Raw genomic sequence first — 230686 nt, forward strand, 5'->3', positions numbered from 1 at the left:
GCCCTGACGTTTCTGACGTTTATCCTGAGTATCTTCGCTGCGCATGGAAGGTCTCCTCACCCCAGGGCCAGGGTGTTGATCTGAAGAATGGGAAGCAGGATCGACAGCACGATCACGGCGACGATCCCGCCCATGATCACGATGATCGCCGGCTCCAGCAGGCTGAGCATCACAGCGGTGAAGTTGGAGAATTCGCGCTCCAGATAGTCGGCCGCGCGCTCCAGCATGGGCTCCAGCCGACCGCTGCTTTCGCCGGATGCAGTCATGTAGACGAGGATAGGCGGGAAGACCTCGGCGCGGCGCATGGCGGCCGACAGGCCCCCGCCTTCGCGCACCGCCTCGGCCATCTGTTCGGTGGCGCGGCGCAGGGCGCGGTTGGAGACGGTGCGGGCGGTGATGGTCAGCCCTTCCAGCACCGGCAGGCCCGCCGCGATCATGGTCGACAGGGTGCGGGCCATGCGCGCGCCGTGCAGGTCGCGCGTCAGCCGCCCGACCAGAGGCAGCCGGAGCAGCCACGCATCCATCCTCAGCCGCACCTCCTCGCGCCGCCGCGCGATCAGCCCCGCCGCGACCATGGCGGCGAGCACCAGCGCCATCAGCCAGCCCCAGTCGCGCATCAGGTCCGACAGGCCGATGACCAGTCGCGTCAGCAGCGGCAGGGTCTGGCCCATGCTGTCGAACTGATCGACCACCTTGGGCACGATATAGGTCATCATGGCGACGATGACGCCCAGCGCCACCACCGCCAGCACGCATGGATAGACCAGCGCCGTCAGCACCTTGCCGCGCACGACCTCGTCCCGCTCAAGCCCGTCGGCCAGCCGTTCGAGTATAGGCTGGAGCGCGCCCGACTGCTCGCCCGCCGCCGTCATGGCGCGATACAGCGGCGGAAAGGCCGCGCCCTGCTGGCCCATGGCGTCGGACAGGCGCCGTCCCTCGATGACCCCGGCGTGGACGCCTTCCAGCACGCGGCGCAGGTTCGGCCGGTCGGCCTGAAGCATCAGGTTGCGCAGCGCCTCCTCCAATGGAGAGACGGAGATCAGCGTCGCCAGTTGCCGCGTGGTCAGGGCCAGCGCCTTGGGCGACAGCCGCCCGGCTTTGCCGGCCTTCGCCGACACCGCGACCACGCCAGAGCGACCGGGCGAAAGCTGCAACGGCGCCAGTTGGCGCTTCGCGAGCGCCTTGCGCGCAGCGGCCTCGTCGACGGCGGTCAGGGAGCCGCTGACCGTCCGTCCGCTCGCGTCGGCGGCGGTGTAATCGAAGGCCGCCATCAGGCCGCGACCTCTTCGGCGGCGGTTTCCTGACGCGCCACGCGCAGGGCCTCCTCGACCGAGGTGACGCCCTCCAGCACCAGCGTCCGCGCTCGGTCGGCCAGGGTTCCGCCGCGCGCGAAGGCGGCGTCGAACACCGCGTCCTCGTCCGCGCCCGAGGCGATCAGGCGGCGCACCTTGTCGTCCACCGCCAGCGTCTCATAAAGACCGATGCGCCCGACATAGCCGGTCGAGCCGCAGTCGGCGCAGCCGTGCGGGCGCCAGACGCGCACGCCCTCTTCGGCGCCGATCAGCCGCGCCGTCGCCTTGTCCGCCGTCTCCTCGATCCGGCAGTGCGGGCACAGACGCCGCACCAGCCTTTGCGCCACCACCAGCCGCAGGGTCGAGGCCAGCAGGAAGGGCTCGACCCCCATGTCGCGCAGGCGCGTCACCGCCCCGGCCGCGTCATTGGTGTGGACCGTCGACAGCACCAGGTGGCCGGTCAGCGACGCCTGAACGGCGATGGCCGCCGTCTCCGTGTCACGGATTTCGCCGACCATAACCACGTCCGGGTCCTGACGCAGGATGGCGCGCAGACCGGCGGCGAAGGTCATGCCGACCTTAGGGTTCACCTGCGTCTGGCCCACGCCCTCCATGGCGTATTCGACCGGGTCCTCGACCGTCAAGATGTTGCGCGAGCCGTCGTTCAGCAGCGACAGACCGGCATAGAGGCTGGTCGTCTTGCCCGAGCCGGTCGGCCCGGTGACGAGGATGATGCCGTTCGGCTCGGCCAGCGCATGACGGAAGGCCTCCAGCGCCGCCGGGTCCATGCCCAGCCGGTCCAGCGTCAGCCCGGCCTGATCCTTGTCCAGAATCCGCAGCACCACCCGCTCGCCCGCCCGCGACGGCAGGGTCGAGACGCGCACGTCCAGCGACTTGCCGCCCAGCGTCAGGGGGATGCGCCCGTCCTGGGGCTTGCGCTTCTCGGCGATGTCGAGCCGCGCCATGACCTTGATGCGCGACACCAGCAGCGGCGCGACGCGCGGGTTCAGGCTCAGCGCCTCGCGCAGCACCCCGTCCACCCGCATCCGCACCAGCAGGCGCGTCTCATAGCTTTCCAGATGCACGTCCGAGGCGCCGATGCGGGCGGCCTCGGCGATGACGCCGTTGATCAGGCGGATGACCGGCGCGTCGTCCGTGGCGTCCAGCAGGTCGGCCGCCGCCGGGATGTCGTCCACCAGACTGTCCAGCCCCACCGGCAGGGACAGGTCGTCGCCGTCGGCGGCCGTCAGTTGCTCGCCCGCATAGACTTCCGACAGCTTGCGATCGAAGGCGACGGCGCTGAGCGGCGTCGCCTCCAGCGGGCGGCCCAGCGCGCGGCGCGCCTCGACCAGAGCCAGAGGGTCGGCGCCCTCGCGCACGCCGACCGCCATCACCTCGCCCGCCGCCAGCAGCAGGACGCCGTGGGTCTTGGCGAAGCCGTAGGGCAGGCGCGGGTCGACGACGGTGATCACCGGGCGGCCCCCGTCACGGGCGGCAGGGGACGCGCCGCCACCGGCGCTGCGGGGGCGATGACCAGAGGCTCGCCCGCTGCGGGCGCCGCAGGCGGCTGGGCCTGCATATAGTCGCGCAGCAGGGCGTCCAGACTCGGCTCGCGATCGGGGTGAACCCGCTGCTGCTCGCCGCGCATATAGCCCCAGCGATCGGCCGCCAGCCCTTGGGCGTCTGCGGAGGTGCGCAATATGGTCGGGCGCAGGAAGACCATCAGATTGGTCCGCCCCCGCTCGCGGCTGGTCGAGCGGAACAGGACGCCGACGCCCGGAATGTCGCCCAGGCCGGGAACCTTGCTCGTCTCCAGCCGGTCGTTCTGATCCAGCAGGCCGCCCGCTACGGCGATGTCGCCGTCATCGACGACCAGCGTCGTCTCCAGCTCGCGCTTGTCCAGGATCAGGTCGTTGGCGCCGCTGGTCAGCAGGCCGTTGATGCTCGACACCTCCTGCCGCAGCGTCAGGGTGATGGAGCCGCCCGCATTGATCTGGGGCCGCACCGTCAGGCGCACCCCGATGTCCTTGCGCTCGGTCGTGGTGAAGGGGTTGGAGTTGCCGTCCAGGATGGTCTGGCCGGTGGTGATCGGCACCTCCTGCCCGACCAGGAAGGTCGCCTCTTCGTTATCCAGCGTCATGATCGACGGGGTTTGCAGCAGGTTGGAGCCCGCGTCCGTCTTGGCCGCATTGATGATGAAACCGAACAGGCCGTCGCCCCATTTGCCGCCCGCCCCGCCGACAAAGCCGTTGGCGCCCAGCAGGCTGTTCAGCGCCAGATTCTGCAACCGCTCGCGCAGGGGATCGTCCTTGTCCAACTGCCCCGCCGCCGCCCCGCCCGCAATGGGAACCAGCGGCGCCGCACGATCGGAATAGTTGGTCAGACCGACGCCTTGCTCGCCCGCCATCAGCCACTGCACGCCCAGATCGCGCACGGCCTTGTCGCTCAGCTCGACGACGATGGCTTCGATCAGCACCTGCTGACGGCGCACGTCCAACTGGCGGATTACCTCGGTCAGGGTGCGTTGCAGGTCGGCCGGGCCGGAGATGACCAGGGCGTTGGCGCCGGGAAAGCGGGCGATGGTGGCGCGCTGGCCGGTGGCGGTGACGGTGGTCGAGCCGATCGACCCGCTGTCGGCCTCGGCGGTCGTGGTCAGACCGCCCTGCCCCATGCCGCCGGTCGTCTGGTTCCCCCCGGCGCGGGCGGTGCGCAGGCGAGGCGAAGAGGCCGCCGCCGCATCGGCAGGCTGGCCCACGATCTGTTGCAGGACCGGCAGAAGTTGCTCGGCGTCGGCGTGCTCGAGGAAGACGACGTTGACGTCCTGGCTGGCCCGCGCCCGGCCGTCCAGATCGGCGATCAGGCCGCGCACCCGCGCCAGCGCCTGACCGTCCCCACGCAGCACCAGGGCGTTGGAGCTTTCCACCGGCGTGATCGTCACCAGACCCGGCCCGCCGGGGCCGCCCGTCACCTGTTGCAGCACGCCCGCGATCTCGCGCGCCGAAGCGTTCTCCAGCGCCACCACCTCATAGGCCGAACGGTCCACGTCGATGCGGCCGACCAGCGCCCGGATGCGCGACAGGTTATCGGCGAAGTCGGCCACCACCACGCTGTTGGCGCCGGGATTGGCAAGCACCTGCCCCTGCGCCCCGACCAGAGGCCGGATCGTCTCGGCGGCCGAGGCGGCGTCGATGTGGCGAAGGGTGAAGACCTCGGTCGAGAACCGCTCGGCGCCGACCGTGGCCGGGCCTTGCGCCGCGCCCTGCGCCGGACTGATGCGATAGGCGCCGGACGACGTCGGCGTCACCACCAGACCATTGGCCCGCAGCGTCGACAGGAAGACCTCGAACAGCTGGGCGCGGGTCAGGGGGCGCGGGCTGGACACCGTCACCGTGCCCGTCACCGCCGGATCGACGATGAAGGTGCGCCCCGTCGTGCGCGCCACATCCTGCACGAAGGCGCGGATGTCGGCGTTCTGGACGTTCAACGTCTGACGCGCCTCCTGGGCCATCACCGGCGTAGCGGCCAGCGGCTGGACCGCCAGAACAGCGGCCAGAACGCCGGTGAGAATGCTGCGGTTACGGGCCTTCATGGGCGCGTCCTTACGGTGGTGGAGCGGACCTGACCGTCGCGCTCGAACTGGATCTGGGCCGAGGGAGCATCGGCCAACTGGCCGCGCAGGGCGGCGAGCGCCTGCGGACTGTTCAGGGCCGCGCCGTTGACCGACAGGATGACGTCGCCTGAGCGCAGGCCTGCGTTGCGCAGCTCGCCCCCGTCGCCCGAGGCGGAAACGGTCAGGCCGTTGATTCCCAGCCCCTGAATGCGCGGCCGCAGCCCCGCCTGGGCGATCAGACGTTGAGGATCGACCACCACGCCTTCGGCCGAAGCGGGTTCGGGCGCAGTCACGGCGGATTGCGCCGCCGCGACAGGCGCAACGGGTGCGGCGCCCGAGGCCATGTCGGGAAAGTCGAGACGGAAAGGCGCGCCGCCGCGCGACAGCATGACGTGGTCGGGGGCGACGGCGTTCAGGGTCAGCCCCGGCTCCACCTCCTCGCCCGCCCCGGCCGACACTTGGCGTCCATCCGACAGGCCGATGATGGCCGAGCCGCCGCCCACGCCGTCCGCGCGCACGCCGAACAGGGTCAGGCCGCCGCCGTCCGACGGAGATGTTTGCGCACCTCCACCGCCGTTACGGAAGAAGGCGTCGAAGCGCGACAGCACGGCCAGGTCGATCTCAGATAGAGGCCGCGCCTCCACGGCCTGCGGCGTCGGCGCCGCGAACAGCCAGACCAGCCGCCCGGCCTGCACCAGAAGAAGCAGGATCAACGCCGCCTCGACCACGCGCCGCAGCGACGGACGGCGAAGGGACAGGCCGCCCTTGCCCAACGAAACGGCGCTCAGTTTGCGAAGGCCAGCGAGCAAGGAAGACATCCCCCACGGCCTCTCGCGGCCGCACCGCCTCCCTAGGCGGATGCTCCGTACCCGGCTCGCTCCGAACCATGACAGCGTCGAGAAGTTGTCACGACAGATGCAGCGGGTTCGGACGGAATGACGAGAAACATTCATCCTTCCCAACAGGATGGGGGACGCAAAAAAGCCGGGAGACCGCTGGGGCCTCCCGGCTCGATTATCCGACGCTGCCGCCGCTTAGAAGCGCGCCGTCAGGCTGACCGAGGCGCTCTGACCCAGGTCGTACTGGTTGATGCGGATCTTGTTGCCCTTTTCCTGGTACTCCTCGAAGTCCGTCCCCAGCAGGTTGCGCAGTTCCAGGGCGAAGCCCAGGTCGCGGCCCTTCACGGTGAAGTCCTTGCGATAGACGAAGTCGAGAACGGCGCCCGGCTCCTGCAGGTAATCCGGCTCGCGCGCCGTGCCCACGCCCGCGCCGCGCGCGGTGATCCGCTCCGAGACGTAGTTCAGGATGAAGGTCGCCTGCGAGCGGGCCGTGTCGTCTTCCCAACCCAGTTGCAGGTTGGCGACGTGCTCCGACTGGCCTTGCAGACGGCTGCCGTCCTGGATGAAGAACGACGCCTGTTCGGGACGCCCGCCGCCGCCCAGGGTGATGACGGTGTCGCCCTCGCCGACCGAGACCTCGGAGTCCGACCAGGTGTAGTTGGCCTGCACCAGCCAGCGCTTGTTGGAGATGAAGGCCGCCTGATCGGCGAACTCGAAGTATTTCTTCACCTCGGCCTCGACGCCCATGACGGTCGCTTCCGGCGCGTTGAGGAAGGTCTGCTGGCGCTGGTTGCCGACATCGACGATCACCGCTTCAACCGGCTTGTCCAGCTTCTTGTAGAAGACGCCCGCCGTGACGAACTGCTGGCGGCCGAAATACCATTCCCAGCGCGCGTCCAGGTTCAGGATCTCGGTGTCGGTCAGATAGGGGTTGCCGATGAAGACGCGGTCGCTTTCCGGGTCGGTATAGGCCTGGGGCGCCAGTTCGCGGAACTGCGGGCGGCCGATGGTCTTGGACGCGCCGAAGCGCAGTTGCTGATCCTCGGTGAAGTTCCACGTCGCGGTGAACGACGGCAGCCAGTACTGCTCCTCGATCTCCGTCGCCTCATAGGAAGGCGTCCCGCCGAACAAATCGCGCGGGGTCACGCTCTGCTGGCCGTCCTCGAAGCGGACGCCGAAGGTGGTGCGGACGGTCGGCACGAACTCGGCGTCGACCATGGCGTAGACGGCGTTGACCTTCATCTCCGCGTCATAGGCGTTGGCGCCGTTCGAGCCGGCGATCTCGCGCAGCTGCAGCGTCCACGGATTGATGTTGAAGTCCGAGAACAGATAGTCGATCCGCGCGCGACGCTGGCTGTCGGTCAAGCCGTTGACGGCCTCAAACTGCAGGTCGTGACGCTCGGCCGAGCGGGTGTTGTCCAGGGTCGAGGCGCCGACGCTGATGGTCGCCTCACGACCCGCCGCCATCGGCAGCTTATAGGCCAGGTCCACGCCGCCGGACCAGATTTCGTCGTCCAGCTCGCTGAACGAGATCTGGTTGCCCTGGACGTTGTGAATGAAGCGATCCTGAGCGTCGACGCCGTATTGGAAGCGCGATTCATAAGGAGCGTCGCGCGAGGTCTTGGCGTAGGCCGCGCGCCAGTCCAGCTTCCACTCGCCGTCGGCGCCGAAATAGTGCTCGCCCGCCAGTTGGCTGGTGAACAGCTGACGCACGAACCATTCGGTGTAGTCGTTGCGGATCACGCTGCCGCCGGCGTCGAAGTCCGGCCCGGCCGAGGTGCGCGCGCGCTTGGTCGTAGTGCGGACGTAGAGGTTGGTCCACTTCACCTCATGATCGTCGTTCGTCAGCGACAGCCCGCCCAGGAAGTTCAGACGCACGTCGTTCTGGTTGGACTCGACGTCGAAGGTCGAGACCGGCACCAGGTCGTCGCCCTGGAACTGGCCCTCTTCCTGGATCGCCTGACGGGTGCGCCAGGAGTTGTCGTAGCCGGCCACGGCGATGACGCCCAGATCGCCGACCTCGGTCGGGGTGCGGAAGCCGCCCGCCAGCTCCAGGCTGCCGTCGACCGGCGTCTGCTGACGCTGCATCAGGCGCAGCGGCGCATTGACCATCGAGCGGCCCATCCGCTGCAGCTCGGCGGCCGAGAAGTTGGCCATGTTGATCTGCTTGCCGGTGCGGAAGGCCAGGTCGATCGGTCCCGGAATCTTGCGGGTCTCGTCGTCGAAGCCGGTCCAGTCGGTGTCCGAGCCGTAATAGACCAAGTTGTCGCGGCCCGTCGTCTCGGTGTTGCCGCCGATGCCCGCCTTGAAGGTCAGGAAGGGTTCGGCCGGGGCGTCCACGGTGCGCAGGTCGATGACCCCGCCGCCGAACTCGCCCGGATAGTTGGGGGAATAGGACTTCTGAACCGTCACGCCCGCCAGGATGCTGGAGGGGAACAGGTCCAGCGGCACCACGCGTTGCAGCGGCTCGGGGCTGGGCAGCGGCGAGCCGTTCAGCAGGGCCGAGGAATAACGCTCGCCCAGGCCGCGCACATAGACGAAGCGGCCTTCGACGATCGACAGGCCGGTCACGCGGGTCAGGGCGGCGGCGGCGGTGGAGTCGCCGGTGCGTTGCAGATCTTCCGACGTCAGGAAAGCGGCCACCTCGGCGCTCTGACGGTTCGGCTGCGGGATATTGCGGCCCAGGACGACGATGTCGCCCAGTTGGGTGGCCGGGGTCTGCGACACCTGATCCGGGCTTTCCGGATCGGCGGGCAGTTCATTGCTCAGAGCCACGGCGGCGACGGGAGCGGACGCCTGGGCGAGCGCGAGGCTGGGCGCGCCGAAAGCGGCGACCAGGGCGCTGCTGGCCAGCAGCAGCCCGTTACGGGTCAGGGTCTTGTTCTTCATGTTCGGCTGCCTTGCGTAGGTCGAGAGAGGCTGGACGCTCAAAGGGTCGGCGGCGGCCCTTTCGGACCGCCGCCTCGCCAGAGGGTTCGTCAGCACTTCGCGTTGGCGGTCAGGCCGCAGGTCCAACCCTGCCACCAGGTGTCCGAAGCGTTCTTCACGGCGCCGATGTAGTCGGTGTCGACGAAGGCGGAGTGGACGCTGGAAGCCTTGACCGGGGTCACGGCGGTTTCATTGGCGCCGTTGATGAAGGTCAGGACCTGGTTGGTGATCGTCACGCCCGAAGTCGGAGCGGTCAGGGTCGAGGTCCCCTTGGCCGTGTTGTTCGTCCCGGCCGTGAAGATCGGTTCAGACAGGGCCGCGTTCGACGCACGGTAAGAGATGCCGCAGGACATGAAGACCGAGTTGAACACCGGGTTCACGCTGGCCGTGTCGGCGTCGGCGATGTCCAGGCAGCCGGCCAGAGAACCGGAAACACTGGTGAAGACCGAGTTGATCACGGTCGGCTTCGTGCCCGTGTCGAAGTGGGCGACGGTATGGGCGTCGGTCGGCGAGTTGCGGCCCACCAGGGTCCAGTTGGCGATCTTGGGCTGGGAGTTGTAGCGCTGGGCCAGCGGCGTCGAGGCCGGGGCGGCCGAGAACTCGAAACCGGCCGAGCGGCTGGTCGCGTTCGGGGCGCGCTGGGTCGCGATGCCGAACTGGGCGCCGCCGCGCCAGCCGGTGTCGGTGTCGAAAGCGTCATCGTCTGCGCCGTTGATGACGATGTGCTTCAGATTGACGTTGCCGCCGAAGATTTCGATGCCGTCGTCCGACGAGTTGTAGGACTGGACGTATTCGATGGTGGTGCCGGCGCCGACGCCGGCCAGGGTCAGGGCCTGCAGTTCGTTGCCCGTCGAGATCTCAAAGCCCGAGTAGCGGATCTGGACGTAACGCAGACGGCCCGAGTTGTCGTTGGCGTTGCCGCCGCCGTAGAAGGCGTTGGTGCCCTCGACCTGGCCGGTGCAGGTGACCGGCGCGGTCAGCTGACAGTTGGCCTGAGGCGCGCGACCGGCCAGGACGATCCCGCCCCACTGACCGTGCGAATTCTCGTTCGTCGTGCCTTCGACGTTCTGGCGGCTGGTGAAGATGATCGGTTGCGAGGCCGTGCCCTCGGCGTAGATCTGCGAGCCGCGGTTCACCAGCAGGTAGTCGCCGCCGCCCGAGGCGAAGATGGTCACCCCCGCCTCGACCGTCAGGATGCCCTGCGTGCCCGTGTTGGCCGAGGCGTCGACGCCGCCGTCCGTGCCGACGGCCGTGCGGCCCGAGATCGAATAGATGGTGCCGGCGCGCAGCGGCACCGTCAGCGAGCCGTTGATCTGTTGCGGCAGCTGGCAGTTGCGCAGCGTGCCGTTGGCCATGGTTCCGACGTTGGCGAAGCCGGTCGGGCAGTCAGCGGCGGCCTGGCCGTTGCCGCCGCCGTTGTTGCCGCCCCCGCCATTGTTGCCGCCGCCGTTGCCGAAATCGCCTTCACCCGGCGAGGCCACCTCGGCCGAACCGCCGCAGGCCGCCAGGGCGAGCGCGCTGGCCGCCACGGCGAGCAGGGTCTTGAAGCTGCTGTTCATCGTCATTCCACCGGTCTGGTCAAAGGATGCGACAGTGGGCGGCTCATCCGCCGCGGATGACCCTGCTTCCCTCCTGCCTCGGCGGCATGGATAGCGGCTGCTGTTTCCGAAGCTTGCGCGCTTCGGTGACGGATCGGCTTAGGTTTCTTGCCGTTTTCCCGCCGTTTGAGTGACAAATTGTCTGATAACGGAGATTGGCGGTCCTCATCCGCCGGTCATCGGACGGCGCCTTGAAGCCCACGCCCCCTTGTGTCGCGGACGCGTCTGACGCAACAGGACGCGCCGGTCTGCTCGCCGGCCCCCGACACGCAAAGAAGACGAGATTCCGAATGGGCGGCTGGAACGTGCGCAAGCGCATCACTGTCAACGCGCAGGAACGCAGCCTGGCCCGCAGCCTCAGCTGGCCTCATCTTGTGGCCATGGGCGTGGGCGCCATCGTCGGCACCGGCATCCTGACCCTGATCGGCATCGGCGCCGACAAGGCCGGGCCGGCCGTCCTGCTGTCCTTCCTGATCGCGGGCTTCGTCTGCGCCTGCGCCGCCCTGGCCTATGCCGAGATGGCCTCGACCATCCCCGCCTCGGGCAGCGCCTATACCTATAACTACGTCGTCATCGGCGAGGTCGTCGCCTGGGTCATCGGCTGGAGCCTGATCCTGGAATACAGCCTGGTGGTCAGCGCCGTGGCCGTCAGCTGGTCCGGCTATGCGGCGCCTCTGCTGCATGACTGGCTGGGGCTGCCCATGGCCCTGATGCAGGGGCCGCACGCGGGCGGCGTCGCCAACGTCCCGGCCCTGTTCATCATCCTGGTCATCGCCGGAATGCTGATCATCGGCACCCGCAAGAGCGCCACGCTGAACCTGGCCCTGGTGGTCGTGAAGCTGTCGGCCCTGGTGCTTTTCGTCTGGTTCGCCCTGCCCCATTTCAACGCGGCCAATCTGGAGCCGTTCAGCCCCTTCGGCTTCGGCCGCACCATGGGCGAGGACGGGGTCGAGCGCGGCATCATGGCCGCCGCCGCCATCATCTTCTCGGCCTTCTACGGTTTCGACGCCATCGCCACGGCGGCCGAGGAAACCCGCAATCCCAAGCGCGATCTGGCCATCGGCATCGTCGGCTCCATGCTGGCCTGCGCGGCCATCTACACCGTCATCGCCACGGCGGCCCTGGGCGCCACCTCCTTCACCCTGTTCGCCAACAGCCCCGAGCCGCTGGCCCTGATCCTGCGCGAGATCGGCCAGCCGGGCGCCGCCCACTTCCTGGCCGTGACGGCGGTGCTGACCCTGCCAACCGTCATCCTGGCCTTCTTCTATGGCCAGAGCCGCATCTTCTTCGTCATGGCGCGCGACGGCCTGCTGCCGCGCGGCCTGTCGCAGCTCTCGGCCAAGGGCGCGCCCCTGCGCATCACCCTGTTCACCGCCGCCGTGGTGGGGACCATCTCCCTGTTCTTCCCGCTGGACGAGATCGTCGCCCTGGCCAACGCCGGGACGCTGGTGGCCTTCAGCTCGGTGGCGCTGTGCATGCTAATCCTGCGCCGTCGCTCGCCGGACCTGCCGCGCGGCTTCCGCACGCCGCTGGCCTGGGTCATCGGCCCGATCGCCATCGCCGGCTGCCTCTATCTGCTGGCCAGCCTGCCGCAGAAAACGCAAGCGTGGTTCCTGATCTGGAACGTGATCGGCGTCGGCGCCTATCTGCTCTACGGCCGTCGCTTCAGCGTCGCCCGTCGTGAGGCCAAGGAAGCCGAACAGGCCGCCGCCGACTGATCCATACAGGGGGCGCTGCGACCGGCGCCCCCGCTAATCCTCAACCGGCCCAGGCGGTCCCCGGCGCCGCCTGCTATCCAGACGCCTCGCCCCGATGGCCGGATGGCGGAGCGGTTACGCGGCGGAGTGCATATCCGTCCAGCCTGGTTCGATTCCAGGTCCGGCCTCCATCGGGGCGCCCTGCCGTTCAGGAGCCGCCCCCCATGCGTCGTCCCATGCACCGACCCGCGCCCCCGATCGACGCCGTGGACTGGCTGAACACGCCCGAGCCGGTGCGTCTGGAAGACCTGCGCGGCAAGGTCGTCTGCATCGCCTTCCTGCAACGCCTGTGCCCCGGCTGCTCCCACTACGCCCTGCCGCAGGCCCGGCGCGTGGCCGAGACCTTCACCTCCGGCGAGGTCGCCGCTCTGGGCGTCCACAGCGTGTTCGAGCATCACGACCAGCAGTCGGACCGTGCGGGCCTGAGCCGATGGCTGGCCGAGCACGGCTGCCGTTTCCCCGTCGCCGTCGACGCGCCGTCGGCCGACACCACAGCCCCCCGCACCATGACCGCCTTCAATCTTCAGGGCACGCCTAGTCTGGTGCTGGTCGACCGGCTGGGCCGGATGCGGATGCGCCGCTTCGGCCCCGTCTCGGACATGATGCTGGGCGCCGAGATCATGGCCCTGCTGCTGGAGCCTGCAACCGTCGCGTGAAAAGCCGCACCGCCTGCTTGCCCCAGCGTCAAATGCTCATTTTATTGAGCACCCAGAACACAAAATCAGTGACTTAGGCCAAAACCATAAAGGGCTTGGCGCCTGATCCGTTATCGTGCCCACTATCCTGGACGGCGAACCAGAGGGGATCGCCTTCACAGTGAGCAGACGATATGGCCGCCCCCTTCTCCACGGATAAGGTCTTCATCGGCGGCGTCTGGCGCTCCGCAGGGGGCGACGTGACTCTGCCGATCGAGAACCCATCGACCGGCGAGGTCATGGGCCAGCTTGCCGCCGGAACCGCCGCAGACGTGGACGCCGCCGTCAGCGCCGCCCGCGCCGCCTTCGACGGAGACTGGGGCCGGACCACGGCCGTCGAGCGCGGCCGCATCCTGGCCCGCATGGGACGCGAGGTCGAAGCCCGCATCGACATGCTGGCCGAACTGGAAGCCCTCGACGTCGGCAAGCCGCTGAAGCAGGCCCGCAACGATGTCATCGCTTTGGCCCGCTACCTCGAATTCTACGCAGGCGCGGCGGACAAGCTGCACGGCGAGACCATTCCCTTCCAGGACGGCTACACCGTCTACACCCTGCGCGAGCCGCACGGCGTGACGGGCCACATCATCCCGTGGAACTATCCGATGCAGATCATCGGCCGCTCGGTCGTGGCGGCCCTGTGCGTCGGCAACGCCGTGGTGCTGAAGCCCGCCGAGCAGGCGTCGCTGACCGCCCTGGCCTTCGCCCATATCGCCGCCGACTGCGGCCTGCCCGCAGGCGCGCTGAACGTCGTGACCGGCACGGGGGCCGAGGCGGGCGCGGCGCTGGCCGCCCATCCGGGGATCAACCACCTGTCCTTCACCGGCTCGACCGGGGTGGGCGTCGCCATCCAGCAGGCGGCGGCGGTCAACGCCGTGCCGGTGACGCTGGAACTGGGCGGCAAGTCGCCCCAACTGGTCTTCGACGACGCCGATCTGGACAAGGCCCTGCCCTTCCTCGTCAACGCCGGGGTCCAGAACGCCGGCCAGACCTGTTCGGCCGGATCGCGCGTGCTGGTCCAGCGCGGCGTCTATGACGAGGTCGTGCGCCGCATGGCCGAGCGCTTCACCGCCCTGACCGTCGGCCCCGCCATGAACGACCGCGATGTCGGCCCGCTGGTGTCGAAGAAGCAGCAGGTCATGGTCGAAGGCTTCATCGACAAGGGCCGCGCCGACGGCCTGATCGTGGCGCAGGCGACGCTGGGCGACCTGCCGTCGGGCGGCGCCTATGTCGCGCCCACCCTGTTCGCCAATGTCGCGCCGGATCATCCGCTGGCGCAGCAGGAAATCTTCGGCCCGGCCGTCGTCGTCATCCCGTTCGAGACCGAGGACGAGGCCGTCGCCATCGCCAACGGCACGCCCTACGGCCTCGTCGCCGGGGTCTGGACCGCCGACGGCGGGCGGCAGATGCGACTGGCCAAGCGGCTGCGGGCCGGACAGGTCTTCATCAACAACTACGGCGCGGCGGGCGGGGTCGAACTGCCCTTCGGCGGCGTCGGAAAATCGGGCCACGGTCGCGAAAAAGGGTTCGAGGCGCTCTACGCCTTCACCACCCTGAAGACCGTCGCGGCTCATCACGGATAGCAGGGAGTAGGCGTCTTGGGGGAGAACAGATCGAGGCGGCTGGAGGGCAAGCGGGCGATCGTCACGGGCGGAGCCTCCGGCTTCGGCGCCGGAATCGCGCGCCGCTTCGCCGAGGAAGGCGCCCGCGTCATCGTCGCCGACCTGAACGGCGACGCCGCCCGCACGCTGGCCGCTGAACTGGGCGACGCCGATCTGGCCGTGAAGGTCGACGTATCCAGCGCCGCTGACGTCGCTGCTCTGGCCGAAACCGCGAACCGCCTGCTGGGCGGCGTCGACATCGTGGTCAACAACGCGGGCGTCGGCCACACGCCCCAGCCGCTGGACGAACTGTCGGACGAAGCCTTCGACCGCATCGCCAGCGTCAACATGCGCGCCATCTATCTGATGTCGAAGGCCTTCGTCCCGGCGATGAAGGCGCAAGGGTCCGGCGCCATCCTCAACATCGCCTCGACCGGCGGGGTCAGTCCCCGGCCGAACCTGACCTGGTACAACGCCTCCAAGGGCTGGGTCATCACGGCGACGCGGGCGATGGCGGTCGAACTGGCCCCCTTCCAGATTCGCGTCAACGCCCTGAACCCGGTGGCGGGCGACACCCCCCTGCTCAAGACCTTCATGGGCGAGGACACGCCCGAGATGCGGGCCAAATTCCTCTCCTCCATCCCCATCGGCCGCTTCTCGACGCCCGAGGACATGGGCGCCGCCGCAGCCTTCCTCTGCTCCGACGACGCCTCGATGATCACAGGCGTGGCCATGGAGGTCGACGGTGGCCGCTGCATCTGACCGCGTGTTCAAGCTGCTGGTTCTGCCGGGCGACGGCATCGGGCCGGAGATCATCCGCGAGACCCTGCGCGTCGTCGACTGGGCGCGGAACGCCGGGCTGCGCATCGAACTGAGCGAAGCCCTGGCGGGCGGCGCCAGCATCGACGCCGTCGGCGCGCCCATCGCCGAGGACGTGGTGGATCAGGCGCTGGCGTCAGACGCCGTCCTGTTCGGCGCCGTCGGCGGGCCTAAGTGGGACCACCTGCCCCGCGCCCAGCGGCCTGAGATGGGCATCCTGCGCCTTCGTCAGGCGCTGGACCTCTACGCCAATCTGCGCCCCGCCGTCTGTTTCGACGAACTGCTGGACGCCTCGGCGCTGAAACCCGAGCTGATCCGGGGCCTCGACATCCTGATCGTGCGCGAGGCGACGGCGGGCGTCTATTTCAGCCTGCCCCGCGCCAATGAAGTGGACGCCAACGGCCAGCGCCGCGCCTATGACACCCAGGCCTATACGGAAGCCGAGATCGCCCGCGTCTGCCGCACGGCGTTTGAACTGGCCCGCACCCGCCGGCGCCGCGTCTGCTCGGTGGACAAGGCCAATGTCATGGAGACCGGCGCCCTGTGGCGGGCCGTCGCGACCGAAGTCGCCGCCGACTATCCCGACGTGGAGCTGTCGCACATGTACGCCGACAACTGCGCCATGCAACTGGTCCGACGACCGGACCAGTTCGACGTCATCGTCACCGACAACCTGTTCGGCGACATCCTGTCCGACGCGGCGGCGGCCCTGACCGGCTCGCTGGGCCTGCTGCCCTCGGCCTCGCTGTCGGGGCTTGATCAGGGCGGGCGCAGCCGGGGCCTTTACGAGCCGATCCATGGTTCGGCGCCCGATATCGCAGGCCAGGGCGTCGCCAATCCCATCGCCGCCATCCTGTCCTTCGCCCTGTGCCTGCGCTGGTCCTTCGACCGCGCCGACCTGGCCGACCGGCTGGAGCGCGCCGTGCGGCAGGTCGTGTCCAGCGGCGTCCGCACCCCCGACATTGCGGAAGCCGGCGTCGCTCCCGTCTCCACCCTTCAGATGACCGACGCGGTTCTGGCCGCGCTGGATGCAGAGTCCGCGTGAGGATCGATTGATGACCGCCCCCACCATGCAGACCGTCATGGACCTGATCGACGGCCGCACCGACGAACTGGTCGCCCTGACCCAGGATCTGATCCGCTTCCCCACCATCAACCCGCCGGGCGAGGCCTATCGTCCCTGCGCCGAGTACATCGGCGAACGGCTGAAGAAGCGCGGCTTCACCGTCGAATATGTGCGCGGCGAAGGCTCTCCGGGCGACAGCGACCAGTATCCGCGCACCAACGTCATCGCCCGCTGGACCGGCAGCGAGCCCGGCCCCTGCGTCCACTTCAACAGCCATATCGACGTGGTCGAGGTCGGCGCCGGCTGGACCGTCGATCCGTTCGGCGGCGAGGTGAAGGACGGCCGCGTCTATGGTCGCGGCGCCTGCGACATGAAGGGCGGGCTGGCCGCCTCCATCATCGCGGTCGAGGCCCTGATCGATTCCGGCCTGCCCCTGCCCGGCGCGCTGGAGATTTCCGGCACGGTGGACGAGGAATCCGGCGGCTATGGCGGCGTCGCCTATCTGGCCGAGCGCGGCTGGTTCTCCGAGCCGCGCGTCAACCACGTCATCATCCCCGAGCCGCTGAACGTGGACCGAGTCTGCATCGGCCACCGCGGCGTCTGGTGGGCCGAGATCGAGACCAAGGGCCGCATCGCCCACGGCTCCATGCCCTTCCTGGGCGACTCCGCCATCCGCCACATGGGCGCGGTGATGGAGGAGTTCGAATCCAAGCTCTACCCCGCCATGGCGGCCCGCCATTCCGACATGCCGGTGGTGCCCGAGGGCGCCCGCCAGTCGACCATGAACATCAACTCCATCCACGGCGGTCAGGCCGAGGGCTTCGACGGCCTGCCCGCGCCCTGCGTGGCCGATTCCAGCCGCATGATCATCGACCGCCGCTTCCTGATCGAGGAGACGCTGGACGACGTAAAGGGCGAGGTGAAGGCTATCCTCGACGGCCTGGCGGCCCAACGCCACGGCTTCCGCTACGAGATGCGCGACCTGTTCCAGGTGGCGCCCAGCATGGCCGACCGCGACGGTCCCGTGGCCAGCACGACGGCCGCCGCCATCGAGACGGTGTTGGGCAAGAAGGCCCAGTTCGTCTGCTCGCCCGGCACCTATGACCAGAAGCACATCGACCGCATCGGCAAACTGAAGGACTGCATCGCCTACGGCCCCGGCGTGCTGGATCTGGCGCACCAGCCGGACGAATGGGTCGGCATCGACGACATGAGCAACTCGGCCAAGGTCATGGCAAGGGCGGCCTATGATCTGCTGACCCGCAAGCGGAGCTGACGAAATGGCGCGCGGCGATATGGAAGAAGAGAACATCATCGGCCCGCGCCTGCGCGCCCTTCGGGACCGCCTCGGCCTGTCGCAGCGAGCCCTGGCCCGCAAGGCGGGCGTGCCGTCCAGCACCGTCAGCCTGGTCGAGAGCGGCCGCACCAGCCCATCCGTCGGTTCACTGAAACGACTGTTGGACGCGGCCGGCATATCGCTGGGCGACTTCTTCAGCTCGGAGTTCGAGACCCCGACCAAATACTTCTATCGCCACGACGAACTGACCGACATTTCGCGCGGGGACGTCTCCTACCGTCAGCTGGGCTCCAGCCAGGATTCCAGCCTGCAGATCCTGTACGAGACCTATCAGCCCGGCTCAGACAGCGGCCGGGTCATGCTGTCCCACGAGGGCGAAGAGGGCGGCATGATCATCTCGGGCCGTCTGGAAGTCACCGTCGACGGCCAGTCGCGCGTGCTGAAGGCGGGCGAAGGTTATCTGTTCCCCAGCGTCCTGCAGCACCGTTTCCGCAACATCGGCGACGTCCCCTGCGTGGTCATCAGCGCCTGCACGCCGCCGACCTTCTGAGGGGCACCGTTGCGAATGATCAGTATTCCGATCATTGGAATATTTTCCCCATATCAGACAGAGATATAGGCCAACAAAGAAACAGCCTTGCCCAAATTCGCCATCAGGCGACTACTGATCCCTGAGGGAAGAGGGTTTTCCGCAGCCGGTCATTGCAACTGCATGTTGATGCTGCGTTGCACAAAACATCGGCAGCGGAGATAGTTCGGCGATCGGGTTGTGCCGGTCGCGACGGCTGAACGCGGCTTTAAAGACTGCGGCGGCCTCATGGGGAGGAAGACGATGAATCGTCTGATGGTCAGCGTTTCCGCCGGGGCCTTGTTCGCCCTGTCCGCCACCTCCGTCGCCGCGCAGCGCGCGCCCGACGAACCGACCGCCACCACGGTCGATGAGGTCATCGTCACCGCCCAGCGCCGCGAACAGGCGGCCCAGGATGTCGGCATCGCCCTCAGCGTCCTCAGCGGCGAAAGCCTGACGCAGCAAGGCGTCACCAACGTCAACCAGCTTCAGAACGCCACGCCCAATCTGGAGGTCGAACCGGCCTTCGGCGGCGGCGCAGCCCAGTTCCGGATGCGCGGCGTCGGCTTTCAGGACTACGCCTCCAACAACTCGCCCACCGTCGGCGTCTATGTGAACGAGGTCGCCTATCCGGTCCCGGTCATGACCCAGGGGCTGATCTTCGACATCGACCGGGTCGAGGTGCTGCGCGGGCCGCAGGGCACCCTGTACGGCCGCAACACCACCGGCGGCGCCATCAGCTTCGTCACCAAACGCCCGACCGAAGACCTGTCCGCCGGGCTGATGACCGAATGGGGCAGCCACAACCTGTTCCGGGGCGAGGGCTATGTCTCCGGTCCGCTGGCCGAAACTCTGCGCGGCCGTCTGGCCGTCTCGACGGAGCAAGGCGGCGCCTGGCAGCGCAACCGCGACACAGGCGAAAGCCTGGGCGACGCCGACCGCACCGGCGCCCGCGCTCTGCTGGAATGGACGCCCAGTGAGACCTTCACCGCCCTGCTCGACGTCCACGGCGGCGTCGACAAGTCCGAGAACCAAGGCCTGTATCTGATCAGCGACCTGCACACCGGCGCGATCAACCGCCCCAGCTACCTCATCCCCGCCGATAAGGATCGCTCCAAGACCGGATGGGGCCTGTCGCAGCGTTTTGCTGACGCCATCGGCCGCGACGTGAACGCCAAACCCGGTCGAGACAACTCATCCTGGGGCGCCTCGCTGAACGCCAATCTGGCGCTCAAGGGCATGAACCTGTCCAGCATCACCAGCTATGAGACCCTGGACCGCAGCGAATACGGCGACTGGGATTCCAGCGCCTCGGTCGAGGCCGACACCTTCTTCGGCAGCGATGTGAATGTCCTGTCGCAGGAACTGCGTCTGGCCTCGGACAACGACAGCCCCCTGACGTGGGTGGCCGGTTTCTACTACTCCAAACAGGATCTCAACGAGCGCTACTTCTCCGACTTCATCGACATCTACGGCACCTACGCCCAGGTCACCTACGACCAGAAGGTCGAGTCCTGGAGTTTGTTCGGCCAGACCGAATACGCCTTCTCCGAGCGGTGGAAGGCCATCCTGGGCCTGCGCTACGAGGAAGAAACCCGCGAGCTTGAAGGCTTCGGCTCGGCCTTCGGCGGCGCCACCGCCCTGCCCCCGACCAGCGTCGACACCAAGATGACCCCGCTGACCGGCAAGGCGGCGCTGGAGTTCAAACCCGCCGACAACGTCCTGATCTACGGTTCGGCCAGCCGGGGCGCCAAATCGGGCGGCTTCACCACCTACAACACTGGCGACAGCAGCGGCATCGAGCCTTTCGATCCGGAAATCCTGTGGGCCTATGAGCTCGGCTTCAAGGCCGACCCGTCGCGTGCGGTCCAGATCAACGGCGCGGCCTATTACTACGACTACAACGGCCAGCAGGTGCTGTCGGCCGTCTGCGGCGCCAACGGCCCGGTCGGCCGCTTCACCAACGCCGATTCCAAGATTTACGGCGCGGAGCTCGAGGGCGTTTTCCGCCCCACAGCCGGTCTGCGGATCAGCCAGAACCTCAGCTACAAGAAGGGAGAGTACACCGACTTCGTCGACCTGAACATCGGCGCCTGCCAACAGACGCCGCCAGTCACCGCCTATATCGACAAGTCGGGCCAGAACATCCCCTTCCCCGCGTGGTCCTACGGCGGATCGGTCAGCTACGACTGGACGGTCAGCGGCTTCGCCGTCACGGCCGAGGCCAACTACAGCTATCGCGACGAGTACCCGTCCTGGCTAGGCGCCAAGTACGATGTCGAGGCCTATTGGCTGGCCAACGCCAGCATCACCGTGGGGCCTGAAGACGCCGACTGGTCCATCGCCTTCTGGGCTCGCAACCTGTTCGATCAGGATTACGATCTGACGCGCAACTTCTTCACCAGCGCAGACATCGCCCAGCCGGGCCGTCCCCGCACGATCGGCGCGCGGCTGACGCTTCGCTACTGAGCGTTCGGCCCGCTCAAAAAATCGAGCACGCGGGTAAATTATCTATATTTATCCGCACATTAAATCACGGAAGTAACAGTCTTCCCTTTCGTTGCGGTTCGGCCGCTACTGGCGAAAGACAGAGGATGACCGCATGACCGCTGCAAGCGCAGGCAAGGCCGCAAACGACCTTGATCCCTTCTGGATGCCGTTCACGGCGAACCGCGCCTTCAAGGCGCAGCCCCGCCTGTTCGCCTCGGCCAGGGACATGCACTACTTCACGCCGGACGGTCGGGCGGTGCTGGACGGCACCGCCGGCCTGTGGTGCGTCAACGCCGGTCACGCCCGCCAGCCGATCGTCGAGGCGATCCAGCGCCAGGCCGAGATCCTGGACTACGCACCGACCTTTCAGCTGGGGCATCCGCTGGCGTTCGAGCTGGCGTCGCGTCTGGGGATGCTGCTGCCGGGCGACCTGAACCACGTCTTCTTCGCCGGTTCGGGGTCAGAGGCCGTGGACACCGCCCTGAAGATCGCACTCGCCTGTCAGAGCGCCAGGGGGTTCGAGAACCGCACCCGTCTGATCGGCCGCCAGAAGGGCTATCACGGCGTCGGCTTCGGCGGCATTTCCGTGGGAGGACTGGAGAACAACCGGCGCGGCTTCCTCACCCTGCCCGGCGTCGACCACCTGCCCCACACGCTTAATCTCGAGGAGGCCGCCTTCACGCGCGGCCAGCCGAGCTGGGGTCTGCACCTGGCCGATGAGCTGGAGGTTCTGATCGAGACCCACGGCGCCGAGACGATCGCCGCCGTCATCGTCGAGCCCATGTCCGGTTCGGCCGGGGTGATCGTGCCCCCCGTCGGCTATCTGGAGCGCCTGCGCGAGATCACGGCGCAGCACGGCATCCTGCTGATCTTTGACGAGGTCATCACCGGCTTCGGCCGTCTGGGCGCCCTGACGGCGGCCGAGGCCCTGGGCGTCACGCCCGACCTGATGACCTGCGCCAAGGGGCTGACCAACGGCGCCGTGCCGATGGGCGCCGTCGGCGTCAGCAGCGCCGTCTATCAGACGGTGGTCGAGGGCGCGGCGGGGCCGGGCATCGAGTTCTTCCACGGCTATACCTATTCCGGCCACCCGCTGGCGGCGGCGGCGGGGCTGGCCACGCTGGACGTCTACGAGAGCGAAGGCCTGTTCCAGCGCGCGGCTGAACTGACGCCTTACTGGCAGGACGCAGTGCACAGCCTGAAGGGCCTGCCCCACGTCATCGACATCCGCGACCTGGGCCTGGTCGCAGGAATCGAGCTCGCTCCGCGCCCCGGCGCGCCCGGCGCCCGCGCGACTGAGGTGTTCCACCAGGCGTTTGACGACGGAATTTTAGTACGGGTGACGGCAGATGTCATCGCGCTGTCGCCTCCCTTGATTATCAGCCACGCTCAGATCGACGAGTTGATCGATCGACTTTCCAACATCATAGAAAACACACCTTAGAATACCAATGGTATTGAGGGGGATGAGATGAAGAAGTATATCTTGGCGTCTTCTGTCAGCTTACTGACTATAGCCGCCTTCTCTAACGCAGACGCTCAAAGCGAGACTCGATCGGGGGATCAGGCTACACGCGTCGACGAGATCATCGTCACCGCGCAGCGGCGTGAACAGGCCAGCCAAGACGTGGGCGTCTCCCTCAGCGTCATCGGCGGCGAGCAGCTGGATGAAAAAGGCATCTCGGTCGTCAACGACCTGGAAAACGCCGTGCCCAACATGGAGGTCGACAGCCAGTTCGGCGGCGGCCAGCCTCAGTTCCGCATCCGCGGCATCGGCGCGCGCGAATATTCGTCCAACAACGCCTCGACCGTCGGCATCTATGTCGATGAGGTGGCCCACCCTTACACCGTGACCACGCAGGGCGCTCTGTTCGACATCGCCCGCATGGAGGTCCTGCGCGGGCCGCAGGGGACGCTGTACGGCCGCAACACCACCGGCGGCGCGGTCAACATCATCACCAACGCCCCCACGGCCGACTTCCAGGCCGGGTTCAACGCCGAATACGGCACCTTCGACCGCTACAAGGTCGAGGGTTATGTCTCGGGCCAGATCGCGCCCAACCTGCTGGGCCGCCTGGCCGCCGTCACCGAACAGGGCGGCGCCTGGCAGTATCACCGCGACACTGGCGAAAAGCTGGGCGACCTCGACAAGACCGCCATCCGCGGCCGCTTGACCTGGGACGCCAGCGAGACCGTCACCGTCGACCTGGCCGCCACCTATTCGATCGACAAGTCGGATGGCCGCGGCTTCCGCCTGCTTGGCCCCTACACCGTCGCCGACGGCAGCGTGACCTATCCCAAGGACACGGCGTGGCGCATCACCGGCTGGGGGATTTCACCGCAACTGGCCGCCAAGGCGGGCGTCTCGACCAACGCCAAGCCGTTCCGCGACAATGACGGCTTTGACATCAACGCCCGCATCCGCGCCGATCTCGGCTGGGCCGACCTGACGTCGATCACCGCCTATCAGACCTTCTCGCGCAGCGAATTCAACGACTGGGACAGCACCCGCTTCCACGAGTCGAACGTCCTCTTTTACAATGACATCGACGTCTTTGCTCAAGAGCTGCGCCTGAGTTCGAACGGCGACGGCCCGTTCAACTGGATGGTCGGCGCCCACTATGCCGACGAAAGCATCGACGGCGGCTTCTACACCGAGTTCCGGGGCAACCCGAACCTCATCGACACCGCCTATGATCAAAGCGTCTCGGCCTTCGGCATCTTCACCCACAACTCCTATCAGGTGAACGAGCGGCTGAACCTGATCGCCGGCCTGCGCTGGGAAACGGAAGAGCGGACGCTCAAGAGCGGCGGCACCTATGTCGCGCCCAATCCGCCGCCGCCCGCCGTCACCTACGACACCGACCTCAACGAAGTCTCGGGTCGACTGGGGCTGGAGTATAAGGTCACCGATGACGCCCTGTTCTACGCCAGCGTGGCGCGCGGCGTGAAATCTGGCGGCTTCACCACCTACAACGCCACCTCTGCGACCCCGTTCAAGCCGGAAATCGTCATCGCCTATGAGGCGGGCCTGAAGTCCGACCTGTTCGATCGCCGCCTGCGATTGAACGGCGCCCTGTTCTACTATGACTACAAGGACCAGCAGGTTCAGGGTCTGGAATACGACCGCGACACCGGCCGCCTCGGCAAGATCACCAACGTGCCCAAGTCGCACATCATGGGCGGTGAGATCGAGCTGACCTGGGTGCCGATGGACGGCCTGACCATCAGCCAGAACATCGGTTACAAGACCGGCGAGTATGATGAATACAACGCCATCGACGGACCGGCGACCGACGCCGCCAACCCGGTCGACGGCCCCTGGGACGTCATCATCACCAACGACCGCTCCGGCGAACGCCTGGCCTTCCCTAAGATGAACTACGGCGGCGCCATCTCCTATGACTGGGAAATGGCGGGCTGGGAGCTTCGCGCCGAGACCAACTACAACTACCGCGACGAACTCTACTCGCTCAGCGCCTCGTCGATCATCGAGCCCTTCTGGCTGTGGAACTCCAACTTCAGCGTTTCACCGGCCGGGGCCAACTGGCGGGCGGGCCTGTGGGTGCGCAATATGTTCAACACCTACTATGAAGAGACCCGCAACGGCTTCAACAGCTCGTCGCGGCCGACCACCTCGCCCAGCCAGGGCCGCACCTACGGCGTGCGCCTGTCGATGGACTTCTAAGGCTTCCTCCCAAGCAGGGCGGGTCGGCTTCGGCTGGCCCGCCCTGCGCCTTTTGACTGATGAACTGATGTCCTTTCCGTCTTCCCGCCTTGATCGCCGCGCCCTGTTGACGGGTCTGGTCGTCGCTCCCGCCGTGCTCAGTTTCGGCCGGGCGCAGGCGGGCGGCGCCTATCTGTTCCCGCTCGGCGTCGCCAGCGGCGATCCGGCCCACGACGGCTTCGTTATCTGGACCCGGCTGGCGGCTGATCCCCATGCCGCCGATGGGCTTGGCGGCTTGTCGGGCGCCATCCCCGTACGCTGGGAAGTCTCCGCCGACGACCAGTTCCGCCGCATCGTCGCCGCCGGGAACGTGACCGCCTCGACCGACGCGGCGCACAGCGTCCATGTCGAGGTAACGGGTCTCGCCCCTCACCGCCCCTACTGGTATCGCTTCATCGCCCAGGGCCAGCTGAGCCCGACCGGCCGCGCCCTGACCACGCCCGCTCCGAACGCCGCCGCCGACCGCCTGCGTCTGGCCGTCGCCTCCTGCTCGCACTGGGAGCGCGGCTATTTCAGCGCCTATGGCCATATGGCCGACGAGCAGCCCGACCTGACCCTGTTCCTGGGCGACTACATCTATGAATACAGCCTGGGGCCGGACCGCGCCGACCAGGTGGTGCGCCCTTACAACCTCGAGGAAGCGACATCGCTGGCGGGCTATCGCAACCGCTACGCCCTGCACAAGACGGACGCCAACCTGCAGCGCCTGCACGCCGTCGCCCCCTGCATCGCCGTGTGGGACGACCACGAGGTTCAAGACGACTATTCCGGCGTCTGGTCCAAGATGTCGGGCGTGTCGCCCAACGATTTCCTGCAGCGCCGCGCCGCCGCCTATCAGGCCTTCTATGAGGCCATGCCGATCCGCCGCACGCGCCTGAGCGCCGCCCTGCAGATGCCCATCTATCGCCGCGTCCGTTACGGGAACCTCGCTGAGTTCTTCATGCTGGACGGCCGCCAATACCGTTCGAAACAGCCGTGCAGCGACGGCGAAAACGGCGGCAAGGGCCAGATCGTCACTGACGCGACCTGCACCGACCGATTGGACCCGTCACGCACCTTCCTCGGCTTCGAGCAGGAGCGTTGGCTCTATGACGGCCTGGCCCGCGCCGAGGCGCGCTGGAATATCCTGGGCCAGAATCTGGTCATGGCGGGCCTGCGTCTGGCCCGCAGCCCGGCCGAGGAAAACCGCTACTGGACCGACACCTGGGACGGCTTCCCCGCCGCGCGCGACCGCCTGACCGGCGCCCTGTCCGAGTTGAAGCCGTCCAACCCGGTGGTGCTCAGCGGCGACTACCACTCCTTCTGGACCAATGACGTGAAGCTGGACAGCCGCGACCCGTCATCGGCCACCGTGGCGACCGAGTTCGTCGGCACCTCCATCACCTCGACCGGCCCCAGCTATGAAGGCCTGATGGCCGTCATGCCCAATAATCCGCAGGTGAAATTCTTCGACAGCCGCCCGCGCGGCTATATGTCGATCGACGTGCGCCCCGACCGCATGGATACGCGCTATCAGGTCATCAGCGACGTGCGCGATCCCAAGGCCAGCCTGTCGACCCTGAAATCCTGGACCGTTGAATCGGGCCGCCCCGGCGCCGTCGCCGCATGATCCTTTCCGACCGGAGTTCCGCCATGACCACCCCGCGCCTCGCTTCTTCTCTCATCGCCATGGGCTTCGCCCTGGCCCTGGGCGGTTGCGCCGGCGCGGTTTCGACGCAGACGGCGGCAGTCGTCGCCCCCGCCGCGCCCGTGACCTTCTGGGAGGGCTTCCGCGATCACCCGCACGGCTATCTGACGGCCGAGAACACGCCCAACGCCGCCAACTTCCTGCCGCCGCCGCCCGCCGAAGGCTCCCTGCGCGAACAGGCCGACATCGCCGCCTATCGTGAGATGCGCGCGCTGGAAGGGACCGAACGCTGGGAGATCGCCCGAGCCGACAATGAGATCGAGACGCCCGGCGCTCCCCGCGCCTTCGACTGCGCCCTCGGTTTCAAATTCCAGCCGGAACAGATGCCGACCCTGACCCTGCTAATGGGCAAGATGCTGGGCGATCTGGAGATGATCCAGACCCCAGCCAAGAAGGGTTATTTCCGCAAGCGCCCCTTCGTGGTCGAACCTCTGCCGACCTGCATCGCGCCCGAGGTCTGGCTGGCGGCCAGCGGCTCCTATCCCTCGGGCCACTCGGCGCTGGGCTGGGCCTGGTCGTTGGTGTTGGCCGAACTGGCGCCCGACCGCGCCGACGCCATCCTGCGCCGAGGTCTGGCCTATGGCGAAAGCCGTGCGGTCTGCGGCGTCCACTATCCCAGCGACGTCGAGGCGGGCCGCATCGTCGGCGCGACCATCGTCACCCGGCTGAAGGCCGATCCGGCGTTCCAGGCCGACTTCGCCAAGGCCAAGGAAGAGTTCGACGCCGCCCGCGTCGCCGCAACCGAGGCCACGGCCGCCTGCCCCGCCTCGCTGGCGCGCCAGCCGTGGTGAGGCGCGCTTAATCAATGGCGTGAGTGCAAATCCATGACGTAGGCTGACGAAGATCGGCCACGTCGCAAGGGGGAGATCGAGGGCAGGTGACGAAGACAGGGGCGACACGCGTCGCGACAGCATCCCGACGGCGCGGCCGGAACGGCGGACTTCGGTTCAGCCTGATCACGCTTATGCTGTCGCTGGCCCTGTGCGTCGTCTGGGGCCTGACGGCGCCGCAGGTTCAGGCGCAGGCGCCGCGTGACCGACTGTTGCTGGGCCTGCCGCTGGAGCCGCCCAACCTCGATCCGACCTCGGGCGCAGCAGCGGCGGTGGATGAAGTCGTCTACGCCAACGTGTTTGAGGGCCTGACCCGGCTGACCCAAAACGGCGCCGTCGCCCCGTCCCTGGCCGAGTCGTGGGAAGCCGCCCCCGACGGCTTGACCTGGACCTTCCACCTGCGGCGCGGCGTGACATTTTCGGACGGCTCGCCGTTCGACGCCGTCGTCGCCAAATTCTCTCTCGACCGCATCACGGCCGAAGGCTCCACCAACGCCCAGAAGGCCCTGTTTGAGCCGATCCGCAACGTCGAGGTCGTCGATCCGGCGACTCTGCGCATCCACCTGTCGCGGCCGATGGCGACCCTGCCCTACGTTCTGGCATGGGGCGACGCGGTCATGGTCTCGCCCAAGAGCGCCGCGACCAACGCCGTCACCCCCATTGGCACCGGCCCGTTCAAGCTGCAGAGCTGGCAGCGCGGCAGCCAGCTGACCTTGATCCGCCGCGACGGCTACTGGGGGCCTGCGCCTCGCCTGAACACCGTCGTCTTCCGCTTCATCAGCGATCCGACCGCCGCCTTCGCCGCCGTCAGCGCCGGCGACGTGGACGCCTTCCCCAACTATCCCGCGCCCGAAAACGTCGCCCAGTTCCAGCGCGACCCGCGCTTCCGAGTCGTCGTCGGCGCCTCGGAGGGCAAGGTCATTCTGGGGATCAACAACACCAGGGCCCCGTTCAACGACGTGCGGGTGCGCCGCGCCCTGTCCTACGCCATCGACCGCGACGCCCTGATTCAGGGCGCCATGTTCGGCTTCGGCCAGCCGATCGGCAGCCACTATTCGCGTCAGGCGCCGGGCTATGTCGACCTGACCGGCCTCTATCCGCACGACCCGGCCAAGGCGCGTCAGCTGCTGGCCGAGGCGGGCTATCCCAACGGCATCGACGTGACGCTGCGCCTGCCGCCCCGCCCCTACGCCCGGCGCAGCGGCGAGGTGCTGATCTCGCAACTGGCCCAGGCGGGCATCCGCGCCAGGATCGAGAATCTGGAATGGGCCCAGTGGCTGGATCAGGTGTTCAAGCGCCGCCAGTTCGACCTGACCATCGTCGAGCACGTCGAGCCGATGGATTACGACATCTATGGCCGCAAGGACTATTACTTCGGCTACGACAGTCCCGCCTTCGACGCCCTGCTGGCCGAAGTAAACACCGCCCCTGACGAGCCGACGCGCAACCGCCTGCTGGGCGACCTGCAACGCCGCATCGCCGATGACGCGGTCAACGGCTTCCTGTTCCAGTCCTCGCGCATCGGCGTGTGGAAGGCGGACGTGAGCGGCCTGTGGATCAACGGCCCCATCGCCGCCAATGACGTGACCGGCGCCTACTGGACCGGCGCGGGCGCCGCGACGACCGCCAGCGCCGAGCGCACCGGCGGCGGCCTGCCCTGGGGCTGGATCAGCCTGATTGCGGGCGCGGCGCTCCTCGTCTTCGTCGCCTGGCGCTTCGGCGCCGCCTGGCTGCTGAAGAAGCTGGGCGGTCACGCCCTGACGCTGCTGGCGGCAACCGTGGTCATCTTCCTGCTGCTGCAGGTCGTGCCGGGCGATCCGGCCAGCTATATGATGGGGTTGAACGCCAGCCCCGAGAGCATCGCCGCCCTGCGCCAGCAGATGGGCCTCGAAGGCTCGGGCCTTGAGCGCTACTTCGCCTGGCTCGGGGACCTGCTGACCGGAAAGTTCGGGACCAGCTACACCTATCAGGTGCCGGTCGGCGGCCTGATCGCCGAACGTCTGGCCGTCTCGGCGCCGCTGGCCCTGATGGCCACCGTCCTGTCGCTGCTGGTCGCCCTGCCCATCGGCGTCACCGCCGCCAGCCGCAGGGGAACGGCCATCGACACCGGCCTGATCGGCGTGACGCAGGTCGGCGTCGCCCTGCCCAACTTCTGGATCGCCATGCTGCTGATCCTGCTGTTCTCGGTGAACCTGGGCTGGTTCTCGGCGGGCGGCTTCCCCGGTTGGAGCGCCGGCTTCTGGCCCGCCTTCAAGGCCCTGATCCTGCCCGCCGTGGCTCTGGCCGCGCCGCAGGCCGCCATTCTCGCCCGCGTCCTACGCACCGCCCTGCTCGACACCATGAACGAGGACTATGTCCGCACCGCCCGCGCCAAGGGCCTGAGCGTCAACCAGGCCCTATGGCGCCACGCCCTGAGGAACGCCTGGATCCCGGTCCTGACTATCCTCGGCCTTCAGTTTCCCTTCCTGCTGGCGGGCGGCATCATCATCGAGAACGTCTTCTCCCTGCCCGGCCTCGGCCGACTGGTGTTCCAGGCCATCACCCAGCGCGACCTGATCGTGGTCCAGAGCGTGGTGGTGGTACTGGTCTTCGCCGTGGTTCTGGTCAGCTTCCTGATCGACCTGGCCTATCTGTTCGCTGATCCGCGCCTGAGGGGACGCCGCGCATGACCGACGCCCCCGCTATCACCGCCCCCGCCAAGCCCCGCGTGCGCTGGCCCCTGTCGCTGATCGTCGGCGCAGGCCTAACCGCCGTGGTGCTGGCGACCGCCCTGCTGGCCCTGGTCTGGACGCCCTATGACGTGGAGGCGGTGGACATCGCCGCCAAGCTGACCGCCCCCTCCGCCGCCCACTGGATGGGCACGGACCACTTCGGCCGCGATGTGCTGTCGATGATCATGGCGGGGGCGCAGAACTCCCTCGTCGTGGCCTTCGTCGCCGTCGGCATCGGCGTCGCAATCGGCACGCCTCTGGGCCTGACCGCAGCTGCGCGCGGCGGCTGGGTCGACGAACTGGTCATGCGCGGCAACGACCTGATCTTCGCCTTCCCCGCCCTGTTGCTGGCCGTGATGATCACCGCCGTCATGGGGCCGGGCGCAATCAACGCCGTCATCGCCATCGGCGTCTTCAACATCCCCGTCTTCACCCGCGTGGCGCGCGGCGCGGCGCAGGGCCTGTGGACCCGCGAATACGTCCTGGCCGCCCGCACGGCGGGCAAGTCCAAGGCCCTGATCTCGCTCCAGCACATCCTGCCCAATCTGATTAGTCTGCTGGTCGTTCAGGCCGCGATCCAGTTCGCCGTCGGCATCGTCGCCGAGGCGGGCCTGTCCTACGTCGGCCTGGGGGCCCAGCCGCCTGCGCCCAGCTGGGGCCGGATGCTGGCCGAGGCCCAGACCATGATCGGCTTCGCGCCGTGGCTGGCCATCATGCCGGGGCTGGCCATCTTCGTGACCGTGCTGGGCCTCAGCCTGACCGGCGACGGCCTGCGCGACCTGTTCGACCCGCGCGTGCGGCGGGAGCGTTGACCATGACCGTCCTCGATATTCGCGACCTCAGCCTGTCGATCGGCCAGACCCCGATCCTGAAGACCGTCAACCTGTCCGTCGCCCCCGGCGAAATCCTCGGCCTGGTCGGCGAGAGCGGCTCGGGCAAGTCAATGACGGCGCTGGCCGTGCTGGGCCTGACGCCGCCGCGCGCGACCCTGACCGGCGAGATCCGCCTGAACGGTCAGGTCATCTCGAACGCCCCTGACGCCGTGATGCAGCAGGTGCGCGGCCGCGACGTGGGCATCATCTTTCAGGAGCCGATGACGGCCCTGAACCCCGTCATGACCATCGGCGATCAGGTCGCCGAGACCGTGCGCCTGCACAAGAAGGCGTCTCGCAAGGAGGCCCTCGCCGTCGCCCGTTCCGTGCTGGATCGCGTCGGCCTGTCCGCCGAGCGCTTCCCCCTCAGCCGCTACCCGCACGAACTGTCCGGCGGCCAGAGACAGCGCGTCGCCATCGCCATCGCCATCGCCCTGACGCCGAAACTGCTGATCGCGGACGAGGCGACGACAGCGCTGGATGTGACGACACAGGCTCAGGTGCTGGACCTGCTGAAACGGCTGGTGCGCGAGGACGGCATGGGCCTGATCCTCATCACCCACGACCTCGCCGTCGTGGCCGAAACCGCCGACCGGCTGGCGGTGATGAAGGACGGCGAACTGGTCGAGGAAGCGCCTGTCGACCGCATCCGCACCGGCATGGCGCACGCCTATTCCCAACGCCTGCTGGCCAACGCCACCCACGCCCCCACGCGCCGCAGCGTCCCGCAGGCCGACGCCGCCGCCGTGCTTCAGGTCGAGGGACTGGTGCGCGAATACGGCGGCGCGCCCGCCCTGTTCGGCGGGTCCAAAGCCTTCCGCGCCGTCGATCAGGTCAGCCTGTCGATCCAGCCGGGCGAGAGCGTCGGCCTCGTCGGCGAGAGCGGCTGCGGCAAGTCCACCCTTCTGCGCGCCATCCTCGCGCTGGAGACGCCGCAAGCGGGCCGCGTCCGGGTCAAGGGCCGCGACATCACCGCCGCGCGCGGCGCCGCGCTGAAGTCCATCCGCCGCGACATTCAGGTGGTGTTCCAGGACCCCTACGGCAGCTTTGATCCGCGCTGGAAAGTCAGCGATCTGGTGGCCGAAAACTTCCACCTTCTGGACGCCCGCCTCAGCCCCGCCGAGGCCCGCCGCCGCGTCGATGAAATGCTGGAGCGCGTCGGCCTGAACAGCGCCGCCGCCGATCGCTATCCGCACGAGTTCTCGGGCGGCCAGCGCCAGCGCATCGCTATCGCCCGCGCCCTGATCACCGAGCCCTCAGTCATCTGCCTGGACGAGGCGGTCTCGGCGCTTGATGTCTCGGTGCGGGCCCAGGTGCTGGACCTGCTGGCCGACCTGTCGGACCGCCTGGGCCTGTCCTACCTGTTCGTCACCCACGACCTCAGCGTCGTGCGCACGGTGACCGATCGCCTGCTGGTCATGCAGGCCGGACAGATCGTCGAACAGGGCGAAACGGCCGCCGTCTTCGCCGCGCCGTCGCACCCCTATACGCAGAAACTTCTGGCGGCGACGCCGGATCTGGTCCGCAATAAAGCTCTGAAAAAGGAAACCGCCGGATGAACCGCAGAACCGTCCTCGGCTCGGCCCTGATCGGCGCCGCAGCCTCCGCAGCAGGAGCCGCCAGCGCCAAACCGGCGGCCCAGTCCGCCGCGCGCGCCTCGGGTCGCACCGGCCGCCTGAACCTGATCACGGACGTCGAGGGCCTGAAGGTCGGTCAGGCGCATGACGCAGGCGTCCGCACCGGCGTCACCGTCATCCTGGCCGAAAAGCCCGCCACGGCCGCCGTGGACGTTCGCGGCGGCGGCCCCGCCGGGCGCGAGACCGACGTGCTGCGCCCTGAAAACCTGGTGCAGGAGGTGGACGCCATCATCCTGTCGGGCGGGTCGGTCTATGGCCTCGGCTCGGCCGACAGCGTCGCCGCCTGGATGGGCATGCGCGGGCGCGGCTACGGCATGGGCGGGGCGCCGGGCGTGCCGCCCTCGCCCATCATCCCGACCGCCTGCCTCTATGATCTGGCCAACGGCGGGAACAAGCAGTGGGAGATGGAGCCGCCCTATCGCCGCCTGTCGGTTCAGGCGCTGGAGGCCGCGGGCGACCGCTTCGACCTCGGCACGGCGGGCGCAGGCTATGGCGCCGAAGCGGGCGCGCTGAAGGGCGGCATCGGCTCGGCATCGGCCGTCATGGCCTCGGGCTGGACGGTCGGCGCTATCGTGGCGGTCAACAGCGTCGGCTCGGTCGTGGCGCCGGGCGGCAAGAGCTTCTGGGCCGCCCCCTATGAGATCGGCGACGAGTTCGGCGGCCTCGGCTCATCGGGCCTGCACGCCTCGGCCGAGGACTGGGGCCTGTCCAAGTTCCGGTCCCAACCGCGCGAGAACACCACCATCGCCTGCATCGCCACCGACGTGGCGTTGACCCGCGTCGAGCTTCAGCGCGTGGCCATCATGGCGCAGGACGGCATGGCCCGCGCCATCCGCCCGGCCCACGCGCCCTTCGACGGCGACACCCTGTTCAGCCTGTCCACCGGCAAGAAGGTCATCGACAATCCGGCCCTGCGTCAGGTCGCGGTGGCCCAGATCGGCAACGTCGCCGCCGACGTCCTGGCCCGCGCCGTGGCGCGCGGCGTCTATCACGCCACCAACTATGACGGCGTCACCGGCAAGACCTGGCGGGAGATGTAATCAACGGCCCTTCTCCCCTCCGGGGGAGAGGGTGGGCGCCGGAGGCGCTCGGATGAGGGGGACGCCTCCACGAACTCGACGCCCGCGCTTGCGGGAACAGCCCCCTCATCCGTCATGCTCCGCATGACACCTTCTCCCTCGAGGGGAGAAGGGCTTTAGATCGGCGCGCCGGGCGGAACCGCCTGCGCCACTGGCAGCGTCTCGCTGAGCGTCTTCAGCCCCTCGACCGGACCGGTCAGAGCTTCCGCCAGATAGGCGCACTGCGCTGTCTCCAGCCGGTCGCCGCGGCAGCGCTTCAACTGCTCGCCAAAGCGCCGCGCGCTGTCGCGCACCGCGCCCTGCGCCGTCGAGGACAGCTCCTTGCCCTGGATCAGCGCAGCCAGATGGGCGGCGTAACGGGCGCGGGCGACGCGGCGCAATTCGGCCTGACGCGGGTTCAGCGCCGCGCCCGGGCCGACGGCGACGGCCACCCGGTCCAGCGTCTCGACCAGACCCAGTTGCCCCGGATCACGACGCTCCTGCTCGACCAGGCGGTTCAGCCGCTCGGGCGCCAGCAGGGTCTCGAACACCACCTCCGTCGCCGAGGCGGCGGCCGAGGACGGATCGAAGACCGCATCGGTCTTGCTCTCGAACAGTTCGATCTGCATCTGCCGGTCAGAACTGCCCGACTGCACCGAGGACAGCAGGTCGATGACCCGGTCCGACATGTCCAGCACCTCAGGCGACAGGGCCTGCATCAAGGCCTCCAGCGCACCCCGCTGACGGTCAGCGGGGATGGCCTCCGCCCGCTCATGACCGTCGCCCTTGACTGCATAGGCGTAGTCCACGCCGCCGACCAATCGCCCCACCGCCGTCGTCTGATAGCGGTGATACAGATAGATGGGCACGATCACGCGACGCAGGTCGGCCGCCGCCGCTCCGTCCGGCAGATTGTCCAACCCGAAGCGCGACAGGGCGATGCGGCGCACGGCCAGGGTATTGGCGAACTCGGCCGTCGGGTCCTCGCCGTTGTCCCACATGGCGCCATAGGCCTGAAGGCTGCCCAGCGGCCTGGTGTCGCCGTCCGAGACGAAGCGATAGCCCCTGGCCTGCGCCTCAGCCGCCAGGGCCGCGCGGCGCGACACCGGGTTCTGGCCCGGCGTGTCGCCATAGAGCCAGTCCACGACATAGCGGTCCCAGGCGCCGACGCCCGTCGTATAGGCGCGGCTGAAGTCCAGACGATCGCCGTCCGCGATGACCCAGGGCGCCGGATAGTCCATGACCGAGGCGCGGTCCTCATACGTCGAGGCCGCGAAGTTATGGGAAATGCCCAGGGCGTGGCCGATCTCGTGCGCCGACAGGTGGCGCAGGCGGTGGTAGGCCAGACGATCGGGATCGTCCTCGCCGCCCGTCCCGGCGCGGGCGGCGCCGACCAGTCCCTCGATGATCATCTTGTCCTGACGGTCGCGCAGCGAGCCCAGCTGCACCACGCCGCGCACGATCTCGCCGGTGCGGGGGTCGTTGACGCTGGTGCCGGTCGACCAGCCGCGCGTCTCGCGGTGGACCCAGGAGATGATGTTGTAGCGGGCGTCCATCGGATGCGCCCCCTCGGGCAGGAGCTCGACCCGGAAGGCACTGAGATAGCCTGCCTGTTCAAAGGCTTGCGCCCACCAATTGCCGCCCTCGATCAGGGCCTCGCGGATGGCGGGCGGGGCGGCGCGGTCGACGTAGAAGACGATCGGCGTCTTCACCGGCGAACGGGCGGCCGTCGGATCGGTCTTCTCCAGCCGGAAGCGGCGGGCCAGACGGCTGACCACCGGCGTGTCCAGATCAGCGGCGAAGTCGGTCACCATCACCTGGGCCGAGGTGCCCGAACGCGGATCATGCAGGACTGGGGTGAAGCCATCGTCCGGCAGGCGGATGAAGGAGTGACGCACCGCCAGGGTGACCGAGCGTGTTTCGGGCGAGACGCGCGACAGCTCGCCGCCCGGCTCGTCGCTGGTGAAGGTCTGGACCGTCTGGAACTCGACGTTGTCGGGGAAGACCAGAGTCTCGGCGACGTCGACATAGCCGAGATTGGGCGCCGGCTTGAAACTGCCCAGCTTGGCCCGTTTCAGCCGCCCCACGGCGTTGACGGCGTCCCGCTCCAGGAAACCGGACAGATCCACCGTGACGGACCCGTCGGCTCCGGTCTCCGCCACCTCGCCCGACCACACGACCGGCGAGACGAAGGAGGCGGCGACCGCATTGACCTGATCGGGATCAGCGTCGACGGCGCGGAAGCGATGGTTCTCGAAGGCGGCGAAGACGCGGTCTCCGACCTGACGAAACACCACGATCTGAGCCTGCCCCAGGCCCGAGCGGTCCAGTCCCGCTCCGTCCATGCCGAGGCCCGCCGACAGACCCGGTTGATAGAGATACCGTCCCAGCACCCCGTCCGCGCCCGGCGCCGGCAGGCGCACCGAAACCTTGCCCTTGCGGCTGTCCTGGCGGACGCCGAAGAGGCCGTCCTGCCAGGCCGTCGGCGACGCCGCCGCCGTCGGCGCGGACTGCGCCCCCACAGGAGCCGCAGCTCCGGCCAACACCAGGCCGGCGGCGCCCGCCAGCAGAACCTTGCGCAACATCGGCTTCCCCCTCCGACGGATTCAACAGCGGACGTTCAGACCACCGAACGCCTCGAACGGCAAGCGGTCGATCAGCGGACGCCCAGGGCCAGGGCGTCCGGACGCCGGGTGTCGGCGGCCCCCAGGAACCGATCCCCGTCCACCATGATGGATTGGGTGCTGCCCATGGTCATTGACGGGCGCACCGTATGGCCGCGCTCGCGCAGCAGGCGCTCCACGTCGGGCGAGAAGCCTCCTTCCAGCTCCAGCGGGCTGTCGCCCCCGCCCTGGTTCAGGCGAGGACGCATGGCCGCCTCGGCCACGTTCAGGTTGTGGTCCACGACGTTGGAGATCAGCTGAACCATGGTGGCGATGATGTAGCCGCCGCCGGGCGTGCCGGTGATCAGCCATGGCTTGTCGTCCTTGAACACGATCATCGGCGTGATGGTCGAGCCCAGGCGCTTGCCCGGCGCGGGCGAGTTCGGCTCGCCGCGCGTGCCCCAGGAGAAGTTGTCCAGGTGGTTGTTCAGCAGGATGCCCGTCCCGACCGGAGCGACGTGCGCGCCGTAGGAGTTGGACAGGGTGTAGGTGTTCGACACCGCATTGCCGAAGGCGTCCGCCACCGAATAGTGGGTCGTGTCCTGGCTCTCATAGGGATAGGGATTGCCCTCGGGGATGTCCGCCGCCTTCAGCGTGCGGTCCAGGGCGATCAGCTTGACGCGCTCGGCGGCGAATTCCTTGCTGGCCAGGCCGTGGGCCGGAGTGGTCCACTGCGGCGCGCCCCCGATCAGGCGACGGTCCGACGAGGTGATCTTCATCGCCTCCGAGATCAGGTGCAGGCTGTCGACGCTGCCCCAGCCCATGGCCTTCAGGTCGAAATGCTCCAGCAGGTTCAGCGCCTCGGCGACGCTGACGCCCGAGGCCGTCGGCGGCATGAAGGAGATGCGATTCCCACGATAGCTGCCCCAGATCGGCTCGGACACGTCGGCGCGATAGGCGGCCATGTCCTCCAGGGTGATCACGCCGCCCTGGGCCTGGATGCCGGCCACGATCTGGCGCGCCAGTTCGCCCTTGTAGAATTCATCCGCCCCGCCGCGCGCCACCTTGCGCAGGCTGTCGGCCAGCAGGGGCTGACGGAAGGTCTCGCCCGCGCGATAGACCGAGCCGTCAGGCTTCAGATAGGCCTCGCGCGCGCCCGGATCGGTCGCCAGCACCCGCGCCCGGCCCGCCGTGGCGTCCGCCTCCCCGTCCGACAGGACATAGCCCTCCTCGGCCAGGCGGATCGCCGGCGCGACCAGATCGGCCCAGGGCATGGAGCCGAAGCGCGAGTGCGCCTCCCACAGGCCCATCACCGTGCCTGGCACCGAGACGTTGATGAAGCCCGACGGCTTGGAACGGTCGAACCTGCCGTCCGGCCCCAGCAAAAGCTCAGGCGTCGTCGCGGCGGGCGCCGCGCCGTAATAGTTGACGGCGATGTCCTGCGCCGGTCGGTCCGCCGTGGCGGCCATATGCACGATCATGTAGCCCGAGCCGCCGATGTTGCCCGCGCGTGGCAGGGTGACGGCCTCGGCGAAGGCCACGGCCACGGCCGAATCCACCGCATTGCCGCCCTGGCGCAGGATCTCGACGCCGACGCGGGTGGCCGGATCGCTCTGGCTGACCACCATGCCGCCCCGCCCGACCACCGGGCTGTGGATCTGGCCATAGTTGACGATGTCGCCGCCGCTGCCCGTCGTCGGACGAACCTGGGCCGCCTGCTGCGCTAGGCCGGGCCCGGCCAGCAGCATGAGCGCCGCCGCCGAAACCGCCGTCGCCGCTCTCGTGAAACCAAAACGCATGCTGTTCCCCCGCCGCAAATCCCGCCCGCAGCCGCCGACAAAACAGCCTCGGCGCTGACGACAGGACAACCTTGTCAATATCCATAGCGATAGCATTGCTGAAAAGCGCACCTCAAGGGTGATTCTTAGCGATTATCGCGCTCAATATCTCGGATATCGGCAATATTTATTCTGCAGAGGTTGACGCCTCGTCTATGGCCGCTTTTAGTCCGAACCGAGGCAAGTCGCCGCGCGCGCAGGATTCTATCCGGAGGCGCTCAAGGATTTCGTCTCTTCGAAAAAATTTGGTCGGGTAACAGGCGCCTCATCGAAGGGAACCGCACTGACCGCAAACGGGGATGCAGATGTCATGAGTTCAATCTTTGCGCGTCACAGCATGAAAACGGCCCTGCTGGCCACCACCGCCCTGTTGGGCGCTACGGCCGCAACCGCCCAGGAGGCCTCGCAGGAGGCCACCCAGGTCGACGAGATCGTCGTCGTCGGCTCGCAGATCCGGGGCGCCAAGGTGACGGCGGCTCTGCCCGTCACGGTTGTCGGCGAGGAGTTGATTCAGGCCACCGCCGCCACCTCCGGCGACGAACTGCTGCGCTCCATCCCGCAGATGGGCGACGTGACCTTCAACTCCTCCTACCTGCCGGCCACCTCGAACTCGGCGCGGGGCGACACTGGTTCGGTGAACCTGCGCAACCTCGGCATCGGCAACACCCTGGTGCTGCTGAACGGCCGCCGCGTGGTGGGCCACCCGACGTCGCAGGCGAACGAGCACCTGGTTCCGGTGCTGACCTACAACACCAACGCCATCCCGGTGTCGGGCCTGAAGCGGCTCGAGGTGCTGCGCGACGGAGCCGCCGCCATCTACGGCGCCGACGCCGTGGCCGGCGTGGTCAACACCGTCCTGCGCGACGACATGAACAACTGGACGGTGTCGAGCCAGTATGGCGGCGCCGAAGGCACCGGCATGCGGGAGTTCAACTTCTCCCTCTACGGCGGCAAGGACATCGCCGAGGGGCGCGGCAACGTTTCCCTGTTCTTCAACTACGATCACCGCGACGAGCTGACGACGCTGGAGCAGGACTATACCGCCTCCGACGATAAGCGGCCGCTGTTCGCCGGAACCGGTTTCGAGAACAATTCCTCGCTCAACGGCGTGTCCTCCCTGACGCCATGGGGACAGTTCACCCTGAACAGCCCGGCCACCTACGGCGGCGAATCCTTCACCACCTTCACCATCCAGCCGGATTCGATGGCGAACTGCGCCGCAAGCCTGGGCAACGGCCTGTGTCTCAAGAAGACGACGACAGTGGACCCGGCCCTTCGCGCTGACACCGCACAGGAAGACCTCACGGTCATCCCGGAAGTCGATCGCTTCAATCTGTTCCTGACCGGCCGCTACCAGATCAACGACGCGGTCGAGGCATTCGGCGAACTGGGCGGATATTACGCCAAGTCCCACGCTCGCCAGGCGCCGATCAACACCCTGTCCTCGGTCGTCATGACCATTCCCGGCACGAACTATTACAACCCCTTCGGCCAGGACATCCGCCTGACCGGCTACCGCTTCAACGACATGGGGCCGATCAACGTCGACGTCACCAATCAGCAATACCGCATCCTGGGCGGCCTGCGCGGGGACTGGCGCGGCTGGAACTGGGAATCGGCCCTGCTATGGTCCGAGGCCTCAGCCAAGGACGTGTCCGACAACATCTCGACGACCCGACTGGCCGAGTGGGCGGCCAAGTCGACACCTGACGCCTATAATTTCTTCAACGGCGGCGATCCGGCCAACCCGCGTTTCGGCGACGCCACCCCGTCGGACCAGGCGGCCCTGGACGCCATTCGCGTCGACATGGTGCGCAAGACCAAGACGGAGCTGGGCCTGTGGGACTTCAAGGTTTCGCGCCCTGACCTGTTCCAGTTGCCCGCCGGTCCGGTCGGCATGGCCGCCGGAATCGAGTTCCGCACCGAGACCCAGTTGGACGACCGTGACAGCCGTATCGACGGGACCATCCGCTATACGGACAAGTCCGGCGCCACCTACAGCGACCTGATCAACTCGGCTGAGAACCCCGACACCTACGGCGAACGGGACGTCTTCTCGGCCTATCTCGAGTTCGCCGCCCCGCTAGTCTCGCCCGAAATGGGCGTCCCTCTGGTGCATAACCTGGAAGTCCAGCTCGCGGGCCGCTTCGAGAACTATTCGGACTTCGGCGACGTGGCCAAGCCCAAGATCGCCGCCGCCTGGGACCTCGTCGACGGCTTCCGCGTCCGCGGCTCCTGGGCCCAGGGCTTCCGCGCCCCCAACCTTGAGCAGATCAACGCCACGGTGATCACCCGCTCCAACAGCTCCAACGACTATGCCTATTGCGAGGCCCTGATCCGTCGCGGCGCCATGACCGGGATGAACCAGTGCGGAGCCTCCTACACGCCGCCGACCAGCTTCCCCGACTACACCAGCATCAGCACCACCCACGTCCGGAAGCTCACCGCCGAGCGACGCTCGGGTAACCCGGACTTGCAGCCCGAAGAATCAGAAACCCTGTCGTTCGGTCTGGTCGTCCAGCCGCGCTTCCTGCCTGAGCAACTGGGCGACTTCACCTTCACCGCCGACTGGTGGAAGGTCGAACAGACCGGCATGGTCGGCCTGTTCCGCGGCCAGAACGCCCTGATCCTGGACTACCTGCTGCGCAAGCAGGGCAGCTTCAATCCCAACGTCATCCGCGCCGACGCCACGGCGGCTGATCAGGCCATCTTCGCCGGCACCGGCCTGGCGGCGGCGGGCGAGGTCCTCTACGTCACCGACGCCTATACCAACCAGCAGCCCCAGACGGTCGAGGGCCTGGATCTGGGCGCGATGTGGAGCCTGCGCGGCACCAGCATCGGCGACTTCAGCCTGAACCTGAACGTCTCTCATCTGCTGAAATACTATCTGGAGATGTCGCCGGGCATGGCGGACCTGACCGCAGCGCGCGAGTCGGGCGAGATCGACCCCGCCATCACCTTCGGCGGACGGATGGGCGACATGATCGCCGATCTGGGCCGTCCGGAGTGGAAGTGGTCGCTGTCGGGCAGTTGGCGCTACCAGAACCTGACGGTCGGCGCGTTCACCCAGTACATCTCGTCGCTGTACGACAGCAGCCTGGTCAACTCGGCCGGCGACTACTGGACGGTGGATTCGACCATTACGGCCAACCTGTACGCCGAGTATCAGTTCGACGACGGCTTGCTGTCCGACACGGCGGTTCGCGTCGGCCTGCGCAACATCACCGACGAGCAGCCGCCGCTGTCCGGCGCCGGCTATGTCGGCACGGTCTATCAGCCCTACGGTCGTTACTGGTACGCCAGCATCCGCAAGACGTTCTGATCGGCCTTTCATCGTTCAGGGGCGGCAGGCGAAGACGCCTTCCGCCCCTTTGCTTTTTCTGCTTCCGGAGTTCCCCATGAAGCCCGTCTCGATGCGAACCCTCGCCCTCGCCGCCGCCCTCGTCGGCTTCGCCGCCCCCGCCCTGGCCGGGGAGTTGTCGCCCCAGGCGCAACAACAGATCACCTCGACCGTCGACCGCAACCAGGCCGCCCTCGACAGCGCCGCGCTGGAAATCTGGAAGTTCGCCGAGTTGGGCTATCAGGAGACCCAGAGCTCGGCCCTGCTCCAGGGCCAACTTCGCGACGCGGGTTTCACCGTGACCCCCGGCATCGCCAATGAGCCGACCGCCTTCCTCGCCAGCTTCAAGACCGGCGAGGGCCCGGTCATCGCGGTCCTGGCCGAATACGACGCCCTGCCCGGCCTGTCGCAGACCCTGAGCCCGGTGCAGGAATCGGCGGGCGGCCACGCGGGCCACGGCTGCGGCCACAACCTGTTCGGCGCCGCCTCGGTCCACGCCGCCATCGCCGTGAAAGCCTGGATGGAGGCCAACAACATCAAGGGCGAACTGCGCGTCTACGGCACGCCCGCCGAGGAAGGCGGCTCGGGCAAGGTCTATATGGTGCGCGACGGCCTCTTCGATGACGTCGACGTCTCGCTGCACTGGCACCCCGGCAATGTGAACTCGGCCCGCCAGGGCGACACCATGGCCAACGTCTCGGGCAAGTTCCGCTTCTACGGCACCGCCTCCCACGCCGCCGCCGCGCCCGACAAGGGCCGCTCGGCGCTCGATGGCGTCGAGTCGCTGAACTACATGGTCAACATGATGCGCGAGCACGTGCCCGACCGCACCCGCATTCACTACGCCATCACCGACGGCGGCAAGGCGCCGAACGTCGTCCCGGCCTATGCAGAAGCCTACTACTACGTCCGCCACAACGATCCGGAGATCGTGCGCGACGTGCTGGAGCGGGTGAAGCTGGCGGCCGACGGCGCCGCCCTGGGCACCGGCACCCGCGTCGAGTTCGAAGCCATCGGCGGCGTCTATTCCATGCTGCCGAACGAGGCCCTGATGCATGTCATGGACCGTAACCTGCGCAGCGTCGGCGGCATCACCTGGACGCCCGAGGAGATCGCCCTGGCGACCGAGATCCAGAAGACCCTGACCACCCAGCCTGACCTGGCCTCCGTCGGTCAGATCGAGGACGCCGTGATCGGCGGCGACTTCGGCGGCTCGACCGACGTTTCCGACGTGTCCTGGGTCACGCCGACGGTCGGTCTGTCGACGGCGACCTTCGTTCCCGGTTCAGCCGGCCACTCGTGGCAGAACGTGGTGGCCGCCGGCACGACCATCGGTCTGAAGGGCGCGCACCTGGCGGCCAAGACCCTGGCCCTGACCACCGCCGAACTGTTCCAGAGCCCGGACACCATCGCCGCCGCCAAGGCCGAGTTCGAGCAACGTCGCGGTCCGAACTTCGAATACCGCGCGCTGCTGGGCGACCGCGCTCCGGCGCTGAACTACCGCGACTGACCCGTCGTGGCCCTCGGGCTCGTCCCGAGGGCCTTCGTCGTCGCCTTCGCTGTCGCGTCAGTTCGCTGGATGCTGAGCGGCCAGGTCCTTGAGATACTGCCCCATGGATCGCGGCGCCCGTCCAAGCGCAGCGGTCAAGGCCAGGCTGTTGCCGCCCATGCCGTAATTCGAATAGTGCTCATACACTTTTTCAAGCAGATCAATTTGGTCTTCCGAATAGGGCAAGCTGACACGACGGGACCATTCGTCGAAGCTCAGCTCGACGGCCTCGACCTGTCGACCGATTTCCTTCGAAATCAATGCAGCGATGTCGTTGCGACTAAACATGCCCGCCGATAGCTCCAGCGTAGCGAACGCCAATGCGTCTTGCGTAAGCGCCACTGCAGCCGCTTCCGCCACGTCCCGGTAATCGACGCGCGCGATCCTGACGTCATTGGGAAAGGGCTCGCCGAAACGGCCGTCTGAAAGGATCGACGGCCAGGCCATGGCGATATTCTGCATGAAGTTCGCAGGCTGCAGGATCGTGTACTCGAGCCTGGAGGAATAAAGCGCTTCCTCTACCGGAATCTTGCTTGCGTGGTTGCTCAAGCGCGTATTGGTCGGCTGGATCACCGACGAGAAGACAAACTTCCTGACGCCGCTTCGCTCCGCAGCCTCAACCAGGGCCAGGCCCATCGCCGCCTCGTCGACCACGAAGGCCGGACCGATATGGAAAATCCCATCCACGCCCCGTGTCGCCTCCGAGAGGCTCCCGGCATCGCGCAGGTCTCCAATGGCGATCTCGGCGGCGCCTCTCGAACGGGCGAGAGCGGCCTCGTTCTCATCGCGCACCAGAGCGCGGACGACGGCGCCGCGACGTTGCAACTCGGGGACAACCAGTCCGGCCACCCGTCCTGCGGCCCCAATGACAAGTACGGACGATTCCACGCGTTTCATCGCTATCTCCTTGGCTCGATGACAATAGAGCGACGATAAATTCTCTCGATCTCCGAGACTATTTGTTCAATCTGGAAGTCTGACTTCCACTTATCGAGATACCGAATGAGCCGCCTGGAAGATCTCGAAGCCTTCATTCGCATTGCCGAGACGGGCAGTTTGACGGCTGCGGCGCGGCGCCTCGGCCGATCGCTGCAGGCGGTCAGCCGTTCTCTCGCCTCGCTTGAAGACGACGTCGGCGTCCAACTCGTTCATCGCACCACGCGACAATCGGCGCTGAGCGAGGCGGGCCACGCCTTCTACCAACGCGTGAAGCCTGCCCTGCTGGATATTCAGGAGGCCCGGCTCGAGGCCGCCGATAGAAAATCCGCGCCTTCAGGCGTCCTTCGCATCGGCGCGCCCACCTTGTTCGGCCCCGATTTTCTGGTTCCGATCATAGCCGACTTCATGACGGCCCATCCGCAGGTCGAGATCGATCTTCAGTTGTCGGATTCCTTCGTGGATCTCGCCGCCGAAGAACTCGATCTCGTGGTGCGTATCGCCGACCTGCCGGATTCCGGTCTTCAGGGTCGAAGATTAGGCGCCCTTCGTCGCGTGGTTTTTGGCGCGCCGTCGTACTTCGAGCGACATGGACGGCCAGCCCGTCCGACCGATCTGCGCCAGCACGCCTGCATCGTCAGGACCGCCGCACAAAGGTCGGATCAGTGGGCGTTCCAGATTGACGGCAAGACGAGGCGGATCGGCGTTCGCGGCGCCTTTCGATGCAACACCATGCCTGGCGTTTATGCGGCGGTGAGTTATGGGCTCGGCCTGGGGTATTCGCCCCTGTGGCAAATCCGGCGCCTCGTCGAAACGGGACAGGTGCAGGTCATTCTCGAGGACTTCGAACCCAAGCCTGTCCCGATCCACGCGCTATGGCGCGAGAACAAGCTCCCCCCCGCCAAGGTTCGCGCCTTTGTCGACCTCCTGGCCGGACAGCTCAGGATCGAAGACCTCTGAAGGGTCGTCGCCGTCACGCCTCTATCCGGACGCCTCAACTCAATCATACCATTCGGTACAAAAAACTTGATGGGAGCTGGATCTTCGCCTACAGCCACAAATGAACCTATTGGTACAAAATGGTGAAGGCATGAAATTCCAAGGCAAAGCCGCGCTTGTTACCGGGGGCGCGCGCGGCATCGGGGCCGCAATCGTTCGACACCTGGCTTCCGAAGGCGCTGACGTCGCCTTCACCTATGCGACCTCCGACCAGTCGGCCGAGGCGTTAATTGACGCCCTGACGGTTCACGGCGGCAGGCTTCTCGGCCTCAAGGCGGATAGCCGGGATCCGACCGCGATCCGCGACGCCGTGGACCAGACGGCGGAAACGTTCGGACGCCTCGACATACTCGTCAACAACGCCGGCGTTTTCCCCGCAGGGCCGATCGAAGACGTTTCGCTTCAGGAGATTGACGATACTCTGGCGATCCACGCACGAGCCGTCTTCATCACCTCGCAAGCGGCGCTGTCGCACATGAGGGCCGGCGGACGGATCATCTCCATCGGGTCCTGCTTCGCCCAGCGCGTGCCGTATGGCGGCGTGACCCTCTATGCGATGAGCAAATCCGCCCTCATCGGCTTCACCAAAGGCCTGGCGCGCGAGGTCGGGGAACGCGGCATCACCGTCAACATTGTCGACCCCGGCTCCACCGAGACGGACATGAACCCCATCGACGGCCCCGCCGTCGCTGCGGAACTGGAGTTGATGGCGGTCAAGCGCTACGCCCAGCCCGCCGAAATCGCCGCAGCCGTCGGCTTCCTCGCGGGGGAGGAAAGCCGGTTCATCACCGGAAGCTCGCTGGCAATCGACGGGGGCTTTGCGGCCTAGCCCGTGCTCGCCTGCACCAATGCCGCCGCCCAAGGGAGAACGACATCCGATGGCCTGGGGATTGTTGGCCGTAGCCGGCCTGCTGGAGATTGTCTGGGCCCTCGCGCTGAAACAGGCGGACGGCTTTACGCGGCTATGGCCGAGCCTGATCGGCGTCGGCGTCGCCTTGCTGAGTCTGGTTCTGCTTGGCGTCGCCCTGAAGAGTCTGCCCGTGAGCATCGCCTATGCTATCTGGGTCGGCATAGGCGTCTTCGGCGTCGCGATGTTCGGGGCGCTGTTCCTCGGCGAACCCCTTTCAGGGACGAAGTTGATCTTTCTGGCGCTGATCATGATCGGCGTGGCAGGGCTGCGGGTGATGGAAACATGACGCTTCTCGACGAACCGCAGAAGACCCCGCGCCCGCCGCTCGGGCGACCGAGACGCTTTGACAGGGAAACCGCCTTGATCGCCGCCATGCGGACCTTCTGGGCGCAGGGCTATGAAGGGACGTCGATCCAGGACCTTGTCGCCGCCATGGGCATCAACAAGCCGAGCCTGTATGCGACCTTCGGCTGCAAGGAAGAGGTTTTTCGAGAGGCCGTCGAGCTTTACGACCGCCTTGAGGGTCGGGCGACCACGCAAAGCCTCGCCGAGGCGGCGACCGCTCGCGAAGCGGTCGAGGCCATGCTGCTGGCGAACGCCCGCGCCTATACCGAGACCGAAGGCCCGCGCGGGTGCATGATCGTCCTGTCCTCCCTGCTCGGCGCCCCGGAAAATGCGGGCGTGCGCGCCTTCCTCGCCAAGAATCGACTGGACGGCGAGGCCGCCCTCAGAGCCCGCCTCGCCGAGGGCGTCGCGCAAGGCGACCTGGCGCCCTCCGCCGACCTCGACCGCCTGGCGGCCTTCTACACCACAGTGCTGGAGGGCTTGTCGATCCAGGCGCGGGACGGCGCCTCTGCAGAGAAGCTCCGAATGATCATCGACGCCGCCATGCTGGCCTGGCCGACCGACTGATCTGGCGTTTCGCCTTCTTGGGGAGAATATTGTGCTGCGTTTCTCATTTCCGATCTTGGCGGCGGTATCGTTACTGCTCTCTTCGCTCCCGGCCCACGCCGAATCCGACACGGCGCCGCGCAACCGTGCGGAGGCGGTCAGGATCATCGCCGGCCTGAGACAGATCGTGACGCCGGACGGGATCGAACGACTGGAGGCCGTGAATATCAACGGCGTCGATCAGTGGATTTCCGTGCGGAGCCGCAATCCCGGCAATCCGGTCCTGCTGGTGGTTCACGGCGGTCCCGGCTGGGTCGCCATGCCGACCTCCTGGTATTTCGCCCAGGGTTGGGACGAATACTTCACCGTCGTGCAATGGGATCAGCGCGGAGCCGGAAAATCCTACAACCCGGACCATCCCGTCACCGACCTGACCATCGATCAGATGAAACAGGATATCGACGCCGTCATCGGCTGGGTGCGCTCCGAGACGCGACAGGGCAAGATCTTCCTGCTCGGCCACAGCTGGGGAAGCTGGCTGGGTCTTGATGTCGCGCGTCGTCATCCCGAATGGCTCCATGCCTACATCGGCGCAGGCCAGGTCATCGACATGCGTGAGAGCGAACGTCGGGGCTGGGCCTGGGCGTTGGCTCGCGCTCGCGACACGGGCAATGAGACAGCCATATCCGAGCTCCAGTCCATCGCGCCCTACGCTGAGGGCGGAACCCCGGTCCCGACATCGTCGCTGTACCTGCAACGCAAATGGGTCAACGCCTTCGGCGGCGCCGCCTACAATCGCCCGGACGCCAGCTTCGAAGGGGCGGCGATGGCCCTGTCTCCCGACTATACGGATCAGGATGTAAAGCAGGTCTGGAAAGCCCAAGACGTTTCCGTCGAACGCTTGATGCCCGCAATCATGGAGACCTCCATGTCATCCCTGGCCGAACTCGAGGTTCCGACCTTCCTGCTGCTGGGTCGGCACGACATCAATGTCTCGGCGGGAGTTGCTGCGGAATGGTTCGCCAGACTCGACGCGCCGCACAAACAACTCGTCTGGTTCGAGCATTCAGCGCACGAGATGCTGGTCGAGGAGCCTGGCAAGGCCTTCCTCACCCTGATCAATGAAGTGCGCCCTCATGCTGGGTCTGCAGCGCCGTTCGCCGCAGAAGCAGAGCCCCCCGTCCCCTCCACCCGCAGCACCCGATAAGCGAGGATTCCCGGATGAGTGTGAAGATCGAAGGCGGCGTCAACATCGCCATGAAGGTGCCGAGCCATCAATATCAGGCCGTCATCGCCTTCTACCGGGACGTGGTCGGCTTGGAGCCCATCGCGGAAAAGGCGCCGGCGGTCGGTTTCAAGCTCGGCCCGAACCAACTTTGGATCGACGAAGCCGAGACCATGACCCAGGCTGAAGTCTGGCTGGAACTGTTCACGCCGGACCACGCCTCCGCCTTGAAACGACTGGAAGACGGCGGCGCCGTACGCTGCGATCCGATCGAGCCGCTCGGTGAAGCGTTTCGCGGCGGCTGGATCATGAATCCCGCCAACATCGTCCACATGGTGCGCGAACCCGACGCCTGGTGATCGGCGTCCAGACCTCAGCCGTTCAGGAACTGCTGGAGTCGCGGCACGACGAAATCGAGAAAGACCCGAACTCGCTCCGGCATGCGCGGTCCGCCCAGGAAGACGGCGTGGATTTCTTCTTCGTCCCGCTCGATCACGTCGCCCAGGACCTCCACCAGGCGGCCCGCGGCCAGGTCAGCGCGGACGTGGTAGTCGCCCATGCGGGCCAATCCGACATCGGCCAGGGCCATGCGCCGGACCGTCTCGCCGTTGTTGCCGAGCAAGGAGCCGTGGACGACGCGTTCGACCACACGGCCTCGTTCCTTGAGCGGCCAGACGGGCACGGCCCGACGAAAGTTGAAGCCCAGGCAGTTGTGTCGGGATAGATCATCGACCGTCCGGGGCGCGCCATGACGCGCCAGATAGGCGGGCGAAGCGACGATCTTGCGATGCGCCGTCCCGATCCGACGCGCGACCATGCCTGAATCCGGCAGTCGGCCGACCCGAAAGGCGATATCGGTGCGGTCGAGATAGAGGTCGACGATCTCGTCCGACAGCGACAGATCGACGACGATATTCGGATAGGCCTTCCAGAACTCCGGCAGCAGCGGCTCCAGACCCAGGACGCCCAGCGCCACCGAGACGTTGACCCGAACTCGCCCGCCCGTAGCGGCCGCGCCCTGCGACAACTCCTGCTCGATCTGGTCGAGATCCTGCAAAAAGGTCTGGCTGCGTTCGTAGTAGATTTCGCCCTCAGCGGTCAGGGACAGGCGCCGCGTCGAGCGCTCGATCAGGCGAACGCCGAGCCGATCCTCCACGCGTGAGATCAGCTTGCTGACGGTGGAGGGCGTCATGCCCAGAAGGCGGGCCGCTTCCGAAAAGCTGCCGCTCTCCACCACGCGCAGGAAGACCTGCATTTCGCCGGCTCGGTTATCCATCGCCGCATCGTCCATGATTTTATTTCACAGATGATGGGAATTTCGGCGCGATTATCAAGTTTGAACCGAAGCCCTACTTCCGCTGCACCTTCAGAAACAGCGAGGAACTTCAGATGCAGACCGTCACCGCTCACGGCGCCGCCGTTCCGGCCCTTGGTTTCGGCGTCTTCCGCATGTCCGACGCGGAGGTCGAACGCGTCGTTCCCGCCGCGCTCGAAGCCGGTTTCCGCCACTTCGACACGGCCCAGATCTATCAGAACGAAGCCGCGCTCGGTCGCGCCCTGCAGGCCGCCGGAGCCCGTCGCGACGACTTGTTCCTGACCACCAAGGTCTGGGTCGACAACTACAGCGCCGACGCCTTCGCCGCCTCGGTCGACGAGAGCCTGGACAGGCTGAAGGTCGATCAGGTCGACCTCCTCTTGCTGCACTGGCCTGCCGATCAGGTCCCGATCGCCGAACAGATCGAACGGCTGAACGCCGTCCAGGCGGCCGGCAAGACGCGTTTCATCGGCGTGTCCAACCAGAACATCGCGCAGATGCGGGAATCGATCGAACGCTCGGCCGCCCCGATCGTGACAAACCAGGTCGAACTGCATCCCTATCTGCCGCAGCACGCCCTGACCGCCGCCGCCAAGGAAGCCGGCGTGGCCGTCACCGCCTACTACAGCATGGCGGACGGCGCCGTGCCCAAGGAAGAGGTCCTGCAGCGGATCGGCGCCAGATACGGCAAGAGCGCCGCCCAGGTCGGCCTGCGCTGGCTGATCCAGCAGGGCTACATCGCCTTGTCCAAGACTGCCAACCCGGCGCGCGCGGCCGAGAACATCGCCATCTTCGACTTCGCCCTGGACGACGCCGACATGGCCGCCATCTCCGCCCTGGCGCGGCCCGACGGCCGCCTCGTCAGCCCCGCCGGCCTCGCCCCCGCCTGGGACGCCTAGGAAAGTCCGGGCCCTGAGGAAGATGAAGATGGACATGACCGCTTCCGCGACCGCAACGCCGGCCGCCCAACCCGCGCACGCCCGCTGGGCCCTGCTGGCGCTCGCCGTGGGCGCCTTCGGCATCGGCACCACCGAGTTCTCGCCCATGGGCCTGCTGCCCGTGATCGCCCAGGGGGTCGACGTCTCGATCCCCAAGGCCGGCCTGCTGATCAGCGCCTACGCCATGGGCGTCATGATCGGCGCCCCGATCATGACGCTGGCCTTCACCCGCTTCGGCAAGCGGACGGCCCTCATCCTGCTGATGTCGATCTTCACCATCGGCAACCTGATGTCGGCCATGGCGCCCGGCTACTTCACCCTGCTGGCCGCGCGTCTGGTGACAAGCCTCAACCACGGAGCTTTCTTCGGCCTGGGCGCCGTCGTGGCGGCCAGCGTCGTTCCCAAGGACAAGCAGGCGAGCGCCGTCGCCGCCATGTTCATGGGCCTGACCATCGCCAATATCGGAGGGGTGCCCGCCGCGACATGGATCGGCCAGCAGATCGGCTGGCGCATGGCCTTCGCCGGCACGGCCCTGATCGGCGTCCTCGCCATCGCGGCCCTGTGGTCCGCCCTGCCCAAGGGCGCACGCGGCGCCATGCCGGACCTGCGACACGAACTGCGCGTTCTCACCCGCGGCCCTGTGCTTCTGGCCATGGCGACGACCGTCATGGGAGCCGGCGCCATGTTCACCCTCTACACCTATGTCGCCCCGGCCCTTCAGACCCTGACCGGCGCCTCGAACGGTTTCGTCACCCTCAGCCTCGCCCTGATCGGGGTCGGCTTCACCATCGGCAACTGGCTGGGCGGACGACTGGCCGACTGGTCGCTGGACGGCGCGACCAAGATCTTCCTCGGCGCCCTGGCTCTCATCATGTTTGTCCTGCCGTTCGTGTTCAGCAGCCACGTCGGCGTCGCGATCGGCCTGCTGCTGTGGGGCGGTGCGGCGTTCGCCATCGTCCCTCCGGTGCAGATGCGCGTCATGGAAGCGGCGTCCGAGGCGCCGGGCCTGGCCTCCTCCATCAATGTGGGGGCGTTCAACCTGGGCAACGCCCTGGGCGCGGCCGTCGGCGCCGCCGTCATCAGCCTGAACCTGGGCTATGCGGCGGTGCCCGTCGCGGGCGGCCTGCTGGCGGCAAGCGGCTTCGGCATGGTCCTGCTCACAGCCCGGCGGTCCCGGGCTCCACACCTTCCGATCGCCAAGGAAAGCGTCCGATAACGCCGAGGATTCGGGCAACAAAAATGGGCGCCGCGGTCGCGGCGCCCATTAACCCTGACAGGAGAAATCAGGGCCTAGGCCCCTTGCGGCCTAGTAGGTGTACCGGAGGCCCAGGTAGAATTGGCGCCCGGTATGCGAATAGACCCACGGTCGGTTGCTGACATCGACATAGCGGCTCTCGAATTCATCTGTCAGATTGATGCCCTCAAGGGAAACCTCGAGACTGTCATTCAGCTGATAGCTGATCCGCATATCGAAGTTCACCGTCTCATTGGCGCCTTCCTCAAAGTTGCTGTTCCGCCCCGGAACCTGGGTCAGATAGCCTGAGCGAAAAGCTACCGATCCCCTTACGCTCAGCCGGTCGTCCTCATAGTAGAGGGTGCCGTTGGCGGCGTTCTTGGACAGGCCGACCAGAGTTGAATTCACGGTCGGGGCGCCAGGAGTGGACGACGTCAGATACTCGATATCCGACGACACATAGGTGTAGTTCGCCAGCGCCCCCAGGTTCGACCACAGACCTGGCAGGAAATCGAAGTCTCGACGCACATTGAGTTCCACCCCCGACAGTTCTCCACCGTCGGTGTTGACCGGCCGGGTCACCTCGAAATCATCGGTCGGGACGGCGATGGTGCCGTTCAGCAACTCCAGCGGCAGGCCCAGGGTATTGTAAGGCGCCGTCGTCCGCAGCGTCTGCGCAAAGGTGGAGATGTCCTTGTAGAACAGTCCCAGCGAGAGCAGGCCGCCCTCCTGCGGATACCATTCAAAGGATAGGTCCAGATTGTTGGACTCCGTCGGCTCAAGATAGGGGTTGCCGCTGGAATAGCTGCGGTTGCCGCCCTGCACGCTGATGTCGCCGCCAGGACTGACGCTGCCGAGCGGCGGTCTAGCAATGGTCTGGGCGGCCGCGAAACGAACCAGGGTGGTGTCGGACAACTCCAGGGCCAGGTTCATCGACGGCAGCCATTTTTCGTAGCTGCGTTCGGCGTCGACGCGTTGGATCACCGACCCCACGGCCGCATAGCCGGAGGAGTTTTGGTCGGTCTTCACATAGCGCATCCCGATATCACCGCGTACCGGAAAACGTCCCAGGGCGAAGTTGAAATCAGCCTGCAGATAGGCTCCGAAATTTTCTTCCGTAACCCAGGTGTTGCCGCCGCGCGCCTCGGCTTGTTCGATGTCCCCGATCTCGAACAGGCCCGTGTTGCTGAAGACATCGAAGGCATCGATGTAAGCCTTCACATCGGGAACAAGCCAGGCCGTCGGACTGCCGTTCGGCAGGTCCAGGCCGTCGCCGAAGCCGGAGAAGACCGTGGACAGTTGCGCTAGCTGCGCCGGCGTCAGCACCGGAATGTCGGTCTCCCCCGCAACCCGCAGCCTCTGTTGCGAGGCGAACTCGAACTTTCTCCAATCGACGCCGCCATGCACGCGCAGGTGGGGGCCGACCTCATAGGCCAGCGCCAGCTTGGCGTTGTCGAAGGTGTTCGACACTTCGTTCTGATCGATGTTCAGAGCGGAGTTCCCCGCCACCGTCGCCCAGTTGCTCGGGTCAGTCGGATCGAATCCCAGGGCCACGGCTGCCGCACGGCGACCGCCGCGATAGTCGTAGGAATAGCCGTTGGCGTCCAGATTCTCGAAAGTGACGGTAACGTTCACCGGCGAGTCGAAATCAGACTCAGCTCGACCGATCATGCCCGTCAGGGTCAGGCGGTCGGTCAAATCATGGCGGAAATCGAGAGTCGCCTGCTTGAAGGTGGTCGACAGTTCGTGACGCGAAGCCTGGCTGCGCATGTCCACGCCGTCGAACAGGCCGTAGATCAGGTTGTTGTTCTCGTCGATCTCGCCATCGACAATGGTGGTGCCTTTCTTGCCCGCCACGCCGCTTCGAGAAAAGGAGATGGCCTGCAGCAGACGCTCGTCACGCTCGCCCTTCAGTCGCCCGTACAGACCGTTTAGCGAAATGAGCGTCCGATCGGAGGGCCGGAACTGGAGACCAGCGGTTACGCCCAGGCGGTCCTCGGAATGCTCGTAGCTGTTGTAGCTGGGATTGCGGGGGTGGAAGACGCCGTTGGCCGAATTGGCCGTCCAGTCATAACCCGGTAGGGCGCTGGTGTCGGCGAAACCGTTGTTGGCCCCGGCCGGTCCCCAGCGGGTGGTGCCGTGCAGTTCTTCCAAGGTGTTACGCTGACCGAAGGCCACGCTGACCAAGGCGCCGATCTTGCCGTCCATCCAGGTCCGCGTCCCCAGAAGTGCAATGCGCGGGTCGGAATTGCCGGAGAAGTCGTTGTAGCCGATCTGGGCCGACGCAACGAAGGTCGGCTCCCGATAATCGAACGGCTGGCTGGTGTTCAGGTCGACCGTAGCGCCCAGCGAGCCTTCCTCGACATCGGCCGAAGCGGACTTACGCACCGTCAGACGATTGAACAGCTCCGACGCGAAGATGTTGAAGTCGAAGCCACGGCCCCGGTTGTTGCCGACTGCGCCGCCTGAACTGGTGCCGCCCGAAGTGGCCAGGGCCTCCATGCCGTTGATGCGAACGCGAGTGTAGTCGGGTCCCAGGCCGCGCACGGAGATCTGCCGCCCTTCCCCTCCCACGCGCGTGATGGCCACCCCAGGAATCCGTTGCAGCGACTCCGCCAGGTTCATATCGGGGAAGGCCGCGATGTCCTCCGCGACGATGGCGTCGACGACCCCGGTTTCATTACGCTTGATGTTGGTGGCGCTCTGCAGGCTGGCGCGGAAGCCGGTGACGACGACCTCTCCGACCTCGGTCGGCTCCTGTGGCGTCTCCTGCGCGGCGGCGGCCGTGGCCGCAGCCAGGGCGAGAGCGGCGACGCACGCGCCGTTTCTCACCTGTTCGATGCGATTCCTGAACATTATCGATCCTCTCCTCCCGCCGCCTCTTAGGTGTGCGGCTCCCCCATCGAGGCGGCGGCCGTAGCCGCCTTCCCTCAGTTCGTCGCCGGCGCCCCCTGATCCCAGGGAAAGTCGAGCGTCGGCCGATAGGCGTAGCGATCGATCCCGATCGTCAGCGTCTCGCTGGATCCCGGCGTCAGCCGCACGCTGAAGGCCCGGCCGTCGCAGCCGACGGTCCCCGAGCGCGTACGGATCGAAGTGCAGCGGTGCTCGCCATAGCCGCCCAGTTGCACCGTCACCGTGCGCGTGGTGAGCGGGCTGGTGTTGACCAGCGTCAGCACCACTGAGCCTGGTTCTATCTTCTCGACCAGGGCCGCGACGTCCGGCGGCAGACCGGCCCGGCGCGCATCAGGATCAAAGTGGCGCACCTGGGTGTGCAGCGGCATTGGACCGTGTCCCGAACCGCCTGGATCAGCCCCGCCCATGGTCAGGTTGACCAGGGCCTCGGTCGCCACCGGGTTCGAGCGCTCCCAGCGGGTGATGCCGACCGGATACTGCAAGGTGGTGTCGTCGTCGCGGATACGCTGAGCCGCCACGCGGATCTCTTCGAGGGCGGCCTGGAAGGCCTGAACCGGATAGTCCTTGGCCTGTCCCTGCAGAAAGCCGATCCAGCCGGTCTTCGGCAGGCGGGCGAGATCGCGGGCTTCAAGGCCCCACATATAGACGTCGGCCTCGACCCGTCGGCGGTTGCCCAGCCCGGGCGAACGGCCGTCCACGTCATAGAAGCCGTACCAGCCCTGATCGCCGTAGTAGTGCGGCACCTGCACCTTGCCGTCGACGACGCGACGCTGGGCGTAAAGGTTGTCCAACTGACGGCGGATCACGCCGGTGTACGCCTGGTCTCCCGTCAGCAGCAGGGCGTCGCCAAAGGCTTCCGGCGGGCCGCGGAAGACATAGTTGCGGACACCCTCGTCCGGCGAGTTCCAGCCGAAGACCCCGCCATACCACTTGCCGCCCCACTCCCCGCCAATCGTGCCGTCTCGGCCGATGTTGGAGGGAATGTTGCCGCCGTTCTGGTCGATCCGGCCGCGCCAGGCGTCAACGTACTCCAGCGCCCAATTCCGGTACTTGTCCTCGCCAGTCACCAGATAGGCGTGGAAGGCCAGTTGAACCGTATTCAGGTTCAGGGGGTGATCGCCAAAGATGTTTTCCGACTTCAGGAAACGCGTGCGGCGACCGGGTTCGCCGCCGGGGATCTCAGGTCCGTCCCAGTCGGTGGCGTTGGGAGGCGTCAGGCGAGGTCCCCGACTGCCGTTGAACAGGCTGCGGATGATCTTGTGCTCGGGATCGTAGTTCGGCGCCGAGGGGTCCTCGTTCATGTAGAAGCCGGCGTAGCGCCGCAGGCGCGTCTCATAGCGTCGGTCATAGGGCCGGCTCAGGCCGTAGAAGTAGAAGCCGGCCATGCCTTCGCTGATATGCTCCCAGTCGAACTGAGGCATGAATTCGCGATAATAGACGCCTTCCGATACAGACTCGACCTCAGGAACCCTCGCACGCGAGTACTGGTCCAGGTGGTTCTCCCAGACATGGCTCCAGGCCTCGATGATCGCCTCGTCGCCGCCGACCGCATGAGCGATCGGCCAGTTGCGGATAGGCTCCACCGCATCATCGGCGCCGTCGGTAATGCCGTAATGCGCCAAACCGCGCAGGTAGCCGCGCCCGTCGACGAAGGCGTCCAGGAAGGTCTTCACCCCCTCGGCGTTGGCCGCGATCACGGCGCGTTGCGCAAGCGCCCAGGCCGGAACCGGCGCCGGAGCGTCCACCATGATTGTGGTGCTGGCTGGATTCGCCACGACGACGACGTTCGGCGTCGCTTCCTGGGCCATGGCGGCCGTCCCCAGCGCCAGGGCCGCGCACCCCGCCAGCAACCCCCATCGACGAATGTTCTTTGTCAGTTCGGCCTTCATAGGTCCCCTCCCCTTCTTGTCCGCGACCGGTCCGGACCCGGTCGAAGTTCTCGACGTGACGCGGCCGCGCCCCGCCTGCGTTTCAGTCGATCGGCGCGCTCGCGGCCGCGACCTCCGTCACGACGGCCTTCGATCTCTGCGGCGACGTCTCCAGCGCACGATCCAGGCGCTCCACGTCCAGAACGCCCTCCCAACGCGAGACCACGATGGTGGCCACGGCGTTGCCGATGAAGTTGGTCAGGGCCCGGCATTCGCTCATGAAGCGGTCGATGCCGAGGATCAGAGCGAGCCCGGCGACCGGGACCGAGGGCACGACCGTCAGGGTCGCCGCCAGGGTGATGAATCCCGCGCCCGTTACGCCGGCCGCGCCCTTGGAGCTGAGCATAGCGACCGCCAGCAGCAGAAGCTGCTCCTCCAGCGACAGGTGAACCCCTACCGCCTGCGCGATGAAAAGCGCCGCCAGCGTCATATAGATGTTGGTGCCGTCGAGATTGAACGAATAGCCCGTCGGCACGACCAGGCCGACGATGGTCTTGGGGCATCCCGCCCTTTCCAGCTTCTCCAGAAGGCTGGGCAGCGCCGCCTCGGACGACGAGGTGCCCAGCACCAGCAGAAGCTCCTGGCGCAAATACCGAAGCAACTTCAGGATCGAGAAGCCATGGATGCGGGCGATCAGGCCCAGAACCAGCACCACGAACAGAATGGCGGTGACGTAGAAGGTCGCGACCAGGGCGGCCAGATTGACGACCGAGCCGATGCCGTAACGGCCGATGGTGAAGGCGAAGGCTCCGAAAGCGCCGATCGGCGCGGCCTTCATGAACATGGCGACCAGCTTGAAGAAGGCCTCGCTCAAGGACTCCAGCACCGTCAGCACGGGCAGTCCCCGATCACCGATCATGGCCAGGGCCAGGCCGAACGGTATGGAAAAGAACAGGACCTGCAGAATCTCGCCGTCAGCGAAGGCCCCCGCCACCGTGTTCGGAATGACATGCATCAGAAAGCCGACGATGGTGCTGTCGTGGGCCGCCTGAACATACTGCTGTACCGCGCCGGCGTTCAGACTGGCCGGGTCGATGTTCATGCCGGCGCCGGGTCGAACCACATTGGCGACGATCAACCCAAGGATCAGGGCGAAGGTCGACACCACCAGAAAATAGCCGAGCGCCTTAAGCGCCACGCCGCCGACCTTGCGGATGTCCCGCATGCCCGCGATTCCGGTGACGATGGTCAAGAAGATGACCGGCGCGATGACCATCTTCACCAGCTTGATGAAGGCGTCGCCCAGCGGTTTGAAGCTCTCGCCTGTGGTCGGTGCGAAATGACCGATCAAGCCGCCAAGAATGATGGCGGCCAGAACCTGCACATAGAGTTGTCGGTGCAACGCCCGCTTGGGCGCAACCGCGCGCGTATCTTGGGCCACGAAAGGTCCCCTCGGGCGCGATCCTAGCCAACCGCTGTTGTTTCCTCGTGCGCTCTGTTTGCTCTTCGGCGGCGCATGTGAAACTAATGACACCGGTTTCCGATTTAGCCAAGCTTTTGGAGATCGATCATAATCTCTTGAATTAAAACGTGTTTGTCTAAATCCGCTCAGTCAGGAATGCGACTTTCCACCCACGGCGACCCTCATCTGTGCTGAAAATGGCTCAAAAATCCCGACGTCGCCCGACCTGGACGTTTTTGATCGCAGCAGGATTCTTGGCGTCTGCGGCGGCTGCCTGGTCTGTCGGCGAACTCGCGGACGCTCGCGCCCGACATGAAGTGACGCGCCGAGCAAACACTGCAGCTCAGCTCCACGCCACAGTTCTACGGTCCGAACTGGAAAAGCATCGCTCCCTGCCCTTCGTCCTGGCCGAAGACTTGCAGCTGCACCAAGCCCTGCTCGAAACCAGTCCAGCCGATCTGGTCCAGTTGAACATGAAGCTGGAAGGCCTCAGCGTCCGCACTCGAGCCGCCGTCATCTATCTGCTGGACGATCAAGGCGTCGCCGTAGCCGCCAGCAATTGGCGACTGCCGACCAGCTTTGTCGGCACCGACTACAGCTTCCGCCCGTATTTCCAGAACGCCATGCGCGATGAAGTGGCCGAGTATTTCGCCCTGGGCGCTGTCAGCGGCCGGCCAGGCCTCTTCCTGGCCCGCCGCGTGGAGAGCGGGTCGCGCACCTTGGGCGTCATCGTGGTCAAGGTCGAGTTCGACGCGCTGGAGCGGGAGTGGTCCCAGTCGGGCGAGCCTGCGTTTGTCGTGAACACGGACGGCGTCGTGCTCATCACCGATGTGCCGCAATGGCGCTTCAGCGTCGCCGGCCCGCTAACCCCGACCCGACGACAGCGGCTGGCGACGCATCTGCAGATGGCGGCGACGGGCTTGCGTCCCCTGCCGATCGTTTCAGGCGCCGCAGATCGGGAAATTCGGGTGACCTTGCCCGGTTCGACCTCTTCGCGACGTTACGTAGAGGCTGTGACCGACACGGCTTCTCCCGGGTGGACGCTGCATCTTCTGGAAGCCACCGATCCCTATATTCCCAACAGCGTGGCGACCGCACGGACGCTGACCTTCTCGATTTGCCTCTCCATCCTGGCCGGGCTGAGCGTGCTGCTGTATCGGCGTCGCCGCGCCGAGGCCCTCGAAGTCGAGCGTGAAGCCGCCAGAGCCGAACTGGAAATGCGCGTCGAGGCGCGTACGGCCGAGCTAAGCGCCTCCAACGAGCGACTGGTCGTGGAAATGGAGGAACGCCGGCAGGTCGAGACGAAACTGGATCTGTTGCGCGACGAACTGGTCCAGGCCAGCAAACTGGCCGTCCTCGGCCAGGTCGCGGCCGGAGTAGCGCACGAGATCAACCAACCCGTCGCCGCTATCCGGGCCTACGCCGAAAACGCCCGCACGCTGATGCGACGGGGCGAGGCCGCAACCGCTGAGGACAATCTCAGCCAGGTCGTCGACATGACACGACGTGTCGGCGTCATCACCGACGAGCTTCGCGCCTTCTCGCGCAAGAGCACGGGTTCGCCTGGGTCGACCCTGCTGGAGGAGCCGATCGCCGGCGCTCTCCTGCTTCTTGCACCCCACGCCCGCCGACTGAAGATCGCATGGAAACGCGTCGGATCGACGACAGGGCTTTGCGTGCTCGCCGAGCGCGTTCGATTGGAGCAGGTGCTCGTCAACCTGCTTCAGAACGCCCTTGAAGCGGTGGAAACCACTCCAGATCCATCGATCACGCTACGTGTGGAGACCTCCAGCGAGGTCGTCCGCCTGATCATCTCCGACAATGGCCCGGGAACGCCCGAGGCGCTTCGCGCCCAGTTGTTCACGCCCTTCGTCACCTCCAAGCCGACCGGCCTGGGACTAGGACTGGTCATATCGCGCGACATCGTCAGCGGCTTCGGAGGGGAACTGACTCTCGCCGACCCGGAACCGGGCGGCGGAGCCGTCTTCATCGTCACCCTGAGGAGGACGTCGTGAACGCTCCGGGCCTGGTTCTTTTCATCGATGATGACGCTGACCTCCGTCGCGCCGCCGCTCAGACCCTCGAGTTGGTCGGCTGGACAGTCCACGCTCACGCTTCGGCCGACACCGCCCTGCGTGCGCTTGATGAAGGTTTCGAAGGGGTAGTCGTTTCAGACATCCGGATGCCCGGAATGGACGGCCATCAACTCCACAGCCATGTGCGTGCGCTGGATCCGGACCTGCCCGTTATCCTGATCACCGGACACGGGGATATTCCCGAAGCCGTGCGGGCGCTGCAGGACGGGGCCTATGATTTCATCTCCAAACCCTTTCCCACCGAGCATCTGGTAGCGGTGGTGAATCGAGCCCTGGAGAAGCGTCGGCTGGTTCTAGAGAATCGTCGGCTTCATACCGTCGCCGAAGCCCCGACCGACGATCTGGGCCTGATAGGGGATTCTCCGGCCATCCAGACCCTGCGCGCACAGGTTCGCCAGTTAGCGGCGGCAGAGGTGGATGTGCTGCTTGAAGGTGAAACAGGCGTGGGAAAGGAATTGGTGGCCCGCGCCCTGCATCGCGAAAGTCCACGCCGCCGACAGCCTTTCGTCGTCGTCGACTGCGCGGCCCTGAATCCCGCACACGCCGACATGGAGCTCTTCGGTCACGAGGCCGGCGCCTTCGCCGGCGCGGTGCGCCGCCGCATCGGCCAGATCGAAGCATCCGACACCGGAACGCTCTTCCTGGACGAGTTGGAGGCCCTGACGCCTTCCCTCCAGGCCAAACTGCTTCGCGTGATCGAGGAGAGAGAGGTGACGCCCATCGGCGCCAATGAGCCTCGCGCCCTGTCGCTGCGGATCATCGCGTCCGCCAAGGCGGGTCTGGCGGCGCGGGTGGCCGGCGGAGACTTTCGCTCGGACCTCTACTACAGGCTGGATGTAGGGCGCATCCGGGTGCCCGCCCTGCGCGAGCGGCGAGGCGATATCCTTCCGCTGTTCAGCCACTTCATCCAAGACGCCTGCGCCCGGCTTAAGCGACCAGTCCCCGAGATAGGCGCCGCAGTCCGCCATCGCCTGATGCAGGAGGAATGGGCCGGGAACGTCCGGGAGCTTCGTCATCTGGCCGTAAAAGCCGTCCTCGGCGTAGAGGACGGAACACATCATGACCCCACGGCTTCGACTGACCTGGCGGGGCGCGTCGCCGCCTACGAAAAGCACCTCATGGAGGAAGCTCTGATGCTCTGCGAGGGCGACGCTCGCGCGACGACCGACCTGCTGGGGCTGCCTCGCAAGACCTTCTACGACAAGCTGAGACGCCATGGCGTCGAGATCAGTACGTTCCGGTCGAAATAGCTGATCCCCTGAGCCGGAAATCGGAACTGGGGGCCAGACGCTAGAGCGGTTGAATCATCACAGTCCCGCCGAGCTCGCCTGTCGTCCCCTACTGGAAGGGGCGGTTCCTCCGTCGACGCGATCCTGATTGACACCGCCAGAATATGGCCGCAAGCTGACCTTGCTAGACACCGGTGTCATCAAAGAGTCCGCTAAAGGACCAGGCACAAAAGTCCCTGGGGAGGGTCAAAACCGTGAAAGCCGCTAAGGGTCGTTCGCGCCTATTGGGTGCGAGCGCGCTGATGTCTACCGCCGCCATTCTCGCCACGGCCTCTACGGCGAACGCGCAGGATCAAAACCCCATCGCCCAGGAAAAGGCGACCCAGGTCGACGAGATCGTCGTCACCGGTTTCCGCGGCAGTCTTGAGCGCGCCCTGCAGAACAAGCGCAACAGCAACGCCGTCGTCGACAGCATCGTCGCTGAAGACATCGCCAAATTTCCCGACAATAACCTGGCCGAATCCATCCAGCGCGTCCCCGGCGTGACGATCACGCGCGACGGCGGGGAAGGTCGCGCCATCTCGGTGCGAGGCCTGGGGCCGGACTTCACCCGTGTGCGCATCAACGGCATCGAAGCCCAGGCCACGACCGGAGGCAATCGAGGCCGCGGCTTCGATTTCAACGTCTTCGCCTCAGAGTTGTTCAATCAGATCGACGTGCGCAAGACGCCGTCGGCCAACGTCGAAGAAGGTTCGCTGGGCGCTACGGTCGATCTGCGCACAGGCCAGCCGTTCGACTCCAGCGGCCCGGTTTTCGCGGCCTCGGCGCAAGCCGGCTATAATGACCTTTCCGGCAAGGTGGATCCCCGCTTCGCAGTTCTGGGCAGCAATCGCTGGATGACCGGACTCGGCGAGATCGGCCTGTCCGCTTCACTGGCCTATTCGGAGAAGACTACGCTCCAAAACGGCGCATCGACCGGTCAGTGGAATTTCGGCGCCCAGGACAACGGCTGGTGCAATCCAGCGACAAATCCAGGCCTGTGCGGCGACGCTGATCCGGCGTTGTTCGCCATCGCCTCGGCTAACACGACGCGCTATCCTCGTTTCCTGCGCTACCAGGATTACAATCTGGAAACTCAGAGATTAGGCGTAACGGGTTCCTTCCAGTGGCGTCCCAGCGACCGGACCGAGGTCAGCCTGGACGTTCTCTATTCCAAGTTCGACGGACAGAGGAACGAACGCCAGCTGGAAGCCATCGGCCTCAGCCGCGGCGCCTCGCAAGGCGGCAAACCCGAGACCATCGTCCGCGACATCGTGCTGGATGACAACGGCACCGCCATCGCCATGACGATGGACAATGTCGACATTCGATCTGAAAATTATGTCGACGAATACTCGACCGTATTCCAGCAGTACACGCTCAAGATCGACCATCAGCTGACCGACAAACTCTCCGTTCGACTGCTCGGCGGGTACGTCAATAACGACTACGACAACTTCATGGAATACATCGTCCAGATGGACCATCAGAATGCTGATGGCTATTCCTATGACATGCGTCCCAATGGGATGGACTTCCCGGCCATCAACTACGGCTTCGACGTCACGGACCCCGACCAGTGGTACATCGGCCCGACGCGGATCGCGCCCGGCGGCGGCACAGGGGCGAGCGGCCCCGACATTCGCCTGCGCCCGAACTGGAACGAGAACACCTACAAGACGGCGCAGTTCGATCTGACCTACGAAGCCACGCCGGTCCTCACGTTCCGCGGCGGGGTCCAGGCCAAGAAGTATGAATTCATGGGCCGCGGCATGCGCTTCGCTGCGGGAGAGACCAATATCCCCGCCATTCCGGCCGGCTACAGCATGGCCGACCTGACCGAGGACTATTGCGGTTTCAAGGGCCTGTCTCTGCCCAGCGGCACGCCCAATTGCTGGCGCACTCCCAGCCTGGGCGCGATGGCCGAGGCCTACGGGGTCTTCAGCAACAGCGGGCGTTTCGCACTGTCAGAGACGGTGTCCAGCGCGCGCGGAGACAACCGCACAGTGTCCGAAGAAGACCTGGGAGCCTATGTCCAGGCCGACTTCAACCTGGAACTGGCGGGCATGCCGGTTCGTGGCGACATCGGCTATCGTTACGTTAAGACCAAGCAGGAATCGGGTTTCTATTCGACCGTTCCGACGGCAGTCGACCCGTCCGGTTTCCTCTGGACCGTGGTCGGCCGTGAATACGAAGACAACCTGCCCTCGCTGAACCTGGTGGTTGAGCCGCGCGACGACCTCCTGCTGCGTTTCGGCGCCGCCAAGGTCATGGCGCGCCCCGGCCTAGGCAGCATCTCCGCCGCGACCAACGTCAGCGTCTCGGGCGGCGGCCGTTCGGTCTCGACCGGCAACCCCTATCTGGAGCCGTATCGCGCCAATACCTACGACTTCGCGGTCGAGTGGTATCCGCGTCGCGGATCGATCCTGTCCGCCGGTTTGTTCTACAAGGAAATCTCGACCTACATCCAGAACCTGACGACGTCGGCGTCGTACGCCTCCACCGGCCTGCCCGACTCGCTTCTGGCGGGAACAGGCGTGAACAGCAGCGATATCTTCCAGGTTTCGACTGTGGTGAACACGCCCGGAGGCCCCCTGAAAGGCTTCGAGCTGAACTTCCAGCAGGCGTTCACCTTCCTGCCGGGCAGATGGTCGAACTTCGGCGTCCTGGCGAACTACACCTATGTGAAATCAGATATCGACTATCAGGTCAGCGGACCAGGCGGCGTCATCAATATCGTGACCCAGCCGCTGCTGAACCTGTCCAAGGTCGCCTATAACGGCACGCTCTACTATGAGGATGGACCGTTCCAGGCGCGCGTCTCGGCCGCCTATCGCGATCCCTATCTGACGTCGGTTCCGGCGTCCTACAGCATCGACGTCGCGGGCGTGCGAGCGTCGACCTATGTGGACGCCTCCATCTCTTACCGCTGGGGCGACAACGTCACCTTCACCTTGGAAGGGATCAACCTAACCGATGAGGTCAACGTCTCCTACACCGACTCCCAAGCCGAGCGCTTGACCGACTACTTCCAGAGCGGTCGGCAGATCTACGCCGGCGTTCGCTACGCCTTCTGATCGAAAACCTTGTTGCGGCGGCCTCATCCGAGGTCGCCGCCTTCGTTTCGGAGACAGCGGAATTGACTCATTCTCCCCTTCTACCCGCGCGTCGCGACCTGGCGCGATACGGCATCGCTCTTTTGGCGGGCGGCGCAGCCGCAAGCTGGTCGCGTACAGATGCGACAGCCCAGACGCTCCCCGATCCCTGGGCCGAGGCCGCCGCGATCAGAACGCGTATTCGGCCGCCGTCCTTCCCGCGCGCCAACCGCTTCACCCCGCAGCAGTTCGGCGGCGTCGCCGACGGCGTGACCGACAATTCGGCCGCCATTCGCCAGGCCATCCAGGCGGCTTCAAAAGCGCCCGGAGGCGGCCGCGTGGTGTTCGAGGGCGGCGTGTTCCTGACCGGCGCCATCCGGCTGCTGTCCAACGTCGAACTGCACATCGATCGCGAAAGCGTCCTGCGCTTCTCGACCAATCCGGCTGACTACTTCCCCGCCGTCCTGACCCGCTATGAAGGGACGGAGTTCATGGGGGTGTCGCCCTTCATCTACGCCTATGGCGAACAGAACATCGCCATCACCGGCCACGGCGTCCTGGACGGCAGCGCCAGCGCCGACAACTGGTGGGCGCACAAGCGCGGGGCCGATGGCGAAGAAGGCGACCCCGCCCGCCTCAGGCGACTGGCCGAAGAAGGCGCCCCCGTCGAGCAACGCGTCTTCGGCCCTGAAGCGACCATCCGACCGCAGTTCATCCAGCCGTATCGCTGCCGCAACGTGCTGATCGAAGGCGTCACCATCCTTCGCTCGCCGATGTGGGAGATCCACCCCGTCGAGTGCGAGAACGTCACCGTGCGCCGGGTGAACATATCCAGCCACGGCCCCAACAATGACGGATGCAACCCGGAATCGTGCAGGGACGTGCTGATCGAGGACTGCGTCTTCGATACGGGCGACGACTGCATCGCCATCAAATCGGGCCGCAATGCCGATGGCCGGCGCATCAACAAGCCCAGCGAGAACATCATCGTAGCCGGCTGTGTGATGATGGACGGCCACGGCGGCGTGACCTTGGGCAGCGAGATCAGCGGCGGCGTCCGCAAGGTCTTTGTCGAGGATTGCCGCATGGACAGCCCCCGGCTGGCCACCGCCATCCGCTTCAAGAACAACGCCATGCGCGGCGGCGCTCTGACCGACATCCATGTCCGCGACGTGACGATCGGCCAGGTGGCTCGCGCCGCCGTGACGGTGGACTACAACTACGGCGAGGGGGCGAACGGCGACTTCACCCCGGTCTTCGACGGGCTGACGCTGGAACGCGTGCTGGTCGGACGCTGTGAGCGGGTCTTGGACCTGCAGGGCTTCTCGCACGCACCCCTGCGCAACATCACCGTCAAGGACTGCGATTTCGCTCGCGCCGCCGAGCCTGACATCGTGTCGAACGTCGAAGGCCTGACCTATCGGAACGTCCGCCGCAACGGGCAGGCGGTCGATGGCCCAACCCCTGGGGGCGTGGTGCGGCCGGCCAACCGACATGGGTGATCGTCAGGAGGTTCGGATGTCGATATCCCGCTTGTCGGCGGCTCTGGCGATCACCGTCGTTGCAGCAGTTTCTGTTTCCACATCGCCGTCGCCGGTTCTCGCACAGTCGAGCGCTCGAATGGACGCCCCGCAGTCCGGCCGGGATCGGCTGACCGCCTGGCTCAATCAGGAAGCCGCGCGCCATACCGCGGCCCGTCGCGACGTGGTCGCCGCCATCACGACGGAGGACCAGGCGCGCGCCCGTCAGGCGCGCGTGCGCGCCCTGCTCTCGGAGATGATCGAGTTCGAGACCGCCTCGGGTCCGGTCGTCTCGGGCACGAGCAAGGTCCTCCATGAAGATGGTTTCGACATCGAGGCCCTCTGGTACGAAAGCCTGCCCGGCTATCGCGTGACGGCGAACCTGTACCGCCCGACCACGGGCGCCGGCCCCTACCCCGCCATCATCGTCCAGCCCGGTCATGGCGTGGACGGCAAGGTCAGCAACTACGGCTTCGCCGCCAATTTCGCTCGCGCTGGTTTCATCGTCCTGGCCATCGACATCGTAGGCGAAGGGGAACGTCTCCAGCATTTCGATCCCGAGATCGGCGCCTCGAAAGTCGGCAGACCGACCGGCGAGCACAGCATGGGCTTCGGCCAGTCCCTGCCGACCGGCGGGCACGTGTCGCGCTACTTCATCCAGGACGCCATGCGCGGCGTGGATTATCTGATGGCTCGGCCCGATGTGGATGATCAGCGGATCGGCGCCTTCGGCTGTTCCGGCGGCGGTACGATGACGGCCTATCTGGCCGCGCTGGATCCCCGCATCAAGGCGACGGCCAGCGCCTGCTACGTCAACGACTTCGACCACCTGCTGGCTCCCGGCGAAACCGGCGCGCAGGACGCGGAGCAGTCCATTCCCTTCTTCCTCGAGCGCGGACTGGACCTGCCGGACTGGATCGAACTGGCGGCGCCGCGCCCCTACGCCATCGTTTCCACCACCGAAGACATGTTCCCCATCGCCGGAGCCCGCGCGGCCTATGCCGAGGCGCGACGCTTCTACGCGGCCATGAACGCCGGCGACCGCATCACCATGATCGAGGGGCCAGGAGGTCATGGCAATCTGGGCCCCGTCGCGCCTCAGATCCTGGCCTTCTTCTCCAGATGGTTGAAGGACGACGTGACGCCGCCCGTCTTCACGCCCGTAGCAGTCGGCGACGCATCTCGCCTGCGCGTCACCGAGACGGGCCAGCTCTCCAGCTCCATCGGCAGCGAAACCCTCCAGTCCCTGGCCCGCGCCCAGGCAGACCGCGAGCGGCCGAATCCCCCAGCCGGAGAAACCGATTCCGCCCGCCTGGCGCGGCTGCGCGTCGCCATCCGCGACATTACACGCACAAGGACAGCGCCCGGCGATACGGTCCAGGCGACGTTGGGCGCGATCGCCCGTCACAACGGCTTTCAGTCCACGCCCGTAACCCTCTCGGTCGGCGGCATGGATGTCATGGCGACCTTCGCCACGGATGGCGCGCCGGGACGCAAACCCTCGCTCCTGCTGCTCGGCGCTCCACCATCCACGACCCTGGAAGGTCTGTTCGCCACCTGGACTCGCGCGGGCTGGAATGTTCTGGCGCTGGAGCCGCGCGGCGCCGGCGGCGCCGAGGAGATCAAGTCGCCTCTCACCGGCGACTGGACCCTTCTGTCGCTACGGACGCTGCTGGTGGGGCGTACGCCGGTCGGACTGCGCATCGACGATACGATCGCGGCGATAAACTGGCTGAGCGAGCGGCCGGACGTCGATCCACGCGGCGTCGCGGTCCATGGCCCTGGCGCGCTGGGCCCCGTGGCCCTGCACGCCGCTGTGCTGGACGACCGCATCGGCCAGGTGACCACGATCGGCTCCATCGTCGCCTATCGCGAGTTCGTGGACCGGCCGATCAGCCGTGACATGGCCGAAGTGAATCTGCCCGGCGTGCTGCGTCGTTACGATTTGCCCGACCTCATGGAGGTGCTGGGCGATCGCCTGATCCTGGTCAATCCCGCCAACGCGATCGGCGAACCCCTGAGCGCAGTTGAGGCAGCCCAGGTCGCGCCCGCCGCCACGGTAGTCTTCCGAAACGGGCGGGATCCCGCCGCACCGCCGTCCTCCTCTCGCCAATGAGCTGCTGATGCCCGTTCCCGCCAATCGTCGCGCCTTTCTCGCCGCCGTCAGCATGGGGGCGGTCTCGGCTGCGATAGGTCCGGTCGCCCGGGCCCAGGTCATGCCGGCCGCCGCCGCGCCCTTCATTCCGCCTGCGACCGGCCTGACGCTCGATCCGCGCGAGTTCGGAGCCAAGGCCGACGGCGCGACCAAGGACACGGGGGCCATCCAGCAGGCTCTGGACCGATGCGCGGTTCTGGGCGGCGGCGAGGTGGTGCTGGCCGGCGGCGTCTTTCTGACCGGCCCGATCCGCATCGGCTCCAACACCATCCTTCGGATCGAGGAGAGCGCGACGCTTCAGGGCTCGGCGGACCTGGCGGACTATCCCGTCATGCAGGTGCGTTGGGAGGGACGCTGGGTTCCCGGCTACATCGGCCTGGTGTGGGCTCAGGACGCCGTCAACATCGGCATCGCCGGACAGGGCAAGATCCTGGCCTCCAAGGCGATCAAGCGCCGCATCGAGGAAGCGACCGGCCTGCGTCACCCATGCCTGCTCGAATTCGTCGAGGTGCGCGGCCTCAGCGTCACCGACGTCTTCACCGAGCAGAACGACATGTGGTCGATCCACCCGGTCTATTGCGAGGACGTGGTGTTCCGGGGCGTCACCGTGCATGGCGGCGCCGACGGCATCGACGTGGATTCCTGTCGTCGCGTCATCATCGAACGCTGCGACTTCGACACGGTGGACGATTGTATCTCGCTGAAGTCCGGACGCGGCATGGAGGGCAATGTCATCGCCCGCCCGACCGAGGACGTAACCATCACCGACTGCGTCTTCCGCGACCAGCACTGGGCCTGCATCGGCATCGGCAGCGAGACCTCGGCGGGCATCCGACGGGTTCTGGTGGAGCGATGCCGGTGCCTGCAGGCGCGCACCTTCGCCATCTACCTGAAATCCCGTCCCGGACGCGGCGCCTTCATCGAGGACATCGTCATGCGCGACCTCGAGGTCTCGGGCGCCGGCTATGGCTTCCTGCGCCTGAACTTCCTGGACAGCGGCAAGCAGGATCAGTTCCCCGTGCCGGGGCTGGAGGGCATCCCGACCGTCCGCAATTTCGTCTTTGAGCGCATCCGCGTGACAGAGGCGCCCATCCTGGTCGAGGCGGTGAACATCCACCCCGACAAACCGCTGGACGGATTCGTGCTGCGCGACATCACCGGCACGGCGGGGCGTGGGATCACCCTGGCCAATATGACCAACGTCGTCATCGAGAACGTCACAGTCAACGTCTTCAGCGGCCCCCGGCTGGCGATCGACAACGTCACGGGACGCGGTCTTGACGGCGCCGCCCGTCTGATCCCGCCCGACACGCCCCCGCCCGTGACGGCCGGCCGGCCGCCATACCGCCTGGGAATGACCACCGGCCGTCCGAACTAACCTTCTGCGTCAGGCGACGGGTTCGCCCGCTTCTTTCCAGGAAAGGCAAGGATCATGCACACGCGCACCGCCATGCTGGCGTCGACCGCCCTGCTCGCCGCCACGACGTTTTCGGCAAACGTCAGCGCCCAGACCGCAGGCGACAGACCGCTTTTCCACGCTTCGCTGGACGCGGAATTCAAGGCAGACCGCGCCGGCGGCGAGCCGCGCCCCTTATTCGTCGACAACGTGGACATCATCGCCGACGGCGTGCGCGGGGGCGGCGCCCGCGCCGCCGACAATCAGGTGCTGGCGTGGTCTGCACCCGGCAACCTCTACGCCCAACGCGGGACCATCGCCTTCTTCTGGCGGTCGCATCAGCCGATCGGCGAGCGGGAGTTCGTCATCTTCCGCGTCGGCTATCCCGATCACACCAGTTGGGACATGGCCTTCCTTCGGCTGGATTGGAACGGCCACGGTTTCGACGCCTTCGTCACCGACGCCAACCTGGCCCGGGTGCGGGTGTCTTTCGACGCGCCCGCTCCAGCGGCGGACGCCTGGACCCATTTCGCCATCGCCTGGGACGAGACCGCTGGCCTGACCCTCTATGTCGATGGAAAGCCCGCCGCTCGGCGCGAGACGACCTCGGTCCTGGACAACGCGCTCTACGCCTTCGGTCCGCACAGCCGCATCATCAGCGGTTATCAGGTCCAGAGCGCTTATGACTATCAACGCGGCGGCGACATCGACGAGCTTACGACCTTCGCCCGGATGCTGGATCCCGGCCAGGTCGCCGCTCTCGCGCGCGGCCAGACGCCCGCCGACGCCGGGCCGCCCGTGCGCGACATGAGCCAGGCCGCCTGGCGCGACGCCTGGAACCAGCGCTACGGCTTCAACCGCCGGAACGATCCGCCGCCCTATCTGGCGGCGCCCTCGACGCGGTTCAGCGTGGTTCGTCCCAACGAGGCGCGCGACCTCAAGCAACGGTTCTGGAAGGGGAACGACGGCCTGCGCGAAACGACCTGGCCGGGCGTCTTCAACCGCTCTCGGCTGCCGGGCCGTCACGACTATTTCGCGCTGCCTGACTGGAACGTCTATGAGAACGGCGGCAAGACGTTGACCCTGAGTCTGCCTGAGCGTTCCTGGAACCGCATTGAAATCCAGGGTGCGGCCGACGGCGCCCTGACCCGGATCGACGCTTCGGGCGAAACCGTCCTGGGACATCGCCCCAAGGGACAGGAACGCACCACCCTGCAACTGCCGCACGCGGTGACAGGCGGCGCGGTTCGCTTTGACAACCGCGTGCAGGAGACCCCGATCCGGGAAATCGGCTTCCTTGACGTTCAACCGGGCGAGGCGCCGCAGGGATCCGCCAGCCTTGAGTACGTCGTCAGGACTTCAGCGGCGCCGACCTACCCGACCTTGAGCGATTTGAACGCCTATATCGCCGGCCGTTTCGTGGCCGACGAGCGGACCACGGTCGTCGCCCTGCCCGCGGGCGCGCCGCAGACCCAGCGCAGCGCCGCGACGGGGCCGTCCATGCCGCTTGTCCACGTTCTGATCCCTGCGGATTTCAGGGCGGTGGAGGCGGGCGGAACGCCGGCTCGCTTTTCTTACGGTTGGGCCAATATGCGCGACGGCCTGGATGGGCTTGAGTTGCGTCTGCCCGCCTTGCAGGCCGCCGCCACCCACGACGGCTTGATCCCCCTGAACATTCGCATCAAGGACCCGATCTGGCCCGATCGGGACATGCTGGACATCAATGTGTCGGTGAAACCCGGCGAGGCCCGGACCCTGTGGCTGGATATCCGCGACCGGCTTCTGCCCAACGACAGCAGCCTGTATCTTCAGATCGCATCGGCCAGTCCGGACTTCGACGCCGCCGCCCTCGACGGGATGGGCGTACGTCTGGTGTTCAAGCCACGCGAAGCGGCCTTGATCGAGCACGTGGCCGATCGACTGGAGCAGGTCCAGGACAACCACGCCAACCTGGTCGAGGAACAGCCCAACAACCGGCTTCTGCCCGTCTACGAACGGTTCGATCGGGACATAAGCGACCTGCTCCGCGTCGCCCCCGATCATGCGACCGCGCGCCTCTACTGGAACGAACAGAACCCCGGCCAACCCTATCCCGAGTTCCAGCACACGGAGCCCGCGGCGGGCGTGCCGCTTTGGGCGCATCGGCAGATCGAGGATCTGAAGCAGGCCGAGCATTTCGTGAACTGGTGGATCGACAACCGCCAGATCGCCAACGGCGAGTTCGGCGGTGGTCTGTCCGACGACTCCGACCTGCTGCATCAATGGCCGCCGCTCGCCCTGATGGGCGCGCAGCCGGATAAGATCAGAGCCAGCCAGGCCGCCGCCATGGAGGCCATCTACCGCTCGGGCATGATGACCGACGGGCTCAACACCATCCGCGCTGACGAGCTTCATTCCTATGAGGAAGGGGTCAACGCCGTCGCTCAATACGCCCAGCTCAATCGCGACAGCCCGCGAGCTGTCGAGAGATTGATGGAGACGGCGCGGCGCTACGACTTCCTGACCGAAGTGAACGCTGCGGGGCACAGGCACTTCGTCTCCAACTCCTTCTCTCACGACAAGGCGACCCGCGAGGGACCGTGGCAACGCCAGAAGGGCAACAACTTCCTGATATTCCATCCCGGCATCCTGCTGGTGGAATGGAACGGCGCGCCGCAGGTGCGCGACATCATCCTGCAAACGCTCGACGGCTATCTGGCGCACCAGAGTCCGGCGACGAAGGGGCCGGGCGTGACCTTGCCCGCGCAGATCGACTGGCCCAGCGACGAGAACATCGTGACGGCGGTCGGCGCGGGCGGCGCCGGACTGGCCGGCGCCACATCATCCTTCCTGGCCGCCTGGCGATGGACGGGAGACGAGAAATACATTCAACCCCTGCTGCCCGATGGCGCAACAGGCATGGCTGCGGTCGGCCCCGACATGCTGACCGGTCTGAATAAGAGGGAGGTCTGGGGCCCTGAGATGGTCGAACGAGCGAATGCGGTCGAAGGCTACAGCCGCTCGGCCGTCGGCGGACGTGTGGCCTCCCCCCTGGCCATGTCGCGTTTCGGCGCCTGGCAGATGACAGGCGACAAAGCCTATCTGGAGCCCCTCTATGCCGAGGAAATCCAGTCCGCCGCCCAGCGCATGGAGATCATGACGACCGGCGAACTATGGACCGACCGCGTTCAGGTTCCCACCGAGATGCTGCAGCGCTCACGCCTGGGCGGGGTAGCGAGCCGACGCGGCCAGACCTACCCCGGCCATGTCATCTCCTGGCGCTTCGGCGGCGACGACAGCGCAGACAGCGTGGCCGTCCTGACGCCCTACGCCACGCCGACAGGCTTCAAGGTCATCATTTTCAACGTCAGGGACCATCCGGTCCAGGCGACCCTGACCGGCGCCGGCGTCACGCCGGGACAGTGGCGAATGAGCGAAGGCCTGGATGCGGACGGCGACGACAAGGCCGACGCGCCGCAACAGCGTATCATCGACTTCGAACCCGGCGCCGATGTTCCGCTGACGCTGGCGCCCAAGCAGGCCACAGTGCTGGAATTCGACTTGGCCGAAGCCGGTCAGCCGATGGCCTCCCGTCCCGACGTGGGTCTGGACCCGGAAGATGTCGTGGTGCGCGGTCGCATGGTGCAGGTCACGGTCCACAGTCTCGGTGCGATTGATGCTCCGGCTGGGCGGGTCGTGATCGAAAACGCTGACGGCCGCGGGGTCGCTCACGCGCCTTTCCCGGCTCTGGCTGCGCCTGCCGACCTGTTGCCCAAGACCTCAGCCGTCAGTCTGCGGTTGCCCGCCGGCGTTTCGACGTCCGGCCTCAAGGTGAGGCTGACGCTGGACGGCGATCCGGTCGAGATCAGTCGTCGCAACAATGAGGTGGTGCTGCCCTAGACGGACGCCGCGAATGAGGGGCGCACGAGACGTTCAGACCGCTCAACGCCGAACGACCTGCGCCCCGTCCATGCGCCGCCACTCGGCCAGCCAGAGCCCGAGGCGCGCGCTGATCTCCACGCTGTTTCGCTCCAGCATCACCATGTGGCCATTGCCGCGCAGGCCCCAGTCCTGCAGTCGCACGAAATCGACCTGAACACCGCCCTGTCGCAGGTAGTCGACGGTGCAGTGGTCATAACCAGCGTGGTAGGAGGCCTCGGCCGTCAACACCAGCACAGGGATTTGCGCCAGATTGGCCAGACGTCGGGCAGGCTCGGTCTGCCGCCAGCAACCGGTCAGCTCGGGGTCCTCGGAGGGCGCCCACTCCCGCGCCAGAGTCTCTCCCGGCGTCAGGGGCGGATCATAGGCCAACGGCGTCGTCGTCAGGCCCCAGGGCCGAGTGACGCGGTCGGGCGATCCATCGCCCCAGGGCGCCGGCGCGCTGACGAAAGGCGGACCGCTGGGTTCGATCGCCACGATGCCGCGCACCAGATCAGGCCGCCGCTCGCCGATGCCCCAGCCGAAGGCGCCCGCTTGGGAATGAGTGACCAGCACCGCCGGTCCGATCCGTTCCAGCAGCGCCGCGCCGGCGTCCGCCACCAGCTTGGCAGACGTCGTCCCTGCCGCATACTCGACCTGAGACGCGAAGAACTGGTCGAAGACCGGATCGCCCGCACGCCCCGCTCCTGGCCATTGATGATGCCGCCGCGCCTGCGGCCAGCCGTGGGCCTCGCCAGGTTCAGGCGCGAAATCCCTAGTGGCGGTGAAGCGCCGCTCCAGCACCGCCGGCCCCTGCCGCGAGGACGGGCCATAGGCGTCGGCGTCATAGCCCGACGCGCCGCGCCCCGGCTGATCCATGAGATAGACGACAAAGCCCTGCCGCACGAACTGCGTCGCCCAACCTTCACGCCCATCGGGTGCGCCGAGAAAGTTGGCGATGGTCTGTCCCTGGCCGGGAATGAAGACCAGCGGCGTCCGATACTTCACGACCTCGGGCGTCAGACGCATGACGTGGGCCTGACCGGTCATCCGCGTCATGTCCGGCCGATAGGCGCCTCCGACGAAGAAGACGTCGACGCCGGCCGGCCCTCTCTCCAGGCCGGAACGAGCGCAGGCCGCCATCGTCAGGGCCGCAACCAAGGCGGCGACCGGCAGGCCTCTCATCCGCCTACTCAAGCGCTGAGATCAGTTCGCCCATGTGGCGAATATAGACGCCGGTCGAAATCCCCTCCTGAGGGAAGTCCGTAAAATAGGGCGAGGTGTCGGAGGCGTCGCCGACGCGGGTGATGCGGAACTCGCCCGGCGCCACGGCGTCCGTCGAATCCGCGACATACGGATTGCTGATCGAGGCCAGGGGCGAGGACCAATAGCCTTCGGCGTTCAGACCGCCGACCAGTTGCGCGACCCGTTCGGCTCCCGTCGCCTCGGCGTGCGTCCCCAGACCGCCGCTGTTCAGGTCGGATACGCGAAAGTTCCTGGTCGTATAGTATTTCGGCAGGGGCACGGTCCCCGGACACGCCAGCAGGGCCGAGCCCCGGCTGACCTCCTGAGGCGGACGCGACGCCAGTTCCTCATAGCGAGCGCGCAGGCCCTCCGTATCGATGGAGCGGAAACCGCCCGTGTGCGCCACGATGCCGTCGGCCTTTTTGGTCACATAATACCGGCCGTTGACGACGTTCGATCCGCGTCGGTGGATGAACAGGGGGTCGTTGCTGCCGATCTCGACATAGGTGGGGTGACTGCGCCCGTCGCGTCGGCGCTCGGGCGGCAGGGCGATCTTCTCCAGCCAATCGATGGCTTCGGGAATCCTCGCCAGGTATTTGCGGTCGCCGGTCAGGACATAGAAATCCATCATCTGATCGAGGTTACCCGCCGTCGCATGGGTGGCCAGGGCGCGCGGCTCATAGGTCCGGGCGGCTGCGGGCTGTAGATCATCGACCGTATACTGCATGGCCCAGCCGGGCTGGGGCGCCGGCTGCTGGGTGGCGATGAAGCAATCCATCGCCCGCCGGATCGCATCATCCAGGCGCGGGCCGCCCAACGTCTGGCGGCAGAAGGTCAGGAATTTGATATTCTCGGCCGACACATCGTCGTTGAAGGTGATGTAGCCGGTATAGTCGGGCATTCCATGCAGACCGGCGTTCGGCGCCCGCGGATAACGCTGCGGCCAGCCGCCGATCGGATACTGGCTGTCGAGGACAAAGGCGATCGCCTTGTCCAGCGGCGCCCGATAGCGGGCGTCCTTCTTCTCCCAATAGACGCGCAGCATGAAGATGGCGGCGTCTGCGGTCGTCACATCATCGAAGGTGGCGTTCGGATGATGATGCTGGAATTCCTCCAGTCGCCAGGCGTTCTTGCCGATGGTGTCATACCAGCGGTTCAGGGACTCCTCGCCGGCCGTGTCGATCATATAGTGCCAGCCGCCTGAGGGGTGCTGCCCCCGCGCAAGAGCGTCGGCGACGCGCGTCGCGGCGACGTAGTAATCCTCGTCTCCCGTCGCGTGATAGGCGTCGAGGAACAGGTGCCCCATCGTCGCTGTGCCCGGCGGCTGGACCCAGATCATGCTGGGATAGGCTTCCAGTTCGCCCCAGCGTCGCGAGAAGTCGGGCGTATAGGACCAGACATAGCCGTCGCCGACCGCCACCGTATCGGTCATGAACCGTGTCGCCCGCTTCATCGTCGCCAGGATTTCGGCGCGATCCACCGCCGGCCCTTCGCCCTGTCCAGCCTGCACGACTCGGGGGCCGAGGCCCAGGGCCAGGCTGGCTGCTCCCGCCGCCAGAACCCCCCGTCGCGACAAAGCCGTGTTCGCATCCCCCATCGTCGTCTCCCTCGCTCTTCAGGTATAGACTCGTCAGTCCTGTGAAATCGCAGGAACGGCCACCATCGACCGCGCCTGCGCCAGGTCCAGCGTCCCATCCCATTTGGCCACGGCCACCGTGGCCACCGCGTTGCCGATCAGATTGGTCACCGCCCGGGCTTCATTCAGGAACCGGTCGACGCCGAGCAGCAGGACCAGCCCCACGACCGGCACATGCCCCACCACCGACAAGGTCGCCGCCAGGGTGATGAATCCCGCGCCCGCCACGCCAGCCGACCCCTTGGACGTCAGCAGCAGCACGCCGAGGATCAGCAGTTGATCCGTCAGGCTGAGCGTCGTGTTGGTGGCCTGAGCGACGAAGATCGCGCCCATGGTCAGGTAGATCGCCGTGCCGTCGGCGTTGAAGGTGTAACCGGCGGGAAGCACCATGCCGACGACGGACTTCTCGCAGCCCAGGGCCTCCAGCTTCTGCATCATCCGCGGCAATACCGCCTCGGTCGAACAGGTCGCGAAGGTGACCAGAATCTCGTCGCGGAAATACAGCAGGAAACGGTGTAGAGGCAGGCCGACCCACCACAGGACGCCGCCCAGAACCACCACCACGAAAACGAACGTCGTCAGATAAAGGGCCAGGATCAGTCGGCCCAACGACCACAGACTGTCCAGGCCATAGGCCCCCACCGTGAAGGCGATGCCCGCCGCCGCCCCCAGCGGCGCCAGACGCATGATCATCCCGACGATGCGGAACAGCACCTCCATGGCGCGGTCGAAACCGTCCAGCAGCGGTTCAGCCCTGGCGCCCATCTGGGTCAGCGCCATGCCGACCAGAAGCGCCAGCAGGATCACCTGCAGCATATGCCCGTCGACGAAGGCGCTCAGGAAGGCGTTGGGAATGATGTTCAGCAGGAATCCCGTGACGCTCTCGGACTTGGCGACGTTGGCGTAGGTTTCGATCGAAGCCGCGTCGAGCGCCGCCACGTCGATGTTCATGCCCGCGCCCGGCTTGACCAGGTTGACGACAACCAGGCCGATCACCAGCGCCACGGTCGAGACCACCTCGAAATAGATCAGGGCGCGGGCGCCGATGCGCCCGACCTCCTTCAGGCTGCCCATGCGTGCGATGCCCAACGCCACGGTGCCGAAGATCACCGGCGCCAGCATCATGCGGATCAGCTTGATGAAGCCGTCCGCGAGCGGCTTCATGGCGGCGCCGATGTCGGGGGCCACGACGCCGAGCGCAATGCCCAACGCCATGCCCACGAGCACCTGCATATACAGGGGGCGCAACCAGCGCCAAGGTCGGATGCCCGGCCGCCCCACGCTCAGTCGACCAGGTCGCGCATGACGGCGTAGAGCGCCGCCTTGGCTTCGAAGCCGACGCCAGGCACGTCAGGCAGGCCGACATAGCCGTCCTGGACCGCCACGCCGTCGGCGAAGCCGCCGAAAGGCTGGAACACGTCGGGATAGGATTCATTGCCGCCCAGATGCAGGCCAGCCGCAATGTTCAGCGACATCTGATGTCCCCCATGCGGCACGATCCTTCGCGAAGACCAGCCTTGTTCGGCCAGCACGTCCAGCGTCCGCGTGTACTCCACCAGACCGTAGGACAAGGCGCAGTCGAACTGCAGAAAATCACGGTCCGGTCGCATTCCGCCATAACGCAGCAGGTTGCGGGCGTCCTGGTGCGAGAACAGATTCTCGCCTGTCGCCATGGGCAGATCGTAATGGTCGGCCAGTTCGGCCTGGAGAGCATAATCCAGCGGATCCCCAGCCTCTTCGTACCAGAACAGGCCGTAAGGCTTCAGCGCTTCGGCATAGGCGATGGCGGTCTCGATATCGAACCGTCCGTTGGCGTCAACCGCCAGCCGATCGCCCGACTCCACGACCTCCAGCACCGACTCGATCCGGCGCCGATCTTCATCCAGAGACGCGCCGCCGATCTTCATCTTCACGACGCGATAGCCACGATCGACGTAGCCTTGCATCTCGGCCTTCAGTTGGGCGTGGTCCTTGCCCGGATAGTAGTAGCCCCCGGCCGCATAGACCCAGACCTTCTCGTCCGCCACGCCCCCGCGATAGCGGTCCGCCAGCAGCCGATAGAGCGGCACGCCGGCGATCTTGGCCACGGCATCCCACACCGCCATGTCCAGCGTGCCGACAGCCACCGAACGCTCGCCATGCCCCCCCGGCTTTTCGTTCGTCATCAGCGTCTTCCAGATGGCGAAGGGATCCAGATTGTCGTGTTCGCGGTCGATCAGGGCGTCAGGATCGGCTTCAAGCACACGCGGTATGAACCGCTCGCGCATCAGCGCGCCCTGGCCATATCGTCCGTTGGAATTGAAGCCGAAACCGACCACCGGCTTGCCGTCGCGGATCACGTCGGTGACCACGGCGACAACGGAGCAGGTCATCTTGGAGAAATCGATATAGGCGTTGGCGATGGGCGAGGCGATCGAGGCGGTCTTCTCGCGGATGTCGATGATGCGCATGAATCTTCCGGCAAAGAACGTCGGAGCCGACCCATCGCTCGCCCCCTTTGATCATGCCTTCCCAGCATGAAGCCGAAAGGCGCGGGTGAAGAAAACGCGAAGACCCCGCAGGGCCTTCGCGTTCGGGCGAGTCGGCAGGTGCCCGACAAAGAGCCGCATTAAGGAGATCTGGCGGCAAGGTGCGACGACGTTTGCTAGATGACGCCCTCGCTCCCTCCCCCTCACCTAAGTCTCTGACCGCCCACGCCGCCAATGCTGTTTCATCGCCAACCTATACCGATATTGCATAGTAGCTGCGACCAACCTCCTATAGGAGGATCACATCGCGAACCGAGGAGGAAGGCCCATGGACATCGTCTGGCTGGAAGATTTCCTCGCCCTGGCCGAGTTGGGCAACTTCTCTCGCGCCGCCGAGGCTCGACACATCACCCAGCCTGCATTCAGCCGACGGATTCGCAGCCTGGAGGATCGGCTGGGCGCGCCGTTGTTCGAGCGCGGCGGCGGCGGAACGACGCTCACGCCGGCGGGACGAGTGCTGCATCCCACGGCCGAGGATATCGTTCGCCGGATGCGTCAGACCGCGCGCGACATTCGGCGACTGTCCAGAGACGAAGGCTCGACGCTTCTGTTCGCCGCCACCCACGCCTTGTCCTTCACCTTCCTGCCGAACTGGATGAGAGAGCTGGAGCGCGACTCTCCCCTGGGCCCTCTGAGCCTGGCGTCCGACAGCCTGCGCGGCTGCGAAGCCTTGATGATGCAAGGCGACGCTCAGTTCCTGCTCTGCCATCAGCATCATAACGACCGCGGTCGGTTCGCCGCGCCGCGCTTTCTCACCAAGATCGTAGGCGCGGATCGCCTCGAACCCTATTGCGCGCCCGACGACGATGGCGCGCCGCTGTGGCGACTTGAGGAGGACATGGAGCCGACGCCCTATCTGGCCTACAGTTCGGAATCGGGCCTGCGGCGCATCCTAGACACAACCGTGATGCGCCATCGTCGGGTGACCCCGCTCAAGACTGTGGTGACGTCGCATCTGGCGGCGACGCTGAGTTCGCTCGCCCGGGAGCAGCGCGGCATCGCCTGGCTTCCCCGCACCCTGGTGAACGAGGACATCGCTGCCGGACGGCTGGTGAGTTGCGGTGACGAAAGCTGGAGCGTGCCGCTGGATGTCGTCGTCATCCGTCCCGCCTCGCCGATGGATCGTTCCGCAGAAGCGTTATGGTCCAAGATCGGGCCGACCGCCTGAGAGGCGCCTTCACGCCGAAAGAAACGTCAGACGATCACCCCTCCGGACACCGTCAGCACCTGACCTGTGACGAAGCCGGCCTCCTCGCTGGCGAAATAGGCCACGGCATGGGCGATGTCTCCAGGCGTGCCGGGGCGCTTCACCGGAATGCGGCTCACCGTGTCCGCCAGATGGTCTTCCAGGGAAAGCTTGCGCCTGGCTGCGGTGGCGTGGGTCATCGCGGTCACGACCAGACCGGGGGCCACCGCATTGGCCGTGATCCCCAGCGGCCCCAACTCCACGGCCAGAGACCGCACGAAGCCCTCTACGCCCGCCTTGGCGGCGCAATAGTTCGCGCGTTCCGGATGGCCGGACGCCGAGATGCTGGAGATGTTGATGATCCGTCCCCAGCGCTGCGCCTTCATATAGGGCACGACCGCGCGCGACATCAGGAAGGAGCCGCGCAGATGCACGCCCTGAACGAGATCCCATTCTTCCAGGCTCATTTGGTCGAAGGGCTTGTCGCGCGCGAACCCCGCGTTGTTGACCAGGATCGTAGGGGCGCCGAATTGCTCGACCACGCGATCAACGGCGTTCGCCACCGCTTGCGGATCGCTCACGTCGGCCTGGGCGGCCATCGTCTGACCGAACGCGCTCAGCCGGGCGGCGGCGCCCGCGCACCGGTCGCCGTCGACATCGATAAGCGCAACCGCGCACCCGTCCCTGGCGAGCCGCTCGGCGATGCCTTCGCCGATGCCGCCTGCGGCGCCCGTCACGATCGCCACACGGTTGGTCTTCACCTTTCGGCCTCCTCGATAGTTCGCAGCCAGCTCTGAATGGATGAACCGACTTGTCTCTTCGCAACTCTGGAGCTGGTCAAGTTTATCCTGATAGGGTGATGATACCGGTTTCCTAAGGGGGAAGCGACGATGATCACACGAAGAGCGGCCTGCCTCTCAACCCTGGCGCTTGCCGGGTTTCCAACGTCTGGCCTGGCTATGGCGCCCGATCGGGGCGACCCGCGCGTGAGTACGACCGCCGGCCCCGTCACGGGCCTGCGCCACAGCGGCGTAAACGTCTTCAAGGGCATCCGCTATGGCGCCCCGACGCGCCGGTTCCAGGCCCCTCAGCCGCCGACGCCGTGGCGCGATCCGGCGCCGGCTCGCGATTTCGGCGCCGCCAGCCCTCAGCGAGGGCGAGAGCCGAACCAGAGCGAGGACTGCCTGTTCCTGAACGTGTGGACGCCCGGCGTCGACGCCGGACGACGCCCCGTGATGGTCTATATCCACGGCGGCGGCTATTCGAGCGGCTCGGGATCGGCGGCGCTCTACGACGGAACGCGCCTGGCCACGCGCGGCGACGTCGTGGTGGTCACGTTGAACCATCGGCTGAATGCCCTGGGCTACGCCTATCTGGCGCGTCTGGCCGACGGGTTCGAGGATTCAGGCAACGTCGGCCAGTTGGATCTGATCCTGGCGCTGCGTTGGGTTCGTGACAACATCGCGGCTTTCGGCGGCGACCCCGACCGCGTCATGCTGTTCGGACAGTCGGGCGGCGGCGCCAAGATCGCCACCCTGATGGCCATGCCGGCGGCCCGAGGCCTGTTCCACCGCGCCGCCACCATGAGCGGCCAGCAGGTCACCGCATCCGGCCCTCTCAACGCCACCGCACGCGCCGAGGCCTGGCTGAAGGCGCTGGGCCTGGCGCCCGACCGGGCGCGAGAGGCCGCGACCCTGCCGGTCGAGCGACTGCTCGAGGCGCAAACGCAGACGGATCCCGTCCTGGGCTTCGGCGGCGTCTACTTCGGCCCCGTGCTGGATTTCCGCCACCTGCCGCGCCATCCCTTCTATCCGGACGCGGCCCCCCAGGGCCTGACCATTCCGATGATCATCGGCAACACCCGCGAAGAGACTCTGGGCTTCATGGGCGACGATCCAGCCAACGTCGGCCTGACCTGGGACACTCTGGTCGATCGCATCACGCCCGCCGTCATGCGGATCGACATCACGCCCGAGGCCGTGATCGCCGGCTATCGCCGGATGCATCCCGACTGGTCGCCCGATCAGGTCCTGATCGCCGCGACCACGGCCGGCCGGTCCTGGCGCGGAGCTGTGATCGAGGCCGAGGAGCGGGCGAAGGCCGGCGCCCCCGCCTGGGTCTATCAACTGGATTTCGCCGGCGCGATGGCTTCGGGGCGCAAGGGCGCTTTCCATACCGCCGACATTCCGCTGGTGTTCGACAATGTGGCCGTGGGCGCCTCAGAACCCGGCGCTCAGACGGTGGCGGATACGATGAGCGACGCCTTCATCGCCCTGGCGCGGGATGGAGATCCGAACCACGCCGGCCTGGCGCGGTGGGAGCGCTACGACCTGCCGAGGCGGCAGACCATGCTGTTCGATGTCGTGTCGCGCCAGGCCGACGATCCGCGCGGAGACGAGCGCGAATTCTTCTCGGCCATCCCCTACATCCAGCCGGGGACCTAGCGCGCGAAGCGCTCGATCCTCAGCGCGTCCAGCCACGCCGGCGCCGGCCGCCCCAGGGCGAGCCCTTCCATCGTCTCCGCCGTGAAGGCGGCCAGCGTCAGGCCCAGGTGCTGATGGCCGAAGGCGTAATGGATCGCCGGGTGCGCCTGCAGCCTGCCGATCGCCGGAAGATAGTCCGCAAGGGTCGGGCGCGGCCCGCACCAGCGATCCGGCGTCTCCGCGAAGACGACGCCCAGCGCCTGCAACTGGGCCTCGATCCGTCGCCATTTGCGCGGGTCGGGCGGCGCGGAGGGCGCGCCGAACTCGACGTGGCTGGACGCGCGCAGGCCGCCGCTGAAACGCGCCACCACCAGGGCCCGGTCCTCGAACACCGTCAGCGGCAGGTCCTCCGGCCATTCATGCCGGGCGGACTGGACCGAATAGCCGCGCTCTCCGATCAGCGGAACCGTCAGGCCCAGCGGCGTCAGAAGCTCGGCCGACCAGGCGCCCGCCGCCACGATTACCCGCTCGGCGTCGACGACCGCGCCGTCCTCCAGAATGATGTCGACGCCGTCAGCCACGGGCCGCAGCCGGCGCACGTCGGCCTGAATTACAGTCCCGCCCTGTCTTGTGAACGCAGCCGACAGGGCGTCGCGCACGCGCTGGGGCTCGCTGACCTGCCCCGTGCCGGTAAAGCGGACGCCGCCTGCGGGACGCGCGTTCAGCACCGCGTCGTAGGCGGCCAGTTCTTCGCCCTCCATGGGCCGAAAGGCGGCGTTCCCCGTGCGCGCCCCGCGCCAGGCCTCCAGACCTTTCCGCGCCGCCTCGGGCGTGGACCACACGACGGCGTGGCCCGTGGGGCGGATCAGGTCGCCGGGCGCCTCGGCCAACGCCGCCAGTCGCGCCCATGCGCCCAGAGGATCGTCCAGCAGCCGCGCCAGCACCTCGGCCCCATGCGCGGCCGCAACCGGGCGCGAGGCCGCCAGAAAGCGCAACGCCCACGGCCCCCACAGGGCGACGTCCCGTGCGCGGAAGTCCAGCGGCCCGCCAAAGGCGAACAACCGCCCGAAGGCGCTTTTCAGCGTCGCAGGCGAGGGCATGGGCTCGCACTGCTCGGCCGCGATATGGCCGATGTTGCCGAAGGAGGCGCCGCGCCGGGCGTCGCCCCGGTCGATCAGCGTCGTCTCAAGACCCGCCGCCTGAAGCCTGAGGGCCGTCGCCGTCCCGATCAGGCCGCCGCCGACGATCGCCCAGCGCCGGGGCGTCCTCATGCAGAGGCGCCCTCGCCGAAGGGATCGTCCAGGCTGTGCGAAGGCTCGGTGAACCAGACCGGTCCGCTATCGGTCATGTAGAAATGGTCTTCCAGACGCACGCCGAACCGGCCCGGAATGACCAGCATCGGCTCGTTGGAGAAACACATGCCGGGGGCCAGCGGCGTGACGTCCCCGCGCACCAGATTGGGCGCCTCATGGATGTCCAGTCCGATGCCGTGTCCGGTGCGGTGCGGCAGGCCCGGGAGCCGGTAGTCCGGGCCATAGCCGAGGCCGGTCAGATAGTCGCGCGCGGCGTCATCGACGCTGTGGCACGGCGCGCCGAGGCGAGCCGCTGCGAAGGCGCGGGCCTGGGCTTCCTTCTCGTGCGTCCAGACGCGGCGGAAGTCCTCGGTCGGTTCCCCGAAGACATAGGTGCGGGTGATGTCCGAGTGATAGCCGTCGATCAGAGTACCGGTGTCGATCAGCACCACGTCGTCTGTGTGCAGGGCGCGGTCGCCCTCGCCTCCGTGGGGCAGGCAGGTGTCGTCGCCGAAGGAGACCAGGCAGAACCAGGAGCCCCCTTCCCCGCCCAGGGCGCGGTGCTCGGCGTCGATGAAGGCCATGACCTCGGACGTGCGCACGCCGACCTTCAACCAGCGGCGGGTGCGGCGCTGGACCTCCAGGGTGATGGCCTTGGCGCGGGTCAAAAGCGCGATCTCGGCGGGTGACTTGAGGCTGCGCTGGGCCAGGATCAGCGGGCCGCCGTCCGTAACACGATCCGCCCCCAACGCCCGGCTCAGGCCCAGCCAGATGAAGGCCGCCGCCTGGTCGTCGACCGCCAGGACGCCGCCATCGGCCAGACGCCCCGCCGCCAGGACATAGGGGCTCTCCTCCTCTTCCCAGGTCAGGATGTCGCCGGTGATCGCGTTCGGCGCCGCCGTCAGACCCGCCACCTTGTCCAGCTCGAAGCGAGGGCAGATGTATTCCACCCGCCCGTCGGCGTGGATCAGGGCTCCCGTCAGCCGCTCTGACGGATGCCAGTCCAGCCCCGTATAGTAGCGCAGGGACGTCGTCGGCCCGACCAGCAGGGCGGACAGACCTTCGGCCTTCAGACGCGCCGCCAGGGCCTGGATGCGCGCGCTGCGTTCATCTGCGGTGATGGGGGCGGCGGCGGGAGGAAGGAACGTCATGGGATTCATCGTATAATATATATGATACGGCGACTTCTTTCATGGCCGAGGCCAGACGGCAAGGCTGCGCCTTGAAACGCCGGGTCCTCCCCCGCGCCAGCGCCGCGGAGACCGTCGTAAAGTCGCCTTATCCCGTGAACCTTATAACAGATTGCCTTGGATCGGACCGCCTCCTACCTAGACGGCCATGCCTCGGTCGGTGATGACATTGGCGAACCTGTTTGCGACGTTGACGCTGATCATCGCCGCCCTGGTGATCGCGCCTGCAGCCGACGCGGCCGCCTGCGCCCCAGACTCCCTCGTCGCGTATCAGATCCTGACCGAAGACCACGCCCAGGACGGCGCCGAGCACGTCCCTGGCGGCGTGGGCGGAGACATACACGGCCACTGCCACCATCCCGGCGAACCCCAGGCTTGCGGCGATATGCAGATCGCCAAGCCCGCAACCGTCGCCAGCCGCTATCTCCTGCGTGACGACGGCGCCGTGTCCTTTGTCGCCGACGGACTGATGCGGCCCCCCAGAGGCTGATCGGAAGCCTGCGCCTTCGCGCGCCCTTCTTCTGATCATCTCTGGAAATGAATCATGTCCCCGACACATCGTCGTCGGCCGCGTCTGGCGGCCGGCTGCGCGCTCGCCGTGGCCGCCGTTTTCGGCTCCGCCTCGGCGTGGGCTGATCCCGCGCCCGCCTATGGCGAACTGCTCGCCCGACTGGGCCAGACCCCCGTCGCCGTCGAAGCTGAGGCTCTGAGCGACGCCGCCGAAGCGCGCGTCCGTCAGGCCCGCGTCCGCCCCAATCCCAACCTGTCCGTCGACCTTGAGAACGTCGCCGGCTCCGGCCCCTATTCCGGTTTCGACAACGGCGACCTCAGCCTGTCGTTCAGCCAGGATCTGGAGCTTTGGGGCCGCCGTCCCGCACGGGTGAACGCCGCCCGCGCCGAGGCGGGCGCCGCCGCCCTGCGCCGCGACATGGCCGTGATCGACGCCGCCGGGCGACTGGCGCTGATCTACGCCGAGGCCGAAGCGGCCCAGCGTCGGGCGACACTCGCCGAGGAAGCCTTGACCCTGGCCGTGGCCGACGCCCGTGCGGCATTGGCTCTGGTCGAGGAAGGGCGCGAACCCCTGCTGCGCGGCATTCAGGCCGAGAGCGAGGCCGCCGCCGCACGTGCGAGCCTCGATGAAGCCAAGGCCGAACGCGACGCCGCCTTCGCCCGTCTCAGCGCCGTGGCCATGCTGGCGACGCCCGCCACCTCGATCGAGGCGGGACTGCTGGACGTGGGGACGACGCCCTCCGCCCGCTCCGACCGCGACGCGCCGACGGTGCGGGTGGCCGAAGCCGAGGCGACGGCGGCCGAGCGCCGCATCGACGTCGAGCGCATCAACAGCCGCCCCGACGTCACCGCCAGCGTCGGCGTGACCCGTTTCGGCGCCGAAGACCAGACGGCCCTGACCTTCGGCGTCAGCCTGCCCCTGCCATTGTTCGACCGGAACCGGGGCAACATCGACGCCGCCCGCGCCGAGCACCGAGCCGCCGAAGCGCGCGTCATGCAGGCGCGTCAGGACGCCGGGGCCGAGCGATCCGCCGCCGTCGCGCGTCTGGCGTCGTCGGCCAGCCGTGTGTCGGCCGCCGATGCGGGCGTGAGCTCGGCCGAGGAAGCCTATCGCCTGTCGCGCATCGGCGCCGAGGCGGGACGCATCTCGCAACTGGAGCTGCGCACCGGACGCGCCGCCCTGATCAACGCCCGATCCGCCGCCGTCGACGCCCGCATGGCGCGCGTCCGCGCCGAGATCGATCTGGCGTGCCTGGAAGGCCGCGCCCCCTTTGAAGGAAGCCGCTGATGTCCATCCTGTCATCGAACAAGAAAGTCCTGATCGCGGGCGCCGCCGCCGTCGTCCTGCTGGGCGGCGGGGCGCTGGCCCTGACTCTCACGCGGTCTGATCCGCCCGCTGCCACCGAGAAGACCGAGACGAAAAGCGAAGCCGCAGAGACGCCCGAAGGCGTAATCGAGCTGACCGCCGAACAGCTTCAGGCGGCGGGCATCTCCGTCGTCTCCGTCTCGCGCGGCGGGGGCGGCGAAACCCGTCTGTCCGGTCGGGTCGAGGCCATGGTGGACGCGCGCGCCGCTGTCGGCGCCGTGGTCGGCGGCACGGTCGAGCGGGTGCTGGTCGCGCCGGGTCAGACGGTCCGCGCGGGCCAGCCTCTGGTCAGTCTGATCAGCGGCGACGGCGCTGCATTGCGCGCCGAGATCGACGCGGCCTCGGCCGCCGCGACCGCCGCGCGTCAAGCGCACCAGCGCAACCGCAACCTGGCCGACCAAGGCGTCGTCGCGCGTCAGGAAGTCGAAGCCTCGCAGGCTCAGGCCGCCAGCGCCGAGGCTATGGCCCGCGCCGCGCGGGCGCGGGCGACGGCGGCGGGCTCGCCCAACGCCTCCGGCCGGATGAGCGTGGTCAGCCCCATCTCGGGCGTCGTCACCAATGTTCAGGTCGGACCGGGCGGCTTCGTCGCGCAAGGCGCGGTGGTGGCCGAAGTGACCAATCCGGCGCGGGTCGAGCTGGTCTTCAACGCCCCGCCGCAGTTGGCGGCCCAGGTGCGCCTCGGCTCGCATGTGCGCGTCACCGGTCCGCAGGGCGAGTTCAACGCCCTGGTCACGGGCGTCGCCGCCGACGCCGGATTGCAGGACAGCGGCGCGACCGTGATCCGCGCTCGGCCCGAGGGCGGCAGCCTGCCGCCCGCCGGATCACCCGTCACCGGCGCGGTCGTCACCGAAGGTCAGACCGGCGGCGCCCTGACTGTGCCGTCCGAGGCGGTGCAGACGGTCGACGGCGCCACGGTGGTCTTCGTTCAGGCGGACGGCGGCTTCCGCGCCCAGCCCGTGCTGGCGGGGCGTCAGGCCGGAGGCTCCACCGAGATCCTGCGCGGCCTGATCGGGAGCGAGAAAGTCGCCTCGACCAACGCCTTCCTGCTCAAGGCCGAACTGGCCAAGGGCGAAGCCGAGCACGGCCACTAAGGGAGGGGGATCATGTTCAAAGCGATCATCGAAGCGTCCGTCCGCTTCCGCTGGTTCATCGTCCTGGCCACGACCCTGGTCGCGGCCTGGGGCCTGTTCCAGCTGACCAAGCTGCCGATCGACGCCGTGCCAGACATCACCAACCGCCAGGTGCAGATCAACACCGTGGCCCCGGCCCTGGCCCCCGAACAGATGGAGCGTCAGGTCACCTACCCGCTGGAAACGGCGATGGCGGGCATTCCGGGAATCCAGAGCACCCGCTCCCTGACCCGCAACGGCTTCAGCCAGGTGACGGTCATCTTCAGCGACGCCACCGACATCTATTTCGCCCGCCAGCAGGTGGCCGAGCGGATGGCTCAGGCGCGCGAGACCCTGCCCGAGAGCGTCGAACCGGCCCTGTCGCCCATCACCACGGGCCTGGGCGAAGTCCTGATGTGGACGGTCGATCTGAAGCCTTTCGACGCCAAGACGGCGCGCGCGGGTCGTCCCGGCTGGCAACCCGACGGCGCCTATCTGACGCCCGAGGGCGAACGGCTGGACACGCCGCAGGCGCGAGCCACCTATCTGCGCACCGTGCAGGACTGGATCATCGCGCCCCGGATGCGGACGGCGCCCGGTCTGGCGGGCGTCGACGTCAACGGCGGCTATGTGAAGGAATACGCCGTCCGCCCCGATCCGGCGCGACTGGCCGGCTATGGCCTCAGCCTGAACGACCTGATCCAGGCGCTGGACCGCGCCAACACCCAAGCGGGCGCAGGCTATATCCAGCGCGCGGGCGAGGCCCTGACCGTGCGCACCGACGCCCTGGCCCAGACGGTCGAGGATCTGGCCCAGGCCCCCGTGGTCAACCGCAACGGCCTGGTCGTTCGCGTCGCCGATGTGGCCGTGGTCGAGATCGGCCAGGCGCCGCGTCTGGGCGGCGCCAGCCGCGACGGCCATGAGGCGGTGATCGGCACCGCCCTGATGCTGGCGGGCGAGAACAGCCGCACCGTGGCACAGGCCTCCGCTGAACGGCTGGAGCAGATCAGCGCCAGCCTGCCGCCCGACATCGTGGCCGAGCCGGTGCTGAACCGCAGCGCCCTGGTCAACTCCACCATCAAGACCGTAGCCAAGAATCTGACCGAGGGCGCCCTGCTGGTCATCGTCGTGCTGTTCCTGCTGCTGGGGAACATCCGCGCGGCGACGATCACGGCCCTGATGATCCCGATCAGTTTCCTGTTCGCGGTCATCGGCATGAATCGCTTCGGCATCAGCGGAAACCTGATGAGTCTGGGGGCCCTGGACTTCGGCCTGCTGGTCGACGGCGCCGTGGTGGTGGTCGAGAATACCCTGCTGCGGCTGGGCCAGAAGCGCGCCGATCTGGGCCGCGCCCTGACCCGCAATGAACGCCTTAGCGTCGCCGCCGGCGCCGCGCGCCAGATGGTCAAGCCCGCCGCCTTCGGCCAGCTGATCATCCTGCTGGTCTTCACCCCCCTGCTGATGCTGGAAGGGGTCGAGGGCAAGACCTTCATCCCCATGGGCGCAACGGTCATGCTGGCGCTGGTCGGCGCCTTCATCTTCTCCTTCACCTTCGTCCCGGCCATGGCCGCCCTGCTGGTCAAGGAGCCCAAGACCGTCCACGTCGATGAGAACGGCGAGGCTGAGGAGCATGAAACCTTCCTGCTGCGCCATGCGCGCCGCTGGATCGAACCGGCCATCCGCGCCGCCGTCTCGCATCCCAAGACTGTGCTGGCCTCGGCCTTCGGCGCCCTGCTGGTCGGCGCCCTGGCCTTCACCCTGCTGGGGCGCGAGTTCATCCCGACGCTGGACGAAGGCGACATCGCCATGCAGGCGCTGCGCGTGCCCTCGGCCTCGCTGGAGCAATCCCTCGCCATGCAGATGGCGCTGGAGCGGGCCATCAAGGCCCAGCCCGAGGTGAAGACCGTCTTCTCGCGCACCGGCACGGCCGAGGCGGCGGTGGACCCCATGCCGCCGAACATCTCCGACGCCGTCATCGTGCTGAAGAAACGCAAGGAATGGCCCGATCCGCGCCTGCCGAAGGAAGAGCTGATCGCCCGCATCGAAAAGGCCGCCTCGACCCAGCTGGGCAACGCCTTCGAGTTCAGCCAGCCGATCGAGCTGCGCTTCAACGAGCTGATCTCGGGGGTCCGCACCGATCTGGCGGTCATGGTCTATGGCGACGACTTCGCCCAGCTTCAGAAGACGGCGGATCAGGTCGCCAACGCCCTGCGCGACACGCCCGGCTCGGCCGACGTGCGGGTTGAGCAGGCGTCCGGCCTGCCGACCCTGACGGTCAGCGTCGACCGCTTCGCCGCCGCCAACTACGGCCTGTCGGCGGCCGACGTGTCCGAAGCCGTCTCGGCGGCGATCGGCGGCGCTGAGGCGGGTCAGATCTTCGAGGGCGACCGCCGCTTCGACGTGGTGGTCCGCCTGTCGGACGCCGAGCGCAACGACCCCGCCGCCCTGAACGCCCTGCCCGTCACCACCGCAAGCGGCGCAGCCATCCCCCTGTCCTCGGTCGCCCGCATTCAGGTGAAGGAGGGCCAGAACCAGATCAGCCGCAACGACGGCAGTCGCCGCATGGTGGTTCAGGCCAATGTGCGCGGCCGCGATCTGGGCGGCTTCGTCGCCGACGCCCAGAAACAGGTCGATCAGCAGGTCACCCTGCCCGCAGGCTATTCGCTCAAATGGGGCGGACAGTTCGAGAATCTGAAGCGGGCCGAGCAGCGGCTGGGCCTGGTCATCCCCGTGGTCTTCGTCCTGATCGGCATCCTGCTGTTCATGGCGCTGGGATCGTTTGCGGAGGCGGGACTGGTATTCGCCTGCGTGCCGCTGGCGCTGGTCGGCGGGGCGCTGTCGCTGTTGCTGAGGGGGATGCCCTTCTCGGTCTCGGCGGCGGTCGGCTTCATCGCCGTGTCGGGCGTCGCGACCCTGAACGGACTGGTGCTGATGCAGGCGATCCGCGAGCGGTTGCAGGCGGGCCAGACGCCGCGCGACGCCGCCCTGCTGGGCGCCTTCAGCCGCCTACGTGCGGTGCTGACCACGGCCCTGGTCGCCATCGTCGGCTTCATCCCCATGGCCATCGCCACCGGAGCGGGCGCCGAGGTGCAGAAGCCGCTGGCCACCGTGGTCATCGGCGGCCTGTTGACCGCCACCGCCCTGACGCTTCTGGTGCTGCCGACCTTCGCCGCCAAGGCGGTCCGGCATCGCAAGGCTGAAGGAATCGAGAACTGATGAACGGGAACAGGTCGGAGGACCGCCATCATGCCTAACACCATCAGGTTGGATATTCCTGTCCTGCTGCCCGATGCGCCTGACGCTGCGGACGCCTGCGTGGACCGCCTGATCAAGACGTTGAGCGGCGTTCCTGGCCTGTCCCACGCCCACGTGATCGAAGCCCCCGAGGGCGCCCAGCTGTGTCTTCACTACGACCCGGCGCTGCTGTCCCCCGCCGAAGTGAAGCGCAAAACGCGGCAGGCGGGCGCCGACATCAGCCAGCAGTTCGGCCATCTGGTCGGCTGGGTCGAGGGTGTCCGCCACGCCCGCCACGCCCTGACGCTGGAAGCGGCGCTGAAAGATGAGCCCGGCGTGCTGGAGGCGGGGCTGGATGCCTCCGGCGCCGTCAGCCTGGAGTTCGACCAGTCCCGGATCAACCGCGACGGCCTGATCCAGCGGCTGGGCGCGCACGGCCTGCGCTTTTCCCCCACGCCCTTCCCGGCCGCCCCGGAGAAGAAGGTCCATCGCCACGTCGAGGGCGAGGATCACGCCGAACACGACCACGCGCACGGCGGCGTCTTCGGCTCCAATACGGAGCTGATCTTCGCCTTGATGGCCGGCGGCGCTCTGGGCGTCGGCTTCGTGCTGGAAAAGCTGGCGACCAGCCTGCCCGGCTGGATACCGCTGGCCCTTTACCTGTCCGCCTATGGGCTGGGCGGCTTCTTCACCGTGCGCGAGGCGATCGACAACCTGAAGCGCAAGAGGTTCGAGATCGACACCCTGATGCTGGTGGCCGCCGCCGGGGCCGCCGCCTTGGGCGCCTGGGCCGAGGGCGCCCTGCTGCTGTTCCTGTTCAGCCTGGGCCATGCGCTGGAACACTACGCCATGGGCCGCGCCAAGAAGGCCATCGAGGCCCTGGCCGAACTGGCGCCGCGCACAGCCCATGTGCGGCGCGGTCTGGACATCGTCGAACTGCCCGTCGAAGAGCTTCAGATCGGCGATGTGGTCGTGGTGCGCCCCAATGAGCGCCTGCCCGCAGACGGCTTCGTCATCAGCGGCGCCACCAGCATCAATCAGGCCCCCGTCACCGGCGAGAGCATGCCGGTCGACAAACAGCCGGTCGCCGATCCGGCCGAGGCGCGCGCCCGTCCGGCCTCCATCGCCGCCGCCTCGGCCGTCTTCGCCGGAACCATCAACGGCGCCGGGGCCATCGAGGTCGAGACGACCCGCAAATCCGGCGACACCACCCTGGCCAAGGTCGTCCGCATGGTCAGCGAGGCCGAGGCCCAGAAGTCGCCTACCCAACGCTTCACCGAGCGGTTCGAGCGCATCTTCGTCCCGGTGGTGCTGGCGACCGCCGTCGTCCTGCTGTTCGCCTGGGTGGTGGTGGACGAGCCGTTCCGCGACAGCTTCTATCGCGCCATGGCGGTGCTGGTCGCGGCCAGCCCCTGCGCCCTGGCGATCGCCACGCCCAGCGCCGTCCTGTCCGGGGTCGCCCGCGCCGCGCGCGCCGGCGTGCTGATCAAGGGCGGCGCCCCGCTGGAGAACCTAGGCTCGGTCGACGCCATCGCCTTCGACAAGACCGGCACCCTGACCGAGGGCCGCCCGCGCATCACCGACGTTGTCCCGGTCGACGGCGTGGACGAGGCGACGCTGCTGTCGGTCGCCGTGGCGGTCGAGCGCCTCAGCGACCACCCGTTGGCCGCCGCCATCGCCCGCGACGGCGCCGAACGCCTGGGCGCCGTCGCGATCCAGACCGCTTCCAGTCTGGACAGTCTGACCGGCAAGGGCGTCTCGGCCCAACTGGACGGCCAGACCATTCTGATCGGCAAGCCCGAGATGTTCGGCGCCGACGGCGTGGCCCCCCTCGCCTCTTCGACGGCGACGGCCGTGGACCGGCTGCGTGATCAGGGACGCACCCTGATGGTCGTGCGACAGGGCGATCACGATCTGGGCGTCATCGGCCTGCTGGACACGCCGCGAGCCGCCGCGCGCGATGCGCTGGAGCGGCTGCGCCGTCTGGGCGTCAAGCGCATGATCATGATCTCGGGCGACCATCAGAAGGCGGCCGAGGCCATCGCCGGACAGGTCGGCCTGACCGAGGCCTGGGGAGACCTGATGCCCGACGACAAGGTCGAGGCGATCAAGCGCCTGCGCGCCGAGTCCAAGGTCGCCATGGTCGGCGACGGGGTCAACGACGCGCCGGCCATGGCCACGGCCACCGTCGGCGTGGCCATGGGCGCGGCCGGGTCGGACGTGGCGCTGGAAACGGCCGATGTGGCGCTGATGGCGGACGACCTGTCGCACCTGCCGTTCACCGTGGGCCTGAGCCGCCGCACCCGCGCGGTCATCCGTCAGAACCTGGTCGTCAGCCTGGGCGTGGTCGCCTTCCTGGTGCCTGCCACCATCTTCGGCCTCGGCATCGGCCCGGCGGTGGCCCTGCATGAGGGTTCGACCCTGCTGGTGGTGTTCAACGCCCTGCGCCTGCTGGCCTATCGCGACCGTTCCGCCTGAGCGCGAACATATCTCCGCGCCGGGCATTTAGCCTGTCGAGGAGAACCGACATGGCCGCTCGCCCGACATGGCAAGGACATCTGAAACTGTCGCTCGTCACCTGCCCGGTGGCGCTCTACACCGCGACGACCAGCGCCGCCGACGTGCGCTTTCACCTGATCAATCCGGACACCCACAACCGCATCCGCATGGTGCCGACCGACCCCGACGCCGGTCCGGTGGAGCGCAGTCATCTGGTGCGCGGCTATGAGGTGTCCAAGGACGAATACGTCCTGTTCGACGACGCCGATTTCGACAAGGTGCGGCTGGACAGCACCAAGACCATCGCCATCGACAAGTTCGTGGATGAGGCCGACATCGACCGCCTGTATTGGGACGATCCCTTCTTCGTCGTCCCGGAGAAGGGAGCCGGGGTCGAGGCATTCGCGGTGATCCGCGACGCCATGCAGAAACAGGGCAAGGTGGCGCTGGGCCAGCTTGTCCTGCGCGGCAAGGAGCGCCAGCTGGCGCTGGAAGTGCGCGGCAAGGGCCTGCTGGCCTACACCCTGCGCGCCCATGACGAGGTGCGCGACGCCGACGACTATTTCGACGACATTCCCCAGGTGAAGGCCGACGCCGACATGGTCGAGATCGCCGCCCGCATCATCGCCCAGAAGGAGGCCGACTTCGACCCGACCGCCTTCAAGGATCGCTACGACGACGCCCTGCGCGAGATGATCAAGGCCAAGACCAAGGGCGGCAAGGGCCTGGTCGACGTGGCCGAGCCCGACGACACCAACGTCATCGACCTGATGGCGGCGCTGAAGAACAGCCTGAAGGGTTCTGCGGGCGGGGCCCGCAAGCCGCCGGCGAAGAAGCCGGCGCCGCGCAAGAAGACGGCCTGAGCGTCACTCCACGCCCATCTTGCGCAGGGCGGGTCTCAGGCTGACGGCGGCGGCGCGGAAATCGGCCCAGGGATCGGGCCGCTCAAGCAGTTCGGGCCAGACCCACAGATTGTAGTCCGCAGGCCTCAGTCCCGGCTTCACCTGATCCCACGACAGGGGAAAGGCGATCCCCGCCGCCGGCCGCGCACGCGGCGACCAGGGCGCCACGGCGGTCGCCATCCGGCCGTTGCGCAGATAGTCGATGAAGATCTTTCCGCCGCGCGCCTTCTTGGCCAGGGTGGTGGTGAAGCGGTCCGGCGCCTCGGCCCTGATCGCCTCGGACACGGCCTTGGCGAAGGCCTTGTTCTGCTCCCAGGTCACGCGGGAACGGCCGTCAGCGCGGATCGGCGCGACCACATGAAGGCCCTTGCCGCCCGTCGTCTTGACAAAGGGGGTGAGGCCCAACCCTTCGAGTTTCGCCTTCACCACGTCGGAGGCGGCGATCACATCGTCGAAGTCCAGCCCCACGTCGGGGTCCAGATCGAAGGTGATCTGGTCCGGCGTCTCGGGATCGCCCGGCTTGCAGCCCCAGGGGTGGAGCTCCAGTCCGCCCGACTGGGCGACGGCGGCCAGACCGCCGACATCGACCACGGCGACGTATGGGGTGCGCGCCTTGACGTCGATCAGTTTCAACCGGGGATTGGAGCCCGCCATGGCGTGGCGCTGGAAGAAGGTTTCGCCCTCAATGCCGTCCGGCGCCCGGATGATGGAGACGGGCCGATCCGCCACATGAGGCAGCAGACGCTCGGCCGCCGCCTCGAAATAGCGCGCCAGATCGGCCTTGGTGATGGGCGGTCGGCCGTCGTTCCCCGGCCACAACACCTTGTCGGGACTGGAGATGACGACGCCCGCCACAGTGACTTTGTCGCCCTTCCTCGAAGCCGGCGGCGACGCGGGCGACTGGGGCGCGGCCGTGACATCCTCGGCGGTCTTGTCGTCGCGCAGGCCCTTGAAGGCCGCCTGCCGCAGCGACCCGGACTCGGTGTAGCCGCCGTGCTCGATCTCCGCGACCAGCCTCGGCTTCACCCAGCGAATATCCTTGCCGCCTTCGGGCGCGCCTGCGCCGGTAAAGGGGCTCTTGTCCGCCGCCTCGGCCTTCAGCGCAGGGATGAGCAACCGCGTCGCCGTCTCGCCGAAGCCCGTTCCCACCCGGCCGAGGTATCTCAGCCCGCCCTTCTCGCGCACCCCGACCAGCAGCGACCGAAACCGACGGCCGCTCTCCGACGACCAGCCGCCGATGATGACCTCGTCGCGCCCCCGGCACTTGGACTTGACCCAGGTCGAGGACCGCCCGGCGTGATAGGGCGCGTCCAGCTTCTTGGAGATCACGCCCTCCAGATGCATCCGGCAGGCGCTTTCCAGCACAGCCTGCCCCGTAGAGGCGAAATGCTCGACGTAACGCAGACGCCCGGCGCCCTTTGCGCCGATCCGGTCGATATAGGCCTGCAGCCGCGCCTTGCGATGCGACAGAGGCAGCTTGCGCAGGTCCTCAGCCCCTTCGAACAACAGGTCGAAGGCGAAGTAGACCAGTCGCCCCGTATCCCCCTCGGATATCGCCGCCTGAAGGACGCTGAAGTCCGGCATGTGGTCGTCGTCGAGGGCGCATAGTTCGCCGTCGATCACCGCATCGGGCCAGCCGGCCGCATCCGCCGCCAGCTCAGGAAAACGTTCGGTCCAGTCCAGGCCCTTGCGGGTCCGCAGCACCGCCTGGCCGCCGCCGATCCCGATCTGCAGCCGATAGCCGTCGAACTTGATCTCATGCGCCCAACCGGCCGCCGAGGGCGGGTGATCCACCGCCTTGCACAGTTGGATCGGGACGAAGGCGTGCGGCCGCTTCGCCCTGATCGCCGCCTTCGACGATGCAGGCTTGGGCGGCGCCTTGCGGCGGGTCGGCTTGGAGGACGTCCATTGCGCGTCGCCCTCGGCGATCTGGGCCAGGGAGCGGCCGGTCGTCACCGAGGCGTCGATCTCGGCCAGGGCGTCGCCCTCGCCGGCGACGGCGTGCTCGTCCTTCTCCTTCAGCAGCAGCCAGTTGTTGCGCTTGGACGGCTTGCCCCGATCGCTCTTCAGCCGGATCAGCGCCCATTTGCCCTTCAGCCGCTCGCCGTGAAGGATCATCTTGATCTGACCGCGCGCCCAGGCGGCTGTGAGGTCCGCCTCCTGCGGCTCCCAGGTTCCGACGTCCCAGAGCTGCACCGTGCCCGCGCCGTAGTTGCCCGCCGGGATCGTCCCCTCGAACCCGCCGTAGTCTAGCGGATGATCCTCGACCTCGACCGCCAGGCGTTTGACCGAGGGGTCGCGCGACGGGGCCTTGGTCACGGCCCAGGACTTCAGCACGCCGTCCGCCTCGATGCGGAAGTCGTAATGCAGCCGCGTCGCCGCATGGCGCTGGATCACGAAGCGAAGCGCGCCCTTGGCCCCGGTTCGGCGAGCGCCCTTGGGTTCCGGCGTCTCCTCGAAACGCCGCTTGGCCTGATAGGTCTTCAGTTCGCCGCGCATGGACGATTAATCCGCCTATGCGCAAACCGTTGCGCTGACGGCCCCTTGATCGTCAGCCGCCGAAAATGTCCGTCAGGCGCGCAGCCGTGTCTCGCCCCGTCGGCCCCGGCGTCTTCACGTCTTGGCGTCGGTCTCGAGGCGCGGCGCCGGGCGGCCCCTGACCGCCCGCGCGGGTTGTCCGGCATGGATGTCGCGCCCGCGGCGTTCGACCTCCCGCAGGATGACCGCCAGCTCCTTGTCCGTCAGATGTTCGATGCCGATGAAGCCCGCGTCGGCCTTTTTCACGGCATAGATCAGCTCGTCCATCTTGGCGTGCATGGCGGCGGCGTCGCGGTTCTGGGTGTTCTGGATCAGGAAAACCATCAGGAAGGTGACGATGGTGGTGCCGGTGTTGATGACCAGCTGCCACGTCTGGTCAAAGTGGAACAGCGGCCCGGTCACGGCCCACGACAGCACCACCGCCAGGCAGATGATGAAGGTCCACGGCCGTCCCGCCAGCTTGGCCGTCGTGTTCGCCAGATGGTTGAACAGCTTTTCCATTCCGGCGGAACGGCGGCCGCAGGGCCGGGTTCCGCCAGATCAGGACAGACTCATTCGCTGGCGGCGGGCGCCCGCGTCCCGATGGTGCGGTCCAGGAAGTCCAGATAGGTGCGCCACTGGTGCAGTTGGCGGTCATTGCCCCGGATGCCGTGGCGCTGGCCCGGATAGAGCATGGTCTCGAACGGAATGCTCTTTTCCTGCAGGGCGTTCAGCACCCGCGTGGTGTTCTCGAAGATGACGTTGTCGTCGGCCATGCCGTGCATCAGCAGCAGCCGCCCGGTCATGTTGTCGAGGCGCCCCAGAACGTCAGACGCCGCATAGCCCGCCACATTGCCCTGCGGCGTCGACATATAGCGCTCGGTATAGGCCGTGTCGTACAGGCTCCATTCCGTCGGCGGGGCGCCCGCCAACGCCGCCGCCAGCCCCATCTTCGGCTCCGTCAGCGCCATCAGGCTCATGAAGCCGCCATAGGACCAGCCCATGATGGCGATGCGGTCGGCGTCGACATAGGGCAGAGAGCGCAGATAGTCGGCGCCGATGACCTGATCCTCGATCTCGGGCTGGCCCATCTTCAGATAGAGGGCCTGTTTGAAGGCGGCCGAACGGTCGCCCTCGCCCCGGTTATCCAGGCGGAAGACGATGTAGCCCGCCTCGGTCAACAGTTGGTTGGTCGCCGGCTGCCAGGCGTTCTTCACCCCGCCGCCCGACGGGCCGCCATAGACCTGCATGACGACCGGATAGCGTTTGGACGGGTCAAAGCCCGGCGGCGTGGTCATCTGCCACATCAGCGTCTCGCCATGGCTCTGCAGCGTGCCGAAGCTCGGCTTCTGCTGGCGCTCGGCATAGGGCCAGAAGGGGTGGCCGGGCTGGAGTTTGTTCTCCTCGATCCAGCGCACGCGCTGGCCGTTGATGGAATACAGCGCCGACTGCGCCGGTGTGTTCACGTCGGTATAGTTGCCGACATAGGCCGTGCCGGTGTTGTTGACCGAGGCGCTCCACCAGCCGCCGCGCGGCGTGACTTCGGTGGGGTTCAGCGTCCGCTTGTAGCTGGCGCGGAACAGCTGCTGCTCGATCGGATATTCCCTGCCGTCGCGCATGGAGGCGGTGAAGAAGGCCTCGCCCGTCTCCTGATTGACGCCCGCCAGCGACTTGACCGGATAGTCGCCGCGCGTGATCGCGCGCAGGCGGCGTCCGTCCTTGGCGTAGAGGTACAGGTGACGCCACCCGCTCTCTTCGCTGGACCAGATGAAGGTCCCGTCCTTCAGGGCCTTGAAGTCATGGGTGACGTTGACCCAGGCGTTCGAGGTCTGGCTGGCGATCACGCGGCTGGCGCCCGTGGCCGGATCGACGCTGAGCAGGTCCAGCCGCTTCTGGTCCCGCGACAGGCGCTGGACATAGGCGACCGAGCCGTCCGCTGCCCAGTTCACCCGGCCCAGGTAGATGTCGTGATCGGCGCCCAGATCGACCTTGACCCGCTGGCCGCTCTGCACGTCCTGCACATAAAGCTCGACCACGGCGTTGGGCCGTCCGGCGCGGGGGTAGCGCTGCTGAGCGACCGAAGCGCCGCCGCCGGTGATGTCCAGACGCGGAATGACGTCGACGGTGCTCTCGTCCGTGCGCTGCAGGGCGATGTAGCGCTCGTCCGGGCTCCACCAGTAGCCGGTGTCGCGATCCAGTTCTTCCTGGGCGATGAACTCGGCCGTGGCCCAGGTGATCAGGTCCTTGCCGTCGGTCGTGATCGCCTGTTCGGCGCCCGTCTCAAGGTTGATCAGGAACAGGTTCTGATCGCGCACGAAGCTGACGAAAGCGCCCTTGGGCGAGACCTTGGCGTCGATCTCGTCGGCCGCCGTCTCGGTCAGGCGGCGCACGGAGCCGTCGGCTCGGTTGGCCAGGAAGACGTCACCTTCCAGCGGCGCCAGGATGTAGCGGCCCTGTTCGTCCCACGAGTATTCGACTACGCCGCGCTGGGAAATCCGCATCCGCTCGCGCCGCGCCTTCTCGGCCTCGGACAGTTCGCCCGCATCGGGGACCAGGGCGCGGGCGTCGATCAGCTTGAACGGCTCGCCGCCCTTCACCGGCGCGGCCCACAGGTCCAGCACGTCCACATCATCCTCGCGCGAGCGCAGGAAGGCGACCAGTTCGCCGTCGGGCGACAGGGTGACGCCCCGCGCCACCGGCCCGGCCAGCGACGGATTGGCGAACACCCGCTCGACCGTCAGGATCGAGGACGCGGGCGCCGTGGCGGCGGGAGGCGTAGCGGGCTGAGGGGTCGATTGTGCGAACGCCGGGGTCGCAGCCATCAGGATCGTCGAGGCGAGAAGAAAAGTGCGCATGGCGGTGAAGCTAGAGGCGGAATCTTCCGCCGTCATCCGCAATTCGTCCTTCTCCCCTTGTGTGAGAAGGGAGAAAAAGAGAGTCCAATTCGTCTGAATCGTCTGAAATCCCCTGCGGCTTGCGGCCGCATCTTCCTAGGCCGAAGCGCAGTATGGCACAGGCTTATAGGTAGGCTGGCCGATTGTGATCGGTCCCTTGTTCCCCATGGAGCGGAAGGATCGCCGCGGCGCCCTTTCGCAACCGCCCCTGACGGCCTAGGTAGTCGCCATGTCCGACGCCTCCCTCTCCGCGCCGCCCGTCAAGGCCAGTCCGTTCCATGAGTTGGAAGTCCTGTGGGTCCGCCACTGGAACGACCAGTTGTTCAGCTTCGGCGTGAAGCGGCCCGAGGATTTCCGCTTCCGCTCGGGCGAGTTCGTCATGATCGGCCTGCCGGGCGAGGACGGCGGCAAGCCCGTGCTGCGCGCCTATTCCATCGCCAGCCCCTTCTGGGCCGAGGAACTGGAGTTCTTCTCCATCAAGGTCGAGGACGGCCCCCTGACCTCGCGCCTGCAGAAGATCGTCGCCGGCGACAGCGTCCTGATGGGCAAGAAGCCGACCGGCACCCTGGTGCTGGACGCCCTGACCGGCGGCGAGCGTCTGTGGCTGATCGGCACCGGCACGGGCCTGGCGCCCTGGCTGTCGGTTGCGCGCGATCCCGAGACCTATTCCCGCTTCAAGCAGGTCATCGTCTGCCACACGGTGCGCAACGTCGCCGACCTGGCCTACCGCGACTTCTTCAGCCACGAGATCCACGACGATCCGCTGATCGGCGACGAGGCCAAGACCCAGCTGACCTATTATCCGACCGTGACGCGCGAGCGCTTCGAGACGCCGGGCCGCATCACCGACCGCATCAAGTCGGGCGACGTCTTCGCCGACCTGCAACTGCCTATCGGCTTTTCGCCCAACAGCGACCGCGTCATGCTGTGCGGCTCGATGGCCATGATCAAGGAGACCGGCGAACTGCTGGAATCCTACGGCCTGAAAGAAGGCTCGAACGCCGAACCCGGCGACTATGTTCTGGAGCGCGCCTTTGTCGGCTGACCTGATGACCTCTCCCGCCGCCGTCGCCATCGACGACCGCAAGGCTCCGGAAGACTGCGCGACCATGCTGGACGTGCGTCAGGGCGTGGATGCGCTGGATCGCGCGCTCGTCACCCTGCTGGCCGAGCGTCAGCGCTATATGGACGCCGCCGCCCGCATCAAGCCGAACCGCGACGCCGTCTTCGATCAGGCCCGTATCGACGACGTGGTGGCCAAGGTGCTGAAGGCGGCCGAACCCGCCGGCCTGTCGCCGGACATCGCCGAGCCGGTCTGGCGCCTGCTCATCGACCGCTGCATCGCCCACGAATTCGGAACCTGGGACAAGACGCGGGTCTGAACTTCCTTCTCCCCTTGTGGGAGAAGGTAGCAGGCGAAGCCTGACGGATGAGGGGTCACGCCCACGCATCCGTCGGATTCACGATCAATTGTCGAGAAACCCCTCATCCGGCCCTGACGGGCCACCTTCTCCCGCAAGGGGAGAAGGACAGTCGCCCTCAGCCTTTCAGGCTCTTCAACGCCAGTTCGTGGCGATAGGCGGCGACATCGGCCAGGGCCGCGTCCAGCGCCGTCTTCACACGCTCCAGCCCGGCGGGCGCGGCGGATTGCTCGCCGAACTCCACCTCTTCGCAGACCTGGGCCAGGGCCTTGGCCCCGATGCCCGCCCCGGCGCCGCGGATGGTGTGGACGGCGTCCCGCCAGCCTTCGCTGGAGGCGTCCAGCATGGCGGACCACATGCGGGCCTGTTCGGCGAACAGGCCCAGCACTTCGTCCGTCACATCATCCATGCCCGCTGTCATGGCTTCGAGGACGGTGAAATCCACCGCCCCCGACAGATCGCGCCTGGCCATCAGGCCTCAGCCTCTTCACCCTTGGCCAGGCGCGAGTTGCGCGACGACCAGATCAGGTAGACGGCCAGGCCGAACAGGTTCCACAGCAGGAAGTAGATCTGCGTCGAGCTCTTCAGGCTGAAGAAGAAGACGATGCAGCCGATGATGGCGATGCCGCCGACCAGCGGCCAAAGCGGCGCCTTGAACTTGCGCTCGCGGTTCGGGTCGCGCACGCGCAGCACGATCAGACTGACGCCCACGGCCATGAAGGCCATCAGCGTGCCGGCGTTGGCCAGGGAGGCCAGCTCGTCCAGGCGCATGATGCCGGCCAGGAAGGCCACGACGATGGCGGTGAACACCGTCACCACGGCCGGAACCCCGCGCTTGGAGATCTTGGCCAGACGGTTGGGCAGCAGGCCGTCGCGCGACATGCCCAGGAAGATGCGGCTCTGGCCGAACAGGAAGGCCAGCAGCACGGTCGGCAGGGCGATCACGGCGGCGGCGGCGATCCACTGGGCGGCGACGCCCTGGCCCAGACCGCGCATGATGTGCGCCAGCGGCTCGGGGCTGTCGGCGAAGCTGGCGACCGGGGCGGCGCCGATCGCGGCGGCGGCGACGGCGATATAGAGGACGGTGCATATCACCATCGAGCCGACGATGCCGATGGCCAGGTCGCGCTCCGGCTTCTTGGTTTCTTCGGCCGCCGTGGCGATGGCGTCGAAGCCGTAGAAGGCGAAGAAGATGATGGCGGCGGCCGCCATCACCCCCGTCTGCACGAAAGGCGCGCCGAAGCCGTTGGGCATGAAGGGGGTGAAGTTGGCCGTGTCGAAGTGCGGCATGGCGATGGCCACGAACACCACCAGGGCGGCGATCTTCACGAACACCAGGATGGCGTTCAGCGTCGCGCTCTCGCGCGTGCCCAGCAGCAGCAGGCCCGTCACCACGGCGATGATGAAGATGGCCGGCAGGTTGATCAGCCCGCCTTCGACGTGCGGCCCCACGGTCAGGGCGAACGGCAGGTCGACGCCCAGTCCCGCCAGGAAGGGCACGGCGTAGCCGGACCAGCCGACGGCCACCGTCGACACGACCAGCGAATACTCCAGGATCAGACTCCAGCCCACGACCCAGGCGAAGATCTCGCCCAGCGCGGCGTAGGAATAGGTATAGGCGCTGCCCGAGGCGGGCATGATGGTCGACAGCTCGGCGTAGGCCAGGGCGGCGCAGGCGCACACCAGACCGGCCAAGGCGAAGCTGATCAGCACCGCCGGGCCCGCCAGGCCCGCCCCGACACCGATCAGGGTCAGGATGCCGGTGCCGACGATGGCGCCGACGCCCAGCGCCATAAGGTGCGGCCAGCTCAGGGTTTTCTTGAGCCCCGGCCCCGAATGCGGGGCCAGCATCGCGTCGATCGAGCGACGACGGTTCCAGAACGCCATAATCTTTTACTCCCCCTCGCCGCGTCTTTCCGGCGGCTGATTCAAGGCGCGACCTTAGCGCGCGATGCAATCACGATAAAAGACGCATTTGACGCTTGCGCCTCCCCCCGGGTGCGAGTAATAGGAGCGCCCTTCGCCGAGGCCATCAGCGCCGCAGCGAAGGACCGGCGCCACACCAAGGGCGCAGACGACGGTACGGGTGATTAGCTCAGTTGGTAGAGCAGCTGACTCTTAATCAGCGGGTCCACAGTTCGAACCTGTGATCACCCACCATCGTCTCCTTCTTTTCATATGTTGAATGATCGTCGCGCCTCGGCGCGAGGCCATCCGGCTGCGCCCGGTTTCTGCTAGAAGGCGGGCATGTCTGACGCCGCCTCGATTCCCCCCGCCCCATCCTCTTATGGCCCGCTTCACGGGGTGCGCGTGCTGGACCTGTCGCGGGTTCTGGCCGGGCCGTGGGCGACACAGACTCTGGCGGATCTGGGGGCCGAGGTCATCAAGATCGAGCGGCCGGGCGCCGGCGACGACACCCGCCACTGGGGCCCGCCCTTCACCACGACGGCGGACGGCGCGCCCGGCGACGCCGCCTATTTCCTGTGCGCCAACCGAGGCAAGAAGTCGGTCGAGCTGGACATCGCCAGCCCGGACGGCGCCGAGGCCGTGCGTCGTCTGGCTGCGACCTGCGACGTGGTGGTCGAGAACTTCAAGACCGGCGGGCTGAAGAAGTACGGCCTCGACTACGCCTCGCTGGCGGCGATCAATCCGAAGCTGGTTTACTGCTCCATCACCGGCTTCGGCCAGGACGGGCCGGACGCGCACCGGGCCGGCTATGACTACATGATCCAGGCCATGGGCGGGCTGATGTCGATCACCGGCCAGCCCGACGGCGCGCCGGGCGCAGAGCCCATGAAGGTCGGGGTGGCGGTCGTGGACCTGTTCACCGGCCTGTACGCCTCCAACGCCATCCTGGCGGCGCTGTGGCACGCCCGGGCGACCGGCGAGGGCCAGCATGTCGACATCGCCCTGTTCGACGTCCAGGCGGCCATGTTGGCCAATCAGGCGACAAACTGGTTCGTCTCAGGGACCACGCCGACGCGGATGGGCAACGCCCATCCCAATCTGGCCCCCTATCAGCCCTTCTCGTGCTCGGACGGCAGGGTGATCATCGCCGTGGGCAACGACGGCCAGTTCCGCGCCCTGTGCGCCGCCCTGGGGCTGGAGGTCGAGGACCGCTTCGCCAGCAACGCCCTGCGGGTCGCCGAGCGCGAGGCGCTGGGGACGCTGATCGCCGCGAAGACGGAAGGCTTCACCATGCAGGGTCTGATGCAGGCGCTGGAGGCGGCGGGCGTGCCCTGCGGTCCAGTCAACACCATCGACCAGGTGTTCGCCGAGCCTCAGGCGATCCATCGCGGCCTGACGGTCGAGCAGACCCGGGCCGACCTGGCCGACCCCGTCCGCACCGTCGCCTCGCCTATCCGCCTGTCCAAGACGCCGGTGCGCTATGACGCCCCGCCGCCGAAGCTGGGGCAGGACACGGAGGCGGTGCTGGGGGCGTTGAAGACGGAGGGGTGAACCGCGCGGGGATGAGCGGAAACAAAAGGTCAGCTGACCTGCCGCTTCTCCAGCTTCCGCGCCAGGGTGCGGCGGTGCATCCCCAGGCGGCGCGCCGTCTCGGAGATATTGAAGTCGGTCTCGGCCAGCACCTCGTGGATGCGCTCCCACTCCAGCGTCTTGATCGAGGTCGGGCGGGCGGTCAGGGGCGCATCGGGATCGCCCGCCTCGCGACCGAAGGCCGCCTCGATGTCGTCCGTGCCCGCCGGCTTGGCGAGGTAGTGGCGCGCGCCCAGCTTGATGGCCTCGACCGCCGTGGCGATGCTGGCGAAGCCGGTCAGCACCACGATCACCAGGTCGGGATCGAAGGCGTGCAGCGTCTGCACGCAGGTCAGGCCCGACGCCGTTCCCAGCTTCAGGTCCACCACGGCGTAGTCGGGATGATGCGTCTTCAGCAGTTCGACCATCTGGTCGTGGCTGTGGGCGGACATGACCTGATATCCGCGCCGCTCGAACGACCGGCGCAGGGTGCGGGAGAAGGACTCGTCGTCCTCGACGATCAGAAGCTGGCGGGGGTCGTCGGTCATCTCATTCCCTCTTTCCAGGCCCCTTATCTCGGGGCCAGGGCGTCGATCGGCAAGGTCAGACGCACCACGGCGCCGGCAGCGCCGCCCTGACCCCTCGGTCGGTTCGCAGCCACGACCGTGCCGCCCAGCTTGCGCACCACGTTCACCAGCAGGAACAGCCCCAACCCCGCGCCGGCGCGCGCCTTGGTCGATTGATAGGGCTGGCCCAGCTTCTCCAGAATGGCCGCAGGGAAGCCGGGGCCGTCATCCTCGAAGGCGATGAACAGCCCGCCCGCGTCGGCGGCGGCCCGCACCTCCAGATTTCGAGCCCCGGCCTCATGGGCGTTGTCCAGAAGCGCGCTGAACACCTGCTTCAGGGCCGGATCGGCGATGATGCGTGGGTTGCCGGGCGCCGGGCCGTCCAGGGTCACGCCCAGGGCGTCGCCCGACTTGTCGGACCATTCGGCGATGATCTCCTGCAGGAAGGCCTTCAGGGTGGTGACAGTCGGCGCCTCGCCCCGCGCCTCGCCCGCTGACATCAGGATGTTGGTGACGATGGATTTGCAGCGCTCGACCTCGGCCTGCATCTGCTCGATATCATGCGCCAGATCCTCGTCGCGGTTCAGGGCGGGCATCCGCCGCCAATCGCTGAGAATGACCGAGAGCGAGGCCAGGGGCGTGCCGAGCTCATGCGCCGCGCCCGAAGCCAGCAGCCCCATGCGCACGATGTGGTCCTGTTCCGCCGCCTGCTGTCGCGCCTCGGCCAGATAGGCGTCGCGGGCGCGCACGTTCTGGCTGGTGCGGGTGACGAAGGCCACCAGCAGCACGGCGATCAGGATGAAGTTGATCAGGGCGCCCTGCTGGATCAGGCCCAGCCGCGCATCGGCCCCTGCGGGCAGGTCCAGCGGCTGACGCCAGATCGCCAGGAAGGCCAGGCAGGCGCCGGTCGCCAGCACGAAGCCCCAGGCGTAGACCGGGCGCAGCAACACCGCCGCCAGCACCACCTGCATCAAGTAAAGGGCGGCGAACGGATTGGTCGCTCCGCCGCTGAAGTAGAGCAGCCAGCTCAGCGCCGCCACATCGACGCACAGGGCCAGCAGGATCTCGGGGTCGGTGACCACCTTGCGCCGAAGGGTGACGGGCGCGCTGACCAGGTTCATCACCGCCAGAGCCGTCGGCGCCAGCAGCAGCGGCCCCAACGGCAGGCTGATCCCCAGTCCCCAATGGACGATGACGATGGTCGCCACCTGGCCGATCACCGCCAGCCACCTCAGCTGGATCAGCAGCAGCATGTTGCGCCGTCCGGCCGCGCCCGGCGACACTGGCGTCTCGGCGTTGGCGTCCATGCCCAAAACCGTGCGGGCGAAGCGGCTGAGAGTCTGGGTCTGCACTATCGCCCTCCCCTCCTGCGGCGCCGCTCGTCGCGCAACCACAGAACGGCGCCGCCGGCCGACATCAGGGCCAGACCAAACCAGGTCAGGGCGTAGACCAGATGACTGTTGGCGAACCGCACCACCGTCAGCCCGCCGCGCGGCCAGCCGCCGGGGTTGGGCGTCGCGTCCGCGTCGATGAAGTAGGGCGCGACGGCTTCCTCCAGCCGCTTGGCCTCGGCGATCGCCGCCACATCGCGCGAGAACCAGCGATCAGACGCCGGATCGTTGTCGCGCAGGAAGCCGCCCTTGGGCTCGGTGATCCGCAACAGGCCGGTAACGGAGACCGGGCCGTCGACCTGACCTTCGGTGCGGGTTTCAGGGGCCGTTCGCTCGGCGGGGACGAAGCCCCGGTTGATCAGGACGGTGAAGCCCCGCGCATCCGCCAGCGGCGTGACGACCCAGAAGCCCGGCCCCAGGTCCGTCACCGCCTTCACCCGCGCCTCGCGGTCATGCAGGAACCGGCCGCTGGCCGTGACGCGGCGGTACTGGTCCGCCTCGCACGTCACGGCGTCGAAGCCTGCAGGCCCCGGCGCCGGGACGGGGTCGGCATGGATGCGGGTGTCGACCTGACGGATCAGGTCCTGCTTCCACGCCAGGCGCTGGACCTGCCAGACGCCCAACGCCGAAAAGCCCGCGATCAGCACGGCGAAGGCCGTCAGCCCCGCGACCGTTCGACGGCGTGACGCCGGACGGGCGGCGGGTTCAGGGGCCGAAGATGACGTCAAGCGGCGTCTCCGCGTGCGAGAGGGCTCAGCCCATCCCCTGCATGTCGTGGACGGGCATCATGTTGGTGTTCAGGTGATACATGACCCAGACCGACCCGGCGACGGCGATGACCACGATCACCAGGGTGAAAATCAGCGCCAGCATGTTCCACCCGCCCTCGGACCTGTGGTTCATGTGCAGGAAGAAGATCATGTGGACCACGATCTGCACCACGGCGAAGGCGGTGATGATCAAGCCCGTCAGTTGCGGCGCCAGCATCCCGGCCATGACCAGCCAGAAGGGAATGGCGGTCAGCACGACCGACAGGGCGAAGCCGATCAGATAGCTCCTGTAGGCGCCGTGATCATGCCCATCGGCATGATGATCGCCGTGGTGATCGTCGTGAGTCACGGCGTGCTCGTTGTGGGCTTCGGCGCTCATCGCAGCATCCCGAACAGATAGACGAAGGTGAAGACGCCGATCCAGATGACGTCCAGGAAGTGCCAGAACAGGCTCAGGCACATGAGGCGACGCCGGTTGGCCTGGATCAGGCCCTTCTGCGTCACCTGCACCATCAGGGTGACCAGCCAGATGCAGCCGAAGGTGACGTGCAGGCCGTGCGTACCCACCAGGATGAAGAAGGCCGACAGGAAGCCGCTGCGCTGGGGCGTGGCGCCCAGGTGGATCATGTGGGCGAACTCATAGAGCTCGATCCCCAGGAAGCACAGGCCGAACAGACCGGTGACCGCCAGCCAGACCTGCGTCTGCGCGACCTTGTTGCGGTACATCGCCAGCATGGCGAAGCCGTAGGTGATCGACGAGAACAGCAGCATGGAGGTGTTCAGCGCCACCAGCGGCAGGTCGAACAGATCCTTGGGCGCCGGACCGGCCGCATAGTTGCCGCCCAGCACGGCGTAGACCGCGAACAGGATCGCGAAGATGAGGCAGTCGCTCATCAGATACATCCAGAAGCCCAGCATGGTGCTGTGGCCTTCCGGGTGATGCGGCTCCTCGACCGGGTGGAAGATCGGCCGCCCGGCCTCGTCGACGTAGTCGGAGTTGAGGGTTGGTGCGTGGCTCATCGGATCACCCTTGCGTCGCTGCTGCGGCCGTCAGGGCCTGGGTGCGCGCGTCCTCGGTCGCCTGAACCGTCTCGGCCGGGATGTAGTAGTCGCGCTTGTAGTTGAAGGTGTGGAAGATGGCGTAGGCGATCAGGGCGGCGAAGCCCGCCGCCGCCAGCCACCAGATGTACCAGATCAGGGCGAAGCCGACGATCAGCGACAGCGCCGACAGGATGAAGCCGGCCCCGGTATTGGCGGGCATGTGGATCGGCTTGAAGCCTTCCGTCGGACGCTCATAGCCGCGCGTCTTCATGTCCCACCAGGCGTCGCTGTCGTGGATGATCGGCGTCTTGGCGAAGTTGTAGTCCGGCGGCGGCGACGAGGTGGCCCACTCCAGCGTGCGGCCCAGCCAGGGGTCGCCGGTCTCGTCGCGCAGCTTGTCGCGATGGATGATGCTGACGGCGAACTGGATCAGCATGGCCAGGATGCCGACGGCGATGACGGCCACGCCGACGCCCGCGATGACGAACCAGATCTGATAGGCCGGGTCGTCGAAGACCCGCATCCGCCGCGTCACCCCCATGAAGCCCAGGACGTACAGCGGCATGAAGGCCATCCAGAAGCCGACCACCCAGCACCAGAAGCTGACCAGCCCCCACTTCTTCTCCAGCCGGAAGCCGAAGGCCTTGGGCCACCAGAAGTTGATGGCGGCGAACAGGCCGAACAGCACCCCGCCGATGATGACGTTGTGGAAGTGGGCGATCAGGAACAGGGAGTTGTGCAGCACGAAGTCCGCCGGCGGCACCGCCAGCATGACGCCCGTCATCCCGCCGATCACGAAGGTCAGCATGAAGGCGACCGTCCACATCATCGGCAGCTCGAACCGGATGCGGCCGCGGTACATGGTGAACAACCAGTTGAACAACTTCGCCCCTGTCGGGATCGAGATGATCATCGTCGTGATACCGAAGAAGGAGTTCACGGACGCGCCCGAGCCCATGGTGAAGAAGTGGTGCAGCCACACCAGGTAGGACAGGATGGTGATCACCACCGTCGCATAGACCATGGAGGTGTAGCCGAAGAGCTTCTTGCCCGAGAAGGTCGAGGTGACTTCGGAAAACACGCCGAACAGCGGCAGGATCAGGATGTAGACCTCGGGGTGGCCCCAGATCCAGATCAGGTTCACGTACATCATCGGGTTGCCGCCGAAGTCGTTCGTGAAGAAGTTGGTGCCGATGTAGCGGTCCGCCGACAGCAGGACCAGCGTCGCCGTCAGGATCGGGAAGGACGCCACGATCAGGATGTTGGCGCACAGCGAGGTCCAGGTGAATACCGGCATCTTCATCAGGCCCATGCCCGGCGCGCGCATCTTCACGATGGTGGCGATCAGGTTGATGCCGGACAGGGTGGTCCCTACCCCCGCGATCTGCAGCGCCCAGATGTAGTAGTCGACCCCGACGCCCGGACTGTAGCCGATGCCCGACAGCGGCGGATAGGCCAGCCACCCCGTGCGCGCGAACTCGCCGATGAACAGCGAGGCCATGACCAGCACGGCCCCCATGGTGGTCATCCAGAAGCTGAAGTTGTTGAGGAAGGGGAAGGAGACGTCCCGCGCCCCGATCTGCAGCGGCACCAGATAGTTCATCAGGCCGGTGATCAGGGGCATGGCCACGAAGAAGATCATGATCACGCCGTGGGCGGTGAAGATCTGATCATAGTGGTGGGCGTTGAGGTAGCCCTCGGACCCGCCGAAGGCCATCGCCTGCTGCAGACGCATCATCACCGCATCGGCGAAGCCGCGCAGGAACATGATCAAGCCCAGGATCATGTACATGATCCCGATCTTCTTGTGGTCCACGGTGGTGAACCACTCCGTCCAGAGATAGCCCCACAGCTTGTAGCGGGTGATCAGGCCCAGCACCCCCAGACCGCCGATGACGACGACGGCGAAGGTGGCGACGAGGATGGGCTCGTGGAACGGAAGCGACTCCCAGTTCAACCGACCCAGAAGCGGCGATGTGGAATGTTCGACGGTCATGATCGTTCAGGCGCTCAAGATTGCGACGCGGCGGGCGCGGACGCCGTGGAAGGCGCGGTGAAAAGGGAGGCGAACCGCTCGCCGGACGAAGAACCGGCGCGGCCGGGGCGCTCCAGCCCCTGCCCCATGACGCGGTTCAGAGGGGTGTCGCGGGCGACGTCCTCGCCGAAGGCCTGACGGCGACGGGCCGCCTCGACGGCGGCGGCCTCGGCCTCCAGCGGGGTGCAGATCGTCAGCACATAGGACTCGCCGGCGCCGAAGACGGCGTCGCCGCGACGGGCGTATTTGTCATAGACAAGCGGCAGGGTGTTCTTGACCGCCGTCAGGCCCAGGCCGCCCTTGCGGTCGATGTCCATCATCTCGCCCATGCACATCTTGCCCGGCTCGACGCACATGTTGACCACGGCGTCGAACAGGCGGTCGTCGACCGAGGCGTAGTGGATGACGGGCACCTTCTCGCTGGGCTTTTCCAGCTCCAGATAGGTTTCGCGGTCCAGCCCCTGGCCGGCCGCGCGTACGCCCCCGACCCATTGGTCGAAGCCGGCCTCGTCCAGACCGTGGAAGGCGAAGCGCATGTTCGAGAAGCCGTCGCCGGAATAGTTGGCCGAGAAGCCGACGTATTCGCCCGGACGGTTGATGACGGCGTGCAGCTTCGTCTCCATGCCCGGCATGGCGTAGATCTGGCCGGCCAGGGCGGGGATGTAGAAGGAGTTCATCACCCCGGTCGAGGTGATGTGGAAGCGGATCGGCCGATCGACCGGCGCAGCCAGCTCATTCACCGTGGCGATGCCGTATTCGGGGTAGATGAACAGCCACTTCCAGTCCATGGCCACCACCTCGACCTGTAACGGGCGGTGATCCTCGGCCACGGCCTGTCCCGCCGCCACGCGGTCCAGCGGGCGGTAGGGGTCCAGCAGGTGCGTCCCGGCCCAGGTGATGGCGCCCAGACAGATGATGATCAGCAACGGCGCGGCCCAGATCACGAGCTCCAGATGGGTCGAGTGATCCCAGTCCGGTTCGTAACGGGCCTCCTTGTTCGATTCCCGGTATTTCCAGGCGAAGAAGACGGTCAGGATCATCACCGGAATGATGATGATCAGCATCAATATGACGGACATGACCAGCAGGTCGCGCTGCTGGGCGGCGATGTCGCCGGCAGGCGACAGCACCACGGCCTCGCAGCCGGGCAGCAAGGCCAGAAGCGGCAACAGCAACAGGGGGCGCAGTCGGCGCACGGCGGCTCCAGTCGAGGTTCGAGGCGAGGTCGCGGTCATCGTGCAGGCCCCGTAACCCCGCCCCCGAACAGGCGACATTGGACAATCTGCCCTATCCCTTGCGTCGACCATCGGGAGCAAAGGGGCCGTTCCAACATTCTATTGTCGCGGGCGCGCGTGCGCCCCGGTTCCTGGAGCCTCATCGGTCATGAACGCAGCCAGCGGCGCGCCTTCTTCAGAGCCCCTCGAGCGGGACGCCAGCCGGATCAACGCGCGAGACGGCAAAATCGACGCGGGCGAAATCGCCATCGGCGTCATCATCGGCAGGACGTCGGAGTTCTTCGACTTCTTCGTCTACGCCATCGCCTCGGTCGTGGTGTTTCCACAGCTGGTGTTTCCCTATGCGGGACCGCTGGTCGGGACGCTGCTGTCCTTCGCCGTCTTTGCTGTGGCCTTCATCGCCCGGCCGTTCGGCACGGCCCTGTTCATCGCCATCGACCGACGCTTCGGGCGCGGGACCAAGCTGACCATCGCCCTGTTCCTGCTGGGCCTGTCGACCGTCTGCCTGGGCTTCCTGCCGGGACATGAGCAGGTCGGCCACTGGTCGGCCGCCATGCTGATCGCCCTGCGGATCGGTCAGGGCGTGGCCCTGGGCGGCGCCTGGGACGGCATGGCCTCCCTGCTGTCCGTCAGCGCGCCCGAGAAGCGGCGCGGCTGGTACGCCATGGTGCCGCAGCTGGGCGCCCCGATCGGCCTGATGGTCGCCAGCGCCCTGTTCGCCTATTTCCTCAGCAAGCTGTCGGCGGCCGACTTCATGGACTGGGGCTGGCGCTATCCCTTCTTCGTGGCCTTCGCCATCAACGTCGTGGCCCTGTTCGCGCGCCTGCGCATCGTGGTGACGCCGACCTTCCAGGCGGCCTTCGAGACTCTGGAGCTGCACCCCGCGCCCGTGACCAAGGCCGTGCGCGAGGAAGGCGGCGACATCATCATCGGCGCCTTCGCCCCCCTGGCCAGCTTCGCCATGTTCCACATGGTGACGGTGTTCCCGCTGTCGTGGGTTTTTCTCTACACCGACGAGGCGCCCAGCCGCTTCCTGATGATCGAGCTGATCGGCGCCGTCTTCGGCCTGTTCGCCATCCTGGCCTCAGGCTGGCTGGCCGATCGCTACGGCCGCCGCGCCCTGCTGGCGGTCACGGCTGCGGGCATCGCCGCCTTCTCGGGTTTCGCGCCCCAGCTTCTGGACGGCGGCCCAGCGGGCGAGCTGACCTATATGATCCTGGGCTTCATCCTGCTGGGCCTGTCGTTCGGCCAGGCCTCGGGCGCCATCGCCTCCAGCTTCAGCCTGACCAACCGCTATACAGCCTCGGCCCTGACCTCGGACCTAGCCTGGCTGTTCGGCGCGGGCTTCGCCCCGCTGGCGGCCCTGGCCCTGTCGGGCCGGTTCGGCCTGGTGGCGGGCGGCGCCTATCTGCTGTCGGGCGCGATCTGCACCCTTCTGGCCCTGTGGCTGAATCGCGAACTGGCCAAGGAGCGCGCGAGCGCCAAGGCCTGACCGCCGGATCGGACGCCGCCTCATGATCAGGGGCGGCGCGTTCGGTGGAGCGCGCCGCCCTTGTGACATCTGCAGGTCTCTTCGCCTCGATAAGGTTATCGGCCGTTTACGATAGGACTTAAGCGCCCGCTAAGTCTGTCTGATCGCCTGACGTTAACAGCGGCCGAGTATCGTCACCTGGAAATCAAGGGTGATGAGGACGTCATGACCAAGCTGATGCAGGCAAAACGCCGTGCGCTTCTGGCGATAGCCGCCGGCCTTACAATGGCGGCGGCGCCCCAGATCGCGGCCGCAGGTCCGACAGCGGGACATTCCTACAAGCTGCGCGCCACCGTGCCGGTCGCTTGCTGGGTGCGCCCCGATCGGACCGTCATGGCCGAAACCGGCCGCATGGGCTCTGTGGTCGAGGCGTGCAACAGCCCCGGCGGCTTCACCGTTTCGGCCCAGTACCGCCCCCTGGCGGAGACCGAAAAGGCCCGCATCGTCTACGGCGACCGCTCGCTGGATCTGACCAGGACCGGCCTTCTGGAGCTGCGCCGCTCCAGCATGGCGACCATTCGGACCGTCGACTACCGCTTCGACGACGTTCAACTGGACGAGCCGTTGATCCTCGCCCTGACGATCCAGCCGATCTGACAGGCTCATAGTCCTCAAACGATGACGCCCCGCAGATCGCTCTGCGGGGCGTTTTCACTTGCGGCTCAGGGGCGAACGGCCTCGCCCCCGCGGATCAGATCGCCGCGACGGTGAAGGTCAGGGTGTCGCTGTAGTCCCCCGCCCGCTTGCCGGAGGTATCGCCGATGCGGACGGTCAGGGGATAGTCGTCGTTACGCGCCTGAGCGGAGGCCACGTCGAAGCTGTACGGCGCCGTCAGATTGACCTGCCGGGAGCCCATCTGCAGCCCATAGTCGATGGACCAGGCGGTGCCCGCCTGGCGCAGCTTGCCCAGATTCTGAGACGTGACGGACACGCGATATCCGCCCGTGCTGTGGACGTAGACCGAGGTGTTGAGCGCCCGCGTCCCCTCATTCAGTTCGCCCAGATTGATCGTCGGCACGCCGTTCTGTCGGGTGAACTCGCCCTTGAGGCCGATCATGGCGGCCGCCGCCATTTCCAGAACGATGGTCACGGGCCGTTCGGCATGGACCTCGCCGTCGGCCGCTTGCAGGGCGATATAGGCGACCTGGCTGTAGCGTCCGTAAGGCAGATTGGCGGGCGGGCGGACGGCCACGCCGATCCGGGCCAGTTCGCGCCCTTCCTTGGGCACATGAATCTGGGCCCCCGTGACGATGCCGCTCACCCCCGAACGGGGCGTGATATCGGCGGTGCTCTGCTCATCGCGCATGGCGTAGGGCACGCGCACCCTGCTGCCGGGACTTCCCAGGCCGAACGGCTCACCGCGCAGTGAGACGCTGAAGCGCCCGTTGCACGGCGTCTGACCCGTATTGACCAGCGCCATGTCGAAGGTGCGGTACGCGGCGTCGTCCTCGAGCGGGTTATAGCGAATGACCCACTGGTCGACTGCGGGGTCCAGGCTCAGGTTGCACTTGGCCTGGGCGGAAGCCTGGCCGGCCAGCCCCAGGACGCCCAGGGCGCCCACGGCGGCGACAGCCAGTTTACGAGCATCTCCGGCGATCATGTTCTTCTTCCTTCCCGTTATTCTTCCGGCACGTCGATCGGCAGGGTTACGGTCTGCATGTCGAGCAAGCCCTCGTTGTCGGCCGGCACGGTGAACTCGAAACCCGCCGCCGGGCTGGTGAAGAGCTCAACGCGATAGGTCTTGCCCGGCTTCAGCTTCTGGACGGCGAAACGGCCGACCGAGTTGGTGAAGAACAGTTCGGGCTCGGCGTTCGGCTCGTCCGCGGGACGCACGCGGCCCGAGAGCAGGGCCGCCGGCCGGCCGCCGTTGCCCACGATCCGTCCCAGGGCGGAGACGAAGGCGTCACTGCCGACCTGGATGGAATAGCCGCTCTTGTAGGCGGGCCGAACGCGCAGCACGCCGTCGCCGACATCATAGCCCAAGGGAACGTCCAGCACGTCGTAGCGCACAGACTGGTTCACATAGGAAGTCAGGGTGTTGGACAGCGCCGGCCCCAGGGCGCCGCTGCGCGACGTATAGGCCCCGCCCTGGAAGGACTCGCCGACGATCACCGGGTGATCCCCGAGCGTCTCGTGCGGGTAAACGATGGCGAAGCTGTCGTAGATGTTCCGCCCGATCGCCGCCCGACCGCCGGTCGTGGCGATCGAACTGCCGATGCGCAGGGTGGTGACCTGCTCGTCCGAGATGCGGCTGAAGCTCTCGCCGAACGCCGTGTGCGACAGGCTGGCGTCGAAACGGTTGCCCACATAGTCCAGCTGGCCCGAGACCGTGCCGGGACCGTCGTCATAGGTGGACTGGACCGAGTAGCCCCACGATCCCACGCGATTCTCGCTCGACTGCTGGAAGCGCATGCTGCCGGAATTGCGAGCCGAATTATAACGCGCCTCGCCGCGCCGATCGTATCGCGGCGACCAGATCAGGGCGATGGTGAAGCCGAAGCCGTCGCGCGTCGTCCCGAAGCGGTTGCCGTAGTCCGTATACTCCGTCCCGAACTGCAGCCCCCAGGCGGGCGTCACCCGATAGGTGGTCGTGGCCGACAGCGTGTAGGAATCGTCCATGAAGGTGCTGCGGCTCATGCGGTAGGAGGCCGTCGCGTTCGCCAGCCAATCCGCCGAAAAGCGGTGCGAATAGGCTCCCGTGAAGATCCACGAAATCGGGTTCTGGCCCGAGGCGTTGCCCAGGCTCGAATAGTCCTCGGAGGTATAGTCCGCCACGAAGGTCCAGCTGTCGTAGGTGTCGCCCCGGTCGACGGCCAGGTCATAGCTCAGGGCATAGGCATAGCCTTGGCCGTAGTCGCTGTTGCTGACCGACAGGTCGAGACGCGCCCGCGCGCCGTTCTTCAGGATCACCTGCGTCTGGCCGGTAAGGTTCTGCACCGCTTCCGAAGCCTGCAGCCCTATGCCCAGCGCCGGGCGGTTCTCGAACGCCTTGCGCCAGTAGCCGGTGAAGGCCAGCTCCCCGTCGCTGTAGTCCGGCGTGCCGAACAGTCCGGAGTTGGTCACCCCCAGATAGGCGCCGTATTCATAGTCGCCCGGCTCCAGGTCGATGGCGTCCAGATAGGCGCTGTAGGAGACGGTCTCCATCCGCCCCGATTCATTCTGAATCTCCAGCTGGACGTCGTTCGAGCCGGTTTCGAGCGGCAGGTTGGAGAGGTCGTACTGGCCTGGATCAAGGCGAAACTCGCGGACGAAGACGCCGTTGCGCAGGACACGGACCGTGGAGGCTTCCTGCAGGACCAGCTGCCGCCCGCCCGCCAGGACGTTGTTGCGGAAACTCTCGAAGCGCTGCCGCTGACGCGCCACGCCGACGCCGCCCATCTGGACGTAGCCCTGCCGCCCTCGCGTCTCGGGATCCAGGTCGCCGAGGTACCAGCGACGGAAGGCTTCGGGCTGATCGTAGACGAAGCGCGCGTAGCGCCGGTCGACCTCGTAATCGCCGGTGAGCAGGTCCTCTCGCCCCTGGACGTCGGTTTCGAAGACCAGGTTCCGGAAGCGCATCGCGCCATTCAGATAAAGACTGGGCGTTCCGACCTCGCCGGTCGAATTGCGCCGCTGCACCAACATGTTGGTGTTCAGATAGGCCGAGAAGTCCTCAGGCGCGACGCCGGGATCGTCGGGTCGACCGCCTTGAAACAGCGACTCCACCGAGCGCTTCGTCGGATCGATGCGCAGCACCAGCACCGCCAACTGATCGGGGTCGTATTCCAGGCGAATGCCTGTCGTGTTGATTTCCTCGGGCGCGAAAGACTCCACGCCTTCCAGCCGCGCCGCCAGTTCCGCCTGGGCCTCAGGCGTCAGCAAGGGGTTGATCAGACGCTGGAACCCCGCGCTCTCGACGATGAAGCGGTCGTCGCGCGTCAGCAGGACCGGCATCTCGCCCAGCACCCGGCTGTTGAAGTTCAGCGGCACCGTCATGGCGATGTCGCGGTCGTAGGGGTTGATGTTGGGCCGCGGCTGCGCAGCGCCGGTCGTCTGGCTTGCAGCGACGGCCTGCCCGTCCTCGGCTTGCCCTTCCTCAGCTTGCCCGTCCTGGGCCGCAGCCGCCGACGCCGCCAGCATGGCTGCGATCAGCGCCAGGCGCGACGCCGTCCCCCTGATCCTCGCCCCCCTCATGGTCAGCGTCCGAACCGAAGGGTCACAGGCTTCGCCGGGTCCAGTTCAACGCCCGTCGGCAGCTTGAACGTGCGACGGCCCCCGCCGGGCGCCAGATATCCGACGCCGACGGTCTGGGAGACTTCATCGCTGTTGTATTCGCGACGGAACGGCTGACCGGCCTTGTCCGTCCCTTCGACGATCCAGGTGGCGCCGCTCATCAGGGCGTAGCGTTTGCCGCTGTTGGCGACGACGATCTCGACGCCCGGCTCCGCCGGAGGCGCCGCGACGGGCTGGCCGCCCGTGAGCGAAGGGTCGATCTCAGGCGCGGGAGGCGTGACCATCGCGGGCCTGACCGAAACAATCTCGACCTTGGGCTGGGCGCCCGGGGGCGCCACCACGATGAGGGCCTTCATGGTGTAGAGCACCTGGACGGCCACCGCGCCGCCCCCCTCGGCCACGTCCGGGTCGGTGGCGACGGGCAGTTGCTTCACCCACAGATAATAGGCGCGCGATACATCGATCGCCGGATCGCCGATCCACTGGACGCGAACGACCTGCCGACCGCTGACGGGCACCACGCCCTGAGGCGGAAAGACGAGAAAGTCCTCATCCGCCGGCGTCTCGACGATATTGCCGTCGGCGTCGATGTCCATGCGCGTGATGCGGGTTTCGAACGGCAGGGCGGCCGAGCCGACATTGCCCACTTCGATGCGCGCAGCGGACCCTGCGCCCGACGTCGTCAGCTCCGACACCATCGGCGACACCCGCATGGCCCAGGCCGACGTCACGACCAGGAACCCCGCGATCACGACCGCAGCGCCCCGGAGCAACCGTCCCAGCCGCGGCATACGTATGCTCAATCGCACCATCACCGACGCTCCCCAAACCCCATCCAAAGGCGTCCGCTTTCGGCCGCCCAGGCAAAACCGCCCGCCATGCCGCGCCTTGGGGCGACATCGAGGCAGTCTAACAACCGTTGATCACTGAAAAGAAAACGCGCGGAGCGGCCAGGCCGCGCCGCGCGCAATCGGTATGAACGTCGTCGCTTAGAAGGCGGCGATGTTGACGGTCAGATCGCCTTCATAGCTGCCGGCGAGCAGCGACTTGGACGGGACCGGGATGTTGACGTTCAGAGCCATGGCGGACTTCCAGGCGCCGTGCTGCTTGCTGACCGAGTTCGAGCCGGTCGGCAGAACCAGCGAGGTCGCCGAAGCCGAGCCCGCCACGCCGACGTCGCCGGCGGTGTAGTTGGCGGTCACCGAGAAGGGCAGGTTCGCCTGGAACACGTTGGTGTCGTAGCCGGCGGAGCTGTTGTTCACCAGGCCGCGGATGTCCGACTTCGACAGGGTGACGGTGTTCGAGGTGTTGCAGCCCGCCAGGTTGCTGTCGATCGTGACATTGGCCGGGGCGGTCATGTCAAAGGCGGCCGCAGGACCCGTGTTGTCCGAGGCGTAGATGCCGATCGTGCCGAAATCGATCGTCTGCGAGGTGCTGCTGCCCGAGTAGTAGGCGCAGTCGGTCGACACCATGCCCTTCAGGGTGAAGGTCGCGCCGTCATCGCCGGCGGCCGTGCCGTTGTCGCCCTGCGCGCCGCCGAAGGCGTGCCACGACGAAATGGCCGAGTCGCCATTCTGAGCGTTCGCGCGGTTCAGACCGGCAGCGATGTTTTCCAGGAAGTTGCCGCCGGACACGTTTTGCGTGCCGACGATCGGCAGGGTGGTCTGGCCGCGATTGATGGTGTCGGCCGAAGCGGCCGAGGCGGTCAGGGCGACGGCGGCGACGCCGGCCAGCAGGGTAGCGATCTTCATGATGATTTCTCCAAGCGAGGTTTTTGAAATTCCAGCGACCGAGACTGAAAGCGCCCTCGATCTGCCTTGGATGGTAACGAACTGTAAAAGACTAGGTCAAGAAAAAACATCGACGTTCGATAGTCGATTTTTGAATTTCTCTTCTAAGGCGAAAGCAAATTGCCGCATTATACGACCAATAAGGTCGAATATTACTGACGTTAACTTAGGCGTTTTTACTAAACTCTAGGCTGAATTGTAACACTGAGAGTCTCAGCGTAATCACCAGCCAGCAGACCGGCCCCTTCGGGCGGCTGAGTTCGGATCTGCAGCCGACCGCCGCCCGCAGCGATCGCGTCGCCGCTGCTCAAGGTCTTGCGGGCCGTCAGCTCGGCGCTTGAATAGGCCGCGCTCATCATGCCGTCTTGCGGCGCAAGGGTCGGAACGGCGACATTCAGGGTGTAGCGGAGGGTCCCGGCGAAAGGCCCCTCGCCCCGAGGCTTGGCCACATGAGCCAACCCGCCGCTGGCGGATTCGAAACTCAGATCGAAGGGCACGTTGCAACGGAGACCCAGGTCCGCCGTCACGACCTCATTGCCGGTCAGTTCCCCGAAGTCGATGACGCCCCCGCCGGAGAGGCGGCAGTCGGCGACGATCCGTCCCGTCACCAGGACGTCGAATCCCGTCGCGCTCTCGATGGAATCCGCCTGGGCGGCCGCCGCCGAAAGAGCGACGAGCATGCCGCCCGCCAAGGCGCCGATACGCATCAGACGCCGACCAGCCGTCGCCCGGCGCGCACTTCTTGTCCTTGCGGTCCCACCCAACGTTCGCCTCCCGTGGCCGCCCCTGCGGCCGCCCCGTCCACACAGACAGGGTTCGCTGGTCAGCGTTCCAAGAGGCGTGCCATCCCATTTTGGCACACAACCAACCGGACGAGCGACGAACGCGCCCGGCCGGTAAAGGTTAATGAAACGTTAACGCCAAGCTCTCTAGTGCGAAGCTCTGGCGCGGGCAAGTAAATGTTTCATTTTGGGATTGTGAGGATATTTCCCTGTGTCAGCCCGCCTTGGCCTTGCGCCGCCAGTGGGTCAGCAGGTGTTCGGTATAGCCGTTGGGCTGCTCCCGACCCCTGAACACCAGATCGCAGGCCGCCTGCCACGCCGGGCCGTCATAGGCGGGCGCCAGGGAGCGATAGGCGGGATCGCCCGCGTTCTGACGATCCACCACCACGGCCATGCGCTTCAACGCCTCCAGGACCTCGTCCTCGGTCGTGACGCCGTGGCGCAGCCAGTTGGCCAGATGCTGGCTGGAGATGCGCAGCGTCGCCCGGTCCTCCATAAGGCCCACGTCGTGGATGTCCGGCACCTTGGAGCAGCCCACGCCCTGATCCACCCAGCGCACGACGTAGCCGAGGATGCCCTGGGCGTTGTTGTCCAGCTCCTGCCGGATCTCGTCGGCGCCCGGCGTCGCGATCGCGAACGGCGGGGTCAGCAGGGGCGTCAGGCCGATCGGCGCGCGCTTGGCGATCTCAACCTGACGCGCCCAGACGTCGACCTCATGATAGTGCAAGGCGTGCAGGGTCGCCGCCGTCGGCGACGGAACCCACGCCGTCGAGGCGCCCGCGCGCGGATGGCCCGCCTTGGCCGCCAGCATGTCGCCCATGCGGTCAGGCGCGGCCCACATGCCCTTGCCGATCTGCGCCCGGCCCGACAGGCCCGCCTTCAGGCCGATGTCGACGTTGCGGTCTTCATAGGCCTTGATCCAGCCGGTCTCGCGCACCGCCTCCTTGCGGACGACCGGCCCGCCTTCCATCACCGTGTGGATCTCGTCGCCCGTGCGGTCCAGGAAGCCGGTGTTGATGAAGACCACCCGGCCCTTCGCCGCCGCGATGCAGTTCATCAGGTTGACGCTGGTGCGGCGCTCCTCGTCCATGATGCCCATCTTCAGCGTCAGGGCGGGCAGGCCCAGCATGGTCTCGACCGCGCCGAACAGGTCGTCGGCGAAGGCCACCTCGTCCGAGCCGTGCATCTTGGGCCGCACCACATAGACCGAGCCCGCCGGACTGTTGCGCGCCTCAGCCGGACGGCGCAGGTCGTGCAGGCCGATCAGGCCCGTCATGGCGATGTCCAGCAGATGCTCGGGCGTCTCGCGCCCGTGGGCGTCCAGCACGGCGTCGGTCGTCAGGTGCAGGCCGACGTTGCGCACCAGCATCAGGCTGCGCCCCTTCAGCGCCAGCGTCGATCCGTCCGGCGCCGTATAGAGACGGTCCGGATTCAAGCGCCGCTCGACCGTGCGGCCGTCCTTTTCGAAATCGGCCTGAAGATCGCCGCGCATCAGCCCCAGCCAGTTGGCGTAGACCAGCCGCTTGTCCGCCGCATCGACGGCGGCGACGCTGTCCTCGGCGTCGGCGATGGCCGACAGGGCCGCCTCGACGACGACATCGGCGACGCCCGCCGGGTCGTCGCGGCCGATGCGGTGCGCGCGGTCGATGACGATCTCCAGATGCAGGCCGTTGTGGCGCAGCAGGACGCCCGACGGCGCCGCCGCCTCCCCCGCATGACCGGCGAAGACGGCCGGATCGGCCAGCCCTGCCTCACGCCCCCCAGACAGGGCGACGACCAGCCGCCCGTCCTCGACGCGATAGCCGACCGCCTCGGCATGACCGCCCTCAGCCAGCGGCGCGACCTGATCCAGGAAGGCGCGGACGCGGGCGATGACGCGAGCGCCGCGTTCGACGTCATAGCCGCCCGCCCTGGGCGCCTCGCCCAGCGCATCCGTGCCGTACAGCGCGTCATAAAGGCTGCTCCAGCGGGCATTGGCGGCGTTCAGCAGATAGCGAGCGTTGGTCAGTGGAACGACCAACTGCGGCCCGGCCATGGTCGCGATCTCGGGATCGACGTTCGTCGTCTCGGCCTTCACGCCGTCGCGCTCGGTCTCGATGTAGCCGATCTCGCGCAGATAGGCCTGATACGCCGCCTGATCCGGCTGGCCCGGATAGGCGCGGTGCCAGTCGTTCAGCTTGCGCTGCAGGTCATCGCGACGTTCCAGCAGGTCGCGGTTGCGGCGGCCGAAGCGGGCCAGCAGCCCCTCGACCCCGGCCCAGAAGGCCTCGGCGCTCACGCCCGTGTCCGGCGTCGCCTGATCGCGCACGAAAGCGTCAAGCTCGGCGGCGACCTTCAGGCTGCCGTGGCGGACATAGGCGTCGGCGGGAGTCGTGGGGGCGTCGAACATGGCGGTCTCCTTCAGCCTGAAGACTACGCCTTAATGGCCGCCGCTATCCACGGCGAAGAAAGCGGCTTATCTTTGCCAAATCTGCAATGATGAGAGCCCGCCATGCTGGCCGAGTATGAAATCTTCGTCCGTGCGCTGGAGGAAGGCAGCCTGTCCGCCGCCGCGCGTCGGCTGGACCTGTCGCCCGCCGTGGCCTCGCGCAGGCTGGCGCGGTTGGAGGACCGTCTGGGGGTACGGCTGATCGAGCGCACCTCGCGCCGTCTGGCCCCGACCGAGGCGGGGCGGCTGGTCTATGACCGCGCGGCGCAACTGCTGGAAGGGGTCGAGGATCTGGAGGCCGTGGTGTCGCGCCGCACGACGCAGGCGCGCGGCCTGCTGCGCGTCTCGGCGCCGACCTCGTTCGGGCGGCGACGGCTGGCGCCCCTGCTGCAGCCCTTCCTGGCGGCGCAGCCCCGCCTGACGCTGGAGTTGAACCTGACCGACGCCTTCGTCGACCTGATGGCCGAGGACGTGGACGTGGCGGTGCGGATCGGCGGCTATGAGGCGGCTGACCCGCTGATGCATCGCCTGGCGCCGAACCGGCGGGTGCTGTGCGCCTCCCCCGCCTATCTGGCCGAGCACGGCGCGCCGGAAAGCCTGGACGACCTGCGCCGTCACGCCCAGCTGGCGGCCGAAAATCAATCGACCTGGCGGCTGGAGGGTCCGGAAGGCCCCGTCGTCTTCCGCGCCCGCAGCCGGGTGCGGACCAACTCGAGCGAAGTGGCGCGCGAACTGGCCCTGGCGGGCATTGGTGTGGCCCTGCGCTCGACGTGGGATGTCGGGGACGAACTGCGCGACGGGCGTCTGCAGGTCGTATTGCCACAATATGCGGGGTCGTCGGACGTGGCGATCTTCGCCCTGACGGCCGGTCGGGCGCGGGCCGAAACCCGCGTCCGCGCCTTCATCGACTTCCTGTCCGGCCTGTATGGCGATGTGCCAGAATGGGACAGGTAGGCCGCCTTACGGCTTCAGCCACCGATCCAGCCAGGACGACATCTCATACAGGGCGTGCCCCACCGACTCCCGCGCGCGGTAACCGTGGGCTTCCAGCGGCAGGACGACATAACGCGCGGTCGCGCCATTGCCCTTCAGCGCCGCATAGAAGCGTTCGGTCTGCACCGGGAAGGTGCCCGAGTTGTCGTCCGCCTCGCCGTGGATCAGCAGGATCGGCTCGTTCACCCTGTTGGCGTAGGTGAAGGGCGACATCTCCGTATAGGTCTCGGTCGCCTCCCAATAGGAGCGCTGCTCCGCCTGGAAGCCGAAGGGCGTCAGGGTGCGGTTATAGGCGCCCGAACGCGCGATGCCGGTCTTGAACAGGTCGGTGTGGGCCAACAGGTTCGCCGTCATGAAGGCGCCGTAGGAGTGGCCGCCGACAGCGATCCGCTCACGGTCCGCCACGCCCAGAGCCACCACGGCGTCGACCGCCGCCTTGGCGCTGGCCGACAGTTGCTCGATGTAGGTATCGTTCGGCTCGGCCCCGTCGCGACCGATGATCGGCATCGTCGGGTTGTCCAGGATGGCGTAGCCCTGGGTCAGCAGGAACAGGTGGCTCGATCCCGACGGACGCACGAAGCGGTTGTCGGTGTCCACCACCTGGCCGGCGACGGCCGCGTCGGTGAACTCGGCCGGATAGGCCCACATCAGCAGCGGCAGCGGGCCGTCGCGATCCTTATCGTAACCGGCGGGCAGATACAGCGTCCCCGACAGCTCCACCCCGTCGTCGCGGGTGTAGGTGATCAACTGGCGCGTGGCCTCGGCCAGTTGCGGCGCCGGATCGGGGAAGTTGGTCAGTTGGGTGACGCCGCCGTCCAGGTCGCGGATGCGCAGATTGGCCGGATCGACCCGGCTCTCGCGATAGGTGACCAGCTTGCGGCCCGCCTCGTCCAGAACGCCGACGACCGTCTCATATTCACCCTGGGCCGAGCGCCAGACGCGCTCGGTCTCGCCGTTTTCCAGGTCGAGAAGGTCGAGGAAGGGGTAGGCGCCTTCGCGTGTCGCCCCATTCCCCTCGACGAAGACCCTGGAGCCGTCGGCGCTGAAGCGCATGACCGAACGGCCGCGCGCGTTCGGCTCGGTCACCACCGAGCCCGGATCGTTGTAGCGGTCCTGATAGTTGCGATCGACCAGAACGCGGCCCGCGCCGGGGTTCGACGGATCGACCAGGGTGCGGGTCTCGTGCCGGGTGTTGAACCAGCGGCTGTTGACGATGGCGGCGTCGTCGCGGCCCCACGTCGTTCCCGCGTAGCGTTCCTTCAGGTCGGCCAGGGTCTGCACCCGGTCGTTGAAGGGCGCGCGCAGCATGAAGACGCGGTCGCGCACCTCGGCGGCGTTGCGCGGATCTCCGCCGTCCTGAGCCTCGGCCCAGACCAGGGTGGCGTCTGCGTCGGCCCGCCACTGGACCGCACGCGGGCCGGGCGCCACGGCGTCGAACGGCGTGGGCACGTTGTCGCGCAGCGGCAGGTCCGCCACGCGGTGCACCTCGCGGCCGTTCATGTCGGTGACGATGACGTCCGACGGAAACAGGCTGGCCGGCACGACGTAGGAATAGGGCTTCTTGACCCGCGTCTGCAGGATGTAGCGCCCGTCCGGCGAGGTCGAGACCCCCAGAATGACGCCCGGCTGCCCCACCGAGCGGGCGCGGCCGTTCAGCGACACCACCGTCGGCTGGCTGGTGAAGTAGTAGTCGAACAGGGCCTCGTCGCCGACATTGGACAACAGGTCCTGATAGGTCCGCACCGGGGCGGCGCGCCCGCCCGTCTCGGTGATGATCGGGCCTTCCGGCGGATGATCCACGTTCGGGACCACGCCCCGCCCGGCCGGAACCGCCAGGACCAGCAGGCCCGAGGAGTCCGACAGCCAGGAGAAGCCCGACCCCGCCGCGGCGTTGACCATCGGCCCGTTCAGCTTGCGCGCCCTGGCCTGGGCCACGTCGGCCGTCCACAGCTCCAGCCCGTTGGGCGCATTGACCAGGAAGGCCACGGTCTGGCCGTTCGGCGCCCAGCTGACGTTGGTCAGGCGCGCATTGACGGGCAGGCCCGTCACCGGGCGTGCAGGCCCGCCGTCGACCGCCTGGAAGCTGAGGCCCGTCAGCCAGGAGACGCGGCTGTTGGCCGGTCCGTTGTTCTTGGGATTGATGCGATAGCCCGCCAGCCGCAGCATCGGCTCGGCCAGTTCGGCTATGGCCGGCAGGTTGGCGCGATCAGTCAGCAGCAGGGTCTTGCGGTCCGGGCTGATGCTGACGCCCGGATTGGGCTTGGCGTCCAGAATCTGGGCGATCGGCGCCGGCGGCTGCTGATAGGTCGGCGCGGCGTCCTGGGCGACCGCGACGACCGGCATGGCCAGGGCCGGAACGGCGGCGGCGAGCACCAGGGCGGGCAAGGCCGCCCGCAACAGTCGATGGCGCATGGAGTTTCTCCACTGAGACGAGTCTTAAGCGGCCTTAGGTGTGAAACCCCCTTCGTCCGGGGTCAACCGTCAGGCTTGTCGCCCTGCCGCCGTCTGCGTCGCGCTTGCCGCTTGCCCCTCCTCCCCGCCCGCTTTAAGGACGGAGGAGACCGCGATATTCATCAGACGGTGAAAAAGGGAGTCCGATGGGCAAGATTTACGCTGACGTGAAGTCCGCGCTGGAGGGGCTGACATTCGACGGCATGACCGTCATGTCCGGCGGCTTCGGCCTGTGCGGCATCCCCGAAAACCTGATCGCGGGTCTGCGCGACACGGGCGTGAAGGGCCTTACCGTCATCTCCAACAACGCGGGCGTGGACGGCTTCGGCCTGGGCCAGTTGCTGGAGACCAGGCAGATCGCCAAGATGATCTCGTCCTACGTCGGCGAGAACAAGGAGTTCGAGCGCCAGTATCTGGCCGGCGAACTGCAGCTGGAGTTCAACCCGCAGGGCACCCTGGCCGAGCGCATCCGCGCGGGCGGCGCCGGCATCCCGGCCTTCTTCACCGCCACCGGCGTCGGCACTCTGGTGGCCGAGGGCAAGGAAGAGCGCGCGTTCGACGGCCGCCGCTACATCATGGAGACCGGCCTGATCGCCGACCTGTCCATCGTCAAGGCGTGGAAGGCCGATGAGCGCGGCAACCTCGTCTTCCGCAAGACGGCCCGCAACTTCAACCCGATGATGGCGACCGCCGGCAAGGTGACGGTCGTCGAAGTGGAAGAGATCGTCCCCGTCGGTTCGCTGGACCCCGACCACATCCACACGCCGGGCGTCTATGTCGACCGCCTGATCCAGACCGTGTCCGAAAAGCGCATCGAACAGCGCACCGTTCGTCAAAGGAGCGCCGCATAATGGCCCGCACTCGCGAACAACTGGCCGAACGCGCCGCCAAGGAGCTGCAGGACGGCTTCTATGTGAACCTGGGCATCGGCATCCCGACCCTGGTGGCCAACTACATCCCCGACGGCATGGTCGTGACCCTGCAGTCGGAGAACGGCATGCTGGGCATGGGCCCCTTCCCTTATGAGGGCGAGGAAGATCCCGACCTGATCAACGCCGGCAAGCAGACGATCACCGAAATCCCCGAGAGCGCCTATTTCAGCTCCTCGGACAGCTTCGCCATGATCCGCGGCGGCCATATCAACCTGTCCATCCTGGGCGCCATGGAAGTGGCCCAGAACGGCGACATCGCCAACTGGATGATCCCCGGCAAGCTGGTGAAGGGCATGGGCGGCGCCATGGACCTGGTCGCGGGCGTCAAGCGCGTGGTCGTGGTCATGGAGCACGCCAACAAGCACGGCCAGTCCAAGGTTTTGAAGGAATGTAGTCTGCCGCTGACCGGTACGGGCGTGGTCAGCCGCATCATCACCGACCTGGCGACCTTCGACGTCAAGCCGGACGGCTCGGGCCTCGAACTGATCGAACTGGCCGACGACGTCACGCTGGACGAGGTCGCGGCCAAGACCGAGGCCGACTACACGGTGGCGGCGAACCTGGGCTGAACCGCCCGCCCTGCCTGAAACGCAAAACCCCGGCGACCGCGAGGCCGCCGGGGTTTTTCATGTCGTCCTTCTCCTCTTGCGGGAGAAGGGTATTTAGTCCCGCATCGCCTGGAAGCCCTGTTGGTCCGTCCACAGGACGATCTGGCGGCTGGCCTCGGCGGTGGCGCGATCGAAGGCGGCGACGATGGCCGACTGGCGGTTCTCGCCCGCGCCCTCGCTGACCGAGATGCGATCCTCGGCCACGATCGAGCGGTCGCCCGGCCGGACCAGGCGCAGCAGCACCACGATGTTGACGTCCGGCACGGCGCCCGGCGCGGCGTAGGCGGCCTCGAACCGCCGCACGTCCACGCTCAGCAGCAGGCCGTCGCGTGTCAGAGGGCCGCTGCTCAGCACCGTGCAGGTTCCGCCGTCCAGGAAGGCGTTGCGCAGAGCTTCCTCGAACAGGGTCTCGGCCGGCGACACCCAGCGCGCGCCCTTGATGTAGGCCGCCTCCGCCCCGGTCACGGCCAGCAGGCGATCGCCGCGCGCCGCCTCGGGGAAGTCCACCCTGCGCATGGAGACATGGACGTCCGGGCAGGCCGAGGTCGCCCCCGTCCCGGCGAAGGCCGAGGCCCCGCCGAAGCGATACAGCTGGACTGGGTCCGGCGACGACAGCAGAGCGCAACCGGACAGGGCGCCGGACAGGGCGACCGACGCCGCCGCAATCATCAGTGTGGAACGGATCACGGCTGCACCTCGATTTCCTTGGACGGCGCCTTGGCGATGAAGTCGCGCGGGCTTTCGCGGACATTGTCGATCAGCGACTGCAGCGAGCGCGTCGCCCGATCCAGTTGACGGATGGTGTCGTTCAACTGCGGCACCGTCTGCGTGCCGAAGTCGCCCAGCGGACCTTCCAGGCCGCTGGCCGAGCGGTTGATCGAGGCGATGGCCGCCTGGGCCTCCTCAGTCGCCTTGTTGATATTGGCGATGGCCTGCCTGCCGTCAGTATCGACCATCTGCCGGGCGCTGGCGCCCAGAGCCTGATATTCGCCGACAGCGGCGTTGGCCTTGGTGATCGTCTCTTCCAGCTGCTGGAACATGCCCTTGCGGGCTTCCAGTTCGGCGGTCAGGGCCTCGACGTTCTTCACGCTGGTCGAGAAGCTGCGGATGTTGTCGTCCGACATGACGCGGTTGATGCGGTTCAGCGCGTCCACCGTCTGGGCCAGCACCGTGCCCGACCCGCTCAGAAGCTCGGCGATGGGGCTGGGCTGGCTCTGGATCACCGGCACGACGTTTTCGGGATACTGCGTCTTCAGCAGAGCGCTATTGGGGTCGCCCGCCGTGATCTGGATGTAGTTCAGGCCCGTGATGCCCTGCGGCTCCAACTGCGCCCGCGACGTCACCCGCACCGGCGTCGTGCCGTTCAGGCGCACGCGGGCGATGACCTGATCCGCCTTCTTGGGATCCAGGTTCAGGTCAGTGACCTCGCCGACGCGAATGCCGTTGAAATGGACTTCCCCGCCTTCGGACAGGCCGCGCACGGGTCCGTAGAAGACGATGTCATAGACATCGTAGTCCTTGTTGAACTGCAGCCGCGCCAGCCAGATCGTGAACACGGCCAAGGCCACCAGAAGGGCGACGGTGGCGATGCCGACGGCGGCGTAATGAGCGTCTCTTTCCATCGTTTCGCGCCCTCCTCAGGCCGCGGTCTTGTGGGCGGCGCGTCCGCGCGGCCCCAGGAAGTATTCCTTGATCCAGGGGTGGTCCGAGCGTTCCAGCTCGGCGACCGGCGCCTTGGCCACCACATGCTTGTCCGCCAGGACGGCCACCTCGTCACAGATGGCGTAAAGGCTGTCGAGGTCGTGGGTGATCATGAAGACGGTCAGCCCCAGGTCATCCGAAAGCTGACGGATCAGATCGTCGAACGCCGCCGCCCCGATGGGGTCCAGCCCCGCCGTCGGCTCGTCCAGGAAAACCAGTTCGGGGTCCAGCGCCAGGGCGCGGGCCAGGCCGACGCGCTTGCGCATCCCGCCCGACAGCTCCGCAGGCTTCAGATAGAGGGCCTCTGGCTTCAGACCGACCATGGCCACCTTCATCTCCGCCAGTTCGCGGATCGTGCTCTTGGGCAGTTTCGTGTGCTCGACCAGGGGCGAGGCGACATTGTCCAGCACCGTCAGGGCGGAGAACAGGGCCCCCTGCTGGAACAGCACCCCGGTGCGGCGCTCGACGGCGGCCGCCTCTTCCTTGGTCATGGCGCTGCGGTCCTGGCCGAACAGGCGCACCTCCCCGCCCTCCGGCTCCTTCAGGCCGATGATGGAGTTCAACAGCACCGTCTTGCCGGTGCCGGAGCCGCCGACGACGCCCAGCACCTCGCCGCGCATCACGTCCAGATCGAGGTCCTGATGGATGACCCGGTCGCCGAACTGGCTGAGCAGGCCCCGCACCTGGATCAGGGCCTCGCCGTCGTCGGGTTTGCGTGCCTCGCCCGTCATATGTTCAGCTCGATGAAGATCAGGGCGAAGACGGCGTCCAGCAGGATGATGGCGAAGATGGCCTGCACCACCGCCGCCGTCACCCGACGGCCCAGGCTCTCGACATCGCCCGCCACGGCCATGCCCTGACGACAGCCGATGGCCGCGACCACCAGGGCGAAGACCGGCGCCTTGATCAGGCCCACCATCATGTGGGTCGGCATATAACCGTCCTCGACCAGCCGCTGGAAGAAGAAGACGGGGCCCAGGTTCAGCTGGCTCCACGACACCATGACCCCGCCCAGCAACCCGCCCACCATGGCCAGGAAGGTCAGCAGGGGCAGCATGACCAGAAGCGCCGCCAGGCGCGGGATCACCAGGGCCTGGAACGGATCGACGCCCATCACCCGCATGGCGTCCACCTCCTGCGTCATGCGCATGGAGCCGATCTCGGCGGCGAAGGACGAGGCCGAGCGGCCCGCCAGCAGAACGGCGGTGATCACCACCGCGAACTCGCGGAAGACGGCCACGCCAATCAACTGCACGGAGAACACCCCCGCCCCGAACTGGGTCAGCAGGTCCACGCCGATGAAGGCCACCACGGCGCCGATGAAGAAGTTGGTCACCACCACGATCGGGATGGCGTCCAGGCCGGTGCGCTCGGCCTGGCTGAACCAGGCGGCCCAACGGATGCGGCCGGGGTTCCTCAGAGCCGTCACCACGGCGGCCATCAACCGGCCCAGGAAGGCCAGGGACAGCATGGCCTCGGCGCCGAAGTCATAGACCCCGCGCCCGACCTTGGCGAAGCCGCGCGTCATCGAGGCCGAACGGCGCGGCGGCTCGGCCGTCATGCAGTCGAGCTTGGCCACCATGCGGTAAAGACGCCCCGCCTCGGGCCGGGCCGACCAGGCGGTTTCGGGAATGGGACGGCTCATCGCCTGAGCCACGGCCAGGGCGCCGGCGGTGTCGAAGCGGCCCAGGTCCTCCAGATCAAGCGCCGTCACCGGCCGGCCGTCCAGCTCGGCCTTCAGCCGATCGCCCAGGCGGCCCACGGACACCGTCGACCAGTCGCCGGCCAGCCGCAGTCGCGCCTGGCCGTCCTGATGCTCGTCAATCTGGAAGTCCGCCCGATTCATGAGTCCGACACTGACACAGGCCCGCCTGCACGCATACGGCGGTTAAAGCTATGCTTTTCGCGCCGCGTCAACGACGGATGACAAATCTCGACCTCTTCCGGCTTTGCTGGGCGCAAGCCAAGCCCTCCCGTCACGGCGCAGCTTTGTGAACGTCGTCGGGCGATTTTCGTTCAGCGCCGCCGGAAGGCGAAAGACCTATCTCAGATAGTCCAGCAGGGAGACCTGCCGCAGCTGGCTGATCACCTGGGCCGACGCCTGCAGGGCGATCTGGGCCATCTCCAGTTCGACCACCGCCTCGGCCATGTTGGCGTCGGTCTTGCCGGCCAGGATGGTGTCCACGGAGATCTTCCGCGTCTCCTGGGATTCCAGCAGGCGATCCACGCGGTTCTGCATCCCGCCGTTGGCGGCCTGCAGCTCCACCATGCCCTTGGCCGCCGCTTCGAAGCGGCCCATCTGCGTGGTCAGGAAAGCCTTCTGGGCGTCCGTCATCTGCCCCTCCAGCGGCGCCGCCTCATGCGCCAGCTGGATGTCGCGGAAGATGGCGAACAGCTCCGTTCCCATGGCGTCCGCCAGGAAGCCCGTGTCCATCGATACGTTCTCGTCCAGCCAGGACGACTGCTTCAGTTGATCGTTGCGGAAGGCCGCCCCTTCGTCAGGCAGGGCCGCCAGCTTGGCCATCATAGTCGCGCCCGGCTGGCCGGGAATCTCGGGCAAGTCCACCGGCGCGCGGTCGATGACGCCGCCGCCGAACAGATACTTGCCCTGATGCTTCATGTTCAGCCCGTCCTGGGCCTCGGCGAACAGGCTTTCCAGCGAGCCCATCAGCGCATCCATCCGCCCGGCGGCGATGGCGTCGGCGATCGCCTGGCGCGCGGCGGTCGCGGCGTCGGCGACGCGCTCCATGGCCAGGTCCTGGGTCTCCAGCCGGGCGGCGACGGCCTTGTTGGTGTCGATGAAGGTCTGAATGCGGGTCTGGCTGGACTTCAGCGCGCTGACCGTCTCCGAACCGCGCCCGAAGCCCACCAGATCGGTGGCGTTCTTCTGCGTGTTGACCTTCTTCTGGGCGGCGTCGGCCCGCGACTGGGCCGACATCAGATCCAGCAGGGCCGACTGATAGTTTCCGTAGGTCGAAACGCGGGTCATCGCACCATTCCCAGCAGGATGTCGTACATGTCCTTGGCGGCCTGAACCATGCGGGCGGAAGCGTTAAAGGCTTGCTGATAGGTGGTCATCAGCACCAGCTCCTCGTCCAGGTTGACGCCTTCGACGGAGACGCGGCGCGCCGTCGCCTCCTTGGCCAGGGCCGTGGCGCTGGCGGCGTTATTCTTGGCCATGGCGGCCCGGCTGCCGATCTCGCCTGACATTTCCGACGCATAGCGCGACAGCGACATGGAGCCGCCCGCCGCCCCGCCGGCCGCCGAGAAGGAGGCCGCGTTCTCGCCGGCGCTCGCTAACAGCCGCGCCCCGCGCGCGTCGTTCTTGCTGACCACGGCCGCGCCGACCCCGGCTGCAGAATCGGCCTGGGCGAAGGCCATGAGGGCCGGGTCGCGCGCGATATCGGCCCTGATCGAGAAGGCGTCCGCCCGCGAGGCGCGCGCGCCGCCCAGGCCGAACAGCGCGCTCATCGACACGCCCGACGGAACCTGGGTCGTGCGGTCCTGCAGCACCGACAGGGTCGCGCCCGATCCGGGGCGCGGCGTGAACGTCATCTCGCCCGCCGCGCTGAGGCTGAACGTCCCCATCCGCCCGGCGCCCGTCATCGGATCGTTGAGCGCGGCCAGCAGGCTGGTCATGTCGCCGCCGGCCGGGACCACCACCTCGATGTCCCGCAGCTTGGCGCCCGCCGCATCGCTGAAGCGGAAGGTGATGGCGTCGCCCGGCGTGAAGCCGTGCTGCGACGCCCCCGTCATGCCGGTTTCATAGATCGTCGGCTGCTCGCTGGCGATCAGGTCGTTCAGGCCGAAGAAGTGCGAGAAGCCCCGTCCGCCCTTGTTCGAGGGCGCGGCCGGATCGTCGACCACCACCACGCCCGTGCCGGCCGCGCCTTCGATCTTCAGCCGTCCGTCGACGAAGCTGGCGCTGCCGTTGGCGCCCAGCTGGGCGTTCAGATCGGCCAGGAAGGTCGCCGGGTTCAACGTCGCCAGGTCCAGATCGACTTTCTGCACGACGACGCCCTGGCCGTCGGTGATGACGATGGAGGTCCGGCCGGTGAAGCCCTGCAAGGCGGTCTCCAGCGACTGCCCCACGTTGCGGCCGGTCAAACTGTTCGGCGGCGGCGCGGCCGAGGAGGCGTTGTGAGCCCGGTTCAGTTCGTCGGCCAGGCGCGACATCAGTTCGGCCAGACGCTCCGCCGTCGCCGGGGCCTCGCCGTCGCGCAGTTCCAGCAGGCCCTTGATCTCGCCCGAGCTCAGCCCCTCGGCCAGGGAGCGCGCCTTTCCGGCGGGCGGCTCGATGACCATGACCTCATTGAACACCGTCTCGGCCGAGACGGCGCCGGCGCGCACATAGTCCAGCTTGGCCGCCCCCTGCCCCGCCAGCAGGATGCCGGCGCCGGTGCGGATCTCCACCCCGCCGACGGCCCGGCCGGTGATCCGCACATCCATCAGGGTGGACAACTGGTCGATCAGGGCCGCCTGGGCCGTCTGGGCGCCCGAGGAGTCGGCGTTGACCACCGTGGCCTTGGCGATCTCGACGTTCAGCTTCTCGATCTGCTCCAGCAGGCTGTTGGCCGTTTCCACCGCGCTCTTGATGCGGGCGTCGGCGTCTTCGCGCACAGACTGGATCTGGGCGTTGATGCGGGCGGCTTCGTCGAACAGGCCCTGCGTCTTCCAGATGGCCTCCTGGCGCGCAGGGCCGGACGTCGCGTCCTGAGCCGAGGCCGCGAAGGCGGCGAAGACGCTGTCGATCTGCGAGAAGAAGCCGCTGTTCGCGCCGGGATCGCCGAACATCGACTGGATGCGGTCATACAGCTCATAGCGCACCGTCTGGCGCCCGGCGTCGGCGCTGGCGTTCAGGCTGGCGGCCTGCAGGAAGCGATCGGTGGCCAGGCGGATGCGGGCGATCTCCACCCCCGCCCCGACGCCCTGGCTGGCCCAGGACTGCTGATCCGCGATCTTGCGGACATAGCCGGGCGTGTTGACGTTGGAGACGTTGTCCGAGACCACCCGCAGCTGCGTCTGGGCCGCGTTCATGCCCGAGGTGGCGATGTTCATGATCGAATTGAGGGACATCAGACGCCTCCCACGCCCAGACGCACGCGCCCGCTCGGCAAGCCTTGCAGGCGAGCGTGCAGATCTTGCCCGGCGAATTGAGCAGGTCTTCTGACCATCTCTTTGATTTTCCTCGACATCGGCGTTCAGCCCCTGTGCATTCGAAGACAGAGGAGGCAAGCGGCGGGCCAAATCCGCAGGCGCCGCCCGCGCCCGGCAAAAAGCGACAGGCGCGGCAAGAAGCGCCCGGCTTCACACGTCGGCGCCCACGGCGAGAAATCTATAAATATCTATATAATTCAGTATTTTGAATTGAACACCTGCGCTTGGCCCGGCGTTTGCGGAGGCTCTGCCGAATGACCCAGGCGCAGCAGGCGCCGCCCTCACCGACCGAAAGCGCCTGCCGTCCGCATGTCCGCCGTCAGCCTCCTGTCCGTTCTGACGCCCGCCGCCCCCGCCGGCGCGAGCCTCGACGCCTCCGCCGTGGCGGCGACGGACAGCGCCGTCTTCGCAGGCCTGATGCTCAAGGAGGACGCGCCGACGGCCGCCCCGACCGCTCGAACGGCTGAAGGTCTCGAGATCATCGTCGCCGCCGAGCCCGCCAGGGACGACGCCGCCGTCGCCCCGGCCCCGCCCGTCTGGTTTGCGCCTCCGCCGACGCCGCAACCGGAGCCGCTCGAGCCCGCCGCCGCCCCCTCTTCGCCCGCGCCTGAGACGAACGCCGCCCCGGCCGTCGCCGAATTGGCGGCGGAGCCTCCCGCCGTCGGCGCGACGACGCCCGCCCCGCAGGCCGATCATGAGGTCGCAGAACCAGTCCCGACCTTCGACCGTCTCGCACAAGCCGGCGCCCCGACCGATCTCTCCGGAACCGCTCCCTCGGCCGAGGCCGTCGCTCCGCCCGCGCCTTCCGCAACCCTCGTCACGGCCGCAGATGCGGCCAAGGCCGCCGCTATCGCCGCGCCCGTCGTCCCCCTCAAGGCGGCGATGCCGGCCGCGCCTGCGGAGACGGACGCTCCGTCTGAGGCCTCGGCCGCTGGCGGCGAGAGCGGGGACGACGCCCCGGCGCCCCCGCGACCGACGCCGCCCGCCCTTCCGGCTCAGACGACCGTCCTGCAGACCCTGACCGGCGTCCGATCGGGCGCGGGCGAGCGCCTGGCCTCGGCCAGGGACGCGCTTCAGGCGGCGATGGCGGCGACGGATGGAGCCGAAACCTCCGCCTCCGCCCGCCTCGCTCCATCCGACGCGCCCACCGACGCCGACACCGCATCAGCGTCCGCCGCCCGCCCGACCGTCGCTCCAGCGCCCGTCGTGGCGGTTTCCGCGTCTTCGCCGGCTGCTCCGTCTCCTGAGGCCGATCCCGCCGCCGCGCCCCTGCCCCCTGCGGAGGCCCCCGCGCCCCAGGCGCCGGGCGCGCACCGCGACCTGGGCCTGTCCCAGCTGTCGCGCGCCACGGTCGAGACCACGGCCCAGATCGCCGCCCAGATCATCCGAAAACTGGACGGCCGCTCGACCCGCTTCGACATGGCCCTGACGCCCGAGGGCCTGGGCCGGGTCGACGTCAGCCTGGAGATCGAATCCGACGGCCAGGTCACGGCCCGCCTGGCCTTCGACAATCCGGCGGCGGCGGCCGACCTGCGCGCCCGCGCCGACGAACTGCGCCGTCAGCTTCTGGATGCGGGCCTGCAGGTGTCGCCCGACGATCTGGAGTTCGCCGAGCGCGACCCGTCCTCCGGCTTCGGCGACGGCGCCTTTGAACGCCAGCCTGACCGTCGCGCCTTCGCCGGCGCGGCCCGCCTGGCCGCCGAGGCAGACGCCGCCGTTCCGCCGCCGGGCGCATGGACATCCCTTTCCCTGACGCCTGATCGCGTCGATCTGAAGGTCTGACGATGGTTGACGCCGTCTCCACCAACAACGCCGCAGGCCGGGTGAACGCCGGGGGCCAGATGCTGGCCTCCAACTTCCAGACCTTCCTGTCGCTGCTGACCACCCAGCTGAGGAACCAGGACCCGCTGTCGCCGGTCGATTCCAACGAATTCACCGCCCAGCTGACCCAGATGGCGGGCGTCGAGCAGCAGCTTCTGACCAACGATCTGCTGACCAGCCTGCTGAGGGCCCAGCAGGGCGACGGCCTGACCGGCGCCTCGCAGTATATCGGCAAGGACGCCACCGCCGTCTGGTCCGCCACCCGCTTCGAGGACGGCGAGGCCAACTGGAGCTATGAGCTGGCCGCCGACGCGACCGACGTCACGCTTCAGGTGCTGGACGCCTCGGGCAAGGTGGTCTGGAGCGGCCCTGCTTCCGACAAGACCAACGGCATGCACGACTTCAAGTGGGACGGAGCCACGACCGGCGGCGGTCAGGTGGACGACGGCGGCGTCTATACGCTGAAGGTCCTCGCCAAGGACGGCGCGGGCAAGGACGTTGACAGCCAGGTGCTGATCCGCGGCCGCGTCACCGGCGTCGAGATGTACGACAACACCCCCTTCGTCATCATCGGCAAGTCGATCATGCCGGTGTCCAGCCTGATCGCGCTGGAAGAGCAGAAGGTCGCCGCCCAGCCCGATCCCGAAGAGGACGCCGGCGCGCTCAGCGCCCTCGCCTCGAAACTCAATCCTCTCAATCTTCTTTCGTAAGGAACCCCAGTCATGAGCATCAACGGCGCCATGATGGCCGGCGTGTCCGGTCTGACCGCCAACGCCGCGGCCCTTTCGACGATCTCGCAGAACATCGCCAACGTGAACACCGTCGGCTACAAGCGCGCGTCGACCGAGTTCTCGACCGTCGTCAACGCCCAGACGGCCGGCGCAAGCTACTCCGCCGGCGGCGTCCAGGCCGCCGCTCGCCACTTCATCAGCCAGGCGGGTCAGCTTCAGCGCACCACCTCGGGCACCGACCTGGCCATCGCCGGCCAGGGCTTCTTCGTCGTCACCGAGAAGTCCGAGAACCTGACCCTTTCGGACGCGCGCCTGTTCACCCGCGCCGGGGCCTTCAAGATCGACGACCTGGGCTACCTGCAGAACACCTCGGGCCTGTATCTGCAAGGCTGGCCGGTCGACGCCGACGGCGTGGTCAACAGCGACCCGTCGGACATGAGCCGCCTGCGCACCATCAACGTCGGCTCGGTCGGCGGCGCGGCCGAACCCACGACCCGCGTCGGCCTGAACGCCAACCTGAAGTCCAGCCAGCCCGTCAATGAAGCCGCCCAGACGCCCCCGCCGGCCGGCGTCACGGCCTATGACCCCGCCGCCAACTCCATGTCCATGTACGCCAACGACCCTGCGACGGGCGTGAAGCCGGACTTCGAGATCACCATTCCCGTGTCCGACTCCAAGGGCGGGCAGCGCAACATCACCGTCTCCTTCCTGAAGAGCGCCGACGCCAACGAGTGGTACGCCGAGATCCGCGCGCCCGCCGACATGGTCACCAATACGGACGGCCTGCTGAAGTCGGGACGCATCGCCTTCACCCAGGACGGCCGCCTCGACGTGGCCAAGATGCAGGGTTGGGCGGCCGGAACCGGCCTGTTCGACGACCCGACCAACGCCAGCCTGTCGCTGGGCTCGTCGGACGGCGCGACCGCGGGCGCTGACGGCGCCTGGGCCGCCGACCTGGGCATTGCGGCCCAGACCATCGCCTTCGACCTGAACGCCTCGGCGGGCGGCCTGACGCAGTACGACAGCACCTCCATCGTCCAGGCCACCTATACGAACGGCACCGCCTTCGGAAACCTGACCGAGGTGAAGATCGACGAGGCGGGCTTCGTCACCGCCATCTTCGACAACGGCGTCATGCGCAAGATCGCCCAGGTCGCCCTGGCCACCTTCCCCAGCGCCGACAGCCTGACCGAGGTGTCGGGCAACGCCTTCCGTGTCAGCCAGAACTCAGGCACCTTCAACCTGAAGGCCCCCGGCACCGGCGGCGCGGGCCTGCTGGGCGCCCAGCAGCTGGAAGCCTCGACCGTCGACCTTTCGACCGAGTTCACCGGCCTGATCACCACCCAGCGCGCCTATTCGGCCTCGTCCAAGATCATCACCACCGCCGACGAGATGCTGGCGGAGCTGATCAACATCAAGCGCTGATCGGCCAACAGGACTCCATGAGCAAGGTCTCGTTAGACTCGATGAATCCTTCCTTTAGCCGGCGCAGAAGGCGCCGGACCGGCCGGATGCGTCTTAGCCATTCCTTCACCACGACGCTTAAAAGCCTTTTAGCGGGCGGGGGCCTAGCCTGCGCGTCTATGGTGGTGGTGAGAGAGGCTTAAGCCCATGCTGCAAGAGCGACGCCTTAACAGTAACGGCGAACAGTACGTGGTCGGCCCGACGGGTACGCCCCTGACCCTGCGGGATCTTCCGCCCTCGGACACGAACCGCTGGGTCATCCGCCGCAAGGCCGAGGTCGTGGCCGCCGTGCGCGGCGGGCTGATCAGCCTGGAGGACGCCCTGGAGAAGTACCGTCTGACGGCCGAGGAGTTCATGGCCTGGCAGAAGGCCATCGACAAATGGGGCATGCAGGGTCTGCGCACCACGCGCATCCAGAGCTACCGCGACTAGGCTTTTCGCCTGAACGCATGATCACGGCCGCTCCAGAACGGGGCGGTCTTTTTCATTGGGCCCGCCTTCGTTTCGAGCCAGGCCTCGAAATCGCGCGCATCAGGGCCTAAATGGCGGCGATGACCATGGACGCCCTCACCGACGACATCCTCTGCCCCGTTCCCGACATCGCCCCCATGTCGCAAGCCGACCTGGACGCCGCGATCGAGAGCGTGCGACAGGCCGTCGGCCTGCCGCAGGGCGCGCGCGTGGTCGCCGCCATGTCCGGCGGGGTGGATTCCACCGTCGTCGCCGCCCTGCTGCACAAGGCGGGCTATGACGTCGTCGGCGTGACGCTTCAACTCTACGACCACGGCGAGGCGCTGAAGAAGAAAGGCGCCTGCTGCGCCGGTCAGGACATTCACGACGCCCGTCTGGCCGCCGACCTGATCGGCATTCCGCACTACGTCCTCGACTATGAAAACCGCTTCAAGGACGCGGTGATCGACCAGTTCGCGGACTCCTATCTGAAGGGCCAGACGCCGGTCCCCTGCATCCGCTGCAATCAGACGGTGAAGTTCCGCGACCTGCTGGACGTGGCTCGGGACCTAGGCGCCGAGGCCATGGCCACCGGCCACTATGTCCGCCGCGCGACGCACGGCAACCGCTCGCAGATGCGCAAGGCGGTCGATCACTCGCGCGACCAGTCCTACTTCCTGTTCGCCACGACGCAGGATCAGCTCGACTATCTGCGTTTCCCGCTCGCCGATCTGGAAAAGCCCCAGGTGCGGGGCGTCGCCGCATCGCTGGGCCTGCGCATCGCCGCCAAGCCGGACAGCCAGGACATCTGTTTCGTGCCGACCGGCGACTATCGCACCTTGATCGACCGCCTGCGGCCACAGGGGCGTGAGGCGGGCGAGATCGTTCACATGGACGGCCGGGTTCTGGGCCGCCATTCGGGCATCACCGACTACACCATCGGCCAGCGCCGGGGGCTGAACGTCGCCGTTGGCGAGCCCCTGTTCGTGGTCAAGCTGGAGCCCGACCATCGCCGCGTCATCGTCGGCCCGCGCGAAGCCCTGCTGACCGCCCGCCTGACGCTGGAGGAAACCAACTGGCTGGGCGATCAGGCCACGATCGAGGAAGCCGCCCGCGACGGCGCTCCGGTCCTGGCCCGCGTCCGCTCGACCCGCCAGCCCTCCCCCGCCCGCCTCGCTTTCATCGATGACGCCGTTCAGGTGGTCTTCGATCAGGGCGAGGAAGGCGTTGCACCCGGTCAGGCCTGCGTCCTTTACGATCCGGCCGACGACGAACGGGTCCTGGGCGGCGGCTTCATCCAGTCGACCGAAGCCGTGGCGGTCTAACCCCCATCGTCACCCTCGGGGGCTGTCCCGAGGGTGACGGTTCCGATGGGCCGCGTAGACCCGCAGGCAGTTGCCGTCCGGGTCGCGCGCCACGAAGCCGTGGCCGCCGTCCATGTCCGTCGGCGGCAGGACGATGCGCGCGCCCCGGTCCCACCAGTCGATGTGCAGTTCATCCACCACGCCGGGCGCCTCCATGCGCAGGTCCGCCTGGGTTCCGCCTCGACCGCGCCATAGGCTGAGTCTCCGCCCCGGCGCCAGCAGGAAAACGGCATGGTCCGGCCCCGCCTCGACCGGTCGTCGGCCCAGCAGCCCGGCGTAGAAACGCGCGCTGGCGTCCGGATCGGCCACGTTCAGCACAATGTCGTCGCTCATGGTCAAGGTCCCTCCGCCTGAACAGAAGGAGAACCTAGCCGGACCTGCCGCCAGTTTCTGTCAGCATCATCGCGGCGGCCCCTGACGGTCGCAGGCCTCGTGCCAGCGCTTCAGGAGCACGGCCTTGCGCGTGGGATAGCGGGTCTCCAGCACCTCGACCTCGACGATGCGGTCGGTGCGGAAGCTGCGGAAGTCGCCGCGCAGTTCGCACCAGCCGATCAGCAGCCGCACCCGGTCGAAGAAGGCCAGGGCGAAGGGCCAGACGACCCGGTCCGACGCCGCCCCCGCCTCGTCGCGATAGCTCAGCCTCAGCTTGCGCTCGATGCGGATCGCCTTGCGTAAATGGGCCGGATCGACCGCATCGGCCGGGATCGGCGCGCCCGGCCCGATGAACAGGGCTGAGGCCTCCATCTCATCACGCAGATCCGGCGGCAGCACCGCCGCGATCCGCGCCTGGGCGCTCAACGCCGCATCGCGCAATCGCGCATCCGCCCGCTCGGCCACCCAGCGCGAGCCCAGGGCCAGGGCCTCGATCTCTTCCGGCGTGAACATCAGCGGCGGCAGCAGATAGCCGGGCTTCAGCACATAGCCCACGCCCGGCTCGCCTTCGATCGTCGCGCCCTGCGCCTGCAGGCTGGCGATGTCGCGATAGAGGGTGCGCAGGGAAACGCCCGTCTCCTCCGCCAGCGCGCGGCCGCTGACGGGCCGACGATGGCGCCGCAGGGTGTTGAGAAGATCAAGAAGACGTTCGGAGCGCGACACCCCGCAAGCTTAACAGACTTGCTGTCAGAAAGCGGCAGCATCGGTCGGACAGGGACGCTCTTGCTCCCGCCCCGCCTGAGCGGACATGATGGATTCCCAACGGGAGAACGCCCTTGCGCGGCATCGACTTCAGCTCATGGCAGAGCCTGTTCGCCACCTTGCTGGGCTTGGCCCTGGTCACGCTGATCGGGATGGGCATACGGCTGATGATGATGTTCGCCATCCAGCAGCGGCGCGAACGGATGAACCGCCAGATCAACGAGCGCCTGCGCACTCTGATCGCCGCCTATAAGGTGCTGGGCGGATCCTTCACCGGCGATCTGAGCGTCGATCCTCGCCACATGCGCGACATCCGGCGCGGCGGCGCCGGCGACGACGACGCCGCTCACGCACGCTCGGACCGCGCCCGCCGCATCCGCGATGCGGTTGAATCGGCCCTGTCCGACATCATCCTGCTGGGGACGGAAGACCAGGTGCGCCTGGCCGAACAGGCCGCGCGCGACCTCGTCGCCGGACGGCCGGTGCGCACCCACGCCCTGGTCGTCTCCCTGCGAGACTTCATCCGCAAGGCTCTGGACCTCACCCCCGTCCCGCGCGGCCTCGACATTCCGCCGCAAGGTCCGGCCCGCCCGTCAGGAAGCAAGAGCGGCCGCGACGACGCCAAGGGCGGCGGCTCCGGCGGCGGAGGGGGCGGCATGGGCATGGGGATGGGGATGGGCGGGTCGGACGACGTCTCGCAGCACAAGACAGGCTGATCGGCCATCCCGCCAGCCTGCGCCGGCGCAGACCCTCAGGCCGCTTCGTCCTTGGTCGGCATGACCTCGCCGACCGTCGGGCGGTTCTCGGTGAAGACCACCTCCACCTCGCGCGGGCGAACCATCTCATTGCAGCAGCCGCAGGCGATACGCGGCTTCAGGTCATGGCCGCAGGTCTTGTGGCGCAGGACGATGCCCGACGGTTCGTCGCCATAGACGTGCTTCTCGCCCCAGGCGTGCAGGGTGACCAGGACGCCGTACAGATCCTTGCCCTTGGCGGTCAGCACATATTCGTTGCGCGGCGGGCGTTCGGAATAGGGGCGCGGCTCCAGCACGCCGTGATGCACCAGGGATTTCAGGCGCGCGGCCAGGACGTTGCGCGCGACGCCCAACCGCTCCTGCCACTGCTCGAAGCGACGGACGCCGTTGAAGGCGTCGCGGATGACCAGCATGGTCCACGGATCACCGATCACCTCGAGGGTGGCGGCGACCGAGCAGCTCTGGCGCGAATAGTCGGCGGTGCGTCCCATGACCGGAAAGTGACCTCGCGTCAGGCTTTTGACAAGGGTTGCCAATCGCGACGGAGTAAGTCAGTTTCTATTTGCAACGGACATGGCCGCTCCCCGGCCGTTTCCTTCCCTCGACTCGGAGGCGGCGCCGTCGCAGGTTCCGCCTCCGCTTTTCGATGAGAGCCATGACTGAACCCGAGTTGATCCACGCCGCCTTCCGCCTGACGCCCGAGGACGATGGGACCTTGGCCGCCCATCTGTCGGGCGAATTCTCCAACGGCCCGATCAGCGCCCCGCCCGAGGCGGGCTTTCCCTTCGGCGGGCTGCTGGCGGCCCTGTGCGCCGGGGCCATGCGCCAGGGGCTGGGGATCGAGGCGCCGCTGCGCAGTCTGACGGTCCAGTATCTGGCCGCCGCGCGCTATGGTCAGTCCCTGCACTTCCGGCCCCGGATGCTGCGCGGCGGCCGCAACGTCGCCTATGCCGTGGTCGAAGGCGGCCAAGGCTCGAAGCTGACCCACCACGCCAGCGCCACCTACGGCCCCGACGGCGCGACGCCTGTCCCGTTGACGCCCTTGCTGGCGCCACCGCCCTCGCTGGACAGCCTGAAGGATGCGCCGGGCATCAGCGGCCCGATGGCGCCGCGCTTCTCTCAGCACGTCGACTATCGCTTCGACGGCGGCCCCAACATCCTGGGCGGCAATGAGGGCAAGCCGGTCGTCGAGCGGGTCTGGATGCGGGTGAGGGACGGCGCGGCGCTGGACGAACTGCGGATGTGCTACCTGCTGGACGCCCTGTATCCGCCCGCCTGGACGGCCTTCAAGGCGCCGCCGATGATGACGACGGTGGACCTGCGCTGCGACTTCCTGGCCGATCCGACGCCGGTCAGCGCGCCCGACGGCTGGGCCTTCTTCGAATATCGCCTCCTCGACCACGGCCTGGGCTGGTCGGTGGACGAAGCGATCGCCTGGGGCGCGGACGGCCGCCCGCTGGCCCTGGCCCGCCAGCGCCGCAAGCTGCTGTGAGGCGCCGCTTGCCAGCGGGCCTTCGCCTCCCCTAATCCCCCTCGAAACGATTCAATCACGGAAACGCCTGTCATGACCGCCGCTGCTGATCCCGTCGTCATCTGCTCCTTCGCCCGCACCCCGATGGGCGGCTTCCAGGGCGCGCTGTCGCCGGTCAAGGCCACCGATCTGGGCGCCGCCGCCGTCAAGGCCGCCGTCGAGCGCGCGGGCGTCGCGCCTGAAAAGGTCGAGCAGATCTTCATGGGCTGCGTCCTGCCCGCCGGTCTGGGCCAGGCCCCCGCGCGTCAGGCCGCCATCGGCGCCGGCCTGGGCAAGCACGTCGAGGCGACGACGGTGAACAAGATGTGCGGCTCAGGCCTGCAATCGGCCATGATGGCGCACGACGCCCTGCTGGCGGGCACGGCTGACGTCATCGTTGCGGGCGGCATGGAGTCGATGACCGGCGCCCCCTATCTGATGAACAAGCACCGCGGCGGCGCCCGCATCGGCCACGACGTCATCGTCGACTCCATGATGATGGACGGGCTGGAGGACGCCTATTCCCCCGGCAAGGCCATGGGCGTCTTCGCCGAAGACGCGGCCGCCCAGTATCAGTTCACCCGCGAGGCGATGGACGAATACGCCATCGAAAGCCTGAACCGCGCCAAGGCGGCCATCGCCTCGGGCGCCTTCAAGGCCGAGATCGTTCCGGTCGAGGTCGCCACCCGCAAAGGCCCGGTCACGGTCAGCGAGGACGAACAGCCTGGCAAGGCCGATCCGGCCAAGATCCCGACGCTGAAGCCCGCCTTCGTCAAGGACGGCGCGATCACCGCCGCCAACTCCAGCTCCATCTCGGACGGCGCGGCCGCCATGGTCATGACGCGCGAAAGCACGGCCAAGGCGCTGGGCCTGCCCATCGTCGCCCGCGTAGTCAGCCACGCCGCCCACGCCCACGAACCGGGCCTGTTCACCACCGCCCCCGTCCCCGCCATGCAGAAGGCGCTGAAGAAGGCCGGCTGGTCGGTCGAGGACGTGGACCTGTGGGAGGTCAACGAAGCCTTCGCCGTCGTCGCCATGATCGCCCAGAAGGAACTGGGCATCGACCGCGCCAAGCTGAACGTCAACGGCGGCGCCACGGCCCTTGGCCACCCCATCGGCGCTTCGGGCGCGCGCATCCTGTCGACCCTGCTGGCGGCGCTTCAGGCGCGCGGCGGCAAGAAGGGCGTGGCCTCGCTGTGCATCGGCGGCGGCGAGGCCGTGGCCATGGCGGTGGAACTCGTCTGAGCCTGCGGCGTTGTCGGCGGCCTAGCTTACTGACTACGGAGACCTCCCCCTTGAAACTCCCCGCCCTGCTCGCCGCCGGCGTCGCCGCCCTCAGCCTGACCGCCTGCGCCACCGCCCAGGCCGAAGGCGCCATGACCCAGGCTGACTCCGTGACCGGCCAGGCCGGTTCCGCTGACCTCAAGGCCTTCCCGGCCGCGACGGCGGGCCAGACCCGCCACGTCATCAACCTGCCCGCCCAGTCGGACGAGGACGCGCTGAAGGTCGAGCTGATCCTGGGCAAGACCCAGACGGTCGACTGCAACCGCCAGTTCTTCGGCGGCCGTCTTGAAACCCGCACCGCCGAGGGCTGGGGCTACGACTACTATGTCCTGCCCGCCCTAGGGAACGCGGCCAGCACCCTGATGGGCTGCCCTCCGGGCTCGGAGCGCGAAGCCTTCGTGACGACGCAGGAGCAGCCGCTGATCCGCTACAACTCGCGCCTGCCGGTGGTGGTCTACACGCCGTCGGACGTCGAGGTGCGCTATCGCGTGTGGCGTGCGGGCGAGACCCAGACGGCGCGCTGATCGCCGCCGTTCATTGAAATCAGACGCGGGCGTCGGTCGGATTCGATCGGCGCCCGTTCTGTATCAGGCCCACGTCTTCCATCCGCATCCCGCTGCATCAGCGAGGCCAGGGAGGCGCATCCGGCGCTCAGGACGATCATGGGCCGACTCCTGCATTTGCGAACCATTTGCAGGTTTGCGCAGAGTCGGCCGTCGTGCAAGCGTCCGTCTCCATTTCTCTCGGAGAGTCGCCATGCGCGAAGACGGCAAGCTGGATTATCTCGAACTGCCCGCGACGGATCTGGCGGCGCACAAGGCCTTCTACGCCCAGGCGTTCGGCTGGAGCTTCCAGGACTACGGACCCGCCTATGCGGCGTTCAGCGAAGGCCTGGACGGCGGCTTCACCCCCGACGCCATGACGCCCAGGCCCCTGCCCATCCTCTACGCCCACGATCTGGAGGCCATGCAGGCCAGGGTCGAGGCGGCGGGCGGCGCGATCACCCACGCCATCTTCGCCTTCCCCGGCGGGCGGCGCTTCCACTTCCGCGACCCGTCCGGCAACGAACTGGCCGTCTGGTCCGAAAAGTAAGGCCCTACTTCGGGTCCACGGTCTGGGCGATGCGCTCGGCCTCGTCGCGGTCGGCGCCGTCCTGGGCCATTAGCCAGACGTGGATCTCGGCCGGCTCGGCCGAACGCTGGAACAGGTGCTCCATGGCGATGCGACGCTGGCCTTCGGTCGTCACCACCGAGACGCGGCCGCCGACCGTCACCTGTTCCCCGTCATAGATCGGAAATTGCGAGGAAGGCCCAGCGTAGATCATCAGATAGGTCTTGCCCGCCTTGCGCGCCGAATAGACGTGAGCGCCCGGCGCCGCCCGTCCCTCGACCAGTTGGAAGCCCGGCGGCAGGTCGATGCGGAACGGCAGGGCCGCCCGCTCGGCCGCGCTCAGGCCCTGAGGCGCGGGCGCGGGGGCGGGCTGCGGCGAGCGCACCGGCGCCGCAGAGGGCGGAGCGGACGGCGTGCGCGGGGCGGCCTGCGGCTGCGTCGTCGGCCTCGGCGATTGAGGCTGGGGGGTCGGCGGGGGAACTGCGGATGACGGCGTCGGCGAGGCCGGCGTCGGCGAAGCGGGCGCGCCGTTCAGGCGGCGGGTCAAGTCGTCGATCCGCGCCCGTTCGGCCGGGTCCTGGCGCGCGGCCGCAGGCGGGGATGCGGCAGGCGCAGGCGTCGATCTTGACGGCGAAGCTTGAGGCGCGGCCTGGGCTGTCGGCGGCGCGGCTCTCTCGGGCGCGGCTCTCTGGGGCGCGGGCGGCGCGCCGTTCAACCGACGCGTCAGATCCTCGATGCGGGCGCGCTCCTCCGGGTCCTGCTGGGCGGATGCGGGCGTCGCCGCCGCAGCCAGCGGAGCGACAAGCGACAGGGCGACGATCACGGTTTTCATGGCGTCGACATTGGCGGCGAGGGCCGCGCCGGGTCAAGCGGCCATCTCGCCCTTCACGATCAGGCGCCGGGCAGCTCCACCCAGAAGGTCGCGCCCTGGCCCGACGCCGAGTTCACGCCGATCTCGCCGCCTTGCAGCTCCACCAGCCGCTTGGCCAGGGTCAGGCCGACGCCGTGCCCCTCGATGGCCGAACGCTCCAGCCCCAGGCGATTGAAGGGCTCGAACAACTGGGCCTGCTTCTCGGCCGACAGCCCCGGCCCGCGATCGACGACCTCGATGCGCACGCGGTCGCCGCTCCAGGCAGCGCGCAGGACGACCAGGCCGCCCGCCGCTCCATACTTGACGGCGTTGTTCGCCAGATTGCCCACCACCTGGGTCAGGCGCTGGGAATCGGCCCGCGCCACCAGGTGATCGCCGGCGGCCACGACGTCGATCTTCACCGCCGCCGCCTCAGGATTCAGCAGCAGGCTGCGGCGCACGTCCTCCAGCACCCCGGTGACGTCGGTGGGCCTCAGATCGACCTTGACCGCCCCCGCCTCGGCCCGCGCCACGTCGAGCAGATCATGGGTCAGGGCCTCGACCTGGCGGGCCGTCTTGACCAGCATCTGCGCCATCTCGACCTGGTTGGGCGTCGTCGCGCCCAGGTGCCCGCCGGCCCACAGTTCGCCGATGCCGATGACGCCGCCGATCGGGCTCTTGATCTCATGAGCCACATTGGCCAGCAGGCGCGACTTGGCCGCCGAGGCGCGTTCGGCCCGCAGCCGGCCCTCGCGAGCCCGCTCGGTCAGGCGGTCGCGCTCCTCCAGCAGGGCGGCGACCATGACGATGGGCATATAGCCCAGCAGCACCAGAAGCTGGCCCAGCATCGCCCGCTGCTCGGGTGCGAAGGCGTGATAGGGGCCGTTCCCGGCCATGGTGCCGCCGATGGCCATGATCGAAACGATCACCAGGGCCCAGGCGATGCCGACCACGCGGAAGCGCACCGCCATCAGCACCAGCAGCGGCAGCAGCAGAAACCCATAGGGCAGGCTCAACTGCGAGAAGATGGCGTAGCAGGCCCCGAGGATCAGAGCGCTGAGCGCCACGCCCTCGGCCAGACGCGCGGGCTGGCGCAGAATATCCAGATGCTTCCGGCGCAGGGTCAGGCCGAACACGCCCAGGACAGCGAAGCCCAGGGCGTGCCCGCTCCACCAGATCCGCAGCGAATCCAGCAGATCCACGCCGATCATCATGTGCAGAGCGACGGCGCTGAACACGGCGGAAGGCAACGGCGCTATGGCGCAGACCGTCAGGAACCGCGCCAATCCTTCGACGCTGTCGACGTGCAGTCCCGTCACCAGCCGTCGTGTCAGGACCACCGCCAGGGCGATCTCCAACAGGTTGGCCACGGTGAAAAGCAGGGCCAGGGTCGGCCCATTGCCGCTCAGGAACTCGCCCGCCAGGACTCCCGCGGCGATCAGCACGGCGAAGCCGCAATCATAGGCGGCTCCCCGACCGCCGCGCAGCCACAGGGCCATCGCCAGGCCGCCGGCGCCCCAGAGGGCCGCGACCACGCCATTGGCCCGGGCGAAGCTGATCGCCAGAACCACGAGGATCGTCACCCCCACGGCGGTCAGGATCGGCAGCAGAGGCTGTCGAAAGAAGGCGGCGTTCGCCTGCGACGACGGGGGCGCGACGGGTGCCTGGCCCGACGGCTCTACGACGGTTTCATTCCTTTCGAGCGCGCGGCTCATCGTCATGATCGGGTCCACGATGCGACACTGGCCTCGCACCCTGCCCCAGCTTCCTAAACATCCTCTGAAGTCAGGCGACGGTCGCCGAAGCCGCCGCGAGGGCCGCGTCGAAGGCCCGCATGGCGGCCGCCGGCCCCTGCGGATGCGCCCAGACCCCGGCGCTGACGGCCACGAAGTCCGCGCCCGCCGCCGCCAGTCCGCCCGCGTTCTCGGCCGTGACGCCGCCGATGGCGACGCAGGGAACCTCCATCGTCTCCTGCCAGATGGTCAGGATCTCGAGCTCGGCGTGATGGACCACTTCCTTGGTCGCCGTCGGGAAGAAGGCGCCGAAGGCGACATAGTCCGCCCCGCCCTCGGCCGCCTCCATCGCCAGGTGGCGGCTGTCGTGGCAGGTGACGCCGATCATGGCGTCCTCGCCCATGATGCGACGCGCCTCGGCCAGGGAGGCGTCCTCCTGGCCCACATGCACGCCGTCGCAGCCCGTGGCGCGCGCCAGATCGGGGCGGTCGTTCAGGATCAGAGCCACGTCGTGCGCCTGGCAGATCGGCTTCAGCCGGGCGACGGCGGCCCGGATCTCCTCGTCCGAGGCCTCCTTCAGGCGGATCTGCAGGGCGGCGCAGTCGCCAGACGCCAGGGCGGTCTCCAGATCGGCGGCGAAAGCGTCCAGATCCGGGATGGCGGCCGGAGTGATCAGGTACAGCCTGCAAGGCGGACGGGCGGGAATTTGCGGTTGACGAGCCATGGCCGAGCCCTGCCCGTCGGCGTCGGCGCCGTCAATGTCGCATGTGCATGCGAATGATTTGCACCCGCCTTAATAAGTGCTATAGCGAGCCATTCTCAGTGTTCCGGGTGCCTCGCCTTGTACGTCTGCAACTGTAACGGTCTTCGCCAGCGTGACGTCGCCCTCGCCATCGAGGCGGGCGCCAGCCGCCCGAAGGACATCTTCGCCAGCCACCAGTGCGCGCCCCAGTGCGCCAAATGCGTGTGCGAGATGCGCCAGATGATCCAGGAAACCCAGACCGCCTTCGCCATCGCCGCCGAATAGACGGTTTTGAAAGCGGATTTCACTCGCATTATCAATGCAGTGATAAAAACTCGCAAATAATCAGCGGCTGCAAAGCCGTGATATGAAGGTCGTCACGGGCGGTCAGGAGGCTCGGCCTTGCGTCGAGGCCGTCTCCGCCGCCGCTTTTTGAAGGACGACGACCATGAAGGGCGATCCCGCGATCATCCGCACCCTCAATGCGGTGCTGACCAACGAACTGACGGCGGTGAACCAGTACTTCCTGCACGCCCGCATGTTCGAGAGCTGGGGCCTGGCCCACCTCGGCAACGTCATCTACGAGGAATCGATCGGCGAGATGAAGCACGCCGACATGCTGATCAAGCGCATCCTGTTTCTGGACGGCCTGCCCAATCTGCAGGACCTGCACAAGCTGAAGGTCGGCGAGGACCCGATCGAATGCCTGGGCGCCGACCTGCAGCTGGAGATCGACAGCCGCGCCACGACCCGCGACGCCGTCACCCAATGCGAGGAAGCCCGCGACTACGTCAGCCGCGACCTGCTGATGAAGATCCTGGCCGACACCGAGGAGCACGTCGACTTCCTCGAGAACCAACACAGCCTGATCCAACTGATGGGCGCCCAGAATTATCTGCAGTCGGCGATGAAGGAAATCGTCACCGACGGCGCCGCCACGGGGAACTGATCCAAGGCCGGGCGCGGCCTCAGAAGGCGGGAACGTCCGCCGCGCCCGGTTGTTCTTGGCTGCATGAGCAGCATGGACGACGCCCTCGACGCCGCCCGCGACCACGCGGCGGACTTCCTCAACGCCGAAGGCCGCGATTGGCGCCACGTCGCCCTGGGCGCGGCGCTGACCGTCGGCTTCGCCCTGGCGGCGACGGCCGTGGCGACCCGCGCCGTTCCTCCGCAGACACGCGGCCTGACCGGCGCCCGAAAACGCGAGGGTCCGATCACCGAGCGGCCGCGCGGACCGTTCAGCCTGATTCTTCCCGCCGTCTTCTCCGCCACCACCCTGTCGGCCCTGCGCGTGTGGAACGCGCCCGCAAGGCCCGGACGCAACGCCGCCATGGGCCTGTGGGCCGTCGCCCAGACGGTCAACGCCGTCTGGCTGGCCGCGCGGCCCACCGGACGGTGGACCCAGATTCTGGCCGCCATGTCGTCGGCGGGTCTGGCCGCCGCCTTCGCCCATGAAGCGCGCAAACTTGACCCCGGCGCGGGCAAGCTGGCCGCCCCGACGGGCATGGGCGTGCGCCTGGCCAATCAGGCGGAACGCGGTCTGGACGACGCAGTCTGAATCCGCGAGTCGCCGAGCAGCGCCATTGCCCTTTTTCGGCTTATCCTCTAGGGCTCCCGGCGATTTGGCGCGCCACGCCCTGGCGGTCGGCGCCTGCCGCCCCCCAGCAACGAGCCCTACGGTTCTCATGAAAATCAACGCCAACACCATCAAGCCCGGCATGGTCCTGCAACACAACGGCGGCCTGTGGGTCGTCACCAAGGCCAGCCACGTCAAGCCCGGCAAGGGCGGCGCCTTCGCCAACGTCGAGGCCAAGAACCTCGAAACCGGCAACAAGCTGAACGAACGCTTCCGCTCGGAAGACAAGGTCGAGCGCGTCACGCTGGAACAGCGCGACTACTCCTATCTGTTCGACAACGGCGAAACCCTCGTCTTCATGGACGACGAGTCCTATGAGCAGATCGAACTGCAAAAGGGCTGGGTCGGCGAAGACCGCATCCCCTACCTGCAGGAAGGCATGAAGGTCATCATCGAGTCGCACGAAGAGCGTCCGATCGGCCTGGAACTGCCGGAACAGGTCGTTCTGGAAGTCGTCGAGACCGAGCCGACCGTGAAGGGCCAGACCGCCTCGTCGTCCTACAAGCCCGCCAAGGCGTCGAACGGCATCCGCGTCATGATCCCGCCCTTCATGTCGACGGGCGAGAAAATCATCGTCGACACCTCGACCGGCGAATACGTCCGCCGCGCGGACTAACAAACGCCGTCATTCCCGGCCAAGGCCGGGCGCTGTAAAGACTACAGGGGCGCGGATGGTCCGCGCCCCTTTTGCTTCTCCGTCCATCCGGGCCGCAGGCCTTTCGAGGATCGACGGATCAGGAGAACCGCCTATGGCCCTCGCTTCCGCCCTGCTCCAGGTCATGATGGACGCCGTCCGCAAGACCGCCCGCCCGATGCTCCGGGATTTCGGCGAGGTGTCGCAGCTCCAGGTGTCTCGCAAGGGCCCCGGCGACTTCGTCACCGCCGCCGACGTCAAGGCCGAGCAGACCCTGTTCGAGCTGCTGCTGAAGGCCCGCCCCGGCTACGGTTTCCTGGGCGAGGAACGCGGCATGGTCGAGGGCACCGACAAGACCCACACCTGGATCGTCGATCCGATCGACGGCACCACCAACTTCATGCACGCCATGCCCCACTTCGCCATCACGGTGGGTCTGGAGCGCAAGCATCCCGACGGCACGTCCGAGATCGTGGCCTGCGTCACCTACAACCCGGTCATGAACGAGATGTTCTGGGCCGAAAAGGGCAAGGGCTGCTACCTGAACGACATGCGCATCCGCATCGCCGGACGCGCCGACATGGCTGAGTGCTTGATCGCCACGGGCCTGCCCTTCATCGGCAAGACGGGCCACGGACAGGCCATCAAGGACATCCACGCCGTCGGCCAGCGCGTCGCAGGAATCCGTCGCCTGGGCGCGGCCTCGCTGGACTTCGCCTGGGTCGCGGCGGGCCGCTACGACGCCTATTTCGAGCGCAACCTGCAGCCGTGGGACGTGGCGGCGGGCATCCTGCTGGTCACCGAGGCCGGCGGCGTCGTCACCACCATCGACCAGGACGGCGACCCCATGAGCGGCAAGCAGATCGTCGCCGGCAACCCGGAAATCCAGGCCAAGCTGCGCAAGATCCTGCGCGAGGCGTAAGACATTGTCCCTCCCCTTCATGGGGAGGGGGGTTGAGCCCGAAAGGGCGAAACTGGGTGGGGGCGGCGCTTCGAAAGAGACGCCGCCTTTTCCATGTCAGGTTCCGCTCACCCCCGCGGAGGCGGGGATGAGCGGAAAGATAAGACCGAGCCGATCTTTCACGCCTTCGTCGCCAAGTCCCCCTACCCTTCGCGCATGATCGCCGCCATCCTGACCGCCGTCCTCCTGTCGTCGAGCCAACCGGCCATGTCCGCTCCCCCCGCCAAGCCGACCGTCATCGCCCATCGCGGCGCCTCGGGCGAGCGCCCTGAGCACACCCGCGCCGCCTATGATCTGGCCATCGAACAGGGCGCGGACTTCATCGAACCGGATCTGGTCATGACCCGCGACGGCCGTCTGGTCGTCCGCCACGAGAACGAGATCAGCGAGACCACCGACGTCGCCGACCGTCCGGAGTTCGCTGCGCGCCGCACCACCCGCGACGTGGACGGCGTTCCCATCACCGGCTGGTTCACCGAAGACTTCACCCTGGCTGAACTGAAGACCCTGCGCGCCCGCGAGCGCCTGCCCGCCCTGCGCCCCGCCTCGGCCGCCTTCGACGGCCAGGAGCCGATTTTGACCTTCGACGAAGTGGTCGAGATCGCCCGTGACGCCAGCGTCCGCACCGGCCGCGTCATCGGCGTCGCGCCCGAGCTGAAGCACCCCAGCCACTTCGCCGCCCTGAGCCTGCCGATGGAGGACGCCTTCGCCGCGGCGCTGGAGCGCCACAGCCTGACCGGCGCCGACGCCCCCATCCTGATCCAGTGCTTCGAGGTCGGGACTCTGGAGCGGCTGGCCGCGCGCATCGACGCCCCCCTGCTGCAACTGATGCAGGCGGGCGGCGGCCCCGCCGACCGGCCCGGCGTGACCTATGCGGAGATGGCGACGTCAGAGGGTCTGGCAGAGATCGCCCGCTATGCCGCCGCGATCGGAGTGCAGGATCTGATGGTCGTGCCGCGTGACGACGCGGGCCGGGCGCTGGACGCCTCGTCCCTCACGGCTGACGCCCATGCGGCGGGACTGAAGGTCGTGGTCTGGACCTTCCGGGCGGAGAACCTGTTCCTGCCCGCCCAATACCGCATCGGCGAAGCGCCGGCCGACCACGGCGATCTGGCGGGCTGGCTGAAGGCGGTCTACGCGCTGGGCGTCGACGCCGTGTTCAGCGATTTTCCCGCAGCGGCTGTAGACGCACGCTAACCTACCCTCTCCCGCCGGGAGAGGGTTTACGATCAGGTTCCCTGAAACTGCAGCTTCGCCAGCCGCGCATACAACCCGCCCTTGGCCGTCAACTCGGCGTGCGTGCCCTCTTCGACCACCTGACCGCCGTCCATCACCACGATGCGGTCGGCCCTCAGCACGGTCGCCAGACGGTGGGCGATGACCAGGGTGGTGCGTTCGGACATCGCCTGATCCAGAGCGGCCTGCACCAGACGCTCGTTCTCGGCGTCCAGCGCGCTGGTCGCCTCGTCCAGCAGCAGGATCGGCGCCTCGCGCACCAGGGCGCGCGCGATGGCCAGACGCTGGCGCTGGCCGCCCGACAGGCTCTTGCCGCGCTCGCCCAGCGGCGTGTCGAAGCCTTCCGGCAGGGCGTCGATGAAGCCGAGCGCCTGAGCCTCGGCGGCGACGGCGCGGGCTTCCTCCAGCGTAGCCGCTTCGCGGCCGAAGCGGATGTTCTCCAGCGCCGAGCCCGAGAACAGCGGCGCCTCCTGCGACACCCAAGCGAAGCGGTTGCGCACATCGACCGGATCGGCCGCGCGCACGTCCACGCCGTCCACCGACACCAGGCCCGACTGCGGGTCATAGAAACGCAGCAGCAGGCGGAAGACCGTCGACTTGCCTGCGCCCGACGGCCCGACCAGAGCCACCGTCTCGCCCGGCCGCACGGTCAGGCTGAAGCCCTTCAGCGCCGGCAAGTCGGGGCGGCCCGGATAGGCGAAGTCCACCGCTGACATCGACACCTCGCCGCGCGGCGGTTGAGGCAGGGCGACCGGGCTGGCGGGCGGCGCGATGGCGGGGGTCGCCCGCATCAGCTCGTCGATCCGCTCCATGGCCCCTGCGGCCTTCTGCACGTCGCCCCAGCTTTCACCCAAGGCGCCGACAGCCCCCGCCGCGAACACCGACAGCAGCACGAACTGCAACAGAGCGCCCGGCGTCATGGTCCCGGCGATCACGTCCTGCGCGCCCAGCCACAGCACCAGGGTCACGCCGCCGAACATGACGACGATGATCATGGCCGTCATCACCGCCCGCGCCCGCATCCGCTTCAGGGAGACGCCGAACGCCTCCTCCACCGCCGCGCCGAAACGGCCGATGGCGCTCCTTTCACGACCGAAGGCTTGAACCGTCTCGATGGCGTCGACGCTTTCCCCGGCGAAGCCCACGGCCCCGGCGAATGTGTCCTGCGACTTCACCGTCAGGCGGCGCACGACCCGACCGAACAGAAACAGCGGCACGATCAGAAGCGGCACGATCAGCAGGACAAAGGCCGTCAGCTTCGGACTGACGAAGAACAGCAGGATCACCCCGCCGATCAGAGTCAGCAGGTTGCGCAGCGCATAGCTGATCGAGGTGGTCAGCAGGGTGTCCACCAGCTGGATGTCCGTGGTCAGGCGCGACAGCACCTCGCCCGTGCGCATATGGGCGAAGAAGACGGGGTCCAGGGTCAGGATGCGCTGGAACAGCGCTTGACGCAGATCAGCGATGATCCGCTCGCCCGTCTTGGTGACGTAGAAATAGCGCAGCGCCGTCGCCAGCCCCAGGATCACGGCGTTCAGGCCCAGGATCAGGAACCACTTGTCAATATGGGCGCCGCCGCTCTCGAACCCCTGGTCGATGGCCCCGCGCGCCGTCGCCGTCAGAGCCAGGGAGGCGACGGTCGAACCGATCAGCCAGATCGCCGAAATGCCTGCGTCCATCCTGTGCCGCCCCAGGAAGGGCAGCAGCCGCCCGAGGGGACGAATGTTGCGGCTCTTGGCGCGCTTGCCGCCCGCCTCTTCCATCTGCTCGGCCAGAACGGCCCCGGCGCCGGGGCGGCCTGTCGGTTGAGCGTGGCGTTGGGGTTCTGCGTGGGTCATGGCCGCGCTCTTGCCCCGGAACGCCCCCCGGTGTAAACGCCGCCCCTCGCTCCCGTCGCGCCCTGCGGCGGGATTCTCTATTTACGCGCAGTGACGGTCGGCATCGTCGTCGCGCAGAGACGGACAAGATCGATGAAAGCGGACACGCACCCCGACTACCACTTCATCACTGTTGTGATGACCGACGGCACCACCTACCAGACCCGTTCGACCTACGGGAAGGAAGGCGCCACGCTGAACCTGGACATCGACCCGACGTCTCACCCGGCCTGGACCGGCGGCAACCAGCACCTGATGGACCGCGGCGGCCGCGTGTCGCGCTTCAACAACAAGTTCGGCGGCTTCATCAAGAAGTAAGCCACGCTTGGTGCGACAAGTTCGCCACAAAAGCGCCGGTCCGAGGGCCGGCGCTTTTTTGTTGCCCGGAACGCCGATAATATGAACGCGTTCGATCATTTGGGGCGTGGACGCTGGGTCCGGGCCTGATCGGACCACATGAGTTGCAGACGATGAACCGACGGGAACTGGGCCTTGGCGTCGCCACGACGAGCCTGACGCTGGCGGCGGCGAGCGGAGCGCTGGCCCAGACGCGCACCACCGATCCCCAGATCTTCATCGCGGGCTTCGACGCCCAGGCCGGGCGCCTGCCCGCAGCCCAGCAGGCCGAGGTCCGCGCCGTCTACCAACTGACCCAGGGCAAGCCGATCTGGACGGCCGATCGCCTGCGCGTGCTGCAGGAAGTCGCCGCCGGCGCCGAGCGCCATGGCCTGCCGGCGGGAGACTTCTTCGACTTCGTCGGCCTGGCCGCCGACCGCGAGACGGCCGAGATCCGCACCACCGCCGCCGCCCTGGCCTACGCCCGTGTCCTGGCCGAGGGCCGCATCCGGCCCGAGACGGTCGAAGAGCTGTGGGAGATGCAGAAGAACAGCGTCGACCTGCCGCGCGGCCTGGTCGACGCCGTGGCCGCCAACACGCTGAGCCAGTGGTTCGACGCCCTGCCCCCCACGGACCTGGGCTACACCAATCTGTCGGCCGGCTACGCCCGCTATCGCCGCATCGCCCGTCAGGGCGGCTGGCCCGCCTTCCGCCTGAGCAGCGGCACGATCGAGCCGGGGAGCAGCGATCCGCGCATCCCCGCCCTGACCGCGCGCCTCGCCGCCGAGGGCGACCTGAGCGCCGCCGCCGCCGAGCGGCTGAAGGGCAACCTGGCCTATGGCTCCGAGCTTCAGCAGGCGGTTCGCAGCTTCCAGACGCGTCACGGCCTGGGCTCCGACGGCCGCGTCGGCCCTGCGACCCAGCGTTCCCTGACCGCCACGGCCGAGGACCGCGCCCGCCAGATCGCCCTGAACCTGGAGCGTCGCCGCTGGCTGAAGCGCGAACTCAACCCCGAGCGGATCGAGGTCAACACCGCCGCCGCCATCATGGTCTACTGGAAGGACGGCAAGCCGGTTCACTCCAACCGCGTCATCGTCGGCACCGCCGCCAACCAGACCCCCAGCCTTGAAAAGCCGTTCGCCTCGGTCGTGGCCAATCCGCCGTGGACCGTGCCCATGGGCATCGCCCGGCGCGAGATCCTGCCCAAGGGCCCCGGCTACCTCGCCGCCAACGACATGTACGTCAACGCCGACGGCTGGGTGGTGCAGCGCGCCGGGCCGAAGTCGTCGCTGGGCAATGTGAAGTTCGAGTTGCAGGACAGCTACGCCATCTTCCTGCACGACACCCCGGCGCGGGGCGCCTTCAACCTGTCGGTGCGCCAGCGCAGCCACGGCTGCGTGCGGGTGCAGGACGCCATCGGCTTCGCCCGCCTGCTGCTGTCGCCCGACCCCGAACGCCTGGCCGTGTTCGACGCGGCCCAGGCCAGCGGCGAGACCAAGCGCGTGACCACCGGCCGCAACATCGGCGTGCGCCTGCTCTACTGGACCGCCTTCGTCGACGGTCAGGGCCGCGTCGCCTTCCGCGAAGACGTCTACAAGCGCGACGCCAAGCTGGCCGACGCCCTGGGCATCGCCGTCAACCTGCCGCAGGTGGTGGCCGACGCCCCGATCGATCCGGACGAAGTGACGCCGTAAGCGAGGCGCTCAGCCGAAGGCGGCGCGCAGACGATCCATCTGACTCTGCACCGGATTGGCGGGCGCCGTCGCCGGCTCCACATACATCTGCCGGTCCAGGTGCAGCACGCGGTCGTAGAGCTTCTCGGCCCGCACGGCGTATTCGATCAGGGCGATCGGCAGGTCGCCGCGACGCGGCTCCGTCTCCATGCGGCGATCGGCCAGGCGGTAGCGGGGGTCGCCCGCCGCCTCGGCGCTCATATCCTGTTCACGCACGGCGCGCTGGACCAGCAGCCACGAGGCGATCTGCATCAGCCGCGTGGTCAGCTTCATGCTCTCGCCCGCATAGGACAGGGCCGCCGCCCGCGACAGCAGGCGCGAATCCTGGCGTCCGTCGCCATCCAGATAGGCGGCGGTCTCCTCGACCAGCTCCATGCCTTCGCGGAAGGTGCGCTCGAACAGCTCGGAGCGCGCGAAGTCCAGCACTTCGGCGCCGACAAGGCGCGCCGGGCTCGGTTCAGCTTCGATGGCGGTCACAGGCGTCTATCCACGAATCTCATGCATTCGCTCGCTGCAATCGTCATGCCACGGAAGCTGATCCGACGGGAGGGGGCGGCCGAAACCGTCCCCAACCCGCGCGCCTCAGCGGAAGTTGAACAGCGCATCGGCGGCGCTGCGCTGTGAAGACTTGCCCTGAATGGCGGCGCGCGCGCGGGCGATCTCGGCCTCCAGAGCGGCGATCCGCTCCTGAAGTTCATCCACGGCGTAGAGGTCCAGGTCTTCGCGCCCCAGGGCGGCGATGGCCTCGCCGCGCTGCGGCCGGGGCTCCAGATCTTCGAAACTCATCCTCGCCTCCTTGGCCATTACGGGCACGACCTCCTATGTGAACGCCGCATTGAACCGGAATGCAAGCAAGGGAGGCTGCACCATGCAGGCCATAGAGATCGAAAACGGACGCGGCCCCGCCGAGGCCCTGCGCCTGACGACGCGTCCCCTGCCCGTTCCGGGCCCTGGCGAAATCCGCATCCGCGTGCGCGCAGCGGGCGTGAACCGCCCGGACATCGTCCAGCGCGAGGGCCGCTATCCGCCCCCGCCGGGCGCCTCGGACATTCTGGGGCTGGAGGTCGCGGGCGAGGTCGACGCCCTGGGCGAGGGCGTGACGCGCTGGACTGTCGGCGACAGGGTCTGCGCCTTGCTGGGCGGCGGCGGATACGCCGAATACGCCGTGGTCGACGCCCGCCACGCCCTGCCGATCCCGGACGGCCTCGACTTCATCCAGGCCGCCGCCCTGCCCGAGACCGCCTTCACCGTCTTCGCCAACGTCTTCGAGGGCGGCGGGCTGAAGTCGGGCGAGACCCTGCTGATCCACGGCGCCACCAGCGGCATCGGCGTCATGGCCATCCAGATGGCCAAGGCGGCGGGGGCCCGCGTCATCGCCACCTCGCGCGGCGCCGCCAAGGCCGAGGCCGCCCGCGTCCTGGGCGCCGACGTCAGCCTGGACGCCGCCCAGGACGACCTGGCCGCCGCCATCCAGGAGGCAGGCGGCGCCGACGTGGTGCTGGACATGGTTGGGGCCGCCTACGCCGAACTGAACCTCAACGCCCTGAAGCCCGGCGGACGCTGGGTGGTGATCGCGACCCTGACGGGCGCGCGGGCCGAGGTCGACCTGATGCGGATCATGTTGAAGCGGATCGTCCTGACCGGCTCGACCCTGCGCAGCCGCCCGGCCGATGAAAAGGCCCGCCTGGCCGCCGCCGTCGAGGCGACGGTCTGGCCCTGGATCGCCTCCGGCGCCGTGCGGGCCCAGGTCGAGGCGACCTTCCCCCTGGCCGAGGCCGCCGCCGCCCACGCCCATCTGGAAGCCGGAGCCCACGTCGGCAAGGTCGTGCTGCTGCCCTAAAAGGAAAAAGGCGGGAAGCCGAAGCCTCCCGCCCTATCCGTCAACCGTCTCTACAGCCTACCAGCGGCCGCCGCTGCGGGCCGGACGCAGGGACGAGATCTTGTCGTTCATCCCCGTGTTGCGCAGGTCGCGCATATCGCCGCGCACGATCTCGCAGCGACCGCGATAGTTGGCGTCCTCGCAGACCTCCCAGCTTCCCCGCGACAGGCGGATCGAGCTGATCGCATCGTTCATGCCCAGGTTGCGCAGGTTCGGGACCTCGTTGCGGAAGCTCATCGACTGGCCGCGATAGTCGGCGTCGCGATAGACGGTGATCGAGGACTGGCCCCAACCGCCGTTGCCAGGCCGGCCGTCGTTCCACCCGCCGCCCGGGCGCCCCGGACGGCCGCCGTTCTCGAAGTCGCCCTGGAAGCGGCCGCAGGCCAGACGGCCGTCGCGGTTGACGATCTCTTCACTGGAGCAGCGCGCCAGTTCGATCGAGGTTTCGCGCATATTGCCCCGCATGTCGCGGCAATCCGCATAGAGGCGGCCGCGATTCACATAGGCCCCCGAGCAGCTCTGGACGTAGGAGCCGCGCGGCGCGCCGCGCGCCTGAACCTGGGCTTCCGCCGAACTCACGTTCACGACGGAGAAACCGCCCGCCGCCATGACCAAACCTGCCGCTGCAACCACGAACTTCTTCATGACACGGTCTCCTTCGAGATCTCTCCCGGCGCACAACGCGCCTTGGCCCTGAATGTTCATCATGCCAGATGAACCTTCGCTGTATGAGGGCGACAGACGACGTTTTCATTTCAACTGAAATCACCTATAAAGGTCTTCTCGCGCCCGGCCGAAAAGGTCGGGCGCCGTCGATTCAAACGCCCGTTTTTTGGGCCGCAACCGCCGGGATCCATGCCCATGACCGACATCCTGATGCCCAAGGCCACCGCGGTCTGGCTGGTGGACAACACCTCGCTCTCGTTCGAGCAGATCGCCGACTTCTGCGGCCTGCACCCGCTCGAGGTGCGCGGCATCGCCGACGGCGACGTGGCGCGCGATATCCGCGGCGCCGATCCCATCGTCAACGGCCAACTGACCCGCGAAGAGCTGGACAAGGCCCAGAACGACGAAAACTACCGCATGAAGGCCGTGGTCAGCCGCCACGCCGAACTGCTGAAGCCGGCCAAGTCCGGACCGAAATACACGCCGGTCTCGCGCCGTCAGGACCGTCCGGACGCCATCATGTGGTTCGTCCGCAACCACCCGGAAGTGACCGACGCCCAGATCGCCAAGCTGCTGGGCACCACCAAGGCCACGATCGAGAGCGTGCGCAACCGCACCCACTGGAACTCCGCCAACATCAAGCCGGTCGATCCTGTGACCCTGGGCCTGACCGGCCAGCTGCAGCTGGACGAGGTGGTCCGCAAGGCCGCCGACAAGAAGGCCAAGGACGACGCCAAGAACGGCGTCCTCCAGCCCGTCGAGCCTGAGGTCGAGCCGGAAATCGTCGCTGAGGAAGAGGCCGAGCCGGACTATGGCTCGGGCGCCGAGCCCACGGCCGAGTCGGTGTTCGGTTCGCGCGACTGATCTCCTGTCGATCGACGGATACAAAACGGCCCCGGAAGAGCAATCTTCCGGGGCCGTCGTCATTTCAGGTGGGAAGCCCGCTAGTGGGTTCGGGATTCCAGACTGTTGATCTCTTCCTTAAGTCGCAGTTTTCGCTGCTTCAGCTCCCTGAGGTGTGTCGGGTCCGCGGTGGGTCGGCGCATCTCCTGCTGGATGGTCTCATCCAGCGACCGATGGCGATTACCCAATTCGCGAATACGAGCCTCGATGGTCATGGCTTGCGCCTCCATGTCTAAGGGACCACTACACTGAGCGCCCGGTTCGACGAGGTGTGGAATCACATTGCAGTGACCCTCGCCGCTCCGAACACGGACAGGTTGGAGACGAAATTGGCCGATGTTGTGAACACGACCGTTCGGGCGCCGGCGCCCTCTCGGCTAGTCGTTGGAATCTCTGGCGCTTCAGGCGTCGTCTATGGCGCGCGCGTGCTGGACGCCCTGCGCGAACTGGGCGTCGAGAGCCATCTGGTCGTCACCCGCGCCGCCCTGCTCACCTTGTCGCAGGAGACGGATCTCACCCCCGACGAGCTGACGGCCAAGGCGGACGTGGTTCATCGACTGAACGATGTGGGGGCGACCATCTCCTCCGGCTCCTTCCGCACCCTGGGCATGATCGTCGCGCCCTGCTCGGTGCGGACGATGAGCGAGATCGCCACCGGCGTGACCTCGACCCTTTTGACCCGCGCCGCCGATGTGACGCTGAAGGAGCGCCGCCCCCTGGTGCTGATGGTGCGCGAGACGCCGCTGCACCTGGGTCATCTGCGCACCATGACGGCCCTGGCCGAGATGGGCGCCGTCATCGCCCCGCCCCTGCCCGCCTTCTACGCCCGTCCCGACAGTCTGGAGCAGATGGTCGACCAGTCGGTCGGGCGAGCGCTGGACGTCTTCGGACTGGACTGGTCGGCCGTGCGCCGCTGGGAAGGGCTGAAAGGCGGGAGCGAGGCATGAGCGACGATCTGTGGACCTGGGCCTGCGCCGCCTACGCCGCGCCGGGCGCGGCCGAGGCCTGCCTGTCGCTTCAGGATTATCACGAGCAGAACGTGCCCCTGCTGCTGTGGGCCGCCTGGACCGCCGTCACAGGGCGTCGCCCCGACGAGGAGACCATCGAGGCCGCCTGCGACACCGCCCGCGCCTGGCAGACCACGACCATCGCCCCCCTGCGCGCCGTGCGCCGCACGCTGAAGACGCCCGTGCCGGACCTGGAGACCGACGCTCGCCTGGCCGTGCGCGAACAGGTGAAGGCCATCGAACTGGCCGCCGAGCGCCATCTGCTGAACGGGCTCGAAGCCCTGTCGCCCGCTCCGACCGGCGCGCCTCGCCCGCCCGTCGACGCCATGGCCGAAACGGCGCGCCTGTGGGATCGCGTCGTGCCGCGTCCGGCGCTCAGAACCCTGTCCGACCTGCTTCCGACCTGACGCCAGCTCAGCTATAATCCCCCGGTCCGGGGCCTGACGATGAACGACGACGAACCTTACCTGTCCGAAGAAGACGAGGCGCTGCGCGCCGAACTGGCCCGCCTGCTCCAGGAGCACGCCGACCTGGACGCCTCCATCGAGGCGCTCGGCCACATGCCCGCCCCGGATCAACTGATGATCGCCCGGCTGAAGCGCAAGAAGCTGGCCCTGCGCGACGACATCGTGAAACTTCAGGACCAGATCCTGCCCGACATCATCGCGTAGTAAAATAACGGCGGTTATTGACTCTTGTGTCGCTAGAGGTCGAGATGTGCTCGTAACCCACTGGCAGGAGAGAACTGATGCGTATGCGTAAGATTCGAAATGCCGTACTTCTAGCGTCCATCGTGATGACCACGTCGGCGCTGTCTGTCGGCGCCGGGGCCAAAGCCCCCGGCATCATGTACCATCGCACCTTCTACAGCGACGCCACCATGACTGTTCAGGTCGGCTGGTACCGCGACAAGTGCTGGAATGGGAACGTCGTCGCCTCACCGGTCCAAGGCGTCACTTCGCCGTATTATACCCTCGAAGCGATCGGCAGTTGCTCTGGAGGCTACTGGTAAGCTTGGGACGGAGGCGGCTCCACGCTGCCTCCGCGCCCACCCCCTAGAGCGGCAGGACCGAAGTGTCCTTGACCTCTTCCATCACCGCATAGGTGCGGGTCTCGCGCACGCCCGGCATGACGATGAGGGTGTCGGCCAGGAAGACGCGGTAGGCGGCCATGTCCCTCATCCGAACCTTGACCAGATAGTCGAAGCCCCCCGCCACCATGTGGCATTCCAGCACCTCGGGCGAGCGGCGGATGCGCTCGGCGAACTGGTCGAAGATGTCCGAGGTCGTGCGGTCCAGCAGCACCTCGATGAAGATCAGCAGTTCGCGCTCGGCGAACTTCGGGTCGATCAGGGCCGTATAACCGGTGATGACGCCGCGCTCACGCAGGCGGCGCACCCGCTCGAAACAGGATGACGCCGACATGTTGCAGGCGGCGGCCAGATCCTGATTGGTGATCCGTCCATCCTGCTGCAGCACCCGCAGGATGCGGCGGTCGGCGTCGTCCAGCTTGTATTCCCCAGCGCTCATGCGCTCTCCCCCTCTACGCTTTACAGAATCCCGACACTGACAAAGCCGCGCGTGATCCGCAACGCGTCTGTCAGTGTCGGAAGGTCGACGTCTGTCGACGTCGGCCCGGTCTCGATTATTGTCCCGAACGGGCCGCCGCCGCAGCCTGCTTGCTCTGGGCGATGAAGGCCTCCATCTCGGCGGTCATGGCCGGGATGGTGGCGACGCCGATGGCCAACAGATGGTCGTGGAAGGCGCGGATGTCGAAGTCGGCCCCCAGTTCCGCCTCGGCCAGACGGCGCAGGCGCACGATCTCGATCTCGCCCAGCTTGTAGGACAGAGCCTGACCCGGCCAGGTGATGTAGCGGTCGATCTCGGTGCCGACCTCATGGTCGGACAGGGCGGTGTTCTCGCTCAGGAAGGCCACCGCCTGTTCGCGGGTCCAGCCCTTGGAGTGGACGCCGGTGTCGATGACCAGACGCGCCGCGCGCCACATCTCATAGGTCAGGCGGCCGAAGTCCTCATAGGCGTCTTCATAGATGCCCATCTCGACCGCCAGCTTCTCGGTATAGAGGGCCCAGCCCTCGCCGAAGGCCGAGATGTAGGTCTGGGCGCGATAGTCGGGCATGGGCTCATGCTCGCGGCGCAGATTGCCCTGCCAGGCGTGGCCGGGGTTGCACTCGTGCACCGTCAGCGCCGGGATGTTGTAGCGCGGTCGCGACGGCAGGTCATAGGTGTTCAGCAGGCAGACGCCGTTGCCGCCCCGACCGGCCGTGTAATAGGGCGCGATGGCGTCCGGCACCGGGATCAGGCTGAAGGTGTCGCGCGGCTTCAGGTTGAAATACTGGCCGATCTTGCCGTCGACCTTCTTGATGACCCAGGCGCCGTGCCACAGCAGGTGCTCCGGCTTGTCATAATGGAACTGCGGGTCGGTCTTCAGAAAGGTGATGAAGTCGGCGAAGCTGCCGGTCCAGCCGGTGCTGCGCATCACCGTCTCCATCTCGGCCCGGATGCGAGCGACCTCGGCCAGGCCGATCTGATGGATCTGATCCGGCGTCAGGTTGACGCTGGTGTATTGGCGAATCTGCGTCTGATAGAAGTCATCCCCATCCGGCAGACGGTTGGCGCCCAGGGTGTCGCGCGCGCCCGGCACATATTCGTCTCGAATGAAGCTCAGCAGGGTGCGGTGCGCCGGCACGACCTGCTGCTGGATCACCTGGACAGCAGCGGCGCGCAAACGCGCCTTGTCCGCCTCGGCCATGGTCGCGGGCATGGTCAGGAAGGGCTTGTAGAAAGGATTCTGCGTGACGTCCGTCGGTTCCGTGACCGCCAGGATCGACACGTCGCGGCCCACCAGAGAGGCCTTCGGCTGGGTGAAGCCGCGCGCCAGGCCGGCGCGCATATTGGTGATCTGTTGATCGAAATAGCGCGGCGTGTCCCGCATCTGGGACAGATAGCGCTCATAGTCCTCGACCGAGGTGAAGGTCGCATTGCCCATCCCCGTCAGCGACGACCAGAACGAGCTGTCCGAGTTGAACGGCATCTCATAAAGCCGGTGACGGCCGTCATCGACGAAGTTGTCGATCTGATGCTTGTAGACGGCGTAGTTGGTGCGCTGGTTCGGCGACAACTGCTCGGGCGAGATGGCCTCGAGACGGCGCTGCACGGCCGTCCAGTATTCCAGACGACGCTGCTGGGTGGCGGCGCTGACGTCCGGCAGGGTGCTGGGTTTGGACGCCCGCGACGGAATCTCTTTCTGACGCCAGGCCCACTCCTCGTCGGCGATGGCCTCGAACTGGGCGTCCAGGGCCGAGGGCGCGGCGGCGGCCGAAGCCGAAGCGGCCCGGGCCTGTTGTGGAGCGGCTACGCCCCCTACGGCCAGAATTCCGACAGCGACCGCCAGGGCCCCGAAAGCAGTGAGAGACTTCATCGTCTTTCCCCCCGAAAAACACAGGGACGCCGGGCGGCGTCCGATAAGGCAAGAAGCCGCCCGTCACCGGGCGGCTTCACTACTCTGGATCAGAATCGGGCGTTCACGCCAACGTAAACGTAACGACCCAGGTTGTTGTAAATGCTGGCGTTGAAGCCATTGTACAGACCCGTCCCGGTCCAGGTGAACGCCGTCTGCGGCGGCGCTTCATTGGTGAAGTTGTTCACACCGGCGAAGACCGAGTAGCGGTCGAAGCGGTATTCAGCCCGGATGTCGTGCGTCAGCCACGACGGGGCCTTCCACACTTCATACGCGCCCACCTTGTCCTGGTTGCTCCGCAGCACGCTGCTCAGATACTGATTGGCGTAGGAGAGCGACAGACGGTCATAGTCCCAGGACACGCGGAAGTTGATCCGGCGCTTGGGATTGGGCGCCTCGCCCGCTTGCTCGTCGCGCACGCTGGCGTCGCCCGGAACCGGGTCATAGGTCAGCTCGTCCAGGAAGCCGGCGGCCGCGCTGAGCGACAGCGAGCCGTAGTCCGGCAGACCCAGCTTCGCCAGATCCGTGCGGTAGGACGCGGTCACGTCCCAGCCCGAGTTGGTGTACTCGGCGACGTTCATGACCTGGTTCACCACGCTGGCGATGTTGCCGTCGGGGCCGCGCGTGACATTGGGACAGAACTGGTTGTCCAGGGTCGGGCTGTCGACGCAGTTGTTGATGATGGTGCGCGCCCCCAGCGAGGCGATCACGTCGCTGATCTTGATGTCGTAGTGATCGACGGTGACCGCCAGGCCCGGCAGGAAGGACGGCGTCAGGACGACGCCCAGGGTCAGGGTTTCCCCCTCTTCCGGACGCAGGTCGGGGTTGCCCTTGCTGATGGCGGGCTTGGTCGCGATCGATTGGGTGAAGCCCGGATCGAGGCCCAGGGCTGCGCAGTTCGCCTTGCGGTTGTCAGGGAAGTTCCCGATGTTCAGGCGCGTCGCGTCGCAAGGGTCATCGAACAGATTGTAGCCTTCGCCGCCGCCGTCGAACAATTCGCTGATGTTCGGCGCCCGCACAGCCTTGGCGTAGTTGGCGCGGAACCGGATGTTGCGGTCGACCGTCCACTCCATGCCCAGGCCGTAGCTGCTGTCGCCGCCCGTGGTGGTGTAGTCCTGGTAGCGATAGGCCGCCGTCAGATCCAGGTATTGGATGAACGGCACATCGGCCAGCAGCGGCAGATTGACCTCGCCGAAGACTTCCTTGGACTCATAGGCGCCCTCGGTCCGGGCCTGTTTGTTCTGGAAGATCAGCCCCTGCTGCGAGCGGATGTCCGGGACCGCGCGGCTGGCTTCCTTGCGCCACTCCACGCCCGCCGCGAAGGCGACCGGCAGGCTGGTTCCGCTGAACAGCGAGGGATAGGAGAACAGCTCGCCGTTGACGCTGGCCACCGCATTCCACTGGCGGATGCGGTCTTTGCGGAGCGTGTAGATGTAGGAATAGTCGATCGCTTCCTGAGAGCCGACATAGGCCCCGAACAGGTTCAGCGGCTGACAGCCCCGCGCCCTCGCATCCACGCTGCGGCAAACGATCTGCCCGTTCTCGCTGACGGCGTCGATCGACTCGTAGAACTCCTTCTGCAGGCGGTCGAAGTTGGTGAACTCCGACTCCGTCTGACCGTAGTTGACGTAGGCCTCGAACCGCCAGCCGTTGCTGAAGGCGCCGTCCACGCCGGTCACGAACCGCGTGGTGTCGTAGACGCTTTCCGTGGTGCGGATGCCGAAGTCGGTGTCGATGCGGCTGATGTCGAAGAACGTCATATTGGCCTGCGCCAGCATCGTTTTCAGTTCATCAGGCAGGAAGGCGTTGTCCGCCTGGATGCGATAGGCGTTGCCTGTCGACATGCCCGGCGAGCTGTCGGCGAAGGTGCCGTTCCGCGCCTGGCTGCTGGCCTCCATGTGGAAATACTTGGCTTCGGCGAACAGGTTCAGTTCGCTGATGAAGTCGACCGAGGGCTGGAACTGGTGGCGCAGCTGCAGTTCGCCGCCGAAACGCTCGACCGGCGTGCGCAGCATGTCGTCGCGCAGCTTGAAGCCGTCGCCGCCGATCGACAGTTTCTGCTCGCGGCCGGCGCCGTCGTACAGGATCTGGCCGCGGTCGAACGGAACCAGCTTGCCGTCCGGCGTGAAGGTCAGGGCGAAGGCCTGATTGGAGCCGATCGGCGTGACGATCACCGGGGTGAAGAAGTCGTTCTGGGTGTTGGTGTAGACGTCCCGCGCCTGGATGAAGGACGGCAGGCCGTCGTCCGGGCTCTTCTTGTCCGGGTTCGGGATTTCAGCCAGGGCGCTCATGGCGTAGTCGCGCTCGTGGCGGAACAGGCCCTCGGACTTGTCATAGGTCAGGGCGCCCATGATGTTGGTCCGGTCATCGTTGAAGTTCCGCCCCACCGCGACCGAGCCGTAGTAGGTGTTCGGGCCGTCGGCCGAACCATACTGCGACTGGAAGGCGACGCCGTCGAAGTCCTGCTTGGTGATGAAGTTGACCACCCCGGCCACGGCGTCGGCGCCATAGACGGCCGAGGAGCCGCCCGTCACCGTGTCGATGCGTGCGATCGTGGTCTTCGAGATGGAGTTGACGTCCACCGCGCTGGTGCCCGCCGAACCGGCGACGTGGCGGCGGCCGTTGACCAGAACCAGGGTGCGGCTCGCCCCCAGGTTACGCAGGTTCAGGGTGGCCAGGCCCTGGCCCGACACCGAGTTGGTCGTGCTGGAGGCCGAGGAGCCGAGGCCGACCTGCGGCTGGCGCGTCATGGCGTCGATCAGGTTGGTGACGCCGGTGTTCTCGATTTCCTGGGCGTCGACGACGTTGACCGGGGTCGCGGCCTCGACGTTCGGACGCCGGATACGCGAGCCGGTCACCACGATATCGGCGACGGCGCTGGCTTCCGGCTCGGCGGCCGGCGCTTCGGATTGAGCCCAGGCAGGCTGGGCGGCGGCGGCGGCCGTGACGGCCAGACCGGCGATTATCGTCCCGGTCTTCAGATACGCAGACAGTCTCATTGGATCACCCCTCGTTTTTTGATCTGAACCCAGGCGCGCCGTCCCCATTTCGGCGTCGCCTGCGTCGCTCTTTTTTGGATCAGCGCCCGGCGGACGCCTCTCCCCGTTCGGCTTTCTGCCGATCGACCATGGCCCGGACGTCGGCCAGCAGGGCCGGAGCGTCGTAGGCGACCCCGCGCGCCACCGTCCAACGCACCCCGCCCACCGTCTCGATGCGGTTTTCGGGGCTCAGGCGCTCATGTCCGGTGCCGTAAAGGGTCTTGAAGTTGGCCAGCGGATTCTCGGTCGTGATGACCAGATCCGCGCTCATGCCGGGCCGCACGACGCCGAAGGTCGGCGCCTTGCCCGTCGGCTCGGTCAGGGTCGTCGCTCCGTCCATCGTCGCGGCGCGCACGATCTCCAGCGGGTTGAAGCCCGCCTCCTGCAGCAGCTCCAGCTCTTCAATGTAGCCGAAGCCGTAGAGCTTCCAGATGAAGCCGGAATCCGACCCCACCGTCACCCGGCCGCCGATCTTCTTGTAGTCGTTCACCAGACGCATGAACCGCTCATAGAAGCGGCGCCACGCCACCTCGTTCGAGGTCGTCCAGTCGAAGAAGTAGCTGCCGTGGTTATCGCGCGTGGACTGGAAATAGTCCGCCAGCGTCGGCAGGGTGTAGATCTGATGCCACGGCGCATTGCGCGCCCGCATCAGGTCGCGCGACGCCGCATAGATGGTCATCGTCGGGTCGAAGACGACGCCGGTCGCCTTCTGCTCCTCCAGGTATTCGAACCACTGCGGCGTGCCGGGCTCGACCTCCTTCCAGATTTCCGCAGCCTCGCCGAAGCGCATCTGCTCATCGTAGAAGTTGTAGTCGGTCGGATAGTTCTGGATGCTGCGACCGCCCAGCAGGGCTTCGAAGTGGCCGTAGAAGTGGGTCACCGTGCCGAGGCCCGCCTCGGCCAGATCGCGCGCGTTCAACTGGGCCACGCCCGGCTGGGCGATGTGGGCCACCGTGCCCATGCCGTTCTTCTTGGCCTCGTCGATGGCGGCCAGGACCACCTCGGGCGTTTCATCGCCGCGCAGGAAGAATTTGATCCCGTCGATGCCGTTGGCCGCGCCCCAGCGCACCCATTCGCGCGCCATCTGCTCATTGCGGATGCGGCCGCGCGACCAGCCCGAACCCAGGGTCTGATAGTTGAAGATGCGCGGCGCGACGATCTCGCCGCGCGCCGAGCGGGTCTTTTCCGATACGGCGATGTCCTGCGGCGCCAGGCTGACGCCGCGCACCGTCGTCACCCCGTGGGCCAGCCACAGCTTGTAGACATACTCCAGGTCCGGCGCCTTCTGCGGGCTACCGCCATGGGCGTGGGCGTCGACGAAGCCCGGCATGACATACATGCCGCGCGCGTCGATCTCGTGCGCCGCGTTCAGCGGCGGTCGCCCCTCGCGCTCCGGCAGGCCCGGCCAGCCCGCTTGGATGATGTCGGTGATTTTGTCGTTCTCGATGACGATATCGACCGGCCCCATCGGCGGCGCGCCCGTGCCGTCGATCAGCATGGCGCCGCGCACCACCATCAGCGGATAGGGACCGAAGCCCTCGTCGGCGCGCCGCGGCGGGGCCGGATTAAGCGTCGCGCGCGCCGGCGCCGCCTGGGTTTGGGTCTGGGCCAGCACCGCGCCCGGCGCACCCGCCAGCAGCAGCGCAGCCGCGCAGACAGCCCCCGCCCTCTTGAAGACAGCCTTCGCCCCTGTCGTGGTCCGCAAGCCGCAATCCCTCCCAAGATCGGGGGCCACAGCCCCTGCCAGCGTCTGTCCGGCGCTTGGCCGGCTCCTTGAATCGCTACCATTCCGAGGGAAGCATGAGCTTCGGATATTGCAGTTATGACGAAATAAAATTCACAAGAGCTTCGAAAAACTGAGCCATCTTCGAAATGCGCAATTTCAGGCGCAATGCGGGATAGAGGCGTTGTTTCTGCGGTAAATCTGAATTTATGATCCAATGATCAGGATATAAAGCGGCCTTTCAGGGTCGTTTTTTCTGCTGCGGCATAGCTTGGCGCCCCCAGGTTATCGCCAATAATGCTACGGAAAAACGCCGTTATTCCGAATATTTTTACAATCGCCGCCAAGGATCGTCCGGGGGAGACGCATGAGTTTCATGACACGCCGCAAGGCTCTGCCTGCGCTGGGGGGCGCAGCGCCCAAAGCCCACGGGCTCAAGCCGACCCTGTCCTGGCCCCACCTGGTGGCCTTGGGCGTCGGCGCCATCGTGGGGACCGGCATCTACACCCTGATCGGCGTCGGGGCCGAACGGGCGGGGCCGGCGGTCATGCTGGCCTTCGTCATCGCGGGCGTCGTCTGCGTCTGCGCCGCCCTGGCCTACGCCGAGCTGGCGACCATGATCCCGGAATCGGGTTCGGCCTACACCTATTCCTACACCACCCTGGGCGAGGGAGCGGCCTGGATGGTCGGGTGGAGCCTGATCCTGGAATACACCGTGGTCTGCTCCGCAGTGGCCGTGGGCTGGGCGGGCTACTTCTCCGGCATGATGGAGGGGATCGGCATGGGCCTGCCCGCCGTGCTGACCTCGGCGCCGTCGCAGGGCGGCATCGTCAACCTGCCCGCCGTGATCATCGTCGCCGCCGTGGCGGGCCTGCTGGTCGCCGGCACGCGTGAGAGCGCCTCGATCAACGCCGTGCTGGTGGTGGTCAAGATCGCGGCCCTGATCGCCTTCGTGGCGATCGCCCTGCCCCACTTCAACCCGGACAACCTCAAGCCCTTCATGCCCTACGGCTTCTCGCACGGGGTCGGGGGCCAGATGGGCGTCATGGCGGCGGCGGCCATCATCTTCTTCGCCTTCTACGGCTTCGACGCCGTGGCCACGGCGGCGGAAGAAACCCGCAATCCCGCCCGCGACCTGACCATCGGCATCATCGGTTCGATGGTGGCCTGCGTCGTCATCTACATGGCCGTGGCCATCGCCGCCCTGGGCGCCATGCCCTTCACCGAGTTCATGAAGTCGCCCGAACCCCTGTCGCACATCGCGCGCACGGTCGGCTCGGACCTGTGGGCCACCCTGATCGCGGGCGCGGCGGTCGTCGCCCTGCCCACCGTCATCCTGGCCTTCATGTTCGGCCAGAGCCGCATCTTCTTCGTCATGGCCCGCGACGGCCTGCTGCCCCGCAGCCTGGCCCATGTCTCCAAGCGCTCGGGCGGGCCGGTCCGCGTCACCGCCGGCACCGCCGTGCTGATGGCGATCATCGCCGGCTTCATCCCCCTGGGCGATCTGGCCGCCCTGGCCAATGCGGGGACCCTGGTCGCCTTCGCCTCGGTGGGTCTGTGCCTGATCGTGCTGCGCCGTCGCGAACCTGGTCGTCCGCGCGTCTTCCGCGCCCCGGTCTGGTGGCTGGTCGGGCCGGTGGCCATCGCCGGCTGCGTCTATCTGTTCTTCAGCCTGCCCGCTTCGACCCAGATCAACTTCGTCATCTGGAATGTGATCGGGGTGGTCGTCTACCTGCTCTACAGCCGACGCAACAGCCTGCTGAACGGCTAGAGCGAAATCGGTTGAGTTGGACCCATGTCCAACTCAACTCAGATATTCGCCCCAGATAATTCTGGACCATTGTTCTGGGTTCAGTCGATCCCGACTGAACCCAGAACAATGGTCTAAGGAAGAAAGGGCGCCGAGGCTGACTTCGGCGCCCTTTTCAATTCGTCATCGGGTCGCTTCCGGCCGCGCCTTCTTCCGCAGCCACATGGCCGCGTCCGCCTCGGACAGCCAGACCTCGGCGTCCGCCTGTCCGGCGAAGGCGCGCACGCCGAACGAGCCGCCCAGGGGCAGACGCTCGCCTTCCCAGACAAAGCCGTCGCTGTTCAGCGCCTCGCTCAGCCGTCGCGCCTTCTCGCGACCTTCCTCAGCCCCTGCGTTCATCAGCACCACGGTGAACTCGTCGCCGCCCATCCGGCCCACGGCGTCGGATTCGCGCACGTTCGCCAGCAGCAGCTCGGCCACGGCGATCAGGGCGGCGTCCCCCGCCGCATGGCCCAAGTCGTCGTTGACCCCCTTGAACCCGTCCAGGTCGAGATACAGCAACGCCGCCTCGACTCCGTGGCGTCGGCAATAGGCCAGGTTGCGCGCCAGAACCGCCATGAAGCCCCGCCGGTTCAGCGCCGGCGTCAACACGTCGTGGTCCGCCAAGGCCTCGGCCCGCTCCGCCCGTTCGGTCAGGGCCGCCACCTCGGCGCGCAGGCGCGCGATCTCGGCCTGCGATTCCGCATCGGCGCCCGCAGCGGTCGTCTGTTCGGCCAGGTGGTTCAAGGCGGGCTCCGGCGTCGCATTTCCGGCCGACTCAAGCCCCCGCGACGCAGCTGAGTCTAGCGTCCTCGGTTGCGGGCGCAACGCGGGTGCTGTAACGGGCCGCTTTCCGCTTGGGGAGCCTTTGCGCATGACCGCCTCCACGCCGCCCGTTTCAACGACTCCGGTCGCCATCATCATGGGCAGCCGCTCAGACTGGCCCACGATGAAGCTGGCCGCCGACCGCCTGGACCAGTTGGGCGTCGCCTGGGAGGCCAAGGTCGTCAGCGCGCACCGCACGCCCCAGCGCCTCTATGACTTCTCCACCACGGCCAAGGCGAACGGCTTCAAGGTCATTATCGCCGGCGCCGGCGGCGCGGCCCACCTGCCCGGCATGGCCGCCTCCATGACCGATCTGCCGGTGCTGGGCGTGCCGGTCCAGTCCAAGGCGCTGAAGGGCCTCGATTCCCTGCTGTCCATCGTCCAGATGCCCGGCGGCGTGCCGGTCGCCACACTGGCCATCGGCGAGGCGGGCGCCGCCAACGCCGGAATTCTGGCGGCGCAGATTCTGGCCCTGTCCGACCCTGCTATCGCCGAGCGCCTGTCGGCCTTCCGCACCGCCCAGACCGAATCCGTCGCCGAAAGCGTCGAGGACTGATGCCCGATCTTCCCCTGCCTCCCGGTTCGACCCTCGGCATTCTCGGCGGGGGCCAGTTGGGACGGATGCTGAGTCAGGCTGCCTCGCGTCTCGGCTTCGACGTGGTGATTCTCGACCCCCAGCCCGACAGCCCGGCCGCCCGCGTCTCGCGCGCCCAGATCACCGCCCCCTATGACGACCCCGACGCGCTGCAGGCGCTGGGCCGCCTGTGCGACGTCGTCACCTTCGAATTCGAGAACGTTCCCGCCGCCTCGGTCGAGACCCTGGCCGAAGCGGGCGCCCTGGTCGCGCCGGGACCGACGGCTCTGGCCGTGGCCCAGGACCGGGTGGACGAGAAGACCTATCTCAACGCCGTCGGCGCCCCGACCGTGGCCTTCGCCGCCGTGACCACGCTGGACGACCTGACCGCCGCCATCGAACGCTTAGGTCTGCCCGCCCTGCTGAAGACCCGGCGCGAGGGCTATGACGGCAAGGGCCAGGTCTGGATCCGCGACGCCGCCGACGCCGAAGCCGCCTTCGACGCCATCGGCCGCCGCCCCGCCGTGCTGGAAGCCGCCGCCGTCTTCCAGCGCGAATTGTCGGTCATCGCCGCGCGCGGTCGCGACGGCGCCGTCGCCGTCTATCCTCTGGGCGAGAACGTCCACCAGAACGGGGTGCTGAAGACCACCACCGCCCCCGCCGCCGTCGATCCGGCCACGCAAGGACGCGCCGAAGCGATCGCCGCTGCGGTGCTGGACGGCCTCGACTACATCGGCGTCATGGGCATCGAACTGTTCGACATGGGCGACGGCGAACTGCTGGTGAACGAGGTTGCCCCGCGCGTCCACAACACCGGCCACTGGACCCAGGACGGCTGCGTCTGCGACCAGTTCGAGCAGCACATCCGGGCTGTCGTCGGCTGGCCGCTGGGCCCGAGCAACGCCCACGCCCGCATCGAGATGACCAATCTGCTGGGCGATGAGGTCGAGCAGTGGCGGACGCTGGCCGCCGAGCCCAACGCCCGCCTGCACCTCTATGGCAAGCACGACGCCCGGCCGGGGCGGAAGATGGCGCACATCAACCGCATTCTCTGATCCTTCTTCCGATGGGAGAGGGTCAGGCCTTCGCGCCGTAGCGCAGCCGCCCCAACACGTCGGTGATCGCATTGATCGGCGCGTCGAAATCCTTGCCCGCCTTCCACTTCTCGAAGGCCATGACGTTTTCGATGCGGCGGGCGACGAAGCCCTCCGCCGCCTCGCGCCCGTCGAACCAGCGCATGGTCAGGGCGGGAATCAGGATGCCGCCGAGAATCGCCCGCTTGGAGTAGTGATTCTGGTCCGTCGCCGTGTCGCCGGCCCAGCGCCACAGATGGTCCGCCGTCTCCCACGCCAGCTTGAAGCCCAGGTCGACGTTGGTCGGCAGGCTGAGGAAGCCCGCGCAGCGCTTGGCCGCCTCGACGTCCTGCGCCCCCGCCTCCATCCGCGCCGAGACGGCGGCGGCGATTCGTTCGCGAATCTTCATCGTGGCGGCGGGCGTCGCCTCCAGCGCCTTCAGGGCGCGGGCGTCGTGACGACGCGACAGCAGGACCGCCAGATCGCGCGGGCCGTTGGGCAGCAGCAGTTCCTGCTCGCCCAGCGACAGGCCGCAGGCCTCGCACGCGGCGCGCGTCAGGTGCGCGTTCCAGCCCAGCGCGGGCGCGCGTTCAATGGCCGCATCCAGAACGGCCTGTTCTGTGCGGTCGGCCCAATCGCCTTTCGGAGCGGTCTCGGCTGTCTCGGTCATGGGCGGCACGATACGCCCATCCGGCGGGCGTTTCGAGCCATCACGATTGGGCGCGACGATCTGGACATGCCCCCCCCGATCATGTATCAGCGCGCCTTCACTTGAGAGGCCCTCCTCTCGAGCGTGGTTTTGTTTTGTCTGCCCGTCTCCCTTGGAAAGGACGCGGCGGGCGGCCAAAGGAGAGAGACCCCTGGTTCAGATTTTTGTCCGCGACAACAATGTCGATCAGGCGCTGAAAGCCCTGAAGAAGAAGATGCAGCGCGAAGGCAGCTTCCGCGAAATGAAGCGTCACGTGCACTTTGAAAAGCCGTCGGAAAAGCGCGCTCGCCAGAAGGCTGAAGCCGTCCGTCGCGCCCGCAAGCTGGCCCGCAAGCGCGCCCAGCGCGAAGGCCTGCTGCCGGCTCCGAAGGGTCGCGGTCGCTAAGACCCGCTGACGCCTGAAAGATCAAAGGCCGCCCCGGATCGCCGGGGCGGCCTTTTTCTTTGTCTGTTGTCTCTACGCTCCCCGCAACCGCGGGATGAGCGGAGAGAGGCAAGACCTCCCTCCCCTGGACCTCACCGTCCGGTCACGGCGCCCATGAAGCTCTTCCAGCTCAGCTTCACGTCCGACAGGGCGCCGGCGCGGAAGGCGCGGCCCGCCGCCCAGATCATCAGGGCCGCGAACAGGAACATCCCGACCAGGCCGCCGATGATCTCGATCAGGGGCGGCCCGCTGGGCGCGCGGGCGGCCATGACGAAGGGGGTGAAGGGCGGGATCAGGCTGATGACCTTCACCACCATGGCGTCCGGGGTGCGGATGGCCATCTGCATGACCAGGATCGGCACGACCAGCACCATCATGATCGGCCCCATCAGGGTCTGGGCGTCGCGCGGCGTGTCGCAGAAGGCCCCGATGGCCGCGAACAGCACCGCGTACATCAGATAGCCGCCGACCAGGAACAGCAGGAAGTAGACGAACAGGCCGTCGGTCAGCAGCACCGAGCCGATGTCTCGCGCCACGTCCGGCGCCGTCGCGATCAGGCCGATGGCGCCGATGCCGCCCCAGGCGCCCAGCACGGCCAGGGTCAGCAGGGCCACGCCCAGCACCTTGCCCGCCAGGATCTCGGTCGCCGAGGCCGAGGACAGCAGCACCTCCAGGATCTTGTTCGACTTCTCCTCCATCACGCTGTTCAGCAGGATGGAGGCGCCGGTGATGATCAGCGACCACAGGATGAAGCCGACCGCCAGGCCGACGATCACCGGCAGCTTATCGCGGAACGACACCTCGCCCCCCGACGCCGCGCGCGGCGAGAAGACCGAGACCTCAGGCCGGAACGTCTCAGTCTCAGACACCACCGCCGGGTCGATGCCGCTGGCGACGAAGACGCGGCTGCGGTTGGCGGACTTCAGGGCGTCGCGGATGGCGTCCTCGACCACGTCGTCGGTGGCGCGGCCGGTCCAGACGCGGGCGCCGGGCTTGCCCTCGGTCTCGGTCAGGAAGACCACGGCGTTCAGCTTCTCGCCCTCGGGCGCGTCCTTGTCGACGTAGCGGCGGGCCAGGGCGTCGCGCGCCTCGCCCGGCGCGGCGGCCGTCAGGTCAGCAGGCGCCTCGACCAGTTCGAACGCGCGCTTGGGCGTCTTGAAGCTTGCCCCGGCGCGCGGCGCCTCCTTCTTCAGCGCCTCCAATCCGGCGTCGAAACCGCCCTTCTCGGCGGCCTCGCGCACGCGGTCGCCGCCCGCCGTCCCGGCCTCGGGCACGGCGGCCATGCGCAGGGCGGCGATGTCGGCGCGCCCGCGCTCGGTCTCCAGCGCCTGGCGCACGGCGGCCGCCAGACCGGACCCGGCCGGGGTTTCATCGATGATGACCGCCTCACGCACCGGCTCGGCGTGCTTCATCAGGACCGGAATGGCGCCGCCCAGGACGGCGAACAGCGGAAAGGCCAGCAGCGACAGCCAGAAGCCGACCGTCTTGGCGTAGGCTAGGAACTCGCGTCGCGCGATCAGAAGAATCCGGCTCATCGGGCGGCCTCCATCGTGTCAGCCTTGTCGACGGACTGGTCCTCATCCGGGTGGTCGCCGGTCAGGGCGATGAAGGCGTCGTGCAGGGTCGGCTCCTTCATCTGGAAGCGCCGCACGTCCAGCCCGCCCAGGAAGGCGGCGCGCAGGGCGGATTGCGCCTCCGCCCCCGGCGTCAGGCCGACCCGCAGGGTGCTGACGGCGCCGTCCTCGGCCAGAACTTCGATGCCGCCGACACCCGGCAGGGCGGCGACCGCATTCCGATCCAGCGCTCCTTCCAGCTCCAGAAAGCGCGGCGAGGTCGCCCGCGCCTCATCCACCGTGCCCTCGAACGCCTTACGCCCGCGGGCCAACAGCACCACCTTGTCGCACAGGCGCTCGGCGTGCTGCATGACGTGGGTTGAGAACAGCACCGTCGCCCCGTTGTCGGCCAGGGCGCGGATCATGGCCTCCAGCCCCTGCTGGTTCATCGGGTCGAGGCCAGAGAACGGCTCGTCCAGAATGACGAACTCCGGCTGATGCACCACCGAGGCGATCAGTTGGACCTTCTGGGCCATCCCCTTGGACAGTTCCTTCATCTTCTTCCGGCTGGCTTCGCCCAGCCCCATCTGCTCCAGCATCTCACGGCCGCGACGGCGGCCTTCGGGCAGGGGCAGGCCCTTCAGGGCGCCGAAGAAGGCGATGGCGTCCACCGGCGTCATCTTCTTATAAAGACCGCGCTCCTCGGGCAGGAAGCCGATCCGGTCGCGCACCTTGCGCCCGTCGTCCGCGCCCAGGATGTCGATGCGGCCGCTGGTCGCCGGTTGCAGGCCCAGAATCATCCGCAGGGTCGAGGTCTTGCCCGCCCCGTTCGGCCCCAGAAAGCCGCAGATCGAGCCCTTCTCGACCTGAAAGCTCAGGTCGGAGACGGCCTGAAAGCCGCCGTACCTCTTGCTGATTCCGTCCAGCGTCAGCGCCGCGCTCATCCGCTACCCCTGCGATAATTCAAGGGTTGGAAGGTAAGGGCGAGGACCGCTCCACGTAAAGCAACTTTTACATTACCGATTGGTCATGTGGTCGCGGCGGCGGCGTCAGCCCAGCGCCTTCACCCGGATGTCGAAGCTCTGGCCGACGATCTTGGCGGGGTCGACCTGGCCGCCGTTGCGGCGCACCTCGAAATGCAGGTGCGGGCCGGTCGAATAGCCGGTCGAGCCGACCAGACCGATGCGCTCGCCCGCCGCCACCGCCTTGCCCGAGTGGACGTCGATGCGGCTGAGATGGCCGTACAGGCTGGTCATGCCGTTGGGGTGCTGCACCTCGATGAAGTTGCCGTAGCCGCCCGCCTGATAGCCCGCGCGCAGCACCTTGCCCTCGGTCGTGGCGAAGACGCTGGTGCCGGTGGGGGCGGCGATGTCCACGCCCTTGTGCGCCCGCGCCTTGGCCTCGATCGCCAGCTTGCGCAGGCCGAAGGGCGAGTTGATGCGATAGCCCTTCAGCGGCGCCTCGAAGACGATCTTGCGGGTGACGGGACCGGCGGGCTCGGCCACCGCCTTCACCGGCGGGGCGATGGGGACCGAGACCTCTGCGACCTTTTCGGGCGCGGCCGAGATCATGCCGGCGGGCGCAGCCGCCATGGCCAGGACCGCCAGGCCGGCCAAGGCGCCCGTCTGGCCGAAGCGGATCACATGCGGCCGCACGGCCGGGGGAACTAAACGCATACTCTAACGACTCATTCTGAGCGCTTCGTCAGCGCGGGAGAGCCGTCAGGAAGGCGCGCATACGCACGCAGATGGCGAAAACAGGATTCGCCGACGGCCGGACTTGACCGTCTTTTGCAATTTCACCGGGACATGAATGGGGCGCCCCGAGGGCGACACGGCGTCGCACCTCGGGAACCTTCGTTTCTCGGCCTACAGCGGCAGGCTGAGCTTCACCGCCGCCATATGGCTGTCGGCATGGTCGCCGAAGCGGCCCTTGTAGCCGATCGACACCTTCAGACGCTCCATGACCGTGCCCTCGATTCCGGCGGCGGCCAGCACCTGCCCGCCGAACGGCAGGTCGACGTCGCGGGCCAGGACCTGGGCCGGATTGCCAAGGATGCCGGTGCGCACCGCATCGCTGTCGTCGCTCAGGCTGTCGCGATAACCGCCCTCGGCGTAGAAGCGCACCCGCTCGGTCCCGCCCTCGGCGCGCAGGGCGATCTCGGCCGTCGTCGCCTGCACCGAGCGGTCGGCATAGGCGTATTGCGCCGCCGGGCCCTGCTCATGGAAGCCGTCGACATCGGCGTTGATCCAGGCCACCGCCGCGCGAGGCGACAGGGCGAAGCCGCCAAGGTCGAACCACATCCCGCCCTGCAGCCGCGCGCCCGTTGAGACCCCGCGCGTCGAGCCGCTGTGAACGATCGGCGCCAGGCTGGTCAGGCGGCTGACATCGTTGAAGTCGTCCTGGGCCACGCCCGCCGCCGCATTGACGAAGACGTCGCCCGAGCGCCAGCCGCCGTAGACGTCCAGCCCGAAGCTGTCGATGTCGGCGCGCAGGGCGCCCGCATCCACGTCGGCGTTGCGATAGGATCCGGCCAGGCCGAAGCGCAGGCTCTCCGTCCCCGACTCCAGGGCGATGCGCACGCCGTAGCCGTCGGAGGTCGCCTTGCCGATGGCGCCGCGCGCATCGGTCTCGGTCTTGTCGGCCAGACCCTCGACCGAGATCGAAGTTCCACCCGTCCACGCCTCGCGCCCTGACAGGGCCGCGGTCGAGTCGTCCAGCGCGTCCTCGCGGTGACGCCAGGCGGTCTCGCCCAGCACCGCCGTCTGGCTGCCCAGATCGCCGTAGTAGAGGTAGTCATTGGCCAGTTGCGCGATCACCGCATGACCCTTGGCCGTCGGATGCACCCCGTCGAAGTAGAAGTAGTCGTCCGGGTTCGAGCACAGGCTGGCGCCGTCGAAGCAGGCCTGGGTCACGTTCGACACCCCGAAGGCGCTGGGATTGGCGGCCACCACGTCCCCGACCTTGAACAGATCCATCAGGATGATGTTGGTCCCCTGCTGGGCGGCCGCCGTCGCGGTCAGTCCGGTCAGAAGGGCGCCGTTGAAGGTGGTGACGGCGTAATCGGCCAGCGGCGCGGCCGGCGTGCCTCGAAACTGGGGCGTGATGCTCAGCTTGGGCAGGTTGGTGACCAGCACCGTTTCCGCCCCGGCCTGGGCGATGCCGTTGACGATGAAGTTGATGTCCGCCGCCGCGCTCTGCGCCACCGGCGCGATGGCGGCCGTCGGATTGGCCGACGCCCCCGCCGCAGGCAGACCCTGGAAGATGTTGTTCGCCCCGCCCAGCACGCTGACCAGATCATTCGATCCGAAGGTCCCGCCGCGTTGCAGATACTGCCCGAGTTGCGCGCGCATTCCCGGCGGCGAGGCCTGGCTGTCGGTGCGCGCTCCGCCGAAGGCGTAGTTGATGCTGCCTGTCACCGGCCCCATGAAGTTGGCGGCGTCGAAGCCCAGCCGCTCGGTGAACACCGGCCCGTTGGAGAACCGTCCCGCGCCATAGGGCGGCGAGGGCGGCGTCGAACCGCCCGTCGCCAGATAAAGGTTGCCGTTGTCCGACAGGCTGTCGCCGAACACCACCAGCCGATCATAGGTCTGGGCCGAGGCGGCTCCGGCAGCGGACACGGCGGCCAGCGTCAGGGCGGCCAGCGCCGCACTGCGAAGAAGACGAGACATCGATTTCCCTCCCATCGACCGTCCGTATGCGGTCGTTATCCGCCACTCTGCGCCGCTTTTGTCAGGACGCAAAGATGACGTCGGGGAAGGTGATCGACGATCAGTGCAACCGCCGGAAGCGGATCGTGCCCGGAAGCTGCTTCAGCGCCGTCAGCGCCTCGCGGTCATAGTCGCGGTCCACGTCGGTGATGACATAGCCCGTCCGCTCGTCCGTCTTGAGGTGCTGGCCCAGGATGTTCAGGCCCGCATCCGACAGGGCGCGGTTCAGCTCGGCCAACACGCCCGGCTGGTTGCGGTGGATATGCAGCAGACGGTGCGCGCGCGTGACCTCGGCCAGCTGCACATTCGGCAGGTTGACGCAGAAGGTGGTGTCGCCCCGGTTCAGATAGCCCAGCAGGCGCTCCGCCGCGAACTCGGCGATGGCTTCCTGCGCCTCCTCGGTCGAGCCGCCGATGTGCGGGGTCAGGATGGTCTTGTCCAGACCGACCAGCGGGCTGTCGAACGGGTCGGCGTTGGTGCGCGGCTCCTCGGGGAAGACGTCGACCGCCGCCCCGCCCAGACGGCCCGACTTCAGCGCCGCCGCCATCGCGTCCACGTCGACCACATGGCCGCGCGACAGGTTCAGGAACAGGGCGCCCGGCTTCATCTTCGCGAACTGATCGGCGCCGATGATTGCGGTGTTATCCTTGCGGCCGTCGACGTGCATCGTCACCACGTCCGCCTCGGCCAGCAGGGCGTCCAGCGAGCGCATCCGCCGCGCATTGCCCAGCGCCAGCCGCTCGGACAGGTCATGGAACAGCACCCTCATGCCCAGGTTCTCGGCCAGCACCGACAGCTGGCTGCCGATCGCGCCATAGCCGACGATGCCCAGCGTCTTGCCGCGCACTTCGCGCGATCCGGTCGCCGACTTGTTCCACTTGCCCTTGTGCATCTCACGCGACTTGTCGGCCACGTCTCGCATCAGGACGATCATCATGCCGATGGCCAGTTCGACCACCGAGCGCGTGTTGGAATAGGGGGCGTTGAACACGGCCACGCCCTTGTCCGCCGCCGCGTCCAGATCGACCTGATTGGTGCCGATGCAGAAGGCCGCCACGGCCATCAGCCGGTCGGCCGCGTCCAGCACCCGGCGGCTGACGTTGGTCTTGGAGCGGATGCCCAGAACGTGCACGCCCTTGATCGCCTCGATCAGGTCGTCCTCGTCCAGCGCGCCCTTCATCGTCTCGACGGAATAGCCCGCCTCCTCCAGCCGCTCGACGGCGGCGGGGTGGACGTTCTCCAGCAGCAGCATACGGATGCGGTTGCGCGGATAGGACCAGCGCCCGGCCACGCCCTCGGCGTACAGCACCTCGTCCAGAGAAGAGGCGACGGCGTCGGCGGCCTCGACCACCTTGTCGCGGCGGACGATCTCGGTGAAGGCGTAGAAGCGATCGGCCGCGCCCTGAATCTTGACCTCGGCGTCGGTCCAGCCGTCGCCGACCATGACCACGGGGCCCCCAAGCGTCTTGGCAAGGTTCAGCGCGCGGATCACTTCCGGCTTGCCGTTTTCGCGCGACAGGGGGTTGGCCTCGTCGGCGCCCGTCACCCGGCCGTCATCGTCATAGATCAGGTCGTTGGCCAGCACATGATCCGCCGGCACGCCCAACCGCTCGGCCAGCGGCGCAATCACTTCGCGGAAGCCGCCGGACAGGATGTAGATGCGCTCGGCGTTGCGCTGGAAGAAGTCGACGTTGCGGCGGATGGAGACGGTCGCCTCGTCCAGAATCCGGTCGGTCAGGGCCTCGACGTGTTCGCGGCGCAGGGCCAGCAGCTCCAGCCGCTGTTTCAGCGCCTCGCCGAAGCCGATGCGGCCGTTCATGGCGTCGTCGGTCAGGGCCGCGATCCGGGCCTTGCGCTCGGCTGCGTCAGGCGCGTCCTTGAGCGCGAGGTCGGCCAGAGCCTCCAGCGTCTCGATGCGAACCAGGGTGGAATCGAAGTCGAAGATGAAGACGGGCGAGATCATGCGCGGCCTCTAGCCCCTCTTCGCATCCGCAGCAATAAAAAGGGGCGCCGCAGCGCCCCTTTCCGCACGATTTTTCCAGTTAAGCCCGAAAACCGGCTCAGCGGCCGCTGTTTCCAGCGCGACGACGGCTTTCCAGAGCCGCGGCCCCGATGGCGGCGGCGATGGTGGCCACGGCCAGAAGGGCGCCCCCTTCCTTGGCGTGATCGCGAGCGAAGTCTCCGGCATCCTCGGCGTAGCGGCGCGCCTGCTTGGTGTAGCGGCGCATCGGACGGCGCGATTTCTTCCTGGCCCGGCGATACCATTGGTCGGCCCGATCGCGGGCGTCGGCGCCGAAACGTCCGGCCCGTTCATGAGCATAGTCGCCCAGGTCGGCCGCGCGATGGGTCAGGTCATCCGCGCCGTGACGCACGCCGCGCGCAATGTCGTCAAAGCGGTGACGCAGGGCCTCGGCGTCGAACCAGCCGCGCGGGTCGATGCGCGTCTTGATCCGCTCATAGCGGGTCGGGCCGCTGCGCTGGTTCAGCAGGATCGTCGCCAGACCCACGCCCGCCAGAACGGCCACGACGCCCGCCACGACGCCTGGGTGCTTGCGGACCTCGTCCACGACGTTGAACTCACGATCCATCATGTCAGACCTCTTGTAAGCGGATGGGGAAGGAAGCGGATTTTCAACTAAGGGAGCGAGCTTCAGCACAAAGAGTTCCCTTGTCCCGGTCAAGCCTGTCGAACCGCGCTCGCTCGTGACGCGGGCGACACGCCCTCCCCTTACCAAGCGGCCTTCGCCTCCCTATGTTGCGCCGCTTCCGACAGTTTTCAGGATTTCACGCCGTGACCGATCACGCGCCCGACGCCCCCATCGCCGCCCCGACGGACGACTTCGCCGCCGCCTTCCAGATCGAAGGCTGGCCGGTGCGCGGCCGTCTGGTCCGCCTGGGCAGGGCGGTCGACAAGATCCTGTCGGCCCACGCCTATCCCGAGCCGGTCGCCGCCCTGCTGGGCGAGGCCTGCGTCCTGGCCGCCATCGTCGGCTCGGCGTTGAAGTTCGACGGCCGCCTGATCGTCCAGGCCCAGGGCGACGGCCCGGTGCGCTATGTCGTCGCCGACTACGGCACGGACGGCCATCTGCGCGGCTTCTGCCGCTTCGATCCGGAAGAAGTGGCCAAGGCGTCGGAAGGCTTCGCCCGTCCAGGCGCCAAGACCCTGCTGGGCGGCGGCGTCTTCATCATGACGGTGGATCGCGGCGCCGACTTCGAGCGCACTCAGGGCGTGACCCCCATCGAGGGCGAAAGCCTGTCGCTGTGCGCCGAACACTACTTCTCCCAGTCCGAACAGGTGCCGACCAAGGTCCGCCTAGCCGTCGGCGAGGTCGAAACCGACGCGGGCCGCGCCTGGCGCGCGGGCGGGGCGATGATCCAGGTCATCGCCGGCGACGAGTCGCGCGGCTCGACCGAGGAGGTGTGGGAGCGCACCCGCGCCCTGTTCGCCACCCTGGGCGACGACGAGCTGATCGACCCGACCATCAGCGCCGAGACCCTGCTGTATCGCCTGTTCCACGAGGACGGCGTGCGGCTGGAAGGCGCCAAGGCCCTAGCCGCCGTCTGCCGCTGCTCGAAGGACCGCATCGCCACCGTGCTGCAGTCCTTCCCCGCCGAGGAGCGCGCCGAGATGGTCGAGGACGACGGCAAGATCCGCGTGACGTGCGAATATTGCTCGACCGCCTATGAGATCGACCCGGCCGAATTGGAGACGACCGAGGCCTGATCCCTCAGATCAGCATGAAGACGGCGTTGCCGTAGTTGTGCAGCAGGACCGGCAGCAGCACGCTGCCGGTCTTTTCGCGCAGCCACGCCAGCAACAGGCCCGCCAGCCCGGTCGTCGCCATCGGCGCCCAGTCGAAGGTGAAGCCGCCGTCCTGATAGCCCAGGGCGTGGGTCAGGCCGAACGCCAGCGCAGTCAGAACCGCGCCCCAGCCCATCTGCGCGCCCAGCACGCGGACCGGCCGCCCGAACGCTTCGTTCAGCATCAACAGCAACACCCCGCGATAGAAGATCTCCTCGTCCAGCCCCGGCATGGTCAGTTGGAAGGCCAGGCTGTCGGCGTCGAACCCTTCGCCCGGCGCCCAGATCGCCAGGCCGAGGAACAGCAGGACCAGAAGACCCGACAGGATCAGCGCCCCCTTCAGCCCCTGCCGGTCCTGATGCAGGGTCAGCCCGCTGCGCCGCCATCCGACGATGGGCAGGCTGGCGACGGCCAGGGACAGCAGCACGGCCAGCGTCTTGCCCTCCCAGTTCCAGCGCGAGGGCCCGAAATCCAGCGGGATGTGGCCATAGCCGCGGGTCAGCACGGCGTCATAGACGGCCATCAACAGCAGAGCCGCCGCCAGCCAGCCCCAACGCACTTTTCCACGCGACACAACGGCGGCCGCCCCGCCCGCCAGCGCGACCGCCCCGACCCAGCCCGACATGGCGATAATGGCGTCCGGCATGACTTCCCTCCCCCGATGCGACGTCGTCGTTCAGAGGCGGCCGGAGGGATCTGCGGATGCAGATGAAGAAAAGTTAAGCCAAGCTTCCTTCTCCCGATGGGTGAAGGTGGCAAGGGCCGGATGAGGGTTCTCAGCCAAAGTCGGCGCAAGCCGTCGCGCAACGGCTGCCGCCTACTGAGAGGACAAGCCCCTCACCCTTTGGCTGCTCCGCGCCGCCCTTCGGGTCGCTTGGCGGATCGCCTTCGGCTCTCCGAAGCTCAAGCCCCCCTCCCGCCGGGAGAGGGTTGTTTGCTCAGTTATTCAGGTCCAGCGAATAGCCTGCCGAGCGCACGGTGCGGATCGGGTTGACCGTGCCTTCGACGTTCAGCGCCTTGCGCAGGCGGCCGACGTGGACGTCCACGGTGCGGGCCTCGACGTAGACGTCCGAGCCCCAGACCGCGTCCAGAAGTTGCTCACGGCTGAACACCCGGCCCGGATGCTTCAGGAAGTGGTCCAGCAGGCGGAACTCGGTCGGGCCCAGGTGCACCTCCTTGCCCGCGCGGCTGACGCGGTGGGCGACGCGGTCCATGATGATGTCGGCGTGGTTGACCCGATCATCGGCCAGACCCGGGCGGATACGGCGCAGCACGGCGCGGATGCGCGCGGTCAGTTCCGTCATCGAGAAGGGCTTGGTCATGTAGTCGTCGGCGCCGGTGTCCAGGCCGCGCACGCGGTCCGTCTCCTCGCCGCGCGCGGTCAGCATGATGATCGGCAGATTGCGCGTCTCGGCCCGGCCGCGGATGCGGCGGCAGACCTCGATGCCCGACAGCTTGGGCAGCATCCAGTCCAGCAGGATCAGGTCGGGCGTGCGCTCGTCGACCTGCAGCATCCCCTCCTCGCCGTCAGAGGCGACGGCCACGTCATAGCCTTCCTTCTCCAGATTATACTGAAGCAGGGTGGCCAGGGCGTCCTCGTCTTCCATCACCAGGATATAGGGTTGCACGTCAGCCTCTCCGGTTCGTCGAAGTCGTCAGCGATGTAGGGGTGTCAGTCGTCCGCCGCGTCGGGCGACGCAGACAGATGCGGGGTCGGCGTCGGCTCTTCGCCGGGACCGGGCACGGCCTTCGGCCGCTCGCCCAGCATTTCCTCGCCCGTGATCTCATAGTGGACCGTCTCGGCGATATTGGTCGCGTGGTCGCCGATCCGCTCCAGGTTCTTGGCCATGAAGAGCAGGTGGGTGCAGGCCGTGATCGTGCGCGGGTCGCCCATCATATAGGTGAGCAGTTCGCGGAACAGGGCGTTGTAGTGTTCGTCCACCTCGTCGTCGGTCTGCCAGACCGACAGGGCGCGCTCGATTTCGGACGCGGTATAGGCGTCCAGCACGTCGCGCAGGCGGTTCGACACCAGACGCCCCATACGCTCGATCGAGCGCGTCAGCGGCTGCATCGGCTCGGCCTCGGCCAGGATCAGCGCCCGCTTGGCGATGTTCTTGGCCAGGTCGCCGGTCCGCTCCAGGTCCGAGGCCAGCTTCATGGCTCCCAGCGTCCGGCGCAGGTCGCTGGCGACCGGCTGGCGCAGGGCGATCAGGCGGATCGCCTTCTTCTCGATGTCGCGATGCAGGGCGTCCAGACGGTTGTCGCGCTCGACCACCGCCCTGGCCAGAGCCACATCGCGGCGGGCGACGGATTCGATGGCGTCCGCCACCTGGGCCTCGGCCAGGCCGCCCATGCGGACCACCTCGGCCGTCAACTGGTTCAGCTCGTCGCCGTAAGCCTTGACCGTATGCTGGTTCATCGTCGCGTCCTCAGCCGAAGCGGCCGGTGATGTAGTCGAGGGTGCGCCGTTCGCGCGGATTGGTGAAGATCTCTTCGGTGTCGCCCGTCTCGACCAGCTTGCCCATGTGGAAGAAGGCCGTGCGCTGCGACACGCGGGCCGCCTGGGCCATCGAGTGGGTGACGATGACGATGCAGTAGCGCTCGCGCAGTTCGTCGATCAGCTCCTCGATCTTGGCCGTGGCGATCGGGTCCAGCGCCGAGCAGGGCTCGTCCATCAGGATGACTTCGGGTTCGACCGCAATGGCGCGAGCGATGACCAGACGCTGCTGCTGGCCGCCCGACAGACCCGTGCCCGGCGAGTGCAGACGGTCGGCGACCTCGTCCCACAGGCCGGCGCGCTTCAGCGACTTCTGGACGATCTCGTCCATCTCGCCCTTGGTCGAGGCCAGGCCGTGGATCTTGGGCCCATAGGCCACGTTCTCATAGATCGACTTGGGGAAGGGGTTCGGCTTCTGGAACACCATGCCGACCTGGGCGCGCAGCAGCACCGGGTCGATCTTGCGATCGTTGATGTCCTCGCCGTCCATCTCGATCCGGCCGGTCACGCGGGTGCCGGGGATGGTGTCGTTCATGCGGTTCATCGTCCGCAGGAAGGTCGACTTGCCGCAGCCCGACGGGCCGATCAGCGCCGTCACCGTCTTGTCCGGAATCTCCAGCGAGACGTCGAACAGGGCCTGCTTCTCGCCGTAGAAGACGCTGACGTCGCGCGCGGCGATCTTGATCGGACCCAGCGGCGCCGAGGCGTGGGCGCCGACGGCCGGGGCGGTCGACAGGGTGGCGGCCTCGGAGGCGCCGCCGGTCGACGAGCCTTCGGGAGCGCGGAAGATGCGGGACTTCATAGGATTTACCACCGGCGTTCGAAGCGACGGCGCAGCAGGACTGCGGCGGCGTTCATGACGATCATGAAGGCGAGAAGGACAAGGATGGCGGCCGCCGTCCGTTCGTGGAAGGCGCGCTCGGACGCGTTCTCCCAGATGTAGATCAGCGACGGCAGGGCGCCGACGGGCTCATCAATGGCGTGCGGGACGCCCGGCACGAAGCTGATCATGCCGATCAGCAGCAACGGCGCCGTCTCGCCCAGAGCGTGGGCCATGGAGATGATGGCGCCGGTCATCACGCCGGGCATGGCCAGCGGCAGGACGTGGCCGAACACCGTCTGGGTGCGGCTGGCGCCCATGGCAAGGGCCGCCTCGCGGATCGACGGCGGCACCGCCTTCAGCGACGAACGGGTGGCGATGATGATGGTCGGCAGGGCCATCAGCGCCAGCACCAGACCCCCGACCAGCGGACTGGCGCGCGGCAGGTGCATGAAGTTGATGAACAACGCCAGACCCAGCAGGCCGTAGACGATGGACGGCACGGCGGCCAGGTTGTTGATGTTGACCTCGATGATCGCCGTGATGCGGTTGCGCGGCGAGTATTCCTCCAGCCACACGGCGGCGCCGACGCCGACCGGGATGGCGATCAGGGCCGTCACCATCAGCATCAGCGCCGAACCGACCACGGCGCCCAGCAGGCCCGCCAGTTCCGGCTGGGTCGAGTCGCCCTTGGTGAACAGGGCCGAGTTGAAGTGGGCCCGCACCGCGCCCGAGGCCTTCATCCGGTCCAGCCAGTCCATCTGCGCATTGGAGACGCGGCGCTGGTCCTCGGGCTGATCGCGGGTGATCTTGCCCTTCAGATACATCTCGGCGTCGTCGGACAGGGGGGCGGCGACCGGCACGGTCTGACCCAGCAGGCTGGGCTGGCGCGCGATCATCTTGGCGGCCTGGAACTTCAGCTCCGAGGACAGAAGGGCCTTCATGGCCGAGGCCTTGGTCCCCTGTTCATCATCCTGGACGCCCAGGCGGCGGATCTGCTGTTCGGCGACGATCTGCTCGAAATTGGCGCCCTGCGGATAGGAACGGTCGATCCGCGCCGGGTCCATATAGACCGGCAGGGTCACGGTATGGGCGTAGAAGGCGGTGTAACCCTGGGTGATGATGCTGCCGAGCAGGATCACCAGGAAGGCCAGGGCCACGCCGATGGCCGCGCGGCCATACCAGCGAAAGCGGGTCTCGCGCGCATAGCGGGCGCGCAGGCGGGCCTTCAGGCGCTGGGTGCGCGGGCTGACGCCGGTCGAGGGAGAGGCGGCGTCAGTCATACTGTTCCCGATAGGCTTGCACGATGCGCATGGCGACGATGTTGAGCAGCAGGGTGACGACGAACAGCGTCAGGCCCAGGCCGAAGGCGGCCAGGGTCTTGGGGCTGTTGAACTCCTGGTCGCCGGTCAGCAGGGTGACGATCTGGACGGTGACGGTCGTGACCGTCTCCAGCGGGTTCAGGGTCAGCTTGGCGGCCAGGCCGGCCGCCATGGTCACGATCATGGTCTCGCCGATGGCGCGCGACACGGCCAGCAGCAAGGCCCCGGCGACGCCCGGCAGGGCGGCGGGCAGCAGCACCTTCTTGATCGTCTCGGACTTGGTGGCGCCCATGGCGTAGGAGCCGTCGCGCAAGCTCTGCGGCACGGCGTTCAGAATGTCGTCCGACAGGGAGCTGACGAAGGGAATCAGCATGATCCCCATGACCGCGCCCGCAACCAGGGCCATCTGGTTCTGGACCAGGGACAGGTAAATCCCCAGGCCGTTCAGCGGCCCCCCGATCAGCAGGTCGCCGATGCCGTTGAAGAAGACGCGCAGCGCCGGCCCCACCGTCAGGGCGGCGAAGAAGCCGTAGACCACGGTCGGCACCCCGGCCAGGACCTCCAGCGCCGGCTTGACCATGGCGCGGGTCTTCTTGCCCGAATACTCCGACAGATAGACGGCCGAGAACAGGCCGATGGGCGCCGCCACCGCCATGGCGATGGCCATGATCAGGAAGGTGCCCGCGAACAGGGGCACGGCCCCGAAGGCGCCCGACGACCCGACCTGGTCGGCGCGGATGGCGATCTGCGGGCTCCACTTGGTTCCGAACAGGAACTCGGTGATCGGCACCATGCTGAAGAAGCGCAAGGAGTCGATGACCAGGGAGAAGATGATGCCGAGCGTGGTCAGCACCGCCACCGCCGAACAGGCGAACAGCACGCCGGTGATCCAGCCCTCGACCTTGTTGCGCGCGCGCAGGTCGGGACGGATGCGGGTGAAGACGAACAGGCCGCCCAGCACGGCGGCGATCAGGGCGGCGACGCCCCCGCCCCAGTTCAGGGTCGAGGCGATGCGGTGGGCGCGGCGGCCCTCGGCCGGCAGTTCCTCGGCGTAGGGGGCGGGCCAGATCTGACGCGCCTCCTGCCCCGCCCCGACCAGGCGGGCGTCGGCGAAGAAGGCCTCGCGGCGAAACGGCTCCAGCTGGGCGACGCTGTCAGGCGCCCCCGCCCGCATCATCTGCTGCTCGATCGAGGTCGAGAAGACCGAGGCGGCGATCAGCATGGCCAGGGCCGGCGCTCCGACCCAGATGAGGGCGTAGAGCCCGTGTTGGCCGGGACGCGAATGCGACTTCGCGCCTCGGCTCCGACGAACGGCCAAGGCCCGCCCGGCCACATAGGCCAGGACGGCGAAGGCGATCAGCAGCAGCAGGAAAATCCAGATCATCCGGTCCGATCAGCGCAGGTATCAGCAACGCGCCAGGCTCGGTGCGTTCCGGCCGGGAAACTGCCTGCGATACGTCAGCGGATTAAGACGGCTGGATGACAGTTCTGTTACGACGCCCGTCCGCAATGTCGCAGCTCCATGACGATCGCTCAGAACCCGGAGTTCAGGCGTCCGACGCCGGGGCCAGGGGAAAGCAGGCCGCGAAGATCGCCCCGCAACCCGGCGCGCTGTCCACCGACAGGCCGCCCCGGTGACGGATGATGATGTGGCGGACGATGGCGAGCCCCAGGCCCGTGCCCTGACGCTCGCCGCTCTTCTGGCCCTCGACGCGATAGAAGCGTTCGGTCAGGCGCGGCAGGTGCTCGCGCGCCATGCCCGGTCCGTGGTCGCGCACGGTGACGACGGCGTAGCGCTGGCCCGTCTCGCGATCCGGCGTGGCCAGGGACAGGCGATTGCCTTCGGCCATCCGCGCCGCCATGGCCTCGTCCAGCGTGCGGTCGATCTCGATGCCGACCTCGATGGTCCCGCCCGCGCTGGAGTATTTCAGCGCGTTGTCGATCAGGTTCTGCACCACCTGGGCGATCTCGTCCCGGTCGCCCGTCACAGCCGCGCCGCCGTGCGGCAGTTCGGCCTGGATCGTCACCTGCCGCTCGCGCGAGATGACGCTGACCGCATCGACCACATCCGCCGTCGCCCGCGCCAGATTGACCCGGCCCAGGGGCGCGATGTGCTCGTTCAGCTCGATCCGGCTCAGCGACAGCAGATCGGCGACAAGCCGCCGCATCCGGTCCGCCTGAACCGCCATGATGTCGAGGAATTTGTCGCGCGCCTTGGGATCGTCCTTGGCGTGGCCCTTCAACGTCTCGATGAAGCCCGAAAGGGAAGCCAGCGGCGTGCGCAGCTCGTGGCTGGCGTTGGCCAGGAAGTCGACCCGCATCTTCTCCATGCGACGTACGTCCGTCTCGTCGCGCAGGGCCAGCAGGGCCAGCGCCCCGCCGCCCCAGTTCGAATTCTCCCGGGCGGGCAAGGGCCGGACGAAGGCCCGCCAATGCCGCTCCTGAACGCCGCCGCCGACATAGTCGACCTCGGTCCCGACGGCGCCGAACAAAGCTTCGTCCACCGCCTCCAGTACGCGCGGCTCACGCAGAACCGAGACCAGCAGCCCCCCGCCCGCCCCGTTCAGCTTGAACAGATCGCGCGCCGCCGCATTGGCCAGGGCGATGCGGCGCCCGGCGATGTCGTCCGCCTCCCCGCCGCTGACGATCAGCAGCGGGTCGTCCAGCGCCTCGAACACATCGCCCAGCAGGGCGGCGTCAGGCCCCAGATCGACCGCCCCCTGATCGAACTCCATCTCATCGGCGGCCGCGGGCGGATTGCGGTTCACCAGCCAGGTCGCCAGCGCGACCGCAACGGCCCCGGCCGCCAGCCACCCGGCCAGCTCCGGCTTCATCACCGCCAGGACGGCCATCACCAGGATGGCCACGCCGCCGCTGGCGCCGGCCGTCCACAGCCGGGACGAAGCGGTGGGAGCGACGGGAGACGGAGAGTGATCGTAAGGCATTTCGACCGGCGTTATCTCATTGTTCAGCAGCACGACCTAGTCTGGTCCGTCGACAGCCCGCTGAGTCGGCCGGTTCGACGCCAGGGGATGTGTAGCTTGGTTTCTTCACGGATTTACGGCGGAACAATTCAGGAGGCGGGCGGAGCATCATGATGGGGGGCGTCCTGAGCTGCCTGGTCGAGCGCCACGATTGGCGGATCGCCTCCTTCGCCCTGCTGGCCTGCGTCTTCAGCATCGGCATCGCCCTGCTTCTGTCCGAACGCGCGCGCCACCTGTCGCCGCGAGCGCGCCGAACCTACACCCTGTCGGCGCCGCTGGTGGGCGGACTGGGCGTCTGGATCACCCACTTCGTCGCCATGCTGGCCTACGACGCCGGAACGGATATCCGCTACGACCCGCTGCAGACCTTCCTGTCGCTGGTGATCGTCACGGTCGCCTTCTGGGTCGCCATGCAGTTGCACCTGGCCGGGGCGACCGAAGGCCGCTGGCGCCGCCGCTCGGGATTGGCCGCCGCCGCCGTGGTGACGGCCGGTGTCGCGGCCATGCACTTCGTCGGCATGGACGCCATGCGCCTGTCCGGAGCGATCCTGACCTGGAACGCGCCACGCGTCGCCATGGCCGTGACGGGCGCCTTCGTCCTGTTCGGCGCGGTCGCCCTGCTGCCGGAGATGAACAAGCGGCTGAGCCTGGCCGTCGCCACGGCCCTGTCGGCCGGCGCCGTCGCCTGGCTTCACTTCATCGCCATGACCGCCGTCAGCCTGACTCCCGCGCCGGGCGTGCTCCTAGCCCAGGGCGCCGGCGTCGCCGCCGTCACGCTGTGGGTCGCCCTGGGCGTGGCCCTGACCCTGAGCGTGGGCGCCTTCTTCACCGGCATGATCTGGTGGTCGCGTCGCAGCGTCCTGGGTCAGTTGCTGGAAGCGGTCCAGGCCATGCCCGACGGCGTCGGCGTCTATGACGCCGATGACCGCCTGATCCTGTGGAACAGGCAGTACGGCGAAATTCACCCCCACCTCGCCCCGGTGCTGCGCCCGGGCGTCACCTTCCGCGAAATCCTGCAGGTCGGCCTGAAGGCCGGGGTCTATCAGGACGCCGTCGGTCGCGAAGAAGCGTGGATCACGCAGCGACTGGCCAGCCATCGCACGCCCATAGAACCGCGAGAACTGCAGGTGGCCGGCCGCTGGCTGCGCGTCCAGGACCGCCCCACCGTCGGCGGCGGCGCCGTCACCGTCTGTTCGGACATCAGCGACCTGAAACGCAACGCCGACGCCCTGGCCGAGGCGCGCGACGCCGCCAACGCCGCCAACCGCGCCAAGAGCCGCTTCCTGGCCAATATGAGCCACGAGATCCGCACTCCGCTCAACGGCGTCATCGGCGTGGCCCAGGCCCTGGCCCGCACCGAACTGTCTCCGCAGCAGCAGGACATGCTGGAGTTGATCCACTCCTCCAGCCGCACCCTCCAGACCCTGCTCAGCGACATCCTGGATCTGGCGCGCGTCGAGTCCGGGCGGCTGGAGCTGAACGACGAGCCTCTGGACCTGGCGCGCACGGTGGAAGAAGCCGCCCTGCTCTACGCCGCCGCCGCGCGGGACAAGGGGCTGCAGTTCCTGGTCGAAGTCGCTCCCGAGGCTCGGGTCTGGATTCAGGGCGACGTCGTCCGCCTGAAACAGGTGCTGACCAACCTGGTCTCCAATGCGGTGAAGTTCACCGCCTCGGGCTTCGTCAGCCTGACCGTCGACGCGGTCCCGGCCGAAGCGCCCCAGACCCTGCGCTTCGTCGTCCAGGACACCGGCATCGGCTTCGACGCCCAGACGCAGGCCCGGCTGTTCAACCGCTTCGAACAGGCCGACGGCGATATCACGCGCCACTACGGCGGCTCGGGCCTGGGCCTGGCGATCTGCCGCGAACTGGCGGCTATGATGGGCGGCGACCTGGGTTGCGAAAGCGAGCCCGGCGCGGGCGCCGCCTTCATCCTCAGCCTGCCGCTCAGACCGGCCCAGGCGCCGGCCGCCCCCCTTCGCCCCAGCCGCCCGGCCGTGGCCGCACCAGTCGAGGCCGATGCAGAGGCTGCGCCGCGCCGTCTGCGTATCCTGGCCGCCGACGATCACCCGACCAACCGCCGCGTGGTCGAGCTGATCCTGGACGGGGCCGCCTTCGATCTCATGTCGGTGGAGAACGGCGCCCAGGCGGTCGAGACCTACCGCGCCCAGACCTTCGACCTGGTGTTGATGGATATGCAGATGCCGGTCATGGACGGTCTGACCGCCGTGCGCGAAATCCGTCTGCACGAAGCGGTCCTGGGCCTGCCGCGCGTTCCCATCGTCATGCTGACCGCCAACGCCCTGACCCAGCATCTGGACGAGGCTCTGGCCGCCGGCGCCGACCGCCACATGGCCAAGCCCTTCAGCGTCGAGGATCTTCTGGCCATGGTCGCCGACCTGACTGCGCAAACGCCTCAGGCCGCGGAAGCCGCGGCCTGAGATTTCGTCCTTGTGAAGGCGCGCCGCCTATTCGTAGCCGTGCGCCGCTTCATTGATGACCTGGCTGGGCATGGACGAGAAGTCCACGCTCACCGGCCGGGCGGCCTTGGTCTGAAAGGTCTTGATGACATGCTCCAGACGACGCCGGGTCTCACGTTCGGCCTCGCCCGATCCGTCGAGCCCCAGCGGGGCCAGACAGAAGTCGATGATGGCCTGCGGTCGGGTCAAAGGCTCCATGAGTTCATCTCCTGTGGTCAGGCTGCGTGGAACTGGGCGGTTTCGGTCGAGTCCTTCAGGGCCGTGGTCGAAGACTGGCCCGAAGAGATGACCGTGGCGACGTCGTCGAAATAGCCGGTGCCGACCTCGCGCTGATGGCGGGTGGCGGTGTAGCCGGCCGCCTCATTGGCGAATTCGCGCTGCTGCAGCTCGGAATAGGCCGCCATGCCGCGATCGCGATAGCCGCTGGCCAGTTCGAACATGCCGTTGTTCAGGCTGTGGAAGCCCGCCAGCGTCACGAACTGAAACTTGTAGCCCATGGCCCCCAGTTCGCGCTGGAACCTGGCGATGGTCTCCTTGTCCAGCTTGGCTTCCCAGTTGAACGATGGCGAGCAGTTGTAGGCCATCAGCTTGCCCGGATGCTCCTTCTGGATCGCCTCGGCGAACTTCTTCGCGTCGTCCAGGTCGGGGTGGGACGTCTCCCACCACAGCAGGTCGGCGTATTTGGCGTAGGACAGGCCGCGCGCGATGCAGTGGTCCAGACCCGTGCCCGGCTTCAGGCGATAGAAGCCCTCCGGCGTGCGGTTCTCGCGGTCGATGAAGGGGTGATCCCGCTCGTCGATGTCCGAGGTGATCAGCTGGGCCGACTCCGCATCCGTGCGCGCCACCGTCAGGGTCGGCGTGCCGCAGACGTCAGCCGCCAGACGCGCCGCGATCAGGTTGCGCTCGTGCGCCTGGGTCGGGATCAGCACCTTGCCGCCCAGGTGGCCGCACTTCTTCTCGCTGGCCAGCTGGTCCTCGAAGTGGACGCCGGCGGCCCCCGCCTCGATGAAGGCCTTCATGATCTCGAAGCTGTTCAGCGGCCCGCCGAAACCGGCCTCGGCGTCGGCGACGATGGGGGCGAACCAGTCGCGCTTGGCGCCGCCCTCGGCGTGCTCGATCTGGTCGGCGCGCTGCAAGGTGCGGTTGATGCGGCGGCACAGCTCCGGCGCGGCGTTGGCCGGATACAGCGACTGGTCCGGGTACATGGCGCCGGCCGTATTGGCGTCCGCCGCGACCTGCCAGCCCGACAGATAGATGGCCTTCAGGCCCGCGCGGACCATCTGCATCGCCTGATTGCCGGTCACGGCGCCCAGGGCGTTGATGTAGGCTTCCGAGTGCAGCAGCTCCCACAGGCGGTTGGCGCCGCGCTCGGCCAGCGTATGGGTGACCGGCACCGACCCGCGCAGACGCAGGACGTCTTCAGGCGAGTAAGGGCGCTCGATGCCGTCGAAACGGCCGGCGGGCGAAGGAACCAGATCGGCGAAGGTCGTCATGTCTCGTCTCGGTCTCGATAAGGCGCGGCCGCAGCCGCTGTCCCGGAAACCTGAACACGCCATCGTCACGGTTGACACATCCATAGCCACATCATTCAAGTCAAACAGTCATATCATGACACTTGCCATGAAGTCATGATGTGACATGATCCCGCCATGAACGCCGCCGCTGATCGCAAGCTGTTCCTGGGCGGCCGCCTCAAGCGGCTGCGGCGCGACCTCGACCTGTCGCAGACGGCGATGGCGGCGGATCTGGGCGTCTCGCCCTCCTATCTGAACCATATCGAGCGCAACCAGCGCCCCGTCTCGGCCCAGCTCCTGCTGCGTCTGGCCGAAACCTACGACGTCGACCTGCGCAACCTCGGCCAGTCCGGCGGCCCGGCGTCCGAGGCCGAACTGTCCGAGGTCTTCGCCGATCCCCTGTTCCAGGGCCTGACTGTGCCGCGCCATGAGATCATGCAACTGGCCGAGGATCAGCCCGCCGCCGCCGACGCCGTGCTGCGCCTCTACCGCGCCTTCACCGACCGCCGCGTGCGTGACCGCGCCGAGGTCGAGGCGGGCGGCGGCGCGGCCCCGACCGACAGCCCGTCGGAGTGGGTGCGCGAATACGTCCAGGCGCGCCACAACCACTTCCCCGACCTCGATGCGCTCGGCGAGGCCCTGCATGACGCCCTGCGCGCCGAAGCCCCCGCCCCCGACGAAGGCTTCGAGGCACTGGCCCGCGCGCGCCTGTTCGCCCGCCACGGCCTGACGGTCCGCACCCTGCCCGCCGAGGTCATGGTCGAGTGGACCCGTCGCTTCGACCCGCACCGGGGGCGACTGCTATTGTCCGATGCGCTGGGGCCGTCGTCGCGCGCCTTCGCCGTCGCCAACCAACTCGTGCTTATGGAGCATGGCCCCGAGCTTCAGGTTCTGACCGAAGCGGCGAACGCGCCCGACGCCCCCACGCGCAATCTGCTGAAGGCGTCCCTGACCAACACCCTGGCCGCCGCCGTGCTGATGCCCTACGTCGCCTTCCAGCGCACCGCGGAGGAGACCGGCTATGACCTGGCCCGGCTTCAGGCTCGCTTCGGCGTCGGCTTCGAACAGGTCGCGCACCGGCTGACCACCCTGTCGCGGCCGACGGCGCGGGGCGTGCCCTTCTTCCTGATGCGGGTCGATCAGGCGGGCAATGTGTCGAAGCGATACGCCTCTGGCGCCTTTCCCTTCTCGCGTTTCGGCGGCGCCTGTCCGCGCTGGCGGCTGCACTCGGCCTTCCGCACGCCGGGCCGCATCGTCACCCAGATCATCGAGACGCCCGACGGCGGCCGCTGGTTCACCCTGGCTCGGACCGTCGACCGCCAGGGCCAGGACGCCTTCACCGAAGGTCAGGACCTCGCCATCGGCCTGGGCTGCGAACTGCGCCACGCCCATCGCCTGATCTATGCGCGCGGCCTGGATCTGCAGAAGCCCGAGGTCACGCCCATCGGCCCGGCCTGCCGATTGTGCGAGCGCCACCCCTGCGCCGAGCGCGCCGCTCCGCCGGTCGGGAGAGCGCTGACGGTCGACGACTGGTCCAAGTCGGTCAGCCCGTATCCATTCGCGTAGCTCTTCTTCTCCCCTTGTGGGGGAAGGGAATTAATGAGCCAGCATCACGGCCACGGGCGTCTCGGTCAGCAGGGTCTGCGTCACGCCGCCGAAAATCCATTGTCGCATCCGCGCGTGGCCCCAGGCGCCGGCCACGATCAGCCCCGCCTGCATCTCCTCGGCGCAGTCGATGAGGCGCAGGCCATGCATACGGTCGTCGTGGGCGCGCACGTCCGGTTCGGCCGCCACGCCGTGCCCCGCCAACCAGCGCACGACGTCCTGCGTGCGCAGCCCGGCCCCGTCCGTGTCTTCAGGATGACACATCTCGACCACACGGACCCCGGCGGCGCGCTTCAGCAGAGGCAGGGCCGCCTGCGCCGCCAGGCGGCTCTCGCGCGTATCGGTCCAGGCCAGCAGCGCCGGCGCATCGACCATCGAACGGATCGGATCGGGCGGCAGCACCACCACCGGCCGCCCCGAGCGCATGGCCAGGTCCGCCGGGTGCGGCGCCCGCCAGGCGCTGGCCCCGCCTGCGTCACGCCCGACCAGGGCCGCGTCCGCCGCCCTCATGTGCCGCAAGGTCAGCCCCGTCGGATCGCCAATATCCCCGCGCCACTCGCCCGCCACCTGCGCCGTATCGACGGCGGCGGCGAACCGTTGCCTGGCGGTCTTCAACATGGCTTCGTTGCGCGCCTGCTGAGCCGCGATCACCTCGCCCAGCAGTATGCCCGCCCCATAGGCGTCGGCCATCGGCGTCTCAGGCGCGCAGCCCGACACTCCGATCAGCCGCGCCCCATGCGCCTTCGCCAGGGCGCAAGCCTCGGTCAGGCGGGCGGGGTTGTCGACTTCATCATCGACATAGACGATCAGACTGGTCCAGGGCATGGCGCGCCTCCTGCTTGAGACTATGCGCCATCAACGCACAAACCGCCGTTCGGCGCCTTGAGCCGGATCAATTCATCAGGATGACGCTTCCACCTTCGACCCGATGCGGCACGCCCGTCCGCCGGAACAGACTGGCGATCTCGGCGGCGGGATCGGCCGCGCCCTGATCCAGCATCCGCCCGATGTCGGCCGCCAGGGTCGAATCGCCCGACACGCGCGTCAGGGCGTTCAGCCATTCGGCGCGGGTCAGCACCCCGTCCCGGCGATTGGCGTCCAGCAAGGGTCGCAGGAAGCCGAACCAGTCGCCGCCGTCACGCCGTTTCTGGGCCCCCTCGGCCGTCATGGCGAAGACGGCGCCGCAGGCGTAATAGGCGCGGTGCTCGCCGCGTCCGCCCGCCTCGGCCACGCGGCGCCCCTGGCTCAGGATCACGCAGTCGTCGACCTCTTCCTGCAGGGCCTTGCGGTCGTCATAGGCCGGGTCCAGCGCCTTCAGCGCCCGCACCGCCATCAGGTCAGCCCCGCCCTCGGTGATCCAGGCGTCGCGCGCGAACTCGTAACGCACCGTCTGGCCCAGCCAGAAGTGCGCGCTCTCATGGCCGATGAACCAGCGCGACACCCGCTCCATCTCCGCCGTCGGCCGGGTCACGCCGGTTCCCTCGAACGACATGACGATCAGGCCGGGCAGGACGCTGCCGCCCATGCTGGTCATCCGTTCGGTCGGGCCGTTCCACGACACCATGACCACAGGATTGTCGCCGCCCGAACCGGGGCGTCCCAGACGTTGCAGGTAGAACTGGCCCACGCGCGGGGCGAAGTCGCGAATCTTCTCGCCGATCCACGGCGGCAGATTGGGGTCCATGACGGTGGTCAGCCCCTCGCCCGGCGTCACCCGCGCCTGTCCCAGCAGGACATAGGACCGCTCGCCCGTCGTCGTCAGTTCGACGTGGCGCTCGCCGTTGAACAGCACCGGACCGTCCAGGTCGCGCCAGGTCACGCGCGACGGTCCGCCGTCCAGATCGACCCCGTTGAGGTCCGCCTGCATCGCCTCCGCCGCCTCGGGCGAGCCCAGGGCGAAGACGTCCATCTGCCGCGTCGGCAGCGCCACCGCCCCGTCCGAGAAGACCAGGGTCTTGTATTCCGCCTCCAACTCGACCGCCTTCGGTTGGACGCTGAAGCGGACATGGCGCGGCACTGGGCCGCCGTTTTCGCTGCGGATGATGTCGTAGTGGCCGCGCCGCTCCATCACCACGCCGGGCGTCTGAACCGTCCACTGGCGCGGCCGCCACGGCTCGCGCACGTCGGAGATCAGCGCCGAATCCATGAAGGCCCAGACCACGGCGTCGCGGTTGAAGACATAGTCGACCGTCAGCCGCCCGTCCTCACGCGTCACCGTCACCTGCGGCGCCGCCTCGACATTCCAGGGGCCGGGCGCCGGCGTCGCGGCGCAGGCGGTCAGCAGGATGGCGGCTGCAACGGCCGCCGTGGACAGGACTTTCAGACGCACGAAGGGCGGTCTCCCACAGTGAACGGCGCAGCTTAAGGGGGCCGAACCCGGCCCGTCACCTTACGGTTTGCTCAGCTTTACGCCCGTTCGAGGGCGCGGCCCGCCGCCGCGAGCGCCTCGGCCATCACGGCCTTCAGCCGGTCCGGTCCCAGGATGGTCGCCTGCTCGCCCCAGGTGAACAGGTGCCAGGCCAGTTCGCGCATCCCCGAGGCGCGGAACCGCACCACGACCGAGCCGTCGGCTTGATCCTCGATCGTCTGGGTCGGGTGCCAGCGCCAGCCGCGCGCCTCGTCCGCGCCCTCGGCCGCAATACGCAGAGCGACCTCTTCGATCTCGTCCTGATAGATGCCGAAGGACTGGCTGGCGAAGGCGCCCAGATCGAAGTTTTCAGGCGGGCGCGCCGTGCCTTCGCCCGCCTCGACCGCGCTCATCCGGTCCAGGCGGAAGGTCTGGATGCGCCCGCTCTCGCGGTCCGCCGCCACCAGATAGTTGGCGCGCCCGAACATCAGGCCGCAGGGCGTCATGGTGCGGGTCCGCGCCTCGGCGCCGGGTCGGGCGTAGATGAAGTTCAGCGGCCGCTCGGCCAGCACCGCCCCGCGGATTTCGGCCAGCACCGTCTCGTCGGCGCTGGGGCGCGGCCCGGCCTGGACGGCAATGGTCTCTGCCCGGACCAAGGCCTCAAGATCCGGCGCCATGCGGTTCAGGGTGGTCGAGCGCATCGCCGCCTTCACCTTGCGCTCAAGGCTTTCCAGCGCCGCCGCCCGCGCCGGTTCGCCCGCCGCGCGCAGAGCGGCCGCCGCCTTGGTCAGCTCCAGCATCTCGGTCGCCGTCGGCGCCTGTTCAAAGGCCGACAGCCCGCCGCGGATGCGCCAGCGCTTGGTCGGCGGGTCGGACACCTCCTCGACCTGCGGAAACAGCATCAGCACGGCGTCGCGCATCCGCTCGGCCGTGCGGCGGCCGACGTTCAGCTGAGCGGCCATCTCGTTCAGCGTCAGCCCCTCGGCGCTGGCCGCCATGCCCCGCGCCAGATCGATGACCATGGCCGCCTTGTCATGCCGCAAGATGTCTTCTCCACAGAGATACGTCCGAAACTGGCGCAATGCTGTCTCATATTCATCCTGTCAGCAAGAGGCGACGCCTTTCGCACCAGGAGTTTTCACCATGGCCTTCGTCCGCACCCCCACCGTCCAGAAGCCCGCCCGCAAGACCTTCGCCGATCGCTACATGATCGTGCCGTGCGAAACCGAGAGCGACCTGGCCGTCATCTGGGACCGTCAGGAGGAGCAGGTGGTGGACGTCATCAGCGCATCGACCAGCCGCTACACCAACGAGGACGCCCTGTGGGACGAGTTCCACACCCCGCCGTTCAACGCCCGCTCGGACTGGCGCGCGGCGGCCTGAGACCAGGGCTGGGCAGGAGGGCGGATCAGGGAACCCTCCCCCGCGCGGCCGCGTTGGCCCAGCGTGGCCGTACGCCGCCACGCCAAAGGGGAGCTGCAAACATGTCCTCGTCCAACACCGCCGCGCCTTCGCTGGAAGGCCTCGTGAAATCCGCCCTGCATCGATCCTGGTGGCTGCTGCTGTTGCGCGGGATTGCCGCCGTGGCCTTCGGCGTCCTGACCTTCATCTGGCCGCAGATCAGCCTTGTGTCCCTGATCCTGGTTTATGGGATCTACGCCCTGGTCGATGGGGTTCTGGCTCTGATCGCGGCGATCCGGGGCGGCGGCTTCGCCCCGCGCTGGTGGTTGGCGCTGGGCGGCGTGGTCAGCATCCTGGCCGCCGGAGTCGCCTTCGCCTGGCCGGGACTGACGGCCCTGGTCCTGGTCTATCTGATCGGCTTCTGGTCGATCCTGCGCGGCGTGCTCGAAATCGTCGGCGCCATTCGCCTGCGCAACGAGATCGCCAATGAGTGGAGCCTGGGCGCCGCCGGCGCCCTGTCAGTGATCTTCGGCCTGATCCTGGTCTTCATGCCGGGGGCGGGTGCCCTGGGCCTGCTGTGGCTGATCGCGGCGTGGGCCGTGCTGTTCGGCCTGCTGCTGATCTGGGTCGCCTTCAAGGTCAGGACGCTGGCGAAGGCTTAAAGACCGCATTGCGCGCCGCGACCCGAGCGCGGATTTCGGCGCGCATCCGCTCCAGTTCCGCCGCATCGATCAGGCGGCCGCGCAACACCACCGCCTCGGCGTCGCGCGTGGCGCTGACGTCCTTCAGGGGATCGGCCTCCAGCACCAGCAAATCGGCCGACTTGCCCGCCGCCACGGCGCCGTAACGTTCGCCCTGGTTCAGGAAGCGCGGCCCGTCCACGACCGACCCCATCAGCGCTTCACGCGGCGTCAGGCCCAGCTTCACATAGAGCTCCAACTCATCGTGTAGCGAGAAGCCCGGATAGTTGAACGAGTTGAGGAAGCCCGCGTCCGTCCCGGTCAGAATGGTCACGCCCGCATCGCGCAGCATAGGCAGGGTGCGCGCGGTGACGTCCTTGACGAAATGACGGTCCTCGACCTGCTGCGGCGTGGCCTGAGCCGCGCGCTGGATACGCCAGTCATAGGTCGCCCGGATGCCCGGACCGACATAGGCCAGGCCCTCGTCATGCGAATGGTCGTCCAGATCCAGATTGGCCAGAGTGGTCGAACCGTAGAGGGTCGGCGACACCGCCGTGCCCAGTTCCGCCAGACGCGCATAGACCCGGCGCGCCGTCTCCACGTCGAAGGTGTCGGCATAGCGCCGCATGGTCTGGGCGTAGGTGTATTTGCCCGCCAGATAATCGGCGGCGATGACCGCCTCGTCGCGCGAACCCGCCTTCATGGCGTAGTCGAGGTGTTCGATCGACGACAGGCCCGCCTCGGCGGCCTCCAGCACGGTGATGCTGGCCGGGATGTGGGCCGAGGTCTTCATGCCCCGCTTCTTCGCCTCACGCACGGCGTAGAGGAAAAGCTCCGGCTTCAGGGTGTTGTCGGTGATCTTGACGAAGTCGACGCGCAGGGCCTGCAGCCGGTCCAGGGCAGCGTCCACGTCCGCCTCGCTGCCCGTCTCGATCACGCCCTTCCAGACGGGGGCGATGCCCTCGATCTTGGGGCCGGAGGTGAAGATGCGCGGCGCATCGGCGGTTGGCGGCGACGCGCGCCAGTCCAGCACCTGCTGCGCCAGATCGCCCGCCGCGTCGCGCACGGCGACGACGCCGTTGATCACGAACAGCGGCATCAGCTCGGCGTTCTCCTCGATCAGGGCTTCGCCGCCGCCGAAGTGGACGTGCATGTCCCACAGGCCCGGCATGACGTAGCGGTCTCCCAGATCCTGGGTGCGCGCGGCCTGATAGCGGCCCGCCTCGCCCTCCGGGCCTACAGCCACGATGTCGCCGCCGCGCACGGCCACCAGTTGATCCGGCGTCGTCGTCCCCTTCTCGACGTCGACCACCGTGGCCGAGGTCAGCAGCAGGTCGACCGGCTGGACGGGCGTCTGGGCGGCGGCCAGCGGCGCCAGGGCGCAGGCGGACAGCAGGGCGGAGGCGGCGATCAGGAAGGTGCGCATGAATCCGCTATAGTCTCTTCGCCGCCGTCAGCAAGCCTATCAGGAATAGCGGCGTTTCGTGTCCCGCCGACGGGAAAGCCTCATCCGTGGCGGCTCTGCTCCGTCCCGATCCGTCCCGCCAGACACCACCCGCCGACCGCCCGCGTTCGCAGCCAGCCGCCCGGCGAGATGGTGACCCACAGGCCCGATCCGGCCGCCAGGGTTTCGCGTCGCACGCCCGTCTCAGTGGCCAGTTCGACCTCCAGCGGCGCGCCCATATAGGCGGTCCACAGCTCCTCGACCTCAATCGCGCGCCAGTCGGACGGCGCATCGGGGGTCAGCAGGCGATAGGCCCCGACCGTCTCGCCCGGCTCGCTCGTCCCGGCGCCCATGAGACGACCCCAGCCGCCGTCGCCCAGAGGCCGCAACCCCAGGCTCTCGACAACCTCCTCGAGCGTGAAATCCGCGCCTTCCATCCGGCCGCTAGTGGGCTGCTTCGCCCTCGGCGTCCATGTGCGGGCCGCGCTGCTGCGGCGGGACGAGGCGCCAGCGTCCGCCCTCGAACATCACTTCGTCTCCGCCACGCCAGGGCACGCGGCTCAGCGGCCCGCCGGTCAAGCCGTATCCGACCACGGCGTAGCGCACGCCGGGCTTCAGCGGCGCAGCCTCCACCGTCGTCTCGAACCCCTCGGGCGTCTCGCCGTAGACCACCTGCCTCAGGCCCCGGCAGTCGCGACCGCGCGCCTCGATCGACCAGACCGGACGCATCATTGCGTCCGACCGCTCATGCACGGCCAGGCCGCCCAGACAGGCCTTCTCGGGCCTTGCGGGATCGACGCCGAAGGTCGCGATCGGCTGCTCCAGGTCGCCGCTGATGTTCACCGGAATCATCGCCGAACAGGCGGCCAGGGCGGCGGCGACCGCCGCCAGCGCCGCCCCGACGCGCAGAACCGCGCCGTGCTTCACCGCCTCCCCCTCAGCACCCGCCGTAGGGGACGTAGCCGACCTCGATCTCGTCGATGCGGACGGTCTTCAGTTCGCGGATCGCCAGCTGGTCGAAGTCGGCGCTGCAGTTGAAGGTCGTGTCGATGACGTAGTCCTCGCCCTTGGCCGCCTTGATGGCGTCGCGGATGCGGAAGGAGGCGTCGATGGTGGCGTCGCTGACCATCACGGCCGAGGCGCGGATACCTGGGAAGGCGCGCGGGCCGGCGCTCTCCAGATGGACCCAGGGATCGGCCGCATTGCCGCACAGGGTAAGGCAGTCGGCCTTGAAATCGACGTTGCCGCGCGCCGCCGCGAACTCGCCCATCGTCAGGTCGATCTTCTGCGGCAGGTCATAGTCCTTCAGCGCCGCCAGGGCCTGGGTCGAACAGGCCGGCGTCATCGGCACGGCGTAGCCGACGACCTCGCCGCCGTCAGCGCTGACGCGGACCGTGCAGTCGCCGATCTCATAGGTGCGTTCCTTGTCCTGAACCGTGCGGGCCGGGCCCAGCTTGGATTCCAGATAGGCGACCTGCACCCCCATCATCTGGTCGATCGTCGGCGCGCCGCCCGCCACAGGCGCGGCCTCGGGCGCCGCCTGGGGCGCCTCAGCCGGAGCGGCATCGGCCTTTTCAGCCGTCTTGTCCGCCTGGCCGCAGGCCGACAGTCCCGCAAGGGCGCCCAGCAGGACGACCGTTTTCAGTCCTTGGAATGCAGTCATCATCTCTCCACGGCTCAGGTTGAGCGTCGCAACCAACGCACCACGGCACGATGGGTTCTCGTGCGCGAACTCAAAGGGCCTTCACGATCCCCTCAACCATCTTCTTGGCGTCGGCGAACAGCATCATGGTGTTGTCGCGGAAGAAGAGCTCGTTCTCGACCCCGGCGTAACCGCTGCCCATCGACCGCTTGATGAACAGGACGGTGCCGGCCTTCTCCACGTCCAGAACCGGCATGCCGTAGATAGGCGACTGCGGATCGGTCTTGGCGGCCGGATTGGTCACGTCGTTGGCGCCGATGACGAAGGCCACGTCGGCCGAGGCGAATTCGCTGTTGATGTCCTCCAGCTCGAACACCTCGTCATAGGGGACGTTGGCCTCGGCCAGCAGGACGTTCATGTGCCCCGGCATCCGGCCCGCGACGGGGTGGATGGCGTATTTCACCTCGACGCCCTCTTCTTTCAGCTTGTCCGCCATTTCGCGAAGGGCGTGCTGAGCCTGGGCCACCGCCATGCCGTAGCCGGGCACGATGATGACCTTGGAGGCGTTCTTCATGATGAAGGCGGCGTCCTCGGCCGAGCCCTGCTTGACCGGTCGCGTCTCGACCGCCCCGCCGCCCGCCGCCGCGCCCGCCTCGGCGCCGAAGCCGCCCAGGATGACGCTGATGAAGCTGCGATTCATGCCCTTGCACATGATGTAGCTGAGGATGGCCCCCGACGACCCGACCAGGGCGCCGGTGATGATCAGGGCGATGTTCTCCAGCGTGAAGCCCAGGGCCGCCGCCGCCCAGCCGGAATAGGAGTTCAGCATGGACACCACCACCGGCATGTCCGCCCCGCCGATGGGGATGATCAGGGTCGCGCCCAGGATCAGGGCGATGGCGAACACGCCCCAGAAGGCCCAGACCGCCGTCCCGCCCGTCCCGATCAGGACGCCGATCAGGAAGACCAGGGCCAGAGCCAGGCCGATGTTGATTAGGTGCCGCGCGGGCAAAAGGATCGGCGCCCCGCTCATTCGCCCGTCCAGCTTGGCGAAGGCGATGACCGAACCTGTGAAGGTGATGGCCCCGATGGCGACGCCCAGGCTCAGTTCGACGATGGACAGGGTCTTTATCCCGCCCGTCGCCGTCATGATGCCGAAGGCGTCGGGCGCATAGACCGCCCCCACCGCCACCAGACAGGCGGCCAGCCCGACCAGGGAGTGGAACGCCGCAACCAGTTGCGGCATGGCCGTCATCGGCACGCGGTTGGCGATCACCGCGCCCGCGCCGCCGCCGACCACGACCCCGCCCGCAATCAGGGCCAGGGTCAGGGGGTCCAGCGCCCCGCTGGTCCCCAGCGTCAGCAAGGTGACGCCGACGGCCAGGGCCATGCCGACCATGCCCAGCGTATTGCCCCGTCGGCTGGTCTCGGGACTGGACAGCCCCCTGAGCGAGAGGATGAACAGAACCCCCGCCGCCAGATAGGCCAGCGCCGCGATCGATGCGTTCATCCCCTCCCCCCTCTTTTCAGTCTCAGATCAGAATACGTTCACGACGGCGGGCGCCTCGCCGTTGGCACCGGACGCCGTGGCCACGCCGTTCTTGACCACGGCCAGCCCGACCGCGCCGTCGCCCCCGGTCTTGGTCACCTTGCAACGCGCGTTGTCGCCCGGCAGGCGGCCCGCCATTCGACCGGCGCCCGTGTGGCTGATGCGGTTCATGTGCACGCCGCGAATAGTCACCGGCCGGAACCCGCATTCCAGCGCCCAGCTGGCGCCCTGCGGCGCGACCACCGACCAGTGCAGGCCGCTATAGGGGTCCTGGCCCACCTCGCGGGCGGACTGCGCCGAGGCGGCGCCCGCGACGACGGCGGCGGCCGACAGGGCCAGGACGGAAATCAGGGAAGCTTTCATCACGCGATACTCTTCGGGGTTAGCGTTTGACGGATTGGGTACGCGACAGACGCCATAGCGCCGCCGCGATGAACAGCGGCCCGAGCAGGATCATCGCCCAGTCGAAGACCGTCATCTCCCGATCCTGAATGATGACCCGGGTCAGGATCGCGGCGAAAACCAGCACGATGCCGCAATCCTGGAAGCGCAGCCGGTCGATCGGATCGCGAACCCGCACCCAGCTCCACACCCACAGCGCCACGCCCAGAACGGTGACGCCCCAGGACAGGTAGAAGGCCAGCGATACGGGAGACAGGATCACGAGGCCTTGGGCCTTTCCTTCTTCTTGTACATGGCCAGCATCCGGCGCGTGACCATGAAGCCGCCGAAGATGTTGACGCTGGCCAGCGTCACGGCGGCCACGCCCGCCCCCTTGGCGATCCAGGCGTTCGGCCCGCCCGCCTGCGCGCTCATCGCCGCCGCTGCGATCAGGCCGCCGACGATGATGACGCTGGAAATGGCGTTGGTGACGGCCATCAGCGGCGTGTGCAGCGCCGGCGTCACGCTCCAGACGACATAGTAGCCGACGAAGATCGACAGGACGAAGATCGCCAGACGAAAGACGGTGGGATCGACGTGTTCCATCAGCCTCTCACTCCTTCATGCACCACGGCGCCGCCGTGGGTGACGACGGCGGCCTTGAGGATCTCCTCCTCCAGGTCGACCGACAGGGCGTCGTCCTTGATCATCAACCCCAGGAAGGCGACCAGGTTGCGGGCGTAGAGGGCGCTGGCGTCCGCGGCGATGCGGCCGGGCATGTTGCTCCAGCCGACGATCTTCACCCCATTGGCCGTGGTCACGACCTCGTTCGGCTTGGAGCCCTCGACATTGCCGCCCGCCTCGACCGCCAGGTCGACGATGACCGAGCCCGGCTTCATCGAGGCGACGTGCGCCGCCGTCACCAGCTTGGGCGCCGGGCGGCCGGGGATCAGGGCCGTGGTGATGACCACGTCCTGCTTGATGATGTGGGCGGCGGTCAGCTCGGCCTGCTTGGCCTGATATTCGGCCGACATGGCCTTGGCGTAGCCGCCCGCCGTCTCGGCCGCCTTGAACTCCTCGTCCTCGACGGCGACGAATTTGGCGCCCAGGCTCTCGACCTGCTCCTTGGCGGCGGGGCGTACGTCGGTAGCCGTGACGACCGCCCCCAGACGCCGCGCGGTGGCGATGGCCTGAAGCCCCGCGACGCCCGCGCCCATGACGAAGACCTTGGCGGCGGCCACCGTACCGGCGGCCGTCATCATCATGGGGAAGCCCTTGCCATAGGCGTAGGCCGCCTCGATCACCGCCCGATATCCGGCCAGGTTGGCCTGGGACGACAGGGCGTCCATCACCTGGGCGCGGGTGATGCGCGGCACGAATTCCATGGCGAAGGCGGTGGCGTTCGCGCCCCTCAACGCCTCGACCGTGGCCTTGTCGCGCCAGGCGTCCAGCAGGCCGACGACGACCGCGCCGGGTTTCAGGGCGCTGATTTCCGACGCCGTCGGGCCGCGCACCTTCAGAAGGACGTCCGCACCGGCCAGCGCCGCCGACAGGTCGGGCTTCACGCTGGCCCCCGCCTCGGCGTAGTCGGCGTCGGGCAGGGAGGAGCCCAGGCCCGTCCCGGCCTCGACGCTCACCGTCGCCCCGAGGGCGACCAGCTTCTTCACCGTTTCGGGCGTTACAGCGCAACGCGTCTCGCCTTCACGGCGTTCACGGGTGACGGCGATGGCGACAGCCAAGCGAATCCCTCCCACTCCCCAGGGTCGGACCGACGTTAGGCCGAAGCCGGAGCAAGCGTCAAAGCCAAGTCGTCTCGATAAGGCGATTTTTTCGCGACCTTCGCCGCTTCACCGCCCGCCGTCGCAAGGTTCTTGCTCACTTCGCCGCAATCCGCGCAAGCAAAAGGCCCGCCGAACCTACCGACGGGCCTCGTGCAAACCGATCTGGGAAAAAGGCGCTCCCTAGGCCGAAACCTTGTTCTTCAGAACAAAGAAGCCGACCACCGCCATCACGGCGGAGCTGATGAAGGCGGGAACGAAGCCCGCGCCCACGCCGAACCACACCGTCAGGAACAGGATCAGCACGGCCATGGCCAGCGACAGCCACTTGGTCAGGCCCATGAACAGGCTCCAGGTCCAGGCCTGTTCCGAGATGTTCATTTCCCCGTGGACGTGGGGGGCGGTCGCTTCAGCGTGCTGGTCGGCCATGGGGTCTTCCAAAAAAGAGTCGGGATTTCGACGGCTCTTATAGCGAGGCCTGCGCGCGGCTCAAGCCCGTCGCGGCCACAAGCGCCTCAGTCCAGGCTTTCCAGAACCGAGCGGGCGAAGGCGGCGACGTCGAACGGCTTGCCCGCAGGGTCTTCGCCGCGCCGCACGATGACCACCTGGCGGCTGGGCACGATCACCACATACTGCCCGCGATTGCCGAAGGCGGCGAAGGTATCCGCCGGCACGCCCTCGGATCGGTTCAGCAGCCAGAAGGTCGCGCCATAGCCGAAGTCGCCCGTCGGCGGCTGAGGCCCGGCAGGAGCCGTGACGTAGTCGCGCCAGCCCTGCGGCAGGAGGCGCTCGCCCTCCCACATCCCGTCCTGCAGATACAGTTGGCCGAAGCGGGCCAGATCGCGCGCCGTCGTCCAGACCTGGCTCGACAGGATGTAGTTGCCGCGCCAGTCCGTCTCGGCCCAGGTGTGGGTCATGCCCAGGGCGTCGAACAGTTCGGCGGGCGGATGGGCCTCGAACGTCGACGTCGCCGCCATGACCGCCAGCAGGGTGTCGTTGTTGGCGTAGCGATAGACCGTCCCGACCGGCGCCAGCAGCGGCCAGCCCGGCGCCTGCTCGTCCGCCGCCGTGCCGCCGAAATAGAGGGCGTCGGTGCGATTGCCCGCCGTGTCGCTGGTCAGGCCGGACGACATCCGCATCAGGGCGTCGACCGTGATGGCCGCGCGCGGATCGCCGGGGCGGTTCCAATTGGCGATGGCGGCGGGGGCCTTCACATCCAGTTCGCCGCGCTGGACCGCCGCGCCGATGACTGTTCCGGCCAGGCTCTTGGCCACAGACCATGTGCGCTGGGGCGTGTTCGGCCCGAAGTCGGGGGCATAGCGTTCCGCCACCCGCTTGCCGCCCTGCATCACCACCACGCCGGTGGTGTTGGTTCCTGCGCCGAAGCCCTGATCGAAGGCGCGCGCGACGGCGGCCTCCAGCGCGCGGGCGTTCCCCTTGGGCCGTGCGGTCGGCATGTCCGGCGCCGAGGCCCGGCGCGCCAGCGGCGCCCGTTCAGGCGCAACGCCCGGGACATAGCCCATCGGCTCGATGACGCAGCCGCGTCCGTCGGTCCAGGTCGCGACACGCGGCGGCGCGGCCTGATCCCAGGCGACGGTGACGAGGTCGCCCGCCATCTCGACCTTCATGGCGCCGACCAGCGACTGAAGTTCGGGGTAGATGCCGACCAGTTCGTTCGCCTCGACGCTGGCGACCGTCCGCTCGGCCCCCGCCGCGCGCGCCGTATGCAGGGCGCTGCAAACCGTCAGCGCCTTGTAGCCCGCCGCCAGGGCGCGGTGGTTGGCCGAGGCCTCGGTCTGGGCGAGAACCGTCGTCGGCAGGGCGAGAACGGCGGCGAGAACAAGAACACGGGACGCGATTTTCATGCGGCCACGCTTCAACGCCGCACGCGCCCCTGTCAACGCATAGTCGTCAGCCCAGCGCCTCGAACCGGTCGATCAGGCCTTCCAGCCGCTTGGTCCCGATGGTCCAGAAGACCGGGTCGCGCGGGTTCAGGCCGAACGGCTTCAGCGCCTCGACATAGGTCCGCGCCCCGCCCCCGGACAGCAGCTCGCGATACAGCGGCGTAAAGGCCGCCGGATCCTTGGCCCGCGTCTCCATCAGCGCCGCGACCAGCAGGTCGCCGAACGCATAGGCGTAGACATAGAAGGGCGCGTGGACGAAGTGGCTGACATAGGCCCACCAGTCTTCATAGCCGGTCAGATCGACGGACGGGCCGAGGCTGGCGCCCAGTTCCTCCATCCAGATTTCACGGATGCGCTCGACCGGAACCTCGCCCGCCGCCCGCTCGTCGTGGAAGCGCGTCTCGAAGCGGTGGAAGGCGATCTGACGCACCACCGTGTTCAACCCGTCCTCAATCCGCCCCGCCAGCAGGGCGCGCTGTTCGTCCGGCGTCGCCTCGGCCAGCAGGCGGTCGAAGGTCAGCCCCTCGGCGAAGATCGACGCCGTCTCGGCCAGCGTCAGCGGCGTATCGGCCAGCAGCGACCCCTGCCCCGCCGCCAGCGTCTGGTGAACGCCGTGGCCCAGTTCGTGGGCCAACGTCAGCACGTCGCGCCGCTCGCCCATCCAGTTCAGGAAGACATAGGGGTGCCGATCCGCCGTCACCGGGTGGGCGTAGGCGCCCGACTGCTTGCCTGCCCGCGCCCGTGCGTCGATCCACGGCCGGTCGAAGAACCAGCCCGCCCGCTCGGCGAAGTCTCCGCCCAGGTCGGCGAAACTGGACAGCACCACCTCGCGCCCGCCCGCCCAGTCGTAGACCCGCGACGCCGCCGCCTCGATCGGCGCATTGCGATCCCAGTGGGCCAGCCGATCCTTGCCCATCGCCCTAGCCTTCAGCGCATAATAGCGATGCGCCAGACGCGGATAGGCCTGGGCCACCGCCTCGGCCATGGCGTCTACGCTCTCGCCGTCGACTTCATTGCCCAGATGGCGGCTGTCGGCGGGACGTTTGAAGCCGCGCTTGCGGTCCTCCAGCGCCTTCTCGGCGGCGACGGTGTTCAACACCATGGCCATGGTCCGGGCGATGCCGGAAAACGCCGTCGACAGCCCCTCGCCCGCCGCCTGACGCTTGGCGCCGTCCGCGTCGCTGAGACGGTTCAGGCCCTCGGCCAGGGTCAGTTCCTCCTCCCCCACGGATGCGCGCAGCACGGCCAGGGTTTCATCGAACAGACGCGGCCACTGGGCCTGGATCGGTCCGCGCTCGGCGATGAAGGTCTCCAGTTCGGCCGACAGTTCGTGCGGCTTCATCGCCCGCACCCGGCGCAGCCACGGCGCCCAGCGCGCGGCGGGCGCATGGGCCGCCAGCGCCGCCTCCACCGCCGCCTCGTCCAGGGCGTTGATCTCCAGCGTCAGCCAGACGGTCGGCGTGGCGATGACCGTCAGCTTCTCGCGGACATCGGCCTCGAACCCTTGCGCCGCCGCATCCTCGCGGTTGGTCGAGGCGGCCAGGAAGGCGTAGGCGCCCAAGGCCCCCATCACGTCCGCCGCCTGCTCATAAAGCCCGATCGCCTCATCCAGCGCCCGGCCCAACTCGGCGCCCGACAGGGCGGCCAACCGCCCCTGAAACCCGTTCATCCGCTCCACCAGCCCCCTGGCCCGCTCCAGGTCGGCGGCGATACGCGCATCCTCGCGCGAGGCGTAAAGGTCGGAGAGGTCCCACAGCGGGGCGTCGGCGAATTCGGTCGGTTTGACAGGGGCGTTCATGCCCTTGGTTGTGGGCAGGCCAGCCGCGCGATGCAACGTCTCGCCGCCCTCCACATCTTCGCAGGCCGGTTTTTCTTCTGGACGGCAGGCGCGGGACTGGGGATTGTCACCGGTGTCATTCATTCATCGTCACGGGGAGGCGCGCGAAATGGCGGATGCGATCAATAGACGGGGGTTGTTCGGAGGACTGGCCGCAGGCGCGGCGGCGGCCAGCCTGCCCGCATCGACCCTGGCCGCCGGCCAGGCCCGTGATCAACTGGCGCCCTTCGGCCAGGAATGGTCGGGTCAGAACTGGAGCCGCGGTCTTGAAGGCCAGCGTCGCGCGGACCTGGACGACGGCCGCTTCCTCAATCCCATCATGGCGGGCGACCGGCCCGACCCGACGATCCTGAAGGACGGCGACGTCTACTACATGACGTTCTCCTCGTTCGAATCCGTTCCCGGCCTGGTGATCTGGCGCTCGACAGATCTGGTGAACTGGACCCCGGTCACGGCGGCGTTGAAACGCTACATCGGCTCGGTCTGGGCGCCCGAACTGTGCCGCCACGAGGGCCGCTACTATCTCTACGTCCCGGCGCGCACCGAGGAGTATCGCTCCAACTATGTGCTGTGGGCCGATGATATCGCCGGCCCGTGGAGCGAACCGATCGACCTTCATCTGCCGGACCACATCGACCCCGGCCACATCGTCGGCGAGGACGGCGAGCGCTATCTGTTCCTGAACAACGGCGACATGGTCCCCCTGGCCCCCGACGGCCTGTCGACAGCGGGACCGGTCCGACACGTCTATGACCCCTGGCGCTATCCCGACGACTGGACGGCCGAAAGCTTCTCGCCCGAAGGGCCCAAGCTGATCCGGCGCGGCGACTGGTTCTACATGATCACCGCCGTGGGCGGCACGGCGGGGCCGCCCACCGGCCATATGGTCATCGCGGCGCGGTCTCGCTCTATTCACGGCCCATGGGAGGATCACCCCGGCAATCCGCTGGTCCGCACCGCCTCAGCGGCCGAAAAATGGTGGTCGCGCGGCCACGCCACCCTGGTCGAAGGCCCGCAAGGCGGCTGGTGGATGGTCTACCACGGCTATGAGAACGCCTTCTGGACCCTGGGCCGCCAGACCCTGCTGGATCCGGTCGAATGGAGCGAGGACGGCTGGTTCCACGCCAGGGGCGGCGACCTGTCCCTGCCCCTGCCCCTGCCCGCCCCCCGCGCGCCCGGCGTCGCGCGCCCGCCGCACGGCATGGCGTTGTCGGACGACTTCTCACAGGACCGCTTCGGTCTTCAGTGGAGCTTCTACGCCGCCGAACCGAACGAGGCCGACCGCTTCCAGCGCCGCGACGGGGTGCTGCACCTGCGCGCCAAGGGCCGATCTCCCCGCGATTGCTCGCCCCTGACCTTCCCCCAGGGCGAACAGGCCTATCGCATCGAATGCGAGATCGAGATCGATCCGGGCTGCACGGCCGGCCTGGTCGTCTTCTATGACCACGCCCTCTACGCCGGTCTGGGCTTCGACCCCGACCGCTTCGTCACCCACCAGTATGGATTGGAGCGCGGTCGCCCCGCCAATCCCCACGGACGACGGATGCACCTGCGCCTGACCAACGATCGGCACATCATCACCTTCCACCACAGCCCCGACGGTCGGACGTGGACGAAGTTCGACCGCCAGATGGAGGTCTCGGGCTACCATCACAATGTGCGCGGCGGCTTCATGATGCTTCGGCCCGGCCTCTACGCCGCAGGCCAGGGCGAAGCGCGGTTCCGCAACTTCCGTTTCCAGGCGCTGTAACGGCAGGCTTTCCATCGGGGCCGATCCGTCGTCAGATGTCTGCGAAGCTTAGGAAGGTGCATGACCTTGAACGGCCCCGATCATTTCGCCCCCACCGGCCGCGCCTCGCTCGAGGGCGCGCGCGGGCTCGCAGCCGTCCGCATCGGGATCGGGCTGATCCAGGGCCTGATCCTCTATCTTCTGTATCGCTCGGGGTCGGACAACGCGGCCCTGGTCTGGCCTGCCACCCAGCCTTCGCTGTTCGCCGCCGTGGTGCTGGCGGCGACGTTCGCTCCAATCATGCTGCTGGCGGGCGTCGGGCCGATGGGATGGAAGGCGCTGGCGCTGTGGGGCGCGATCGCCGCGGCGGTGCTGGCGCTATTGGGCTGGCACGACGCGGCCCAGCAGGCGAGCGACTATTTCCGGCCGCCCTATCTGCGCTTCCCGGTCGTCGCCTTCGCGGCGGCGGCCCTGTTCATCGCCCATCACCTGATTGTTCCGGCGGTCGAGGGGCGGCGCTGGATCGCCGACTACGACGACTATTTCGACACGGCGTGGAAGGCCGGGGTGCAACTGGTCCTGTCGCTGGGGTTCACCGGCGCCTTCTGGCTGCTGCTGTTCCTGGGCGCGGCCCTGTTCCGCGTTATCGGCCTCAGCTTCCTGTCCGATCTGCTGGGCGAGGAGTGGTTCTCCATCCCCATCACCTGCCTGGTCTTCGCCGTGGCGGTGCAGTTGACCGACGTGCGCGGCGGCCTGATCCGGGGCGTGCGGACGGTGGCTCTGATGTTGCTGTCCTGGCTGCTCTTGGTCATCACCGTGCTGGTGGCGGGCTTCCTGGCCGCCCTGCCCTTCACCGGCCTGGACGGGCTGTGGAAGACGGGCAGCGCCACGGCCCTGGTGCTGTCGGCCGCCGCCGCCCTGATCGTGCTGATCAACACCGCCTATCAGGATGGACGCGAGGACAATCTGCCGCCCGCCGCCCTGCGCCTGGCGGTGCGGGTCGCCTCAGTGCTGCTGACGCCGCTGATCCTGATCGCGCTCTGGGGTCTGTCCTTGCGCATCGGCCAGCACGGCCTGACGCCCGACCGCATCATCGCCGCAGCCTGCGCCTTGGTCGGCGTCCTGTACGCCGTCGGATACGGCTGGGCGGCCCTGTCGCCGCTATGGCGCAAGAGCGCCTGGATGAGGCCGCTGGAGCGCACCAACGTCCTGGCCGCCGTGCTGACGGTGCTGGTCATCCTGGCCCTGTTCAGCCCCCTGGCCGACCCGGCCCGCCTTTCCGTCAACGACCAGATGGCCCGGCTGAAGCGCGGCGCCGTCAGCGCGGTCCAGTTCGACTACGCCTTCCTGCGCTTCGGCGCAGGCAAGGCGGGGCGCGCCGCCCTGGCCGATCTGGCGAAATCCTCCAACGCAGAGATCGCCCGCCGCGCCAAGGCCGCCCAGACCTCGACCTCGCGCTATGACGTCGAGGAAGCCGCCCTGCCCCCGCGCGCGCCGAACATCGCCCTCTGGCCGGAGGACAAGCCCCTGCCCGCCGCCTTCCTGGCCCCGACAGCGCCCCCTGATCCGCGCTACGTCTGCAACAGCGAAGACAACTGCCTCGCCGCGCAGCGCGACCTGAACGGCGACGGCCGCGATGAGATTCTGCTGGCGACCGCCTACAACATCGCTCTGTTCGCACAGGACGCCGAAGGCCGCTGGGTCCATCAGGGCGACTATCAGGTTCCCCACTGCCCCGGCCCCGGCCGTCGCGACCTGCGCGAGGCGCTCAAGCATCCCGACCTCAAGGCCGCCGCCTCACCCTGGCCTGATCTGAACATGGGCGCCGTGACCGGGCGCCTGCAGCCGGAAACCGTCTGTCCAAAGCCTGTCGCCGTTAACCCCTGACTCAGGTCTCCGAAACTCCATCTTCATTCCCTCCGTTCTAGGTTTGTGTCGAAACGAGCCAGTCCCGACCTAACGAGGACGGCCGTTCGATGGTGATGTTGAAGGGTGTGTTCCTATGGCCAAGACCGTTCTGGTCGTCGACGATGATCCCACGCAGCGCCGCCTGATCCAGGCGGTGCTGGACCGTGAAGGCTATGCGGTCGTCCACGCCGAGAGCGGGGGCGAGGCCATCGACCGCCTGACCAAGGGCGGCGGCGCCGACGTCGTTCTGCTGGACCTCGTCATGCCGGGCCTGTCGGGCCTGGAAGCCCTGGCCGAGATGCGCACGGCGGGCGTCACGACCCCCGTCATCGTGCTGACGGCCAACGGCGGCATCGAGACGGTGGTCCGGGCCATGCAGGCCGGGGCCCAGGACTTCTTCGTCAAGCCGGTCGGCCCCGAACGCCTGCTGGTCGGCGTGCGCAACGCCCTGCAGATGACCCAGCTGACCGCCGAGATCGGCCGTCTGAAGAAGCGGGCCACGGGCCGCTCCTCGTTCGACGACATGGTCGGCGACAGCGAGCCCATGCGCATGGTCAAGGCGCTGGGCCAGCGCGCGGCCAAGTCCTCCATCCCCGTGCTGATCACCGGCGAAAGCGGCGTCGGCAAGGAAGTCATCGCCCGCGCCCTGCATGGCGCCTCGGACCGCGCGGGCAAGCCCTTCGTCGCGGTCAACTGCGGCGCCCTGCCCGCCAATCTGGTCGAATCCATCCTGTTCGGCCACGAGAAGGGCGCCTTCACCGGCGCTCATGAGAAACACGCCGGCAAGTTCGTCGAGGCGAACGGCGGCACCCTGTTCCTGGACGAGATCGGCGAACTGCCGCTGGACATGCAGGTCAAGCTGCTGCGCGCCCTTCAGGAGGGCGAGGTCGATCCCGTCGGCGGCAAGCGTCCGGTCAAGGTCGACGTCCGCATCGTCTCGGCCACCAACCGCGACCCGGCCCAGCAGGTGAAGGAAGGCGCCTTCCGCGAAGACCTCTTCTATCGCCTGAACGTCTTCCCGATCGAGGCCCCGGCCCTGCGCGAACGGCGCGAGGACATCCCGGCCCTGGTCGAGCATTTCATCGCCCGCTTCAACGTCGAGGAAGGCAAGCGGGTCGCGGGCTGCTCGCCCGAGACCCTGGCCCTGCTGCAGGGCCACGACTGGCCCGGCAACGTCCGCCAGTTGGAGAACGCCGTCTATCGCGCCCTGGTCCTGGCCGACTCGCCCCTGCTTCAGCCGCACGACTTCCCGGCCATCTCGGGCGTCGCCGTGCCGCTGGACGACATGGCTGCAGCGCCGGCCGGCGACAGCGCCTCGGCCGCGGCGTCGCACCCCGCCTCCGCCGACGAGGACGGCCTGCACGACAGCCCGGTCCGCATCACCGATGATCGCGGCCACGTCCGCACCCTGGAGCAGATCGAACGCGACCTGATCCAGCACGCGATCGAGGTCTATTCCGGCCACATGTCCGAGATCGCCCGCCGCCTGGGCATCGGCCGCTCCACCCTCTACCGCAAGGTCCGCGAACAGGGGCTGGAAGAGCAGGTCAAGGAAGCGGGCTGAGGGCGTCGTCCTCGGTCAGACGGGTCAGTCGGACGGAGGGCCATAGCGGTTCGGCCCCTTCGTCCCGTCCAACACCAACAGGATGATCAGCCCCAGCAGGCAGATGATGTAGATCAGGTTGTTGGCGAGCAGCAGGAAGAAGAGGTCCATCGACGGGGCCTCCGCTTCCGACTGCATCATCTGATCCATCATGCGCGGGAACAACAGCAGTCCCGTCGTCAGAAAGACCACCGGCGGCAGCCCCCACCATCCAGCCCGGCCGGTGTCATGCAGCCGCCGCGTCACCGCCGCCGCCAGCAGGATCACCGTCAGCGCCGCAGCGATGCCGACCGCCGTGAAGACCAGGCCGAAATCCGGCATGGCGATCGCCTCGGGGTCGTGAATCTGCACCGAGTAATAGCCCGGCCCGCTCACCACCGTGGCCTGATCAGGGTTTGCAGCGGCATACGCTGTCGCCTCGGCGAAGACACCGGCCGTCAGCGGAACCATCACCGCCGCCATTCCGACATAGGCCAACGCCAGCACCACCAGGGCATAGGGCCAGAAACGCCCGCGCCGGTCGCGCCCGCTGAAATCCGTCAATCGCCTGAAGCCGTCCAGTATCGTCGACACGCGCGCCCCCTTCTTTGCCAGAATCAACTCGACGCACAGGGGTACGCTAGCCAGGGGCGAAGGTCATGCCATTCCCCTGAGAATGGAACCGTGCGCAGCCGATCCACGCTTGCTGGCTGAACGCAACGAACAGCAACAGGCGACGCAGACGATGGACGCGCATTTCCGACTGGACGGACAGGTCGCCCTGGTGACGGGCGCAGGGGCGGGCATCGGCCGCGCCATCGCTGAGACCTTCGCCGCGGCGGGCGCCTCGGTGGCCGTCACCGATCTGGACGCGGCCGGGGCCCTGGCCGTGTCGGACGGCGTGATCCGGGCGGGCGGACGCGCCGTCGGCCTGGCCTGCGACGTCACCGATGAAGCCCAGCGCATCGCCGCCGTCGAGGCCGTCGTCGCGGCCTTCGGCAAGCTGACCCTGCTGGTGAACAATGCGGGCGGCGGCGGGCCCAAGCCGTTCGACATGCCGATGAGCGATTTCGAGCGCGCCTATCAGCTCAACGTCTTCGCGCCCTTCCGCTTCATGCAGTTGGCCGCGCCGCACATGCAGGACGCGGGCGGCGGGGCGGTCCTCAACATCACCTCGATGGCCGGCGACAACAAGAACGCCCGCATGGCGTCCTACGGATCGTCCAAAGCGGCGGTCAGTCATCTGACCCGCAATGTCGCGTTCGACCTGGGCCCCAGGGGCATTCGCGTCAACGCCGTCGCGCCAGGCGCCATCAAGACCGACGCCCTGGCCAGCGTCCTGACGCCCGAGATCGAAGAGGCCATGCTGAAACACACGCCTCTGGGCCGTCTGGGCCAACCCGACGACATCGCCCGCGCGGCGCTGTTCCTGTGTTCCCCCGCCGCGTCATGGATCAGCGGCCAGATCCTGACCGTTTCCGGCGGCGGCGTTCAGGAATTGGACTGACCGATCCCCTTCCGGGGTTTTAACGGCGAACTTTACAGGTCACACCTCGTCGTCCTGTTCACGTAGGGGAGCCTGCCATCTTGTTTCGTCCTGCCGCCATCGCCTTGAGCCTGGCGTCCGTCGCCGTCCTGACCGCCGCCTGCTCCAATGCGGAAGCGCCGGCGAAGGCCGAGGCCGCCGCCTCCGCCGCGTCCAGGGTCGCCCTGCCGCCCGAATGCGAGAATCATCCCCTGCTGGCCGCCATGCCCGCGGCCGGGACCATCGCCGGCAAACCCCTGACGGAAATCGAGTGCCAGGCCTTCTCCGTCTCCATGACCTATGGCCAGCCGGGAACCAGCGCCGAAATCCTGCTGATCGATTCCAAGGCGCCCGTTCCGGAGGAAAGCGGCCCCCTGTCCGGCCTGCTCGCCGGAGCGCAGGAGACCGCGTTCAAGAGCGTCGTCGCAGGCGTGGAAATGACCAAGGGCGTGCGTGAGATGGCCTTGTCGTCTCCCCCCGCCCTGGCCTCGATCGGCGGCGAGGACTACCTGGCCGTGGTCATGGACAGCCCGACCGGCGAGACCGTCGTCATCGGCGTCGAACCCAAGGATTCAGGCGGCCGCGTCGGCTCGCTGATGAGCGCGCTCAAGGGCCGCTACGGCCTGACCATCCACATCGAACAGGATGAGTTGTCCGGCGCCGCCGCCGCCCGCACGGCCTATCAGCCCTACCTGTCGGCCATGCGCCTGAACGCCCTGCCATAAGGAAGGAAAGGGCGGCGATCTCGCTCGCCGCCCCTCCTCATCAGCTTCGGCTGACCGTCAGGGTATAGGAGCCCGTCTCATCACGCCGCGCCATGGCGCGAGGCTGATAAGGGGTGATGACGTAGGTCGTGTCCTTCGAGGCTTTCAACTCGGCGGTTTCCCCATCGACCTCGCCCCGGAACACGGCGGCGCCGCTCTGATCCGCCGCGTCGCTGATGTTGAAGTACAGGTTGGCGTTCGACGGCTTGAAGGCGACCTTCAACGTCTGGCCGGACGCGACGGGCACGGCGTAGACCGGCGCCGCATAGCCCTTCACCATCCCTTCCTTCGTCACCGACCCGACCCGCTCGAAGGTCAGCGTCTCCAGCGTGGAGCCTTCCTCGCGGACGAAGGCGCGCGCCGCCGCCTCGTCGACGGCGGGCAGGGCCTGGGTCGTCCCGGACGCCGGAGCGACCGCCTGGGGCGCGGCCGCCGGGCCGCCGCTGAGATCCGGCGTCGCCTCGGATGCGGCCTCGGGCGCAGCGCCCGGCCGGTCCCCGCAGGCGGCCAGCGCCAGGCTCAAACTCATAAGGCCGCCGGTCAGGGCGGCGGGAACGAAGCGTTTCATCGGTCTTCCCTCTCAGGGGGCGGAAATCCGCAGGCGCAACGTCCGGCCCAGCCAGGCGGTTGCCTCATTCGTCCGCCTCGCGCTCCGGCGCCCTCCCCGGCCGTCGGCCGAATCGACGCGGCTCGCCCTTGGCCTTGGCGGTGATCTCTTTCAGCTTGCGGCCCTGCATGGCCGACAGGGCCTGGCCCGGCGCGCCCTTTTCCGGATCGGCGAAGGCGCGTCCGTGTTCACGAACCCGCTCCCCGACCGAATCGAGGAACTCGCCCTCCCAGTCGGACAGGGAAACGCCCGCCTTCTCTGCCGAGCGGCGGGCGCGTTTCAGGGCGTTGAGCGCAGAGCGCCTGGCCGCCTCGCGCTGTTGCTCCCAGGGGCTCAACAGCTTGTTTTTAGCGGCGCGATCGCCCTTCGGGCTCCTTGAGCGCGGTTTAGCCGCGCTACCGCTCTTCGGCTTGAAACCGCTGGAACGCAGCTTCGCGCCGCCGCCCTTCACGCTGCTGGAGCCTGAAGGGCCGTCGCTGGGAGGCTTGAAGGGCGTGCGCTTCAAGCCGGCCGCCTCAGACCTCGCCGAGGGCCGAGAGATAGAGGTCGAGAATCGCCTCCTCCTCCTGGCGCTTGGCCTTGTCCTGCTTGCGAATGCGGATGACCTTGCGCAGCACCTTGACGTCATAGCCTTCGCCCTTGGCCTCGGCGAAGACCTCCTTCATGTCGGCCATCACCGCCTGCTTGTCCTCTTCGAGGCGCTCCAGGCGTTCGATGATGGAGCGCAAGCGGCCCTGGGCCGTGGCGGTCAGGACGTCGGGGCTGGCGTCGAAGGAAGCGTCGTCCATGACTGAACTCCAGAACTCAAATCAGGCTGCGCCCTCAATCAGGCCGGACGGCCGTCAGGGCAGGAAAGAACCACGCCCTCAAGCAGGCCGAAGGCCGTTAGGGCGACTAAAAAAGAATCACTAGTCAGGCGCGAGCCTGCGCTCAACGCCGGACGCGAAAAAGCCGCGGACAACGCCCGCGGCCCTGTGGATAGTCATCCCATCCACCGACGGTCGGCGCGCGCCTCGCCTGCAAGAGGCAGGGCGCGCCGGGCGCGCCTGATCAGCCTTGCTTGGCCTTGAAGCGCGGGTCGGTCTTGTTGATGACGTACAGAACGCCCTTGCGGCGAACGATCTTGCAGTCGCGGTGGCGACCCTTCAGCGACTTCAGCGAGCTACGGACCTTCATGGTCGGACGTCCCGGATTTGGAGGCCCGTGAGGGCGGGTAAAACAAAAGAGCCGCGGGCGAACCTGCGGCGGAGGCGGTCGTATAGAGAGGCCATGGCCTTTCGTCAACATTCCGCGCGGGGAATCCGCTGGAGGCCTGGCCTCCGAGTCGAACGGAGGGTCTTCGGACATGCACGTCCGACGCGTCGCCCCTCCGCCACCAGGCCGTGCTCAGGGAACGGCGCAATGTAAATTATCGCCCCTTAACCGCCTACTGCCGAAAAGGGTTAACGGCGCCTTCATCCTTATCACGGAAACTGATCGAGCCTTCGCGCGCTTGTGATTGGTCGTGGAATTCGGGGGCGTTAGCCTATGTTTATGCGTATCGCTTATCGCCTTCTGTTGCTGGGGTCGGTCGCCGCCTGCACACCCATGGTTCCCACGCCGCCGCAGCCCCAGCCTGCGCCGCCGCCCGTGGTCGAGCCAGCGCCCGCCACGCCCGTCCCCGCGCCTCCGCCCGCCCAGACGGATCTCAGCGACGCCTATGACCACGCCAGCTTCGACGCCTGGAAGCAGAGCTTCCTGGAGCGCCACGGCGGCGCCCGCAAATGGGACTACGCCCGCGAACTGGAGAGCGTGACGCCCAACCCCAGCGTCGTGCGCCTGGACCGCAACCAGCCCGAATTCTCGCGCCCCGCCGGAGTCTACATCCAGAACGCCACCACCCCGGCGCGAATCGCCATGGCCCGCCAGCGCGTCGACCGCGTGCCGTGGGACGTGACCCAGAAATACGGCGTGCCGACCGAGATCCTGTTGGGCGTCTGGGCCCAGGAAAGCGCCTTCGGCCAGGTTCAGGGCGACTTCGACGTCATCCGTTCCCTGGCGACCCTGGCCTATGACGGCCGCCGCCGCGCCTGGGCCGAAGAGCAGCTGAAGCACGCCCTCGACATCGTGGTCACGGGCAAGCGCGACCGCGCAGGGCTTAAGGGCAGCTGGGCCGGAGCCATGGGCCAGACCCAGTTCATGCCGGACAACTATCTGAAGCTGGGCGTCGATCAGAACGGCGACGGCAAGGTCGACATCTGGGGCTCGGACGCCGACGCCCTCGCTTCGGCCGCGAATCTGCTGGCCCAGGCGGGCTGGAAGCGCGGTCAGGGCTGGGCCTATGAAGTCACCCTGCCCTCCAACTTCGACTACGCCGAGGCGGAGGGGCCGAAGCACCCCTGGGCCTATTGGGTCGCGCGCGGCGTGCGCCTGGCCGACGGCTCCTCGCCCAACAGCGCCGAGGCGGCCGAGGGCGCGGCCATCCTGCTGCCGCAGGGCGCCAAGGGGCCGGCCTTCCTGGCCCTGCCCAACCACTACGTCATTCGCCGCTACAACAACTCGGTCAGCTATGCGCTCGCCATCGGCATGATCGCCGACGGCGTGGCGGGCAAGCCGGCGCTGAAGGCCTCCTGGCCCAACGACGGCCCCCTGACGCGGGATCAGCGCGTCGGCGCCCAGCAGGCCCTGACCCGCATGGGCTTCGACACGCAAGGCGTCGACGGCGTCATCGGCGCCAACACCCGCGCCGCCCTTCGCCGCTGGCAACAGGCGAACGGGCGCACGGCCGACGGCTATCTGACGGACGTGCTGGCGGATGAGCTGATCAGGCGGGCGCGCTGACCGCTTCCTTCTCCCCTTGTGGGAGAAGGTGGCCCGTCAGGGCCGGATGAGGGGTCTCTCCGAAATCGGATGAAGGGTGGCAAGGCTAACGTCCCGCAACCCCTCATCCGTCAGGCTACGCCTGCCACCTTCTCCCACACAAGGGGAGAAGGAAGCCTCACCCCTTCATTCGCCAGGTCGCGCCCTGCGGGCCGTCCATGACGACGACGTTCAGTTCGTTCAGCCGGTCGCGGATGCGGTCGGCCTCGGCCCAGTTCTTGGCCGTGCGGGCGGCGGCGCGTTGCTCCAGCAGGTCCTCGACCTCGGCCTTCAGCCCTTCGTCGACGCCCGAGAACCACTCGGCCGGGTTGGCCTGCAGCACGCCCAGGATCGAGGCCGCCGCGATCAACTGCCCCTTGGCCGTCGCCACCGCGCCTTCGTCGCCCGCCGTCATGCCGCGCTCGATGTCGCTGGACAGGGCGAACAGGGCCGCCATGGCGCCCGGCGTGTTCAGGTCGTCCTCGATCGACTTCATGAACTCGACCGGCGGCTCCACATCCGCCGCCTCGACCCCGGCCGCGCGGTGCAGGGCGCCGTAGAGGCGGTCCAGGTTCTTGCGGCTCTGCTCCAACAGGGTCTGGTTCCAGTCCAGCGGCTGGCGATAGTGGGCGCTCAGCAGGGCCCAGCGCACCACCTCGCCCGGCATGGCCTGCACCAGATCGTGCAGCAGCAGGACATTGCCGATCGACTTGGACATCTTCTCGGCGTCCACGGTCAGGAAGCCGTTGTGCATCCAGTAGCGGGCGTATTCGTCATGCGCCGCGTCGCCATGGGCGTGGCCGTGGGCGCAGACGCCCTGGGCGATCTCGTTCTCATGGTGCGGGAAGACCAGGTCGATGCCGCCGCCGTGGATGTCGATGGGCAGGCCCAGCGTCTCTTCGATCATGGCCGAGCATTCGATGTGCCAGCCGGGACGCCCCTCGCCCCACGGCGACGGCCAGGACGGCTCGTCCGCCTTGGACGGCTTCCACAGGACGAAGTCGTGCGGGTTCTTCTTGTAGGGGGCCACTTCGACGCGGGCGCCGGCGATCATGTCATCCAGATTGCGCCCCGACAGCGCGCCGTAGGACGGATAGGACGACACGTCGAACAGCACATGGCCCTCGGCGGCATAGGCGCAGCCGGCGTCGATGATGGCCTGAATCTGCTTGGTGATCGCCTCGATATAGTCGGTGACGTGCGGGGCGATGTCGGGCGGCGACACGTTCAGCAGGCCCATGTCGGCCAGATAGGCGGCCTCATAGCGGGCGGTGATCTCGCCGATGGCGACGCCTTCACGGGCGGCCTTGGCGTTGATCTTGTCGTCCACGTCGGTGACGTTGCGGGCGTAGACCACCTTGTCGGCGCCATAGGTGCGGCGCAGCAGGCGCACCAGCACGTCGAACACCACCGGCGGGCGGGCGTTGCCGATATGGGCGTAGTCATAGACCGTCGGGCCGCAGACATAGAGGCTCACCCGGTTCGGATCATGCGGCGCGAACAGGCGCTTTTCACGGCGCAGGGTGTCGTGGATGTGCAGGGCCATGGGTCAGGTCTTTTGCGAGTTTTCTTGCGGGACGGACGAGGTGTCCCATATAGCGGCCTGATAGACAGTCAGGGCCGCGCGCCCAAGTCCATATATAATAGTATTCTGAACAGGCGCTCTCGCCGCCGCCGGATCGTTTCATGAGCAGCACCCCCGCCAAGCCCGTCCTCGTCGCCAATGAGGCGTCCAAGCGCCCCAGCCGCGAACAGGCGCTGGAGGCCGTGCGCACCCTGATCGCCTGGGCCGGCGACAACCCCGACCGCCCCGGCCTGCTGGACACGCCCAAGCGCGTGGTCGACGCCTATGGCGAGTGGTTCGACGGCTATGACGCCGACGCGGGCAAGGAGCTGAGCCGCACCTTCGAGGACGTGACCGGCTATGACGACATGGTCATCCTGCGCGACATCGAGGTCGAGAGCCACTGCGAGCACCACCTGGCCCCCTTCCTGGGCAAGGCCTACGTCGCCTATCTGCCGGGCGAGAAGGTGGTGGGCATCTCCAAGCTGGCGCGGGTGGTCGAGATCTTCGCCCGTCGTCTCCAGAACCAGGAGACCCTGACCAACGACATCATCGACGCCATCGAATCGCACCTGCAGCCCAAGGGCGTGGCCGTGCTGGTCGATGCGGCGCACCAGTGCATGACGACGCGCGGCGTGCATCACCGCCACGTCTCGACCATCACCACCCGCTTCACCGGCGCCTTCAAGGCCGATCCGGCTCTGGCCGAGCGATTCCTCAAACTGGCCCGAGGCTGAAATCCGGGGTTGAACCGGGGCTGAATTGATCGCGGCCAAGGCGGCTTTGCGCCGAATTCGCAATCTTATTCCCCCGGCGGCGTCATTTCCTCGCATTCGACGGCTTTACAAGCCCGCTTCAGGACGCCAAGAGACGAGCGAGACTTTCAGTGTGGTCCGCCGGAGGGTGTGGGCCTTGATGGAGACGAGGGCGTAATGGGCGCGAAACTTTCTTCGAGCGGCGGCGGCGGCGGCAAGCTGGCGCAACAGAACGCGGACATCAACGTGACGCCGTTCGTGGACATCATGCTGGTGCTGCTGATCATCTTCATGGTCGCGGCCCCGATGGCCACCGTGTCGATCCGCCTGGACCTGCCGCCGGCCACGCCGCCGGCCGCCGACGCCGAGCCGAAAGAGCCGGTCTACATCACCATCCAGGAATCCGGCTCGCTCTACATCGCCGAAACGGAAACCAACCTCTCCAAGCTGGCCGCCGACGTCTGCGCCGCTCAAGGCGCCGTGGCCGACTGCCGTGACGAGCGCGTCTTCGTCCGCGCCGAGCCGGAAGTGAAATACAACCAGTTCATGGAAGTCATGAACACCCTGCAGGAAAACGGCTACTTCAAGGTCGGCCTGCTGAACGAAGACATCACCTGATCGGGTCTTCAGCCGGATACGGAAAAGGGTCGCCCCTCGGGCGGCCCTTTTTCTTTGCCCGTCCGGCTTTTCGGCGCTTGCGCCCTCCCCGCGTTCCGGCCTCAATGCGCGCCTCGATTGAGGGGGAGTAAATCATCATGCGTCGTCGTACCTTCCTGTCCGCCCTGCCGGCCGGAGCCCTGATGGCGGGGGCCGCCAACGCCCAGCAGACGCAAAGCGCCGCCGCCCCGACCCCTGCCGCAACCTCCGTCCAGCCTGCGCCCACGCCCGATCCCTACGCCGGCGTCGGCATCGGCGACCGCATCACCGGGCCGCGCTTCGTCGGCCGTTCGACGGTCTGGGGTGCGAACGGCGCCGCGGCCACCGCCCACCCGGCCGCGACGATGATCGGCCTGGACACCCTGCGGCGCGGCGGCTCGGCCATCGACGCCGCCATCGCCATCAACGCCGCCCTGGGCTTCCTGGAGCCGACCGCCAACGGCATCGGCGGCGACGCCTTCTGCCTGATGTGGGACCCGGCTCAGAAGAAGGTCGTCGGCTTCAACGGTTCAGGCCCCAGCCCGCGCGGCCTGTCGCTGGAAACGGCGCGATCCAAGGCCGGACCGGACGGCTACCTGCCCCGCTACGGCGCGGTGACGGTCAATGTGCCCGGCACGGTCGATGCCTGGTGGAGCGCACACCAGCGCTACGGCAAGCTGCCGTGGAAGGACGTCCTGCTGCCCGTCGCCGAACTGTGCGAACAGGGCGTGCCGGTGCCGCAGGTCATCGCCTGGTACATGGAACGCGGCATGGCCAACTTCGACCGGAGCGCCGCGACGATCGAGGAGAACGACAACCGCAAGAAGGTCTGGCTGACCGGCGGCCGCACGCCGAAGACGGGCGAGATCTTCGCCAACCCCGACCTGGGCCGCACCCTGCGCCTGATCGCGGAGGGGGGCCGCGACGCCTTCTACGACGGGGTGATCGCCGACCACATCGAACGCTATTTCAAGCGCATCGGCGGCTGGATGACCCGCGCCGATCTGGCCGCTCACCGCACCGAATGGGTCGAGCCGCTGATGACCACCTATCGCGGGGTCGAGGTCTATTCGCTGGGCCCGAACACGCAAGGGCTGTCGACCAACCAGATCCTGAACATCTGCGAACAGTTCGACCTGAAGGCGATGGGCTTCCAGTCCGCCGCCTCCATCCACATCCAGGCCGAGGCCAAGCGCCTGGCCTTCGAGGACCGCGCCCGCTACTTCGCCGACGAGCGCTTCGCCAAGGCCCCGACCGCGTGGCTGAACTCCAAGGAATACGCCGCCGAACGGGCGAAACTCATCAACCCGAACCGGGTCATGGACCGCGTCTTCCCCGGCGATGCGCCGACGCAGGGCGACACCACCTATTTCAGCGTCGCCGACAGCGACGGGATGATGGTCAGCTGGATCCAGTCCAACTATCGCGGCATGGGCGGCGGCCTGACGCCGGACGGCCCGGACGGCCGGACGCTGGGCTTCATGTTCCAGAATCGCGGCGAGCTGTTCTCCCTCACCGACGGCCACCCGAACGTCTACGCCCCCGGCAAGCGCCCCTTCCACACCATCATCCCCGGCTTCGCCTGCAAGGACGGCGAGCCGTGGATGGCTTACGGCGTCATGGGCGGCGGGATGCAGCCGCAGGGCCAGGCCCAGATCATCATCAACATGGTCGACTACGGCCTCGACCCGCAGGAGGCCGGCGACAGCCCGCGCTGGCAGCACTACGGCTCCTCCGAACCGACCGGCCAACCGGCCGAGGGCGTCGGCAAGCTGCACCTCGAATCCGGGGTGCCCGAAGCCACCAAGCGGCAGTTGACGGCCATGGGCTGGGACCTCGGCCCGCCCGACGGCGGTTTCGGCGGCTATCAGAACGTGATGAAGCAGATCAACGAACAGGGCCGCTGGACCTACGGCGCGGCGACCGAGATGCGCAAGGACGGTAACGCCCTGGCCTACTGATCCAGCCGACTTCCCTCTGAATGTTGTTGCAGGCGGTTAACATCCGCTCATCCCGGCGGACGCCGGGACCCAGTACGAGCGCCGGGCAGAAGCTTTGCCGCTGAGCCGTGCGCATTGATGCCAAAGCACTGGATCCCGGCGTCCGCCGGGATGAGCGGGAAGCAGGAGACGACGAACATCCGGTGTGAACCGGGTCTTCTGAAAGCAGCACACATCAGCGCCCTTCTGAACACACCGGCCAAGCCTTGACCTGACGCCACGTCAACCGGCTAGGGTTCGTTTCCAATCTGGACGGACCTGATGACCGATCTCGTCACGCGCGACTTCACCGCCCCGGCCGCCGACGGCTATCCGCTGTCGATGCGGCTAGTTTCGGCCGCCCAACCTCGGATCGCCGTGCTCGTTTCGTCCGGCACGGGCTTTCCCAAGGGCTTCTACGAGCGCTTCGCCCGGCACCTGGCGGCGCAGGGCGCGGCGGTGCTCACCTATGACTTCCGGGGCATCGCCGGGTCGCGGCCGGACGATCTGAAAGCCATGCGGATGGACTATCCGGACTGGGGCCGGCTGGACATGCCCGCCGCCCTGGACGCCCTGATCGAGGCGGCGCCGGACCTGCCCGTCGTCCATGTCGGCCACAGCGTCGGCGGGCATTTCCTAGGCTTCATGGCCAATCAGGATCGGATTGCGCGGCACGCCTTCGTCTCGGTCGGCACGGGTTGGTGGGGCGGGCACCACCGCAGCTACAATCCGATGGAGCTGTTCTTCTGGCTGGGCTTCGGACCGTTCAGCCTGATGCGGCACGGCTATATCAAGGGCGGCGGCCTGTGGGCCGGGACCGACCTGCCGCGCGGCGTCTTCACCACCTGGCGGCGCTGGTGCATGAAGCGCGAGTATTTCTCCAGGGAGCTGGAGACCAGCCTGCGGCCCAATCACTATGAGGCCGTGACCGCCCCGATCCGGTCGTGGATCTTCACCGACGACCCCATCGCCACGCCCGGCACGGCGCGCGATCTGCTGAGCGTCTATCCCCACGCCCCCTCTGACATCAGCGTCCATGCGCCCGGCGACTTCGGCGTCCGCCGCATCGGTCACGAGGGCGCCTTCCGCAAGGGGATGGAGCCGTTGTGGGAGCGGATTTTCCACTGGCTGGACAATGGCGAGGCCTGAGCGCGCGCCTATATCCAGGGCTCCCCCCCTTACGGAGCCTCCCCATGCCCTATTCCGACCAGCCGACCGTGACCGCCTCAGGCGTCGAGATTCCGCTGCTCGGCTTCGGCACCTGGCAGCTGGAGCCCGAGGACGCCCGCCGCATGGTGCGCGAGGCCCTGCGCATCGGCTATCGCCACATCGACACCGCCTGGATCTACAAGAACGAGAAGGCAGTCGGCGACGGCATCGCCGACGCCGTGGCTGAAGGGATCGTCACGCGTGACGACATCTTCGTCACCACCAAGATCTGGGTCGAGCATTTCCATCGCGACGCCCTGCTGCGTCAGGCCGAGGAATCGGCCATCAGCCTGGGCCTGACGCCGGACCTTCTGCTGCTGCACTGGCCCAAGCCGACGCCGGCGCTGTCGGAAACCATCGGCGCCCTGAACGAGGCTCAGGAGAAGGGCTTCACCAAGCACGTGGGCCTGTCCAACTTCCCCTCGGCCCTGTTCCGCGAAGCCGTCGCCCTGTCGACCGCGCCGCTGATCACCAACCAGGTCGAGTATCACCCCTATCTGGCGCAGAAGACGCTGATCGAGACGGCGCGCGAGCTCGGCTCGTCCATCACCGCCTGGTCGCCCCTGGCCCAGGGCAGGATCGCCGACGACGCCGTGATCGGCGAGATCGCCGCAACGCACGGCAAGACCAACGGCCAGATCACCCTGCGCTGGATCATTCAGCAGGGCGTCGTCGCCATTCCGCGCACCACCAAGGAAAGCCGGGCCGCCGAGAACTTCGGCGTCTTCGACTTCGCGCTGTCGGCCGATGAGATGGCGCGCATCCACGGCCTGGCCCGCCCGGACGGCCGTATCGGCGACTGGCTGGACGAGGCTTTCCAATGGGATCAGGATGCCTGATCTGACACGGTTTCAGGCGCTTCGCGAAGGAGGCGGTCTTGGGTTCGGTTCTGGGCTTTCCGGCGATTGATCCGCAGGACGCCGTCGTCGGCGCCCGCATCCGCCGCTGGCGCGACCGGCGCGGCGTCGCCTTCCTTGATCTGGCCGCCGCCATCGACCTGACGCCGGAAGCCCTGCGACGAGTCGAGGCGGGACGCGAGCGGCTGGATTCCGCCCGCCTGGACGCCGCCACCCGCGTCTTGCGCCTGCCGGTGTGGGCGCTGGTGTCGGACGCCCCGGCCTATTGATGCGCGCGCGTCTGTATCGCGCGCTGTTCGCCGTGATCGGCTGGGGCGCGCTGGGCCTGCAGTACGCCCTGCTGCTGCAGAACAACCCCGGCGTCGGAGCGGGCGTGTTGACGCTGAACTTCTTCAGCTTCTTCACCATCCTGACCAATCTGCTGGCGGCGCTGGCCCTGACGGGGCCGGCGCTGGCGCC

At 67.7% G+C, this 230686-nt stretch carries 194 protein-coding genes and 2 tRNA genes (2 of these 196 cut by a window edge); 97 read left to right on the forward strand and 99 right to left on the reverse strand.

Annotated features, from left to right (window positions below):
- From gspG to ACWGL1_RS06045, 7 genes are all read right to left on the reverse strand, one after another.
- Positions 1 to 45 carry the 5' portion of a type II secretion system major pseudopilin GspG gene (gene gspG / locus ACWGL1_RS06015; RefSeq protein ID WP_003169990.1) on the reverse strand. 408 nt of this gene lie to the left of the window's left edge, so the window shows 45 of its 453 coding nt (coding positions 1–45); its start codon is at positions 43 to 45; its stop codon lies off the left edge, out of view.
- Between the two features lie 11 nt (positions 46 to 56).
- Entirely contained in the window at positions 57 to 1271 is a 1215-nt protein-coding gene (gene gspF, locus ACWGL1_RS06020) for a type II secretion system inner membrane protein GspF (RefSeq protein ID WP_452111470.1), read from the reverse strand.
- Positions 1271 to 2764, reverse strand: coding sequence for a type II secretion system ATPase GspE (gspE, locus tag ACWGL1_RS06025; RefSeq protein ID WP_452111471.1), 1494 nt, complete (start codon positions 2762 to 2764; stop codon positions 1271 to 1273). Before gspE ends, gspF begins: the two co-directional genes overlap by 1 nt.
- Positions 2761 to 4881, reverse strand: coding sequence for a type II secretion system secretin GspD (gene gspD / locus ACWGL1_RS06030; protein WP_452111472.1), 2121 nt, complete (start codon positions 4879 to 4881; stop codon positions 2761 to 2763). Before gspD ends, gspE begins: the two co-directional genes overlap by 4 nt.
- Complete coding sequence (locus ACWGL1_RS06035) at positions 4878 to 5720, reverse strand: type II secretion system protein N (protein ID WP_452111473.1); 843 nt, start codon at positions 5718 to 5720, stop codon at positions 4878 to 4880. Before ACWGL1_RS06035 ends, gspD begins: the two co-directional genes overlap by 4 nt.
- 216 nt (positions 5721 to 5936) lie before the next feature.
- Positions 5937 to 8630: a TonB-dependent receptor domain-containing protein gene (locus ACWGL1_RS06040; RefSeq protein WP_452111474.1), complete on the reverse strand. Its 2694-nt coding sequence runs from the start codon at positions 8628 to 8630 to the stop codon at positions 5937 to 5939.
- An 89-nt stretch (positions 8631 to 8719) separates the two neighbouring features.
- On the reverse strand, positions 8720 to 10228 hold the full coding sequence (locus ACWGL1_RS06045) for a hypothetical protein (protein ID WP_291776367.1): 1509 nt from the start codon (positions 10226 to 10228) through the stop codon (positions 8720 to 8722).
- A gap of 329 nt (positions 10229 to 10557) precedes the next feature.
- Here ACWGL1_RS06045 and ACWGL1_RS06050 point away from each other — a divergent pair, with 329 nt between their 5' ends.
- From ACWGL1_RS06050 to ACWGL1_RS06130, 17 genes are all read left to right on the forward strand, one after another.
- Complete coding sequence (locus tag ACWGL1_RS06050; protein WP_452111475.1) at positions 10558 to 11985, forward strand: amino acid permease; 1428 nt, start codon at positions 10558 to 10560, stop codon at positions 11983 to 11985.
- A 96-nt stretch (positions 11986 to 12081) separates the two neighbouring features.
- Positions 12082 to 12155, forward strand: a tRNA-Cys gene (locus tag ACWGL1_RS06055).
- 33 nt (positions 12156 to 12188) lie between these two features.
- Positions 12189 to 12680, forward strand: a complete 492-nt coding sequence (locus ACWGL1_RS06060) for a redoxin family protein (RefSeq protein WP_452111476.1) — start codon at positions 12189 to 12191, stop codon at positions 12678 to 12680.
- Positions 12681 to 12853: 173 nt separating this feature from the next.
- Complete coding sequence (locus ACWGL1_RS06065; RefSeq protein ID WP_452111477.1) at positions 12854 to 14299, forward strand: aldehyde dehydrogenase family protein; 1446 nt, start codon at positions 12854 to 12856, stop codon at positions 14297 to 14299.
- Positions 14300 to 14314: 15 nt separating this feature from the next.
- Complete coding sequence (locus tag ACWGL1_RS06070; RefSeq protein ID WP_291776375.1) at positions 14315 to 15079, forward strand: SDR family oxidoreductase; 765 nt, start codon at positions 14315 to 14317, stop codon at positions 15077 to 15079.
- A 4-nt stretch (positions 15080 to 15083) separates the two neighbouring features.
- Positions 15084 to 16181 carry a 3-isopropylmalate dehydrogenase gene (gene leuB, locus ACWGL1_RS06075; RefSeq protein WP_452111677.1) on the forward strand — a complete coding sequence of 366 codons (1098 nt, stop codon included), beginning with the start codon at positions 15084 to 15086 and terminating at the stop codon, positions 16179 to 16181.
- 10 nt (positions 16182 to 16191) lie between these two features.
- Positions 16192 to 17478, forward strand: a complete 1287-nt coding sequence (locus ACWGL1_RS06080) for an acetylornithine deacetylase/succinyl-diaminopimelate desuccinylase family protein (protein WP_452111478.1) — start codon at positions 16192 to 16194, stop codon at positions 17476 to 17478.
- 4 nt (positions 17479 to 17482) lie between these two features.
- Positions 17483 to 18049, forward strand: coding sequence for a cupin domain-containing protein (locus ACWGL1_RS06085; RefSeq protein ID WP_452111479.1), 567 nt, complete (start codon positions 17483 to 17485; stop codon positions 18047 to 18049).
- 282 nt (positions 18050 to 18331) lie between these two features.
- Positions 18332 to 20536, forward strand: coding sequence for a TonB-dependent receptor (locus ACWGL1_RS06090; protein ID WP_452111480.1), 2205 nt, complete (start codon positions 18332 to 18334; stop codon positions 20534 to 20536).
- Positions 20537 to 20669: 133 nt separating this feature from the next.
- Positions 20670 to 22001, forward strand: coding sequence for an aspartate aminotransferase family protein (locus tag ACWGL1_RS06095; protein WP_291776384.1), 1332 nt, complete (start codon positions 20670 to 20672; stop codon positions 21999 to 22001).
- Between the two features lie 183 nt (positions 22002 to 22184).
- Positions 22185 to 24245, forward strand: a complete 2061-nt coding sequence (locus tag ACWGL1_RS06100) for a TonB-dependent receptor (RefSeq protein WP_452111481.1) — start codon at positions 22185 to 22187, stop codon at positions 24243 to 24245.
- Positions 24246 to 24312: 67 nt separating this feature from the next.
- Positions 24313 to 25893 (forward strand): alkaline phosphatase D family protein, encoded by a 1581-nt coding sequence (locus ACWGL1_RS06105; RefSeq protein WP_452111482.1) that lies wholly within the window; start codon positions 24313 to 24315, stop codon positions 25891 to 25893.
- A 23-nt stretch (positions 25894 to 25916) separates the two neighbouring features.
- Complete coding sequence (locus tag ACWGL1_RS06110) at positions 25917 to 26762, forward strand: acid phosphatase (protein WP_338578313.1); 846 nt, start codon at positions 25917 to 25919, stop codon at positions 26760 to 26762.
- A 173-nt stretch (positions 26763 to 26935) separates the two neighbouring features.
- On the forward strand, positions 26936 to 29470 hold the full coding sequence (locus tag ACWGL1_RS06115) for an ABC transporter substrate-binding protein (protein ID WP_452111483.1): 2535 nt from the start codon (positions 26936 to 26938) through the stop codon (positions 29468 to 29470).
- Positions 29467 to 30324, forward strand: a complete 858-nt coding sequence (locus tag ACWGL1_RS06120) for an ABC transporter permease (protein ID WP_452111484.1) — start codon at positions 29467 to 29469, stop codon at positions 30322 to 30324. Before ACWGL1_RS06115 ends, ACWGL1_RS06120 begins: the two co-directional genes overlap by 4 nt.
- Positions 30325 to 30326: 2 nt before the next feature.
- Positions 30327 to 31943, forward strand: coding sequence for an ABC transporter ATP-binding protein (locus tag ACWGL1_RS06125; protein ID WP_452111485.1), 1617 nt, complete (start codon positions 30327 to 30329; stop codon positions 31941 to 31943).
- Positions 31940 to 33061, forward strand: a complete 1122-nt coding sequence (locus tag ACWGL1_RS06130; RefSeq protein ID WP_452111486.1) for a P1 family peptidase — start codon at positions 31940 to 31942, stop codon at positions 33059 to 33061. The genes ACWGL1_RS06125 and ACWGL1_RS06130 overlap by 4 nt, the downstream gene beginning before the upstream one ends.
- 155 nt (positions 33062 to 33216) lie before the next feature.
- On the opposite strand, the gene ACWGL1_RS06135 is transcribed toward ACWGL1_RS06130, so the two are convergent.
- Together ACWGL1_RS06135 and ggt are read right to left on the reverse strand one after the other, a co-directional pair.
- Positions 33217 to 35664, reverse strand: a complete 2448-nt coding sequence (locus ACWGL1_RS06135) for a zinc-dependent metalloprotease (RefSeq protein ID WP_452111487.1) — start codon at positions 35662 to 35664, stop codon at positions 33217 to 33219.
- Positions 35665 to 35735: 71 nt separating this feature from the next.
- Positions 35736 to 37481: a gamma-glutamyltransferase gene (ggt, locus tag ACWGL1_RS06140; RefSeq protein WP_452111488.1), complete on the reverse strand. Its 1746-nt coding sequence runs from the start codon at positions 37479 to 37481 to the stop codon at positions 35736 to 35738.
- Between the two features lie 376 nt (positions 37482 to 37857).
- Here ggt and ACWGL1_RS06145 point away from each other — a divergent pair, with 376 nt between their 5' ends.
- Both ACWGL1_RS06145 and ACWGL1_RS06150 read left to right on the forward strand, forming a co-directional pair.
- Entirely contained in the window at positions 37858 to 40842 is a 2985-nt protein-coding gene (locus ACWGL1_RS06145) for a TonB-dependent receptor plug domain-containing protein (protein ID WP_452111489.1), read from the forward strand.
- 76 nt (positions 40843 to 40918) lie between these two features.
- Positions 40919 to 42370: an amidohydrolase gene (locus ACWGL1_RS06150; protein WP_346521129.1), complete on the forward strand. Its 1452-nt coding sequence runs from the start codon at positions 40919 to 40921 to the stop codon at positions 42368 to 42370.
- A gap of 57 nt (positions 42371 to 42427) precedes the next feature.
- On the opposite strand, the gene ACWGL1_RS06155 is transcribed toward ACWGL1_RS06150, so the two are convergent.
- Complete coding sequence (locus ACWGL1_RS06155) at positions 42428 to 43306, reverse strand: NmrA/HSCARG family protein (protein WP_291776405.1); 879 nt, start codon at positions 43304 to 43306, stop codon at positions 42428 to 42430.
- Between the two features lie 105 nt (positions 43307 to 43411).
- Here ACWGL1_RS06155 and ACWGL1_RS06160 point away from each other — a divergent pair, with 105 nt between their 5' ends.
- The 6 genes from ACWGL1_RS06160 to ACWGL1_RS06185 all read left to right on the forward strand — a co-directional run bounded on the left by ACWGL1_RS06160 (position 43412) and on the right by ACWGL1_RS06185 (position 47729).
- The gene (locus ACWGL1_RS06160) at positions 43412 to 44305 is read left to right on the forward strand and encodes a LysR family transcriptional regulator (protein WP_338578304.1); all 894 of its coding nucleotides are present in this window, start codon (positions 43412 to 43414) and stop codon (positions 44303 to 44305) included.
- A 100-nt stretch (positions 44306 to 44405) separates the two neighbouring features.
- The gene (locus ACWGL1_RS06165; RefSeq protein WP_338578303.1) at positions 44406 to 45173 is read left to right on the forward strand and encodes a 3-oxoacyl-ACP reductase family protein; all 768 of its coding nucleotides are present in this window, start codon (positions 44406 to 44408) and stop codon (positions 45171 to 45173) included.
- A 49-nt stretch (positions 45174 to 45222) separates the two neighbouring features.
- A complete protein-coding gene (locus tag ACWGL1_RS06170; RefSeq protein WP_291776412.1) occupies positions 45223 to 45540 on the forward strand; it encodes a DMT family transporter in 318 nt (105 codons plus the stop codon).
- A 74-nt stretch (positions 45541 to 45614) separates the two neighbouring features.
- A complete protein-coding gene (locus ACWGL1_RS06175) occupies positions 45615 to 46166 on the forward strand; it encodes a TetR/AcrR family transcriptional regulator (protein ID WP_452111490.1) in 552 nt (183 codons plus the stop codon).
- A gap of 31 nt (positions 46167 to 46197) precedes the next feature.
- Entirely contained in the window at positions 46198 to 47352 is a 1155-nt protein-coding gene (locus tag ACWGL1_RS06180; RefSeq protein WP_452111491.1) for an alpha/beta fold hydrolase, read from the forward strand.
- A gap of 14 nt (positions 47353 to 47366) precedes the next feature.
- Positions 47367 to 47729, forward strand: coding sequence for a hypothetical protein (locus ACWGL1_RS06185; RefSeq protein ID WP_452111492.1), 363 nt, complete (start codon positions 47367 to 47369; stop codon positions 47727 to 47729).
- 14 nt (positions 47730 to 47743) lie between these two features.
- Here the strand turns inward: ACWGL1_RS06185 and ACWGL1_RS06190 are convergent, their stop codons facing one another.
- On the reverse strand, positions 47744 to 48646 hold the full coding sequence (locus ACWGL1_RS06190) for a LysR family transcriptional regulator (RefSeq protein ID WP_291776421.1): 903 nt from the start codon (positions 48644 to 48646) through the stop codon (positions 47744 to 47746).
- A gap of 113 nt (positions 48647 to 48759) precedes the next feature.
- Here ACWGL1_RS06190 and ACWGL1_RS06195 point away from each other — a divergent pair, with 113 nt between their 5' ends.
- Both ACWGL1_RS06195 and ACWGL1_RS06200 read left to right on the forward strand, forming a co-directional pair.
- On the forward strand, positions 48760 to 49584 hold the full coding sequence (locus ACWGL1_RS06195; RefSeq protein ID WP_452111493.1) for an aldo/keto reductase: 825 nt from the start codon (positions 48760 to 48762) through the stop codon (positions 49582 to 49584).
- A gap of 34 nt (positions 49585 to 49618) precedes the next feature.
- Complete coding sequence (locus tag ACWGL1_RS06200; RefSeq protein ID WP_452111494.1) at positions 49619 to 50839, forward strand: MFS transporter; 1221 nt, start codon at positions 49619 to 49621, stop codon at positions 50837 to 50839.
- Between the two features lie 90 nt (positions 50840 to 50929).
- Here the strand turns inward: ACWGL1_RS06200 and ACWGL1_RS06205 are convergent, their stop codons facing one another.
- From ACWGL1_RS06205 to ACWGL1_RS06215, 3 genes are all read right to left on the reverse strand, one after another.
- Positions 50930 to 53713 (reverse strand): TonB-dependent receptor, encoded by a 2784-nt coding sequence (locus ACWGL1_RS06205; RefSeq protein ID WP_452111495.1) that lies wholly within the window; start codon positions 53711 to 53713, stop codon positions 50930 to 50932.
- Between the two features lie 74 nt (positions 53714 to 53787).
- Positions 53788 to 55659: a hypothetical protein gene (locus ACWGL1_RS06210; protein WP_452111496.1), complete on the reverse strand. Its 1872-nt coding sequence runs from the start codon at positions 55657 to 55659 to the stop codon at positions 53788 to 53790.
- 82 nt (positions 55660 to 55741) lie between these two features.
- Positions 55742 to 57079: a dicarboxylate/amino acid:cation symporter gene (locus tag ACWGL1_RS06215; protein WP_452111497.1), complete on the reverse strand. Its 1338-nt coding sequence runs from the start codon at positions 57077 to 57079 to the stop codon at positions 55742 to 55744.
- 338 nt (positions 57080 to 57417) lie between these two features.
- On the opposite strand from ACWGL1_RS06215, the gene ACWGL1_RS06220 reads away from it, so the two are divergent.
- The 7 genes from ACWGL1_RS06220 (at position 57418) to ACWGL1_RS06250 (ending at position 72509) form a co-directional block, all read left to right on the forward strand.
- On the forward strand, positions 57418 to 59115 hold the full coding sequence (locus ACWGL1_RS06220) for a sensor histidine kinase (RefSeq protein WP_452111498.1): 1698 nt from the start codon (positions 57418 to 57420) through the stop codon (positions 59113 to 59115).
- Entirely contained in the window at positions 59112 to 60446 is a 1335-nt protein-coding gene (locus tag ACWGL1_RS06225) for a sigma-54-dependent transcriptional regulator (RefSeq protein ID WP_452111499.1), read from the forward strand. The genes ACWGL1_RS06220 and ACWGL1_RS06225 overlap by 4 nt, the downstream gene beginning before the upstream one ends.
- Positions 60447 to 60727: 281 nt before the next feature.
- Positions 60728 to 63541 carry a TonB-dependent receptor gene (locus ACWGL1_RS06230; protein WP_452111500.1) on the forward strand — a complete coding sequence of 938 codons (2814 nt, stop codon included), beginning with the start codon at positions 60728 to 60730 and terminating at the stop codon, positions 63539 to 63541.
- Positions 63542 to 63603: 62 nt separating this feature from the next.
- Positions 63604 to 65061: a glycoside hydrolase family 28 protein gene (locus ACWGL1_RS06235; protein ID WP_452111501.1), complete on the forward strand. Its 1458-nt coding sequence runs from the start codon at positions 63604 to 63606 to the stop codon at positions 65059 to 65061.
- A 118-nt stretch (positions 65062 to 65179) separates the two neighbouring features.
- A complete protein-coding gene (locus ACWGL1_RS06240; protein ID WP_452111502.1) occupies positions 65180 to 67195 on the forward strand; it encodes an alpha/beta hydrolase family protein in 2016 nt (671 codons plus the stop codon).
- A gap of 7 nt (positions 67196 to 67202) precedes the next feature.
- Entirely contained in the window at positions 67203 to 68612 is a 1410-nt protein-coding gene (locus ACWGL1_RS06245) for a glycoside hydrolase family 28 protein (RefSeq protein WP_452111503.1), read from the forward strand.
- A gap of 54 nt (positions 68613 to 68666) precedes the next feature.
- A complete protein-coding gene (locus ACWGL1_RS06250) occupies positions 68667 to 72509 on the forward strand; it encodes a LamG-like jellyroll fold domain-containing protein (protein ID WP_452111504.1) in 3843 nt (1280 codons plus the stop codon).
- Positions 72510 to 72551: 42 nt separating this feature from the next.
- Here the strand turns inward: ACWGL1_RS06250 and ACWGL1_RS06255 are convergent, their stop codons facing one another.
- The 4 genes from ACWGL1_RS06255 to ACWGL1_RS06270 all read right to left on the reverse strand — a co-directional run bounded on the left by ACWGL1_RS06255 (position 72552) and on the right by ACWGL1_RS06270 (position 77858).
- Positions 72552 to 73712: an alpha/beta hydrolase gene (locus tag ACWGL1_RS06255; protein ID WP_452111505.1), complete on the reverse strand. Its 1161-nt coding sequence runs from the start codon at positions 73710 to 73712 to the stop codon at positions 72552 to 72554.
- A 4-nt stretch (positions 73713 to 73716) separates the two neighbouring features.
- The gene (locus ACWGL1_RS06260) at positions 73717 to 75369 is read right to left on the reverse strand and encodes a pectate lyase (protein ID WP_452111506.1); all 1653 of its coding nucleotides are present in this window, start codon (positions 75367 to 75369) and stop codon (positions 73717 to 73719) included.
- Between the two features lie 33 nt (positions 75370 to 75402).
- Positions 75403 to 76623, reverse strand: a complete 1221-nt coding sequence (gene dctA, locus ACWGL1_RS06265; RefSeq protein WP_452111507.1) for a C4-dicarboxylate transporter DctA — start codon at positions 76621 to 76623, stop codon at positions 75403 to 75405.
- Positions 76624 to 76691: 68 nt separating this feature from the next.
- Positions 76692 to 77858: a mandelate racemase/muconate lactonizing enzyme family protein gene (locus ACWGL1_RS06270; RefSeq protein WP_291776452.1), complete on the reverse strand. Its 1167-nt coding sequence runs from the start codon at positions 77856 to 77858 to the stop codon at positions 76692 to 76694.
- A 346-nt stretch (positions 77859 to 78204) separates the two neighbouring features.
- Between ACWGL1_RS06270 and ACWGL1_RS06275 the strand changes: the two genes are divergently transcribed.
- Positions 78205 to 79104: a LysR family transcriptional regulator gene (locus ACWGL1_RS06275; protein WP_291776454.1), complete on the forward strand. Its 900-nt coding sequence runs from the start codon at positions 78205 to 78207 to the stop codon at positions 79102 to 79104.
- Positions 79105 to 79130: 26 nt separating this feature from the next.
- On the opposite strand, the gene ACWGL1_RS06280 is transcribed toward ACWGL1_RS06275, so the two are convergent.
- Positions 79131 to 79883, reverse strand: coding sequence for an SDR family oxidoreductase (locus ACWGL1_RS06280; RefSeq protein ID WP_452111508.1), 753 nt, complete (start codon positions 79881 to 79883; stop codon positions 79131 to 79133).
- A 129-nt stretch (positions 79884 to 80012) separates the two neighbouring features.
- On the opposite strand from ACWGL1_RS06280, the gene ACWGL1_RS06285 reads away from it, so the two are divergent.
- Complete coding sequence (locus ACWGL1_RS06285; RefSeq protein WP_452111509.1) at positions 80013 to 81566, forward strand: carboxylesterase/lipase family protein; 1554 nt, start codon at positions 80013 to 80015, stop codon at positions 81564 to 81566.
- On the opposite strand, the gene ACWGL1_RS06290 is transcribed toward ACWGL1_RS06285, so the two are convergent.
- Positions 81563 to 82816, reverse strand: coding sequence for an NAD(P)/FAD-dependent oxidoreductase (locus ACWGL1_RS06290; protein WP_452111510.1), 1254 nt, complete (start codon positions 82814 to 82816; stop codon positions 81563 to 81565). The genes ACWGL1_RS06285 and ACWGL1_RS06290 overlap by 4 nt on opposite strands.
- Positions 82813 to 83988: a M24 family metallopeptidase gene (locus tag ACWGL1_RS06295; RefSeq protein ID WP_452111511.1), complete on the reverse strand. Its 1176-nt coding sequence runs from the start codon at positions 83986 to 83988 to the stop codon at positions 82813 to 82815. Before ACWGL1_RS06295 ends, ACWGL1_RS06290 begins: the two co-directional genes overlap by 4 nt.
- A 208-nt stretch (positions 83989 to 84196) precedes the next feature.
- Here ACWGL1_RS06295 and ACWGL1_RS06300 point away from each other — a divergent pair, with 208 nt between their 5' ends.
- Genes ACWGL1_RS06300 through ku form a run of 6 tightly spaced genes read left to right on the forward strand, consistent with a single transcriptional unit; the run spans position 84197 to position 93608 of the window.
- Positions 84197 to 84517 (forward strand): hypothetical protein, encoded by a 321-nt coding sequence (locus tag ACWGL1_RS06300; protein WP_452111512.1) that lies wholly within the window; start codon positions 84197 to 84199, stop codon positions 84515 to 84517.
- 54 nt (positions 84518 to 84571) lie between these two features.
- The gene (locus tag ACWGL1_RS06305; protein ID WP_452111513.1) at positions 84572 to 85825 is read left to right on the forward strand and encodes a TolC family protein; all 1254 of its coding nucleotides are present in this window, start codon (positions 84572 to 84574) and stop codon (positions 85823 to 85825) included.
- Complete coding sequence (locus ACWGL1_RS06310; protein ID WP_452111514.1) at positions 85825 to 86994, forward strand: efflux RND transporter periplasmic adaptor subunit; 1170 nt, start codon at positions 85825 to 85827, stop codon at positions 86992 to 86994. The genes ACWGL1_RS06305 and ACWGL1_RS06310 overlap by 1 nt, the downstream gene beginning before the upstream one ends.
- A gap of 12 nt (positions 86995 to 87006) precedes the next feature.
- A complete protein-coding gene (locus ACWGL1_RS06315) occupies positions 87007 to 90228 on the forward strand; it encodes an efflux RND transporter permease subunit (protein ID WP_452111515.1) in 3222 nt (1073 codons plus the stop codon).
- A gap of 30 nt (positions 90229 to 90258) precedes the next feature.
- On the forward strand, positions 90259 to 92724 hold the full coding sequence (locus ACWGL1_RS06320) for a heavy metal translocating P-type ATPase (protein ID WP_452111516.1): 2466 nt from the start codon (positions 90259 to 90261) through the stop codon (positions 92722 to 92724).
- Positions 92725 to 92774: 50 nt separating this feature from the next.
- Positions 92775 to 93608 (forward strand): non-homologous end joining protein Ku, encoded by an 834-nt coding sequence (ku, locus tag ACWGL1_RS06325; RefSeq protein WP_452111517.1) that lies wholly within the window; start codon positions 92775 to 92777, stop codon positions 93606 to 93608.
- Positions 93609 to 93611: 3 nt separating this feature from the next.
- On the opposite strand, the gene ligD is transcribed toward ku, so the two are convergent.
- The 3 genes from ligD to ACWGL1_RS06340 form a co-directional block, all read right to left on the reverse strand.
- Positions 93612 to 96146, reverse strand: coding sequence for a DNA ligase D (ligD, locus tag ACWGL1_RS06330; protein ID WP_452111518.1), 2535 nt, complete (start codon positions 96144 to 96146; stop codon positions 93612 to 93614).
- A gap of 114 nt (positions 96147 to 96260) precedes the next feature.
- Positions 96261 to 96686 (reverse strand): low affinity iron permease family protein, encoded by a 426-nt coding sequence (locus tag ACWGL1_RS06335; RefSeq protein WP_452111519.1) that lies wholly within the window; start codon positions 96684 to 96686, stop codon positions 96261 to 96263.
- Positions 96687 to 96736: 50 nt separating this feature from the next.
- Positions 96737 to 99019, reverse strand: coding sequence for a S9 family peptidase (locus ACWGL1_RS06340; RefSeq protein WP_452111678.1), 2283 nt, complete (start codon positions 99017 to 99019; stop codon positions 96737 to 96739).
- Positions 99020 to 99287: 268 nt separating this feature from the next.
- Here ACWGL1_RS06340 and ACWGL1_RS06345 point away from each other — a divergent pair, with 268 nt between their 5' ends.
- Positions 99288 to 100103, forward strand: coding sequence for a ferredoxin--NADP reductase (locus tag ACWGL1_RS06345; protein WP_338578277.1), 816 nt, complete (start codon positions 99288 to 99290; stop codon positions 100101 to 100103).
- A 4-nt stretch (positions 100104 to 100107) separates the two neighbouring features.
- Positions 100108 to 100440 carry a chorismate mutase gene (locus ACWGL1_RS06350; protein WP_291776486.1) on the forward strand — a complete coding sequence of 111 codons (333 nt, stop codon included), beginning with the start codon at positions 100108 to 100110 and terminating at the stop codon, positions 100438 to 100440.
- Between the two features lie 157 nt (positions 100441 to 100597).
- Here the strand turns inward: ACWGL1_RS06350 and ACWGL1_RS06355 are convergent, their stop codons facing one another.
- Together ACWGL1_RS06355 and ACWGL1_RS06360 are read right to left on the reverse strand one after the other, a co-directional pair.
- Complete coding sequence (locus tag ACWGL1_RS06355; RefSeq protein WP_312218167.1) at positions 100598 to 100951, reverse strand: Hpt domain-containing protein; 354 nt, start codon at positions 100949 to 100951, stop codon at positions 100598 to 100600.
- The gene (locus ACWGL1_RS06360) at positions 100951 to 102366 is read right to left on the reverse strand and encodes an amino acid permease (RefSeq protein ID WP_291776491.1); all 1416 of its coding nucleotides are present in this window, start codon (positions 102364 to 102366) and stop codon (positions 100951 to 100953) included. The genes ACWGL1_RS06355 and ACWGL1_RS06360 overlap by 1 nt, the downstream gene beginning before the upstream one ends.
- A gap of 197 nt (positions 102367 to 102563) precedes the next feature.
- On the opposite strand from ACWGL1_RS06360, the gene ACWGL1_RS06365 reads away from it, so the two are divergent.
- Positions 102564 to 102639, forward strand: a tRNA-Lys gene (locus ACWGL1_RS06365).
- A gap of 87 nt (positions 102640 to 102726) precedes the next feature.
- Positions 102727 to 103938, forward strand: coding sequence for a CaiB/BaiF CoA transferase family protein (locus ACWGL1_RS06370; RefSeq protein ID WP_452111520.1), 1212 nt, complete (start codon positions 102727 to 102729; stop codon positions 103936 to 103938).
- A 29-nt stretch (positions 103939 to 103967) separates the two neighbouring features.
- On the opposite strand, the gene ACWGL1_RS06375 is transcribed toward ACWGL1_RS06370, so the two are convergent.
- From ACWGL1_RS06375 to cyoA, 7 genes are read right to left on the reverse strand one after another with little or no spacing between them, the layout of a single operon-like run.
- A complete protein-coding gene (locus tag ACWGL1_RS06375; RefSeq protein WP_452111521.1) occupies positions 103968 to 104504 on the reverse strand; it encodes a response regulator transcription factor in 537 nt (178 codons plus the stop codon).
- A gap of 23 nt (positions 104505 to 104527) precedes the next feature.
- Positions 104528 to 105874 (reverse strand): ATP-binding protein, encoded by a 1347-nt coding sequence (locus ACWGL1_RS06380; protein ID WP_452111522.1) that lies wholly within the window; start codon positions 105872 to 105874, stop codon positions 104528 to 104530.
- Entirely contained in the window at positions 105874 to 106641 is a 768-nt protein-coding gene (locus ACWGL1_RS06385; protein WP_452111523.1) for an SURF1 family protein, read from the reverse strand. The genes ACWGL1_RS06380 and ACWGL1_RS06385 overlap by 1 nt, the downstream gene beginning before the upstream one ends.
- Positions 106642 to 106666: 25 nt before the next feature.
- Positions 106667 to 107062 (reverse strand): cytochrome o ubiquinol oxidase subunit IV, encoded by a 396-nt coding sequence (cyoD, locus tag ACWGL1_RS06390; protein WP_452111524.1) that lies wholly within the window; start codon positions 107060 to 107062, stop codon positions 106667 to 106669.
- The gene (gene cyoC / locus ACWGL1_RS06395) at positions 107059 to 107703 is read right to left on the reverse strand and encodes a cytochrome o ubiquinol oxidase subunit III (RefSeq protein ID WP_452111525.1); all 645 of its coding nucleotides are present in this window, start codon (positions 107701 to 107703) and stop codon (positions 107059 to 107061) included. The genes cyoD and cyoC overlap by 4 nt, the downstream gene beginning before the upstream one ends.
- Before the next feature lie 4 nt (positions 107704 to 107707).
- Entirely contained in the window at positions 107708 to 109720 is a 2013-nt protein-coding gene (gene cyoB, locus ACWGL1_RS06400; RefSeq protein WP_338578268.1) for a cytochrome o ubiquinol oxidase subunit I, read from the reverse strand.
- Between the two features lie 14 nt (positions 109721 to 109734).
- On the reverse strand, positions 109735 to 110994 hold the full coding sequence (gene cyoA, locus ACWGL1_RS06405) for a ubiquinol oxidase subunit II (RefSeq protein ID WP_452111526.1): 1260 nt from the start codon (positions 110992 to 110994) through the stop codon (positions 109735 to 109737).
- A 148-nt stretch (positions 110995 to 111142) separates the two neighbouring features.
- On the opposite strand from cyoA, the gene ACWGL1_RS06410 reads away from it, so the two are divergent.
- Positions 111143 to 112486 carry an MFS transporter gene (locus ACWGL1_RS06410; RefSeq protein ID WP_291776510.1) on the forward strand — a complete coding sequence of 448 codons (1344 nt, stop codon included), beginning with the start codon at positions 111143 to 111145 and terminating at the stop codon, positions 112484 to 112486.
- Positions 112487 to 112690: 204 nt separating this feature from the next.
- Positions 112691 to 113122: a hypothetical protein gene (locus tag ACWGL1_RS06415; RefSeq protein ID WP_278070676.1), complete on the forward strand. Its 432-nt coding sequence runs from the start codon at positions 112691 to 112693 to the stop codon at positions 113120 to 113122.
- Positions 113123 to 113216: 94 nt separating this feature from the next.
- Here the strand turns inward: ACWGL1_RS06415 and ACWGL1_RS06420 are convergent, their stop codons facing one another.
- From ACWGL1_RS06420 to ACWGL1_RS06445, 6 genes are all read right to left on the reverse strand, one after another.
- Positions 113217 to 114125 (reverse strand): hypothetical protein, encoded by a 909-nt coding sequence (locus tag ACWGL1_RS06420; protein WP_291776515.1) that lies wholly within the window; start codon positions 114123 to 114125, stop codon positions 113217 to 113219.
- 17 nt (positions 114126 to 114142) lie between these two features.
- Positions 114143 to 116698 carry a hypothetical protein gene (locus ACWGL1_RS06425; protein WP_452111527.1) on the reverse strand — a complete coding sequence of 852 codons (2556 nt, stop codon included), beginning with the start codon at positions 116696 to 116698 and terminating at the stop codon, positions 114143 to 114145.
- A gap of 2 nt (positions 116699 to 116700) precedes the next feature.
- On the reverse strand, positions 116701 to 117489 hold the full coding sequence (locus tag ACWGL1_RS06430) for a fimbrial biogenesis chaperone (protein WP_291776519.1): 789 nt from the start codon (positions 117487 to 117489) through the stop codon (positions 116701 to 116703).
- 237 nt (positions 117490 to 117726) lie between these two features.
- On the reverse strand, positions 117727 to 118488 hold the full coding sequence (locus ACWGL1_RS06435; protein ID WP_452111528.1) for a hypothetical protein: 762 nt from the start codon (positions 118486 to 118488) through the stop codon (positions 117727 to 117729).
- A gap of 218 nt (positions 118489 to 118706) precedes the next feature.
- Complete coding sequence (locus ACWGL1_RS06440) at positions 118707 to 119207, reverse strand: hypothetical protein (RefSeq protein ID WP_278070671.1); 501 nt, start codon at positions 119205 to 119207, stop codon at positions 118707 to 118709.
- Positions 119208 to 119523: 316 nt separating this feature from the next.
- Positions 119524 to 121698 carry a malate synthase G gene (locus ACWGL1_RS06445; protein WP_452111529.1) on the reverse strand — a complete coding sequence of 725 codons (2175 nt, stop codon included), beginning with the start codon at positions 121696 to 121698 and terminating at the stop codon, positions 119524 to 119526.
- Between the two features lie 102 nt (positions 121699 to 121800).
- On the opposite strand from ACWGL1_RS06445, the gene ACWGL1_RS06450 reads away from it, so the two are divergent.
- The gene (locus ACWGL1_RS06450) at positions 121801 to 122691 is read left to right on the forward strand and encodes a LysR family transcriptional regulator (RefSeq protein ID WP_452111530.1); all 891 of its coding nucleotides are present in this window, start codon (positions 121801 to 121803) and stop codon (positions 122689 to 122691) included.
- Between the two features lie 6 nt (positions 122692 to 122697).
- Here the strand turns inward: ACWGL1_RS06450 and ACWGL1_RS06455 are convergent, their stop codons facing one another.
- On the reverse strand, positions 122698 to 125142 hold the full coding sequence (locus ACWGL1_RS06455; protein ID WP_452111531.1) for a prolyl oligopeptidase family serine peptidase: 2445 nt from the start codon (positions 125140 to 125142) through the stop codon (positions 122698 to 122700).
- A 185-nt stretch (positions 125143 to 125327) separates the two neighbouring features.
- Here ACWGL1_RS06455 and ACWGL1_RS06460 point away from each other — a divergent pair, with 185 nt between their 5' ends.
- Together ACWGL1_RS06460 and ACWGL1_RS06465 are read left to right on the forward strand one after the other, a co-directional pair.
- Positions 125328 to 126032 carry a CoA transferase subunit A gene (locus ACWGL1_RS06460; protein ID WP_346487396.1) on the forward strand — a complete coding sequence of 235 codons (705 nt, stop codon included), beginning with the start codon at positions 125328 to 125330 and terminating at the stop codon, positions 126030 to 126032.
- Positions 126032 to 126682, forward strand: coding sequence for a 3-oxoacid CoA-transferase subunit B (locus ACWGL1_RS06465; RefSeq protein ID WP_452111532.1), 651 nt, complete (start codon positions 126032 to 126034; stop codon positions 126680 to 126682). The genes ACWGL1_RS06460 and ACWGL1_RS06465 overlap by 1 nt, the downstream gene beginning before the upstream one ends.
- Positions 126683 to 126775: 93 nt before the next feature.
- Here the strand turns inward: ACWGL1_RS06465 and ACWGL1_RS06470 are convergent, their stop codons facing one another.
- The 6 genes from ACWGL1_RS06470 to flgK all read right to left on the reverse strand — a co-directional run bounded on the left by ACWGL1_RS06470 (position 126776) and on the right by flgK (position 133498).
- Complete coding sequence (locus ACWGL1_RS06470) at positions 126776 to 127408, reverse strand: ABC-type transport auxiliary lipoprotein family protein (RefSeq protein ID WP_291776530.1); 633 nt, start codon at positions 127406 to 127408, stop codon at positions 126776 to 126778.
- Positions 127405 to 128343 carry an MlaD family protein gene (locus tag ACWGL1_RS06475; protein WP_291776532.1) on the reverse strand — a complete coding sequence of 313 codons (939 nt, stop codon included), beginning with the start codon at positions 128341 to 128343 and terminating at the stop codon, positions 127405 to 127407. Before ACWGL1_RS06475 ends, ACWGL1_RS06470 begins: the two co-directional genes overlap by 4 nt.
- 15 nt (positions 128344 to 128358) lie before the next feature.
- Positions 128359 to 129153: an ABC transporter ATP-binding protein gene (locus tag ACWGL1_RS06480; RefSeq protein WP_452111533.1), complete on the reverse strand. Its 795-nt coding sequence runs from the start codon at positions 129151 to 129153 to the stop codon at positions 128359 to 128361.
- A complete protein-coding gene (locus ACWGL1_RS06485; RefSeq protein ID WP_291776536.1) occupies positions 129150 to 130268 on the reverse strand; it encodes an ABC transporter permease in 1119 nt (372 codons plus the stop codon). The genes ACWGL1_RS06480 and ACWGL1_RS06485 overlap by 4 nt, the downstream gene beginning before the upstream one ends.
- A gap of 195 nt (positions 130269 to 130463) precedes the next feature.
- On the reverse strand, positions 130464 to 131411 hold the full coding sequence (locus tag ACWGL1_RS06490; protein ID WP_346521067.1) for a flagellin: 948 nt from the start codon (positions 131409 to 131411) through the stop codon (positions 130464 to 130466).
- Complete coding sequence (gene flgK, locus ACWGL1_RS06495) at positions 131408 to 133498, reverse strand: flagellar hook-associated protein FlgK (RefSeq protein ID WP_452111534.1); 2091 nt, start codon at positions 133496 to 133498, stop codon at positions 131408 to 131410. Before flgK ends, ACWGL1_RS06490 begins: the two co-directional genes overlap by 4 nt.
- Positions 133499 to 133888: 390 nt before the next feature.
- On the opposite strand from flgK, the gene ACWGL1_RS06500 reads away from it, so the two are divergent.
- The 5 genes from ACWGL1_RS06500 to mnmA all read left to right on the forward strand — a co-directional run bounded on the left by ACWGL1_RS06500 (position 133889) and on the right by mnmA (position 139370).
- On the forward strand, positions 133889 to 135361 hold the full coding sequence (locus tag ACWGL1_RS06500) for a flagellar hook-length control protein FliK (protein WP_452111535.1): 1473 nt from the start codon (positions 133889 to 133891) through the stop codon (positions 135359 to 135361).
- A gap of 2 nt (positions 135362 to 135363) precedes the next feature.
- The gene (locus tag ACWGL1_RS06505) at positions 135364 to 136110 is read left to right on the forward strand and encodes a flagellar hook assembly protein FlgD (RefSeq protein ID WP_452111536.1); all 747 of its coding nucleotides are present in this window, start codon (positions 135364 to 135366) and stop codon (positions 136108 to 136110) included.
- A gap of 12 nt (positions 136111 to 136122) precedes the next feature.
- Positions 136123 to 137556, forward strand: coding sequence for a flagellar hook protein FlgE (flgE, locus tag ACWGL1_RS06510; RefSeq protein WP_291776546.1), 1434 nt, complete (start codon positions 136123 to 136125; stop codon positions 137554 to 137556).
- A gap of 186 nt (positions 137557 to 137742) precedes the next feature.
- Positions 137743 to 138027 carry a CtrA inhibitor SciP gene (gene sciP, locus ACWGL1_RS06515; protein ID WP_024353268.1) on the forward strand — a complete coding sequence of 95 codons (285 nt, stop codon included), beginning with the start codon at positions 137743 to 137745 and terminating at the stop codon, positions 138025 to 138027.
- Between the two features lie 110 nt (positions 138028 to 138137).
- Complete coding sequence (gene mnmA, locus ACWGL1_RS06520; RefSeq protein ID WP_452111537.1) at positions 138138 to 139370, forward strand: tRNA 2-thiouridine(34) synthase MnmA; 1233 nt, start codon at positions 138138 to 138140, stop codon at positions 139368 to 139370.
- Positions 139371 to 139379: 9 nt separating this feature from the next.
- Here mnmA and ACWGL1_RS06525 read toward each other — a convergent pair whose 3' ends face one another.
- Both ACWGL1_RS06525 and ACWGL1_RS06530 read right to left on the reverse strand, forming a co-directional pair.
- Complete coding sequence (locus ACWGL1_RS06525; RefSeq protein WP_338578252.1) at positions 139380 to 139742, reverse strand: VOC family protein; 363 nt, start codon at positions 139740 to 139742, stop codon at positions 139380 to 139382.
- Between the two features lie 66 nt (positions 139743 to 139808).
- Positions 139809 to 140504 carry a helix-turn-helix transcriptional regulator gene (locus tag ACWGL1_RS06530; protein ID WP_452111538.1) on the reverse strand — a complete coding sequence of 232 codons (696 nt, stop codon included), beginning with the start codon at positions 140502 to 140504 and terminating at the stop codon, positions 139809 to 139811.
- A 113-nt stretch (positions 140505 to 140617) separates the two neighbouring features.
- On the opposite strand from ACWGL1_RS06530, the gene ACWGL1_RS06535 reads away from it, so the two are divergent.
- Entirely contained in the window at positions 140618 to 141259 is a 642-nt protein-coding gene (locus ACWGL1_RS06535; RefSeq protein WP_452111539.1) for a hypothetical protein, read from the forward strand.
- Positions 141260 to 141294: 35 nt separating this feature from the next.
- On the opposite strand, the gene ACWGL1_RS06540 is transcribed toward ACWGL1_RS06535, so the two are convergent.
- Positions 141295 to 141789: a winged helix-turn-helix transcriptional regulator gene (locus ACWGL1_RS06540; RefSeq protein WP_346487389.1), complete on the reverse strand. Its 495-nt coding sequence runs from the start codon at positions 141787 to 141789 to the stop codon at positions 141295 to 141297.
- A 164-nt stretch (positions 141790 to 141953) separates the two neighbouring features.
- Here ACWGL1_RS06540 and ACWGL1_RS06545 point away from each other — a divergent pair, with 164 nt between their 5' ends.
- The 4 genes from ACWGL1_RS06545 (at position 141954) to ACWGL1_RS06560 (ending at position 145184) form a co-directional block, all read left to right on the forward strand.
- The gene (locus ACWGL1_RS06545) at positions 141954 to 142790 is read left to right on the forward strand and encodes an acyl-CoA thioesterase (protein ID WP_452111540.1); all 837 of its coding nucleotides are present in this window, start codon (positions 141954 to 141956) and stop codon (positions 142788 to 142790) included.
- A 72-nt stretch (positions 142791 to 142862) separates the two neighbouring features.
- Entirely contained in the window at positions 142863 to 144053 is a 1191-nt protein-coding gene (locus ACWGL1_RS06550; RefSeq protein WP_452111541.1) for a thiolase family protein, read from the forward strand.
- Between the two features lie 50 nt (positions 144054 to 144103).
- Positions 144104 to 144616, forward strand: coding sequence for a serine protease inhibitor ecotin (gene eco / locus ACWGL1_RS06555; RefSeq protein ID WP_286950251.1), 513 nt, complete (start codon positions 144104 to 144106; stop codon positions 144614 to 144616).
- A 232-nt stretch (positions 144617 to 144848) separates the two neighbouring features.
- Positions 144849 to 145184: a VOC family protein gene (locus ACWGL1_RS06560; RefSeq protein ID WP_452111542.1), complete on the forward strand. Its 336-nt coding sequence runs from the start codon at positions 144849 to 144851 to the stop codon at positions 145182 to 145184.
- Between the two features lie 4 nt (positions 145185 to 145188).
- Here the strand turns inward: ACWGL1_RS06560 and ACWGL1_RS06565 are convergent, their stop codons facing one another.
- From ACWGL1_RS06565 to thiE, 3 genes are all read right to left on the reverse strand, one after another.
- On the reverse strand, positions 145189 to 146034 hold the full coding sequence (locus tag ACWGL1_RS06565; protein WP_452111543.1) for a hypothetical protein: 846 nt from the start codon (positions 146032 to 146034) through the stop codon (positions 145189 to 145191).
- A gap of 59 nt (positions 146035 to 146093) precedes the next feature.
- Positions 146094 to 147773, reverse strand: a complete 1680-nt coding sequence (locus tag ACWGL1_RS06570; RefSeq protein ID WP_452111544.1) for an ATP-binding protein — start codon at positions 147771 to 147773, stop codon at positions 146094 to 146096.
- A 64-nt stretch (positions 147774 to 147837) separates the two neighbouring features.
- Positions 147838 to 148509, reverse strand: coding sequence for a thiamine phosphate synthase (gene thiE / locus ACWGL1_RS06575; RefSeq protein WP_452111545.1), 672 nt, complete (start codon positions 148507 to 148509; stop codon positions 147838 to 147840).
- A 117-nt stretch (positions 148510 to 148626) separates the two neighbouring features.
- Between thiE and ACWGL1_RS06580 the strand changes: the two genes are divergently transcribed.
- From ACWGL1_RS06580 to ACWGL1_RS06605, 6 genes are all read left to right on the forward strand, one after another.
- On the forward strand, positions 148627 to 148812 hold the full coding sequence (locus ACWGL1_RS06580; protein ID WP_291776575.1) for a (2Fe-2S)-binding protein: 186 nt from the start codon (positions 148627 to 148629) through the stop codon (positions 148810 to 148812).
- A gap of 163 nt (positions 148813 to 148975) precedes the next feature.
- Entirely contained in the window at positions 148976 to 149476 is a 501-nt protein-coding gene (gene bfr, locus ACWGL1_RS06585) for a bacterioferritin (protein ID WP_291776578.1), read from the forward strand.
- A gap of 72 nt (positions 149477 to 149548) precedes the next feature.
- Positions 149549 to 150085 (forward strand): TspO protein, encoded by a 537-nt coding sequence (locus tag ACWGL1_RS06590; protein WP_291776580.1) that lies wholly within the window; start codon positions 149549 to 149551, stop codon positions 150083 to 150085.
- A 127-nt stretch (positions 150086 to 150212) separates the two neighbouring features.
- Positions 150213 to 150779: an elongation factor P gene (gene efp, locus ACWGL1_RS06595; RefSeq protein ID WP_200167699.1), complete on the forward strand. Its 567-nt coding sequence runs from the start codon at positions 150213 to 150215 to the stop codon at positions 150777 to 150779.
- A gap of 133 nt (positions 150780 to 150912) precedes the next feature.
- On the forward strand, positions 150913 to 151719 hold the full coding sequence (locus ACWGL1_RS06600; RefSeq protein WP_452111546.1) for an inositol monophosphatase family protein: 807 nt from the start codon (positions 150913 to 150915) through the stop codon (positions 151717 to 151719).
- Between the two features lie 195 nt (positions 151720 to 151914).
- Entirely contained in the window at positions 151915 to 152955 is a 1041-nt protein-coding gene (locus ACWGL1_RS06605; RefSeq protein ID WP_452111679.1) for a glycerophosphodiester phosphodiesterase, read from the forward strand.
- A 32-nt stretch (positions 152956 to 152987) separates the two neighbouring features.
- Here the strand turns inward: ACWGL1_RS06605 and ACWGL1_RS06610 are convergent, their stop codons facing one another.
- On the reverse strand, positions 152988 to 154832 hold the full coding sequence (locus tag ACWGL1_RS06610; RefSeq protein WP_343828902.1) for an ABC transporter transmembrane domain-containing protein: 1845 nt from the start codon (positions 154830 to 154832) through the stop codon (positions 152988 to 152990).
- 132 nt (positions 154833 to 154964) lie between these two features.
- Here ACWGL1_RS06610 and rpmE point away from each other — a divergent pair, with 132 nt between their 5' ends.
- Positions 154965 to 155189: a 50S ribosomal protein L31 gene (rpmE, locus tag ACWGL1_RS06615; protein WP_003168899.1), complete on the forward strand. Its 225-nt coding sequence runs from the start codon at positions 154965 to 154967 to the stop codon at positions 155187 to 155189.
- Between the two features lie 152 nt (positions 155190 to 155341).
- The gene (locus ACWGL1_RS06620) at positions 155342 to 156901 is read left to right on the forward strand and encodes a L,D-transpeptidase family protein (RefSeq protein WP_291776599.1); all 1560 of its coding nucleotides are present in this window, start codon (positions 155342 to 155344) and stop codon (positions 156899 to 156901) included.
- Between the two features lie 9 nt (positions 156902 to 156910).
- Here ACWGL1_RS06620 and rcdA read toward each other — a convergent pair whose 3' ends face one another.
- Together rcdA and ACWGL1_RS06630 are read right to left on the reverse strand one after the other, a co-directional pair.
- Positions 156911 to 157315: a protease adaptor protein RcdA gene (rcdA, locus tag ACWGL1_RS06625; protein WP_374558940.1), complete on the reverse strand. Its 405-nt coding sequence runs from the start codon at positions 157313 to 157315 to the stop codon at positions 156911 to 156913.
- A gap of 207 nt (positions 157316 to 157522) precedes the next feature.
- Positions 157523 to 157726 (reverse strand): DUF1192 domain-containing protein, encoded by a 204-nt coding sequence (locus ACWGL1_RS06630; RefSeq protein WP_291776601.1) that lies wholly within the window; start codon positions 157724 to 157726, stop codon positions 157523 to 157525.
- Between the two features lie 82 nt (positions 157727 to 157808).
- Between ACWGL1_RS06630 and ACWGL1_RS06635 the strand changes: the two genes are divergently transcribed.
- The gene (locus ACWGL1_RS06635) at positions 157809 to 158780 is read left to right on the forward strand and encodes an NAD(P)H-quinone oxidoreductase (protein ID WP_452111547.1); all 972 of its coding nucleotides are present in this window, start codon (positions 157809 to 157811) and stop codon (positions 158778 to 158780) included.
- A 57-nt stretch (positions 158781 to 158837) separates the two neighbouring features.
- On the opposite strand, the gene ACWGL1_RS06640 is transcribed toward ACWGL1_RS06635, so the two are convergent.
- A complete protein-coding gene (locus ACWGL1_RS06640; protein WP_291776606.1) occupies positions 158838 to 159464 on the reverse strand; it encodes a beta/gamma crystallin-related protein in 627 nt (208 codons plus the stop codon).
- Between the two features lie 216 nt (positions 159465 to 159680).
- On the opposite strand from ACWGL1_RS06640, the gene ACWGL1_RS06645 reads away from it, so the two are divergent.
- Positions 159681 to 160349: a DUF1013 domain-containing protein gene (locus tag ACWGL1_RS06645; protein ID WP_291776608.1), complete on the forward strand. Its 669-nt coding sequence runs from the start codon at positions 159681 to 159683 to the stop codon at positions 160347 to 160349.
- An 80-nt stretch (positions 160350 to 160429) separates the two neighbouring features.
- Here ACWGL1_RS06645 and ACWGL1_RS06650 read toward each other — a convergent pair whose 3' ends face one another.
- Positions 160430 to 160603: a YdcH family protein gene (locus ACWGL1_RS06650; protein ID WP_291776611.1), complete on the reverse strand. Its 174-nt coding sequence runs from the start codon at positions 160601 to 160603 to the stop codon at positions 160430 to 160432.
- A 114-nt stretch (positions 160604 to 160717) separates the two neighbouring features.
- On the opposite strand from ACWGL1_RS06650, the gene ACWGL1_RS06655 reads away from it, so the two are divergent.
- From ACWGL1_RS06655 to ACWGL1_RS06670, 4 genes are all read left to right on the forward strand, one after another.
- Positions 160718 to 161335: a UbiX family flavin prenyltransferase gene (locus ACWGL1_RS06655; protein ID WP_312219875.1), complete on the forward strand. Its 618-nt coding sequence runs from the start codon at positions 160718 to 160720 to the stop codon at positions 161333 to 161335.
- Positions 161332 to 161802, forward strand: a complete 471-nt coding sequence (locus tag ACWGL1_RS06660; RefSeq protein WP_452111548.1) for a TIGR02444 family protein — start codon at positions 161332 to 161334, stop codon at positions 161800 to 161802. The genes ACWGL1_RS06655 and ACWGL1_RS06660 overlap by 4 nt, the downstream gene beginning before the upstream one ends.
- A gap of 39 nt (positions 161803 to 161841) precedes the next feature.
- Positions 161842 to 162066 (forward strand): YdcH family protein, encoded by a 225-nt coding sequence (locus ACWGL1_RS06665; protein ID WP_025978184.1) that lies wholly within the window; start codon positions 161842 to 161844, stop codon positions 162064 to 162066.
- Between the two features lie 77 nt (positions 162067 to 162143).
- On the forward strand, positions 162144 to 162407 hold the full coding sequence (locus ACWGL1_RS06670) for a hypothetical protein (protein ID WP_338578234.1): 264 nt from the start codon (positions 162144 to 162146) through the stop codon (positions 162405 to 162407).
- A 43-nt stretch (positions 162408 to 162450) separates the two neighbouring features.
- Here ACWGL1_RS06670 and ACWGL1_RS06675 read toward each other — a convergent pair whose 3' ends face one another.
- The 4 genes from ACWGL1_RS06675 to ACWGL1_RS06690 all read right to left on the reverse strand — a co-directional run bounded on the left by ACWGL1_RS06675 (position 162451) and on the right by ACWGL1_RS06690 (position 169615).
- Positions 162451 to 162924, reverse strand: coding sequence for an Lrp/AsnC ligand binding domain-containing protein (locus tag ACWGL1_RS06675; protein WP_291776619.1), 474 nt, complete (start codon positions 162922 to 162924; stop codon positions 162451 to 162453).
- A 115-nt stretch (positions 162925 to 163039) separates the two neighbouring features.
- Positions 163040 to 164833, reverse strand: a complete 1794-nt coding sequence (locus ACWGL1_RS06680) for a DUF885 domain-containing protein (RefSeq protein WP_452111549.1) — start codon at positions 164831 to 164833, stop codon at positions 163040 to 163042.
- A gap of 89 nt (positions 164834 to 164922) precedes the next feature.
- Complete coding sequence (locus tag ACWGL1_RS06685; protein ID WP_452111550.1) at positions 164923 to 167871, reverse strand: TonB-dependent receptor domain-containing protein; 2949 nt, start codon at positions 167869 to 167871, stop codon at positions 164923 to 164925.
- Between the two features lie 79 nt (positions 167872 to 167950).
- On the reverse strand, positions 167951 to 169615 hold the full coding sequence (locus ACWGL1_RS06690; protein WP_343828895.1) for an amidohydrolase family protein: 1665 nt from the start codon (positions 169613 to 169615) through the stop codon (positions 167951 to 167953).
- 385 nt (positions 169616 to 170000) lie between these two features.
- Here ACWGL1_RS06690 and ACWGL1_RS06695 point away from each other — a divergent pair, with 385 nt between their 5' ends.
- On the forward strand, positions 170001 to 171404 hold the full coding sequence (locus tag ACWGL1_RS06695; protein WP_452111551.1) for an amino acid permease: 1404 nt from the start codon (positions 170001 to 170003) through the stop codon (positions 171402 to 171404).
- A 162-nt stretch (positions 171405 to 171566) separates the two neighbouring features.
- Here ACWGL1_RS06695 and ACWGL1_RS06700 read toward each other — a convergent pair whose 3' ends face one another.
- Positions 171567 to 172169, reverse strand: a complete 603-nt coding sequence (locus tag ACWGL1_RS06700; RefSeq protein ID WP_312220880.1) for a GGDEF domain-containing protein — start codon at positions 172167 to 172169, stop codon at positions 171567 to 171569.
- A gap of 127 nt (positions 172170 to 172296) precedes the next feature.
- Between ACWGL1_RS06700 and purE the strand changes: the two genes are divergently transcribed.
- Positions 172297 to 172803 carry a 5-(carboxyamino)imidazole ribonucleotide mutase gene (gene purE, locus ACWGL1_RS06705; protein WP_452111552.1) on the forward strand — a complete coding sequence of 169 codons (507 nt, stop codon included), beginning with the start codon at positions 172297 to 172299 and terminating at the stop codon, positions 172801 to 172803.
- Positions 172803 to 173876 (forward strand): 5-(carboxyamino)imidazole ribonucleotide synthase, encoded by a 1074-nt coding sequence (locus ACWGL1_RS06710; protein ID WP_452111553.1) that lies wholly within the window; start codon positions 172803 to 172805, stop codon positions 173874 to 173876. The genes purE and ACWGL1_RS06710 overlap by 1 nt, the downstream gene beginning before the upstream one ends.
- A gap of 22 nt (positions 173877 to 173898) precedes the next feature.
- On the opposite strand, the gene ACWGL1_RS06715 is transcribed toward ACWGL1_RS06710, so the two are convergent.
- Entirely contained in the window at positions 173899 to 174564 is a 666-nt protein-coding gene (locus tag ACWGL1_RS06715; RefSeq protein ID WP_452111554.1) for a COQ9 family protein, read from the reverse strand.
- Positions 174565 to 174754: 190 nt separating this feature from the next.
- On the opposite strand from ACWGL1_RS06715, the gene rpsU reads away from it, so the two are divergent.
- Positions 174755 to 174988, forward strand: coding sequence for a 30S ribosomal protein S21 (gene rpsU, locus ACWGL1_RS06720; RefSeq protein ID WP_087139870.1), 234 nt, complete (start codon positions 174755 to 174757; stop codon positions 174986 to 174988).
- A 131-nt stretch (positions 174989 to 175119) separates the two neighbouring features.
- Here the strand turns inward: rpsU and ACWGL1_RS06725 are convergent, their stop codons facing one another.
- The 6 genes from ACWGL1_RS06725 to ACWGL1_RS06750 all read right to left on the reverse strand — a co-directional run bounded on the left by ACWGL1_RS06725 (position 175120) and on the right by ACWGL1_RS06750 (position 182881).
- Positions 175120 to 176562 (reverse strand): ABC transporter permease, encoded by a 1443-nt coding sequence (locus ACWGL1_RS06725; RefSeq protein ID WP_452111555.1) that lies wholly within the window; start codon positions 176560 to 176562, stop codon positions 175120 to 175122.
- Positions 176559 to 177524 (reverse strand): ABC transporter ATP-binding protein, encoded by a 966-nt coding sequence (locus ACWGL1_RS06730; RefSeq protein WP_452111556.1) that lies wholly within the window; start codon positions 177522 to 177524, stop codon positions 176559 to 176561. Before ACWGL1_RS06730 ends, ACWGL1_RS06725 begins: the two co-directional genes overlap by 4 nt.
- Positions 177525 to 177629: 105 nt before the next feature.
- Positions 177630 to 178256, reverse strand: a complete 627-nt coding sequence (locus ACWGL1_RS06735; protein WP_452111557.1) for a M23 family metallopeptidase — start codon at positions 178254 to 178256, stop codon at positions 177630 to 177632.
- A gap of 192 nt (positions 178257 to 178448) precedes the next feature.
- Positions 178449 to 180251, reverse strand: a complete 1803-nt coding sequence (locus ACWGL1_RS06740) for an autotransporter domain-containing protein (protein ID WP_452111558.1) — start codon at positions 180249 to 180251, stop codon at positions 178449 to 178451.
- A gap of 100 nt (positions 180252 to 180351) precedes the next feature.
- Complete coding sequence (serA, locus tag ACWGL1_RS06745; protein WP_452111559.1) at positions 180352 to 182253, reverse strand: phosphoglycerate dehydrogenase; 1902 nt, start codon at positions 182251 to 182253, stop codon at positions 180352 to 180354.
- Positions 182254 to 182350: 97 nt separating this feature from the next.
- Positions 182351 to 182881, reverse strand: coding sequence for a hypothetical protein (locus ACWGL1_RS06750; RefSeq protein ID WP_312219382.1), 531 nt, complete (start codon positions 182879 to 182881; stop codon positions 182351 to 182353).
- Between the two features lie 200 nt (positions 182882 to 183081).
- Here ACWGL1_RS06750 and ACWGL1_RS06755 point away from each other — a divergent pair, with 200 nt between their 5' ends.
- Positions 183082 to 184014 carry an Hsp33 family molecular chaperone gene (locus tag ACWGL1_RS06755; protein ID WP_452111560.1) on the forward strand — a complete coding sequence of 311 codons (933 nt, stop codon included), beginning with the start codon at positions 183082 to 183084 and terminating at the stop codon, positions 184012 to 184014.
- Between the two features lie 4 nt (positions 184015 to 184018).
- On the opposite strand, the gene ACWGL1_RS06760 is transcribed toward ACWGL1_RS06755, so the two are convergent.
- From ACWGL1_RS06760 to ACWGL1_RS06790, 7 genes are all read right to left on the reverse strand, one after another.
- Complete coding sequence (locus tag ACWGL1_RS06760) at positions 184019 to 184738, reverse strand: CPBP family intramembrane glutamic endopeptidase, BDIM_20840 family (protein WP_452111561.1); 720 nt, start codon at positions 184736 to 184738, stop codon at positions 184019 to 184021.
- A gap of 292 nt (positions 184739 to 185030) precedes the next feature.
- Complete coding sequence (phoB, locus tag ACWGL1_RS06765; RefSeq protein ID WP_291776656.1) at positions 185031 to 185720, reverse strand: phosphate regulon transcriptional regulator PhoB; 690 nt, start codon at positions 185718 to 185720, stop codon at positions 185031 to 185033.
- Between the two features lie 44 nt (positions 185721 to 185764).
- Entirely contained in the window at positions 185765 to 186511 is a 747-nt protein-coding gene (gene phoU, locus ACWGL1_RS06770) for a phosphate signaling complex protein PhoU (protein ID WP_024353315.1), read from the reverse strand.
- A 10-nt stretch (positions 186512 to 186521) separates the two neighbouring features.
- On the reverse strand, positions 186522 to 187391 hold the full coding sequence (gene pstB, locus ACWGL1_RS06775; protein WP_291776659.1) for a phosphate ABC transporter ATP-binding protein PstB: 870 nt from the start codon (positions 187389 to 187391) through the stop codon (positions 186522 to 186524).
- A 5-nt stretch (positions 187392 to 187396) separates the two neighbouring features.
- Positions 187397 to 188692, reverse strand: coding sequence for a phosphate ABC transporter permease PstA (gene pstA, locus ACWGL1_RS06780; RefSeq protein ID WP_291776661.1), 1296 nt, complete (start codon positions 188690 to 188692; stop codon positions 187397 to 187399).
- Positions 188685 to 190115, reverse strand: a complete 1431-nt coding sequence (pstC, locus tag ACWGL1_RS06785; protein WP_291776664.1) for a phosphate ABC transporter permease subunit PstC — start codon at positions 190113 to 190115, stop codon at positions 188685 to 188687. Before pstC ends, pstA begins: the two co-directional genes overlap by 8 nt.
- Positions 190116 to 190278: 163 nt before the next feature.
- Positions 190279 to 191676, reverse strand: a complete 1398-nt coding sequence (locus tag ACWGL1_RS06790) for a sensor histidine kinase (RefSeq protein WP_452111680.1) — start codon at positions 191674 to 191676, stop codon at positions 190279 to 190281.
- A 149-nt stretch (positions 191677 to 191825) separates the two neighbouring features.
- Between ACWGL1_RS06790 and ACWGL1_RS06795 the strand changes: the two genes are divergently transcribed.
- Entirely contained in the window at positions 191826 to 194153 is a 2328-nt protein-coding gene (locus ACWGL1_RS06795; protein ID WP_452111562.1) for an ATP-binding protein, read from the forward strand.
- Positions 194154 to 194180: 27 nt separating this feature from the next.
- On the opposite strand, the gene ACWGL1_RS06800 is transcribed toward ACWGL1_RS06795, so the two are convergent.
- Both ACWGL1_RS06800 and aceA read right to left on the reverse strand, forming a co-directional pair.
- Entirely contained in the window at positions 194181 to 194390 is a 210-nt protein-coding gene (locus ACWGL1_RS06800) for a hypothetical protein (RefSeq protein WP_291776671.1), read from the reverse strand.
- A gap of 17 nt (positions 194391 to 194407) precedes the next feature.
- The gene (aceA, locus tag ACWGL1_RS06805) at positions 194408 to 195685 is read right to left on the reverse strand and encodes an isocitrate lyase (protein ID WP_452111563.1); all 1278 of its coding nucleotides are present in this window, start codon (positions 195683 to 195685) and stop codon (positions 194408 to 194410) included.
- A gap of 156 nt (positions 195686 to 195841) precedes the next feature.
- Between aceA and ACWGL1_RS06810 the strand changes: the two genes are divergently transcribed.
- Entirely contained in the window at positions 195842 to 197272 is a 1431-nt protein-coding gene (locus ACWGL1_RS06810; protein WP_452111564.1) for a helix-turn-helix domain-containing protein, read from the forward strand.
- A gap of 30 nt (positions 197273 to 197302) precedes the next feature.
- On the opposite strand, the gene ACWGL1_RS06815 is transcribed toward ACWGL1_RS06810, so the two are convergent.
- The 3 genes from ACWGL1_RS06815 to ACWGL1_RS06825 form a co-directional block, all read right to left on the reverse strand.
- Entirely contained in the window at positions 197303 to 198136 is an 834-nt protein-coding gene (locus tag ACWGL1_RS06815) for a universal stress protein (protein ID WP_452111565.1), read from the reverse strand.
- A 67-nt stretch (positions 198137 to 198203) separates the two neighbouring features.
- Complete coding sequence (locus ACWGL1_RS06820) at positions 198204 to 199640, reverse strand: hypothetical protein (RefSeq protein WP_452111566.1); 1437 nt, start codon at positions 199638 to 199640, stop codon at positions 198204 to 198206.
- A gap of 77 nt (positions 199641 to 199717) precedes the next feature.
- The gene (locus ACWGL1_RS06825) at positions 199718 to 200701 is read right to left on the reverse strand and encodes a helix-turn-helix transcriptional regulator (RefSeq protein ID WP_452111567.1); all 984 of its coding nucleotides are present in this window, start codon (positions 200699 to 200701) and stop codon (positions 199718 to 199720) included.
- Positions 200702 to 200801: 100 nt separating this feature from the next.
- Here ACWGL1_RS06825 and ACWGL1_RS06830 point away from each other — a divergent pair, with 100 nt between their 5' ends.
- Both ACWGL1_RS06830 and ACWGL1_RS06835 read left to right on the forward strand, forming a co-directional pair.
- Complete coding sequence (locus tag ACWGL1_RS06830) at positions 200802 to 201041, forward strand: hypothetical protein (protein ID WP_123154955.1); 240 nt, start codon at positions 200802 to 200804, stop codon at positions 201039 to 201041.
- Positions 201042 to 201142: 101 nt separating this feature from the next.
- Positions 201143 to 201721 carry an HdeD family acid-resistance protein gene (locus ACWGL1_RS06835; RefSeq protein ID WP_452111568.1) on the forward strand — a complete coding sequence of 193 codons (579 nt, stop codon included), beginning with the start codon at positions 201143 to 201145 and terminating at the stop codon, positions 201719 to 201721.
- Here the strand turns inward: ACWGL1_RS06835 and ACWGL1_RS06840 are convergent.
- The 12 genes from ACWGL1_RS06840 to ACWGL1_RS06895 all read right to left on the reverse strand — a co-directional run bounded on the left by ACWGL1_RS06840 (position 201699) and on the right by ACWGL1_RS06895 (position 212235).
- Entirely contained in the window at positions 201699 to 203165 is a 1467-nt protein-coding gene (locus tag ACWGL1_RS06840; RefSeq protein ID WP_452111569.1) for an amidohydrolase family protein, read from the reverse strand. The two genes, ACWGL1_RS06835 and ACWGL1_RS06840, sit on opposite strands and share 23 nt — an antisense overlap.
- Before the next feature lie 80 nt (positions 203166 to 203245).
- On the reverse strand, positions 203246 to 203620 hold the full coding sequence (locus ACWGL1_RS06845) for a cupin domain-containing protein (RefSeq protein ID WP_338578206.1): 375 nt from the start codon (positions 203618 to 203620) through the stop codon (positions 203246 to 203248).
- A 7-nt stretch (positions 203621 to 203627) separates the two neighbouring features.
- Positions 203628 to 204110 carry a hypothetical protein gene (locus ACWGL1_RS06850; protein ID WP_338578205.1) on the reverse strand — a complete coding sequence of 161 codons (483 nt, stop codon included), beginning with the start codon at positions 204108 to 204110 and terminating at the stop codon, positions 203628 to 203630.
- A gap of 10 nt (positions 204111 to 204120) precedes the next feature.
- Positions 204121 to 204849 (reverse strand): hypothetical protein, encoded by a 729-nt coding sequence (locus ACWGL1_RS06855; RefSeq protein WP_452111570.1) that lies wholly within the window; start codon positions 204847 to 204849, stop codon positions 204121 to 204123.
- Positions 204850 to 204916: 67 nt separating this feature from the next.
- Positions 204917 to 206335, reverse strand: coding sequence for an NAD(P)(+) transhydrogenase (Re/Si-specific) subunit beta (locus tag ACWGL1_RS06860; RefSeq protein ID WP_338578203.1), 1419 nt, complete (start codon positions 206333 to 206335; stop codon positions 204917 to 204919).
- A gap of 27 nt (positions 206336 to 206362) precedes the next feature.
- A complete protein-coding gene (locus ACWGL1_RS06865; RefSeq protein WP_291777091.1) occupies positions 206363 to 206737 on the reverse strand; it encodes a hypothetical protein in 375 nt (124 codons plus the stop codon).
- A gap of 19 nt (positions 206738 to 206756) precedes the next feature.
- Positions 206757 to 207038: a hypothetical protein gene (locus ACWGL1_RS06870; protein WP_291776692.1), complete on the reverse strand. Its 282-nt coding sequence runs from the start codon at positions 207036 to 207038 to the stop codon at positions 206757 to 206759.
- Entirely contained in the window at positions 207035 to 207361 is a 327-nt protein-coding gene (locus tag ACWGL1_RS06875; RefSeq protein WP_024353336.1) for an NAD(P) transhydrogenase subunit alpha, read from the reverse strand. Before ACWGL1_RS06875 ends, ACWGL1_RS06870 begins: the two co-directional genes overlap by 4 nt.
- Positions 207361 to 208494, reverse strand: a complete 1134-nt coding sequence (locus ACWGL1_RS06880) for a Re/Si-specific NAD(P)(+) transhydrogenase subunit alpha (protein WP_452111571.1) — start codon at positions 208492 to 208494, stop codon at positions 207361 to 207363. Before ACWGL1_RS06880 ends, ACWGL1_RS06875 begins: the two co-directional genes overlap by 1 nt.
- Before the next feature lie 222 nt (positions 208495 to 208716).
- Positions 208717 to 208962, reverse strand: a complete 246-nt coding sequence (locus tag ACWGL1_RS06885; RefSeq protein WP_291776698.1) for an aa3-type cytochrome c oxidase subunit IV — start codon at positions 208960 to 208962, stop codon at positions 208717 to 208719.
- An 86-nt stretch (positions 208963 to 209048) separates the two neighbouring features.
- On the reverse strand, positions 209049 to 210398 hold the full coding sequence (locus tag ACWGL1_RS06890) for a serine hydrolase domain-containing protein (RefSeq protein WP_291776700.1): 1350 nt from the start codon (positions 210396 to 210398) through the stop codon (positions 209049 to 209051).
- A gap of 46 nt (positions 210399 to 210444) precedes the next feature.
- On the reverse strand, positions 210445 to 212235 hold the full coding sequence (locus tag ACWGL1_RS06895; protein ID WP_452111572.1) for a M3 family oligoendopeptidase: 1791 nt from the start codon (positions 212233 to 212235) through the stop codon (positions 210445 to 210447).
- A gap of 148 nt (positions 212236 to 212383) precedes the next feature.
- Here ACWGL1_RS06895 and ACWGL1_RS06900 point away from each other — a divergent pair, with 148 nt between their 5' ends.
- The 3 genes from ACWGL1_RS06900 (at position 212384) to ACWGL1_RS06910 (ending at position 217475) form a co-directional block, all read left to right on the forward strand.
- A complete protein-coding gene (locus ACWGL1_RS06900) occupies positions 212384 to 214024 on the forward strand; it encodes a family 43 glycosylhydrolase (protein ID WP_452111573.1) in 1641 nt (546 codons plus the stop codon).
- 60 nt (positions 214025 to 214084) lie between these two features.
- A complete protein-coding gene (locus ACWGL1_RS06905) occupies positions 214085 to 215890 on the forward strand; it encodes a DUF4153 domain-containing protein (protein WP_452111574.1) in 1806 nt (601 codons plus the stop codon).
- 115 nt (positions 215891 to 216005) lie between these two features.
- On the forward strand, positions 216006 to 217475 hold the full coding sequence (locus ACWGL1_RS06910; protein ID WP_338578196.1) for a sigma-54-dependent transcriptional regulator: 1470 nt from the start codon (positions 216006 to 216008) through the stop codon (positions 217473 to 217475).
- Positions 217476 to 217499: 24 nt separating this feature from the next.
- Here ACWGL1_RS06910 and ACWGL1_RS06915 read toward each other — a convergent pair whose 3' ends face one another.
- Positions 217500 to 218087, reverse strand: a complete 588-nt coding sequence (locus ACWGL1_RS06915; protein WP_452111575.1) for a DUF805 domain-containing protein — start codon at positions 218085 to 218087, stop codon at positions 217500 to 217502.
- A gap of 109 nt (positions 218088 to 218196) precedes the next feature.
- Here ACWGL1_RS06915 and hdhA point away from each other — a divergent pair, with 109 nt between their 5' ends.
- Both hdhA and ACWGL1_RS06925 read left to right on the forward strand, forming a co-directional pair.
- Positions 218197 to 219000 (forward strand): 7-alpha-hydroxysteroid dehydrogenase, encoded by an 804-nt coding sequence (gene hdhA, locus ACWGL1_RS06920; RefSeq protein WP_452111576.1) that lies wholly within the window; start codon positions 218197 to 218199, stop codon positions 218998 to 219000.
- 80 nt (positions 219001 to 219080) lie between these two features.
- Entirely contained in the window at positions 219081 to 219743 is a 663-nt protein-coding gene (locus ACWGL1_RS06925) for a hypothetical protein (RefSeq protein ID WP_452111577.1), read from the forward strand.
- Positions 219744 to 219783: 40 nt separating this feature from the next.
- Here the strand turns inward: ACWGL1_RS06925 and ACWGL1_RS06930 are convergent, their stop codons facing one another.
- The 4 genes from ACWGL1_RS06930 to ykgO all read right to left on the reverse strand — a co-directional run bounded on the left by ACWGL1_RS06930 (position 219784) and on the right by ykgO (position 221565).
- On the reverse strand, positions 219784 to 220350 hold the full coding sequence (locus ACWGL1_RS06930) for a hypothetical protein (protein ID WP_452111578.1): 567 nt from the start codon (positions 220348 to 220350) through the stop codon (positions 219784 to 219786).
- Positions 220351 to 220414: 64 nt separating this feature from the next.
- On the reverse strand, positions 220415 to 220726 hold the full coding sequence (locus ACWGL1_RS06935) for a hypothetical protein (RefSeq protein WP_452111579.1): 312 nt from the start codon (positions 220724 to 220726) through the stop codon (positions 220415 to 220417).
- Between the two features lie 178 nt (positions 220727 to 220904).
- Positions 220905 to 221177, reverse strand: coding sequence for a DUF2312 domain-containing protein (locus ACWGL1_RS06940; RefSeq protein ID WP_121482427.1), 273 nt, complete (start codon positions 221175 to 221177; stop codon positions 220905 to 220907).
- A gap of 262 nt (positions 221178 to 221439) precedes the next feature.
- A complete protein-coding gene (gene ykgO, locus ACWGL1_RS06945; RefSeq protein ID WP_003165750.1) occupies positions 221440 to 221565 on the reverse strand; it encodes a type B 50S ribosomal protein L36 in 126 nt (41 codons plus the stop codon).
- Positions 221566 to 221922: 357 nt separating this feature from the next.
- Here ykgO and ACWGL1_RS06950 point away from each other — a divergent pair, with 357 nt between their 5' ends.
- On the forward strand, positions 221923 to 223209 hold the full coding sequence (locus ACWGL1_RS06950; protein ID WP_291776728.1) for a lytic murein transglycosylase: 1287 nt from the start codon (positions 221923 to 221925) through the stop codon (positions 223207 to 223209).
- Between the two features lie 157 nt (positions 223210 to 223366).
- Here the strand turns inward: ACWGL1_RS06950 and cysS are convergent, their stop codons facing one another.
- Positions 223367 to 224773 (reverse strand): cysteine--tRNA ligase, encoded by a 1407-nt coding sequence (gene cysS / locus ACWGL1_RS06955; protein ID WP_452111580.1) that lies wholly within the window; start codon positions 224771 to 224773, stop codon positions 223367 to 223369.
- Positions 224774 to 224913: 140 nt separating this feature from the next.
- Here cysS and folE point away from each other — a divergent pair, with 140 nt between their 5' ends.
- The 7 genes from folE to ACWGL1_RS06990 all read left to right on the forward strand — a co-directional run.
- The gene (gene folE / locus ACWGL1_RS06960) at positions 224914 to 225528 is read left to right on the forward strand and encodes a GTP cyclohydrolase I FolE (protein WP_452111581.1); all 615 of its coding nucleotides are present in this window, start codon (positions 224914 to 224916) and stop codon (positions 225526 to 225528) included.
- Positions 225529 to 225723: 195 nt separating this feature from the next.
- Complete coding sequence (locus tag ACWGL1_RS06965; RefSeq protein WP_291776734.1) at positions 225724 to 226164, forward strand: biopolymer transporter ExbD; 441 nt, start codon at positions 225724 to 225726, stop codon at positions 226162 to 226164.
- A gap of 137 nt (positions 226165 to 226301) precedes the next feature.
- The gene (locus ACWGL1_RS06970) at positions 226302 to 228143 is read left to right on the forward strand and encodes a gamma-glutamyltransferase family protein (RefSeq protein WP_452111582.1); all 1842 of its coding nucleotides are present in this window, start codon (positions 226302 to 226304) and stop codon (positions 228141 to 228143) included.
- Between the two features lie 300 nt (positions 228144 to 228443).
- Positions 228444 to 229310, forward strand: coding sequence for an alpha/beta hydrolase family protein (locus tag ACWGL1_RS06975; RefSeq protein ID WP_291776738.1), 867 nt, complete (start codon positions 228444 to 228446; stop codon positions 229308 to 229310).
- Between the two features lie 44 nt (positions 229311 to 229354).
- The gene (locus ACWGL1_RS06980) at positions 229355 to 230209 is read left to right on the forward strand and encodes an aldo/keto reductase (protein WP_452111583.1); all 855 of its coding nucleotides are present in this window, start codon (positions 229355 to 229357) and stop codon (positions 230207 to 230209) included.
- Positions 230210 to 230247: 38 nt separating this feature from the next.
- Entirely contained in the window at positions 230248 to 230496 is a 249-nt protein-coding gene (locus tag ACWGL1_RS06985) for a helix-turn-helix domain-containing protein (RefSeq protein WP_291776742.1), read from the forward strand.
- Positions 230496 to 230686 carry the beginning of a Pr6Pr family membrane protein gene (locus ACWGL1_RS06990; protein WP_338578182.1) on the forward strand. The gene runs 451 nt beyond the window's last position, so only the first 191 of its 642 coding nucleotides appear in the window; it begins with the start codon at positions 230496 to 230498; its stop codon lies beyond the right edge, outside the window. Before ACWGL1_RS06985 ends, ACWGL1_RS06990 begins: the two co-directional genes overlap by 1 nt.

This window comes from Brevundimonas sp. NPDC055812, assembly GCF_053616535.1.

Excerpts from the sequence above, each read along its gene's own strand:
- gspF (WP_452111470.1), bottom strand. The coding sequence starts at position 1,271 with ATGGCGGCCTTCGATTACACCGCCGCCGACGCGAGCGGACGGACGGTC.
- gspD (WP_452111472.1), bottom strand. The coding sequence starts at position 4,881 with ATGAAGGCCCGTAACCGCAGCATTCTCACCGGCGTTCTGGCCGCTGTT.
- ACWGL1_RS06035 (WP_452111473.1), bottom strand. The coding sequence starts at position 5,720 with ATGTCTTCCTTGCTCGCTGGCCTTCGCAAACTGAGCGCCGTTTCGTTG.
- ACWGL1_RS06040 (WP_452111474.1), bottom strand. The coding sequence starts at position 8,630 with ATGAAGAACAAGACCCTGACCCGTAACGGGCTGCTGCTGGCCAGCAGC.
- ACWGL1_RS06045 (WP_291776367.1), bottom strand. The coding sequence starts at position 10,228 with ATGAACAGCAGCTTCAAGACCCTGCTCGCCGTGGCGGCCAGCGCGCTC.
- ACWGL1_RS06050 (WP_452111475.1), top strand. The coding sequence starts at position 10,558 with ATGGGCGGCTGGAACGTGCGCAAGCGCATCACTGTCAACGCGCAGGAA.
- ACWGL1_RS06060 (WP_452111476.1), top strand. The coding sequence starts at position 12,189 with ATGCGTCGTCCCATGCACCGACCCGCGCCCCCGATCGACGCCGTGGAC.
- ACWGL1_RS06065 (WP_452111477.1), top strand. The coding sequence starts at position 12,854 with ATGGCCGCCCCCTTCTCCACGGATAAGGTCTTCATCGGCGGCGTCTGG.
- ACWGL1_RS06080 (WP_452111478.1), top strand. The coding sequence starts at position 16,192 with ATGACCGCCCCCACCATGCAGACCGTCATGGACCTGATCGACGGCCGC.
- ACWGL1_RS06085 (WP_452111479.1), top strand. The coding sequence starts at position 17,483 with ATGGCGCGCGGCGATATGGAAGAAGAGAACATCATCGGCCCGCGCCTG.
- ACWGL1_RS06090 (WP_452111480.1), top strand. The coding sequence starts at position 18,332 with ATGAATCGTCTGATGGTCAGCGTTTCCGCCGGGGCCTTGTTCGCCCTG.
- ACWGL1_RS06095 (WP_291776384.1), top strand. The coding sequence starts at position 20,670 with ATGACCGCTGCAAGCGCAGGCAAGGCCGCAAACGACCTTGATCCCTTC.
- ACWGL1_RS06105 (WP_452111482.1), top strand. The coding sequence starts at position 24,313 with ATGTCCTTTCCGTCTTCCCGCCTTGATCGCCGCGCCCTGTTGACGGGT.
- ACWGL1_RS06110 (WP_338578313.1), top strand. The coding sequence starts at position 25,917 with ATGACCACCCCGCGCCTCGCTTCTTCTCTCATCGCCATGGGCTTCGCC.
- ACWGL1_RS06115 (WP_452111483.1), top strand. The coding sequence starts at position 26,936 with ATGCTGTCGCTGGCCCTGTGCGTCGTCTGGGGCCTGACGGCGCCGCAG.
- ACWGL1_RS06120 (WP_452111484.1), top strand. The coding sequence starts at position 29,467 with ATGACCGACGCCCCCGCTATCACCGCCCCCGCCAAGCCCCGCGTGCGC.
- ACWGL1_RS06125 (WP_452111485.1), top strand. The coding sequence starts at position 30,327 with ATGACCGTCCTCGATATTCGCGACCTCAGCCTGTCGATCGGCCAGACC.
- ACWGL1_RS06130 (WP_452111486.1), top strand. The coding sequence starts at position 31,940 with ATGAACCGCAGAACCGTCCTCGGCTCGGCCCTGATCGGCGCCGCAGCC.
- ACWGL1_RS06135 (WP_452111487.1), bottom strand. The coding sequence starts at position 35,664 with ATGTTGCGCAAGGTTCTGCTGGCGGGCGCCGCCGGCCTGGTGTTGGCC.
- ggt (WP_452111488.1), bottom strand. The coding sequence starts at position 37,481 with ATGCGTTTTGGTTTCACGAGAGCGGCGACGGCGGTTTCGGCGGCGGCG.
- ACWGL1_RS06145 (WP_452111489.1), top strand. The coding sequence starts at position 37,858 with ATGAAAACGGCCCTGCTGGCCACCACCGCCCTGTTGGGCGCTACGGCC.
- ACWGL1_RS06150 (WP_346521129.1), top strand. The coding sequence starts at position 40,919 with ATGAAGCCCGTCTCGATGCGAACCCTCGCCCTCGCCGCCGCCCTCGTC.
- ACWGL1_RS06155 (WP_291776405.1), bottom strand. The coding sequence starts at position 43,306 with ATGAAACGCGTGGAATCGTCCGTACTTGTCATTGGGGCCGCAGGACGG.
- ACWGL1_RS06160 (WP_338578304.1), top strand. The coding sequence starts at position 43,412 with ATGAGCCGCCTGGAAGATCTCGAAGCCTTCATTCGCATTGCCGAGACG.
- ACWGL1_RS06165 (WP_338578303.1), top strand. The coding sequence starts at position 44,406 with ATGAACCTATTGGTACAAAATGGTGAAGGCATGAAATTCCAAGGCAAA.
- ACWGL1_RS06170 (WP_291776412.1), top strand. The coding sequence starts at position 45,223 with ATGGCCTGGGGATTGTTGGCCGTAGCCGGCCTGCTGGAGATTGTCTGG.
- ACWGL1_RS06185 (WP_452111492.1), top strand. The coding sequence starts at position 47,367 with ATGAGTGTGAAGATCGAAGGCGGCGTCAACATCGCCATGAAGGTGCCG.
- ACWGL1_RS06190 (WP_291776421.1), bottom strand. The coding sequence starts at position 48,646 with ATGGATAACCGAGCCGGCGAAATGCAGGTCTTCCTGCGCGTGGTGGAG.
- ACWGL1_RS06195 (WP_452111493.1), top strand. The coding sequence starts at position 48,760 with ATGCAGACCGTCACCGCTCACGGCGCCGCCGTTCCGGCCCTTGGTTTC.
- ACWGL1_RS06200 (WP_452111494.1), top strand. The coding sequence starts at position 49,619 with ATGACCGCTTCCGCGACCGCAACGCCGGCCGCCCAACCCGCGCACGCC.
- ACWGL1_RS06205 (WP_452111495.1), bottom strand. The coding sequence starts at position 53,713 with ATGTTCAGGAATCGCATCGAACAGGTGAGAAACGGCGCGTGCGTCGCC.
- ACWGL1_RS06210 (WP_452111496.1), bottom strand. The coding sequence starts at position 55,659 with ATGAAGGCCGAACTGACAAAGAACATTCGTCGATGGGGGTTGCTGGCG.
- ACWGL1_RS06230 (WP_452111500.1), top strand. The coding sequence starts at position 60,728 with ATGTCTACCGCCGCCATTCTCGCCACGGCCTCTACGGCGAACGCGCAG.
- ACWGL1_RS06240 (WP_452111502.1), top strand. The coding sequence starts at position 65,180 with ATGGACGCCCCGCAGTCCGGCCGGGATCGGCTGACCGCCTGGCTCAAT.
- ACWGL1_RS06245 (WP_452111503.1), top strand. The coding sequence starts at position 67,203 with ATGCCCGTTCCCGCCAATCGTCGCGCCTTTCTCGCCGCCGTCAGCATG.
- ACWGL1_RS06250 (WP_452111504.1), top strand. The coding sequence starts at position 68,667 with ATGCACACGCGCACCGCCATGCTGGCGTCGACCGCCCTGCTCGCCGCC.
- ACWGL1_RS06255 (WP_452111505.1), bottom strand. The coding sequence starts at position 73,712 with ATGAGAGGCCTGCCGGTCGCCGCCTTGGTTGCGGCCCTGACGATGGCG.
- ACWGL1_RS06260 (WP_452111506.1), bottom strand. The coding sequence starts at position 75,369 with ATGGGGGATGCGAACACGGCTTTGTCGCGACGGGGGGTTCTGGCGGCG.
- dctA (WP_452111507.1), bottom strand. The coding sequence starts at position 76,623 with ATGGCGTTGGGCATTGCGCTCGGCGTCGTGGCCCCCGACATCGGCGCC.
- ACWGL1_RS06270 (WP_291776452.1), bottom strand. The coding sequence starts at position 77,858 with ATGCGCATCATCGACATCCGCGAGAAGACCGCCTCGATCGCCTCGCCC.
- ACWGL1_RS06275 (WP_291776454.1), top strand. The coding sequence starts at position 78,205 with ATGGACATCGTCTGGCTGGAAGATTTCCTCGCCCTGGCCGAGTTGGGC.
- ACWGL1_RS06285 (WP_452111509.1), top strand. The coding sequence starts at position 80,013 with ATGATCACACGAAGAGCGGCCTGCCTCTCAACCCTGGCGCTTGCCGGG.
- ACWGL1_RS06290 (WP_452111510.1), bottom strand. The coding sequence starts at position 82,816 with ATGAGGACGCCCCGGCGCTGGGCGATCGTCGGCGGCGGCCTGATCGGG.
- ACWGL1_RS06295 (WP_452111511.1), bottom strand. The coding sequence starts at position 83,988 with ATGACGTTCCTTCCTCCCGCCGCCGCCCCCATCACCGCAGATGAACGC.
- ACWGL1_RS06305 (WP_452111513.1), top strand. The coding sequence starts at position 84,572 with ATGTCCCCGACACATCGTCGTCGGCCGCGTCTGGCGGCCGGCTGCGCG.
- ACWGL1_RS06310 (WP_452111514.1), top strand. The coding sequence starts at position 85,825 with ATGTCCATCCTGTCATCGAACAAGAAAGTCCTGATCGCGGGCGCCGCC.
- ACWGL1_RS06315 (WP_452111515.1), top strand. The coding sequence starts at position 87,007 with ATGTTCAAAGCGATCATCGAAGCGTCCGTCCGCTTCCGCTGGTTCATC.
- ACWGL1_RS06320 (WP_452111516.1), top strand. The coding sequence starts at position 90,259 with ATGCCTAACACCATCAGGTTGGATATTCCTGTCCTGCTGCCCGATGCG.
- ku (WP_452111517.1), top strand. The coding sequence starts at position 92,775 with ATGGCCGCTCGCCCGACATGGCAAGGACATCTGAAACTGTCGCTCGTC.
- ligD (WP_452111518.1), bottom strand. The coding sequence starts at position 96,146 with ATGCGCGGCGAACTGAAGACCTATCAGGCCAAGCGGCGTTTCGAGGAG.
- ACWGL1_RS06335 (WP_452111519.1), bottom strand. The coding sequence starts at position 96,686 with ATGGAAAAGCTGTTCAACCATCTGGCGAACACGACGGCCAAGCTGGCG.
- ACWGL1_RS06340 (WP_452111678.1), bottom strand. The coding sequence starts at position 99,019 with ATGCGCACTTTTCTTCTCGCCTCGACGATCCTGATGGCTGCGACCCCG.
- ACWGL1_RS06345 (WP_338578277.1), top strand. The coding sequence starts at position 99,288 with ATGTCCGACGCCTCCCTCTCCGCGCCGCCCGTCAAGGCCAGTCCGTTC.
- ACWGL1_RS06350 (WP_291776486.1), top strand. The coding sequence starts at position 100,108 with ATGACCTCTCCCGCCGCCGTCGCCATCGACGACCGCAAGGCTCCGGAA.
- ACWGL1_RS06355 (WP_312218167.1), bottom strand. The coding sequence starts at position 100,951 with ATGGCCAGGCGCGATCTGTCGGGGGCGGTGGATTTCACCGTCCTCGAA.
- ACWGL1_RS06360 (WP_291776491.1), bottom strand. The coding sequence starts at position 102,366 with ATGGCGTTCTGGAACCGTCGTCGCTCGATCGACGCGATGCTGGCCCCG.
- ACWGL1_RS06370 (WP_452111520.1), top strand. The coding sequence starts at position 102,727 with ATGTCTGACGCCGCCTCGATTCCCCCCGCCCCATCCTCTTATGGCCCG.
- ACWGL1_RS06375 (WP_452111521.1), bottom strand. The coding sequence starts at position 104,504 with ATGACCGACGACCCCCGCCAGCTTCTGATCGTCGAGGACGACGAGTCC.
- cyoD (WP_452111524.1), bottom strand. The coding sequence starts at position 107,062 with ATGAGCGCCGAAGCCCACAACGAGCACGCCGTGACTCACGACGATCAC.
- cyoC (WP_452111525.1), bottom strand. The coding sequence starts at position 107,703 with ATGAGCCACGCACCAACCCTCAACTCCGACTACGTCGACGAGGCCGGG.
- cyoB (WP_338578268.1), bottom strand. The coding sequence starts at position 109,720 with ATGACCGTCGAACATTCCACATCGCCGCTTCTGGGTCGGTTGAACTGG.
- cyoA (WP_452111526.1), bottom strand. The coding sequence starts at position 110,994 with ATGACCGCGACCTCGCCTCGAACCTCGACTGGAGCCGCCGTGCGCCGA.
- ACWGL1_RS06410 (WP_291776510.1), top strand. The coding sequence starts at position 111,143 with ATGAACGCAGCCAGCGGCGCGCCTTCTTCAGAGCCCCTCGAGCGGGAC.
- ACWGL1_RS06415 (WP_278070676.1), top strand. The coding sequence starts at position 112,691 with ATGACCAAGCTGATGCAGGCAAAACGCCGTGCGCTTCTGGCGATAGCC.
- ACWGL1_RS06420 (WP_291776515.1), bottom strand. The coding sequence starts at position 114,125 with ATGATCGCCGGAGATGCTCGTAAACTGGCTGTCGCCGCCGTGGGCGCC.
- ACWGL1_RS06425 (WP_452111527.1), bottom strand. The coding sequence starts at position 116,698 with ATGAGGGGGGCGAGGATCAGGGGGACGGCGTCGCGCCTGGCGCTGATC.
- ACWGL1_RS06435 (WP_452111528.1), bottom strand. The coding sequence starts at position 118,488 with ATGAAGATCGCTACCCTGCTGGCCGGCGTCGCCGCCGTCGCCCTGACC.
- ACWGL1_RS06440 (WP_278070671.1), bottom strand. The coding sequence starts at position 119,207 with ATGCTCGTCGCTCTTTCGGCGGCGGCCGCCCAGGCGGATTCCATCGAG.
- ACWGL1_RS06445 (WP_452111529.1), bottom strand. The coding sequence starts at position 121,698 with ATGTTCGACGCCCCCACGACTCCCGCCGACGCCTATGTCCGCCACGGC.
- ACWGL1_RS06450 (WP_452111530.1), top strand. The coding sequence starts at position 121,801 with ATGCTGGCCGAGTATGAAATCTTCGTCCGTGCGCTGGAGGAAGGCAGC.
- ACWGL1_RS06455 (WP_452111531.1), bottom strand. The coding sequence starts at position 125,142 with ATGCGCCATCGACTGTTGCGGGCGGCCTTGCCCGCCCTGGTGCTCGCC.
- ACWGL1_RS06460 (WP_346487396.1), top strand. The coding sequence starts at position 125,328 with ATGGGCAAGATTTACGCTGACGTGAAGTCCGCGCTGGAGGGGCTGACA.
- ACWGL1_RS06465 (WP_452111532.1), top strand. The coding sequence starts at position 126,032 with ATGGCCCGCACTCGCGAACAACTGGCCGAACGCGCCGCCAAGGAGCTG.
- ACWGL1_RS06475 (WP_291776532.1), bottom strand. The coding sequence starts at position 128,343 with ATGGAAAGAGACGCTCATTACGCCGCCGTCGGCATCGCCACCGTCGCC.
- ACWGL1_RS06480 (WP_452111533.1), bottom strand. The coding sequence starts at position 129,153 with ATGACGGGCGAGGCACGCAAACCCGACGACGGCGAGGCCCTGATCCAG.
- ACWGL1_RS06485 (WP_291776536.1), bottom strand. The coding sequence starts at position 130,268 with ATGAATCGGGCGGACTTCCAGATTGACGAGCATCAGGACGGCCAGGCG.
- ACWGL1_RS06490 (WP_346521067.1), bottom strand. The coding sequence starts at position 131,411 with ATGACCCGCGTTTCGACCTACGGAAACTATCAGTCGGCCCTGCTGGAT.
- flgK (WP_452111534.1), bottom strand. The coding sequence starts at position 133,498 with ATGTCCCTCAATTCGATCATGAACATCGCCACCTCGGGCATGAACGCG.
- ACWGL1_RS06500 (WP_452111535.1), top strand. The coding sequence starts at position 133,889 with ATGTCCGCCGTCAGCCTCCTGTCCGTTCTGACGCCCGCCGCCCCCGCC.
- ACWGL1_RS06505 (WP_452111536.1), top strand. The coding sequence starts at position 135,364 with ATGGTTGACGCCGTCTCCACCAACAACGCCGCAGGCCGGGTGAACGCC.
- flgE (WP_291776546.1), top strand. The coding sequence starts at position 136,123 with ATGAGCATCAACGGCGCCATGATGGCCGGCGTGTCCGGTCTGACCGCC.
- sciP (WP_024353268.1), top strand. The coding sequence starts at position 137,743 with ATGCTGCAAGAGCGACGCCTTAACAGTAACGGCGAACAGTACGTGGTC.
- mnmA (WP_452111537.1), top strand. The coding sequence starts at position 138,138 with ATGGCGGCGATGACCATGGACGCCCTCACCGACGACATCCTCTGCCCC.
- ACWGL1_RS06525 (WP_338578252.1), bottom strand. The coding sequence starts at position 139,742 with ATGAGCGACGACATTGTGCTGAACGTGGCCGATCCGGACGCCAGCGCG.
- ACWGL1_RS06540 (WP_346487389.1), bottom strand. The coding sequence starts at position 141,789 with ATGGGACGCACCGCCGACTATTCGCGCCAGAGCTGCTCGGTCGCCGCC.
- ACWGL1_RS06545 (WP_452111540.1), top strand. The coding sequence starts at position 141,954 with ATGACTGAACCCGAGTTGATCCACGCCGCCTTCCGCCTGACGCCCGAG.
- ACWGL1_RS06550 (WP_452111541.1), top strand. The coding sequence starts at position 142,863 with ATGACCGCCGCTGCTGATCCCGTCGTCATCTGCTCCTTCGCCCGCACC.
- ACWGL1_RS06560 (WP_452111542.1), top strand. The coding sequence starts at position 144,849 with ATGCGCGAAGACGGCAAGCTGGATTATCTCGAACTGCCCGCGACGGAT.
- ACWGL1_RS06565 (WP_452111543.1), bottom strand. The coding sequence starts at position 146,034 with ATGAAAACCGTGATCGTCGCCCTGTCGCTTGTCGCTCCGCTGGCTGCG.
- ACWGL1_RS06570 (WP_452111544.1), bottom strand. The coding sequence starts at position 147,773 with ATGACGATGAGCCGCGCGCTCGAAAGGAATGAAACCGTCGTAGAGCCG.
- thiE (WP_452111545.1), bottom strand. The coding sequence starts at position 148,509 with ATGGCTCGTCAACCGCAAATTCCCGCCCGTCCGCCTTGCAGGCTGTAC.
- bfr (WP_291776578.1), top strand. The coding sequence starts at position 148,976 with ATGAAGGGCGATCCCGCGATCATCCGCACCCTCAATGCGGTGCTGACC.
- ACWGL1_RS06590 (WP_291776580.1), top strand. The coding sequence starts at position 149,549 with ATGGACGACGCCCTCGACGCCGCCCGCGACCACGCGGCGGACTTCCTC.
- efp (WP_200167699.1), top strand. The coding sequence starts at position 150,213 with ATGAAAATCAACGCCAACACCATCAAGCCCGGCATGGTCCTGCAACAC.
- ACWGL1_RS06600 (WP_452111546.1), top strand. The coding sequence starts at position 150,913 with ATGGCCCTCGCTTCCGCCCTGCTCCAGGTCATGATGGACGCCGTCCGC.
- ACWGL1_RS06605 (WP_452111679.1), top strand. The coding sequence starts at position 151,915 with ATGATCGCCGCCATCCTGACCGCCGTCCTCCTGTCGTCGAGCCAACCG.
- ACWGL1_RS06610 (WP_343828902.1), bottom strand. The coding sequence starts at position 154,832 with ATGACCCACGCAGAACCCCAACGCCACGCTCAACCGACAGGCCGCCCC.
- rpmE (WP_003168899.1), top strand. The coding sequence starts at position 154,965 with ATGAAAGCGGACACGCACCCCGACTACCACTTCATCACTGTTGTGATG.
- ACWGL1_RS06620 (WP_291776599.1), top strand. The coding sequence starts at position 155,342 with ATGAACCGACGGGAACTGGGCCTTGGCGTCGCCACGACGAGCCTGACG.
- rcdA (WP_374558940.1), bottom strand. The coding sequence starts at position 157,315 with ATGGAGCTGGTCGAGGAGACCGCCGCCTATCTGGATGGCGACGGACGC.
- ACWGL1_RS06630 (WP_291776601.1), bottom strand. The coding sequence starts at position 157,726 with ATGAGTTTCGAAGATCTGGAGCCCCGGCCGCAGCGCGGCGAGGCCATC.
- ACWGL1_RS06635 (WP_452111547.1), top strand. The coding sequence starts at position 157,809 with ATGCAGGCCATAGAGATCGAAAACGGACGCGGCCCCGCCGAGGCCCTG.
- ACWGL1_RS06640 (WP_291776606.1), bottom strand. The coding sequence starts at position 159,464 with ATGAAGAAGTTCGTGGTTGCAGCGGCAGGTTTGGTCATGGCGGCGGGC.
- ACWGL1_RS06645 (WP_291776608.1), top strand. The coding sequence starts at position 159,681 with ATGACCGACATCCTGATGCCCAAGGCCACCGCGGTCTGGCTGGTGGAC.
- ACWGL1_RS06650 (WP_291776611.1), bottom strand. The coding sequence starts at position 160,603 with ATGACCATCGAGGCTCGTATTCGCGAATTGGGTAATCGCCATCGGTCG.
- ACWGL1_RS06660 (WP_452111548.1), top strand. The coding sequence starts at position 161,332 with ATGAGCGACGATCTGTGGACCTGGGCCTGCGCCGCCTACGCCGCGCCG.
- ACWGL1_RS06665 (WP_025978184.1), top strand. The coding sequence starts at position 161,842 with ATGAACGACGACGAACCTTACCTGTCCGAAGAAGACGAGGCGCTGCGC.
- ACWGL1_RS06670 (WP_338578234.1), top strand. The coding sequence starts at position 162,144 with ATGCGTATGCGTAAGATTCGAAATGCCGTACTTCTAGCGTCCATCGTG.
- ACWGL1_RS06675 (WP_291776619.1), bottom strand. The coding sequence starts at position 162,924 with ATGAGCGCTGGGGAATACAAGCTGGACGACGCCGACCGCCGCATCCTG.
- ACWGL1_RS06680 (WP_452111549.1), bottom strand. The coding sequence starts at position 164,833 with ATGAAGTCTCTCACTGCTTTCGGGGCCCTGGCGGTCGCTGTCGGAATT.
- ACWGL1_RS06685 (WP_452111550.1), bottom strand. The coding sequence starts at position 167,871 with ATGAGACTGTCTGCGTATCTGAAGACCGGGACGATAATCGCCGGTCTG.
- ACWGL1_RS06695 (WP_452111551.1), top strand. The coding sequence starts at position 170,001 with ATGAGTTTCATGACACGCCGCAAGGCTCTGCCTGCGCTGGGGGGCGCA.
- purE (WP_452111552.1), top strand. The coding sequence starts at position 172,297 with ATGACCGCCTCCACGCCGCCCGTTTCAACGACTCCGGTCGCCATCATC.
- ACWGL1_RS06710 (WP_452111553.1), top strand. The coding sequence starts at position 172,803 with ATGCCCGATCTTCCCCTGCCTCCCGGTTCGACCCTCGGCATTCTCGGC.
- ACWGL1_RS06715 (WP_452111554.1), bottom strand. The coding sequence starts at position 174,564 with ATGACCGAGACAGCCGAGACCGCTCCGAAAGGCGATTGGGCCGACCGC.
- ACWGL1_RS06725 (WP_452111555.1), bottom strand. The coding sequence starts at position 176,562 with ATGAGCCGGATTCTTCTGATCGCGCGACGCGAGTTCCTAGCCTACGCC.
- ACWGL1_RS06730 (WP_452111556.1), bottom strand. The coding sequence starts at position 177,524 with ATGAGCGCGGCGCTGACGCTGGACGGAATCAGCAAGAGGTACGGCGGC.
- ACWGL1_RS06735 (WP_452111557.1), bottom strand. The coding sequence starts at position 178,256 with ATGCGTTTAGTTCCCCCGGCCGTGCGGCCGCATGTGATCCGCTTCGGC.
- ACWGL1_RS06740 (WP_452111558.1), bottom strand. The coding sequence starts at position 180,251 with ATGTCTCGTCTTCTTCGCAGTGCGGCGCTGGCCGCCCTGACGCTGGCC.
- serA (WP_452111559.1), bottom strand. The coding sequence starts at position 182,253 with ATGATCTCGCCCGTCTTCATCTTCGACTTCGATTCCACCCTGGTTCGC.
- ACWGL1_RS06750 (WP_312219382.1), bottom strand. The coding sequence starts at position 182,881 with ATGATGGATCGTGAGTTCAACGTCGTGGACGAGGTCCGCAAGCACCCA.
- ACWGL1_RS06760 (WP_452111561.1), bottom strand. The coding sequence starts at position 184,738 with ATGCCGGACGCCATTATCGCCATGTCGGGCTGGGTCGGGGCGGTCGCG.
- phoU (WP_024353315.1), bottom strand. The coding sequence starts at position 186,511 with ATGAACCAGCATACGGTCAAGGCTTACGGCGACGAGCTGAACCAGTTG.
- pstB (WP_291776659.1), bottom strand. The coding sequence starts at position 187,391 with ATGAAGTCCCGCATCTTCCGCGCTCCCGAAGGCTCGTCGACCGGCGGC.
- pstA (WP_291776661.1), bottom strand. The coding sequence starts at position 188,692 with ATGACTGACGCCGCCTCTCCCTCGACCGGCGTCAGCCCGCGCACCCAG.
- pstC (WP_291776664.1), bottom strand. The coding sequence starts at position 190,115 with ATGATCTGGATTTTCCTGCTGCTGCTGATCGCCTTCGCCGTCCTGGCC.
- ACWGL1_RS06790 (WP_452111680.1), bottom strand. The coding sequence starts at position 191,676 with ATGCCTTACGATCACTCTCCGTCTCCCGTCGCTCCCACCGCTTCGTCC.
- ACWGL1_RS06795 (WP_452111562.1), top strand. The coding sequence starts at position 191,826 with ATGATGGGGGGCGTCCTGAGCTGCCTGGTCGAGCGCCACGATTGGCGG.
- ACWGL1_RS06800 (WP_291776671.1), bottom strand. The coding sequence starts at position 194,390 with ATGGAGCCTTTGACCCGACCGCAGGCCATCATCGACTTCTGTCTGGCC.
- aceA (WP_452111563.1), bottom strand. The coding sequence starts at position 195,685 with ATGACGACCTTCGCCGATCTGGTTCCTTCGCCCGCCGGCCGTTTCGAC.
- ACWGL1_RS06810 (WP_452111564.1), top strand. The coding sequence starts at position 195,842 with ATGAACGCCGCCGCTGATCGCAAGCTGTTCCTGGGCGGCCGCCTCAAG.
- ACWGL1_RS06815 (WP_452111565.1), bottom strand. The coding sequence starts at position 198,136 with ATGCCCTGGACCAGTCTGATCGTCTATGTCGATGATGAAGTCGACAAC.
- ACWGL1_RS06830 (WP_123154955.1), top strand. The coding sequence starts at position 200,802 with ATGGCCTTCGTCCGCACCCCCACCGTCCAGAAGCCCGCCCGCAAGACC.
- ACWGL1_RS06835 (WP_452111568.1), top strand. The coding sequence starts at position 201,143 with ATGTCCTCGTCCAACACCGCCGCGCCTTCGCTGGAAGGCCTCGTGAAA.
- ACWGL1_RS06840 (WP_452111569.1), bottom strand. The coding sequence starts at position 203,165 with ATGCGCACCTTCCTGATCGCCGCCTCCGCCCTGCTGTCCGCCTGCGCC.
- ACWGL1_RS06845 (WP_338578206.1), bottom strand. The coding sequence starts at position 203,620 with ATGGAAGGCGCGGATTTCACGCTCGAGGAGGTTGTCGAGAGCCTGGGG.
- ACWGL1_RS06855 (WP_452111570.1), bottom strand. The coding sequence starts at position 204,849 with ATGATGACTGCATTCCAAGGACTGAAAACGGTCGTCCTGCTGGGCGCC.
- ACWGL1_RS06860 (WP_338578203.1), bottom strand. The coding sequence starts at position 206,335 with ATGAACGCATCGATCGCGGCGCTGGCCTATCTGGCGGCGGGGGTTCTG.
- ACWGL1_RS06865 (WP_291777091.1), bottom strand. The coding sequence starts at position 206,737 with ATGAAAGCTTCCCTGATTTCCGTCCTGGCCCTGTCGGCCGCCGCCGTC.
- ACWGL1_RS06875 (WP_024353336.1), bottom strand. The coding sequence starts at position 207,361 with ATGGAACACGTCGATCCCACCGTCTTTCGTCTGGCGATCTTCGTCCTG.
- ACWGL1_RS06885 (WP_291776698.1), bottom strand. The coding sequence starts at position 208,962 with ATGGCCGACCAGCACGCTGAAGCGACCGCCCCCCACGTCCACGGGGAA.
- ACWGL1_RS06890 (WP_291776700.1), bottom strand. The coding sequence starts at position 210,398 with ATGAAAATCGCGTCCCGTGTTCTTGTTCTCGCCGCCGTTCTCGCCCTG.
- ACWGL1_RS06895 (WP_452111572.1), bottom strand. The coding sequence starts at position 212,235 with ATGAACGCCCCTGTCAAACCGACCGAATTCGCCGACGCCCCGCTGTGG.
- ACWGL1_RS06900 (WP_452111573.1), top strand. The coding sequence starts at position 212,384 with ATGGCGGATGCGATCAATAGACGGGGGTTGTTCGGAGGACTGGCCGCA.
- ACWGL1_RS06905 (WP_452111574.1), top strand. The coding sequence starts at position 214,085 with ATGACCTTGAACGGCCCCGATCATTTCGCCCCCACCGGCCGCGCCTCG.
- ACWGL1_RS06910 (WP_338578196.1), top strand. The coding sequence starts at position 216,006 with ATGGCCAAGACCGTTCTGGTCGTCGACGATGATCCCACGCAGCGCCGC.
- ACWGL1_RS06930 (WP_452111578.1), bottom strand. The coding sequence starts at position 220,350 with ATGAAACGCTTCGTTCCCGCCGCCCTGACCGGCGGCCTTATGAGTTTG.
- ACWGL1_RS06940 (WP_121482427.1), bottom strand. The coding sequence starts at position 221,177 with ATGGACGACGCTTCCTTCGACGCCAGCCCCGACGTCCTGACCGCCACG.
- ykgO (WP_003165750.1), bottom strand. The coding sequence starts at position 221,565 with ATGAAGGTCCGTAGCTCGCTGAAGTCGCTGAAGGGTCGCCACCGCGAC.
- ACWGL1_RS06950 (WP_291776728.1), top strand. The coding sequence starts at position 221,923 with ATGCGTATCGCTTATCGCCTTCTGTTGCTGGGGTCGGTCGCCGCCTGC.
- cysS (WP_452111580.1), bottom strand. The coding sequence starts at position 224,773 with ATGGCCCTGCACATCCACGACACCCTGCGCCGTGAAAAGCGCCTGTTC.
- folE (WP_452111581.1), top strand. The coding sequence starts at position 224,914 with ATGAGCAGCACCCCCGCCAAGCCCGTCCTCGTCGCCAATGAGGCGTCC.
- ACWGL1_RS06965 (WP_291776734.1), top strand. The coding sequence starts at position 225,724 with ATGGGCGCGAAACTTTCTTCGAGCGGCGGCGGCGGCGGCAAGCTGGCG.
- ACWGL1_RS06970 (WP_452111582.1), top strand. The coding sequence starts at position 226,302 with ATGCGTCGTCGTACCTTCCTGTCCGCCCTGCCGGCCGGAGCCCTGATG.
- ACWGL1_RS06975 (WP_291776738.1), top strand. The coding sequence starts at position 228,444 with ATGACCGATCTCGTCACGCGCGACTTCACCGCCCCGGCCGCCGACGGC.
- ACWGL1_RS06980 (WP_452111583.1), top strand. The coding sequence starts at position 229,355 with ATGCCCTATTCCGACCAGCCGACCGTGACCGCCTCAGGCGTCGAGATT.